Source organism: Ochrobactrum sp. Marseille-Q0166 (genome assembly GCF_014397025.1).
GTDB lineage: Bacteria > Pseudomonadota > Alphaproteobacteria > Rhizobiales > Rhizobiaceae > Brucella.
Map to the genome: position 1 here is coordinate 1022835 of NZ_JACJUO010000001.1, position 230686 is coordinate 1253520.

The window sequence follows — 230686 nt, forward strand, 5'->3', positions numbered from 1 at the left end:
TCGGCTCTCGTATGCTGGCACCCATGGGACAATTGTCGCAAATCATGGGTCGCTTACAACATGCGCGCATTGCGAAGAAGGGCCTGGACCAGCTTATGAAAATGCCGGTCGATCACCCGGAAAGTGAGACCCGCATTCATTGCCCAAAAATTGACGGATCCTATAAGCTGAAGGCCGCAGTCTATCGGTATGGTGACGAAAAGTTAGCCCCCGTACTTCTGGTCAAAGATATGAAGATTTCGTCCGGTGAACGCATCGCCGTTTTGGGGCGCAATGGTGCTGGCAAGTCAACTCTATTGCTTGCACTGTCAGGGTTGATGGAGCCTTCTGAAGGGGAGGTTTTGCTTGATGATTTGGCTTTGTCGCAGATCGATCCTGCTGATGTGAGGCGAGATATCGGCTTATTGACGCAAAATTCACGCCTGTTTTTTGGCTCGTTGCGCGACAACATCACGATGGGTGCGCCTGATGCTTCTGACGCTGAAATTCAGCGGGTATTGGCCATGGTGGGCGCGGATGCCTTTGTTCGCGGACTGCAAAAAGGGTTGGAGCATGTGGTGCAGGAAGGCGGTGGTGGGCTTTCCGGCGGGCAAAAGCAGGCAATTTTGCTGGCGCGTCTTCTTATTCGCGATCCTTCCGTTGTGTTGCTTGATGAGCCAACCTCATCAATGGATGAAGCAACTGAACGCCATTTCATAGCGCAGTTTGCAAAATGGAGCGCTGGTCGCACTGTTGTTATCGCAACGCATCGCATGCGGGTGCTTGAGCTGGTTCAACGAATGATCGTGATTGAGAACGGTCAGGTGGCACTTGATGACGGCAAGGAACGGGGATTGCAAACCCTGCTCGGCATGAGCAAGGTAGAAGCACCTAAGCAGGCGTGATGCGGGAGATACAGCATGTCAGCCATCGGCGGAGACTTTGGTGCCTGGGTCACTGGAAGTGAGCAAGGGCAGCGCCTCAAGAAAAAGAAGCGTTTTGTCAGGCTGGTGTTCGTCTTTTTCATTGTTCTTGTGGTGTGGTCTTATCTTGCCTTGTTGGACGAAGTTTCCAACGGGACTGGCAAGGTTGTGCCGACATCGCAAGAGCAGGTTATTCAATCACTTGAAGGTGGTGTTGTCGCAAGTCTCATGGTGCGTCAGGACGATGTTGTAGAGCCGGGGCAGATATTGGCCCAACTTGATCCGACGGTTACCGAGTCCAGCGTGCAGGAGAGCGCAGCAAAATATCGGGCCGCTCTTGCAAGCTCAGCACGGCTGAGTGCAGAAGTTAGTCAGGCCGAATTGAAGTTCTCACCTGAGCTTGATGGGTTTCCCTTGCTTAAGGCCTCAGAAATACAATTGTTCGAAGCACGCAAACAAAGTCTTATGGAGGCTTTGTCTTGGATCACAGAATCCAAGCAGTTGGTTCAGGATGAATTGAACATCAGTCAGTCGCTGACGAAAATGGGCGCAGCCAGCAATGTTGAAGTTATTCGTTTGAAGCGGCAGCTTGTCGAATTGCAGCTCAAGGAAACAGAGATTCGGTCGGATTACATTGTTCAGGCGCGTGAAGAGCTTGCCAAAGCAAATGCGGAAGTTGAATCGCTTTCATCTGTCATTCGAGGCCGTACCGATGCCCTCACGCGTCTAACATTACGCTCACCGGTACGCGGTATCGTCAAGAATATTGAAGTGGCCACTATTGGAGGCGTTGTGCCGCCGAATGGTAAACTGATGGTGATTGTGCCGCTGGATGAACAATTGCTGATAGAGACGCGCATTTCGCCACGGGACATTGCATATATTCATCCAGATCAGCGTGCGACTGTTAAGATTACGGCTTATGATTATTCAATCTACGGTGGCCTCGAAGGGAAGGTAGTCAGCATTTCCGCAGATACGATCCAAGACGAGACCAAGCCTGAGAACTATTACTACCGCGTTTTCATTAAGACCGAAAAAGACGCGCTTCTAAACAAGAACGAGCAACGCTTTCCGATCGTTCCCGGCATGGTGGCGACAGTAGACATTCACACTGGAAGCAAGACGGTCTTTGATTATCTGGTTAAGCCATTGAACAGAGCAAGCGAGGCTCTTCGAGAGCGATAAGGAAAGCGACGCCAAACTAAGATTATCTATTCTTCCACTCGTGGCGAATAACCAGATAAACGAGGGCGATAAAGGCAACCACAGCGAAAATGCTCGACGTGTAGAGCATCACGATGGCGTCGCCGATGCGTTCATTTGCCATCATCCAGCTTGCGAGTGACAGACCGCAAGCTAGGCCGAAAATCCACGTAATGAATATGATCAGTGCTTTCATTTCGGCTCCACAATGTTGCGCTGCTGCGAAGATGAACCTGCAAATCAGCGGGCTATTTATAGCGACATCAGATTTTGTACGATGTTGAGAACATAAACAGCGGCTTGTGCCAAGGCAGCAATAGCCGCTGCGGTCGCTGCGGCTTTGTTGAACTGCGTTGCCTTCACCCAGCCTTTATGATGCGAATCGAGGTTCGTTGCGACCTCATTGACCCATTCTTCAGATACTGTCCCGTCGGGCTTTCGCAGCTTTCTCGATGGTTTAATCGCAGGTACGTCAACACCTGCAGATCGCATCCAGAGAATACCCGCGGCGACGCCGGTTATAACAGACACCAGATGAAGGATGAGGAAAACAAAATTTAGATAAATCATACCACCAACTCAGAACTCTCGTTGAGAGTTATAATAGTGCGATTGCTATATTGAGATTAAACTTTTCTCATAGCGGCGATATTTCGCAGGGGAAAGTTGGTAGCGGAGGACGGATTCGAACCGCCGACACAAGGATTATGATTCCTCTGCTCTAACCTACTGAGCTACTCCGCCACACATTGCAGTGAAACAGTTTACAGCGCCGTTTCCAGCGTTTCCAGAACTGTGTTCTTGCAAGGAATGGCGGCGGTATATGTGGGGAATGAAACCCTGTCAAGCACTCTTCGCATAGCTTTCGTCTTGTTTTCCACGTTTTGCGTAGATAAGTAACTAGCGGAAAGCAAAGGCTTAAGTTTATGGCACCTCGTATTGCGGTTTTGGGTTGTGGCTATTGGGGCGGCAACCATATTCGTACCTTGAAGAGCCTCGGTGTGCTTCAGGGTGTTTCTGACGCCAATCCACAGAACGCGGAACGATTCGCTTCTGAGTTCGGTGTTCCCAACATTCCGGTCGATGAACTCTTCTCGCATCCTGATATTGATGGCATCGTTTTGGCGCTGCCTGCGCAGTTTCATGCGCAATATGCGATCAGAGCCGTGAAGAATGGCAAAGACGTTCTGGTTGAAAAGCCGATCGCCCTGGAAGTTACTGACGCGGAAGCAGAGGTTGCAGCCGCACGCGAAAATGGTCGCGTTTTCATGGTCGGGCACATTCTGCGCTTCCATCCAGCGTTTGAAAAGCTGCTCGATATGGTGAAAAGCGGTGAGATTGGCGATGTTCGCTATGTACATTCGCACCGTGTCGGTTTCGGCAAGTTCCATGACAAGTTCGATGCGCTCTGGGATCTCGCCCCCCACGACCTTTCGATGATCCTTGCCATCACCGGCGAAGAACCCTCGGCAGTTCGCGGCGAAGGTACAGCGATCATCGACAAGATCAGCGATTTTGCGCATGTACATCTCGAATTTCCGAGCGGCATTCGCGGACATCTCTTCGCTTCCCGAATGAATTCTTATCGCGAGCGTCGTCTGAGTGTGACCGGAACCAAGGGTATGCTGGTCTTTGACGATGCCGAGCCCTGGGATCGCAAGCTTGCATTCTACAAGCACGAAGTCTGGCGCGAGAACGATCAGTGGGCGTTCAAATCGGTCGATCCGGTTTATATTCCCGTCGAAGAAGGGATGCCGCTGACGCGTGAATTGCAGCATTTCCTGCACTGTATCGAAACGCGCGAAAACCCGCGCACCGATGGGCAGGAAGCGATCAACGTATTGCGTATTCTGACCGAAGGATCGGTTAATCATTCCAGATAATGCGCCTTTGACGGAAAACTCTGTCAAGCGGTGTTACGGGAATAGCAAAACTTTGAACGCTCCACCCATGGCAGAGCGGGGCGTGAAGGAATAAGAGAATTGTCGTGGATTCGCTGAGCATTCTCAGCAAACCAGATAAATTGGAGCCAACATGCAGTTCATTGATCTTGGAGCGCAACGCGCGCGTATCGAAGACCGTCTTAATGCCGCCGTTTCCAAGGTTGTTGCGGAAGGCCGTTATATTCTCGGTCCTGAAGTGGCGGAATTTGAAAAGAAGCTGGGTGAGTATCTGGGCGTGGAACATGTGATTGCCTGCGCCAACGGCACCGATGCGCTTCAGATGCCTTTGATGGCGCGCGGCATCGGCCCGGGCCATGCGGTTTTCGTTCCGTCGTTCACGTTCGCTGCAACCGCTGAAGTTGTTGCCCTTGTCGGCGCAGAGCCGGTTTTCGTCGATGTCGATGCTGACACATACAACATGAATGTGGAGCAGCTTGAAGCCGCCATTGCAGCTGTGCGCAAGGAAGGCCGTCTTGAGCCAAAGGCAATCATTCCCGTTGATCTGTTCGGTCTTGCTGCCGATTACAACCGCATCACTGCAGTTGCTGATCGCGAAGGCCTGTTTGTGATCGAAGATGCTGCACAGTCGATTGGCGGCAAGCGCGACAATGTCATGTGCGGTGCTTTCGGACATGTCGGTGCGACGAGCTTCTATCCTGCCAAGCCGCTCGGCTGCTATGGCGATGGTGGTGCAATGTTCACCAATGACGCCGAACTGGCTGACACGCTGCGCTCGGTGCTGTTCCACGGCAAGGGCGAAACGCAGTATGACAATGTTCGTATTGGCATCAATTCGCGTCTCGATACCATTCAGGCCGCTATTTTGCTGGAAAAGTTGGCGATCCTTGAAGACGAAGTGGAAGCGCGCGACCGTATTGCCAAGCGCTACAATGAGTTGCTCAAGGATGTGGTCAAGGTTCCGGGTCTGCCTGCTGGCAACCGTTCGGCCTGGGCACAGTATTCGATTGAAAGTGAAAACCGTGATGGTTTGAAGGCGCATCTTCAGGCATCTGGCGTTCCGTCGGTCATCTACTATGTGAAGCCGCTGCATCTGCAGACAGCGTACAAGCATTATCCGGTCGCACCGGGCGGCCTGCCTGTTTCGGAGGCGCTGCCTGAACGCATCCTCAGCCTGCCGATGCATCCTTATCTTTCGGAAGAAGATCAGGACAAGATCATTGGTGCGATCCGTGGTTTCCACGGCAAATAAGCCTGATTTATCAGGGATTGAGAAAAGCCCGGCGCAAGCCGGGTTTTTCTATTGGAGTGTCCTTTGGGTCTCCAACAGGGCACACGCCGCTCTAATGGTTTTTTCGCACTATTCTACGCAAAGGCGCTACGCAGTTTTGCTGGAAGTGCTTTGCCGTTTCGCAATGCGGGAAGCAACGAAACGGGCAATTGCCGGACCAGCAAGCAGCACGATGAAAAAGCGGCTGGTTTGCATGGCGATGATAAACGGCAGGTCAACATTGCTCGATGCTGCAATAATGGCCACGGTGTCTGCACCACCGGGACTGGTGGCGAGGTAAGCGGTGAGGGGATCAAGGTCCAGCACATGCCCAAGTGCCATGCCGAACAATCCGCAGACGGCTATCAGAACAAGGGTTGACCCAAGCACTGCAGGGAAGGCGCGTGCTGCGTGTGCAATGATTGTGCGCGTAAAGCCAAGACCTATGCGCCAGCCAATGGAGATATAGCTTCCTGCCAGCAACCATGGCGGCAGATCAATCACCATCAGGCCCAAATCTTGCAACAAGGCACCAAGCGCGAGTGGCACGAGCATTGATCCGGTTGGAATGCGTGATATTTGGCCGAGATAAGCACCGCAGACGATCAAGGCGAGTGTCGGGCCGAGTGTGTTCCAGTGAATTGCAGGAAACCACTCTACGGCGGCGGGAGCAACCGTTTTGATATCGGCGGTAAACATGACCACAAGCGAAGCGGTCGTTGCCACCAGCACCACACGCAAATATTGCATGAAGGCGATCAGCCGTGCATCAGACCCGAAGGATTCGGCCATAAGCACGATTGCCGTTGCAGCTCCCGGCGAAACACCCCAGACGGCGGTTGTCCCAGGCAGAACGCGGAAACGGGCCAGAGAATAACCGATTGTAGTGCTGGCGAGCAGCGTAAAGCCTGTCGAAAACAGGATGATCGGCAGATGTTGTCCCATATTGCTGAAGAATTCAGCCGTCATGGCACGCGCGATCAAAAGACCGACAATTGCCTGTGCAAGAAGCGAGAAATGCTTGTGAACCTTAATCGCGCTTTCGCGTGACGCCAGCGTAATCGCTCCAAGCATCGCGCCGAGAAGAAACGCAGCCGGCAGCCCCAGCCATTCGCCGATAAAGATGAAAAAGGCAGATGCTATCAGCAGCAAGCCCCATTGGACTGGCTTTGGGATATGACTGACCGTATATTTATCGCGGGTCTTTTCGTGCCCGGGGAGAACGGGTTTTTGCATCGCGCTTTTTCCCTACAACCAGTAAAGGTGAGAATGCAAACGCGTTTTTCCCTGGGGCATATATGCCGCGAGAAGAAACTCTCGCGGCGGATGCCATCAGAGGATGGTTCCGAATTCCATGCTGACAGGTTCGATCAAAGACAGAAATGCATCGCAGTCCGCATTACCGTGCCAGTTTGCGCAGATTTCGCTTGCGGTGGTCTGGTTGTCGGCGAAGGCCAGATCAACAAATGTTCCATCCGCGAGCTTAACGAGGTGCTGTGCTTGCCAACCCGCTTGAAGCGAAAGGTGGTTGCTCACCATCGCTGTATAGGCGTCTCGCATGGCTTGTTCGTCTGCACCCGATTTCAATCGGAAGTGCCCGAGCTCTAAGCCGTTGCCTGATGAGGCCATCTGCGGCGGCGTCATGGCTTTGTAATGGCCTATCGAAACCATCTGTTTCAAGGTTGCTCTAAAGGCGGCAAATTCAGGTGCCGTGCCAACGAGTTTTGCTGCGGCCTGCGCATCATCCAGCGTTAACCACGAAACAAGATCAACCCGATCATCTGCATCCGTTGTGCCGGTAAATGGCATCCAGGCGATGAAGCCAGGAAGGGCGCTGATTTGTTCACGTGCACGCGCGCGCTCTTTGTCGGCGCTGGTTATGTCATTGACCTTGTAGGTGACGATTTCGAAGTATGGTGCGTTCACGAAAAAAACTCCTGTGTGTTTGGCGTGTTGCACATACACGAAACCCCTGACAGTTTTTGTCAGGGGTGTGCTATAGGCTTGGCGCATGAAAACACTGCGCCTCTTTTCTCTGCTCGATAGACTTCGTTCCGCTTCCATGCCTGTTTCGGCGGAGGCACTTGCTGCCATGCTGGAAGTGTCACCGCGCACGATTTACCGGGATATGGCGACGCTGGCCGCAATGGGTGCGCCGGTCAGAGGCGAAGCGGGATTGGGCTATCAGCTTGAGAAGGGGTACTTTCTGCCGCCGCTTCACTTTGATGCGGATGAGCTGGAAGCCATCATGCTTGGTGTCAGACTGGTTATGGCGCGCGGTGATGGTGATCTTAGCGCGGCAGCCCAACGCGTCTCGGGGAAAATCAGTTCAACGATGCAGGCCGAAGCAGGTGACCGCTATAAAACCCTGCCGCTGAGAGCTGTATCGAAAATGACCGAGGAAAACAGCAAGGCTAACCTGCATCTCTCATTTTTGCGGCGCGCGGTTCGTGATCGTGTGGTTGTCAAACTGGAATATAAGGACTTGCGGGATAAAACGACCGAACGAAGCGTGAGGCCGCTTGGACTAACCATGTTTGATGCCGTCTGGCTTTTGACCGGATGGTGTGAAAACCGTAACGATTTCAGAAATTTCCGTCTCGACCGGATCAGTAAGGTCGAAGCGGCCGGCCGGGTGTTTCGACATCAGAAGGGGCAGCGCTTCGAGGACTATCTGCTAACGCTTTAAAAATAGAAAAGGCGCGGCCTCCTCTCGGAAAGCCGGGCCTTTCAAATGAATTTCGGCTGTCTTTTATCCAAGACGGCTCAAGATGCTAACGCATTACGCCTTGAAAAAGTTCAATCCCCAAATGGACTTAACCAAAGCTCCATGAGTCGGCCTCATAGGGGTTTGATATTAGCCAATCATCGCACGACGATGGTTGAGCGGGCGCTCGACGATTTCGCGGGGTGCCTTGACGCCGTCACGTTCTTCCAGCGCTTCTGCTTTGGCGAGGTCCGCCTCGGCGACAACCAGTTCTGCTTCGGCGGCTTCTTTCTGCTGCATCAGATCGCGAATCGAACCAAAAAGATTGTCGCGACGCTGACGTGCAGCCTTCGCAAAGGTCGGATAGGCGAAATGATTGATGTCAGTGATGCCTGCCTTCTTTTCTTCCGACAGAATTTGGGCGTCGAGTTCTCCGGCCATTCGTTCGAACTCACCCATCATCAGATCAAGTTGACCCAGTTGACGGCGCTTTTCCTTCACCTGGAACAATTTCAGCCTGACGAGGCTTTCACGTGGCTTCATACGCAATACTCCTTGAACACCAACCAGCTTTCTAAATGTTGGGGCGTTCCCCCCGACTTTATTAACAGGCATATATGCGAGCGATTTTCCCGCATTATGCCGTGAAATCCGTTGCATTGCCTGGCTTTTCAGGGCTTCGGCTCTGCCACCAATTTTAAGAACAGCCTCAATAAGCGAAACAAAAAGTTAAGATTTCGCCCTTTTGGTAACCATTCCTTTACCGGCAACGTTAATCATACGCATTAGGAATTAAGGCTCGGTAAATATGGTGTGGTTTTTGAGTAACAGGTGAAAGCTAGAGTCAAATGAATCACTTAAGACATTTTCTTAATGTGATTCATGAGTATCGAGTGAGTACAAGAATTGCTTATGATTCAGTTGGATATGGTTTTTTTCTCATACGTTAAGAATTAGGCTTGCCAACCGGAATCATATTTTGTTAACCATTTGCAGGCACCTTCATATTCAGGCAACGACAGTTCCGTCAGCTGCCGTGAGGGAAAACTGGTCAGCGGCGGAAAGGGGATAAGATATGCGCGTCCTTTTGATTGAAGACGACAGTGCTATCGCACAAAGCATTGAACTAATGCTTAAGTCCGAGAGCTTCAATGTTTACACCACCGATCTGGGTGAAGAAGGCATCGATCTCGGCAAGCTTTATGATTATGACATCATCTTGCTGGACCTGAACTTGCCGGATATGTCCGGTTATGAAGTTCTGCGTACCTTGCGCCTTTCAAAGGTCAAGACGCCAATCCTCATTCTTTCCGGCATGGCTGGTATTGAGGACAAGGTTCGCGGACTGGGCTTCGGCGCAGACGACTATATGACGAAGCCGTTCCACAAGGACGAGCTGATCGCCCGCATTCATGCCATCGTTCGTCGTTCCAAGGGGCATGCCCAGTCGGTTATCACCACTGGCGATCTGATTGTTAACCTCGACGCGAAAACCGTTGAAGTTGGCGGCCAGCGCGTTCACCTGACCGGCAAAGAATATCAGATGCTTGAGCTTCTTTCGCTTCGTAAGGGTACGACGCTCACCAAGGAAATGTTCCTTAACCACCTTTACGGCGGTATGGACGAGCCTGAGCTCAAAATCATCGACGTGTTTATCTGCAAATTGCGCAAGAAGCTCGATGCCGTCTCTGGCAGCCAGAGCTACATCGAAACCGTTTGGGGTCGCGGCTATGTGCTGCGTGAGCCAGATGGCAGTGAATTGCGCGAGATCGCATAAGCAGTTTGAATTGCTCTTCAATAAGGCCCCGCTCAAGCGGGGCTTTGTTTTATGCGTATCTTTTCCGAACGCTGTTGCGCAGTTTTCAGGATGTTTGCTGAACCAACAAAAAAGCGCAGCTTACGCTGCGCTTTTTTGTTTATCTGCCGATGTGATCTTATTCGGCTGAGAAGACGATATCTTCTGCCGTTGCATGGATAGAGATGGTCATACCTGCTTCTTCCGCAAGCAGCAGCGTGTAGTATGGCTGCACCGAATGCGCATCGATGGGCTCTTCCGGCTCTGCTCCTGAATGAAGTTCAAGGAATTTCGGCGGGACACGCAGCATACGCCCCTTCACGGTGACGACGAAACGCGGATCAGTATCGCCATTTTCCAATCGTACAGCCAGCGAACCACCACGCGGGATAGCGGCATTGCCGATCAGAAGCATATTGAGCAGAAGCTTCACCTTGTTCTTAGGCAGGAGAACGCGTGCGCCTTCCCATGTCAATTCGGGCTTTTCATTCGCGAAATATTGTGTCGCGACGTGCTGAGCATCGCCGGTATCGATTTGCACGCCTGCGGAACCGGCAGCACCAAATGCGATGCGGGCGAACTGGAGCCGCGCCGAGGCATTACGGGCGCTTGATTTGATAAGCGCCATCGCATCCTCATCTGCGCCGCCTTCTTCGAGCAGCTCGAGACCATTGTTGATGGCGCCGACCGGTGAGATGATATCATGACAGATCCGGCTGCACAGAAGCGCACCAAGATCGAGCGCGGAAAGGGTGACGGGCAATGGCATGGTGTTTTCTCCAGGCGCGAACCGGCTCTGCTGGTCGACCTTTGGTCGAATATCAGGCGGCAATCAGTTGATGAGCATAAACCCCGACGAATCACCATCGGGAACCTTGAGAATCTGGATACACGCGACGTCCTGTTGCCGCAAGAAAGCTGTTTTTGCCGCCATTCTAAAGCCAATTTCAGCACATAAAGAATTAGACAAGAATTTCGCGGTTAGAATGAGCGCGATTCGGTGAAAGCGTTCATAAGAAGCGCATCCAAAGCTTTTAACAGGGCGTCAGACAGAGAAGCTGGTAGGCAAAAGGAATTATAAATGGCCATACCGTCCCTGTCGCAGATCAGGCTCCGCAACGCGGCATATAGTTTAGCGTTTATTGCGGCTTTTCTGATCTCCATCATCGCGGTGCCGCACAATGCGCTGGCACAAAGCAGCAACACATATTCGTCTCAGGAAATCGTTGATTCCGGGCACAGATTTTTTGGCTCCACGTCTGGCGGTATCGCCAGTGCTGTCGAAAAAGCATTTCAGAGCTTTGGCCTCCCTAATGGGTATATTCTCGGCGAAGAAGGCTCTGGCGCATTTATTGGCGGACTGACCTACGGGGAGGGCACGCTTTATACAAAGAATGCCGGGGATCATCGTACATTCTGGCAGGGCCCATCGCTCGGCTGGGATTTCGGCGGGCAGGGCTCGCGCGTTATGATGCTTGTTTACAATCTCGACGACATTCAGAGCCTTTATGGCCGTTATGCCGGCGTTGCAGGCTCAGCTTATGTTATCGCTGGCGTGGGCTTTAATGTGCTTAAACGCCAGAACATCATGCTGGTCCCCATCCGTACGGGGGTCGGTGCACGACTGGGTGTCAATATCGGTTACTTGAAGCTTTCCGCTTCGCCGACCTGGAACCCATTTTGATCCTGACGATCAACGAGTGCCCGTCATCGCTATGGCTGGCGCTTTCTTTTAAACGCACATCCCGAAAACCGTTTCACACTTTTCGGGATGTGCTCTAACGTGAAAAAGCTGTGATTCAATCTGCGCTCATTTTCATACTTGGCGTGCTTGTGGCGGTTTTCGTCGTGGTTCTGCTTGGGCCAACGGTCTGGCGCCGTGCTTTTTTTCTGGCGCGTCGACAGGTTCAAGCTGAACTTCCGATAACGCTCGCCGAAATCAGGGCTGATCGAGATGGGCTGCGTGCAGAACATGCCGTTAATACAAGCCGGCTTGAGCAACGGCTGAAACTTGAACGCGAAAAGACATCTGCGCAGCTTATCAGGCTTGGGCAGCTGCATGACGACCTGAAGCAGTATTCGACATTAGAGACCGACATGACTGCGCTTCGGGAAATGCTTGGGGCGCGTGACAAGCTGATTGAAGAGATCACAAACGAGCGCGATAATTTTGCGGAAAAAGCGGAAATTGTTGCAGCTGAAGTGGATCGGCTTAAAAAACACCTTTCATCTCTTCAGGAACTAGCCGATACGCTTCGTATCGAGTTAAGTGCCAAGGAGGCCGACTACGGCCGTCTGGCAAATGAGATGAGTGAATTGCGGCGTGAACGTAAAGATGCATCTGTCCGCTATAATGAGGTTTCGACGCAATTGACTGCCGCACAGACTGAACTCAAAACTGAGAAGCGCCGTAATACAGAATTGCAGCAGAAGCTCGATAAATTGATTGCCGATTTTTCTGATGCGCAGGAAAGGCTCGAGCGCCATGCTCGCATTGGCTCATCAGTGAGCACCGCATCAGGTGACATTCTCAAAGAAAATGCCATGCTGCGAGAAGAAATGTCCGTCCTTGCAGCGAAGGTGGTCGCAGCAACGGCAATGCATGAAGGCGATTCTTCACCTATTCATAAGCTGCTTGAAGCGGAAGAAACAAAAAACAGTGCCTCTCGCCCCAAAAGTCTCGCAAGCCGAATTCGTGAGCTGCGCGAGAACGGATCCCGAAAAGAGTGAAACGACCGGGACCAGATCAATACACGCAGAACACGTACGCTCTACGCGTTAGCCTCTGAAATAACATCCGACCATTCGGTATGGCGTTTCACCTGCACCTGCATGAAACTGCATCGCGGTATAATCTTCCATCCGACCTTACGGGCATCTTCGACTGCATGAAGCGCAAGCGCCTGTGCAACGCCTTTACCGCGCATCGAGTCGGGTACAAATGTGTGGTCAATGGAAATCAGCGCCGGGCCTAATTTCGTATAAGTCATTTCTGCTTCATCACCATCAATTCTGACGAAGTATCGGCCATTTTCAGCTGAGTCGAATTTCTTGATTTCGATATTTCCGACCATATCAAGCCTCTCTGATGTGCGTGCCTTAAGCCTGAATATAGTTCAGCTCGATAAAAGAAAAACCCCGGCCAGTGAACCGGCCGGGGTTTGATTTTGTATCTTCCTGTCTCAAAGAGACAGCAAGAGTTTAGTGTCTATATTGCTGGATACGGGTCGTCCTGAGACCGGCGAGACCATGCTCGTCGATTGAGGACTGCCATCCCAGAAATTCCTCCACCGTCAATGTATAACGCTGGCATGCCTCCTCCAGGCTGAGAAGCCCGCCGCGAACAGCAGCAACAACTTCAGCCTTTCGGCGAATGACCCAGCGCCGTGTACTGGCGGGGGGGAGGTCGGCGATGGTCAGCGGGCTGCCATCGGGACCGATAACATACTTTATACGCGGTCTTGTCAGATCGGTCATTGTACTCTCTACACAACACTCAAGGACCTAATCGAGACCGAGACTAACCGCACAGCTTTAAGAATTACCTAAACAGGCGGTAACTATCTGGTAACACTTGCAAAAAAATGCCTTATTTAGAGAGGAAGTCATAAAAAAACCCGGATCTCCGGGCATTTTTTTTATTATCTCACGCGAAATTGTGGCGCAATTGCTGCAAAATGAGCGATGTTTTTGCTGCGACATCTTGGCAAATACCCATTGTGTGACCTATATAGGGCGCAAATCTAAACTTTGAGAAGCAGGGCTATGCCCGGAAGCTGGATTCAATCATGAGCCTGAACAGCCTCGATCTGCCGGGAAAGCCGGAAGACACGCGCGTTGTCGTCGCCATGTCTGGTGGCGTCGATTCCTCTGTTGTGGCCGGCATCCTCAAACGTGAGGGCTATGATGTTGTTGGCGTGACGCTACAGCTTTATGACCACGGTGCGGCAGTGCATCGCGCCGGTTCATGCTGCGCGGGTCAGGACATCGAAGACGCCCGCCGCGTTTCGGAAAGCCTGGGCATTCCGCATTACGTTCTCGATTACGAAGCACGATTCCGCGAAGCTGTGATCGACACTTTTGCAAATTCTTATGTCAGCGGCGAAACGCCGATTCCTTGTGTGTCGTGTAATCAGACCGTCAAGTTTGCTGATCTTTTGCAGACGGCGCGGGAATTGGGCGCTGATGCGCTGGCGACTGGTCATTATATCCGCAGTGGTTTGAATGGCGAACATCGCGCCATGTTCCGCCCGGAGGATTCTGATCGCGATCAGAGCTATTTCCTGTTTGCGACCACGCAGGAACAGATGGACTATCTGCGTTTTCCGCTTGGGCATCTGCCAAAGGCGCGCGTGCGTGAGATCGCGGAAGAAATGGGACTGACTGTTGCCAAAAAGCAGGACAGTCAGGACATCTGCTTTGTTCCGCAGGGAAAATATACCGACATTATTTCCAAGCTGAAGCCGGAAGCGGCAACACCGGGTGATATTGTTCATATTGACGGGCGTGTTCTTGGACGTCATGACGGCATTGTCCATTACACCGTTGGTCAGCGCCGCGGGATTGGCGTGGCCACAGGCGATCCTCTTTATGTTGTGCATCTTGATGCTGCCAATACACGGGTTATTGTTGGACCACGCGAAGCGCTTGAAACGCATAAGGTATTTTTACGTGATGTGAACTGGCTCGGCGATCAAGCGCTTGATGCGCTGCCGGAAGGCGGCGTCGAAGTGTTTGCCAAGGTTCGCTCAACGCGTCCGCCACGTCCAGCTGTTCTGCATCATGCTGACGGCAAAACATGGGTAGAGCTGGTCGATGGCGAAAGTGGTATCGCACCGGGACAGGCCTGTGTGCTTTATTCTGATAACAGCAATACGGCTCGTGTTTTCGGTGGCGGGTTTATTGCGCGTTCCGAACGCGAACCACGCGCTGAAGAAATGCTGCGCCGCCTCGTCACTGGCGCTGCCAGCGCTTCGGTGGCTTGAGACAGCGCACCATTAAGAATAAGTATAGAGAAAGCCTTCAGCCTGTGCTGGAGGCTTTTTTGTCATCCGTTAAACTTACTGAAACGGGATAGCGCAATGCCCGATGCCGTAGCGACATTGAGGCTATCAAACTGCGATGACATGGGAATGCGCGCTCCGGTGAGTTGTGTGAGCAGATGCGCTGGAAGCCCTTCGCCTTCAGTCCCTAATAGCAGCGCCTGACGCTTATTGCGTGCTGCTTGATAGATATTTAGTTCTGATGAGGGACTGAGAGCCAATATGTTAAATTCGGCTGCTTGAAGTTCTGCCACAATCGTCTCGATGTTTGAACCGTGAAAATACGGGACTTTCAGTGTCGCGCCGACAGAAACGCGGATGGCTTTTCGGTAAAGCGGGTCGCAGCATGTTTTATCCATAAATACACAATCGGCTTCAAAAGCTGCCGCATTGCGAAAGATCGATCCAACATTGTCGTGATTGGAAATCCCGCACAAAACAACCACGAGAGCGGTTTCAGGCAATCGTGTGATCACGTCTGCGAGTTCTGGCTGTGGTTTGCGTCGGCCGACAGCAAGGATGCCACGATGGACATGAAAGCCCGCGACCTCATCAATGACCGATTGCGGCACGGAATAGACTTCTACGCCGGATGGTAAATGTGCAAGCTGGTCTTGCAGGCCATTCAGACGGTTTTCCAGAATGAGAAGGGATTCCGTTTCAAAGCGTGTGGCTTCCGAAAAAAGAACATTGAGGACGACTTTTCCCTCAGCGATAAAGCGCTGTTGCCGCCCGACCAGATCTTTTTCCCGGATATTTTTGTACGCTGCAAGGCGCTGATCGTTTGAGTCAGCAATTTCGACGACAAAGTCGTGCGATCGGGTGGTTTGCTCCTTCATCGCACGACTTATGCCTCATGATATGTGGTTACTGATGTAGCACCGCCGCCATTTCGCGTCGACGCGGAGTTGGACTCATATAGAGACTTGAAAGTGTAGACAACATCAACTCGATATGTGGTGATGAAACAATATAATAAATAGTCTGCGCATCGCGTCGTGTTGATACCAGATCAAGCGCTCTCAGCTTCGCAAGATGTTGTGATAAAGCGGATTGACTGAGATCGATTGCTTTTGCAAGTGCGCCAACAGACATCTCATTATTTAGTAATTTACAAAGAATGAGGAGCCTCTTGTTATTTGCTAATGCGGACAAAAAATCCGCTGCGGAATCAACATTTTCAACTAAATCAAAAAAATTATTTTCGTTAGACATTTGCAGTCATACCCCCGTAAGACAGCATAAGGTTAAAATCGCCCGGCTTCATTTTTGAGCGGGCGTAAAAAAATTAATACTATATGCTAAAATTTAAAAGAGCTTGCTTATATGTTCCAGCATAAAAATATAGGGTTTTTGTCCCAAAAAATATGGTTATTTGTTTCAGGGGGCTATTTTGCGTTAGTGAATGGACATTTTTGAGTTGTTTTTTGAACTCGTCTGCGGGAGAGCGAAGTTTCTAACGTGGTCCTTCATCTGCGCATGTAGTGACATTTGGTCTGTTCGCGTAAGCGGGAGTTTTCAGAGCAAGTCTTTTTTAATCTTAGGGAGCTGAGAGCCAAAAACGCGGCAGCAGATTATCTGCAAATAATATTATAATTAGGCGCCTCTTAGCGCAATTTTCTAGAAACATTATTTTTAATGGAATAAAAAACTAAAAAAATGTCAGGATATCCGTTGAGAATATGACCAGATTCTAAAAATTGCACTTGCATTGTTATGCGTCACACGTTTCGATAAGCGCCAATTGCGTGCTTAGGGTGCGCGCAATAATATTTCCGTGGAGGCGGGCACTAAATGAAATTCTATAAAACACTTCTTGCTGCTACGGCAGTTGTCGCTTTGATGAGCGGCGCGGCCTCGGCAAAGACCTTTGTCTATTGTTCGCCAGCATCGCCTGAGGGTTTTGATCCTGCAGCTTATACCGGTGGTGACACGTTTGATGCGTCCGCGCATCCGGTTTACAACCGCCTTGCAGAATTTAAAAATGGCACAACGGAAGTTGTCCCGGGTCTTGCTGAAAGCTGGACCGTTTCAGACGATGGTAAGGAATACACCTTCAAGCTTCGCACCGGCGTCAAGTTCCATTCGAGCGACAATTTCACGCCAAGCCGTGATTTCAACGCCGACGATGTGATCTTCTCGTTTGATCGCATGGGCAACAAGGAAAACCCATGGCACGAATATACGTCGGGCATTTCCTATGAATATTTCGATTCCATGGAAATGGGTTCGCTGATCAAGGAAATCCAGAAGATTGACGATAATACCGTCAAGTTCATTCTGACCCGCCCAGAAGCTGCATTCCTCGCAAATATTTCGATGCCTTTCGCTTCGATCATTTCGAAGGAATACACCGACAAGCTCGCAGCGGATGGCAAGCAGTCCGATCTTAACCAGTTCCCGGTTGGTACAGGTCCTTTCCAGTTCGTTGCTTACCAGAAAGACGCAGTTGTTCGCTTCAAGGCCAACCCGGACTATTGGGGTGACAAGCCGAAGATCGACGATCTGGTTTTTGCAATCACCACTGACCCGGCTGTGCGCGCACAGAAGCTCAAGGCTGGTGAATGCCACCTGATGTCTTACCCGGCACCAGCTGACATTAAGGGTCTTCAGGCCGATTCCAACCTCAAGGTTGACGAACAGGCTGGCCTGAATGTTGCGTATTTCGCTTATAATACGCTCAAGGCGCCATTCGATAAGCCGGAAGTTCGCAAGGCACTCAATCAGGCTGTTAACAAGCAGGCGATTGTCGATGGCGTTTATGAAGGTCAGGGTCAGGTTGCAAAGAACCCGATTCCACCGACAATGTGGAGCTACAACGACAAGATCGAAGACGACAAGTACGATCCGGAAGCAGCCAAAGCAGCTCTCGAAGCTGCTGGCGTCAAGGATCTGAAGATGAAGCTGTGGGCAATGCCTGTCAGCCGTCCTTACATGCCCAATGCACGTCGTACGGCTGAACTGATGCAGTCAGATCTTGCCAAGGTTGGTGTAAACGCTGAAATCGTTTCGATGGAATGGGGTGAGTACCTCAAGAAGTCGGGCGAAAAGGACCGCGACGGTGCAGTCATTCTCGGCTGGACCGGTGACAATGGTGATCCGGACAACTTCCTCGGCACGCTTCTGGGCTGCGCAGGCGTTGGTTCGAACAACCGCGCACAGTGGTGCTACCAGCCATTCGAAGACCTGATCCAGAAGGCCAAGGTTTCGACAAGCCATGACGAACGCGTCAAGCTTTACGAAGAAGCACAGGTGATCTTCAAGGAGCAGGCTCCTTGGAACACGATTGCTCACTCGACCGTTTTTGTGCCGATGTCGGCCAAGGTAACGGGCTTCAAGCAGAGCCCGCTTGGTGACTATCGCTTCGAAGAAGTCGATATTAGCGAGTAAAATCCCGACAACACCAGCGGCCGGGTGTGGAGGTTTCCTCCGCACCCGGTCGGAGTTTTTATATGTTTCGTTTTATATTAAACAAACTCCTCTATCTGATACCGACTTTTATCGGCATCACGATTGTCGCTTTCGCCTTTGTGCGCGTGCTGCCGGGAGACCCCGTTCTTCTGATGGCGGGCGAACGCGGCGTCAGTCCTGAGCGCCATGCACAATTGCTGGCCCAGCTCGGCTTTGACCGTCCATTGTGGGAGCAGTACCTCCATTATGTGGGAAATCTTCTGCACGGCGATTTCGGTCAGTCGCTGGTAACCAAAAAGCCAGTTATCGACGAATTTTTTGCTCTGTTCCCGGCAACGGTTGAACTGGCATTCTGTGCAATCATTCTGGCTATTCTTGTCGGCATCCCCGCAGGTGTTATTGCTGCTGTAAAGCGCGGCTCCTGGTTTGATCAGGGACTGATGGGCATCTCACTGGTTGGCTATTCCATGCCGATTTTCTGGTGGGCCTTGCTGCTGATCATTCTGTTCTCGGGCATTATGCAACTCACGCCTGTTTCAGGCCGTATATCGTTGCTTTATTACTTCCCGCCAGTGACAGGCTTCATGCTGATCGACAGTCTGTTATCTGGTCAGAAAGGCGCGTTTTCTTCCGCCTTGTCGCATCTGATCCTGCCGACCATTGTGCTGGCGACGATTCCGCTTGCGGTGATCGCTCGTCAGACGCGTTCGGCCATGCTTGAAGTGCTCGGCGAAGATTATGTGCGCACCGCACGGGCCAAGGGCTTACCGCTCCGTCGTGTCATTGGTCTTCATGCGCTGCGCAATGCGATGATCCCGGTGATCACGACCATCGGTCTTCAGGTCGGTGTGCTTATGGCCGGTGCTATCCTGACGGAAACGATCTTCTCATGGCCGGGTATTGGCAAGTGGATGCTCGATTCTATTTCGCGCCGCGACTATCCGGTCGTTCAGAGCGGATTGCTGATCATTGCGTTCATTATCATGGTCGTCAATCTGATCGTTGATCTGCTTTACGGCTTGATCAATCCGCGCATCCGGCACAAGTGAGGGTATCATGACACACTCAGCCATTCAGCCGGAAGCCGCCAATGAAGTCGGGAAACTCCGGGCTTTGAAGGATTTCTGGTTTTATTTCAGCGTCAATCGCGGCGCTGTCATCGGTCTTTTTGTATTTCTTGCGATCATTCTGGTGGCGATTTTTGCGCCGCTCATTGCACCGCATAATCCTATCGAGCAATATCGTGATTTCGTGAAGGTGCCTCCGTTCTGGCAGCAGGGGGGCAGCACGCAGTTCATCTTGGGAACGGATGCGGTTGGCCGTGATATTCTGTCCCGCCTGATTTACGGTGCGCAATATTCGCTGCTCGTGGGCTTTGTTATCGTTGTTATTTCGATGTGCCTTGGCATCACGATTGGCGTTATTTCGGGTTATTTCGGCGGTGGCATTGATACGATCTTCATGCGTATCATGGATGTCATTCTGGCATTTCCGTCGCTGCTGCTGGCACTGGTTCTTGTTGCTATTCTCGGACCGGGCCTGATCAATGCGGTTCTTGCGATTACGCTTGTTCTGCTTCCGCACTTTTCGCGCCTGACGCGTGCGGCGGTAATGGCTGAAAAAGAGCGGGAGTATGTAACCGCTTCGCGTCTGGCTGGCGCGAGCAAGTTCCGTCTGATGTTCAAGACGATCCTGCCAAACTGCCTCGCTCCGCTGGTGGTCCAGGCAACCATGTCGTTTTCCAACGCCATTCTCGACGTTGCCGCGCTTGGCTTTCTTGGCATGGGTGCGCAGCCACCGACACCGGAATGGGGTACCATGCTTGCTGAAGCACGAGAATTCATTCTGAGCGCATGGTGGATCGTGACCTTCCCGGGTCTTGCAATCCTGATCACAGTTCTTGCCATCAATCTGGTCGGCGATGGTCTGCGTGATGCGCTTGATCCGAAACTGAAGAGGAGCTGATCGATGGCTTTGCTTGAAATCAAGAACCTCACGGTTTCGTTCGATACATCGACAGGCCCTTTTAAAGCGGTCGATGGCATCGATATCTCAGTGGACAAGGGCGAAGTGCTCGCGATTGTCGGTGAGTCTGGCTCTGGCAAGTCGGTCGGTATGCTTGCCGTTATGGGACTGTTGCCGAAGACTGCCACGGTTACCGCTGATAGCATGACGTTTGACGGGCAGGACTTGCAAGGCATGTCCGACAAGGAACGCCGCAAGATCATCGGACGCGACATTTCCATGATCTTTCAGGAGCCGGTTGCAAGTCTCAATCCGTGTTTCACCGTTGGCTATCAGCTTGAAGAAGTGCTTAAGCGCCATCTGGGACTTAAGGGTTCCGCAAGCCGTGCCCGTGCGATTGAACTGCTGGAACTCGTCGGCATCCGCGATGCGGCTGAACGCTTGTCCAGCTTCCCGCATCAGATGTCGGGCGGTCAGTGTCAGCGTGTGATGATTGCGATCGCCATTGCGTGTAACCCCAAGCTGCTGATTGCCGATGAGCCGACAACCGCGCTTGATGTGACGATCCAGAAGCAGATCCTCGATCTGCTGATGCGTCTTCAGGTCGAACACGGCATGGGTCTTATCATGATTACCCATGATATGGGTGTCGTTGCGGAAACGGCTGATCGTGTGATCGTTCAGTATAAGGGTCACAAGATGGAAGATTCGGACGTCTTGTCGTTGTTTACCGAACCAAAACATCCTTATACGCGTGCGCTTCTTTCGGCTCTGCCGGAAAATGCTACGGGTGATCGTCTGCCAACGGTTTCCGATTTCGTCTTTTCAGATAAATCCGCAGGAGAAGCGTGATGAGCGAGATAGTTCTCGAAGCGCGCGACATCAAGCGCGATTACCATGTTGGCGGTGGTCTTTTTGGCAAGCCAAAGGTCGTTCATGCCGTCAAGGGTGTGAGCTTCAAGCTTGAAAAGGGCAAGACGCTGGCAATCGTCGGTGAATCAGGTTGTGGCAAGTCAACGCTTGCCCGCATCCTCACCATGATCGATCCGCAGACATCCGGCGAATTGCTGATCGGCGGGCAGGATGTGAATATTGCACGTGATGGTCTGACACCTGAAATGCGCCAGAAGGTGCAGATCGTGTTCCAGAACCCTTACGGCTCGCTCAATCCGCGTCAGAAGATCGGCGATGTGCTGGCTGAGCCTTTGTTGCTCAACACCAATATGACAGCCGCTGAACGCCGCGAAAAAGCGATGGAAATGCTGCTCAAGGTTGGACTTGGTAAAGAGCATTTCAACCGCTATCCGCACATGTTCTCAGGCGGGCAGCGGCAGCGTATTGCGATTGCACGCGCATTGATGCTCAATCCGAAGCTGCTCATTCTCGATGAGCCGGTTTCAGCGCTCGACCTTTCTGTGCAGGCACAGGTGCTTAACATTCTTGCGGATTTGCAGGAAGAATTCGGTCTGACCTATGTCTTCATCAGTCACGATCTTTCGGTCGTGCGCTATATCGCTGATGATGTGATGGTGATGTATTTCGGCGAGGTTGTTGAATACGGTTCACGCGATGACGTTTTCAACAATCCGCAGCATGACTACACGAAGAAGCTATTTTCGGCCACACCGCGTGCGGATGTGGATGCGATCCGTGCCCGCGTTGAAGCGCGTGCAGCGGCACGTCAGGCTGCGCAGGCATAAAGTTTTTCTCGACTGAAAAAAAACGCCGCCCTTGAGGCGGCGTTTTTATAGGCATCAGCTTGTTGCACGTTGCTGGTGCCAAGCGAGTGCGCGCACAATGTCGTCGGCATTGATTTTGCCGATGATGGCTCCGTTTTCGACGATGCCCACATCGCCGCTGCTGTCGGCAACTGCATTCATCAGATCGCGCACGAGCGTTTCACGGCGTGTTGTCGCTGCAAAGGGGCGAGGGGCAGCGGTGCGGTCAAACGGGGTCATGATGTCGCCCGCTTGCAAGACACCGAGCGGGTTCATGTGGGCGACAAAATCCGTCACATACTGATTGGCGGGTTGCAGGAGGATTTCCTGTGGTGTTCCGCACTGGATAATGCGCCCACCTTCCAAAATGGCGATGCGATTGCCGATCTTCATCGCTTCATCAAGATCGTGGCTGACGAATACGATGGTTTTTCTGAGCCGTGATTGGAAGGTGAGAAGCTCGTCCTGCAGGCGGGTTCGTATCAGCGGATCGAGTGCGGAAAAAGGTTCATCCATCAACAGGATTGGTGCGCCTGTTGCAAAGGCGCGGGCAAGTCCAACACGCTGCTGCATGCCGCCTGAAAGTTCACTCACCTTGCGTGTGGCCCAGTCCTGCAAACCGACGAGTTCAAGCTGATCACGGGCGTGGTTTAGCCGTTCATGCTTGCCCATGCCGGATATTTCCAAGCCAAAGGCGACGTTTTCTTCAACCGAGCGCCATGGCAAAAGACCAAACTGCTGGAACACCATGGAAACGAGTTCAGTTCGCAGATGCCGCAGTGTTTTGCGGTCGGCTTTACCGACGTCAATCGTGCGTTCGCCATCGCGGATCAGAACGCGGCCACGCGAAATCGGATTGAGACGATTGATGGCGCGCAGAAGCGTCGATTTTCCAGAGCCGGATAGTCCCATCAGGACAAGAATCTCGCCTTCGTGAATGTTGAGCGAGCAATCATGGACCCCCAGAACGAGATCGGTCTCAGCCTGAATCTCCGAGCGCGATGCTCCGCGATCAGCCAGTTCCAGCGCGCTATCGACATTTTTGCCAAAAATGATGCTGACATCTTCTACAGCAATGATCGTCATGGCCGGTCTCCTATTGGTCTCGCACAGCGCGGAAAATGCGGTCCAGTACAATCGCAACCACGACGATGATGAAGCCTGCTTCGAAACCGAGCGAAATATTGACGGAGTTCAGGCCACGAACCACTGGCACCCCGAGGCCGTCCGCGCCCACAAGTGCGGCAATCACCACCATCGACAAGGACAGCATGATTGTCTGCGTGAGTCCCGCCAAAATCTGCGGCATCGCATAAGGCAGCTCAACCTTCCAAAGCAGTTGTGACCGTGAAGCTCCGAAAGCTTCACCCGCTTCAACAAGCGAGGACGGTGTGGAGGAAATACCAAGCTGGGTTAGGCGAATAGGAGCCGGTATGACGAAGATTACCGTCGCCAGGAGACCTGGCACCATGCCGATACCAAAGAAGACGATCGCCGGGATCAGATAAACGAATGTCGGCAGCGTTTGCATCAGATCGAGAATTGGACGCATCACCGCGTATAGTTTCGGACGATGGGCTGCTGCGATACCTAAAGGAACGCCAATTGCCATGCAGACAAAGCACGACGAGAGAACGAGAGTGAGTGTCTTGAGCGTCGGGTCCCAATAACCTTGGTTAATGATGAACAGAAAGCCCAAAATGGTAAGCAGGACGACCGAAATACGACGCTGTATCAACCACGCGACGACCGCAAAAATTGCGATCAGAATAAGCGGATGTGGAAGTTGCAAGAGATATAAAAGGCCATCAATCAGGCCCTGCATAATCGCTGCAAGAGTGTCGAAGAAAAGCCCCCAATGGGTCGTAAGCCAGTCGACCACCGACTTTGCGGTGGGCCCGACCGGAATTTTATAGTCCGTCAGCCAGTTCAACGATTCTGTCTCCTGCTGCGTGCTTTTTCTGTTCTCAATAAAATACAAAAGAGCAGGCCGCGGTGTCCCGCGGCCTCTGTGCTGGAAGAATTACAGGCCGAGTGTCGCTTTCACAGCTGGCAGACCTTCCTTGCCGTCAACGGTTGTCACGCCGTCCAGCCATTTATCGAGGGCGGCAGGATTTGCCTTGAGCCAAGCTGTTGCCGCTTTCGCAGGTTCTTCGCCGTCATCCAGAATCTTGCCCATGATCTCATTTTCCATTTCAAGCTGGAATTCGAGATTGGTCAGGAATTTGCCAACATTTGGGCATTCCTGCGCATAGCCTGCGCGGACATTGGTTTCGACCGTTGCGCCACCAAGGTTGGGGCCGAAGAAATCATCACCGCCGGTGAGGTAGGCGATTTCAAAACGCTTGTTCATCGGATGCGGCTCCCATGCGAGGAAGACGACCGGGTCTTTGCTCTTAATGCTGCGGGCGACCTGCGCGAGCATTCCCTGTTCAGACGATTCCGCCAGCTCAAACGACTTGAGGCCAAACGCATCCTTAGTAATCATGTCGAGGATCAGGCGGTTGCCGTCATTGCCTGGCTCTATGCCGTAAATCTTGCCGCCGAGCTTATCCTTGAAAGTCGCGATATCTTTAAAATCTTTCAGCCCTTCGTCATACGCATATTTCGGCACAGCCAGCGTATATTTTGCGCCTGTCAGATTGGTGCGCAGTGTTTCCACGCTCTTGTCATCCAGATAAGGCTTGAGATCAGCGCTCATGGACGGGTTCCAATAGCCGAGGAACACATCGATGTCTTTCTTGCTAAGCGACGCATAAGTTACGGGAACGGAGAGAACCTTGATGTCGGTCTTGTAGCCAAGGCCCTTGAGTATCTCTGTAGCCACAGCAGTCGTCGAGGTGATGTCGGTCCAACCGACATCGGAGAAGCGAACGGTCGAGCAGCTCTCTGCCTCGGCAGCCTGTGCCGCGGCTGGAATGACAAAGATGGCCGTGGTAACAGCCAGCATTTTCAGGGCACTTTTCAGCGCAGGCGTCGATGTGGACTTCATTTTTCTCTCCATTAACCGGGCCGTTTTGACGGTTGATTGTTTTTCCGGTTCCAGCTTTTAGCAAACACCAAAGATTTCGCCGATCAAGTACCATTGCGGCGAAAATATTTCTGATTGCGACTTTCGGGGGCGTTGTACTCGTTTTTCTGGACCGACAGGCAAAAAGTTCGGCGCATAAAGCGTTCTGGCCGAAGCAGGGTGAAGTGGCGCCATGTTACCCACAGCTTGTCTCGTTTCAACCCTCGCAACAGGAAAAGCTTCGATAATGTCGGTGAGATGCTGGTCTATGGTTGTCGAAAAGCCAGCTACACTCTATTTGAAGAAGATAAACTTGTCAGCGCATGCTGGCCGGTGCTGGGCTGCATTTTTAGTGCGCCACCGCCGGTAAGGTAAACGTGTCAGAGAGCCTGTGATGGCAGGCAACAGGAAGGACTTGATACAGTGTGGAATGCAGTTCGGGGCGTCTTCTCCTTCCTTGGCCGTTTTATCGCGGCATTGGCCAGATTAATCGCAGTACCAGTTCGTGCTTTGTGGCGGCTTTTTCTCAAATTGGGAAATTTGTGGAAAGTTGTCGTTGCGGTATTCGTGATCGGTTTTGGTGGGCTTTATGCCTATTTTATCTGGCAGACGCAGGTCTGGACCAACTTCAATCCTGACTATCCGGCCAAATATAGCTATCAGGATGCCGTGACGCCGGGTGAGCAAGTGTCGACCGCGCCTGTTGCGCCGTTGGCCGCAACGTCTACTCCTTCTGACAACAGTGCAAGCGGGACTGACACTACACCTGTTGCCGGCAATGCCGATACGACAACGCAGCAGGAGACTGAGACGCAACCTATGCAGGCCGCGCAAATTCCTTCGACTGCACGAAAGTGTTCGCCATCTGCCATTGCAGAAGTTGCCGCTGATCTCACTGATTTCAATGTGAATCAGAATGCGTGGATTTCGTCCATGCTGCTCTACAAGCTTGGCTTTTTTGGCATGGACTGGGATCGCACGCCGTTTCTCGATAACAAAGCATCGTTCCAGCGCGGAATCAACGCCGCTGTGCGACGCACGGCAATTGAACTGGTGGACAATATCGGCCGTCTGCGCGGTACCTCGCAGATCGACAGCGATTTGCAAAAGGCGCGTGGTAATCTCCAGTTTGCAGAAGATGCCTGGTATTTCGGTCTCAGTCCGTTTGGTCCAAAGACCCCGACGCCAAGCTATTATCGTTCAGCGATCAAGGATCTGCGCTCGTTCAATACGCGTCTGGAAAACTGCCATGCAACATTCGATGCGCGTGCAGATAACCTGATTCAGTTTGTTGATCGTATAGCCAGTGATCTTGGTTCGACGTCTGCAATCCTGAAGGATCGCGCCGAGAATTACCATGCAGGTTGGTTTGATACACGTGCGGATGACCGTTTCTGGTTCGCGTATGGCCAGCTCTATGCCTATTATGGTCTGCTGCGTGCGGCCCATTCGGATTTCCGTGGTGTGCTTGCAGAAAAGCATCTCGATGGCGTCTGGGATGAAATGGAGCGGCAGTTGCGTTCGGCGCTCGATATGCAGCCATTTATCGTTTCCAACGGCAGCCCGGATGCTTGGTTTACGCCATCACATCTGACAACGATGGGCTTTTATATCCTGCGTGTGCGGTCCAATCTGGTGGATATCAAGCAGGTTCTGGAGCGTTAAGTTAGAATGGAATTGCCATCACGACTGCGTCAGGCAGTCGATGCTGCGCTTGAGGGCATGGCATTGACTGATCTGAAACGCGCCTCCGATATTTTATCGCAGCGTTATCGTGCTGAAACGCGCGATGGACGGTTGCATATTTCGGATGAACTGGCTGCCAAAGCCTATCTGGCTGCACGGCTGCCAGCAACCTATGCTGCCGTTCGTACAAGCTTGGAGAACGTTGCGGAAGTTTGTCCTGATTTTGTGCCTCACACGCTGCTTGACGTCGGATGCGGGCCGGGGACTGCACTGTGGGCAGCCAGCGATTGCTGGCCTGATTTGCAGGCAGCTACAATGATCGAAGCAAGTCCTGCAATCCGTTCGGTCGGAAGCGCTCTTGCAACAAATATCAGCCTTAAGACGGAGTGGCGTGCAGGGGATCTGGTCAAGGAAAAGATCGACCTTCCAAAGGCTGATCTGGTAACCATTGCCTATGTTCTCGACGAGTTGGCGCCACCTGATCGCAAGGCGCTGGTCGAAAAGCTCTGGACGCACACGCAGCATATGTTTGTGATTGTGGAGCCGGGAACACCTGCTGGCTGGCAGCGTATTCTGGATGCGCGCACCGCGTTGATCGCGCAGGGTGCGCATATCGTGGCTCCGTGCCCACATCAACTTGATTGTCCGATTGCAGCACCTGACTGGTGCCATTTTTCGCGGCGTGTTGCGCGTTCGCGAATTCACCGTCTGACCAAAGATGCCGAAGTGCCCTGGGAAGATGAGAAATTCATCTATCTCGCGGCGACACGTGATCCATCACTTGCCGTTTCCGCGCGCGTGATTGCGCCGACGCGTGTCGGCGGTGGCAAGGTTTCGATGAAGCTTTGCAAAGATGACGGCTCCGCCGAAGAGAGGCTTTTGACCAAGCGCGACGGCGAGTTCTTCCGTTGGGGCCGTCGCGCTGATTGGGGCGATGCTTATTTATGAAGCTTGAAACGCTGATTGCAATTTTGGGCGGTTGATCAGGAACACCATCGCGGCCGCCGCAAAGCACATGGCACCGGCCAGAATGAGCGCGGGTGTATAGCTGTCATAATCGGTGCGAACAAAGCCCGCAAAGGCTGCGGCCGCGGCAGCGCCCACCTGATGCCCGGTAAAGATCCAGCCAAAAACCATCCCGGCTTTTTCGGGGCCGAATTTCTCTGCTGCAAGCTTTACCGTTGGGGGCACGGTTGCGACCCAATCAAGACCATAGAAGACGGCAAAGAGTGCGAGTTCATAAATCGAAAAATCGGTGAATGTGAGATAAATCAGCGAAAGGCCGCGCAGCGCATAGAACCAGAACAGAAGCCAGCGATTGTCATAGCGGTCGGTAAGCCAGCCGGACGCTATCGTGCCAATCAGATCGAAAGCGCCGATGACAGCGAGAATACCGGCTGCGCCCACGGGCACGATGCCGTAGTCGCCGCAAAGTGCAATCCAGTGGGTCTGGATAAGGCCGTTGGTCGAGAAACCGCAGACAAAAAATGTGAGGAACAAGACCCAGAAAGTCGTTGTTGAAGATGCTTCACGCAATGTCACCAGAGGAGAGAGCAGCATAGCGCCAAACTGCTTCTTTGGTTCAGGGGCGGGCATGGGCGCTGTGCGGCCATAGGGTTTGAGGCCGAGATCTGATGGTTTGTCACGCATCAGCATCAGCACCAGAATGAGTGCTGCGACCAGAAATGAAATCACAATTGTAAGTGATGTGCGCCAGCCGATATTTTGGCTCACGCTTGCAAGAATTGGCATGAAAATAAGCTGACCGGTTGCGTTGCTGGCGGTCATCATGCCGACGACCAGACCACGGCGCTTTTCAAACCAGCGTGCAGCAACCGTAGCGCCAAGTACAAGAGCTGTCATGCCAGTGCCAAGGCCGATCACGACGCCCCAGAGTGCTACCATCTGCCATTGCTCGGTCATGAAGATCGAGCCCAAAAGCCCGAGTGAAATCATGATGAGTGCCGCCATGACCACCCGGCGCAGGCCGAACTGGTTCATGAATGCAGCCGCAAACGGCCCCATCAAACCAAACAGCACAAGACGCAACGCCATAGCGAAGGAAATATCGGCATTGCTCCAGCCGAACTCGCTTTGAAGCGGCTCAATCAATATGCCTGCCGAGCCCATGGCAGCGGCTGTTGCCAGCATCGTCAGGAAGGTGATCCCAGCAATGACCCATCCATAATGGATGTTTCTTTGTGCAAGAAAGCTGGCTAGGCGGGATGAGATCATCTTCGACACTTTCTGTTTCGGCTGAATTTCGTCCAGCAATACACTGGAAGACGAAACCGTCCGCTATTTAACGTTGCTGCAAGTTTCAATCATTGTTTTCAGTCAAGGCGCGCTCTGCAATCATCACAATGCATCAAGAAGCGCCCGCAATTGTTCGACACCCTTGTGGCCAAGCCGCGCTTCTATTTCGCTTTGTGCCTGATCCCACAATGGTTCACCCTGTTTGACCAGCCTATGGCCCTCATTGCTCAGTGTTATCGTGGTTTCGCGGTGATCGTCACTGGACGCTGGTTCAATCAAGCCCAATTTCTGCAAGACCTTTGCATTGCGTCCCATGGTCGACCGATCCAACTCGGCAATGCGGGCCAGTTCAGTGAGCGAGATCGTTGTCGCGCGCGAGATTTTTCGCAACAGGCTGAACTGCGCTACGCTAATGCCAAGCGGTGCCAATGCCTCGTCATAAATCGCCGAGGTTTTTCGGGCTGCCTGACGCAAATGAATACATATGCAGGAATTTGTCATTATGCGGGTATATACCCGCATAATGACTCTGGCAATATGTCGAAACAATTTTTGTAAGATTTGATTGGCGCTGGGCTAAAAACCGGCGCTGGAGCGCATCGCAAAAGTTAGTAATGTCTAAGCGGGGAAATCGTCCACTGGACTGATTTCTGATCCCGATATGATCGGATGAAGATGTGCTCTAAACCGCGATATGCGACGTCTCTTTCACTTCCTCCATCACTGCGTAAGTGTGAGATTCACGCACGCCGGGAAGCGAAAGCAGGGCTTCGGAGAGAAAACGCCGATAGTGATCCATATCCGTGACACGCGCCTTGATCAGATAATCGAAGCCACCCGCCACCATATGGCATTCCATAATATCGGGATTGCTTCGTGTGAATGTGGCGAAGGTGTCAAAAACTTCCGGTGTGGTGCGGTCCAGCTTGATTTCGATGAAAACGAGCATGGAGCGGTCAAGCATTTTCGGCGACAGGTGCGCTGAATAGCCAAGAATATAACCTTCGCGCGTGAGGCGTTTCACGCGTTCAGCCGTCGCTGTCTGGGAAAGATTGATACGATCAGCCAGTTCAGTATTGGTAAGTCGGCCATTTTCCTGAAGCGCAGACAGAATGCTCCTGTCCATCACATCGAGATTCTTCATTGATGTCCCCATTTGACCGCCTGCGTGTGCGGTTCTTTTTGTTTGCTTGCAAATGATCTGCGACCGAAATGAATCTGAAAACCTGCCTGGGCGCAAGGCAAAAATGCTTAATCGGTCATACAAACTTTCTCATACAATATAGTTTTAAAAACCCAGGGTTGTGCTGCGATAAGATTAACAGCTTGAGATCGTCTCGATAATGCTCCCTCTGGCGTTTGGAAAATAGCAGCATATACACTTTATAGTTGCAAACTAAATACCATTCATGGTAGTGTTTATGCATACTGAAAGTCATATTATTCTTATACATTTCGTACTTTGGGCTCTGCCCGTTCTGATCAGTGGAAAGCGTACCTGCTACTTTCCAACTGCATTGCCTTCATTAAAGGCAAGGGGAAATCCGGCCTCTTCACTGGGTCCGGATTTTCTTTATGTCGATTGTTTCGAGTGGGTTTCTTCTGCTTTTGTGTTGTTTGAATTTTCCAGTTGCAAGCGATGCAAGGGAAGGCTAACAGTATCGCCATGAACATTTCGCGCATTGATACAAAAATCTGGTGGTGGGCTCGCTAAAAGCGGCCACGCAGGCGTTTGTGCATTTGCGTTTCAGAAACAGGCCGCTGGGATTATCCGGGCGGCCTTTTTGTTTGGCTGTTTGAATAAGACCGGGTCTTGGAAGTGCTCGATAACGAATAACACTTGGGAATTGCCAGTCATGAATGCGAAGATTGCGGATAGCGAGATATTCAGGCACGAGACTGCGGGCGGCATTGTTGTCGAACGTGTGCGCCATCTGACTGCTTATAAGGGAGCCATCGAGACTTATATCGATGCTCTGAATGAGCGGCGGGGCGCGGTCTTTTCTTCCAATTACGAATATCCGGGTCGCTATACGCGATGGGACACGGCAATTGTTGATCCGCCAGTGGTCATCACATCACGTGCGCGCCAGATGCGTATTGAAGCGCTGAACAAGCGCGGCGTGATCCTGCTGCGCCCGATCCTCAAGACGGTACAGGCACTTGGTGAAGTCAAGGTCGATAAGGCCGATGAAGATCGGATCGAGCTGACGATTGCTGAACCTACCGGCACATTCACCGAAGAAGAACGCTCCCGCATGCCATCGGTCTTTACCGTGCTGCGCGCGATTGTCGGCCTTTTCTTCTCCGAAGAAGATGCAAATCTCGGCCTTTACGGCGCATTCGGCTATGATCTCGCCTTCCAGTTCGATCCAATCCAGTACAAGCTGAAGCGCCCGGACGATCAGCGCGATCTGGTGCTTTTCATCCCGGATGAAATCTTCGTGGCCGATCACTACTCGGCACGCGCATGGGTGGATCGCTATGAATTCATCTGCGGCGGCTCCTCAACGCATGATCTTGCGCGCGCGACGCCGGTGCAGCCATTCAAACCTGCCGAGCGTGATCTGCCGCGCGGCGATCACAATCCGGGCGAATATGCCAAGCTGGTTGAACGTGCAAAAGAAAGCTTCAGGCGTGGCGATCTGTTTGAAGTCGTGCCTGGCCAGACTTTCTACGAGCGTTGCCACACGGCGCCTTCGGAAATCTTCCGTCGGCTGAAGTCGATCAATCCGTCGCCTTATTCATTTTTCATCAATCTGGGAGAGAATGAATATCTGGTGGGGGCTTCGCCGGAAATGTTCGTGCGTGTCAATGGTCGCCGGATCGAGACCTGCCCGATTTCCGGTACGATCAAGCGCGGTGAAGATGCGATTTCGGATTCCGAGCAGATTCTGAAACTGCTCAATTCCAAGAAGGACGAGTCCGAGCTGACCATGTGTTCGGATGTTGATCGCAACGATAAAAGCCGGGTCTGTGAACCGGGTTCGGTGCGGGTGATCGGTCGTCGTCAGATCGAAATGTATTCGCGTCTGATCCACACAGTTGACCATATTGAAGGCCGTTTGCGTGACGGGATGGATGCTTTTGACGGCTTCCTCAGCCATGCCTGGGCTGTGACTGTAACCGGTGCGCCAAAACTTTGGGCCATGCGCTTCCTCGAGGAAAACGAGCGCAGCCCGCGTGCATGGTATGGCGGTGCTGTCGGCATGATGCACTTTAACGGCGATATGAATACCGGCCTCACATTGCGTACGATCCGCGTCAAGGATGGTGTGGCCGAGATCCGTGCGGGTGCGACACTGTTGTTTGATTCCAATCCTGAAGAAGAAGAAGCCGAAACTGAATTGAAGGCCTCTGCGATGATCGCTGCTGTGCGTGAAGCACAGAAGAGCAATCAGGTTGCTGAAGAACGCGTTGCCGCAAAGGTGGGCGAGGGAATTTCGATCCTGCTGGTCGATCATGAAGATTCCTTCGTGCACACACTTGCCAACTACTTCCGTCAGACGGGGGCAACGGTTGCGACTGTTCGCTCGCCGGTCGCCGAAGACGTGTTTGACCGCATCAACCCTGATCTTGTCGTGCTGTCGCCCGGACCGGGCACGCCACAGGATTTTGATTGCAAGGCAACCATCGACAAGGCGCGTAAGCGTCAGCTGCCGATCTTCGGTGTCTGCCTTGGCCTTCAGGCGCTTGCAGAAGCCTATGGCGGTACGCTGCGTCAGCTGCGCATTCCGATGCATGGCAAGCCGTCGCGCATCCGGGTTTCAAAACCTGAACGCATCTTCTCCGGTTTGCCCAAGGAAGTAACGGTAGGTCGCTACCACTCGATCTTTGCCGACCCTGAACGACTGCCGGATGATTTTCTGGTAACGGCGGAAACGGAAGACGGTGTCATCATGGCTTTTGAACATAAGAAAGAACCAGTGGCAGCCGTTCAGTTTCACCCCGAATCCATTATGACGCTTGGTCATAATGCGGGGATGCGGATGATCGAAAATGTCGTAACGCATCTGGCAGGCAAGCACAAAGCGCGCCGCAGCAACTACTAACTGCGTTTCTGAGTTGCAAAACAAAAAGCCGGCCGTGGTGAAAGCTGCGGCCGGTTTTGTATTTATGGCCTTATAAAATCATGGTTTTTCAGAGCTGCTTTAGCGAACCATTTGCAACTGTAATGCATTGCATTCGCAAGAGAAAATTAAATGCGGGAAGTGAAAAATCAGGGTTTCGAATTCTTGATTTTATGCGCTATAGAACGCCCATCGAAATGCTGCTTGCCGGCTTTGCCGGAGTGAATGCGCAATAGGCTTCTCGTTAGCCTGAACCCGCTTGTCGGGATAAGAATTAAAGTATCTGAAGGTTCATGATGAACGCGAATGTAAAAGTTCGGCGGCTCGCCGCTTGGTCCATTCCTGTTGCGCTGGGCGTGATGGGGTTGAAGTATCTGGCCTATGCGCTGACCGGCTCTGTGGCGCTTTATTCGGATGCTCTGGAATCCATCGTCAATGTTATTGCAGCCTTCGGTGCGTGGTGGGCAATCAGTGTCAGTCATAAGCCTGCAGACGGCAATCATCCTTTTGGACATCACAAGGCCGAGTATATCTCAGCGGTCGTCGAAGGTGTGCTGATTACGATTGCAGCACTTTTGATTGCCAAAGAAGCGTGGTCAGCTTTGCAGGCGCCGCACCATATGGAAGAGCCGTGGCTTGGCCTTGCGATTAATATGGGCGCTGCCGCGATCAATGCCTTCTGGGCCATGCTGCTCATTCGCACAGGCCGCAGTGCGCGTTCACCGGCGCTGGAAGCCGATGGTCAGCACATCATGACTGACGTGTTTACCTCGGTTGGTGTTCTGGTCGGCCTTGTTGGAGCCGTCGTTACAGGCTGGGCAATCCTTGACCCGCTGCTTGCAATTCTGGTTGCCATCAACATTCTCTGGCAGGGCTGGGGCGTTATCAATAAATCCGTACAGGGCTTGATGGATATCGGCGTCGAGCCTGCGGAGGAAATGCGGATTCGTGATGTGATTTCAGCGAATGCCGGTGGCGCCATTGAGGTTCATGATCTCAAGACCCGCATCGCAGGCAGTGTGACCTTCATCGAGTTTCATCTGGTTGTGGCCGCAGATATGAGCGTCGGCGACGCACATATCATCTGTGACCGAATCGAAGATGCCTTGAAAGAGCAGATCGACAGCGCACGTGTCGTGATCCATGTCGAGCCGGAAGATGAGGCAAAACTGCCGATTGGCACGAGCTCGGTCCCCTTTGCATAAGACAAATTAGCAGCTTGCACGTTTCAAACCTCACGTGTAAAAGCGTCTCCATGGTTATGAAAAACGCAACATCTATGGAACATTACGCAGCCGCTTCCAGCGCGCGCGTGAACGTTTGCGTTCTAAACTCGCTTCTTACCCTCGGCCTTAGCGGCGATCGCCGGGCTCGTTGAAAGGAGCGTCCGGCGGTCGATGACAGTCCCGCTGACGCATGCTCCTTTCTCAAAATCAGTATTTGAATTTTAAGAAGAGATATCCGTGTTGTTACAGCAGTAAAGAACTGCTCAGTACGCCGGGAGGATGAGATGACCATGAATCAGAACGTAAACACGCCGAATTCCGCAGTTAAGCATAAAGGTATGCCAGACGCGGCAGTCAAATATTCACCGTTTCCCTACCCAAAGCTCGACGACCGCACATGGCCTGCAAAGCGCATCGAAAAAGCGCCGATCTGGTGTTCGGTCGATTTGCGCGACGGCAATCAGGCGCTGATCGACCCAATGGGCCATGACCGTAAGGAGCGCATGTTCCGCCTGCTGGTCGATATGGGTTTCCCGGAAATCGAAATCGGTTTCCCATCGGCTTCGCAGACTGATTTCGACTTCTGCCGCTGGGCCATCGAGCAGGGCGACACGCCTGACGACGTTGATCTGCAGGTGCTGGTGCAGTGCCGTCCTGAGCTGATCACGCGCACTTTTGAAGCACTGGAAGGTGCGAAGACCCCGATCATCCACTTCTACAATTCGACCAGTGAATTGCAGCGTCGTGTTGTTTTCAACAAGGACGTCAAGGGCATCAAGCAGATTGCGACCGATGCCGCAAAGATGATCATGGACATGGCTTCCAAGGCAGGCGGTGGTTACCGCTTCCAATATTCTCCAGAAAGCTTCACCGGTACTGAGCTGGAAGTGGCGCTGGAAATCTGCAATGCGGTGACGGAAATCGTCAAGCCGACAGCAGAGCACAAGCTGATCCTCAACCTGCCATCCACCGTTGAAATGAACACGCCAAATGTTTATGCCGACCAGATCGAATGGATGTGCCGTAATCTCGACAATCGCGAAAACCTGATTATTTCGCTGCATCCACACAATGATCGTGGCACGGGCATTGCTGCAACCGAACTGGGGTTGATGGCGGGTGCTGACCGTGTTGAAGGCACGCTGTTTGGCAATGGCGAGCGCACCGGCAACGTCGATGTGGTCACGCTGGCACTCAACATGTACACGCAGGGCATCGATCCAAAGCTCGATTGCACGGACATCAATCGCATGAAGGATGTCTATGAATATTCGAACCAGCTGAAGATTGCAGAGCGTCATCCTTATGTGGGTGAGCTGGTTTATACGGCTTTCTCCGGTTCGCATCAGGATGCGATCAACAAGGGTATGAAGGTTCGCAAGACCGCCAATTCGCCAGTGTGGGAAGTGCCTTATCTACCAATCGATCCGCAGGATGTCGGTCGCTCTTACGAGGCGATCATCCGTATCAATTCGCAGTCGGGCAAGGGTGGTATCGCCTATATCCTGCAGGCCGATTACGGTCTGAATCTGCCCCGCAATCTGCAGGTTGAGTTCCGCGAAATCATCCAGAACATCACGGATGATGAAGGTAAAGAACTGCCATCCAAGCGCATTCATGAAGAGTTCCAGAAGCTCTATGTCGAGCAGGCGGAAGGCCGTATCAAGTTCGTGGATCACCACACATATCCTGATCCGGAACAGAAGGGTCGTCGTATTCTGACCGCTGAAATCACCGATAACGGTGTGACGAAGAATATTGAGGGCAAGGGCACAGGCCCGATTGATGGCTTCATCGATGCGCTGTCGAAATATCTCGGCGTGAAGATGTCGGTTATCGATTACTCCGAACATTCGCTCAAGCAGGGTTCGGACGCAGCCGCCATTTCTTATGTTGAAGTCGCCTATCCGGACGGTAAATTGTTCGGCGTCGGTATCAACGACAACATAGTGAGCGCCTCGCTTGAAGCGATTGTTTCAGCGGCCAATCGCGTAATCGGCAAGTAACATAAAAATAAAAAGGCGGCAGAAATGCCGTCTTTTTTTATTTGTTTTAACAGTATTTATTTAGAATTAAATTGCTTACTAATTTTTAAGTTAAATCTTCGCCTTTAAATTTTCATATTTATAATTTCTACGGGAGCGGCATTTATTTAAATTTTATGGTGTTTAATGAAAAAATTATTATTATGTGCAATTTCTTTATCAGTAATCGCTGGATGTGCGTCGCGTGCGAACAAGATCGAACCGGGATACGCATCATCATCGAATTACGAAAATCTATCCTGTTCTGCTTTGAGAGAAGAAGCAGTGCGCCTTTCTGTCAGTGCATCTGACGCTATAAAGCGTCAGAATAAAGCAGCAAACACAGATGCTATTAAAACTGGCGTTGGGCTTGTGTTGTTTTGGCCGGTTCTCTTCTTGAACGAAGGTGATGGCAAAAAGGCTGCTGAAGTAGCGCGGCTAAAGGGTGAGATGATCGCAGTAGAGCGTGCGTCGCAGCGTAAAAATTGCAATATCTCTTTCCAGAAGAGCTAATAGAAATTTGGCTTAATCGCCTGAGCATTGGCGTATCTCAAAATTTAGTAAGTAGCTTTGAGATACGCCTTAATATAATTTCTGCTCAGAAATCTTGATGATGCGTTCGCTCTCATCTTCAATGCCATGCTGTTCCCAATGGCATAACCAGCCGCCCTTCGGCTTCCGGTCGATGTTGAAGATGTTGTAGCGTGCTGGCGGCTTATGCCCGCCGAAATTCTGGCTGGCAGACGGTACGCAGATTACCGGCGCTTTTCCGTGCAGTCCGTCAATATCATAGCGTGTTGCCAGATGCGTGTGGCCATGGATGACCAGTTCGGCGCCATGCTTGGCTATGACTTTCTGAAACCTGCGAATACCATAGAGCCGCTTATGCGTGGGCGTAGCACCATGGATCGGCGGATGGTGGATCATCACAACGCGAAAAAGTCCGCGTGCGCGGGCTTCATCGAGCGCCATGGCAAGGCGTTTGGCCTGCGCAGATCTAAAATCGCCACTGGCCATGAAGGGTGCTGTCGCGCGTGCAGATGATACACCGATCATCGCAACCGGCCCGCGCTCCCGCATATAAGGAAACTGGGGCCGCTTGCCGTGGTTATTGATGCCATCGCCACGCATCCATGGTTCCCATTTGCGGCAGGATTTATCCAGCGCACCGGGGACATAGGCATCGTGATTGCCGGGAACGACAGATACATTGTGTGGATCACCAAGCTTCAACAGCCAGTCATGGGCGATGTCTATTTCCAGGTTGAGCGCAAGGTTCACCAGATCGCCCGTGACCGCGATATGATCGGGCTTCTGTGCGAGCATATCAGCAATCAGATTGTCCAGTACTGTGCCGTGCATGGCGTTTTTACGATTACGCAGCCAGTTGATGTAACCTGTGATACGTTTCGATGCCAATTCGCGATAGCGAATACGGGGCAGTGGCGACAGGTGGATGTCGGAAATATGGGCGAGGCGAAACATAGTCTCGGTGTACTGTATTATTTTTTAAATCGAAACCGTGTTTAGCGACTTTTTATCGATGAGCCTGTAACAATGATGTTGCAAGGAAAATTGTTCAGGGTCGACGGTATGCGCTTCCGCCATTTTTTATTTCATACTTATTTTCTATTGCGGCGCCCAATGACCCTTGGTGTCAGGGCAATTGTAATTGACGAGCAGAGAAACTCGGTTTTTCTGGTAAAACATACTTACGTGCCCGGCTGGCAATTGCCCGGCGGTGGCGTGGATAGTGGAGAGACATTCGGACAGGCTCTTGAAAAGGAATTGCGTGAGGAAGGTAATATTTTCCTCACCGGACGGCCCGAGCTTTTCGCGCTTTACAAAAATGCTCACGCCTCAAAGCGGGATCATGTGGCGCTGTATGTCTGCCGGGCTTTTGAACAGAAAGAGCCGAAACAGCGCGACAGGGAGATCGCGGAGGCTGGCTTTTTTACACTCGATAACCTGCCTGAAGGGACGACGCCTTCAACCAAGCGCCGCTTGCAGGAAGCGCTTCACGGCCTCGAACCACTGCCAAATTGGTAAAAGAAAAGGGCGCTTTCGCGCCCTTACTTTATTCTTAGAAGCGGTAGGTGATACCGGTGCCGATCAGCCAAGGGTTGAGCTTGGCCTTACCGCTGACCTGCGTGACACCGTCAGCCAATGTTGCGTCGAACTTTGGTTCGAGGAACAGCTTCTTCACGTCGAAGTTGATACCCCAATGTTCGTCGATCATGTAGTCGAAGCCGACCTGAAGCGCGCCGCCAAACGTGTTCTTCACTTTCAGATAATCAACGCCTGCTGCATCCTGATTATAGAAAATTGTGTAGTTCACGCCCGCACCGACATAAGGCTTGAAGGCACCGAAATTGGTGAAGTGATATTGCATGGTGAGCGTTGGAGGCAACATCCATACCTTGCCGACCTTGCCCAGACCTTCAATCGAGCCAGTGCCATTGATATTGGCGTAGGTTGTGCCGAGGATGAGTTCAGCGGCCAGATTGTCGGTGAAGTAGTAGGTGATATCAAGTTCCGGCGTGATCGACTTGGAGTAATCGAGACCCGAATCTGGAACCTCATTCACATAGCCTTTGTTCTCGGCAATGACGCCGAGAGCGCGTACGCGAATCTGCCATGGCGTCAAAGCTTGTGGCACTGCAACAATCTCGGTCGCTGGCTGAGCAACAATCGCGTCAGCAGCAAATGCCGCCGGCGCGGTGAGTGTCAGCGCAGTTGCGGCCATAAGCCCTTTGGCAAAGCGGTTCATCAGTCTCTCCTAAAAGTCTTGTGTAGCGATGTGCGCAATTTGGACTGCACAACAATGCGGCCCATTGATTTGGATCAATGAGCCGCGCAACTTATTGAAAGCGACTGAAGTTCAGACGTTACTGTTGCGGAAAAGCATCAGTTTTCGAAGCGGTCCCTGTCATGTGGTGCAGAAAAGTCGATCTCCGGTCCAAGCGGCACGATGCCTGTTGGGTTGATCATCTTGTGGCTGCAATAATAATGCCCCTTGATATGTTCCATATTGACGGTCGAAGCCACGCCCGGCACCTGATAAAGCTCGCGCGTATAGTTCCAGAGATTTGGGTAGTCTGCGATGCGTCGCAGGTTGCATTTGAAATGACCGACATAGACCGGGTCAAAGCGCAGCAACGTGGTGAAAAGCCGCCAATCAGCTTCCGTCAGGCTGGAGCCTGCCAGATAGCGCTGTTGCGAAAGCTTTTGCTCAAGCGTATCGAGCGCTGCGAAGACCTGTCCAAAAGCTTCATCATAAGCGTCCTGAGACGTTGCGAAGCCGGCCCGGTAAACACCATTATTGATGTTTGGATAGACAAACTCATTGAGTGCATCTATCTCGCCGCGAAGGGCTTCAGGGTACAGGTCGAGCGATGTATCGCCAAACGCATCGAAAGCCGAATTGAGCATTCTGATAATCTCAGATGACTCATTTGAAACAATCGTCTCGCGCTGTTTGTCCCAGAGAACCGGTACGGTCACGCGACCGGAATAGGTCGGATCGGCGCGGGTATAAATCTCGTGCAGACGCTTTGAATTATAGAGAGCATCCCCCGTGCTGCCGGTTGTGCCGTAGAAGGTCCAGCCTTCCTCTACCATGAGGTAATCGACAACCGAGACCGAGATGACATCTTCAAGTTTCTTCAAAGCCCGGAATATCAGCGTACGATGTGCCCATGGGCAGGCATAGGACACATAGAGGTGATAACGGCCTGCTTCAGCCTTGAAGCCCTCTTTGCCGGTTGGGCCTGCGCTGCCGTCCTTTGTGACCCAGTTACGAAACTGCGATTTTGAACGTTCAAAGCGGCCTTGCGTGCTTTTGGTGTCGTACCAGACATCGTGCCACTTGCCATCGACCAGAAGTCCCATGTGAATTCTCCTTTTGACCGTCAGAAGCGCTTCAATCTGACGTAATCAGATCGAAACGCTTCTAACTTCTTTTACTTGAAGCATAATCTTATCGATCCTCGCTCCGCTCCGGTCGGATTATGCTTTTAAATAGTGCGAAAGCTGCCAATTTGCATCCTCCCAAGCCGTGAACAGTGCGTAACGTTGCCAAAAAGATAAATTTGCGCCGCCATTTTGAAAGAAATCATTTTACCTCTTTCCAATTTGGTGTTACGCAGCTTCCAATTCGCGGTTGGATAATTCCGACCAATCAGGAGAACTATGTCATGGAAATGCTTTTCATCCTCCGACGATGAAATCTGGACTGCGCAAAATGCGTGGTCAGCCTTCCATTGACCATCGAACGGTCACCGACATCTCCACTTGCGATCAAAGCCCCATGCAGCAGCTTGAACTGACATACGCGCAGGAAAACCCGGCGCACGACATCGAAATCGAAGCCATCAATGCCGAGGCCTTCGGTCCTGCGCGTTTTACCAAGGCAGCACATTTCATTCGTGAAGGTGGCCCTCACGATCTGAGCCTTTCCTTCGTCGCATTGATGGGCGGGATCGTTGTCGGATCGGTACGGCAGACGCCTGTTATGGTCGGCAAGAAACCGGCTTTGCTGCTGGGACCACTCGCTGTAAGGCCGGAATGGAAGAAGCGCGGCATCGGCGGCACCTTGATGCGGATGTCGATCGAAGCCGCCAAGAGTGCTGGTCACACGCTCATCGTTCTGGTGGGTGACGAGCCTTATTATGCGCCTTTCGGCTTCAAGATGGTGCAGCCGGGCTTCATGATCATGCCAGCACCTGTTGATCCGCGCCGGATGCTTGCCTGCGAGCTTGCACCTGATGCGCTGAACGGCGCAACCGGGATCGTGCGTCACGCGAACAGAGTTTAAGAGTTAAAAAGAGGGGAAGCGAGGGGCGGTTTACCGCCCTTCGCGATACCACATGCCGCCGAAGACAAAGAGCAGGGCGGCCAGCGCAAACAATCCAGAGAACAACGGCAGACGATTGACGCTTTTAAGCTCAGTATCGGTCGTTTCGCGCAGACCAATCCAGCCATTGCCTGCGGCTGCACGATTGGCTGCAACGGCAGTGATTGCCGGAATTGCAACCGAGCTATCGGCACTTTCGTGAACACGATGAACTGAGCCGCCCGTCGCGTCAGCCAGTGGCTTCAGGCGATCCACTGTCGAAATGCTGTCTGCAAATTCCGGCGCATCGACAGGGCCGACATGCGCAAGTGTTTCCAGATCGCCATTCTTCACGCGGAAAATACCGATTTCATCACTTTGTAGCGAACCTTCGAAGAGACCGGGTTTGCCCTGTGCAAGATTGACCTGTAACTCCTCACCGGATGGTGAGGTGACCGTGGCAACACCCGGATTCTCACCCATCGTCTGACGCCGGATTGAAAGGGTGCGACCATTGCCGCTTGCAGTCAGTGCTTCTTCTTCCAGTTCCGGTTCCTGCATCAGCCAGTGGGCGATGCGGCGATAAAGCGAGGCGTATGGACCTCCGCCTTCAAAACCACGTGCCCAAAGCCAGCCCTGATCAGAAAGGAACATGCCAACCCGACCCTTGCCGACGCGATTGAGCACCAGCAGCGGCTTGCCATCGGCACCGCTCATCACGGTTTCGCCCTGCGGCTGACCAATATCGATGGTACGGAACCAGCGGCTCCAATGTGGTGGCTCCTGTTCCGCTCCATCAAGGCCGCGCGTTACCGGATGGCGTTTGCCAAGGTCAGTCAGACGCGGATAAAAAGCCTTTTCGGTGATCGTTCCGGTCGGCATGGCTGGCAGCGCGCTATAAAGCGGCGTGCGGGCAATTGACATATCGCCTGCATATTCAGGGCCAGCTGCAATCAGCAGTGCGCCGCCATTTTCTACATATTGCGCGATATAATCGTAATAGAGCAGCGGCAGCACGTCACGGTGCTGGTAGCGATCAAGGATAATGAGATCGAACTCATTGACCTTGTCGACAAAGAGTTCGCGCGTCGGAAACGCAATCAGCGACAGCTCGTTGATCGGTGTTCCGTCCTGTTTTTCAGGTGGGCGCAAAATCGTGAAATGGACGAGATCCACGGCGGCGTCGGATTTCAGCAGATTGCGCCATGTGCGTTCGCCATTATGTGGTTCGCCGGAAACCAGCAGCACACGCAGGTTTTCGCGAATTCCGTCAATGGTTGCGACTGCGCGGTTATTGGAATCCGTCACTTCGCCCGGCAAAGCAGGCGTTGTTATCTCGACGATATTCACGCCAGCGCGGGGCAGGTTGATGCTGGTGGTTGTTTCCTGTCCAACCTGAGCTTCTTCCTCGCTGACGACCTCGCCATTCACCCTGATCTGAACCTGTGCAGGATTTCCGAGGCTTTTGCCTTCGTCCATCACCGTAAAGGACATTTCCAGCGGCTTGCCGCTGATGCCATAGCGCGGCGCCTTGTTGAATTTGATACGGCGGTCAAATTCGTCGGGCTTTCCGGTGATAAGACCATGCACCGGCGCGTTGAAACCAAGTGCATTCTCGTTGGCCGGGACATCATGGACCTGACCGTCGGTGATCATGATTGCGCCAGCAACACGCGATGGCGGCACATCGAGAAGCGTGCGTGCCAGCGGACCAAACAGGCGCGTTGCATAGCCGTCTTCATTGTCATCAGGCTTGCCGGCTTCAACGACCCGCGTTTCAAACTGCGGCATTGTCGCCAACTGGTCCTGAACGGCTTTGAGAGCCGCATCCGTGTCGCTGCTGCGCCCGCCCAGCTGCTGGCTCTGGCTGCGATCAACCACAACAGCCACGACACTCTTTAAAGCTTCGCGCTCTTCATTGATGATAACCGGATTGAACAGGGCCAATGCGACAGCGCAAGCGGCGATTAAACGGATAAGGCCGCCTCGCATACGAAGCGCGATTGTTGCCAGAACAAGAAGTGTCAAGGGCACCAGGACAGCAATGAGCCACGGGCGCGAGAGGAGCGGTTCGAATTCAATATTCATGCCGACCTCCTTTCCGCGTGTCTTCTACTGGAAAACCGGTTTTCGCTTTTTCGAGCCATGCTTTAATTCCCCAACCGTTCCAGCAGGGCCGGGACGTGGACCTGATCGGATTTGTAATTGCCGGTGAGCATATACATCACGATGTTGACACCGCCACGGATGGCATAGATGCGCTGCATTGGGTCATTTGGCACGGTTGGCAGTAGAGGATTGCCCTGTTCATCCACCGCCCATGCACCCGCAAAATCATTTGCGGTGATCATGATGGGTGTCACACCATCGCCGGTGCGCACGGGGCGATCCTGTGTGGCATTGTTGGGTGTTGTGGCTTCGACCCAGAGCGGACTTCCTTCATAGCGACCCGGAAAATCCGGCATGATGAAAAAGGACTTGGTCAGGACATGGTCGCTGGGAACAGGTTCCAGAGGCGGCACGTTCATGTTGTCGAGGATCGCACGTAGCCGCTGATTTGCAGGCGACGCAGATGCATCAAGGCTTGCGCCTGCCTGAAGCTGGTCGCGCGTATCAAAAAGCACGGTTCCGCCTTGCTGCATATAGGCATCGACCCTGGCAATCGCCTCAGCGCTTGGCATGGCTGCATTCGGATCAATCGGCCAGTAAATCAGCGGATAGAAATTAAGTTCATCCTTGGCAGGATCAACGCCGATCGGGTCGCCCGGCTCAAGCGCTGTCTTGTCGCCCAAGGCAAACGTCAGTCCCCGCAGACCGGCCTTGCTGATATCGTCGGTCTCGGCATTGCCGGTGATGATATAGGCAAGATGCGTTTGCGAAACCGAGTTGATGATCGCTTCATCGCCGGGCTTGCTGTCGTCGTGTGTCTGTTGTTTCTCTTGCGCTCGCGCATGATTGAGCATGGCAGGGGCGAAATTGAATGCCACTCCACCTGCCAGCAGCAGAGCGATGCTTGCTGCCGTAGCGCGTGTCTTCATGCGACGGCGGAAGGCACCGCGCAGCCAGAGCATCAGCAATGTATCGAGAGCCAGCAGTATTGCGGCGAAGCCCAGAAATGGTCCTGCGAGTGAGATCGACTCATCCGACGTGTAGGATGCTTCGGTGACGCCCGTGGAAAATGTCGGCTGTTCGATTGGCTGCAATCTGATGTTGTCGCCTTCAAAAATATTGAGTGCTTTCAAGCCATCCTCATTGCCGTAAAAACCGGGCGGCGTGTTGATGCTGACACGAGCCTGCTCGTTTTTCTCAACGATCAAAGGCTTGGCTTCCGATGTCGGCGGCACAAGCGCTCCAGAAGCGGAAAGAAGCTGGAACGGCGGCAGCGATACAGCGTCCTGATTATCCTGACCGCCTGCGCGGTTGGACAATGAAACGATGCGGCGAAGCATGTCGACAAATGAGCCGGAAATAGGCAGCGTCGACCATGTTGCGTCAGGAGAAATATGGAACAGTACGATATTGCCGCGTCCGCGTCTTTCCCCGGTCACGAGCGGGGTGCCGTCGGCAAGTACGGCATAGCTCTTGTCGTTGAGATCGAAAGACGGTTCCGCCAGCACCTGTCGCGAGACATTCACATCGTCGGGAATAGTCAGACCAGCAAATGGGCCTTGCTGCGGAAAGGTACGGAGTTTTTGCGGTTCCGACCATGACAGCGTACCACCCAAAGCACGTTCGCCTTTACGCAGCTTGACAGGAAGCAACGGGTCATTGTCACTTGCACCAGCAAGGCGTGGCCCGGCAAAACGCACAAGCGTGCCGCCATCTTCCACCCATTTTGAAAGCTGTTCGATGACCGGCTGGGGCATCGTGCCAATGTCGGCCATGATGAGCATGGAAGGCTTGCCATCGAGCAATTCCGGTACGGATTGCAGCAGATCGGCAGAGCGCGGCTCAACCAGATTTGCGTAAGGGGAAAGGGCGCGCGAAATATAATGCAGCGGTGACAGCAGTGGCTGGGCGAGATCGCCATCACCACTTGCAAGAAGCCCGATGGTACGGCGCTCTGACCCCGCATCGATGAGATGGGTTGCGGCCGCCTGCTCAACGCCATCAACGCGGATCAGTCGGAAATCATTGCGCAATTCCACCGGCAGATTGAAATGTGCTGAACCCTCGACGCTGCCAAGTGCAAAGGTAAGCGGTGCTTCGGCAATGCGGCGTCCCTTGTCGTCATAGGCTGCGGCAGTCAACGAGCGCGGTGCCTGTACCCCTTCCGGGCGGATTGCAACGGCATTGAGACTGTCGGCTTTGTTGTCGATGCCGGTGAGGGCAAAGGTGCGACCGAGGCTCGCCTTATACCAGAGGATTGAACCCAGATGGCCGGTCTTGTCCAGCGCTTCAAAACTCTCATTGTCGTTGGCGCCAGCGAGGCCGTCATTCAGGAAAGCGAGGCGTATTTTTACGCCTTCCGGCAAGGCTGAAGAGAGGCGTTCGGTGGCTGCTTTGCGATCCACAGGAAGCGGGCGTGCCTGCAGCGCCTGCAAACGTTCGGTTGCCCCAGTACGATCATAAGGCCCGATTGCAGCATTGGCAGGTTCTGCGGTGCCGATGATATAAATCTGCGTGTTGGTTTCATCGCTATCTGCAATGAGCTTTTCCGCAGCAGCCACACGTTGCGACCAGTCTTCAGCCGAAGCCCAGCCGTTATCGATCATGATGGCCAGTGGCTCATTGCCTGCAATCGCGGTGGCGCGCGGGTTCCAGACGGGAGAGGCCAGAGCCAGAATAACCAGTGCTGCGATCAACAGGCGTAGCAGCGTCATCCACCAGGGGCTTTTTGACGGCACTTCCTCGCGTTTGAAAACCTGAGCCAGAATACGCAAAGGCGGGAAGCTCTCTTCCTGCGGGCGCGGTGGCGTCATACGCAGCAACCACCAGATAACCGGCAAGGCGAGAAGGCCTGCGAGGATCAACGGTGATCCAAAGGCGAGAGGCAGAAAATTCATGCGCGTGCTCCACCAAGAGAGGATACGCTTAAAGAACTGTGCAATCGTGATAGTGCTTCGGTCGCTGGTCGATCTGTACGATGCACCGTATAGCTCCAGCCAAGTCGTTTGCAGAAATCTGACAATGTTTCCCGCCGCGCGATATATAAGCGCCGGTAGTCCTCGGCGTAGGTTTCTGCGCGACCGGCAACAAGAGTGCTGCCTGTCTCAGGGTCGCGAAACTCTGTGCGTCCCGCATAGGGGAACGTTTCTTCTGCAGGATCTGCCACTTCAACAAGATGCGCACGGACGCCGCGACGCGCAAGTTGATCGAGCAAATCGGTCAATTCGTCAAACGGATGCAGGAAGTCTGAAACAAGCACCACTTCGGAAAAACGGCGGATCTGGTTGATGTCGGGCAGAGCGCTTTCGGATGCTTCATGCATCATTGTACCCATCAGGGCGCCTGCTAGGCGTTCGGCACCATTGCGGGCTGCGAAAGGTGGCAGCACAGCCGGAAAGGCGATGCGTTCGCCTGATCTTGAGAGCAGCTCCGCCATAGCCAGCGTCAGGACCAGTGCGCGTGCTTCCTTGGAGATTGGCGTCAGATTGGAGCGGTAGAGCATGGATTGCGAGAAATCGCACCACAGCCAGACTGTATGGGCCGATTCCCATTCCCGGTCGCGGACATAGGTATGGTCGTCGCGGGCTGAACGTCGCCAGTCGATGCGCGCCATTGCGTCGCCTTCGACATAGGGACGGAACTGCCAGAAGTTTTCTCCGGGGCCACGTTTGCGCCGTCCATGCCAACCATTCATGACGGTGTTGACGACGCGCCGGGCCTCGACCAGCAGATCGGGAATGCTTGCGGCTCGCGCCCGAGCACGAGCGAGCGTATCCTTGCGGTCTGTCGCTGAAACCTGTGCGCCAACTGCCATCAGGCTGCTGCCTTCACCAGATTGGCAATGACGTCACGAACATGCATACCATCGGCGCGCGCTGCGAAATTGAGCGCCATACGGTGTTGCAGGACCGGCTCGGCCAGTGCTTTGACATCGTCAACCGATGGGGCAAGGCGACCTTCATAAAGTGCGCGCGCACGGGCGCAGAGCATCAGCGCCTGACTGGCACGTGGGCCCGGACCCCAAGCGATGTGTTTTTTCGCATGTTCATTATCAGCGTCAGGTCGTGCCGAACGAACCAGCTTGAGAATCGCATCAACGACGCTTTCGGAAACAGGCATCCGGCGCACCAGCGTCTGCATCTGGCGCAGACGTTCGGCATCGATGATTTCATAGGCCTTTGCTTCCGCGACGCCGGTGGTTTCCAGAAGGATACGGCGTTCGGCGTCGAGTTCCGGATAGAGAATATCGATCTGCATAAGGAAGCGGTCGAGCTGGGCTTCCGGCAGCGGATAGGTGCCTTCCTGTTCCAGCGGGTTTTGTGTTGCAAGCACATGGAACGGTGCCGGAAGGTCATAACGCTGACCGGCGACGGTGACGTGATATTCCTGCATGGCCTGCAAAAGGGCTGACTGCGTGCGTGGCGAGGCACGGTTGATTTCGTCGGCCATCAGAAGCTGGGCAAAGATCGGGCCTTTGAGGTAGCGGAAAGAACGCCGACCATCGGCATCCTGTTCCATTACTTCCGAACCGATGATGTCGGATGGCATAAGATCGGGCGTGAACTGGATACGCTGGCCCGAAAGGCCAAGTACGGTGCCCAGGGTTTCGACCAGTTTTGTCTTGGCAAGTCCGGGAAGACCAACGAGCAGCGCATGACCGCCAGCCAGAACCGCTACAAGCGTACGCTCAATGACGCTCTCCTGCCCGAAGATAACGGTGCCGATGCTTTCCTTGATCCGCGCAATATCTGCAAGCGCGCGTTCAGCTTCGGCAATGATCTGATCGGGATTGGCGGCGTCGGGCGTAACAACAACACTCATAAGGACCTCGCAAAAATATCCGCACCTGCATGTGATCGATTAAATCACTATATATGCTGACAAGCCGTGAAACGGTGACTATTTCATGACTTTAGAGCATTTCCTGTTTCGATTGATTGATTGGAAATGCTCTATCAATTTGTTTTTACGCGCTTCTTGCTCCGAAAACCGCTTCGCACTTTTCGGGATGCGCTCTAAGAGTTAAATTCACATTCAGACAGGGATAACCGAGTCGGATGATAAAAAGCACCCCTGAAGGGAACGAAACGCTGCAAGGCGCAAAACCTGTTATTGAAGGAATGGGCGGACTGGAGGCCCTGATTGCGCGTGCCCATGCGGATGCGCAAAGCGGACCAGCCACGCAAGAACGCGCAATCCCGCCGGTAGAGCGTTGGAATCCGGAGTTTTGTGGTGCGCTTGATATTGAGATCAAGGCCGATGGAACATGGTTTTACATGGGCACACCCATCGGGCGTAAACAGCTTGTACGCCTTTTTTCAACGGTTTTGCGCAAGGATGAAGACGGCAAAACCTATCTCGTAACGCCGGTGGAAAAGATTGAAATCAGCGTCGAAGACGCGCATTTCATAGCCGTTGAAATGCAGGCTTCGGGAGAGGGAGATGATCGGAAACTGACCTTCCGCACCAATGTCGGTGATGTGGTGGAGGTGGATGCTCAGCATCCGTTACGCTTTGTCGTTGAGGATGAAAGCGGCGGCTTGAAGCCCTATATCAATGTGCGTGGACGGCTTGAGGCGCTGGTTGCGCGTTCCGTGATGTATGATCTTGTGGCATTGGGTGAAGAAATCGAAGTGAATGGCGTTATGATGTTTGCAATACGCTCTGGCGGTACAGTTTTCCCGATCATGCCGGCGGAAGCTCTTGAGGCTTCGCTTAAATAATGGACAGTGCATTACATCCAAACGTCCGATTTTCAGCCAGCGATTTTGCCGAGCGGGTCCGGCGATGGCAGCCTGATCATGATGATCTGACCGGCGACCATTCGCTTAATCCTGAATTCACGCAAGCCATGGTGACGGCGAAGATGCGTGATGCTGCGGTGCTGGTGCCGGTTGTTGATCGGGGCTCTGAAGCAACCCTGTTGCTGACGCGGCGCACGGACACATTGCGCAAGCATTCAGGCCAGATCGCCTTTCCGGGCGGTGCAATCGACCCGGAGGATGGGACGGCGGAAAATGCCGCCTTGCGTGAAGCCAATGAAGAAATAGGCCTTGTGTCGGAACGCGCTGAAATTCTTGGAGCCATGCCGCGATATCTGACTGGCAGCGGGTTTTCGATTACGCCGGTTCTGGCGGTCGTCAACACGCCATTCGATGTGCATCCAAACCCTGACGAGGTTGCGGATATTTTTGAAGTGCCTTTGTCCTTCCTGATGAACCCGGACAATCACCGGCGCGAAAGCAGGCTGTTCAATGGTACAGAACGTTTTTATTACGCGATGCCCTATCACGAGAGATTTATCTGGGGCGTGACCGCAGGCATTATTCGCGGACTTTATGAAAGGCTCTACCGTTGAGCGATACAGTGAATATTTCAGATCAGGCCAACTGGCTTCGCTCCAAACCATTGCAGTCGCTTTTTGCAGCGCTCAACCGCGATGGCGGTGAAGTGCGAGTGGTGGGCGGTGCGGTTCGCAATACCTTGCTTGGCACGAAAGTCAGCGATGTCGATCTGGCGACCACGCATTTGCCGCAAGAAACGGTTCGGCTTGCCAAAGAGGCGGGCTTCAAGCCGGTGCCGACCGGAATCGAGCATGGCACGATTACGGTTGTGGTGCAGGGGCAGCCTTTTGAAGTCACAACCTTGCGCAAGGATATCGAGACCGATGGCCGTCATGCCAAGGTTGCTTTTGGGACTGACTGGAAGGCGGATGCCGAGCGGCGTGATTTCACCATCAATGCGCTTTATGCGACTGCCGATGGCAATGTGATCGATTATGTGGGCGGTCTTGCTGATATTGAAACCAAGACGCTGCGCTTCATCGGCGATGCGGAACAGCGTATCCGCGAGGATTACCTGCGCATTCTGCGCTTCTTCCGCTTCTTCGCCTGGTATGGCACGGGTCGGCCCGAAGCCGATGGATTGCGGGCAAGCGCACGTCTGAAAGACGGACTGAACCAGCTTTCAGCCGAGCGCGTCTGGTCGGAACTCAAAAAGCTGCTGTCTGCGCCTGATCCTTCGCGTGCGATGCTGTGGATGCGTCAGTCCGGTGTGCTGAATATTATTCTGCCTGAAAGCGAAAAATGGGGCATTGATGCCATTCACGGGCTTGTTCGCACCGAAGCCGATCTCAATTGGCAGGTGGATGCGCTTTTGCGTCTTGAAAGCATCGTGCCACCCGATGCTGCCCGTATGAGTGAACTTGGCAAGCGGCTGAAAATGTCCAATGCCGAGCGCGCACGGCTTGAAGCCTGGGCGCGGGCTGATGTCATCAGGTCTGAAACGTCTGAACAGGCGTTGAAGAAGCTCATTTATCGCGGCAGTTCGCAGGCGGTCGCGGACCGTATTCGTCTGGCCTATGCGTCTGCACGACAGGAAGCCGCTGCCAGTGATGAAGCAATGATCCGCGCCGGCGCCTATTCCAGACTTCTTGATGCGGTGGAAAAATATGAACCGCTGGTCTTTCCGGTGACAGGCGGAGATCTTCTGGCGCTCGGGCTTGAGAAGGGGCCGGGGCTTGGCGAAATGTTGCGCGACCTCGAAACTCTATGGATTGACTCCGGTTTTAGTCTTGACCGCGAGGCGCTTCTGGACAAACTTGATCGCAATAAAATGAACAGCTGATAGCTTGCAAAATTCAGCTATGGATTCATTAAGTTACGGTGGAATTTTTTAGTTTTGTTTTGAAAGAGTCGCGGAATGTCCAACACTGATACATCGACTTCGCAAAATGCCAGCTCTGATCCCAAGCAGAGTTTTGGCACTGATGGCATCGCTCCTATGGAGCGTCCGGGTGCCGTCACGCGTTTCTTCATGGGGATCGTTGCATGGGCAGAGCGACTTAATCTCAAATATGCGAAGCTCGGCAATCCGCCTGTTTATGACAATGCCACGTTCCCGTGGGCGGCAGAGGTTGAGAAAGCCTATCCGGCTATTCGCAAAGAGCTTGAAAAGGTGCTGCTGCGTCAGAGCGAACTGCCTTCGTTTCAGGACATTTCGTCAGACGTGAAGACGATCTCGACCGATAATCACTGGAAGACATTCTTCCTGCTGGGCTTTGGGGTGAAGTCGGAACAGAACATCAAGGCCTGTCCCAACACGTGGAATGCGGTGCAGCATATTCCGGGTCTGACGACTGCCATGTTCTCAATCTTCGAGCCGGGCAAGCACCTGCCGCCGCATCGCGGTCCTTATAATGGCGTGTTGCGTCTGCATATGGGCATGATCGTGCCGGAGCCTGCCGACAAGCTTGCGATCCGCGTGGATAAGCAGGTTTGCCATTGGCAGGAAGGCAAGGTTCTGATTTTTGACGATGCCTATGAGCATGAAGCATGGAACCACACCGAGCATACGCGTGTGGTGCTGTTTGTCGATTTCGTGAAGCCGCTGAAGTTCCCGGCCCGTTTTGTCAATTGGGCGCTGATGAACCTCGCTATCTTCACGCCCTTTATCAAGGAAGGGCTGGATAACCACAATGAGTGGGAAAAGAAGTTTTATGCGCAAGCCGAACAGCTTCGCAATCAGCCAAAAGCCTGAGCGATTTGACTTTGAACTACGCCGTTCTTAAATAATCGTCTGGAGGGCTTTTCCCTCCAGTTGTCTATGCCCCGGCGAATGGGGTCGCGCTTCGTGTTCCGAAAACCGGTTTCCACTTTTCGGGATGCGCTTTAGAAGGAATTGTTGATGCCGGAGATTGCAGGACGCCTCTGATCGTTCCGAACGGTAACTGCGCAGTTGTTACAGCGCAGATGTTCAGGGACGGAAATGGCATTGGCCGTGGACAGGCATTGGCTGTCCACGTGTGCTGATGTTCGTCGTGGTTTCCATCCAGGCATAACAACAATGAATATCTCACGTATTGAACAGCGCGTGCTTCACGTGCTGGCGCAGGGCGGTTACATTCGTCATCTGCGCGAAGACGGACGTATCTTCGAAATCGAATGCTACACGCGTGAAGGCTATGTGCTTTCCGATTGCACGATGGCTGTTTTCCAGCAATTGCGGCGAAAACGGCTGATCGAATCGCGCGCAGGAAGTGCCTACCGCATTTCGCTCAAAGGACGCATCAACGTCCGCGCTCAAGCCAACAACCGGTAAGGGGGTGCTCAATGCATATCCGTGAAGAACAGCCGAAGGATTTTTCCTCGATCCGGAATGTGACTGCTGAGGCATTTCAAACGATGCCGTATAGTACTCAGAAAGAGGCGGAAATCATTGATGCTCTTCGTGACGCATCGGCTTTGACCTTATCGCTGGTTGCCGAAGAGGGGGACACCGTTATCGGGCATGTGGCATTCTCACCGGTTCTCATCGATGGCGCTGATTGTGGCTGGTACGGGGTTGGGCCGGTATCAGTGCAGCCGGAAAAGCAAGGCGAGGGGATTGGTCGTGCGCTTATCTGTGAAGGTCTGAAGCGGCTGAAGAAAGATGGAGCTTACGGCTGTGCTTTGGTTGGGGACCCCGCCTATTATCACCGGTTTGGTTTCAAAGCTGACCAGCGGCTGAAGCTTAAGGGCGTTGGAGCCGAGTATTTCCAATGTCTTTTGATGAAGGGTGATATGCCATCCGGTGAAGTGACCTTTCACGCAGCGTTCGATGTATAAAAAAGGGCGGGAAATTCCCGCCCTTTTGTCTGCTTCATTCCACCTGTTACGGCCACTTCACAACAGGCGGCATGGACGAGAGAATGGAATTCACATTGCCGCCGGTCTTAAGGCCGAAGATCGTGCCACGATCATAAAGCAGGTTGAATTCGACATAGCGTCCGCGACGGATCAGCTGTTCTTCACGATCCCCCGGCGTCCAGTCCTTGTTAAAATTCTGGCGAACCAGATGCGGGTAGACAACCGAAAAACCACGGCCAACATCGCGCGTGAAGGCAAAATCCTTGTCCCATCCGCCCTGTTCTTCGGTTGAATGCAGCCAGTCATAGAAGATGCCGCCGATGCCGCGCGCTTCATTGCGGTGTGGCAGATAGAAATATTCGTCGCACCACTCTTTCAGGCGCTGATAATCGACAATATCCTTGTGCTTATCGCAGATGAAGCGGAACGCCTTGTGGAAGGCAAGCGTATCCGGGTCTTCCTGCGTGCGGCGACGGTCCAGTACCGGCGTCAGATCGGCACCGCCGCCGAACCACTGGCGTGTGGTTACGACCATGCGGGTGTTCATGTGGACGGCTGGAACATTCGGGTTCTGCGGATGAGCGATCAATGAAATGCCGCTGGCCCAATAACGCGGATCTTCTTCAGCGCCGGGTATCTGTTTGCGGAACTCAGGCGAAAATTCGCCATGAACGGTCGAGACATGCACACCGACTTTTTCAAACACGCGACCATGCATGATGGACATGACGCCGCCACCGCCTTTGCCTTCATCCTTCTGCCAAGGGGTGCGTACGAAGCGTCCTGGCTCCTGATCGGAAAGCTGGCCCTGCAACTCATCTTCGAGCTGTTCGAAACTCGTGCAAATACGGTCACGCAGTTCCTCGAACCAATTTTGAGCGACCAGCTTTTTGTCTTCGATATCGTGCGGGATGATTGCCGGAATTTCGTCGCGTTGCATTTCTGGTATCCTCTCACGCAATGTATCGGAATAAATTCGTGCTTATGCATTAGCAAAGTCCGGCAGCCTCGCAAAGCGTGAAGACGACACGAGGTGCAGGGGGAAATTTCTCTCCCCAAGAAAAGACTCGTCAGGAAGTCTTAGCTTCCCTATCTTAGATGCCAAGGGATTTTTAATTCTGAGTATCGGGAGGCAATTGCATGACCGCATCACCGCCCAAACCGCCACTTGCAAAGCCCCCGCTCGAGGGGCTACGCAAGCAGCTCGAAAAAGGCCGTGCAAATAAAAGCAGGCTTCCACGGGATGGTTTCGTCCGAGAGACGTTTGCCCTTCCGCGTCAAGCCGCGCGTGACAAGGCGCGCGAGTGGTTCGATACTTTCCCAAAGGCCGCATATTGGACAGAAATCGAAAGCTGGTGTGAACGGCCCGACGATGTGATCGAATTTACGATGCGCCGGTTGCCATCATCGGATTAGATATCTGATTCAACAATAGGCTTTAAGTTACTGATCCCAGATTCAAATTTGCTATTTGCAAAAATGTCCTCCGATTTTGTCGGAGGGCATTTTGTTTTTGGGGCGTTATAGCATTACGGTTTTATTTCACTTCTGTCTGAGGTGCTTGTTCCCAAGACTTCCAATCGTTAATGATGCTGTCGGCGTAGGTTTTGCCGACGCGATATGCGTTGGTTGTTGCCAGCGCGAAACCACCCGACTTCGCAGCAAGGGATTCTGCCGCCGTCTGATCTTTGCCCTGGCGGTCGAAGTTGGAGGACGTACGCAGCAACGCAACGCGATTAAAATCAAGCTTGCCTGCGTCGGCCGCACGCTTAAGCGCGGTCAGCGTTGCATTGTCTTCCATCTGCGACGTGCAGTAATCGGCCTTTCCATCGGTCAGGAGTTTTGCCCACTGTTCCATGGCTTCACCGAGCTTTGTTCCATGCCAGTATGTGTCGGCTGATGCGGTGTCGCAGATTGTAACCATCGGGGCGCTTATCGCTGCCTCTTCGCTGTAATGCTTGCGATATTCCTTTGCATCGTCACTGTCGAGAAGCTCAATGTCTTTAGTGGTTTCAAGCGCGTAGTCAGCAAGCTTACCGTTCAGTTCAAAGACTTCCGTGCCTGCTGCCCATTTTGGCTTTTCGCCGGGCTTGGATGCACCAAGACCGAAGAAGTCGGTTGCCCAGCCTTCAGGTGCTTCGCGAATATCGATGCGATGGTTGAGGTTGGCATCAATTGCATATTTGGCCCAATGTGCCGAACCAAGTGTGCCGTGCTTTGGATCAACGCCTGCAATACCGGCGATGAGGAAATAGGTGTGCTTGAGGTCAAGCTTCTCGCTCAACGCCATGGCCGAGACTGCACTGGCAGCATTGGCAAAACCCATTGCCGTGGTCATGTGGCAGAGGCCTTCAGCCGTGCAATCGATTTCAGGATATTCAGGGCTCAGACCTGCAAGTTTCAGCTTCTGCGTAAATTTCTCACCTTCCAGCCAAGGCTTTGCTTCCTCACCGAACATGGTGATGACCATAACCTTCGGCGCGATGGTTTCAGCAGCTTGTGCAAATGCAGGAGCAGCAAATGCAGTGCCAAGCAACAAGGCTGTAAGAACAGAAGTGCGGAACGATGACTTCATAGGGGAGGGACCTTTTAACGGTTGGATAAATCTTGTTCGGGAACTGATTCCGCTTGTTCGCTTATGCGTTTGAAACGGAATCGTTTTCCTTATTTCTCTGGCGCATAGCTTCACCCGCTGTAATCGCAACAGAAACCGCAAGATTGAGGGAGCGTGCACCCGGTACCATAGGTATAATCAGACGTGCATCGGCGATGTCCTGAATGCTGTCAGGAACGCCTGAAGACTCTCGTCCGAACAGCAGAATATCATTCTCCTGAAACTGATATTCCGTGTAGGGGATCGCGGCTTTGGTCGAAAGCAGAACGATCCGTTTGCCTGCCTGCAGGCGCCAGTCGTTGAAGTGCTGCCAGTCGGCATGACGGGTGAGGGCCGCCTGTTCGAGATAGTCCATGCCCGCGCGCTTCAATGAGCGGTCGGAGACATCGAAGCCCGCAGGTTCGATGAGGTCCACTGCAAAGCCAAGGCAGGCGGCCATGCGCAGAATGGTTCCCGTATTGCCGGGAATATCGGGCTGATAGAGGGCGATGCGCAAATCCATATAAGGCGGGTAGCCCACAAATCCGCTGGCCGCAAGCCTCGTGACCGGCTCCTGCTCTCGCATCAACACATCTCTGCCTTAAGATAGCGGGCAGAAACATGCTTCGTGACTGATCGCGAAAATATTCTGTTTTTGTTCCCGTCTCATCTTGGCAGTTTTATAAGGCCGCCGTAAAAGGAGCACCATGTTTACATGGTTTGAAAAACGACTCGAAGCTTATCCCGAAGAAGCACCACACAAACCGCCGCGCGGACTGGTCGCCTTTTGTCTGTATTATACTCGTGGGGCATGGCCATGGATTATCGGCATGGCAATCTTCACGACACTGATTGCTATTATCGAAGTGTCGTTGTTCGCCTTTATGGGCAATATCGTTGACTGGCTTTCAAATCAGTCACGCGAGACCTTTCTGAGCAATGAAGGTTGGCGGCTTTCACTCATTGCAGGTGTCGTGCTGGTGGGCCTGCCCGGAGTGGTGCTTATCCATTCTCTGCTTATTCATCAAACCTTGCTCGGTAACTATCCGATGCGGGTACGCTGGCTGATGCATCGCTATCTGATCCGTCAGTCCATGTCGTTCTTTCAGGACGAATTTGCCGGGCGTATTTCAACCAAGCTGATGCAGACCTCTCTTGCCGTGCGCGAAACGGTCATGAAGCTGCTCGATGTGCTCAATTATGTCATCGTCTATTTTGCCGGTACGCTATTTATTGCAGCCTCGGCGGATATTGTACTGATGATCCCGTTTGCGGTGTGGTTGCTCGTCTACATCCTTCTGCTGCGTTTTTTCATTCCGCGTTTGCGGGTGATTTCGGAAAAGCAAGCGGATGCACGATCTCTGATGACGGGACGCATTGTCGACAGCTATACCAACATCGCGACCGTCAAGCTATTCTCGCATTCAAGCCGCGAGGAAGCCTATGTCAAAGAAAGTCTCGATGGCTTCCTGAGCACGGTGCATGGTCAGATGCGTATGGTCACCATGTTCCATTTCACGCTCTATATTTCGAATTGCATATTGCTGTTTTCAGTGGGTGCCATTGGTATCAGCCTGTGGATGAACGATGCGATTTCTGTGGGTGCAGTTGCAGTCGGTATCGGCCTTGTGCTGCGGCTCAACGGCATGTCGCAATGGATCATGTGGGAAATGTCGGCGCTGTTTGAGAATATCGGCACGGTGGAAGACGGCATTACCACGATCTCACGCGCCCATGATGTGGTGGATGTTCCAAATGCACCTGCGCTGAAAGTGACGAACGGTGCGTTGGATTTTGACAAGATCGGTTTCCATTACGGCAAGGGTAAGGGGGTTATCGAAGGCCTCTCGCTGGATATCAAGGCCGGACAGAAGATCGGTCTCGTCGGGCGTTCCGGTGCGGGTAAATCTACGCTGGTCAATCTGCTGCTGCGTTTCTATGATCTTGAAAAGGGTCGTATCCTGATCGACGGGCAGGATATTTCAAAAGTTACGCAGGATTCCCTTCGCGCCAGCATTGGCATGGTCACGCAGGATACATCTTTGCTGCATCGTTCGGTGCGTGAGAACATCATGTATGGTCGTCCGGATGCAACCGATGAAATGGTTGAGCGCGCAATACGCCTCGCTGAGGCAGATCAGTTCATTCCGCAGCTCACCGATGCTAAAGGCCGCCGCGGTCTGGATGCACATGTCGGCGAGCGTGGTGTCAAGCTTTCCGGCGGTCAGCGGCAGCGTATCGCGATTGCGCGCGTGATGCTCAAAGATGCGCCAATTCTTATTCTGGATGAAGCGACCTCTGCACTCGACTCGGAAGTGGAGGCTGCCATTCAAGACAGCCTCAACACACTGATGGAAGGCAAGACCGTTATCGCGATTGCGCATCGCCTTTCGACGATTGCTGCCCTTGATCGTCTCGTTGTGATGGATAAGGGAAAAGTAGTCGAAGACGGGACGCATGAGGAACTTGTTGCGCTTGGCGGCATTTATGCCGGACTATGGGCACGTCAGTCGGGTGGTTTCCTTGGTTTTGACGAGCAGAGTGAATCCGGTCTGGTAAACTAAGGAATATGCCATTGATGAAAGCGGTTTACAGCCTGTTCGAGCGTTGGGTTAATCCCTTCCGCGAACCGGACAATCTCAGGCCGCCTTCAACGACGCTTGCCTTCCTTTGGCATTATGCACGTCAGGCCAAATGGCCGCTTGCAGCCTCGCTGGCTGTTGGCGGCCTGTTGCCTCTTGTGGAAGCAGGGCTTTTTTACTTCACCGGCAGGTTGGTCGATATCCTTGATCAGGCAGGTCGCTCTGGCGTTGAAAGAAGCTGGTCGGCATTGTTTAAAGATGCGGGTCCCGAGCTGTTGTTCATGGGGATTACCGTTCTTGTCATCCGCTTTGTCGTGACGGCATTAAACACTCTGCTGGAAGGCCAGACACTTTCGCCGGGTTTCTATAATATGATCCGCTGGCAGGCGAACTCCTATGTCCAGCGGCAGTCCTATGCATTCTTTCAGAATGACTTTGCAGGACGCATTGCCACCAAGGTCTGGCAGGCAGGACAGGCTGCCGGTGATCTGATTGAAAGCCTTATTCAGGTCGTCTGGTTCATGGCGATCTACAGCATCACCACACTGGTTCTGGTTGGTCAGCTTGACAGGCGGCTTGCGGCAGCTGTCATTGTCTGGATCGTAGCTTTTGGTCTGATCGCACGGCATTATCTGCCTCGAATCCGGAAGAATGCGGAGGCGTCTGCCGAAGCGGGTTCCATGATCAATGGCCGGATCGTTGACAGCTACTCCAATATTCAGACGATCAAGCTTAACACTCCTGATGATGACGAACGCTATATGCGTGACGGCTTCAATCGTTATCTTGCGGCGATGTTTCCATTCATGCGCTCGCTCACGGGTGTGCGTCTTGCGATGACAGCGCTTTCGGGTGTGATGATTGTGACGGTTGCCATCATCACCATTGATTTGTGGACGAAAGATGCAATCACAGTTGGTCAGGTGTCATTCACGCTTGGCTTGGTTCTGCGTCTTAACATGCTGCTCGGACGCCTTATGATGCAGTTGAACGGTATGCTGCGCCAGCTTGGTCTCATTGAGAATTCTATGAAGCTTTTGTCTGCGCCACTTGGTCTTGAAGACAAGCGTGACGCCAAAGTGCTCCAGATCAAGGACGCCCGTATCGACATTCAGAATGTGACTTTCCATTATGGAAAGGCGGGAGGCGTCCTCGATGATATCAACTTTACCGTCAATGGTGGCGAGCGGATAGGGCTGGTTGGCCACTCTGGCGCTGGGAAAACCACGCTGGTGAATTTGATCCTTCGACTCTATGACGTCGAGAAGGGGGCTATTCTTGTCGATGGGCAGGATGTGCGTGACGTCACGCAAGCTTCGCTCCGGCGTGCCTTTGCAGTTGTCAGTCAGGAGACTGCGCTCCTGCACCGCTCGTTGCGTGATAACATCATGTTGGCGCGTGATGATGCTGACGAAGGAGATCTTGCTGAGGCCGTGCGACAGGCCGAGGCGGAAGAGTTCATCACAAGACTTGAAGATTTCAACGGGCGCAAATCCTTCGATGCTTTTGTGGGTGAGCGCGGTGTGAAACTTTCGGGTGGTCAGCGCCAGCGCATTGCGATAGCGCGCGCCATTCTTAAAAATGCTCCCATCCTTATTCTGGATGAGGCAACGTCTGCGCTCGACTCAGAGGTGGAAGCTTCCATTCAGGAGAACCTGCGTCAGCTTATGGACGGCAAGACGGTCATTGCTATTGCGCATCGGCTATCAACGATCGCGGCGTTGGATCGTTTGATTGTGATGGATAAGGGCCGTATCGCTGAAGAAGGCACCCATGATGAGCTTGTTGCGCGGGGCGGGATTTATGCCCGCCTCTGGGAGCGGCAATCCGGCGGTTTTCTGGGCGTAGACCATTAGTTTTTGATATTCTCATCACCACAAAAACCTCCGCATTCCGGGGAATTTGAACGGGGCTTTTTGCTTGGTGGCAATTTTGTGTGTGCCAATTAAACACCCTGCGACATGGTGCCGTCCTAAGGGTTTGGCGTCTGGACAAGACTTTTCAACCTGCCTACACCTAAATGTCGAGATGGAGGGAATTTCGTTCTGCAAGCACTTGTGGAACTGCCATTTGCGTGTGAGCGCAAAGGGCGGAAATGCGTTTGCGCAAGCGCATGGCAGACGAGGGGAGTTTTCAATTGGATATCCAGGTTAAAAAGGAATTGGCACGTGAGCGAACACGACACGGCTGAGCCGACACGGCGTGATTTTCTGTATATTGCGACGGGAATGGCCGGTGTCGTTGCTGTCGGTGGTTTCGCATGGCCGTTTATCGACCAGATGCGTCCTGACGCCTCGACACTCGCTGCAGCGTCTATCGAAGTTGATGTTTCTTCCCTTGAAGAAGGTGCATCAATGACCGTCAAGTGGCGCGGCAAGCCGATTTTCATTCGCAATCGTACAGCCAAGGAAGTTGAAGACGCGAAGGTGACTGCCTTGAGCGATCTCAAAGACATTGCTGCGCGTAATGCCAATCTTCCATTGGATGCAGAAGCGACGGATGTCGCGCGTTCGGCGGGTGAGGGCAAGGAAAACTGGATCGTTATGGTCGGTGTTTGCACCCATCTTGGCTGTGTGCCGCTTGGTGAGTCCGGGTCATTCGGTGGCTGGTTCTGCCCATGCCATGGCTCGACCTATGACACCGCCGGGCGCATCCGCAGCGGTCCAGCGCCGGAAAACATGTATATTCCGGAATACGCATTCACTTCCGATACGGTCATCAGGATCGGCTAAGACAGATCTTGGGGAGAGAAAACATGAGTGGTGGACACTCCACATATACGCCCTCGACCGGCATCGAAAAATGGGTCGATGAGCGGCTGCCTTTGCCGCGCCTTGTCTATGATTCCTTTGTTGCCTATCCGACGCCGCGTAACCTGAACTATATGTATACGTTCGGTGGCATCCTGAGTTTTATGCTCATTGCGCAGATCATTACCGGCATCGTTCTGGCGATGCATTATGCAGCCGAAACGACGATTGCGTTTAACTCGGTCGAAAAGATCATGCGCGATGTCAATTCTGGCTGGCTGCTGCGATATATGCACGCAAACGGTGCTTCCTTCTTCTTTATTGCCGTGTATCTGCACATCGCACGCGGCCTTTATTACGGTTCCTACAAGGCGCCTCGTGAGCTTTTGTGGATTCTCGGTGTTGTGATTTTCCTTCTCATGATGGCAACTGCCTTCATGGGCTATGTGCTGCCATGGGGCCAGATGTCCTTCTGGGGCGCGACGGTTATCACGGGCTTCTTTACAGCCTTTCCGGTGATTGGCGAGCCGATCCAGCAATTGCTTCTCGGCGGCTTCGCGGTCGATAATCCAACGCTTAACCGCTTCTTCTCGCTGCATTATCTGCTGCCGTTTATGATTGTGGGCGTCGTTATCCTGCACGTGTGGGCGCTGCATGTGACAGGGCAGACCAATCCAACCGGCATTGAGGTAAAGTCGAAGACCGATACGCTGCCGTTCACGCCTTATGCGACCATCAAGGATGCATTTGGTGCGCTCGTCTTCTTCGTCTTCTTCGCTTATTTTGTGTTCTACATGCCGAACTTTCTCGGCCACCCGGACAACTACATTCAGGCCGACTCTCTGAAAACGCCTGCCCACATCGTTCCTGAATGGTACTTCCTGCCGTTCTACGCGATGTTGCGTGCGATCACCTTCAACATCGGTCCGATCGACTCGAAGCTTGGCGGCGTTCTGGTAATGTTTGGCTCGATTGCGATCCTGTTTGTCGTGCCATGGCTTGATACATCGAAGGTTCGCTCGGCTGTTTATCGTCCATGGTTCAAGCTGTTCTTCTGGCTGTTTGTCATCAATGCAATCTTCCTTGGCTGGTTGGGATCGCGTCCGGCGGAAGGTGTTTACACGATGATGGCGCAGTTCGGCACGCTCTACTACTTCGCGTTCTTTATCGTCATCATGCCAATTCTGGGTCTGATTGAAACACCGAAGCGCCTTCCGAATTCGATCACGGAAGCGGTTCTGGAGAAGAACGAAGGCAAGGCCGAGATTGCTCCAGTGGAAATCAACGGCTGAAGCGCGAGATGAAGGACGTAAAAATGAAAAACATCCTCAAGAGTTTCGCTGCGTTCGGTATTGCTCCGCTGGTAGCGCTCGGTGTGACGATGGGAGGAGCTTTTGCCGCCGGCGGTGGTGAGGGTGAGCCAGAACATTATCCGATCCATCATCCGAAGCAGGAGAACTGGAGCTTCTCGGGACCATTTGGTACTTACGACAAGGGACAGCTTCAGCGTGGGCTCAAGGTCTATAAGGAAGTCTGTTCTGCCTGCCATTCGATGAATCTGGTGGCTTTCCGTAATCTGGAAGCTCTTGGCTATTCGCCGGATCAGGTGAAGGCTTTTGCTGCCGAATATGAAGTCACAGATGGCCCGAACGCGGACGGTGAAATGTTCACCCGTAAGGCGATTGCGACGGATCATTTCCCATCGCCATTTCCGAATGTGAATGCCGCCGCTGCTGCCAATAATGGTGCAGCGCCGCCAGACTTCTCGCTGATCGCCAAGGCCAGAGCGGTCGAACGTGGTTTTCCGACCTTTATCTTCGATATATTTACACAATATGCCGAAGCAGGCCCGGATTATATTCACTCGCTTCTAACTGGCTATGACGAGCAGCCGCCAGCGGGCATGCATATTCCTGAAGGCACGCATTACAACCCGTATTTCATCGCGGGCAAGTCATTGGCAATGGCCAAGCCATTGAGCGACGATCAGGTGACTTACGATGATGGTTCGCCGCAGACGGTGGATCAATATGCGCGGGACGTTTCAGCATTCCTGATGTGGTCTGCGGAACCGCATCTGGAAGAACGCAAGAAGCTGGGCTTCCGTGTCATTATCTTCCTGGTGCTGTTTGCTGGCCTTGTTTACATCGCCAAGCGTTCGATCTGGTCGAATGTAAAACATTGATTGACTAATCAGATTGTTGAGAAGGGCGCCGTGAGGCGCCCTTTTTTCTGGAGCAGCATCACAAGTTGCTCAAAACCGCACGAAGCGGCTTGGCGCGCTGCGCGTATCGTGATTGAAGTGATTACGAGAAAACTGGTTTTGCCTCTGCCGCACCCGCGCAAGCATACTTCGCTACCCCTCTGAAAGGACTGAAAATGGAATCTGGTTTCAAAGCCACTTTGAAGGACGCGATCAGAACGATTCCTGATTATCCGAAACCCGGTGTTCAGTTCCGTGATGTCACGACGCTTATGGGCGATGCGCAGGCATTCCGCCGTGCCGTAGATGAGCTGGTATATCCTTATGCTGGAAACAAGGTCGATAAGGTTGCGGGTATCGAAGCGCGTGGCTTCATTCTTGGCGGCGCAATTGCACATCAGCTTTCGGCTGGCTTTGTACCGATCCGCAAGAAGGGCAAGCTGCCGCGGGATACCGTTCGCATTGCCTACAGCCTTGAATATGGCATTGATGAAATGGAAATGCACCGCGATGCCATCGAGAAAGGCGAGCGCATTATTCTGGTTGATGATCTGATTGCAACCGGTGGTACGGCGGAAGCCGCAGCCAAGCTGCTTCTCCAGATGGGAGCCAATATCGTCGCGGCTTGCTTTATCATTGATCTGCCGGACCTTGGTGGGCGCAAGAAACTCGAAGCGCTCGGCGTGCCGGTTCGTACACTTGTGGAATTTGAAGGCGATTGATTTTCTGAAGGGGAATAAGTCGGTGGCGTTTTCTTTTGGCCTTTTAGTTTTTCCGGGTATTCAACAGCTTGATCTGACAGGACCTTATGAGGTTTTTTCGTCGGCGGCTGAAAGTGAAGTTCATCTTATCTGGAAAGATCGCAATCCGGTCTATTCTTCATCGGGACTCACATTTGTACCGACTGCTACCTTTGATGATTGTCCACCTCTGGATGTCATTTGTATTCCGGGCGGTGGGGTTAACGCCTTGCTGACCGACGATGTTGTGCTGGATTTTGTACGCCTACAAGCAGATCGGGTTCAGTATATCACATCTGTTTGCACCGGTGCGCTTGTGTTGGGTGCTGCAGGGCTGTTGAAAGGCAAAAAGGCGACAACGCATTGGAATGCGATGGACTTTTTGGAAGTCGTTGGTGCCATACCGACAAGTGCGCGTGTTGTTCGGGATGGTAAGGTCATTACTGCGGGAGGTGTTACATCTGGTATTGATTTCGGCTTGACCATACTCGAGGAGGTGTTTGGCAGGCAGGAAGCGGGAACAGTTCAGCTAACGCTCGAATACGCGCCTGCGCCGCCTTTCAATTCAGGAACCCCTGATCAAGCAGATGCTCTGGTGCTCGAAAACGGACGTAAACGTCTCGCCGCATCGAGAGCGGCGAGAGAAGCAATCTTTGCAGACTGGCCTCGATAAGCCCGATAAGATTGAGCAGCTTTATGGAAGCTTCACCATGGCGGCGTTGTCAAAGGATAAAACCTTGTCGCCATTCTGGTTATAAGCGGTGCTGCTCATACTCAGCATTGACCAGCCGGGACGCGAGCCGAGAGGCCGGATCGCATGGACGGTGCGCTTATAGGTGATCGTATCACCAGCATAGACCGGGCGGATCCATTTGAGGTTCTCAAAGCCGGGTGAAGGGCCAAATGTCGGCGGAACTTCGCCACGGCTGATAGCGTCTTTGGTTGCCTCAACGATGGACGCCACATTCAGCTTCATAAAGACTGCGGTGGTGTGCCAGCCCGACGCACAAAGACCGCCCAGAACGCTGTTTTTCGCGGCTCGCGCATCCAGATGAAATGGCTGCGGGTCGAATTTTGAAGCGAAGTGGATGATTTCTTCGGCGGTAAATGTATAGCTGCCGATGGTCCGCTCCTCACCGAGATGTTCTTCAATAAAGCTCATGCTTCGTCTCCATCGCGCTCAGGATTGCGAAGGCCGACCATGGCCGTGTGTTGCAATTCACAAACAACCTCGCCACGCTGATTGACGATCTCATTATGCACAGTGAGAAAGCCCACATGCGGCATGGATTTGGAGCGACGACGGTCAAGTACGGTCGAAGAACCGCTTAACGTATCGCCTGCCAGCACCGGGCGTTTCCAGCGGTTGAATTCAATACCGGGGCTGCCCTGAGACGTCGAATCCTTAAGATAGGCATCCCAGATCATGCGCATGAAAAGTGACACCGTATGCCAGCCCGAAGCCGCCAACCCGCTTAGAACGCTTGCCTTGCCCGCTTCTTCGTCCAGGTGAAAGGGCTGCGGGTCGAACTCGCGCGCGAATTCGATAATCTCTTCTTTGGTGATGGTACGTGGTCCGAAGGGAAGCTTCAGTCCTTGCGTGAAATCTTCATAAGCATATTTGGGTGTCTTATCGGTCAATCTGCTCTCCTCCCACCAGAGCGGCAAATGCCGCCCTGTTTCTTTGCCTGCACGTGCCCTCAACAAAGGTTCGACTTTTGAGAGACACGGTTAGAAAAAAGGCCACCGTTTTCACGGTGGCCTGATCGTATCAGGTATTGAAGCGGAACAGCATCACATCGCCGTCATGGACGATGTATTCTTTGCCTTCGTCTCGCGCTTTGCCGGCTTCCTTGGCGCCGACTTCACCATTGAATTTGACATAGTCTTCATAGGCGATGGTCTGTGCGCGAATGAAGCCACGCTCGAAATCCGTATGGATCACACCGGCAGCGCCCGGAGCCTTGGTTCCGCGACGGATAGTCCAGGCGCGCGTTTCCTTGGGGCCAGCCGTGAAATAGGTGATGAGGTCGAGCAGCTTGTAGCCCGCACGGATGAGGCGGTCGAGGCCGGGTTCCTCTAAGCCCATGGCGTCGAGATATTCCTTGGCTTCTTCGTCTGCAAGCTGGGCAACTTCAGCTTCAATGGCGGCGGAAATAATGACGCTTTCAGCACCTTGTTCAGCAGCCATCTTCGCAACAGCTGCGCTATGCTCATTGCCATTGGCAGCGTCGCTTTCAGCGACGTTGCAGACATAAAGCACTGGTTTCGAGGTGAGCAGATTCAGGCCCTTGAGGATCAGCAGATCATCTGGTGCAATGTCTTTGAGCATCAGGCGAACCGGTTTACCGTTTTGCAGCAGTTCGAGTGCCTGCTCCATCACCGGCAGAACCGTGGTTGCTTCCTTGTCCTTGGAGGCCGCGCGCTTGCGGATCTGAACGATGCGGCGCTCAATGCTTTCGAGGTCCGACAGCATCAGCTCCGTTTCAACGGTTTCAGCGTCAGATACAGGATCGATGCGGCCTTCGACATGGGTGATGTCGTCGTCTTCAAAACAACGAAGAACATGCACGATCGCATCGACTTCACGGATATTCGCGAGGAACTGATTACCCAGACCTTCGCCTTTGGATGCACCGCGCACGAGACCAGCAATATCGACAAAGTTGATGCGGGTCGGGATAATTTCCTTCGAACCTGCAATTTTTGCAATGCTGCTCTGGCGAGGATCGGGAACAGCCACTTCGCCGGTATTCGGCTCGATGGTGCAGAAGGGATAGTTTGCAGCCTGTGCTGCCGCAGTCTTGGTCAGCGCGTTGAAAAGCGTGGACTTGCCGACATTAGGCAGGCCGACGATGCCGCATTTGAAACCCATGATCTTACCTGTCAGACTAGAATAGAATTAATGCCGCTATGCGACTTGGATAAAGCTGGTGTCGCTATGCGACATGGGAGTGTAGAGCGTCAAGAGTGCCGCGTCATTGTCGCGGACTAATCCTTCTTGCCCAAGAGCTTTTTCAGCATCTCAGCCATCGGACCACTCGCCGGAATGTTTGGTTTGGCTGCGTTTTGACGCGCCTGACGAATATGACTTTGTGCCTTGGCGGGCGCTTTTTCCAGCTGGCTCGGGTCCGCCTTGAAGCCGTTGGGACGCTGATTGCCGTCACCCATGACAATTGCAACACGGTTCATGAAGCTGTTGTCTTCTTTTTGGGCGAGCAGGCCGACATTATCGGCGATCGCTCCAAAAAGCTTATCAAGCCATTCATTATCGACTTTGGCGAAGTTGCCCAGAACATGATTGTGGACAAGTTCTTTTGCACCGGGATGTCCAATGCCAAGGCGCATACGGCGATAGTCTTTGCCGCCTTCGAAAGTCTGCACATGGGCATCGATGGACTTGATGCCGTTATGGCCGCCGGAGCTGCCACCTGTCTTGATGCGCAGTTTTGCAGGCGCAAGGTCAAGCTCATCATAGATCACGACGAGATCGGCAGATGTCAGCTTGTAGAAGCGCATGGCTTCGCCAATCGACTGGCCGGAATTGTTCATGAAAGTCATTGGCTTGATGAGAAGGACTTTCTCGCCGTCGATCACACCATCGGCGATCTCGGCCTTGAACTTCTTCTGCCAATTGGAAAAGCGATGGCGGCGGAATATTTCATCCACCGCCATAAAACCGATATTGTGACGGTTATGCGCATATTGAGGGCCGGGATTGCCAAGTCCTGCGATGAGCAGCATGGTTGTCTGACCCTCTTATGGGACAAGCGATTATTCGCCGTCCGCAGCTTCGCCTTCTGCGTTTTCTTCCGACTTGAGGCCGGCTGGTGTCGCAATGGTAGCGATCGTGAAGTCGCGATCCTGAATTGCAGGTGTTGCACCCTTCGGCAGCTTGATAGCCGAAATGTGAACCGAGTCACCAAGCTCAAGGCCGGTCAGATCGACTTCGAGAGCATCAGGGATAGCGTTTGCTGGAACGATCAGTTCAACATCGTGACGAACGATGTTGAGAACGCCGCCCTTCTTGATGCCAGGTGCTGCTTCTTCGTTCTTGAAGTGAACAGGAACGTTAACATGGACAACCGACTTCGCGGAAACGCGGAGGAAGTCGACATGCTGAGGGAAGTCGCGGACTGGATCGAGCTGGTAGTCTTTAGGGAGAACCTGAATCTTCTTGCCGTCTACTTCAATCGTAGCAACAGTGGTTTTGAAGCCGCCGCCATGGATCTTGTAGAAGATTTCCTTGTACGAGACAGCAATCGAAATTGGTTCCTGCTTGTCACCATAGATGACTGCTGGAATCTGGCCGTTGCGACGAAGTTCGCGGGAGGACCCCTTACCAACCCGTGTACGCAGATCGGCCTTGAGCACGTAAGAATCGCTCATGGCATTTCCTTTCAAAGTTACTGGAGTGTTGTGCGCTGTTTTATCTGCACATGATCTAGTCCGAAAACCGGTTTCCACTTTTCGGGATCATGCAACAACGAACAACATGAAACAGCCCGACATGCCGTTCACAGGGTGAATGGCCGGACCGCTTCATCCCGCGTTGCCTCCAAGGGTGTCTACGCGGATGGCGGTGCTATAGAGCAAAGGGACTTTTCATGCAAGGCGTTCCACAGCTTCTGTGGGCTTTTGTCTTAACGGGTGGCATTGGCTGCGTCAAAAATGTTAAGCGCATGGCAGATTGATCGTGGGCTATGTCCGCCGAGTCGTCACAAGATTCACTAGAGCGCGTTTTGAACTGATTAAATCAGATCAGCGCGCTGGCTCTTTTACGTGAAGCATAATCCTATTGATCTTCGCTCCGCTCTGGTCGGATTATGCTCTAAACAAAGGAAACGAGATGCAGGTCGGTATCGACATGGGTTCTGTTGCTGGAAGTGGTTCTGCCTCGGCAGTGGCGCTTGGTGGTGGCAAGCAGGCCATGCTTGATCTTGAAGAGCTTCTCGCAACACGCCTTCTCGTGCAGGGCAATTCCGGTTCCGGCAAATCACATCTGCTGCGCCGCCTGCTTGAGCAGAGCGCACAATGGGTGCAGCAGTGCATCATTGACCCTGAAGGCGATTTCGTAACGCTTGCCGATCTTTATGGGCATGTGGTGGTCGATGCTGCACGATCGGAATCCGAACTCACCCGCATTGCAAGCCGCATTCGCCAGCACCGCGTGTCGGTCGTGCTCAATCTCGAAGGGCTGGATGTCGAGCAGCAGATGCGTGCTGCGGCGGCTTTTCTTGGTGGCCTGTTTGATGCAGAGCGCGACTATTGGTACCCGATGCTGGTGGTGGTTGATGAAGCGCAGCTCTTTGCACCCGCTGCCGCTGGCGAAGTGTCGGATGAAGCTCGCAAGCTCTCGCTGGGTGCGATGACGAACCTGATGTGCCGTGGCCGCAAGCGCGGGCTGGCCGGAGTGATTGCCACGCAGCGCCTTGCAAAGCTCGCCAAGAATGTTGCTGCCGAAGCATCGAACTTTCTGATGGGCCGGACTTTCCTTGATATCGATATGGCGCGTGCCTCCGATCTTCTGGGGATGGAACGCAAGCAGGCGGAAATGTTCCGTGACCTGCAACGCGGCCATTTCATTGCACTTGGACCTGCCTTGTCACGCCGTCCGCTGCCCATCAAAATCGGCAAGGTGGAAACCTCGGCACGCTCGTCATCACCCAAGCTGATGCCGTTGCCCGATGCACCGCAAGACGCGCGCGATCTGATTTTTACGCCAGCACCTGAAGAAATTCGCACTGTTGTCCGTCGTACGCCACCACCGCCGCCCCCGCCATCAACGGCAGAAATTCTGGCGCAGGTGGCAAAGCCAAAGCCGGAAGCGGAACCTGTTGAAGCACCATTGTTTCCCGGCATTGTGGAAGCCGAGCGGGACAGTCTGCTTGAGAAGGTGATGCGCGAGATCGTTGACGATCCTGAAGCATCTTTCCGCTCAGTCGCGGTGCTTTATCAGGATTTTCTGGTGCGTTGCCGCATTCATCGCGTGCCGGGTGAACCGCTGGCTCTGCCTGCTTTCCGCCGTCGATTAGCCGTGGCTCAGGCAAGCATTGAAAGCGATGTCGCAACTGGTGAAACATGGCAGAAGGCATTGGCGCTCTCAGAAAGTCTCACTGATGATGTGCAGGGCGTGTTTCTGATTGTCGCACAGGCGGCCGTGACGGGCGCCACGTGCCCTTCGGACGTGGCACTGGCACGGGCTTATGGCACGCATTCGCTAAGCCGTGCCCGGCGATTGCTGACCTATTTCGAAGAGCGTGGATTGCTGGTCGTTCGCAATGATTTCAAAGGTTTGCGCATTGTGAATTTCCCGGATCTCGAATGCGAGACGGCTCCGGGCGATCCAAACGCTCCCGATGATCAGGCGGAGGAAGCGACTGCCGCTGAATAAAGCACTTCTGTGCAAAGTGTCATGAACCTGTAATGATCCTCAGCAACTGCTTGCAGGATCATTACAGAGAGCAAGAATGACAACAGCGCCGCAGCCGGACTACCGTGAACTGTTTATTACCTTTGGCAAGGTCGGGCTTTTGTCGTTTGGCGGGCCAGCTGCGCAGATTGCTATGTTGCAACGCGTGCTGGTTGATGAAAAACGCTGGATGGATCAGGAGCGGCTGATCCATGCGCTGAATTTCTGCATGTTATTGCCAGGGCCGGAAGCCATGCAACTTGCGACCTATGCGGGCTGGGCTATCAAAGGCTGGCGCGGTGGCTTGCTGGCAGGGCTTTTGTTTGTTTTGCCCGGTGCGAGCGTGATGCTGGCTCTGTCGGCGCTTTACGTTGCCTTTGGCCATGTTGATATTGTTGCTGGTCTGTTGTTTGGTCTCAAGGCTGCAGTGCTGGCTGTGGTATTTGAAGCGCTTTACCGGATGGCAAAGCGCACGCTTGCTTCCGGCTTTTCCTATCTGATTGCGATTGCCGCTTTTGTTGCGATTGCGCTTTTGAAGCTGCCGTTTCCGATTGTGGTGCTGCTTGCAGCCATCGCTGGCGGTTTGCGTCATTGCATGCAAGGTCCTGGTGTGGCAACTGCCGTTACACATGCCGCTCCCAATGCATTTCGGGAGTTTTCGCTGCAAACCTTGATCTGGGGTGGCCTGTGGCTGGTTCCACTCATTGCGCTATATCTGATCTTTGGTGGGCAACATGTATTTACAGCTGAGGCCGCGTTCTTTTCAAAGCTGGCAGCTGTCACGTTTGGCGGCGCCTATGCGGCGCTGTCCTATACAGCGCAGCAGGCTGTCGAACATTTCGGCTGGATGAAACCCGGAGAAATGCTCACTGGGCTGGGACTGGCAGAAACCACACCGGGGCCGCTGATATTAGTGTTGGTCTTTGTTGGCTTTGTGGGTGCAGCCAATCTGTCAGGCCTGCCGCCACTGGTCGGCGGGCTTGTGGGCGGGCTGATTGCGCTCTGGTTTACTTTTGTGCCGTGTTTTCTCTGGATACTGGCGGGAGCACCTTTTGTAGAGCGCCTGCGTCAGCTGCGCTGGCTGTCCGCCATGCTTGGCGGGATTACCGCGGCGGTGGTTGGCGTGATTGCCAGTCTCGCGCTCTGGTTCTCACTGCACGTCCTGTTTGCAACGGTTGGGCAAGTGCCGATCGGTCCCTTTACGTTGCCGCTGCCAGATGTCAGCACAATAGACAATGCCGCCGTCCTGATTGCAGGCGCGGCGGCATTATTGCTTGTCGTCTTGAAACTCAACATGCCGCTGGTGCTCTTGCTTGCGGCATGTCTGGGCATCGTCATTAGATTAGTCGAACAGGCTTGAAACCGACTCTTCGGCCGCAGTACGTGCAATCGCTTCACCAATCAGGCTGGAGATCGACAGGACGCGGATATTCGGTGCATCGTTGATCGCGGTCGTTGGCTGGATCGAATCGGTGATAACCAGTTCTTTCAGCTTCGAGGAAGCGATACGCGCAACAGCGCCACCCGACAGAACGCCATGCGTGATGTAAGCGGTGACGCTGTTTGCGCCCTTGGAAAGCAGCGCTTCCGCCGCATTGCAGAGCGTGCCGCCGGAATCAACGATGTCGTCAAACAGCAGGCAATCTTTGCCGGTGACATCGCCGATGACGTTCATGACTTCCGATTCACCCGGACGTTCACGACGCTTGTCAACGATTGCGAGCTGCGCATCGATGCGCTTTGCAAGGGAGCGAGCGCGAACCACACCGCCAACGTCGGGTGATACGACCATGCAATTGCCGGTCGGATAGTTGGCCTTCACATCGCGGGCGATAACCGGAACCGCATAGAGGTTGTCGGTTGGAATATCGAAGAAGCCCTGAATCTGACCAGCATGAAGATCAAGCGTCAGAACGCGGTTTGCACCGGCTTCGGTGATGAGGTTGGCAACAAGCTTTGCCGAAATCGGCGTGCGTGGGCCGGGCTTACGATCCTGACGGGCGTAGCCGAAATAAGGAAGCACGGCAGTGATGCGGCGTGCTGACGAACGACGGAAGGCGTCGATCATGATCAGCAGTTCCATCAGATTGTCGTTGGCGGGGTAGGAGGTCGATTGCAGAACGAATACGTCTTCGCCGCGCACGTTTTCCTGAATCTCGACGAAGATTTCCTGATCGGCGAAACGGCGAACAGTCGCCTTGCCAAGCGGAATGTCGAGATGTTTAGCCACGGATTCGGCAAGAACCCGGTTGGAGTTGCCTGCGAATAGTTTCATTCTTTTTGCCTCTGAAGCCGGAGCAGTTACGTTCTGTTGCAAAAAGTCCGTGAAACGGACGTAATTCCTGATTTCAGGCGAAGCCAAAATAAATTCGATTTCGCTTGATCATTCTTTAAAAACTTTAAAGCCGCGTACTCTTTCACAAGGTGACAAGTGTCGCAGCTTTCAAGGTTTTCTCGAATGAGCGGCCTATTGCAAAGAGTCACCGTCATTGCAAGTGCTGTCAGGCCATAATTACAGTAAAAAGCCTTCGCAAAGTGCTTTCCCACAGTGCTAGCGCCATGATTCAGCAAAAGATTTCAGTCTTTTGCCGCATAAATGCTTTCTCATGCGCGATTTGCCGCAAGCCAGCTCGAATATTCCTGCATGGTCTTGTCGGCGATCGATTGCATGGCAGAAGGCGGAACGATGCTCCATGAGTCTGCCGCAGCTCCCGGCACTTTTTCCTGCCCCTGGATGCGATGCAGCCGATTGCCCTTGGCATCCATAACGTCCCAGACATAAAGGACGGTTGTCTGATTGTCTTCGGACAGAACCGAGAAATAGCCTTTCATGACATAGGCTGCATCGGTGCCACTGTTGCCTGAAAGTTCAACGCCCTTTGCACGAGCATCGTCATTGAGGCGATGGGTAAGCGGAGTTACGACGTTGACAGGTGCGCCAATAATGGGAGCAATGTAAAGCTTGCCCGGCTTCAGCGATGCTGTTCTTGCGGCTGGTGTCGCAGGTTGAGCCGTCGCAGGCTGGCTTGTCGCAGGCTGGGCGGCAGTTGGCGCCGCTGTTTGCCCGGGTTGCTGACCTGCTCCCTGCACATTGAGCGCGGATTCGGTGCTGTTGCAGGCGGCAAGCAGTCCAGCAAGCAACAGCATCATGGAAAGATGTGCCTTGTTCATGTTCGGCTTCATGCTCCTGAAAGTGCAGACCATTTCTGCGCCAGTCGAATTTATCGCCGATTGTGCGATACTTGGCAATTATATCTGGAGAGCGATGGGCATATCAAGAGAATGGCGGGACAATGGCACGGCAGCGCCATTCGTGGTGAGATATGTCTGCCCCAGTGTCATCGCTGTTTCCGTGTCGGAATCCATGATGATCATGTGCGCAAAGAGTGTCATATCCGGCTGGATGCTTTCCGGGTTGCCGGAATAGAACATTTGTGGATCCATCCAGGAGGGTGAGAAACGTGCTCCCACAGAATAACCACAGGCATTGAGCCTGTGTCGCGTGAGGCCGTGCGCCTCCATCGTGCGCAAGTGTGCGTCAAATACATCGCCAAACGTCGAGGCTGGTGTCATGGCTTCTTCAACTGCTTCCAGGGCTTCGCGTGCGGCGTCATAAAGCTTTTGATGTTCAGGTCTTGGCTTGCCAATGATGAGCGTGCGCATCATCGGTGCATGATAATGGCGATAAACCCCCGACCATTCGAGGGTGAGCTGGTCGTTTTTGGAAAGCGTGCGGCGACCCGCTTTGTAACGGCAGAGGAGAGCATCGGCACCCGAGCCGATAATATATTCATTGGCCGGATAGTCGCCATCGCCTGCAAAATTGGCGGCCATCATGGCCGCGAGAATATCAGCTTCGCTTGCGCCGGCCTTGACCAGTTTCAGAGCAGCATCAAGCGCGTCATCGCTGAGTTCTGCGGCACGCTTGGTGAAAGCAATTTCAGCGGGGCTTTTGAGAAGGCGCAGACTGTCGACCATACCCGATGCATCATAGAGCTTGGCGAAGCTCTGCAACTGTTCATCGAGTTTTCGGGCATTGGCACCGGTCAGACCATGGGTTTGGTATTCGATACCGATGCGTGTGCCGAGCAGATCAAGCTCGGTGAGAATGTTGCGCAGATCGATTGCCGGATTTGCGTTTTCACGATCAGTCCAGACAACGATATTCTCGATGTTGGACGTATGCCGCGCTTGCCTTAGATCGGCAGAGCGCGTCATCAGCACGGTTGAACCGTCAGCTTTGACGACGAGACACTGGAAAAAGCAAAAGCCAAACGTGTCATAGCCGGTCAGCCAGTACATGCTTTCCTGCGCAAAAAGCAGCAAGGCATCCAGTTTCTCTTCCTCCATCTTCAAGATCAGACGGTCGCGACGTGCTGCGAATTCTTCCGGCTCGAAGTGAAGGGCCATGCGGTTCTCCTTAATCTTCTATAATGGCGATTGCTGCGATCTGGCGACCGTAATCCGGCTCATTGCGATGTGTTGTGCGCCGATAGGAATAGAACTGGTCTTCATCGGCATAGGTGCACTGACGCAGTGCGTCAGCCTTAACGCCTGCGCTGGTCAATCGGTCGGTGATAAAGGTCCATAGATCGAAAAGCTTGTGACCTTCCTTGTCAGAAGGCTCAAAATATTTGGCGTATGATGGGTCTTTGCCAGTGAATTCGGAATAGAATTCGGGACCGACTTCATAATTATCCGGGCCGATTGTCGGTCCAAGAACGGCAATAATATTCTCGCGTTTTGCACCAAGCTCGATCATCGCTTCAATGGTATTTTCAAGCACGCCTGTAAAGGCACCGCGCCAACCTGCATGGGCTGAACCGATGACACCTGCCTCATGATCAGCAAACAACACCGGGCCGCAATCGGCCGACAGTGCGCCAATCGCAATGCCCGCAACATTTGTCACCATGGCATCGGCCTTCGGGCGTGGTGTGCTCAATGGCTCTGTGACGTAAACCACGTCTGGCGAATGAACCTGATGCACGGTCATCAGACGGTCGGGTGCGACACCAAGTGTCTCGGCGACGCGGCGGCGATTCTCGCTCACCAGTTCCGGCACGTCATTTGAGCCGCTGCCGACGTTGAGACCTGCATAAATGCCATCTGAGACGCCGCCTTTGCGGGTGAAAAAACCATGCGCAATGCGCTTGCCGTTTGATCCGGCAGGGCCTTCCAGCAGGGAGGAGCGAAGCGGTTGCGGCTTATCAATCATGGATTTTCTCTTTTAAAACGGCTGGATGGTGGGGGAGGCAGATTGGCTTGTCAATTGTAGCTTTTTGACGGTTCCTTTTTTTAAGCCGTATCGAATGGAAATGTGGTTGTCTTTTGATCGCTTATGGCGAGCACCTTGAACAAAGTCCCCATCTGGTCCGGCGCCGCCAAACGCTCGACGTCTTCGCGGATTTTATTCTGGAAAGCTTCGTCGCGCCCGGCACCCAGGCGCCCGGCACGGTCGATAAGTCCCAGGCCCAAAAGAAAATCGCCTTGCGTCATGGTTACGGTCTGGCAGCCGCAACTGCGTGCTGTTTTCTCCAGCATTTCGAAATCGACGTGGGTTGTCAGGTCAGCTTCACCGGGATGAGCAAATACATCATCATAGGTATGCTTCAGCATGGCTTGCAGCGTGTCGCCGAAGCCCGATTGCAGATGACCATAATCGATGGAAAGTGCTGCACCACGCGTTGCAACGATGCGCTGCGCAATTTCCTGCATCAGGGCGGTGCGGGCAGGTGCCGCTTCAAAGATCGTGCCGTCGGGTGCTGCCTGATGGCCTTCGGGCAGCAGGGCTATATCTATGCCGCCTGCGCCGCTTCCAAACTGGAATTCATCCTGTTCATTCAATCCAACCATACGTTCGACAAAGCGGCCATCGGTTTTCACAAATTGCCTGATCGGGATTGCGTCGAACAATTCGTTGGAAACGAGGATCAACGGGCCGTCCGGGATATCCGCAAAGCGTTCAAACCACCCGATAGAATAATCGAAAGCTGAAAGCTTCTCTTTCTGCTTTTCAATAAGGCGCGGGCTGGTCTCGACCATCGCGACACGAAGTGAAGCGGCCATTTGCGGCGCAAGCTTGGCAATCGTGCGCAGCATGTCGCTCATCAATGTGCCACGGCCGGGACCAATTTCGCAGAGCACAGCGTTATCGGGACGGCCGAGGACATCCCAAACGCCGATACACCAGATGCCGATGAGTTCGCCGAACATCTGACTGACTTCAGGAGCGGTGATGAAATCACCGTCGCGCCCGAAAGGTTCGCGTGTCGTATAGTAACCCTGTTCCCGATCACCAAGGCAGGCAGCCATGTAATCAGCAATGCTGATCGGCCCTGTTGTGCCGATCAGTCGCTTCAGCCGCTCTTTCAGGGTTGCCTCAGGCATTGCTTGCTGCTGCCCGGTTGGCGCGCCACATTGCCCAAAGGCCGATGAGTACCATTGGAAGGGAAAGGATCATTCCCATGGTCAGCCAGCCGCCGAAAAGATAGCCAAGCTGCGCGTCCGGTTCACGGAAGAATTCGACGATGATACGGCTGAGACCATAACCAAGGACGAATGTGCCAGCGATAAAACCGGGGGCTTTGAGTTTTTTGCCAAACCACACCAGCAGGAAGAGAATGAAGAACAGTACCAATCCTTCCAGAAATGCTTCGTAGAGCTGGCTTGGATGGCGCGGTAGGCCGCCGCCATTCGGAAAGCGCACGGCCCATGCGACATCGCTGACGCGGCCCCAGAGTTCGTCATTGATGAAGTTCGCAACACGAACGACGCCTAACCCTACCGGTACGCCTGCCGCAACCACATCGAACATGCTCCAGACCTTGAAGCCGCGCGAGCGCGCAAACCAGATCATCGCAATTGTCGTTCCAATAATGCCGCCGTGAAATGACATGCCGCCATCCCAAACCGCCGGAATCATCAGCGGATTGGAAAAGTAATAGGCGGAGTTGTAGAAGAGGACATAACCCAGACGCCCGCCAAGTACGACGCCGAGTGCCGCCCAGATGACAAAGTCATCAAGCGCTTCGGGCTGCATCGGGGGCTGGTTGTCAGCCCAGAGACGATGATTGCGCAGCAATTTCTTTCCATACCACCACGCAAACATGATGCCGATGACATAGCCAAGACCATACCAGTGCACGGCAAACGGACCGATTGAAAAGATGATCGGATCGATATCCGGAAAGGCGAGGCCAGAGGCAGACTGCAAAGTCTCCATAATATAAAACTCCATTTTCCGGCGGAAGATGCGCGACGATATCCGAGTGGTCAAGCTATCACGTTTCTACAGCTTCACTTGCATCAGAACCGAGACGGCCCTATTTCAAAATCAGGTTTTCAACAAGACCGTATCGAAGATAGGAAAGATTGCCATGACCAGCGGATCAAACCGGGTTCTCGATGAACTCGCCAAGCTTGTGACTGATGCGGCAGGTGCTGCGCAAGGCGTGCGCCGCGAAGTCGAGACAGCTTTACGCTCACAGAGCGAACGCGTGCTCAACACGCTTGATGTAGTGCAGCGCGAAGACTTTGAAGCGGTGCGTGAAATGGCCATAAAAGCACGTGCTGAAAATGCCGCCCTGCTTGTAAAAATCGAAGCACTTGAAGCGCGTCTTGCTAAGTTTGAAGTTGATTCGACTGCAAAAACCGCGAAAAGCACTGCTCAGGCATCGAAATCCAAAGATAATTCATAATTTTTTATTAACAGGCCCTAAGTGCCAAAAACCCTTGTCTTAGAGTCGCTTAAGGCAAGGGTTCCGACGTATTCCCGTCATATTTCCACATGCTTTAATGCCTCTTTTCAGAAAAGGGGCTGGCGTTCAGATTCAGCATCAATAGACTGAAAACACTACATGATTCGTAATGTGGTCATGTAGGCAGCGGCGAGGGGCTGTAGTTTTGTTTTTCGCGTCTTCAGGCTGCTTTCCAGTATCAGTTGCGTATGTGCGTGTACCATTGAGGCGTTGCATGTTGTCGAAGCATGTCGATTCCTCGACCGATCAATTCGTGCCTTTTTTCTGCACTTAGTCTTGTGCGGGTAAAGGTGCGGGCGAGCAATTACTTGCGCGCCGGGAATTTGGAAGTGTTTTGACGAACGCTTCGCAGAACAGGAAACGGACATGAGCCTTCTTGAGCTTGAATTTGCACGCGAAGCACATCCGGTGGATGTGATCGAGCATGTTGCGAATTCAAACGACTGGACGTTCGAGCGGACTGGCGACGACGAAATCGCAATTTCGGTAGCGGGTAACTGGACCGACTACCATATCTCGTTCTCGTGGATGGAGGACTTTGAAGCGCTGCATCTGGCCTGTGCCTTTGACATCAAGGTTGCTGAACCTCGTGTCAATGAAGTGATGCGGTTGCTGTCGCTCATCAATGAAAAGCTTCTGATGGGCCATTTTGATCTCTGGCAGCAGGAAGGCGCGATCATGTATCGCCAGTCGCTGCTGCTTGCGGGCGGCGCAGAGCCGACGAGCCGTCAGGTGGAAGTATTGCTTTCTGCAGCGTTGGAGGCTTGTGAAAGCTATTTTCAGGCATTTCAATTTGTCGTGTGGTCTGGTGTGAGCGCGCGCGAATCTTTGGACAGCGTTTTGTTCGAAACGGTTGGACGCGCATAAATTCAGTCCCGGCAGGGTTCGCCGGGATTTTACTTTCGGGGGATTGAGATGAGCGAAACTGAAACGATAAGCTGGACTGATTTCGAGAAGGTCGACATCCGCACCGGAACCATCGTTGAGGCTGTGCCATTCCCGGAGGCACGCAAGCCAGCTTTCAAGCTGAAGATCGATTTTGGCGACAAAATCGGTACCAAGAAGTCGTCTGCGCAAATTACAAAGCACTATCAGCCGGAGGATCTTGTTGGTCGACAGATCATGGCTGTGGTTAATTTCCCGCCGCGCCAAATAGGACCTTTTATGTCCGAGGTGCTCACACTCGGCTTTCCTGATGAAAATGGCGATGTCGTTCTCGCCGCAATCGATAAAAAAGTTCAAGACGGCGTCAAATTATTCTGATCTTGTAGGATGCGGTTTTTAACGCATTCAAGAAGACTGGATTGGAACAGATGCAGGCAACGATTTTCGTCGCTGTTGGTGGGGCGCTGGGAAGCGTCCTGCGTTACTGGTTTTCGCTCTGGCTGGCACCGATCAGTCGAGATTTGCCGTGGAGCACCATCGTCGTCAATATCATCGGCTCGTTTGCGATTGCGCTTTTCGGCGCGCTGACTGTTGCATCAAGCCGTTTTGAGCTGCCCGAAATCTGGCGTGTGGCTTTTCTGGTTGGTGTCTGCGGTGGTTTTACCACCTTTTCCTCATTCAGTATGCAGACTGTTGATCTGTTGCGTTCGGGAATGCCCGGACGTGCCTTGTTGAATGTCGGTATCTCGCTGGCTGCATGTTTTGCAGCAACGGCGCTTGGTTATGTCGTGGCACAAGCTCTAAACAAGGTTTAGGCGGGTATCCGGATAATCGCTCTCAGGCCACCCTTGGGTGCATTTTCGAGTTCGATATCGCCGCCATGACTTCTGGCGATGTCGCGTGCAATGGCGAGGCCAAGGCCACCTGTACCGCCTGAATCCTGCGTGCGGGCTTCATCAAGGCGTACAAAAGGTTTGAACACATCTTCACGGCGATCTTCGGGGATGCCCGGACCATCATCATCCACGACAATTTTCAACCAGCCGTCATCATGGGTGACCGCAAGTTCGACATTCTGCGCATGACGGAAAGCATTCGAGACAAGATTGCTGACAAGACGTGAAAAGGCATTGGGGCGCACATTGACTTCGCTGTCACCTTCAATCGAATAATGAAATCCGCGTTCGCGCAGTCGCGCTTCATTGGCAAGCTTGTCGCAAAGCAGGCGAATATCATAAGTTGCCGCTTCTTCGGCACCTTCACCGCGTGCAAATGCCAAATAGCCTTCAAGCATGGTCTGCATGTCGGCAATATCCTGATTAAGCGGTTCGGTGTCTATCGCATTGCCGGTGAGCGCCAGTTGCAGCTTGAAGCGTGTCAGGATGGTGCGCAGATCGTGACTGACGCCTGAAAGCATGGCCGTGCGCTGTTCGATCTGGCGTTCAATGCGTGAGCGCATCTGAATGAAAGCGATACCTGCACGACGCACTTCCTCCGCGCCGGTCGGACGGAAGCCTTCCGGCATGGGGCGGCCTTTGCCAAAGCTCTCGGCGGCCTGAGAAAGCTGTTGGATCGGTTTGATCTGGTTGCGCAGGAAGGCAATCGCGATGATCAGCAACACCAGCGCTGTACCGATCATCCAGGTCAGGAAAATACCGGTGTTGGATGCATAGGCCTGACTGCGGCGTGCGAAAACGCGTAGCACTTTGTCATCAAGCTTGATGCGGATTTCAATCAGGTCAGAGTCACCCACCGTATCGACCCAGAAAGGGCGATTGATCTGGCGGGTGATCTCTTCACTCAAGAAGTAATCGAGAATGGCGAAGAATGGCTTTGGTCCCGGCGGTGGCAGCGGGTCCGGGGGGAGAATTGAAATATTCAGCCCCAGACGCTGTTGAGAAATACGGATCAGATTGTCATATCCGGGTTCCTGCGGATAGGTTTCCAGAATGTCGATAATTGCGGAAATATCTCGGACAACGGCGGTTGAGAGTCGCTCCGTCACCATCTGCCAATGACGCTCCATGAACACGTAGGCAATCACGGATTGCAGCAACACCATCGGTGCAATGATGATAATGAGCGAGCGTGCATAAAGCCCTTTGGGCATACGGCGCGCAAACCAACGCGATAGGGTTTTCCAGAGGGACGTCATCGTCTCAGAATACTCCAGACGCTTCTGCTAATTTATGTTTTCGGTCCCGCTCTGAAATTTGCGACGCTCCGCTCTCTATTCGATGCTCAATTTGTAGCCGATGCCACGAACGGTTTGCAGCCATACAGGGTTGGCCGGATCCTGTTCGATTTTACGACGCAAACGGTTAATCTGCACGTCAATCGTGCGCTCACCGACATCGCCATCCTGCCCTGTCAACTCATGGCGCGGAATGGTATCACCAGCCCGTTCGGCGAAAATCGTCATGATGTCCTGTTCACGGTCTGTGAGCTTGATTGTTTCGCTTCCTTTTTTCAACTCGCGCCGCGGGATGAAGAAGGTATATGGGCCAAAAACGATTTGTTCGATCTTTGGTTGCGCGGGTGCCGATCCGCGACGAAGAATATTATTGATGCGAAGGACCAATTCGCGTGGATCAAAAGGCTTTGGCAGGTAATCGTCAGCACCCGCTGCAAGACCATCGATACGGCTATCGGTTTCAGACAGCGCGGTCAGCATCAGGATAGGAACGCTCTTCTGCTCACGCAGCGATTTGGTCAATGAGACGCCGGTTTCTCCCGGCATCATGACGTCGAGGATCAGAAGATCAAAGTCTATGCCTTCAAGCTTACGTCGCGCTTCCGCAGCGCTTCCTGCCATCGTGACGCGGAAACCGCTTGTCGTCAGATATTGCGACAGAAGGCTTCGGATTCGGGTGTCATCATCGACAACAAGAAGATGAGGTGCGTCATCCGAAAGGTTCTTTTCATCTACAGTCATGGCGCCGCTTGATCCCATCCTGTTCATATTACCATTTGTTGCATCTTAACTACTGCAAGACGGCACGTCTATGTGACCCTGGTATTGTTATCTGTTGGCCCCCAGCTTTAACAAGTTGAGGCGGAAACGTATCGTGGATAATTCTATCCACCTCGTTTACCCTATTTGTTTGTTCTTATGCATATCGATATCGAATCGTAGCGAAAATAGAAATCAGTCCAGTGAATTGATTTCCCCACGGAGGCAATTTTTCCGCAGCATCATTTTAGGACAATTCGCAGGCCGTTTCGGTAGCTGCAAAATCGTCAATCTGGGCGCGGCGTTCAGGATTGACCATATTATACAGAAACCGCTCAATAATTTCTCGCTCTGCCGTTCCCGATTCTTCCAATGCCCGTGCGATGCGGCGCGACTGTGGCAAAGCAAGCGCAAGTGTCAGTTCTCGTCCTGATTTCGTTGGGTAAAGTTTGCGATGGCGGCGGTCATCCAAACCGGTTGTCTGCACGACATGTCCTGTATCGATGAGTTGCTTGAGAACGCGCGAGAGGCTTTGCTTGGTAATGCGCAGAACTTCCAGCAGTTCGGCAACTGTCATTCCCGGCTTGCGATTGATAAAATACAGCACACGGTGATGGGCTCGGCCAAATCCGATCTTTTCAAGGATCAGGTCTGGATCGGCGGTGAAATCACGATAAGAGAAGAACAGCAGTTCAATGACGTTTAGATCGTCAGCCTCCCGACACGTCAGAGGATCGCTGATATAGTTCACGTCGTTAATCGAAATCACATTGAGGCTCCATCCTGTTGCGATAAATATGTCAGCATTGTTGACATAACTCAATCGCCAAGATAATTTTTGGTAAGTGCAGACCGGTTTTTTTGGAATAAAGTTTGCGCGACTGCATGTTGGAGGAGAGATAATTACACGGTTTGCTATGTCAGGCTGTCCCATAAGGACCGCAACACGTAATAGCGAGTGTTATTTTCCGCCATGACCGGAAATATCTTTGTTCACCATGCTTTATCTACCTGATTTCAGCACAATTGTTTGCGCTGACCTCAAGCTTATCTGGTGGCGAAATACCAGTGTTGTTGAAGAAAAAATATGTCTATCTCACCAGTTATATCGATTTAAATGGCGAGGAAAGACTAGGGAAGGTCCAATCGGACCAAACGGGCGGGCAGAAAAGCCAAGCCCAACTTTGAGGAAGCTAAAATGGCTGCGATACCATTCGATCAACGCGAAGGATTTATCTGGCAGGACGGCGAATTTGTCGCCTGGAAGGATGCGAAGGTACATGTGCTGACCCATGGACTGCACTATGCAAGTGCGGTTTTTGAGGGTGAGCGCGCTTATGGCGGCGAAATTTTCAAGCTCACCGAACATACCGAGCGGCTGCATGAATCTGCCCGAATTCTTGGCTTTGAAATTCCTTACAGTGTTGAAGAAATTGACGATGCTTGTCGCGAGTTGTTGAAGAAGCAGGGTTTTGAAGATGCTTACGTGCGCCCGATCGCATGGCGCGGCTCGGAGTCGCTCGGCGTTTCCGCACAGAACAATCGCATTCATCTGGCAATCGCGATCTGGCAGTGGCCAAGCTATTTCTCGCCGGAAGAAAAGATGAAGGGCATTCGCCTCGATATCGCTGAATATTGCCGCCCGGACCCGCGCACGGCGCCATCGCGCTCGAAAGCTGCCGGTCTTTATATGATCTGCACCATTTCCAAGCATGCCGCAGAAGCTAAAGGTTATGCGGATGCGCTGATGCTGGATTGGCGCGGGCAGGTTGCTGAAGCGACTGGCGCCAATGTCTTTTTCGTGAAGGATGGTGCGCTGCATACGCCAAAGCCGGACTGCTTCCTTGACGGTATTACACGTCGCACGATTATTGATCTTGCCAAGCGTCGTGGGCTGGAAATTGTGGAACGTGTCATCATGCCTGAAGAATTGGCAGATTTCAGCGAATGTTTCCTGTGTGGAACGGCCGCTGAAGTGACTCCGGTTTCTGAAATTGGCAAATACAAATTTACGCCTGGCGAAATTACAAGCTTGCTTATGCAAGACTATGGTAATGAAGTGCAGCCCAAGCGCATCGCCGCGGAGTAATATTGTTTTAAACAGAAAAGGCGGCCGTTAGGGCCGCTTTTTTTCTATATTGATGCTTATTGTTTGACATTCGCAAGTTTCAGTCCAAGATTTTTCCAGTCGGACTCATTTTATGCCGGCTTTAACTTTAGATGGGGTGACGCTTATGGAATCTCTACTGCCTATCATTCTTCAGCTTGTTTCGGGTGCGGTCGGTGGCAATATTGCCGGTGCCGTCAAAAACCTGAGCCTCGGTACTGCCGGTAATACAGTTGCTGGCGGCATTGGTGGTGTCATTCTCGGCCAGCTTCTGCCGATGCTATCCGGTGGCGGACTGGATTCTCTTCTTAACGGTGTGATCGGTCAAGTAGCAGGTGGTGGTGTGGGCGGTCTCGTTCTCACAGCAATCGTTGGTCTGATCAAGAACTCTCTCGCCAGTAAGGCTTAACAGTCAACAGCTCGGTTGTGCTGACAACAACCGGTTTATTTTCTGTGAGAGGGGAAACGGGTAGCTTAGGGCTGCCCGTTTTATTTTAAGGCTTTGAAAGCGTGATGTGCTGCATTATCTCATGAGAGACGGTTATTTCTAAACATGCTGACTGAATGGAGTTTTTGATGGGACAGTTGCAGGCAATCATCGTTCCGGTGACGCCATTTCAGCAGAATTGCACAATCCTTTTTGATGGTGAGACCAAAAAGGGAGTTGTGATCGATCCGGGCGGTGACCTCGAGCGTATCAAGGAAGCGATTGCATCGCAGAATATTAAAGTCGAAGCGATCTGGATTACGCACGGACATATCGACCATGCAGGCGGGGCGTCAGAACTGAGAGATGAGCTTGGTGTCGATGTTATCGGACCGCATAAAGATGATGAATTTATCCTCAATAATCTGGTGACAACCGGACTGAAATACGGATTGAGCGAGGGGGTGCGGAACATAACGCCGGATCGCTGGCTGGAAGAAGGTGATAAAGTCACCGTTTCCGGTCACGAATTTGAAGTTATGCATTGTCCGGGCCATGCACCGGGCCATGTCGTTTTTTACAATCCGGAAGCGCATTTTGCGATTGTCGGCGATGTCTTGTTTAACGGATCAATTGGCCGTACCGATTTGCCGGGCGGTGATCATGAGGCACTTATTCGCTCCATCAAGGAAAAGCTTCTGCCTCTTGGCGACGATATTGGTTTTCTGTGCGGTCATGGTCCGGGAGGACGTTTCGGCGATGAGCGCCGCAACAATCCATTTCTGAACAATATAGGCTATGCCTGAAGTTGAAAAAAAGCCGCCCTCTTGGGCGGCTTTTTTGTCTGGTTACTTGGTCAGTTTGCTGAACAGAAGTGATCCCGGCCATCATAGCCGCGATAGGTTCCGGTGCTTGGGTTGAAAGACCGGTAACGGTCTGAGCAATACTGATACCAGCCACGGCTCCATGGCTCATAACCCACGCGATATTGCACACTGCGGGCAGGCGGTGCCGGATAATAGGCCGGTGGTGGTGGTGGCGGTGCGTAAACCGGTGCTGGCTGCACATAGGTCGGCTGCGGCTGGCTCAAGGCGCTGCCGATAAGCGCTCCAGCTGCAAGACCAATAACGCCCGCAGCAACAGCGTCGCCGGAGCGGTCGCGATGACGGTGGTACGGACGATCCCATCCGCCACGGTTCCAGTCGCCACCGCGATCCCATCCACCACGGTTCCATCCGCCACGACCCCACGAGTCTGCGGAAGCAGATGCGAGTGGAGCTGCGACTGCTGCTATAGAAGCAACGGCCAGGATAGCTGATTTAAGTAGTTTGTTCATTGTCCGCTCCTTCAGAGGCACAACTGCAATTTCTTCGATATGCAGGGCCGGTCAGGCGCACTGCTTCAATCATGAATAACAAGTTAATAGTTTGGACATGAATGGAGGCTGAACAATGGTGAGGACATCACCGAAAGCGGAATAGTCCGGTAAATTAAAAGCAATGGCGGTAATATTTCGCGCTTGTTTCAGGCGGTGTGCACGCATGATAGGGCGTTTCGTCAAGCTACTGCTGCTCATAAAACGAAAAAACCCCGGCGTTAGCCGGGGATCAAATTCTTTATCAGTAAAATCCCGGTGTCAGTCCGTGACCGAAATGTTTACGGCCTTAGGACCCTTACCGCGACGATCCGGTTCAGTTTCATAAGAAACCTTCTGATTATCAGCGAGTCCTGCCAGACCTGAAGCTTGTACAGCAGAAATATGTACGAAAATGTCTGCGCCACCATCATCAGGCTTGATAAATCCGAAACCTTTTTCGGAGTTGAAGAATTTGACCTGTCCGGTCTGTGCCATGGGATCCGTTCCTTTTCCTTGGCGCCACCGCTTTGTTAGAGACGGTGGAATTACAACTTCTGCCGAACGCACCACACACCCGGCAGAGGGTCATGCAGGCAGTTATCGACTTGGGAAAGGAACCGATCATTGCCGGAGACTAATCCCCAACCCGGAACTTCTAGCGGTTCCGGCACGCCGTTCTTCCAGTCTTCCGTTGTACTCAAATTGCCCGGACATGCGAAGACTGATCTAAGATGCGTTGTTTGGCAAGCAAATTTTTTACCAAATATGACATTGGTTATATTTGGAACGGTATTGTTGTTATTTTTTACAAAAAATTGCCAGCTTACTGCTGATTTATACAAAACAGCATAAGCTTAAGGCAATATATCGCCTCATACTATGGTATAGTATACAAAAATGCTTATTTATTGCGCAAAACTATGCATGCGCCACCCGCCGCGCGCAGTTTAGTACAAATGTTATCCGCTTCGGGGCGACTGTCGGCACCGATACGTACTGCGTAAATGCCACGGCGGGCAATTGGAGTCCGCACCCGGCTTATGACCGGGTTGTGTCCAGCCAGCACGGAGGGGAACTGTTTACGCAGCCGGCTCCACTGATTGGCTGCGACACTGCGTCGGAAATTGCCAGCGACCTGAATGCCCCAAGGCTTCGGCTTGATCTGCGACATCGGTATTGTTGCAGTGCGGATAATCGGCAGGCGCTTACATGCCTCGGAAAAACTTAGTTTTGCATCCAGTGGCCGGTTGGTAATTTCGTTTCCGGCAGCGAAATTATCCGCAGGTGCGCCAGTTAGATCCAGCACGTAATCTTCAGTTTCCAGTGGTAGAAAGCCACCGGAGCGTATCCAGTTGGAAACGCGGCCCGGTCCCGCATTATATGCGGCGGCTGCAAGGCCCCAGTTGCCGAAAGCGCCCTTCAGCTCACTTAGAAAGCCTGCCGATGCGGGAATGGCCTGTTCAATGTCGAATGGGTCGGCAAGGCCGCGCTCTTTGGCTGTATAGGGCATGAACTGTGCAATGCCCTGTGCGCCAACCGGGCTGACAGCCTGATGGTCAAAGCGACTTTCTTTCCAGATCAGCCGTGCAAAGAAGTCCTTTGGAATGCCGCGATCCTCAGCGTTCGCTTCAATCAGTTCACAGATACGCGTGACTGTGGGTTCCTCTTTCTTGGGAGGCATGGATGGGCCGTAGATTTCGGTTTGCCCTCCATTTTCAGCAAAAGCAGATCTGATAGCGCCCGGCCAGCAAAGAAGCTGGAAAATTGCGACAGTTGCCATAATCAGATGCGAACGCTTCATGCAGCCTTTCCGCCATTGATCCCCGAAAGCTACAAACAGAGTAAAGGAAGTTTTTGACTTGTCGATATGACTTTCACGGGCTGACGGCGATATACCACTAATATATCCTTGTTCTTTCATGGTGCTGTGCCATTTAAGCAGTTATCAGGAGAGGAGAGTGCAATGCTTCTTAACAGAATCAGCCGATTGAGCGTCCTGGCGGGGGCCATGTTTCTTGCCGGTTGCGTCGCGGAAGGCGGCCCGGATTATCGCCCGCCGGTGCGACCGGGGCCATCGCAACCGCAAGTGTGTCCAATGATTTACGCGCCGGTTTGCGGCGAACGCGGTTCTTCACGCAAGACATTTGGTAACGCATGCCAGGCGCGTGCCGACGGCTATCGTATTGTCGGAAATGGACAGTGTAGTTCGAGACCGGGGCCTGGCTCTGGCTGGGGGGGAGAACGCCCGGGTCGCCCACCGCATCAGGGTAACAGGCCGGGACGCCCGGCTCCGGGCGCTGGTGCCTGTACGAGAGAGTATATGCCGGTTTGTGCGCGCAGAGGGAATGCTACACAGACATTCCCGAACCGGTGTGAAGCGGAGCGCGCTGGCTACCGTGTTACCGGCGGCGGTCAGTGTCGGTAAGACATCAAACCTTTAGGAGCGGCTTTCATGAGCCGCTCTTTTTTATGCAGCGCGCGGCTTACTGAAGCGGTCGATATTGGCGTCGCCCCACTCTTTGAGTGCGAGCAGGATCGGTTCAATACTGCGGCCAAGCGGAGACAGGCTATACTCCACCTTTGGAGGAACCTGTGCATAGACTTTGCGTTCTATGAGGCCGTCTTCTTCCAGCTCTCGCAGTTGGTTGGTCAGCATACGTTGCGTAACGCCCGGTATCTGGCGCCTAAGTTCATTGAACCGCAACGTTCCATCCAGAAGATGAAACAGCACAACACTCTTCCATTTACCGTCGATAAGGCTGATGGCAGCTTCAACTGCACAGCCGGGACTGCAATCAAAGCGGGAATGCTTGGCTTTGGTCATTGAAGTAACCTTTGTATACTAGGTACGTAAATTGACACTATGTGCGATTTTTGTGCGTATTTTCATTTTCCGATAGTAGTCTAATATTTGATCCATAGCAAATGGAGCGAAGATTATGAAAGCTGTTGCCTATCAAACTGCCGGAAAGCTGGAGCGTGCGGATTCGCTGCTAGATGTCGAGCTGGACAAGCCTGTTGCGAAAGGCCGTGATCTGCTGGTGCAGGTCGAGGCCATTGCCGTTAATCCGGTCGATTACAAAATCCGCAAAGGTGTTTCACCGGAGCCTGGTACGTGGAAAGTGCTGGGTTGGGACGCTGTAGGTACTGTTGTTGACACCGGGGAAGCGGTTCAGAATTTCAAGATTGGCGATAAGGTCTGGTATGCCGGTTCCTTTATCCGTCAGGGTGCGAACAGCGAATTTAATCTGGTTGATGAGCGCATTGTCGGAACCCCTCCGAAGGCGTTGTCGAACAGTCAGGCAGCGGGCCTGCCGTTGACATCAATTACTGCGTGGGAAATGCTTTTCGACAGGCTCGACGTTCGAAAACCCGTGCCGGGAGCTGCCAATGCAGTGCTCATTGTCGGCGGAGCAGGCGGAGTTGGGTCTATCGCTATCCAGCTTCTCCGTGCGCTGACGGATCTGACCGTTATTGCGACGGCATCACGCCCTGAAACACAGGATTGGGTTAAGCAGCTCGGCGCGCATTATGTTGTTGACCACAGCAAACCTCTTGCAAATGAGGTCGAGGCTTTGGGGATTGGCGCACCTGCCTTTGTCTTCTCAACGACGCAGACGATTGATCATTTCAAAGATATTGTTGCGCTGATAGCTCCGCAGGGGCGGTTCGGATTGATTGATGACTATGATACATTTGATGTGGCACCGCTGAAACGCAAATCAGTGTCGGTGCATTGGGAGATGATGTTCACACGCCCGGTTTTTGAAACAGCCGATATGGATGAGCAGGGCAAGCTTCTGAATGAAGTTGCGAAGCTGATTGATGAAGGCAAGATCAAAACGACGGTTACGGAAGTGCTGTCACCGATCAATGCGAGCAATCTGAAAGCTGCCCATGCTGTGCTTGAAAGTGGCAAGGCCAAAGGCAAGATCGTGCTGGAAGGCTGGTAACCAACCTTCCAGCTTTGCGGCATTACCGCCCCGGTCGGCCAGTCTTGCCGGGGCGACGCTTTTTGCGGGCGGTTTCAGCCGGATCTTCATACGAACCGACACCTGAACGTTCGCGGCGGATCAGAGCATCATCCGCACCCGCTGGCTTTTCCGTCCGCTTGACGGTCATCTCATCCAGCGTGTTCTTGCGGAACAGTGGTTTGGCCATGTCGGTGCCCGGTCCCATATTGTCGAGCGAAGGCTTGGCGAACAGCGACTTTTTCGGCTCGTCATCAACAGTCCGGTGCATCTTGCGACCAGCGTTATGGCGCCCCTTGGTTCGTCCGGTTACAGGGCTCTCAAGCTCCACTTCCCGCGCCATCGGGTCGTCGGCAATCGCCAGTTCCATTTCGCGCAGGCGCTTGACCTCATCACGAAGGCGTGCCGCCTTTTCAAAGTCAAGATCGGCTGCGGCATCGCGCATTTGCTTTTCGAGATGTTCAAGATGGGCGGCGAGATTGTTGCCCATCATCGCACCTTCTTCGGCAAAGCCGGAAATGTCGGCGCGGACGTGATCCTGTTCGTAAACCGAATTGAGAATGTCCGAGATATTCTTCTTTACCGAAGCAGGCGTGATGCCATGCTCACGATTGTAAGCTTCCTGCTTTTCGCGCCGGCGGTTGGTTTCGTCCATCGCGCGCTGCATTGAGCCGGTAATGTTGTCGGCATAGAGAATAACCTTGCCATCCACGTTACGCGCGGCACGACCGATGGTCTGGACAAGTGACGTTTCCGAGCGCAGGAAACCTTCCTTGTCCGCATCGAGAATGGCGACGAAACCACATTCGGGAATATCGAGACCCTCGCGCAGCAGGTTGATCCCCACCAGCACATCGAACGCGCCAAGGCGCAGATCGCGGATGATCTCGATACGCTCCAGTGTGTCGATATCCGAGTGCATGTAGCGCACCCGCACACCCTGTTCGTGCAGATATTCAGTGAGGTCTTCAGCCATGCGCTTTGTCAGCACGGTGCAGAGTGTGCGATAGCCCTTGCGTGACGTTTCACGGATTTCTCCCAATACGTCATCGACCTGATTTTTAGCCGGACGTACTTCAACCGGTGGGTCGATCAGGCCGGTGGGCCGAATAACCTGTTCGGCGAAAACGCCACCCGCTTCTTCCATTTCCCATTTGCCGGGCGTTGCCGAAACCGCGATAGTCTGCGGACGCATGGCGTCCCATTCCTCAAAACGCAGCGGGCGGTTGTCCATGCAGGATGGCAGGCGGAAGCCATATTCGGCCAGCGTCGCTTTACGCCTGAAGTCGCCGCGATACATGCCACCAATCTGCGGAACTGTAACATGGCTTTCGTCGAGGAAGACCAGCGCATTGTCGGGGATATATTCGAAAAGCGTCGGTGGCGGTTCGCCCGGTTTGCGTCCTGTCAGATAGCGCGAATAGTTTTCAATGCCGTTACACACACCGGTTGCTTCGAGCATTTCAAGGTCGAAATTCGTGCGTTGCTCAAGGCGCTGCGCTTCCAGCAGACGACCGGCCCGGGTCAATTCCGCAAGGCGGTGCTGCAACTCTTCCTGAATCGACTTGATCGCCTGATTGAGCGTTGGTCGCGGTGTGACATAGTGCGAATTCGCGTAAATCTTGACCGACTGCAGATCGCCGGTTTTCTGTGCGGTCAGAGGGTCAAATTCGGCGATGCTTTCGATTTCATCGCCAAACAGCGAGATACGCCATGCACGGTCTTCCAGGTGAGCCGGGAAGATTTCAATTGTATCGCCGCGGACGCGGAACGAGCCGCGCACGAAGTTGATGTCCTGTCGCTTATATTGTTGGGCCACGAGATCGGCGAGAAGCTGGCGCTGGTCGAGCCGGTCGCCGATCTTCATCTCGAATGTCATAGCCGTATAGGTTTCGACCGAACCGATACCGTAAATGCAGGAAACGGATGCCACGATGATAACATCATCACGCTCGATCAGCGCACGCGTTGCCGCATGGCGCATCCGGTCGATCTGTTCGTTTACGGTCGATTCTTTTTCGATATAGGTATCGGACCGTGCCACATAGGCTTCAGGCTGATAGTAATCGTAGTAGGAAACGAAATATTCGACGGCATTGTTCGGGAAGAAGTTTTTGAACTCGCCATAAAGCTGCGCAGCAAGCGTCTTGTTTGGCGCGAGAATCAGTGCGGGACGTTGTGTTTCCTGAATGACCTTCGCCATGGTGAAGGTTTTACCAGAGCCGGTGACGCCGAGCAGAACCTGCGTGCGGTCCTGATCTTCCAGGCCGCTGATCAGATCACGAATGGCCGTTGGCTGATCGCCCGACGGCTCGAAGCTCGATTCCATCTGGATTGCAATGCCACCTTCTGATTTCGGTGGCCGGGCAGGGCGGTGCGGTGTCCAAAGCTCACCATTCTTGAACAGCGGATTACCGGATTCAATCAGGTCTGACAGTGCCTTGACGGTCGCAGTGGCACCCGTCGGGTTCAGTGCGGTAGCATCTTCAAGGCTTATATCGAGACCAGCTACAGGGTTGAGACCGGCGGCGGCGCGTTCCTTTGCGGAGGCTGCACCGCCAATGGATGTTCCTCTTGCGCTTCGCGATGATTCCTTACTGCGCTCAGGCACCTTTTTCGGTGCTTTCGCAGGCTTTGCAGCCTTGGCTTTTGGCTGAGGCTTGTCAGCCTCTTCGCCAATGTCTTTTGCCCAATCGGAGATTGAGCCAGAAAATGGTGTGCCTGACAGATCGCGCTGCGGCACTTCACTAAAGCCGCGCGCTTCGTCATGCGAATCCTGAGTGTATTTGTCTTTTGAGGAAGCCATGCGGGTAATATGGAATTTCACAGCACAAATGAAAAGGGCGCCCGGATCAAATATGGAGCAAATCCGGTACGCCGCATTGTAATTCTATGTGCCTCCTGACATCAGGCTGTCAGGAAGTGTAATCACCGAGGGCCACGTGGACGCCAGCGATCGCCCGGACCATAGAAGTTCGGGTGATAGCCAGGATGGTCGCTCCAGCCCGGACGATCACCCCAATGTGGGCGTGGTGGGCCCCATTGAGATGGCCCGCGCCAACCGGGACCGGGGCCGTAAGTTCCGGGGCCCCAGCCTGGGCGATAAGGGCGCGGCCCCCATCCTGGGCCGTCATCCCAACGGTTATTGTTATTGATCGCTGAGCCGATCACCAATCCTGCAATGAGTGGAATGCCAATGGCTGCGGCTGTTGGAGCGAAATTGTCGTTCGTCGTGTAATTGTTACCCGTTTGCACGGCGATATAGCGAGAGGATGCCCAGCCGTCGAGGCCGCGATAATTGACGCGGCACCAGCCATATCCGTTGGTGCAACCCGCCACATTCAACACGACGCCATTGGGGATGCGCCCCATCGAGGGATATTGTGTGCCGGGACCGGTTCTAAGATTTATAGTCGCGGTCGCCAGGCCATTGGCGGCCTCGGCATTGCTTGCAAATAAAAGTGTTAATGCAACAATAGAAGATGTTATTATTGCTTTCATTTGAATGTCCTTATATTTGTATATAAGACTACGGTATTCCATATTTATTATTTTTACTTTAATGAATCAAATTTGTTTCAGTATGATGATTAATATTTTCAATTTTATTATATTTTTATTTTTCAGAGCAGTATTGCATGGCTGCGGTGCGCATGTCGCACTTTTCCTTGTTCGCTGCTTGCCGCATACTCTGCGCGACTCTTTTCAGATGATCGAAGGAAATATTGATGAGTGATTTGAACGCGCCGAAGGGCATGCTCACTGTACGCACGCAGGCCATGCCCAAAGATACCAACTCGGCAGGGGATATTTTTGGTGGCTGGGTCATGGCGCAGATGGATACTGCAAGTGGTATTCGGGCGGCAGAACGTGCCAAAGGCCGTGTTGTCACCGCTGCGGTGCGTGAAATGTCTTTCGCAAAGCCGGTCAAGATCGGTGATGTTCTGTGCGTCTATACCGAGATTATACGCGTTGGCCGCACGTCGATTACACTGCGTGTTGAAGCCTGGGCACAGCGCTATCTCGCTGAGGAGATGGATCTGGTAACCCATGGGGAATTTGTCATGGTCGCACTCGATAAGAGTGGTCAGCCGACACCGGTTCCCTCGGAATAATGTTGAATGGCCCGGACAAGTCCGGGCCTTCATTATTTGCAAGCACGATAGCCGCTGCGGCGCTGCATCAGGTCGAAATGAAAGTGGTCGGCATGTTCGCGGTTGTAGCCGGGGCCGAGAACTGTTGTGAAATAAGAACAGGCATCGGACCGGACGCTGTTGAGCAAACCCTTTTCGCGGAAAGCGAAGAAGCCGGGTTTGCGCACCGTGATGCTCTTGCCGTTGTTGAGCACAATCTTCGTGACATCGATGGCATTACCGCGGGAATGCTCAGACATTTTTGCGCCGCGACGATGATTCATTGTTCGGCAGGAATAACCGCCTGCGTTATGAATGGTATTGATCCCGGACAGATAGCGCAGACGCGCCGATGGTTGCAGATCTCCTTTGATCCAACGCGCAAACGCTTCGGTCACTTCGCAGTTCAGCGTCGCTGCCGGTTTGAAGGCAATGGCGCCACTATTGAAACCACGCACCTCTATCGGGTTGTCGATGCGGCAACTTCCACCCTGATTGATCGGTGATTTTTCGGTAAAGACAACACCAAGACGTTTGAGGCGTGTGCGACAGGCCATTTCACCGTTGGACATCGCATAAATGTTTTCCACCGTGCTGACCGGATTTTCTACAGGTGCAGTGAAACCATAATCGCCAGCATAATGAGGCTGGCTTTGTGCGGTTACCCCATTCGCATTGTTTTCGATCTCCTCCGCGAGGCCAACGACGCGTGGCTCATGCGCGGGTTGCGGGGGTACAATCACATCTGCATTGCCAATCGCAGCTTGTGGTCGTTGCGGGCGATCACCTGAACAACCGGCAACGAGCGTCAGCAATGCAAGGCCCGCTGGTAATGTATAGCGATGAAAGCGGTTGGACAACGCGAAACTCATGTCCATGCCTTTCAGTTTGGTACTGGTTTAACCGCATATTAGCCCATAAGCGTAAACGAACAGTCAGTGGTTCTGTTAAGGGCTGTGGCGGATTTCGGGCAATGGATGGTCATAAGATTGGCGAAATCTCCATCAATATCTGCTAGTAGTTCGTTGCGGTTGAGGGCCAGACCGCGACATGATCCTTCCGGTCCCCAAAGTTCTTTCCATGTTAGCACTCATTTCGCCAAGCGTTCTGCCGATCCTGCTTTTGATTGGCTCAAATGTATTCATGACCTTTGCCTGGTACGGGCATTTGAAATTTACGAGTACACCGCTGATAACGGTGATTTTTGTCAGCTGGGGTATCGCGCTGTTTGAATATTTTCTTGCCGTGCCCGCAAATCGTATTGGCCACGAAGTCTATTCCGCCGCGCAGCTGAAAACCATGCAGGAAGTCATCACACTGGTGATCTTCAGCTTGTTCTCAATTTTTTATCTCAAAGAAGCCTTTACATGGAATCACGTGCTTGGCTTTGCGTTGATTGCAGGTGGTGCGTCACTGATTTTCCGAGGGTAGAGTCTTTATTTTGAGCATTATCCTACGCAAAACCGCTTCGCACGTTTGCTGGAAATGCTACTCTGCCGCTGCCGGAATTGGTTCTGCTCTGCGTTTCCACAACATTGGAACCAATTCCACCGCCATCATCGCGGTAAACAACAGGCCGCAGCCGATAAAGCCGATAAATGTCAGGCGGTCGCCCAGGAATATTGCACCAAACATGGCGGCGAAGATTGCTTCGGATGAAAGGAATATCGCTGCCTGTGCGGATGTCGTGTAGCGCTGGCCGATAGCCTGCAATGTGAAGGCCACGCCTGAGGAAAAGACACCGGTAAAAAGCAGTTCTTTCCAGGTGAGCAGGATCAGATTCCAGTTGATGTTTTCGATACTCACAGCAATCGCCAACCCTGCAACAGCGGCTGTCGCAAACTGCACACAGCTCAATGTGATGGGGCGTCCTGCACGGTTGGCGCGGCTGATCAAAACAACCTGCATTGCCCAGAATAGGGCGCCGATAATAATCAGCCAGTCGCCTTGTTTAAGCGCACTCAAAGTGCCGCCTGAGAGCAGAAATATGCCCGCGAGACACGCCACTGCGCTTGGCCAGACAATGGGATGCGGCCAGCTGCGAAATATGATCACACCGAGCACAGGCACCATCACGACATAAAGGCCCGTCAGAAAACCGGCATTCGTGACTGATGTGGTGATCAATCCAATCTGCTGCAGGGCCAGACCGATGAACAGCATCGAACCTACAAGCATGAAATAAAGATAGTTCGAGTTTTTGAGCTTATGTGCAGAGCGCCTGCCTTCCGCAATAGACCACGGCAGAACAGTGACAGCAGCGATTGCCGAACGAACCCCGATAAACAGGAACGGGCCAATGCTTGCCATGGCCGTCGATTGCGCAACAAACCCCATCCCCCAAATAACACCCGCCAAAAGAAGAAGTAAATTTGCCTGAACGCGTGTCATTATGGCCCCGTAATAAGAGATAAGGGCAATGGCTTGGCGCCTGATCCCTTCGCGGCTATGCTATAATCATTAGTTAATAACCGCGGCAAGGGATTCCTTGTCTTGTGCAATTACAACGTCTTCAGAAGGGGCTACATGTTCTTTTTTACCAGCAGCCATAAAGCAATTCTGGCAGGCGCTGTTCTTGCGGCGACTGTAGTCAGTTCGGGGCCGGCTTCAGCGGCTTTTAAGGAAATTCGCGATAGCTGGGTTCAGTGCGACTTCGCTTCCAATTGTACACTTGCGCTCAAGAGCGCCGGAGATGGGCCGCTATCATTCAGTCTCTATCGTAGCAGTGCAGTAAATGCGCAGCCCGTGTTACGTCTGTCCGGCTTTGATACGGCGGCCAAAACAGGCAAGCTTGCTGTTGCTGTGGATGGTAAGCCGGTGATCTCTTTTGACCTCGCGGCAATCAAGCTCGATGATGGTCAAGGCTATTATGAAAATCCCGCAGACGTTAAAAAACTCATTGATGCCATGAGAGCAGGTCATAAATTGACCCTGCAATATAATGGCAAAACCTATACCTATTCGCTTTCCGGCTTCGTTGGCGGGTTGATCTATATGGACGAGCAGCAGTCGCTTAATGGCACGGTTGCAGCATTGCAGGCGAAGGGTAACAAGCCCGCACCGCAAGCATCGGATGTCTCTCTCATTTCGTCTATCAATGAATTGCCTGAGGCCATTCGCAAAGATTTCAGCGGAGAGGATTCGACCTGTGGTCCGGATAGCGGAGATTCTTTTCAGAATGGTGGCGGGTTTAATGCAAAAATTGCCGAAGGATTGAATCTCTTAGCAATGCCATGCGGCTCGCCGGGGGCTTATAACCAGTCTTATGTCTTCTACAGCCAGTCTGGCGACAAGGTGGTTCCGATTTCGTTGCCGACCATTTCGGATGAAGGCCCGACCACCGTTGATGATGCTTGGAACATCGACTGGTCGCAGGGCAGCAAGAGCCTGACAGCCTTTTTTAAAGGCCGAGGCATTGGCGATTGTGGAACCTATGATGTCTGGAAAGCCACAGACGATGAGGAAGGCAAGGTTCGCTTTGTCCTCGTTGAAGAGCGGTCTAAAGGCGATTGTGACGGCAATTATGCCGGTGGTCCTGAAAAGTGGCCTGCAAGCTGGCCCGTTCAAGCAAAATAGGGCTTTTCTTATGCATAATTAACAGGCTGAAATTTTTGTTCGTGAAATGATCCGCGAAAATGCTATAGTTTCACTGACATCTCTTTTAACGGTTCCGAAGCGATTGCTTCGGTGACCGTTTTCTTTTTGTGTTCCGGTGGGTGATTTCATCTGTCGGACGGTGATCTTGAAACACTTTGTGGGACAAGATCAGGCGGGCAATCAAACTGCCGTTGCACCTAATCCCGGAAGGCGGTGCTACGGGCGATGGAAAGGACTGGACTGGGTATGGAAAAGTTCCCGATGACCCCTCGCGGTTTCGAAAACCTCAAGGAAGAACTGCGCACACGTCAACAAGTTGAACGTCCTCGGATTATTGAGGCTATTGCTGAAGCGCGCGCCCATGGCGATCTTTCTGAAAATGCGGAATATCATGCTGCAAAAGAGGCCCAGAGCCTCAATGAAGGCCGAATCAACGAGCTTGAAGAACTTGTTGGCCGCGCCGAAGTGATCGATGTTACCAAGCTTTCCGGCGACAAAATCAAGTTTGGCGCTACCGTGACTTTGATCGATGAAGATACGGAAGAAGAAAAGGTCTATCAGATTGTTGGCGATCAGGAAGCCAACGTGAAGGAAGGTCGCATTTCGATTTCTTCGCCAATTGCACGTGCGCTGATCGGCAAGGGCGAAGGCGATACGATTGAAGTCAACGCACCGGGCGGTTCGCGTTCCTATGAGATTGTCGGCTTCAAGTTTGTCTAATGACTGAAGTGACGGTTCCCGTTGATGAGGTTGAGGTCGTCGCGCCTAATTTCAAGCGCCGCCTTTCGGGCGTGACTTCAACCATCGTACAGCTGATCCCTTTGCAGCGCGCAAATGGATTGGGTATTGCGACAATGGGACCGGGCCTTCCTGACAGTCTTCCGCATCTTGATTGGTCAGCCCTTTTCTCGTTTTGGAAAAAGCCTGCGAAGCGACGTTTCCGTATCTGGCATGCACGTCGCAATATCGAAATGCTGGCTGGCATATTCATGCGCGATGTTTTGCGTATGAAACTGCGACTGGTGTTCACTTCAGCCGCACAGCGTCATCATAAGCCTTTCACAAAATGGCTGATCCGCCGTATGAATGCGGTGATCGCCACCAGTGGCCGCTCCGGAAGCTTTCTTGAAGTGCCGCATGATGTGATTATGCATGGTGTTGATCTCAAACGGTTTCATCCGCCTGTCGGCGATGATGACCAGTTCAGCGCATCGGGGTTGCCGGGTAAATATGCGATTGGCTGTTTTGGCCGGGTGCGCCATTCCAAAGGCACTGATTTGTTCGTCGATGCGATGATTGCGCTTTTGCCGAAATATCCAGAATGGACGGCAATTATAACGGGTCGCACGACCGCTGAACATCAGACATTCGAAGATGGTTTGAAAGCGCGCATTGCAGCAGCGGGACTTGCGGACCGTATCCGTATTCTTGGCGAAGTGCCGGATGTGCGCATCTGGTATCGGCGTCTTACGCTTTACGTGGCTCCTTCGCGCAATGAAGGCTTTGGCCTGACGCCGCTTGAAGCCATGGCTTCAAAAACCGCAGTGGTTGCGAGCGATGCCGGCGCCTATGCCGAGATGATCGTGGACGGTACTGGCAGCTTCGTTGCAGCCGGTGATGGCAATGCCTTGCGTGATGCTATTGAGCCTTATCTTGCCGACCCTGTCATGGCCCAGCGTCATGGTGAAAATGCGCTTGCCCATGTGCATGAGGCTTTTCCTCTTGAAAAAGAAGCGGGTGCTATCAGCGCCCTTTATGAGCGCGTCTTTAACAGCTGATTTGCTGTCCAAATAAAAAGAGCGACTGCACCGGGATGCTATCGCTCTCTTATGGAATGTTTAACCGATCAGAGAATCATAAGCGGTTCGTCCTTAACCGGACGAATAGTCAGTGCCGTGCGGACCGAATCCACATTCGGTGCTGCCGTCAGCTCTTCGATAACGAAAGTCTGGAACGTGTTGAGGTCGCGCGCAACGCAATGCAGCAGGAAGTCAGATTCGCCCGACACCATCCATGCGCGGCGTACCAGCGGCCACTGCTTCGTTTTCTCTGCAAATGCCTTGAGATCAGCGTCAGCCTGACGATGGAGACCAACCGAACAAAAAGCGACCAGATCCTGACCGAGTGCATTGCCGTTAAGGATGGCGCGATAGCCGCGAATGACGCCACTTTCCTCTAGTTTGCGCACGCGACGCAGACACGGAGGAGCTGAAATTCCGACCCGCTCAGCGAGTTCGACATTGGTGATGCGCCCGTCATTCTGGAGCTCCCGAAGGATTTTCCAATCGATATCATCCAGATCAGCCTTGATAGGCATATAAAACTCCGCGCAAGGAAATTTCAGTCAATTGTAATTATAAAACACTCAGCGCCTTCGTAGCGCAATGTATTCCTGCTCATACCAAAAGAAATCACAGGATGTAAACCGTTTAAAGCGTCGTTAGCGCATCCAGAACGTCCGTGTGAACAGGATAAAGATGGTGATAAGTTCAAGACGGCCTACCAGCATGAGGAAAGAAAGCACCCAAAGTGCCGGATCATGGATGGTTGAGAAGTTGCCGACAGGGCCAATAATATCGCCAAATCCGGGCCCGACATTGGAGAGTGCGGTCAGCGCGCCCGTGAAGGCCGATACAAAGTCCAGGCCGAGGGAAGCCAGCAGAACCGCGCCGATGATCAGCGATGCGATGTAGAGAAAAAGATAGAGCAAAACATTTTGCGCTATTTCCCCTGATACTTCCGAGGAACCGTATCGAATTTTTATGACCGCATGTGGCATGACAAGGCGAGCGAGATTGGCGCGCGTCAGATTCCAAAGGATAATCAGGCGGTTCATTTTGATGCCGCCCGAGGTCGATCCTGCGCAACCGCCAAGAAAGCACGCGAGGAAGAAGATGCCGATCGCTGGCGGGCCCCATAGCGAGTAATCTTCCGTGGTGAAGCCGGTCGTGGTGATGACCGAAACAAAGTGGAACGATGCTGCAATCAACGCATCGCCAAAGGGGATATGTGTTCCAAGGCGCAGAACAACCGCCAGAATGAAGCTGAAACCGATGACAATCGTGAAGAAGAGCTTCACTTGCGGGTCGTTTAGCAGCTCGGTACGGCGGGGCATGAATGCTTTGATGTAGAGAATGAACGGCAAGGCCGAAAGAATCATGAAAACAGTCGAAACCACCAGCAGCATCCGGTTGCCTTCATAATAGGCGAAGGAATTATCATGCGTAGAGAAGCCGGCAGTCGCGACAGTCGCCAGCCCATGATTGACGGCATCAAAAATGCTCATCCCAACGGCAAAATAGGCAATCATACAGGCAGCTGTCAGGCTTAGATAAGCGATGATGATACCAAGCGCGATCTGGTTCATTCGCGGCAGGATCTTTTCCGACTTATCGGAGTTTTCCATATGAAAAAGTGCGAGGCCACCGGCACGCAGCGACGGCAACATCAAGAGCGCCAAACCGATGAAGCCGACGCCCCCGATCCAGCAAAGAAGAGAGCGCCATAACAAAATACCGCGCTGCATATCGTCAAGACCAATCAGGGCGGTTGCACCTGTCGATGTTACCCCTGACATGCTTTCAAAAAAGGCCGTCGCATAACTGATCGGCAAATGCGAGAAATAGAGCGGAATTGAGCCAAGAAAGCTTGCCGTCAGCCACAGACAGGCGGTTAGCAGAAAGCCCAGGCGCGGCGTAAAACGTGTATTCTGGTTTTGTGTTGCAAGCAAAATAAGCAGCGATAAGGCACCGGTAGCAGCCGCAGAGCGCACGAAAATCAGCCAGTCGTCGCTTCCATCGCGCAGGTCGATGGCCGCAGGAAGCAGCATGGCCACAGCCATCACGAGGCCGAAGCGCGCACAGATATTGGCGACTGTCTTATAAATGGTTGCCGACTCCAGCGTTTTGCAAAAATAGCTTCGTTTTCTGAGTGTTTAACGCGGGAGCCTGTCCGCTGCAATGCGGGTGTGATCCAAAGCTCCTCTCAAAGACGACAAGATATTGGGGATTGTTGCTCAAATCCCGGTCTTGCCTTGCAATGGCAGGTTCACGGACCTACCTTGGCCTTAATATCAGGGCAATGGCTTAATTGAGTGCGGGAGCGATTCTGTTGAGCCATTGCCTGCAAATCAAATCGATTTTTGGGACCGGAGAACTACCCATGTCACAGCGTCATGCGCCCGTCATTATCATCGGCTCAGGTCCGGCAGGTTATACGGCGGCGATTTATGCGGCGCGTGCAATGCTCAAGCCAATTATCATTACCGGTTTGCAGCAGGGTGGTCAGTTAATGATCACGACGGACGTTGAAAACTATCCCGGCTATGCCGAACCTGTGCAGGGTCCGTGGATGATGGACCAGATGGCAAAGCAGGCTGAAAATGTCGGCGCTGAAATTCTTTATGACATCATCACCGAAGTTGACACAAAGTCTCGCCCTTTCCGCCTGATTGGGGATGGCGGGACAGTTTATACCTGCGATGCGCTGATTATTGCCACGGGTGCGCAGGCCAAGTGGCTGGGCCTCGAGAGTGAGCAGACATTCATGGGCGGCGGCGTTTCTGCCTGTGCAACCTGTGACGGCTTCTTCTATCGTGGCAAGGATGTGGTTGTTGTGGGCGGCGGTAATACGGCTGTCGAAGAAGCACTTTACCTCTCGCATATCGCAAAGAGTGTAACGGTTGTTCATCGCCGCGAAGGTTTCCGTGCGGAAAAAATCATGCAGGACCGTCTGCTCAACCGTGAAAACGTCAAGGTCGTCTGGAACAGTGTGATTGACGAAATCGTCGGTACTGAAGCCAAGCCGCCAATGGGCGCGACGGTCACAGGCGTACGCCTCAAGAATATCGTTACGGGCGAGACACACGTGCACGAAGCGCAGGGCGTTTTCATCGCCATCGGTCATGCACCGGCAGTTTCTTTGTTCGAGGGCAAACTCAAGCAGAAGCCCAACGGCTATCTTTGGACTGCGCCTGATTCAACAGCCACGGATGTTCCCGGTATTTTCGCCGCTGGTGACGTGACTGACGATATTTACCGGCAGGCAGTGACTGCCGCTGGTATGGGCTGCATGGCGGCGCTTGAATCCGAGCGCTGGTTGGCTGCACAAGAACCGCTGCACGAAGCTGCGGAGTAACGAGAGGGGGAGAAGGTGGTCGCACCACTCGACTGGGATAAACTGCGCATCTTCCACGCTGCCGCAGAGGCGGGGTCCTTTACCCATGCCGCGCAGACATTGCATCTGTCGCAATCAGCTATTTCGCGGCAAGTCAGCGCGTTGGAGCAGGATGTCGGCGTTCCGCTGTTTCATCGCCACGCGCGCGGTTTGATCCTGACGGAGCAGGGTGAAACACTCTACCGTACCGCTCATGACGTGTTGATGAAGCTTGAAAATGTCCGGTCCAAGCTTGCTGAAAGCAAGGAGAAACCGACGGGACGTCTGCGTGTCACAACAACTGTCGGTCTTGGTTCGGGTTGGCTGATTGAGCGTATTCAGGAGTTTGTTGAACTGTATCCTGATATTCAGTTACAGCTTATCCTTGATAATGAAGAGCTGGATCTGACTATGCGTCATGCGGATTGTGCAATCCGTTTGCGTCAGCCGCAGCAGCCTGACCTCATTCAACGTCGTCTGTTTACAGTGCATATGCATGTCTATGCGTCGGCAGGGTATGTTTCCAAGCATGGAAAGCTGAGTTCCATCGAAGAGATTGACCAGCATCGCGTTGTGACCTTCGGTGAGCCTGCACCAAGCTATCTGACGGGGCTTAACTGGCTTGAAGTTGCCGGGCGAACAGACGGCAGCTCGCGTATTCCGGTCTTGCAGGTGAACAATCTCCTGTCGATCCGTCGGGCTGTGCAGCGTGGCGTCGGGATTGCAGTTCTGCCGGACTATATGGCCGATAAGGAATCGGGTCTGGTACAGCTTCTGCCGGAGCTTGAGGAAATCCCGTCCTTCGATACATTCTTCTGTTATCCAGAAGCTTTGAAGAACTCGGCCAAGCTTCATGCCTTCCGCGACTTCCTGTTCTCGAAGGCGAGAAACTGGACGTTCTGATTTGTGTCAGAAATTAAATAAAGGCCGCGTAGGATTAATTACGCGGCCTTTTGCTATGCAACAGTTTTAGACTGATGTGCATCCCGTTTGAGATTGTACGGATAAACCTCATGCATCACCTCATCAATCACATGATGCGTCAGGCTATCGATCTCAACGATCTCACTGAGTGCCGCATTATCAAGATCATGAATTACAGCCCCGACAATGCGCTCACCTGGCAGCTCGCGATCAATTGCATGGGCGACGAAGCCTGCCGAAGGCGCCCATATATAGCGGGTTCCGTTCGCTTCCCCTGACCATGCTCTATGCAGGTGACCACTGGCATGAAGCTGCACATTATGACGTGCAAAGAGGTCAGACAGGCGTTGACGTGGTATGGGTGGGACACCCCATAGGCCGGTGTCTCCTTCCTCAAGCGCGTCGATAAACAAGGGCTTGTGCGCGAAAACGGCAACCGGTCGGCCTTCACCTTCGTTCAATGTCCGTTCCAGCCAGTGAAACTGCTCTTCCTCGAGCGGTGTGCCACTACCAAGAATGAGGCTATTGAGACCAATGAGCAGCCATTGTCCGAAATTCAGCGACCAGAATTCCGGGCCAAAATGCGTCCGCCAGCGTTGCAGGCGTTTGCCATCAACCGGCTGACGGCTTGCAGGTAGATGACCAATGTCGTGATTGCCCGGAAGGCAGAGCGTGGGGGCCGGAAGATCGGCTAACAGCTCATGACAGAAGATCAGATCATCCTCGCCGCCAGCGCCGTCTATTGTGAAATCGCCTGTATGGATGATGAGATCCGGCTTCTGATCCGCTATCCAGTCAACGAGAGGAGACCAGTTGCTGTTGAAATGCGACTTGGTCGGACTGAGATGCGTGTCGGTAATCTGGATGATCAGCAAGATAGGCTCCCTGCAGCGCGATGAAATGAATAAGGCTGCGATTTCCAGAGCGCGTTACGAGCTGATTAAATCAGAACCGCACTCTAATTTCTTGTTAGACGCGCATCTTTATCCGAAAGCCGTTTCACACTTTTCGGAATGCGATCCAGATGCCTTCTAGGAGTATCACATGACAAATTTGTTTCAGCTGAATGATTGTTTAATGACAGAAGACTGATGAGCTGATTTGCTGGCCGGTTGAGGTCGCTTGCCATTATAATGGGCATCAAGATTGGCGATGTGCCTCTCGTTTAGGCGGCTCATTAAGTGATGGTGAAGAAAGTCTTCCGCGTGGTTAATGAGTAAGATGTTGATTTTTATGAATTATATCTCAAGTTACAGCTATGCAAAAAATGCATGGCTGTTTTGCGATAAAGTTGAGTTGCAAAAACAATAATCACAAGGCATATAAAGGTCATCTCAGCGCTGCGTTTCCTCCTCCCATTTGCGCGCGCTGAGTGTTCCCCTCTGGAGGTTTGCCTCAATGGCACCTTCAAAACTCAAAGCCAGACATTTGTCTGGCTTTTTTTTTGGCTTTGTGCCGGGTCATATGATTTTTCATGCGATGCAGATACGAAAAAGGGGCCTTTCGGCCCCTTCGTTGCTGTATGATTCAGTGCTTAGCGCAGGCTTGCGCAGAAGCGCTGAATGCGCGAGCAGGCTTCTTCGAGCAGTTCTTCGGATGTCGCATAAGAAATGCGGAAGTTTGGTCCAAGGCCGAACGCCGAACCGTGAACAACTGCGACGCCTTCTGCTTCAAGCAATTCTGTTACGAAGTCTTCGTCTGTTTCGATAACCTTGCCAGCTTCGGTCTTTTTGCCGATCAGACCAGCACAGGATGGGTAGACGTAGAATGCACCTTCCGGCGTCGGGCAGTGAATGCCGTTTGCCTGGTTGAGCATTGATACGACCAGATCACGGCGTGCCTGGAAGATCTTTTTGTTTTCCGGAATGAAGTCCTGCGTGCCATTGAGCGCTTCAACAGCGGCCCACTGAGCGATGGAGCAAGCGCCGGAGGTCTGTTGACCCTGAACCATATCCATAGCTTTGATAAGCTGCAGTGGACCTGCGGCGTAACCAATGCGCCAGCCGGTCATCGAATAAGCCTTAGAGACGCCATTCATTGTGAGCGTGCGATCATAAAGCGAAGGCTCGATCTGCGCAGGCGTCGTGAAAACGAAATCGCCATAGACGAGGTGCTCATACATGTCGTCGGTCAGGATCCAGACATGGGGATGACGAACGAGAACTTCTGTCAGGGCCTTCAGCTCTGCTTCGGTGTATGCAGAGCCGGTTGGGTTCGATGGCGAGTTGAAGATCAGCCACTTGGTTTTTGGCGTGATCGCTTTTTCAAGGTCGCGGGCTGTCAGCTTGAAGTTGTCTTCGATTTTTGTGTCGACGAAAACCGGTGTGCCGCCGTTGATCGCAACCATTTCCGGGTAGCTCACCCAGTATGGAGCGGGCACGATCACTTCATCGCCCGGGTTCAGGGTCGCCATCAAAGCATTGAACAGGATTTGTTTGCCGCCGGTGCCGACGATAACCTGTTCTGGCTTGTAGTCGAGACCATTTTCGCGCTTGAACTTGGCAACGATGGCCTGACGCAGCTCAGGAATACCAGCAACCGGTGTGTACTTGGTTTCGCCGCGATTGATCGCGTCAATGGCGGCCTGCTTGATATTGTCTGGTGTATCAAAATCGGGTTCACCCGCACCAAGACCAATCACGTCCTTGCCCTTGGCTTTCAGTTCACGTGCTTTCTGGCTGACCGCGATGGTTGCAGATGGCTTTACACGGGAAAGGGCGTCGGCGAGAAATGCCATGATAGATCTCCATAGATGGCAGGATCAGATAACCGGCACCGGGCATGGTCCGGTCTTGCGGGTTTTCTATGTCGCATTGGCAAACGAATCGCAACAGAAGCTTTGCGGTTTCGCAAGAAATTCCGACTGCTCGCGCGATTGTGTTGCCGAAAAGTTGTGATCCATCAGAGATACGCACCTATTCGTTCAAAGAAACTGATTGGACAGCTCTCAATCTGATGGACATTTTATTCCGCTACAGGAGAAGAAGATGCTCACGATCTATTCACAGCCAGATTCCGGAAATTCCTATAAGCCACGGCTTTTGCTGGCCAAACTTGGTAAGCCGTTCAAGCATGTCAGTGTTTCATCCATCGACGGTTCGACGCGAAAGCCTGAATATCTGGCAAAAAACCCTAACGGCAAGGTTCCCTTGCTGGAATTGGAAGATGGCCGTTTCCTTGCCGAATCGAACGCCATGCTTCTCCATCTGGCTGAAGGAACGTCCTATCTGCCGAAAGATGCGTATGAGCGGGCGCTGGTTTATCAGTGGCTGTTCTTTGAGCAATATAGCCATGAACCTTATATTGCGGTGCGCCGCGCCTTGATGGTCTATCCGGAGCGTGCCCGTGACGCGACGCCTGAACGTCTGGCATCGACGCTTACAGGTGGAAACAAGGCGCTCGGCGTTATGGAAGAGCAGCTGAAGAAGACGCCCTTTTTGGTCGGCGATCACCTGACTGTGGCTGATATTTCGCTTTACGCCTATACGCACGAAGCACATCGCGGCGGTTTCAATATGGACGCCTATCCGGCGATCCAATCATGGCTTGTGCGTGTTGCTGCCGATGCGGGCCATGTTCCGATAGATTGGCTGCCTTGATAAGGCGTTATCCTGCATGTCTTTATCGGAAAGCACGATCAAACGCTTCGTAGGCACGTTTTGGATAAAGAAAAAGGCGGGGAGGGCCCCGCCTTTTCTCTGCCTCAGAGGCAAAACTTATGCTGCGACGAGGTTGTCTGCAGACGAACGACCCGAACGACGGTCTTCGACGATTTCGTAAGAAATCTTCTGGCCTTCATCGAGTGTGGCCAGACCAGCGCGCTGAACAGCGGAGATGTGAACGAAAATGTCCGTGCCGCCCTGATCAGGCTGAATGAAGCCGAAGCCCTTGGTCGTGTTGAACCACTTAACTGTTCCCGTAGCCATGGGAAATTCCTTTGTAACATTAGTAGTCGTTAGTCCGTATGCTTCGCACACGTCCCTGTGGATCGAATTTATGGACAGGAGATCGTTAGGAAGCACGGCAGGCCGGGCGGGTCTCAAAGTCACTTGACCGAAAAATCGATTGCTCGACTATATGTGACAATTTTGACCAGCACAAGACAGGCTTTGCTATCTCTAAAGGCGTATTTTTGTATTTGTTTTTTCTATTCGCATAGCAGAGCGATGCATTGTTTTCGCTGGCTCTCGTTCGAACAGGCATCGCTTTCGCAAGTTGTTTTAAGTGTGGTTACGCTTGAGAGCTCAAAGCATCACGCAAAAGTTTGAAAAAATTGCTATAGAGGCGCACTGGAATTGGATAAAACCAATTGGAGAAAGTCTGATCTTGAAACCCAGATTTTTTGCCAGAAAAAGTGCATCTCTGCAAAGTTTGGTTAGGAAGCCTGGTGTCTCAGTCTAAGCAGGATAAGCCGCAATCGCGTGACCCTATTGTCCAGAAGCGGTCGGAGAGCGACCAGATGGACGGCAGCGATCTTTTCTCACAAGTTCGCATGATGATGAGCGCGTTCTGGGTCTCGCCGGTGCGAAACCAGCTGATTGCTTTGGGAACCGGCATTTTTGTTCTGATTGTGCTGATTGCTGTTGGACAGGTTGCTATCAACCGTTGGAACGTTCCTTTCTATAATGCACTTTCAGATCGCAATCTGAGCGCCTTCTTTCATCAGCTATTAATCTTCTTTGCGATTGCGGGATCCATCCTCATCCTCAATGTTTCGCAGACCTGGCTGAACCAGATGTTCAAGCTGAAGCTGCGTGACGGGCTGGCGCGTGATCTGGTGGGGGAGTGGCTGAAACCCGGTCGGGCATTTCGGCTGGCGAAAGCGGGTGAGATTGGCGTCAATCCCGATCAACGGCTTCAGGAAGATGCGCGGCATCTGGCTGAAACGACCAGTGATCTTGGTATCAACCTGTTGCAATCAACGGTCATTCTTGTCAGCTTCGTTGGCGTTTTATGGTCGCTTTCCAGCGGTTTTGTTTTTCATATCTGGGGCTATAGCTTCTCGATACCCGGCTATATGGTTTGGGCGGCGGTATTTTATGCCGGATCTGCATCGCTGCTTTCCTGGTTTGTGGGTCGCAGCCTTGTCAATCACAATGCCAATCGCTATGCGCGTGAAGCGGATTTTCGCTTTTCGCTGATGCGCGTCAATGAGCATATCGATGCTGTGACGCTAGCCCGTGGCGAAGCGGATGAGCGTCGCAGGCTGGATCGCGATCTTGATGCCGTGTTAAGTGCGATCAAGCGGATTGTCATTGCCACAACCAATCTCACATGGGTAACGGCTGGCTATGGCTGGTTCACCATTGTTGCACCAATTCTGGTTGCCGCGCCGGTTTATTTTTCGGGCGGGCTGACCTTCGGCGGATTGATGATGGCCGTCGGTGCCTTCACGCAGGTGCATAATTCGTTGCGCTGGTTCGTCGATAATTTTGGTGCCATTGCCGATTGGCGTGCAACGTTGTTGCGGGTTGCGAGCTTTCGTCAAGCAATCATGCGCATGGATGAGATCGGTCATCTTGATCGTCAGATCAGCATTGAAACCAATGAAGCCGAACAACTGACAATCGATGATCTGTCGATTTCAGCGCCTGATGGCTGTCTCAATCTTGTAGAAAAAAATGTCGTCCTCCATACCAGTGAACGTCTGATCGTGACCGGTGCAACGGAATCGGAGCGCAGTCTTTTGTTTCGTGCTGTGGCGGGGCTATGGCCTTGGGGGAGTGGGCGCATCGGCCTGCCTGCGGGCGATCGTGTCGTTTTCATTCCGCATGCGCCCTATATTCCGCCGGGCAGTCTTCATGATGCCGTGGTGTATCCCCTCAATGCTGCTGATTTCTCCAAAAAGCAGGTGCTTGAAATTCTTAAATTCGCGGGTCTTGAGCGACTGGAGCCACAGATCGATCGGGTTTTGCGCTGGGACCGTACGTTGACGGCTGACGAGCAACAGAGCCTCGCTTTAGCGCGACTTGTCCTGCAAAATCCAAGCTGGGTGGTGATTGACGGTACACTGGACGGAATGGACGAGGATGCGCGTAAACGCGCTTATTCTATCCTGACCGGTCCTTTACAGAATGCTTGCGTTATTCATATTGGAAAAGGTCTCGGGCATGATGGCCTGTTCGCACGCCATCTTCATTTGGAGATGGACTTTCACGCGGATCCGCTGCGACTACCTCATCAAACGTAGATTTTTCAGGGGCAGGGCCCAATCATTTAGAGCTTCGATCTGATCCAATCAGATCGAAGTGCGCTGTAATGGCGCTTGAGCCTAAATTATCTTACGATAAAAGGCCGCAGATTTTCATCTGCGGCCTTTTTCTACGTCTATAAATGCTTATGCGCGGAAGTAGTCTTGCAGCGGACGAACTTCCATGGAACCAGCCTTCAGCGCTGCAATAGCTTCGGCAGCGGCCTCTGCACCTGCCATGGTGGTGTAGTAAGGCAGTTTCTGCATCAGCGTTGCACGACGGATCGACTTGCTATCGGATACGGCACTCGCGCTATCGGTTGTGTTGAACACCAGGTGGATCTGACGGTTACGGATCGCGTCTTCAACGTGTGGACGGCCCTCGATAACCTTGTTGATCTTGGTCGCTTCTACACCATTTGCAACGAGGAACTGCTGGGTGCCGCCCGTTGCCATGACCTTGAAACCAATGCCTGCCAGTTTGCGCACTGGACCAAGCACACGCTCCTTGTCTTCATCGCGAACCGATACGAAAACCGTACCTTCACGTGGAAGTTCAACGCCAGCGCCAAGCTGAGCTTTGGCAAAAGCGAGAGCGTAATCATAATCGAGGCCCATGACTTCGCCGGTCGAACGCATTTCCGGTCCGAGCAGCGTGTCAACGCCGGGGAAACGGGCAAACGGGAACACAGCTTCCTTGACCGCGATGTGCGGGCGGGCATTCGGCTGTGGCTTGCCGCCATAGGCGTTGATTGCGTCGTTGAGGCTTTCACCAGCCATGATGCGGGCTGCAACCTTGGCAATTGGTGTACCGATTGTCTTGGCCACGAATGGGACAGTACGCGATGCGCGTGGATTGACTTCAAGAATGAAGATTTCATCGTTCTTGATGGCAAATTGTACGTTCATCAGGCCGCCAACATTGAGCGCCTTGGCAAGCAATGCTGTCTGGCGTTCCAGTTCAGCGACGATTTCTTTCGAAAGCGTGTGGACTGGCAGGGAACATGCGGAGTCACCCGAATGGATACCAGCCTCTTCGATATGCTCCATGATGCCGGAGACAAAGCTGTCCTTGCCGTCGCAAAGGCAATCAACGTCTACTTCGATAGCCTGTGTCAGGTAGGTATCGAAAAGAAGGGGGTTCTTGCCGAGAAGCGTGTTGATCTGGCCAGTCTTGTCATTCGGATATTTGGCCTTGATGTCTTCAGGCACCAATTCTGGAACGGTGTCGAGGAGATAGGTCTGCAAACCGCGTTCGTCGTGAATGATCTGCATGGCGCGACCACCCAGAACATAGGACGGACGAACAACCAGCGGGAAGCCAAGATCGGCTACGATCAGGCGAGCCTGTTCAACCGAATAGGCGATGCCGTTCTTTGGCTGATTGAGACCCAGCTTGATCAATAGCTTCTGGAAGCGGTCACGATCTTCGGCGAGATCAATAGCATCCGGTGAAGTGCCGAGAATTGGAATGCCGGCCTTCTCGAGTGCGTTCGCAAGCTTGAGCGGCGTCTGGCCACCAAACTGTACGATCACGCCATGAAGTGTGCCTTTTTCCTGCTCAACGCGCAGGATTTCCAGAACGTCTTCGGCAGTCAGCGGTTCGAAATAGAGGCGGTCGGGAGTGTCGTAATCGGTCGATACGGTTTCCGGGTTACAGTTGATCATGATGGCTTCATAATCGGCGTCATTGAGCGCGAAGGCTGCATGGCAGCAGCAATAATCGAACTCGATGCCCTGACCAATACGGTTTGGACCGCCACCCAGAATCACCACCTTCTTGCGATCCGAAACCTCAGCTTCCGAGCGTGGCTGGCCGACAAAAGGCGTTTCATAAGTCGAATACATGTATGCTGTTGGTGATGCGAATTCCGCAGCACATGTATCAATGCGCTTAAAGACCGGATGAACGTCAAGTTCATTGCGCAGCTTTGCGACGTCTTCGGCATCCTTGCCGATCAAGCCTGCAAGGCGTGCATCGGAGAAGCCCATGGACTTAAGCTTGCGCAGGTTTTCTGCGTCCTGTGGCAGGCCATGTTCACGGATGCGCGCTTCCGTGTTGACGATCTCTTCCATCTGCTCAAGGAACCATGGATCGATCTTCGATACGTCGTGTATCTGCTCCGTGCTGAGGCCAAGGCGCATGGCCTGTGCCACCATGCGCAGGCGGTCTGGCGTTGGTGTGCCGATAGCGGCGCGGATCGCGTTTTTCTCGTCACCTTCTTCAATGTTGGGGATCGAGATTTCATCGAGGCCGGTCAGACCTGTTTCAAGGCCGCGAAGCGCCTTCTGCAAGCTCTCCTGGAAAGTACGGCCGATAGCCATAACTTCACCCACGGACTTCATAGCCGTCGTCAGGATTGGCGACGAGCCAGGGAATTTTTCAAAGGCGAAGCGCGGGATTTTGGTGACAACATAGTCAATCGATGGTTCGAATGAGGCAGGCGTTGCGCCGCCAGTGATGTCGTTGTCGAGTTCGTCCAGTGTGTAGCCGACCGCGAGCTTGGCCGCGACCTTGGCAATCGGGAAGCCGGTGGCCTTGGAAGCGAGTGCCGATGAACGCGAGACGCGTGGGTTCATTTCGATGACGATCATACGGCCGTTGGCCGGATTGATCGCAAACTGGACGTTCGAGCCGCCGGTTTCAACGCCGATTTCGCGGAGCACCGCAATCGAGGCGTTACGCATGATCTGGTATTCTTTGTCGGTGAGCGTCAGTGCAGGAGCTACTGTGATAGAGTCACCAGTATGCACGCCCATCGGATCGAGGTTTTCGATCGAGCAGATGATGATGCAGTTATCCGCTTTGTCGCGGACGACTTCCATTTCATATTCTTTCCAGCCGAGAACCGACTCTTCGATCAGCACTTCGGTCGTTGGCGATGCATCCAGACCGCGTTCGATGATCTCGAAAAATTCCTGACGGTTATAGGCGATGCCGCCGCCGGTGCCGCCGAGCGTAAAGCTTGGGCGGATAATGGCTGGAAGACCCACAAAATCCAGAGCCTGTGCAGCTTTGGCAAGCGCATGGCTCATATAGCGCTGTTTGCGTTCAACTTCGCCGAGCTGCCATTCGGTTTCGAGCTTGTCGAGTGCCTTATCGAGCTCATCGCCCGAATACTGTGCCTTGACTTCCTTGCGTTTGGCTTCGTGCAGTTTGCGGTCTTCGTCTTTGATTTCCGTCGCGTTGGCGAGCATGGAATTTGGCGTATCAAGGCCGATCTTGTCCATAGCTTCGCGGAACAGGGCACGGTCCTCCGCCTTGTCGATGGCTTCTGCATTCGCACCGATCATCTCGACATTGTAACGCTCGAGAACGCCCATGCGGCGGAGCGACAACGCAGTGTTGAGTGCAGTCTGACCACCCATCGTTGGAAGAAGCGCATCCGGGCGTTCCTTCGCGATGATCTTCGCAACAACTTCCGGGGTAATTGGTTCGATGTAAGTTGCGTCTGCCAGATCCGGGTCGGTCATGATGGTGGCCGGATTGGAATTGACGAGGATGATGCGGTAGCCTTCCTCTTTCAAAGCCTTACAGGCCTGCGTGCCGGAATAATCAAATTCGCAAGCCTGACCGATAACAATTGGCCCCGCGCCGATGATCAGGATCGACTTGATATCTGTACGTTTCGGCATGGGGGCTTTTTCCTTGTTCTTAGCCTGCCAGAAAAGCCCGCACGGTTTTCCGGCGGGTTGGCAGAGGTGTATTCTGTGGGCTAAGTGGGCCTTATATGCAATGATAACCCAAAGCGGAACCCCACAAATGCCCTTATTACAAAGAAAATGTGGGCATTTGCCAAAATTCTCCTACGCGGTGTAACTTACTATTTTGTGTTACATTCAATTGTTGGTTTGTGATTGGCTTTGCCATTTACTTTTTATGTTGCTGTGACAACAGTTTGTGTGACAATTGCGTGCAATAAAGTGTGCGGTTTGGTGATTGAGCGGCACGGTGAAGGGGAGTTGGTCCATGCGTTGGCAAGGCCGTAGACAAAGCGATAATGTCGAAGATGTACGTGGACAGCAAAGCGGCGGCTTGGGCGGTGGTTTTCGCGGCGGCGGTATGGGTGGTGGACCGGGATTCCGCATTATACGCGGCGGTGGTATCTCCGGTATTCTCATTCTTGTTGTGATGTTCTTCGTGCTGCGGGCCATCGGTATCGATCCGCTGCCGTTTTTGTTTGGTGACGGCAGTATTCAATCAACGCAAACATCGCAGCAGAGCAATGGCGGCAAAGCTGCCAATGACGAGGCAACGCAATTTGCCCGTACTATTCTCGCCGAGACGGAAGATGTCTGGAACGGCATTTTTCAGGCACGCGGACAAACCTATTCACCACCGACAATGGTCATCTTCTCCAATGGTGTGCAGTCGGCTTGTGGTATGGCTTCATCCGCATCAGGGCCGTTCTACTGTCCCGGTGATCGCAAGCTCTATCTCGATCTGACATTCTTCAACGAACTCGCAACCAAGTTTGGTGCGTCGGGCGATTTCGCAAATGCTTATGTGATTGCGCATGAGGTCGGGCACCATGTACAGAACCTGCTTGGTATTCTGCCGCGCTTTAATCAGATGCGTCAGCAAATGAATGAAGCACAGGCCAACCAGATGTCGGTGCGTGTTGAATTACAGGCAGATTGCTTTGCAGGTGTGTGGGGCTATTACACTGACCAGAAGGGTATTCTGGAGGCGGGTGACCTTCAAGAAGCGATCAATGCCGCACATCAGATTGGTGACGATACATTGCAAAAGCGCTCACAAGGTTATGTGGTACCGGAAAGCTTCAATCACGGCACGTCTGCACAGCGCGCAAAATGGTTTCAGCGTGGCTTTGATAGCGGAAAGCTTGAATCCTGCGATACATTCAGCGGCGATATTTGATCGCTGAATTCGATATATACAAAGAAAAGCCGGGATATGATCCCGGCTTTTTCGTTTCCTGACAAAGTCTTAATGCATAAATCTCAAGAGTTGATTCATGCAGCTTCTTCACGTTCCGGCAGGAGCGCTTCGCCCTTCTTCTCGCGGATCAGATTGATGAACCGGCGGAAAAGATAGTGGCTGTCCTGTGGGCCAGGAGAGGCTTCCGGGTGATGCTGTACGGAGAAGACCGGCTTGCCGATAACGCGCAGGCCGCAATTGGTGCCGTCAAACAGCGAAACATGGGTTTCTTCGACATGATCAGGCAGGCTGTCGGAATCAACTGCAAAGCCGTGGTTCATCGATACGATTTCAACCTTGCCGGTGGTGTAGTCTTTTACCGGATGGTTTGCGCCGTGATGGCCCTGATGCATTTTTTCGGTCTTGGCTCCAAGTGCCAATGCGAGCATCTGGTGGCCGAGGCAAATACCGAAAACCGGCAACTCGCTATCAACCAGCTTCTGAATGGTTGGCACGGCATAGCTCCCGGTTGCAGCCGGATCGCCAGGGCCGTTCGAGAGGAAGATACCATCTGGATTATAGGCCAGCACATCTTCTGCCGTTGCTGTTGCAGGCAGCACAGTCACTTTCGCGCCGAGGCCTGAAAGCAGGCGCAGAATGTTGCGCTTCACACCAAAGTCGAGGGCGACCACGTGATAGTGCGCATCGGCCTGTTCGCCATAGCCTGCACCGAGGGTCCACGGTGTCTGGTCCCATGTCTGACTCTGGCCAATGGTGACGTCCTTTGCGAGATCGAGGTTTTCAAGTCCGCTCCATCCGGCGGCACGGGCTTTCAGCGCATCGATGTCAAACTTGCCTTCGGGATCATGCGCGATGACGGCATTTTGCGCGCCACGCTCACGAATGAGCGAGGTGAGGGCGCGTGTATCGATACCGGTGAGAGCGATGATGCCACGGCTTTTCAGCCATGCATCAAGATGTTCGGACGCACGGAAATTGGATGGCGTGGTAATGTCGGCCTTGAAGATCGCGCCGACTGCACCATGACGATTGGCTGGATTCAGATCCTCAACATCTTCTGCATTGGCACCAACATTGCCGATATGGGGGAAAGTGAACGTAACGATCTGACCTGCATAGGAAGGATCGGTCAGGATTTCTTCATAGCCGGTGAGGGCTGTGTTGAAAACGACTTCCGCTTCAACCGCGCCGGTTGCACCGACGCCCTGGCCTTCAATGACGGTGCCGTCAGCAAGAACGAGAACGGCGGTTCGCTTGGCAATTGTCCAGGGTGCTGTTTTCGATGGGGCTTCGGTCATGGCGTGCACTCCTGCGTGGTTTCGCGCTGCCGTCTGGTGCGCGTTTTCAATTTATCAGTCATGCGGCATGCTTCCGTGTGTCAACCGCTCAATGCGAGCAACTTGAAAAACGAAGCTTTGAGAGCCATATATGCGCCAAAAAGCAGCGGAAAATTGACTTTCCGCCGTGAGCACATGCCGATGTCCTGCTAAGCTTTGAGCCATAGAGAAACTTGGGCGCTGGGTCAACGTCTGAACGCAAGCTTTTAAGGAAATCTTGAGATCGGGCTATTCATTCATCCCGGAACATGCGTGCGATTGCTTATGGACCAGCTTTTAGACTAGAAGCGGTTCTAATTGAACATTTTACAAATATTAGGAGAAAGATATGTTGCGCCAGGAGATTTCTCAGGCAATGACCGATGCTATGAAGGCTCAGGACAAGCTTCGCTTGGCGACGCTCCGCCTGATCATGGCTGCAGTCAAAGATCGCGATATTGCTAATCGCGGTGCGGGAAAAGATCCCGTTGGCGACGAAGAGTTGCTTGGCATTCTCGGTAAGATGGTCAAGCAGCGCGAAGAGTCTGCTCGCATCTATGAAGAGGGCAATCGCATCGAATTGGCTGAAGGTGAGCGTGCCGAAATTGCGGTCATTAGCGATTTTCTGCCGGTTCAAATGAGCGATGATGAAGCTAAAGCGGCTTGTGAAGCGGTTATTGCTGATATTGGCGCGAGCGGCTTGCGCGATATGGGCAAGGTCATGGCGGCACTTAAAGAACGCTATGCAGGCCAGATGGATTTCACGAAGGCAAGCGCCTTGGTGAAGTCTTTGCTTCAATAGCGGCTTGTATATTTAAGTAAGTTTGTCTTTAAAGGGTCTTTTATTGGAGGGTTAGATTTATTTATGCCCTCCAATAAATTAATTGCTAAAAATTGTCGTTTACATTGAATTATTTTTTTGTTTTTTTAATATTGTATTTATTTTTTGTAAGAAAGTGTTTTTATGAATAAAGCTACTAATTTTCTACTAACAATTTTTGTAGTTGGTACAACAATGATTGGCACTGCATCAGCTGAGAGTTCAAAATGTGAAGCTGCCCTGGAGATGAGGAAGGAGTTTTGTGAAACTTCTATGGCAGGAGATGAAGGTGCTCCTGGCGCTTGTTTAGGTGCACAAATTGCTGTTTGGAGTTTCTGTTAATCAGTTGTAATTTTAGGGGCGGAAGTATCGCGGTATGGTAAGAAATCGGGATACTTCCGCGTCCTTTTGAAAACTGAAGGCTAAGCTGGCTTTGCGCTTTTCAAGCGTGTGGTGCCGAGCAATCCCTGTTCTTCAAGAACTGGATAGGCCATGGAAGCCAGAAGTGAGTTGATCTGCTTCAGATCGCGGATTGTATCGAGGTGGATCGTGCTGGTTTCGATGCTACGTGTTGAGCCGTCACGAAGCCGCGAGAAGTGGCGCATACTGGTCTGCTTTTCGAGATCGCGCAGATTGTCCTTTTCCTGCACCAGTTGACGTGCCGTATGCCCGTCACGCGAAACGATCACGTTAAAAGCCATGTGTGCATTCGCAAGCACCATGGCGTGGAAATGGCTCAGTTCCTTCCAGCCTTCCTCGGTAAATTCAAGATTGTGGTCCATCTTCTTCTGAACATGAGCGAGCATGTTGCGGACAATAATGTCGCCAACCTGTTCAAGCTTCACGCAAGCGCCCATCAGTTCCTGCATCCGCAGCGCCTCAAATTCATCGAGGTCTTTGCTGGCGAGCTTGGTCAGGTAAAGTTTGATCGCAGCATGTTTCTTGTCCACTCGATCATCAAGTGCTGCCAGTTCATGGATACGCGCCTGATCGGGCTTTTCATAGAGATCGATGATCCGGCGCAGCATCACTTCGATCGTGTCGCAGACGCCGACAACCTCACGCGTTGCGTTGGCAAGCGCCTGCGAGGGACGGTCCAGAACCGCAGTATCAAGCGCGCTATATTCTTCCACCTCAAGCGGTTGGGCAGGGGCGTTTTTGTCAGCGTTGAGATGCACCAGCGCTTCTGTTGCCCGCAGAACCAAACCTGACAAAGGTATGCCTGCAATCATCACAATGACGTTGAACAGAATATGCGCGTTAACCACCTGCGAAACCGCATCGCCACCAAGGAAAGCAATCGATGGCTTGAAGGTCTCAAACAGGATGAGCATGACCAGCGAGCCTGCGCCGCGCATCAGCAGATTGCCTAGCGGCACAACCCGTGTTTCTGGCGGTGCGTGGCGTGTAAGGATAGGCGCAATGATCGATGAACCGAGGTTGACGCCCAGCACCATAACCACCGCAAGTTCCGGCGTGATCAAGCCGCGTGAGGCGAAGGTGGTGAGCAGAATGACGGCGGCAATGCTCGAATGAAACAGCCATGTCATAAGCGCTGCCAGCAGATAGGCGGTCACAGGATCACCGGAAAGGTAATCGACGATGACGGGCAGAAGCTCGCTTTGACGCAGTGGCTCCGTTGCATGTCCTGTCATTTCCAATGACATAATGAGCAAGCCGATACCGACCAGAATGCGTCCAATCTGTCGCCAGTCGCGGCGCTCTGTGGTCATGAAAATGGCCGTGCCAGAGACAAGGCAAAGCGGTACGAGCAAGGTCAGGTCGTAGCTGAGAATTTTGACAACTAGCGCTGAGCCAAGCTCGCCGCCGCGTACCGCCATCAAGCCGGCGACACCACTGACAATCCCTGACCCAACGAAAGAGCCAACCAGCAATGTTACTGCCGTTGAGCTCTGCAGTGCTATTGCAAGCGCCAGGCCAAAGGCGATGGACAGCAGTGGATTTTGCATCTGGTTGCGCAACCGCCGGCGCAAGCGATCACCATAGGCACGCTCCACACCTGTTCGCACCATGCGTGTCGCCCACAGAAGCAGGGCAACAGCACCAGCAAGATGCAAAAGAACAAGAGAACCGTTCATGGTTGCTCCTTTCAGGTTGGAGTTGGGGGAACCAATATTTCAATTAAGTCTACGCAACAAAAAGACAAAAAATATGTTCCGGCTAATCATATAAGGCGAAGAATATGGCCCTGAACGCCCTCAAAATCAAGGTGCCCTTTGCTCTTGTGAAGGATATATGACAGTTTTATGACAAATCGAGAAGGCGAACTTGCGGTGCGCAGCATGTGATTAACGGGGAGCGTTTGGTGTGGGCGATGGACTGCGTCAGCGCACGCGCCTATATAGGTTATAGACTGCACAGTTTGCTGACCCGAAAGAGACAATTGTAATGCGTTTTCCGCCGTCATTCCTTGATGAGATCAGAGATCGCGTTCCGATCTCGACGCTGATCGGAACGCGCGTCTCGTTTGATCGCAAAAAGAGCAATCCACCCAAAGGTGATTTCTGGGGCTGCTGCCCTTTTCATGGCGAGAAGACACCGAGCTTTCACTGCGAAGATCGCAAGGGCCGTTACCATTGCTTTGGTTGCGGCGTAACGGGAGATCACTTTAAGTTTCTCACCGAGCTTGAGGGGGCAAGTTTCCCTGAAGCCGTTGAACGCGTGGCTGATATGGCAGGCGTCCCGATGCCTGAACGTGATCCTGAAATGGAAAAGCGTGAAGCCCAACGGGCGACGCTGTTCGATGTTATGGAGCTTGCCGCTCAGTTTTTTGAAAGTCAGTTACAGGTTGCGGTCGGGGCGAAAGCGCGTGCCTATTTGCGGGATCGCGGGCTTTCCAGCGCAACGCAACAGACATTCCGGATTGGCTATGCACCCGAGTCACGCAATGCTTTGAAAGAGTTTTTGGCGTCCAAAGGGGTGGCTAAAGATCAGATTGAGGCCTGTGGTCTTGTGGTGCATGGCGAAGGTATTGCTGTCTCTTACGACCGTTTCCGCGACCGGATCATGTTCCCGATTGAAGATTTGCGCGGGCGGATTATCGCGTTTGGTGGACGCGCACTTTCTGCCGATGCGCCAGCGAAATATCTGAACTCGCCAGAGACGGAGCTTTTTCACAAGGGGCGCATACTCTATAACGGTTTGCGCGCGCGAAAGGCTTGCCAGCCGCAGGGTGGCGAAGAAGCAAAGCCGATCATTGCGGTTGAAGGCTATATGGATGTGATTGCGCTTGCACAGGCCGGCATCCATCAGGCGGTGGCGCCACTTGGGACGGCGCTGACCGAGGAACAGCTCGAACTGCTTTGGCGCATCAGCCCCGAACCGATCCTGTGTTTTGACGGAGACGGTGCAGGCCTGCGGGCAGCGCATCGTGCGGCTGATCTTGGCCTTCCGAGCTTGCAGCCAGGAAAATCTCTACGCTTTGCCATGCTGCCGGAAGGACAGGACCCGGATGATCTGGTCAAGGCGGAAGGTCCGTCTGCGTTCTATGCTGTTTTGCGGGATGCAAAGCCGCTGGTCGATATGGTCTGGACGCGTGAAACGGCGAGCGGTGTTTTTGATACGCCGGAGCGTCGTGCAGAGCTTGAATCCCGCTTGCGTGAAATTACCAACCGCATCGCAAATGAGGACATTCGGCGTCATTACAGCCAGGAAATGCGTGATAGAGCGCAGGCATTTTTTGGGCAGCGGCGGCAAAATAATAACGGGAATGCATTTAACCGCGATAAAGGCAAAGGTCGTTCTGCACAGCAAGGTCGCAGCAGTGCTGCGTTCGGCGGACGTCTTGCTTTCTCAGACAGCCTCACGCGGTCGAATATGGTCAAAGGTCGCAATGCACCTTTGCGTGAAACAGCAATCGTGTTGATGTTGCTCAATCACCCGCGCCTCATTGAAGATGACTTCGAAACGATGTCTGCTCTTGATCTGGAGTATGACGCGCTGAAGGTCTTGCATCTCGCAATGCTTGATGTCCTGGCATCCGATCATGTCGAAGATGGCTATGCCATGCGCAAAGCGCTGGTCGCGGCGGGACATGGTGAACTGATTGAAACCCTCGAAGCAGTTGTTCGCCGAACGCGGGAATGGACGGCAACGGCCAGTGCTGCAGAAGACGATGTGCGCGAAGCTTTAAAACAGGCGCTTCACTTGCATCAGCGCGCGCGCACCCTACATAGGGAGTTGCGCGCAGTGGAGTCATTGCTTGATACGGACGAAACAGGCGAAGTCTTTGCTCGGCTCATCGACATTCAAAAGCAAATTGCTCAGGCAGAGGCAACTGAAGCTCTCATCGATGGCTTTGGTCTTTCTTCAGGGCGTGCATCCGGTGGTTCGTAATTCTGCTATCGTCGAATCACTCTAAAATGCTTGCTTATTAAAGTGCGTGGGCGGGCCGCTCTTCCTTGAGCATGCCCCGGAAAAGCGCGGATATTGGGCCGCGACAATAAATGATTCGCTTTTTAGACCCGAATCAGGTGAGTCGCTCTTGACGTGCGGCACAAATGACGGAATCACGACAGTTCGAGTAAGGATTTAAAGAACTGATATTGATCAAAATTCCCTGAGCGGACTTCTGAAATCACCCTGGACGGGCACTATTTGAAGAGCGGGACGGGCCTTTAAGGCGACCATTTTTCCCGGATCAACCCACAGGATTTTGGAGACGCCAGGGCTCGTTAATGACCGCAGGGTTAATTCGGCATTAACGTGAAATCAGCTATTCGCAGAATCAACAGTTAAACGGCGCTCTCGCAAAACCGTTTGGCCACTCTATATATCTTAGAAGCGACTGGTGTCGCCTGGAGACGAGCAATATGGCAACGAAGGCTAAGGAAAACGAAGAAGCCGAAGTCGAGCGCGAAGGTGCGACCGACGGGCCGCTTCTCGACCTTTCTGACGATGCTGTCAAGAAGATGATCAAGGTTGCGAAGAAGCGCGGCTACGTCACGATGGACGAGTTGAATGCTGTGCTTCCTTCGGAAGAAGTGACATCTGAGCAGATCGAAGATACGATGGCTATGCTATCGGACATGGGCATCAATGTTGTAGAAGACGATGAGCAGGAAGCTGATCGTGATGACAACAACGATGATGAGCAGGAAGAAGGCGGCGATCTGGTCGAAGCGACCGGCACTGCCGTTGCTGCCACCACCACCAAAAAAGAACCAACCGACCGTACCGATGATCCTGTGCGCATGTATCTGCGCGAAATGGGTTCCGTCGAGCTTTTGTCGCGTGAAGGCGAAATCGCCATCGCAAAGCGCATCGAAGCCGGTCGTGAAACGATGATTGCAGGGCTTTGCGAAAGCCCGCTGACATTCCAGGCGATTATCATCTGGCGTGAACAGTTGAATGAAGCCAACATTCTTCTGCGCGAAATTATCGATCTCGAAACCACCTATGCCGGCCCTGAAGCCAAGCAGGCACCGATTGTTGAGCGCGTGGAAGAAGAAAAGCCACGCGATGACAAGGCACCGCGCCGTTCGCGCGATGACGACGACATTACGAATGTCGGCGGCGACATGCCTGCGGAAGAGGAAGAAGAGGACGAGGACGAAGCCAATCTGTCGCTGGCGGCCATGGAAGCCGAATTGCGCCCACAGGTTATGGAAACGCTCGATCTGATCGCCGACACATACCGCAAGCTGCGCAAGTTGCAGGACCAGCAGGTTGAAAGCCGTCTCGCGGCTTCGGCTGATCTGTCATCCAGCCAGGAGCGTCGCTACAAGGAGCTGAAAGATCAGCTGATTAAGGCGGTCAAGTCGCTTTCGCTGAACCAGAACCGTATCGAGCAGCTGGTTGAGCAGCTTTACGACATTAACAAGCGCCTTGTTCAGAACGAAGGCAAGTTGCTGCGACTGGCTGAATCCTTTGGCGTGCGTCGCGAAGACTTTCTGAAAGAATATCAGGGTAACGAACTTGATCCGAACTGGGTCGAGCGCGTGTCTACGTTGTCGGCGCGTGGCTGGAAAGATTTTGCCACCAAAGAAGAGCGTGCAATTGATCGTCTGCGTTCGGAAATTCAGATGCTGGCCACTGAAACTGCGATTTCGATCGGCGAATTCCGTCGCATCGTCAATCAGGTGCAGAAGGGCGAACGCGAAGCAACCATCGCCAAGAAGGAAATGGTTGAAGCCAACCTTCGCCTTGTTATCTCGATTGCCAAGAAATACACCAACCGTGGCCTTCAGTTCCTTGATCTTATTCAGGAAGGCAATATCGGTCTGATGAAGGCGGTCGATAAGTTCGAATATCGCCGTGGGTATAAGTTTTCGACCTATGCGACATGGTGGATTCGTCAGGCAATCACCCGCTCGATTGCCGATCAGGCGCGTACCATTCGTATTCCGGTGCATATGATTGAAACGATCAACAAGATCGTTCGTACATCGCGCCAGATGCTGCATGAAATCGGTCGTGAACCAACGCCGGAAGAATTGGCTGAAAAGCTGGCCATGCCGCTTGAAAAAGTACGCAAGGTTCTCAAAATCGCCAAAGAGCCGATCTCGCTTGAAACGCCGGTTGGTGACGAAGAAGATTCGCACTTGGGTGATTTCATCGAAGACAAGAACGCGCTGCTGCCAATTGATGCAGCCATTCAGGCAAATCTTCGCGATACGACGACCCGTGTTCTCGCTTCGCTGACGCCACGCGAAGAACGCGTGTTGCGTATGCGTTTTGGTATCGGCATGAACACCGACCATACGCTTGAAGAAGTTGGCCAGCAGTTCTCTGTTACGCGCGAACGTATCCGTCAGATTGAAGCGAAGGCACTGCGCAAGCTCAAGCATCCGAGCCGTTCGCGTAAGCTGCGTTCGTTCCTCGACAGCTAAGTCTTTTTCGCCCGATACCGGATATGGTTTCGGGCGATTTTTATAAAAGAGAGGGAATGTTATGTCCTTTTTGAAACGCCTCTTTGGCGGCGGCTCAGCGGAAGAAACGCCGGCGGCACCAAAGGAAGCTGGACGCCTTGAACACAAAGATTTCCTGATTATTGCAACACCTTACAATGAAGGTGGTCAGTATCAGGTTTGTGGTGTGATATCGAAAACGATTGATGGTGAGCTAAAAGAGCATCGCTTTGTGCGTGCGGATCGGTGCCCCGGCATTGAAGATGCTGCCAGCATTTCGCTCAATAAGGGCCGTCAGATTATCGATGAGCAGGGCGAAGCGATTTTCCGCTAAGCTATCTGCAACAGAATTGAAAAAGCCGCGCACTCTATTTGCGCGGCTTTTTTTGTTTGCTCTGGTTATTTAGTTTCACCCTTTTCGGGATGCGCCCTAATGCGGATGGCAGACGAAGGTGACCATTTTTCGAACTACAGGCAGAATAGCGAGAAGGACGGGGAAGGCAATTGCCCACGAAAGTGCCCAGGAGGTCATCCAGCTATAAACGAGATCAGGATGGGCAAAGCCGAGGCTTTTGGTAGTTGCAATCAGCGAGACAACAAAGGTCATCATGATTGAGAGAATAAAAGGCATCACAATAGATGCATAACGCGCTGGCAGTTTTCTGCGGCGTGACCCGTTAAACTGAGACATATGTATTCCTGAATATTATGCGGGGAACGCGCAACCTAACATCAAAGCAAATAGCCGTTCCCGGCAGACTTGATGCGTTGCTTAACGTAAGACGCTTACGATCAAAAGGATGATGAGCATTGTGTAATGCAGCAGCGCTTTTCGTTCAAGAGGAAAGGGCGGCGATTTGCCCACGCTATTCAAGGCAAAACCACTACGCACTTTTGTTGCAAATGCTCTATATGCAGCCTCATGGATAAGAAACCTTTCTGGCAGACCAAATCTCTTGAAGAACTCAACCGACAGGAATGGGAAAGCCTGTGCGATGGTTGTGGTCAATGCTGCCTGCACAAATTACTCGATGACGATACCGAGGAAGTCTATTGGACAACGGTTGCCTGTACGCTGCTGGACAAGGATAGCTGCAAGTGCAGCGATTATCCGAACCGCCGCAAGACGGTGCCTGACTGCGTGTTTCTGACGCCTGAGATCGTCCATGAGGTCAATTGGCTGCCTGCGACTTGTGCCTACCGTCTTGTTGCAGAGGGGGCTGATCTCTACTGGTGGCATCCACTGGTTTCCGGATCGCCGGATACGATCTATGAAGCAGGTGTTTCTGTTCGTGGCAAGATCACCGCATTTGATCATGAGCTGGCAGATGAAGAAGAGTATATTCAGCACATGGTGCCACTTGGCTGAACGACGGCTTCTGCACATTAATTAAGTTTAATATTTAAGTGCTTATCTGTCTGTTTACATACAGGTTAAAGGTAAGTCTTTGATTTATATAAATTATATTCAATTTCAAGAGTGGCTGCGTTTTATGATGTTTACCAAGCTGAACGCGATGTGAATAGGGGCTTGGCTTTCCGTTCATCTTTCATGGATTAAATATCGGATGTCTCAGGTGGGGATCACCTGATAAAAGTTTGAAAGGATTTTAAGATGTCTGCAATGTCGTTCAAGTCGCTTGTTTTCTCTGCTGCAATTGGTCTTGCTGCCGTCTTTTCAGCTGGTGCTTCTGCAAATGCTGCTTCGCCTTCTTCCGCCCCTGCTTTTGCCGCATCCGAACAGTCGCCTGTGATTAAGATTGATCATCGCGGCAATCGCCATCATGGACGTCCAGCCTATCGTGGCCCGGCCTGCTCGGCCGAGAATGCCAAGATGAAAGCGCATCGCATGGGTATTCGTAATGCACGCGTCGCCTATCACGGAAAGTCGGTTCAGGTTCGTGGCTTCCGCTATGGTCGTCCAACCGGCGTGGTCTTCGCCAATGTACGCGGTTGTCCTGTCATCCGCTAAAACATTACAACAAACAAAAAATCCAGCCTGAAGCTCAGGCTGGATTTTTTGTTTGAAGAATGAAGAAAGGGCGCTTCAGCGCCCTTTCTTCATTCTTTGATCTCGAAAACAACGTTGACAGAAACATTGTAGCTGTTTTCACCTGCTGCAACAGGAACTGAATCTTCTTGGGCCGCAGCGGTCATCATTTTCGCCTGACGTGCGATCGGCATAGGCATATATCCGCGATTCTGCTCGTTGATTTCAACGACACGGCCAAGGCCAACACCTGCTGCATCGGCAAGGGTCTTTGCCTTGGCAATGGCATCGGCGACCGCCCGTTTGCGCGCTTCGTTGATCGTTGAGGCCGGATCGTCATTGACGAAGGTCAGATCGCCGCCTTGATTGACGCCGAGCGTTACCGATTCATCCAGAACATTGCCTACTTTTGCCAGGTCGCGCACGCGGACAGTCAGGCTGTTCGAGACGCTGTAACCGCTGATCTTTGGTTCTTTCAGCCCATTCTTGTCATCTGGGTAGACATAACGGGGCTGAATGTTGATGCCGCTTGTCTGAAGGTCGCGTTCTTCAACACCAGCCTTCTTCATGGCGTCGAGCACTTTTGCCATAGCCTCGTTATTAGCGGTCATGGCTTCGCGCGCGGTTTCCGCGTCACGCAGGACGGTGAGGTTCAGAATAGCCATATCAGGCGTAGAGGTCATCTTGCCTTCGCCGGTAACAGCAATACGTGCGGGCTGCTTCGTCATCTGATTCTCCTGCGCTTTGGCTGGCAGTGTAACGGCGCCTGCAAGCATGATTGCCGTAAGAGATGTGGCAAGAAGGGTGGTAGCGCGGTTTTTCATAAGATCTCCTGTAGAGAATATTGAGGCAGCTTTTACAAAGCATTGTTTGCGATAGGCTTTGTGCTTTGTTGTTCGTTTATTTAAGTTTCCTCTAAAACAAAAAAGCAGATCATCTGACTTGATCCTTGGTTGAGTTGCAATCTACTGTTTCAATTGAAACCAGTTTCGCCTTGTGCTGCATGATTGGCAATCGAATATGTGCGTATTAGGGCAACTTGTGCAATTGACAGCTTGTGTCCCATGTTTCTTTGAGGTAGTTGCAGTGTTGCGTGGGCCTGTAGCTCAATTGGTCAGAGCCGGCGGCTCATAACCGCTTGGTTGGGGGTTCGAGTCCCTCCGGGCCCACCATTTTCCATATTTATGTTATCATAAAATGTTCGTTGTCAGCGGGTTTTGGGTTTTCGCATAATACTTACAGATAAAAAGTACTAATAAAGCCATTGTGAAGTTATAAATTTATAAAATTCCAAATCTGAAATTAAATTTCAGAAAAAATCTGGTATTACTTCATTTTGACAGTATTTATTTTGCAAATAATCCCGTTTCGGCGAGACAGAAAATGATAAACGCGTTTCATTAATCTAAAAATTTCACGGCGCACTTTTTGTGTTGTTGTGAGGTTGCCCTTTATTCTCTTTGCGGCACCGCCTTCGCGCCGTTCAATTGTAGGGCTTATTGGTTTGTCATAGGATGGTAGCCTGTCAAACTGAATGCAAATTGCCGGATCAAGCTGATAAACGCCGCCGTTTTGTAATATCCCCAAATCCCAGTCGAACAGCAAGTAGTCTACGGGATGCTCTAAATATGAGTTCGTTGATTCCAGTAAACTAGCCGCCGTTTTCTTTGATATTATATAACCGGCGCTTGCAGCATGCCACGATGCAAGAATCCTGACTTCACGATCAAAAGCCTTGCGGGCTCCTTTTCTGCGAAGGAAAACTGGCTGCATGAACGTTTCGATTTTGACGAGATCGGCATTTGACGGAATCCAGTCTGTGCTGCTTAAGAAAGCGTGAGACTTCGGCGAAAGCTGGACATCATCCTCAAAAATAGCTGCAAACTCATCTTCACCTTGCGCTACTAACTGCCAGCATTTCCGATGGCTTAGGAAACAGGCGACTTCCCCAGCATAAAGTGCTGGAGAAGCAATATCTGGTGAAAACTGGCCCACTTGGACAGCAGGCACTCTGACTAAATCCAATCCCAGCGCGTGCATCTGCTGCTGCATGAGAGCAAGGCGATCTACCGAGCGATCGAGATTTATTAGATAGCACTTCATTTAACCACCATTTTTCATTGCTTCTATGGCGAGACAACAGTTTGGTCAAACAAAAGCCCTCGAATATAATTGGGAATCGAAGCGACAGCCCGTGATAGCGAGTTTGCATTATTTTTCGCTGCTTAGCCGTTCGGCGGACGAAGGTATTGCTGCCGACTTTTTCCCATCAACAAATTTTTAGGAGTTGTTAAAGAAATAGTAACGTAATGAAACAATTTTTCATGTGTCGTGAATATCATTATGGAGGTCTCAGGCAATGACTAGAAAAACAACCACTGTTGCGTTGGCGCTTGCAGGGTTGGTGGCGAGTTCTCTCGCGGCTTCGGCTAAGACAAGCCATATTGGCGAATTCAGGGACTGGGGCGTTTATCAGAACACGCAGTTGCCCGGTAACAAATGCTATGCTTTGACAGTGCCGTCGAGTTTTCTTCCGGCTGGTGTCCAGCACGGCGATAATTTTATCATTATTTCTAAATCAGGCGGAAGCTTCAGCCCGCAACTTGTGATGGGGTATCAACTCAAAGCCAATAGCCCCGTTAAAGTCGTGATCGATGGTACTTCATATCCCTTCTTCAGCGAAGGCAATCGAGCTTGGGCACAAAACCAAGGTGACGAAGCGCGCATCATCAGCGCTATGCGTTCCGGCCGTTCAGTTAATGTGCAGGCGACATCTGCACGGGGCACCCAGACCCGTTATACGTTTTCCCTTATGGGGTTGTCCTCATCGCTCCAGCGTGTCGATCGCTGTTGAGCTGATAAAAAAGCCCCGCTTCATGCGGGGCTTTTTTGGGGACTCAGGAAAGCCACTGCTGGTTCTTATACCAGTCATCAATATCGGACTTTGCACGATCCTTGGCGATCCCATAACGCTCCTGGATCTTGCCTTCCAATTGCTCACGGCGACCATTGATCTGCTCGAGATCGTCATCAGTGAGCTTGCCCCACTGCTCTTTGATCTTGCCTTTAGCCTGCTTCCAATTGCCTTCTACGCGATTCCAGTCCATTGGATTTCCTCCGTTCTGGTTTGTTGTACTTAGACAATGCATCAGCAGGCGATTGGTTCAGATTTTCTTCATAAAGGAAGAGGGTTTTTGTATAGTCCCGATTAAATCCCTAAGAATTTGAATGGTTTAGCTTCCTTGAAATCCTTATTTACGACGCCGGAGAAGATGTTCTTCTGATCAGGCCCCAGATCAAGTTTCTGGACTTTTCCTGTTTCGACCGAGAAATCTATAGTTTTGAGATCTACCCAGAAAATATTCGGGGTCAGTGCAGATTCAAAGAAATAAAGCTTCTCTTTCTGGTCAGACACTGTGCGCCAGCGTGTTGAAGAAATGTTCGGCTGATCGGGCGTCGTGATGCCAAAAGGAACGGACGCATTGCGAATGACGCCAAACACGCTGGCTATGGATTCGCGCGGGTCTTCGGATTTGGGAATGGCATTGATATAGAAGGCGGCGCGTGTGAAACGGTCTGATGCGCGGTTTGTACCCGGCAGCATAACCGTTCCGCCGATCTGTTCCCAATAAGAATGCAGCGCAAGCTGTTGGTCGAAGGTCGGTGAATTGGTCATCACTTGATATGTCGGGCTATGATGAATAACCTGCTTGCCATCGATATATTCAAATATGGCACTGTCACCGCTAGGATCTGAAATCGAAAGATGAAGTGTTGCAAGACGGCTTTCGCCGGGTACGGCGTCCGTTACGATGGTGAACGGGTTTTTGCTGAGTGCTTCAACCGCTTCATCGACTGTTGCGAAATTATCCAGAACATACTGCGCCCATGCCGCAATCGAAAGCCCGGGGCCTGTGCCATCGAACTTCGGATATTCAGACTCAACCAGCCAAAGAACATTAGCTACCAGTCCTGCTTCATTCATGCCGTCTGTGGTTGAAATGTCGTAGCCCGAGGCAATCACGCTGCCATATTTCGATGTCCATTTGATAGAATCTGGACCCGTTTCGCCCGTTCTCTCCATGCCGCGCGGGAAAATCCAAAGATTGGTTCCGACGTCAACCTTCCAATCCATCGAGCGGGCTGTGATCACGTGATCGTTTGCACCAAGGTAAACCACACGTGTGCAGGCTTCGGCCACGGGCGCGACGAGCATACTGGTAGTGACAAGCAGGCTTGTGCATGCGGCAGCTAGAGATTTCTTCAGAAATGCCATGAGTGGCCCCCTATGGTTGCAATGGCTGAAGATTGACTTCAATCAAAACGCTTTCGACTTTTCTCAGTGAACGCGTCTATTCGTATTTCGATAACTCTAACGGTAAACCAGTCATGTGGCTACACGATATGGATTTGGGCGGTCGTGGACCGGTCCTGGAAAAGATAGTTTCGATTGACTTATCGTTCTCCATTATACCCGCGACGTTTCCATTCTTTCAAAGGCATTATATCAGGCGCACCGCCGCCGGCTTCGTACCACGAGTCAACCGCCCAGCGCTCGCCGTCATCTGCGGTGATCACTGCAGTCCAATGGGGGTAGCGACCGTCGAAAAAGCTCCCGCGCGTAGTTTTTCGTGTGGGCTGATGATGTTTGAGCCAACCTTTTCCATGAAGGAAACGGACAAAATTATCAGTATTGGTTGATTCATCCACGCAATCCATCTGCCCTTTGATGCGTGCTTTGCCGAACTGCATACGGGGCTTGTCGCGCACACCGATCATGGCTGTACCGCGTTCTTCAAAATAGGCGATTGCCCTCCTTAGAGCCGCGCGCTCTTCTGCCGCTGATCGACTGCCTTTGCGCATCGTATTTTCGATGCGATGCAAATCCTGCGTGGTTAAGGTCAGTTTGGTTTGATAATAACAGTCATAGCCATGGCAGATTCTGAATGTTTGCGCTTGAACGCCCGATATTGTCGAGAAGAACGCAACTACCCCGATGGTTCCAAGAAACAGCCTCATAGAGTCGATTGCCCGTGCTTTTGATTGGTGAATAGCTGTGATGGCTCAAGGCGCTCAATACCTTGATAAGGGTTTGCATGAATGGCCAAAATCCACAGGCAAAACGCAGCCGTTATGGAGTAGATAATGATCGCTTTAACCCCTGCGCGTGCGCGGTCTGCATGAGTTGATGCGATGGTTATGACGGTTAACACCGTGAGCGCCATCAACAAGTACCATTTATACATGTCGACGGAGGTCGCTCCTACTGAGAGGCGCGTGTTGCGTGCATCCTGAAGCTCGTCAAAATCATGGACAAGTTGGGAGATGATTGGGGTGGGAACGCTCGTCTTGGCAAGGTCCACAATCTCACGCCGGATATTTTGTAAAGCGACTTCAACGGAGTGCGCTGGTTCGATATTGCTGTTGTTTTCCCACTCATCTTTGACGACAGCTTGCCTGTATTCGATTAATGTCGCCGCTAGTTCGGGTGCATGGAGAATCTCGGGACTCGCCGCGCCAATAAGTCGTGAGATTGATGATCTCTCTTCGCTCGTTGCTTGATCCGCTTTCGAATTCGCAGCCCATATGTCGGCTGCAACAAAGCCGAGTGACAAAGCCCAGGCAGTTGCGATTGTGCTCACAAAAGCACCAATTGGCACCGAAAGAATATCGTTTTTAGCGTGATGTGAGAGAATGTGTAGAGCTGAATAACCGATACAATATATGCATAGCCCAAATAGCGTGAATGCCAAAAAAGAAACATAAACTGATAGCTCAAAAATAAATGCCATGGTGCGCCTGTTAACTCACTGAACCAGGCATACACGCAAGGCAACAGAATATCATATAAAACAATATTTTGAGCCGATTAGGTTTGCCTGATTTATTTGGGGCTATCACAATAAATCTTGCAAGCTTAAAAAAGGGTTGCTGATATGTTTTGCTCCGAGTGGCAACCTGATCGGATCGGATCGTCGCTCTAAACCATTGTTTTAGCGAAAATCTTTATCTGATCGCAACGGAATGAGAAATCAATCGAGTGGACTGATTTCCCCGCCTAGGCGTTTCACACTTTTCGCGACGCGCTCTAACCAAAGGGGCAGTGCGATTGTGTCGAATAAATTTGAGTCAATCGCATTCCGTCCTCAGACACACTCTGCTTGATTGCTCGTCGCAGCTCTAATCGCATGGATTTGAGCCAGTCCTCATCCTAGAAGACGAAGGAAACGCCGACAACCGGTCCATGCTGGGTCACGTCATACTTGAACTTTTGACGACCTTCATTGTCATTAAAGTCCTGATACAGGGCACGGTAACCTACACGCCAGATTGTGGGCACGTCGAATGTCTTTGTCCGATAGCCGAGATAAATCTGGCCGTGTGCACTCAGTTTGGTGCCAACGCCAAAACCACCAATGTCGCCCTCAGCGGACACGTTCCAGCGTTCGCCGATATCATAGATCACACGTGTGCCAACGAATGGGTCGGTCCAATTTTCTTTGCGTGTTTCGCTTAAACCCGCAACATTGAGTTTTGCCTTGATCTCGGTCCAACGGACACCCACTGTCGGTTCAATAGCGAAGACACGCTGGCGGCCGAAATAGGTTAGACCATCGAGATCTTGCTGATAAACCCGATAAAAAACGCCACCTGCAAACGAGCTGGAAATGATATCCAGATTGAGACGATGGTTGAAAATATCCTCATCCTGGCTGGTTTTGGTGTATTGGCCATCAAAATAAATGCCGTACTTGCCATTTGATATTTCCAGATTGCCCATGGCACTCATATCGAGGTTGCTGAAAATATCTTTAAAAGGCACATCAACTTTGGATGAATAGCCAAGCAGTCCAGCGTTACCTTTGAGAGACGCACCCCATACATAGGGGCTGAAGATGACGCGCCAGCGCTGTTGATCCTGAAACTCTGTCTGAATTGGCGCAGGCGATACAATATCTGCAGCGATAGCTGATGCGACCGGGCTCAGTAAAAAGGTGCTGGCCAAGGCAAATTTACGCATCTTCACACCTGGAAAACGCCTTTTACTATTGTGTGGGTTGAGCGTCATCATCACAATTCCCCCAAGGTGATAACTTAGAATAAACTAAAGTATAAACGAAAAAGTTTGATTTACATCAATATGTTAATCACGATGGAAAATAAACTGAATTTTTTGATTGTCACAAGGATTTACTCAATCGGCATTGTTTGCGGTGGTTCATTTTTAACTGCACCACGAGGTTGCATGAGTTTCATATACGACTGGTGTTGAATTGGCTTCATTTTATCTTTTTGGGGATTTTATTATGTAAAGAGGCCTATCACGCAACAAAAACACTCACTCCATAAGCCTGTTTTATAGCGGTAGTTCGGGGTTCAGCAATATGCGCGTTTCGCGCATTGAGAAGAACTGAGGGTGAGGCATGTTGGAAACGGGGACGACGAGTTGGTCGCCCCCATAATCTCAAGGGACGTCGTCGTAGCCTACGGTACCACCTTCGTTTTCCAGACTGGCAATGCGCTTTGCTTCAGACCGATTGAATTTGAGCCGTACGCCAAGCCCTCCGCCGTTCTCCCAGATGAATTGCGCGCCTACATTCTCAAGAGTGTCATGCAGAGCTTGAATTTCTTCCTTGGAGGGCGTGCCAATTTTCCGTTCAAAAAATTCGATTTTTTCTGCATCAACGCCAGACAGTTGAGCCAAGCGGTCTCTTGAGAACTCAACAAGGGCTCTCGCCGCGCGGCATTGTGGTCCTGTCAACATGGCTTGTTCCTCCGCAATTTCGTCCAAACTCAAGATGTACTGTAACTGGCGGAGAAATCCATAGATTATATCTGCCATGCAGTTTGGCGAACTGGATCACGCTTTTTTGAGGTTCGCTTTTTTTTGTGAACACAATTTTGCCATTCTCTTGCTTGTTCGCCGCTTGATGGCTTCTTACATGAGACAGAATGCAGCAATTGCGCCGTTCGTCTGGTGATTTACGAGATCAATAGTCCGATCTGCATCTTGAACATAACTCTCATACGGTTTGTGATGTCCACTTATAAATACTTTACTTGGCCTGCGATCTTTACGGTTATCGGGCTTTTCGGTGCGCTTTGGCTCGGATATTCGCTGACCGGCACGTTCGGCGGAATGATCTCAGTGTTTATTATCTGCGCCGTGCTGAGCGTGTTGGAAATCTCGCTTTCCTTCGATAATGCGATTGTAAACGCACGTATTCTCCGCGACATGACGCCCAAATGGCAGCACCGGTTTCTGACATGGGGCATCATCATTGCCGTCTTTGGTATGCGGATTATTTTCCCGCTCGCAATTGTAGCGGTTGCCATGTGGACGGATCCTCTTTCGGCGCTCAAACTTGCGATCTGGCAGCCAGATGAATACGCGCGTGTGATTGCGGAATCTCACACGGGGATTGCTGCCTTTGGCGGTACATTCCTGCTCATGGTTGGCATGAAGTACTTCTTCGATGTCGAGAAGGACGTGCATTGGGTCAAAATCATCGAGAGCCGCATGTCGAAGTTTGCTTCCGTGCAGGGAATCGAGATTGGTGTCGCTGTCGCACTGATCCTGTTTTTCTCCTACCAGCTTGACGCGGAACATTCGCATACTTTCCTTGTGGCGGCGCTGTTCGGTTTGTTGACCTTCCTGGCCGTTGAGGGATTGGGCGCTGTGCTCGATGCGTCACAGGAGCAGGTGGATATGGTTCACCGTGGCGGTCTTGGTGCGTTCATTTATCTGGAAGTGCTTGATGCCAGCTTCTCTTTTGACGGGGTGATAGGCGCCTTTGCGCTGACCACAAATCTGTTCGTAATCGCGATTGGTCTTGGTATCGGCGCGTTCTATGTACGTTCGCTCACCATTATGCTGGTCGAACGCAAGACCCTTGGCCAGTATCGCTATCTGGAGCATGGCGCGTTTTATGCCATACTTGTGCTGGCGGTGATCATGTATGTGCAAACGCTCTACCATATCCCAGAAGTCATTACCGGTCTGATCGGTGCACTTCTTATCGGTCTCTCATTCATGTCGTCGATCCGTTACAACAAGAAGAACCCCGACTGGCAAAATCAGGCCGACGAAGCTGTTCTGAAGTAAGTTTTATAATGATAAACATTCAAGAAGGCGGCGAAAGCCGCCTTTTTTGTTGACCGAATCGGAAGAGTTGGCAAGCGTTGGATCACTCATGGCAAGGTCCGCCAGAGTGTATCCTCACATGCCGCAAGCCTATCTGCCTGCGGCTACGACTTTTTTGGAGAGGGGTCTTCCATGGTCGTCACTCGTTTGAGCAAAACCGCATTCGTTGCGGCAATTGCTTTCTTCGCAACACTCGTTTCTTTTGGCAATATCACCGACTACGGCAGCAATTTTGCTTTCGTTCAGCATGTGCTTCTGATGGATACGATCTTTCCAGACGCTACGATCAAGTATCGCGCTATTGAGAGCAATACTCTGCACAATGCTGGCTATATTCTGATCATTGCTGCTGAAACACTGACAGCCATTCTCTGCTGGATTGGCGCTTTTGCTATGGTCGGTCGCCTGAGTGGTGATGCAAAGAGCTTCAATCACTCAAAGAAATGGGCCATTGCCGGTCTCTCGCTCGGCTTTCTCGTCTGGCAGGTGGGCTTCATGTCGATTGGCGGCGAATGGTTCGGCATGTGGATGTCGTCAACCTGGAACGGTATCGAATCCGCTTTCCGTTTCTTCATCACCATTATTGCCGTGCTGATCTATGTTGTCCTGCCGGATGGCGAGATCGAAAAATAATCAGATGAAGTGAGATGAAAGGGCGGGTTCGTTGATGAGTTCAACGCCCGCCTTTTGCATTTGATCAAGCATGGCATTCATCGATCCGCCTATATCGATGCCACGACAGGCGTCGAGGCGAACGCGCACATCAAAGCCGTGTGAAACGGCATCAAGCGCGGAATAGGCTACGCAGAAGTCAGTTGCCAATCCTGTGATCGTTAGTGAGCCGATATTGCGGTCACGCAAATATCCAGAAAGACCCGTTGGCGTCTGGCGATCATTTTCATAAAAAGCAGAATAGCTATCAACGCCGATGCGGAAGCCCTTGCGTATGACCAGCTGCGCACGTGTCCATTGCAGTCCCGGATGGAATTCTGCTCCGTTCGTGCCTTGAACACAGTGGTCTGGCCATAATGTTTGCTTGCCATAGGGCATGTCGATGGTGTCGAAAGGCTTCTTTCCAGAATGGCTCGTGGCGAAACTTGAATGTCCCGCAGGGTGCCAGTCCTGTGTCAGAATGACATGCTCATTCTCATCGATCAGCCGGTTGATAACTGGCAGAATTTCATCGCCCTTATCGACAGCAAGTGCACCGCCTGGACAAAAATCATTTTGCACGTCAACGACGAGAAGGGCATGACCGATCATAAAGCGCTCCTGACTACTTTGCTGCAATTATAATCAGCGTTCCGTTCAGATGCCAGTCATTACCCGTGTTCTGGTATTACATTGTCTTTGGTGCTAACGACCGGCTTTATTGACTTTGAAAGGGGACGATTATGACTGACGAAATCACACGCGACAGCAATGGAACGCAGCTTAATGACGGCGATTCTGTTACGCTCATCAAAGATTTGAAAGTCAAGGGAACATCAACGACGCTCAAGCGCGGTACGTTGGTCAAGGGTATTCGCCTGACAGGAAACCCGGATGAAGTTGATTGCAGCACAAAGCAGGTCAAGGGCCTCGTGCTGCGCACCGAGTTTTTGAAAAAAGCTTAATCAGGCATCAATTTCGACACGACCACGCGGGCGGCTGCAACAGGCAAGGATGTAGCCTTCCGCGATCTCGTCGTCGCGGATGCCGCCATTGTGGGTCATTTCAGTTTCACCGCCGACACATTTGACCTTGCAGGTGCCACAGATGCCGAATTCGCAGGCACTCGGGATTTTGAGTCCGCCATTACGCGCCGCGAGCAGGATAGTGTCATTTTCGGTGCATTCGACTTCAACGCCGGACAGACTGAAAACCACGCTGGCTGGTGCGACAGCGGGCTTTGCCGGAGCTGCCGGTGCATCAACTGCAAGAGCGGCTGGCACTGGAACGGCGGAGATTTCGGTCGCAGGCTGGAAGCTTTCCTGATGATAATTGGCCATGTTGAAGCCGGATTGCTCCAAAAGGCCACGCACGCCATTCATGAAGGGCTCAGGACCGCAGCAGAACACTTTGCGATGCATGAAATCCGGTGCCAGCAGTTCAAGCCGGGCGCGGTCGATTCGCCCATGCAGCCCGGGCCAGACATGGCGGGCAGACGATTGCTCTACGATGAATGCAAGGCGCATGGCTTCCATGCGGCCTGAAAGCAGTTCCAGCTCCTTACGGAAGATGATGTCATCAGGGGAGCGCGCGCAATTGATGAAAGCGACATCAGTTGCCGGTGCGCAATCAAACAGCCAGCGCGTCATCGAAACCATTGGCGTGATTCCAGAACCCGCTGAAATGAAGAGATATTTCTCACTTGGATGGTTGGCGAGCGAGAAGTCGCCATTTGGACCATAGGCCTTGAGGGTCATTGGTGGGCGAAGATGATCAAGCATCCAGCGCGTGCCAATACTGTCTTTCTGCGCCTTGACGGTGACGGAGATGTGATAGGGTCGGGAAGGGGTTGATGACAGCGTGTATGTCCGCAGCACCGGCCCCAATCCATCGGCCCGTTCAATCGGTAGTTCAAGAGTGACGAATTGGCCCGGCGTATAGCGGAACCAGTTGTCCTCCAGCGTTTTGAAGGAGAAGGTCATAACGTCTGGCGCTTCTTCGATGGCCGAGATGCATTGCAGCATCTGCAACCTGTCGTTCCACGGCAGCATCTCGTCCAGATATTTCAGAGGCTGCATGGCCTTCTCACTTCTTCAATATGTATTACACTTATATGCGCATCTTCTTCCGAAAACCGCGTAACGCTGCTCTGGATGCGCTAATTTATGCGACGCGACTAAGCTTTGCAGTCTCACCTTTCAGGCGAGGCGTGATGGTATTGGTGTACCATTCGAGGAATTGCATCACGCCGCCTTCATGCTCGACCGAATAGGGGCCGGGCTGGTAGGCAGGCGAGCGAATGCCGACCGCATTTTCTTCAACGATCTGGCGATCCTGGTCGTTGGTCTGAATCCAGACATGGGTCAGCTCATCCAGATCATAATCAACACCTTCCACGGCATCCTTGTGCACCAGCCACTTGGTCGTCACCATGGTTTCCTCAGCGTTGATTGGCAGCACGCGGAACGAAATGGCGTGATCGACCATCAGGTGGTTCCAGGTCGATGGGTAGTTGAAGAGCAGCATGGCGCCGATATTGGTGTTGCCTGATACCTGGTTGCTCAAAGGTTTCTTGACGGCAGGCTTGCCTGACATGGTATAACTCACCGCATCGCGCAAAAGCGGGATGCGGGTGATGCGGTAGCGGCCATCTTCCGACATTTTAAACTCGGCTGGAAGGCCAATCGAGGCACAGTTTTTCCAGAGCTGGTTGATTTCCGGGTCTTCCATGACGCCCTGAACGCCGGTCGCGCTCGGTGCTTCAGGATAGGTGCGGCAAAGCTCTGGATGGTTGGCTGCACAGTGATAACACTCGCGGTTGTTTTCCCAAACGAGCTTCCAGTTGCCTTTCTCGATGATCGAGCTTTCAAAGGCGACCTTTGCTTCCTTGATATTGTGCGGTGCGAGATAAGGCTCGACCAGATTGCGAAAACCATTGAAGTCGGGCGCTTCATCTGCAAGGCAGACATAGATATAACCGGCGACAGTTTCACAATGAACCTGCTTCAAACCATATTCGGCAGGTTTGAAATCCGGGCCGACCTGACGCGCAAACAGGAGGCGCCCATCAAGTTCATAGGTCCACTGGTGATAAGGGCAGACAAGCTTCGCCGCGGTGCCTTTTTCGGCAGAGCAGATGCGTGAACCGCGATGGCGGCAGGAATTGTGGAACGCACGGATGCCACCCTGCGCATCGCGTACAATGACGACAGGGTATGCGCCGACCTGAACGGTCATATAGGAGCCAGTCTTGGGCAGCTCGCAATCATGGCCGACAAACAGCCAGTCGCGATAGAAGATGTTTTCCAGATCAAGCTTGTAGAAATCCGGATCAGTGTAAAATTTCTGCTCCAGGCTGAAATTTGGGTCGCGCCCGGTCAAAAGCCCCAGCATTTCGTTGCGAACGTCCATAGCCTCGAACCCTTTGTGTTCTGTCGTTGGATTGGCCTATTGCTATTCTCTCAGCGACCTTGGCCCGATCCGGTGTTCCCTTAATCCTCCGGAAGCACGGCTTTTCCCGTTATCTCAATGGCTTGTCTGTTTATCTGTCGACGCTCAGACTGGCTCCCGTTGTCATGATTCAATCATTGAAATGTTCTAAACGCGCATTGGGATGCGACATGACTTTCGCGTAAAGACGACACGCGTGCTTTCGTGTAGCCTCCGGCAAATATGTGTGAGTTGCGTGCGCGGGATTGCCAAAATGGGAGAAACCCAGTTACCAAGCTGCCTGAGATATTCGGTTTCATTCCATGGGAGGTTCAGAGGCCATGAAACGTTCAGAAATCAATGAGATTATCCGAGAGAGCGACGCCTTTATTCGTTCCTTTGGCTACGTCATGCCTCCTTTCGCTTATTGGTCGCCAGAAGAGCTCAAAAAGCGCACATCGAGCGATGCAAAAGCTATTCTCGATGGCCGCCTTGGCTGGGATATTACCGATTACGGCCAAGGCAAGTTTGCGGATCTTGGCCTGTTTCTTTTCACCACGCGTAACGGCAATGCCGAAGATCTCAAGCGCGGTGGCGGAATGCTTTATGCCGAAAAGATCATGATCTCGCGCAAGAATCAGATTTCGCCGATGCATCGTCATGTGGTGAAGGCAGAAGACATCATCAATCGCGGTGGTGGCACGCTGGTGCTTGAGCTTTTCAATTCGCGCGCCGATGGCAGTGTCGATGAAGAAACAGATGTAACCGTTGCAACCGATGGCTGTCTGGTGACGCAGAAGGCCGGGGCGCATCTGAAGCTTGCGCCCGGTGAAAGCGTTACGCTTCTTCCGGGCAACTGGCACGCATTCTGGGGTGAGGGGGCCGATGTGCTGATCGGTGAAGTTTCGACTGTCAATGACGATCTGACGGACAATATTTTCCGTGAACCGATCGGGCGGTTTTCCAATATTGAAGAAAATGAAAAGCCAGTACACCTTTTGGTGTCTGACTATGATAAGTGGCTCTGCGTCTGAGGATATTCAGGCTGTGGACGTCTGCAATCGGCGCTTTTTATGCTCCCTATATATCGTACTTTAAATGCGATGTGTCACGGTTCTCGAAAAGCACCATTTTTGGCAGGACTGTCTAAGTCTCATCAGATATTACACTTGCGGTAAATGAAAAAGGACTGAGTAATGAAGTTGGCGATGATTGGAACGGGCTATGTGGGTCTGGTTTCGGGCGTGTGTTTTGCCGAATTTGGCTTTCACGTTACCTGTGTCGACAAAAATCCGTCGATCATCGAGCGGCTCGAAGCGGGCCAGGTGACGATTTTCGAGCCGGGACTCGATGAGCTCATGGGCCGGAATATTCGTGATGGACGGCTGGAATTCAGCACCGATCTGGCAACAAGTGTCGCGGATGCCGATGTCATTCTGATCGCCGTTGGCACGCCGTCGCGGCGTGGTGATGGCGAGGCCGACCTACAATATATCGAGGCGGCAGCCGATGAAATTGCAGCAGCGATGAAACCGGGCGCAGTGGTTGTCATCAAGTCGACCGTCGTTGTCGGCACCAATGCGCGCATTCGCGATCGTATTGCGCAAGCGCGTCCGGGCGTTGCGTTTTCGATGGTTTCAAATCCTGAGTTCCTGCGTGAAGGCTCGGCGATCGAAGACTTCATGCGCCCTGACCGAGTGGTTGTGGGGGTTGATGATGAGCATGGCAAGGCTGCGATGCAGCGGCTTTACCGTCCCCTTTATCTGCGTGAAACGCCGATGGTGATCACATCGCTGGAAAACGCAGAAATCATTAAATATGCGGCCAATGCGTTTCTTGCGATGAAAGTGACTTTTATTAATCAGGTCGCCGATCTTTGTGAAAAGACCGGCGGTAATGTGCAGGAAGTTGCCCGTGCCATCGGCATGGATAACCGCATCGGTTCAAAATTCCTCCATGCAGGGCCGGGTTTTGGCGGCTCCTGCTTCCCGAAAGATACGCGCGCCTTTGCAGCGACCGGCAAGAAATACGATGCGCCACAATCACTGATTGAAGAAGTGATCTCGGTCAACGAGGCGCGCAAGTTGTCGATGGCAGAGCGCATCGTTACAGCGGCTCGCGAAAGCGGCGCGAATACTGTTGCCGTGCTTGGTGTCGCCTTCAAACCGAACACAGATGATATTCGTGAATCGCCATCGCTCGATATCATTGCAGCGATCCAGAAAGCTGGCCTCTCAGTTCGCGCCCATGATCCGGAAGCTATGGATGCTGCGAAGTCTGTGCTGCCGGATGTGATCTGGTGTGGTTCAGCTTATGAAGCCGCGGAGGGTGCAGGCGTTGTAGCGCTTTTGACTGAGTGGAATGCCTATCGCGCGCTTGATCTGAAACGTGTTGCCGATGCGATGGAAGGCAATGTGCTGATTGATCTACGCAATGTCTATAAAGCTGACGATGTGGCCGGCACCGGACTTGATTATCGTTCAGTGGGGCGAACGCTGAGAATCCAATAGCTAAAAAAGCCGATCTGAAATCATCAGATCGGCTTTTTCGAATTGCGAAAAACAGCTTAGTCAGCCGCTGCTACGCGTCTCTTCTCATTGGCTATAAGCCAGAGATTGCGGATATAAACGATCAGACCAAAGCCTTGACCGGCGATAAATACCGGGTCTTTGCGCTGGATGGCGTAAATAAGCAGCAAAACACCGCCGATCAGCGAAAAGAACCAGAAAGCCACTGGCATAACGCTTTTCTTGGCTTTTTCAGATGCAAGCCATTGTACGACAAAGCGCATCGTGAAGCATGCCTGTGCAACAAAGCCCAAAATGATCCAGCCATCCCACTGGGCAACAAAAACATCATGAAGCCATTGGGCTATGCTGCCGAGAATATCAGTCATGAGTGATCTCCGTCACGCGGGGCACAACCTTGCGGCGTTTGCGCAGCCACCAGACGCCGTAAAGGTCTAGAATGCCGCGCAGCCCACGGTCTAGAATGCCGTAGTTGGATTTTCCATGGCGACGTTCGCGATCAGTGACGTCGATGTGGACGACATCAAAGCCTTCGCGAAGGGCCAGCGCCGGCAGATAGCGATGCCAGCCGTCAAAGAATGGCAACTGACGGAAAAGATCGGTGTGCAGCGCTTTAAGGCCACAGCCGGAATCGCGGGTCTTATCCTTCAGGATCGCGCCGCGCAGATTGTTCGCAAAGCGTGAGGAAAGTTGCTTGAGCTTGGTGTCCGTGCGCTTGAGGCGCTGACCGGCGGCGATGCCAAAAGCAGGGCCGGCATTGATCAGGGCGTCTGCAAGTGCTGGCAGATAGGCAGGATTGTTCTGCCCGTCACCGTCCATAGTCACAACAATCTGTCCGCGCGCTGCAAAAACGCCGGAGCGCAAAGCGGCGCTCTGGCCGGATGAGCGGTCATGGCGGATATGGCGCAGCGGCTTGCCGGCATGGATGCGACTTGCAAGAACATCACTGGTGGAATCTGTAGAGCCGTCGTCAACGACGATCACTTCGTATGCTCGGCCCTTCATGGCATCATCGACTTCGTCGAGCAGAAAAGCGAGATTGTCGGCCTCATTGCGGCAGGGGATGACCACAGAAATCGTCGGTGTTGCCAAGCGGAGCTTCCTTCATTCCTTGCGCATTTTCCGTAAAATCGGTGCTAATATCTCAGTACAGGTGCCCTGTGGCGCGCAAGGCGGGCTCCATACCATTGATTGCCGGGGAAACCAAGTGTTTCAAGAAATCGTGAGTTAGACCAGATATTTGTGTGAGAGCTGCTTTTACTCTGAGATATGTGAAGACGGAAGTGCTTCAGCAAGCCAATCCAGAAAATTGTGTGTCACCTCACTGCGGTTAATATCATTGAGGCTTTCGTGGCGGCTGCCTGGATAGATGGTGCAGGTCACTTGATTGAAGCCCATAACCTCCATTCTATCTGCCAGTTTACGCGTGGCTTTCGCTTTGTCTGTAGCCGGGTCGTCAGTTCCTCCGACGAGATTAAATGGTAGATTTCGGCGGATATTTGCGAAATTGCGGTCGGTCGCGCCAGCTTTCATCATATTAAACACGTCGATCCACAGTGAAACACTCGCATCAAAGCCGCAGAGCGGATCATTTACATAGGCTTCAACCTCTGCCGGATCGCGCGACAGCCAGTCAAACGCTGTGCGATGGTTGGGGATTGCGTTGCCCCATGCGCGGAAAGTGAGCTTCGGCAGGAAGGAGCTCGGAACATCGGAGCCCTTGAACATTCGTTCAGCCTTGAGAAGCGCCATGGCGGCACTGTTTTCAATGCCGCCGTTGAAATTGGCATTCCAGACGGCGACCGCATCAATGGTATCTGAATGTGTAAATGTATAGTTGAGTGCGAGAAGTCCGCCCATCGAGTGTCCGAATAAAACCACAGGCACACTGGGATGGGTTTCGTGAATGAGACGGTTAAGTGCCAGAATATCCGCGATGGCCACTCTATGGCCGTCTTTTTGTGCAAACATTCCTCTTGGTGCATGCGGACTTATATTTGCGCCATGCCCGCGATGATCATGTGCATAGACATGGTAGCCTGCCTGATTGAGTGCCTTTGCGAATCGGGCATAGCGGCCCGAATGTTCTGCAAGCCCATGGCAGATTTGTACCACAGCCTTCGGTGATCCCAGCACAACGGTTAGCGACTGACGGTATGGCAGTTCGGCTCCGTCCGAGAGGGGTAAGCGTTTGATGGTTTCAAATGACATGCGACCATCTGAATTTATGCCGCGCAAATAGTCAATTTGTCTTTTGGTAGCGTCCTTAAAAAGAGCATCCAGAGGTTGAATGAATTAATTTTAGGCATTTGCATTTTTTGCGTAAATTTTGCTTGAAAACCGTGAAATCCTAGGCAAATCTATCTTCAACAGGGAATGCTAACGGAGTTTTAAAGGAATTTCAGAGGCGTGAATTTGAGGCATTAAGGCATAACTAGCAGGCCATTCGGTGAAAGGGAGGATACTTTCCCGAGTGGTGGCCAGAGGGGAAACCGGGTGACGGAAATATCCGCGCCCGGTTTCATTTTATTCAAGCACATTTCCATGTCGACTTTGCGCGATGATATTTGCTTCCGCGCGCTATTTCGCCTACATACCCAGCAGAAATTTTCCTTGCGGTTCGGCAAATGGCCGTTCACGCTCTCTAACTCGTGGAGACGACGCGCTTTATGGCACGCCAATTCATTTATCATATGTCCGGGCTGAACAAGGCCTATGGCGCAAAGAAGGTTATCGAAAACCTTCACCTGTCATTCTATCCAGATGCGAAGATCGGCATTCTTGGTCCAAACGGTGCCGGTAAATCGACAATTCTCAAGATCATGGCCGGTCTCGACAAGGATTACACCGGTGAGGCATGGCTCGCAGAGGGTGCGACCTGTGGCTATCTTGCACAGGAACCGTATCTCGATCCTGAGAAGGACGTGCTGGGTAATGTGATGGAAGGTGTGGCTGCAAAAACGGCTATTCTCGACCGTTACAATGAGCTGATGATGAACTATTCTGATGAAACCGCAGATGAAGGTGCGGCTCTTCAGGACGTCATCGACAGCCAGAACCTTTGGGATCTGGACAGCCAGGTTGAAATGGCGATGGAAGCTCTGCGCTGCCCGCCTGCGGATGCCGATGTCACCAAGCTTTCGGGTGGTGAGCGCCGGCGCGTCGCGCTTTGCAAACTGCTTCTTTCGAAGCCTGATCTGCTGCTGCTCGACGAACCAACCAACCACCTTGATGCCGAAACTACTGCTTGGCTGGAAAAGCATTTACGTGAATATGAAGGCGCAGTGCTCCTCATCACGCACGATCGCTACTTCCTCGACAATGTTACCGGCTGGATTCTTGAACTCGACCGCGGTCGTGGCATTCCTTACGAAGGCAATTACTCTGCCTATCTGGAGGCCAAGTCCAAACGCATGATTCAGGAAGGCCGCGAAGAAGATTCGCGCCAGAAGGCGCTTGAGCGCGAACGTCAGTGGATTGCTGCTAGCCCCAAGGCGCGCCAGTCCAAGTCGAAGGCTCGTATCAAGGCCTATGATCAGCTGGTCGAAGCTGCCAACAATCAACGTCCGGGCGATGCCCAGATTCTGATCCCGGCTGGCGAGCGTCTTGGTCAGGTGGTTATCGAAGCTGAGGGACTGACCAAGTCGTTTGGCGACCGTATGCTCATCGAAAACCTGACCTTCAAGCTGCCTCCGGGTGGTATTGTTGGTGTTATCGGTCCAAACGGTGCCGGTAAGTCGACACTCTTCAAGATGATTACCGGTCAGGAAAAGCCGGATTCCGGTTCGATCCGTATCGGTGATACCGTTCATCTGGGTTATGTCGACCAGAGCCGCGATCATCTCGACCCGAACAAGAATGTCTGGGAAGAAATTTCTGGCGGCAACGACATTATCAAGCTCGGCAAGTTTGAAATGAACTCCCGTGCCTATTGCGGTGCGTTCAACTTCAAGGGCGGCGATCAGCAGGCCAAGGTCGGAAATCTGTCCGGTGGTCAGCGTAACCGCGTGCATCTTGCCAAGATGTTGCAGGCAGGCGGTAACGTTCTGCTTCTCGACGAACCGACCAACGATCTTGATACCGAAACGCTGGCAGCGCTCGAAGATGCGCTCGAAAAATATGCTGGCTGCGCTGTTATCATCTCCCACGATCGTATGTTCCTTGATCGTCTTGCGACGCACATCCTCGCCTTTGAAGGCGACAGCCATGTCGAATGGTTCGAAGGTAACTTCGAGGACTATGAAGCCGACAAGGTTCGTCGTCTTGGACCTGAAAGCGTCAATCCAAAGCGGGTAACCTACAAGCCGCTGACGCGCTAAGAAATCAAAGGCCGGTGCATCGCACCGGCCTTTTTCATTTTATGGAGCCTCCCGTGAAAGACTGGTCTGCAAAGCAATATCTCAAGTTTGAAGAGGAACGCAGTCGCCCGGCGGCTGACCTTCTGGCACAGATAAAAATCGATAGCCCGCGCAAAGTGGTCGATATTGGTTGCGGTCCCGGAAACTCCACCGAACTTCTGGTCAGGCGCTGGCCAGATGCGCACGTGGCAGGCTTCGACTCATCGCCGGACATGATCGAGAAAGCAAAACAGCGCTTGCCCCGGGTCGATTTTTCTTTGGGCGATCTGTCGAAGTTTGAGCCAGATACTGAAACGGACGTGCTGTTTTCCAATGCGGTTTTTCAGTGGGTTGCTGATCATAGGCAACAGATGCAAAGGCTCCTATCCCTTCTTTCGGCTGGCGCTTATCTGGCCGTACAAATGCCGGATAATATGTCAGAGCCAACCCATGTAGTGATGCGCGAAGTGGCAAGGTCGCAGCCGTTTGCGGCTAAGATTGGCCATATGGGCAGGGGCCCTCTGCCGCCTGTTGCCGATTATTATAACGCTCTGATTGATCATGCGTCCCGCGTCGATATATGGCACACGATCTACAATCATCAGCTGGCCGGCGTCGATGCTATCATTGAGTGGGTGAAATCAACGGGTCTGCGCCCATTTCTTGAGCCGCTGGATGATGACGAACAGCGCGAATTTTTGAAAGCCTACAAATCGCGTCTTCATGACCTCTATCCAACGCTGAATGACGGCCGGGTGTTGTTGCGCTTCCCAAGAATTTTCATCGTTGCCAGAAAATAAGAAAATGCCTTAGCTACTCTTCTAGAACCTGTTGCCGACACCCTCTTTCACAAAAATTTTACCGGGCGTGAAAATCGCTCGCCTGGTAAAATAGTTAAATTTCAAATGGTTAATCGTCCCCTCAAGGGTTTCTAATCCAATAGTAGTGCATGATAATAGATTGCATACAAACGATATTGTTCCTATGGTTTTGTGACATCAGAGGTAATTCCAAACAATTTTTGATGCCTGCAGGGATCGCTTGATTGGGAGAGACGACATCTTTTTTCCAAGGATGTTGCGTCAGGTTAGTTTCAGGGACTGTCAAGTTTTGTGGTTGAACCAAGGACACTTGCAGACTGAAGCCTGAAGCTTGGCCAACCTGCCGAATATATTGATTATGAGATCAACGATTACTGGTTTTGCTCCCTCCCAGCAAAGCGAGTGATCATGCAGTCGTTTTCCTTTTGCGACTGCTATCGGGAGTTTCAGAATGAGCAATGCAGAAATGCACAGCGATGCGAATGGCGAGATCGAAGAGAAACATGACGCTCACGATACGCGCCGCCGGATATATGCGATCATTGCGAGCGCCTCCGGCAATCTCGTCGAATGGTATGACTTTTATGTCTATTCCTTCGGTGCTCTTTACTTCGCATCACAGTTTTTCCCGGCAGAAGATCAGACAAGTCAGCTGTTAAATGCAGCGGCAATCTTTGCGGCCGGTTTCCTTATGCGTCCGATTGGCGGTTGGCTGTTTGGACGCCTCGCCGACAGACTAGGTCGCCGCACCTCCATGCTGATTTCGGTCAGTATGATGTGCCTTGGCTCTTTTGCTATTGCGATCCTGCCGACCTATGAAACGATCGGACTTTGGGCGCCATTTCTTCTTCTTCTGGTCCGTCTTTTGCAGGGCCTGTCGGTTGGCGGGGAATATGGCACTACTGCCACTTACATGAGTGAAGTCGCTCTTGCCGGGCGTCGTGGTTTCTTCTCGTCGTTCCAGTATGTGACGCTGATCGGCGGCCAACTATTGGCCGTTCTAGTGCTGGTTATTCTGCAGTTCTTCCTGACGTCTCAGCAGTTGCATGAATGGGGCTGGCGCATCCCGTTTGCCATCGGTGGTCTGGCTGCAATTGTTGCGCTTTATCTGCGCCGCACGCTGCATGAAACCTCGACTGAGGAGTCGCGCAACAGCAAATCTGCAGGTAGTTTTGCGACGATCTGGAAACATCACCGCAAGGCGTTTCTGGTGGTTGTCGGCTTTACGGCTGGGGGGTCGCTGACCTTCTATACGTTCACGACCTATATGCAGAAATATCTGGTCAATACGGCTGGCATGAACAAGGAAACAGCCAGCGAGGTCATGACGGTTGCACTGTTCGCATTCATGCTTATGCAGCCGCTGTTTGGCTATATTTCCGATAAGGTTGGCCGCAAACCGATGATGATCGCCTTTGGCGGTGTATCGGTGTTGACGACCATTCCGTTGCTTACAGTTCTTGGCTCTGTCCAGAGTCCGACAATGGCATTTGTCTATATTGCCATCGCTTCGGCAATCGTGAGCATGTACACGTCGATTGGCGGTATTGTGAAATCGGAACTGTTCCCGGCTGAAGTGCGTGCTTTGGGCGTTGGCTTTTCCTACGCGATTGCCAATGCGATCTTCGGTGGTACTGCCGAATATGTGGCGCTGTGGTTCAAGAAGGTCGGCTTTGAAAGCGGGTTCTTCTGGTACGTGACCATTATGATGGTGATTGTGTTCATCGTCGGTCTGGTGATGCCTGATCCGCGCAAGCACGGTTATTTGCAGGGCCACGGAACCCACTGATATGTAAACATCTTAGACGCCGCCTTCGGGCGGCGTTTACATTTCTACCTTCTCGTCATCATCCGCGGTGACGAGACGTGTGGCGCGCCATTCTGTCAGCTTTTTGTTTATGTCATCAAGCACGAAAAAACGTGCTGAATCCTTGTCATATCCATCATCGCGAAGGGTGTCGTAGTCTGTATGTGCATGGCGGACATGCGCGACCGTTGCAAGCCATACCGCCACCGATGGTGGCAGCGCTTTCATATGAGGCGCAAGGGCTGCGGCACGGATTGGTTCTGAATCCGAATAGGGAACCGCAGGAAGCAAAAGCGTAAGTGATTTTGCAACTGCCTTCTGGCGTTCTGTGCTTGCACCCATGGCTGTCATCCTTTTCGGCTTTCAGCGAGATTCGTTATAATCATAACCCAGCTAATAGCCTCCTCAAACCGATACTCAAATCGCGTGACAGTTTTGCTGTGCATGGGGATGCGAAAAGCGCTTGCGCCTTGATCGCATTTCACATAAACATATCTTTATATGTTTTAGAGTGTGGAGTTTGCGAATTGCGTTTGCAGCTTGATCAGATGGTGGATGTTTTAAAAGCAGTGGCTGAGCCAAGTCGCTTGCGCATCCTTGCGCTTCTTTCCGGAGGCGATTTGACCGTATCGGACCTGACCACAATTCTTGGCCAGTCGCAGCCGCGTGTGTCGCGCCATCTCAAGCTGCTTGGTGAAGCCGATCTGATCGACCGTTATCAGGAGGGTGCCTGGGCCTATTTCCGCCTGTCGGATAATGCGCTTTGCGGCGAGGTTGCGCGTAATCTACTGTCGAAGCTTGATAGCGCCGATGCGCTGCTTGAGCGCGATCTGGAGCGGCTTTCGCAGGTCAAATCCAGTCGGCAGGAAAAGGCTGCGGCCTATTTCAGTGCCAATGCCGGTAGCTGGGATGAAATCCGCAAGCTTCATGTGTCTGAAAATGCGGTGGAAGCAGCACTCAAGACTATTGTCGGTGATAAGCCATTTCAGGCCATGCTTGATGTAGGCACCGGCACGGGTCGGTTGCTGGAACTGTTTTCACCGCTTTATGCGCGTGGCCTTGGCATTGACATCAATCGCGACATGCTTGCCGTGGCACGTGCCAATCTCGACCTTGCAACGGTGAACAATGCACAGGTGCGGCAGGGCGATGTTTATGCGCTGCCAGTCGAACGCGAGAATTTCGATCTCGTAACCATTCATCAGGTTCTGCATTTTCTTGATGATCCGCAGGCTGCCATTCGCGAGGCAGCGCGTGCGCTGCGCCCGGGCGGACGGTTGCTGATTGTCGACTTTGCACCCCATAAACTTGAGTTTCTGCGCGAAGAACACGCGCATTTGAGGCTTGGTTTCAGCGATGAGCAGATGCTTGGCTGGTTGAAAGAAACAGGGCTTGAGCCCGCCACAACGACTGAATTGGGGCCGAAGGTTGCCAATGGCGATGACGGATTGACGGTAAAGCTCTGGCTTGCCCGTGATCCGCGTGTGCTGATTGCTGATCAGGTTTCGCGCAATGAAAGCATGACGGAGACAGTTTGATGGGTTTCTATGGTCTTTCCCGCCGATCAGATATCGGCCAGACCACCCGGGTTTCGTTCGAGTTCTTCCCGCCCAAGTCGGAAGAAATGGAACAGCGCCTGTGGGAGACGGTAACGCGGCTTGCGCCGCTTAAGCCGGAATTTGTCTCCGTGACCTATGGTGCGGGTGGCTCCACGCGTGAACGCACGATCCGCACGGTTGCGCGTATTCTGAAGGAAACAGATATCGAGCCTGCTGCGCATCTCACCTGTGTTGATGCGACCAGTGAGGAAGTTGATCGCGTCGCACAGGAGTTTGCAGCGCTTGGCGTCAAGCGCTTCGTAGCGCTGCGTGGTGATCCGGCTGCCGGTATTGGCGAGAAATATGTGCCGACGCCGGGCGGTTATCAGAATGGCGCTGAGCTCGTCGGTGGTCTGCGCAAGCTTGCGGACTTCGATATCTCCGTTTCGGCCTATCCGGAAAAGCATCCTGAAAGTCCGGACTTTGCGACCGATATCGATATGCTCAAGCGCAAGGTCGATAATGGTGCAACGCGCGCCATCACGCAGTTCTTCTTCGATAATGATCTCTATGAGCGTTATGTCGAGCGTGTGCGCCGTGCGGGCATCTATATCCCGATTGTTCCGGGCGTTCTGCCAGTGCATAATTTCAAGCAGGTTCGCAATTTCTGCGCGCGTTCAGCAACGCATATCCCGGCGTGGCTGGCAGAGCGCTTTGACGGGCTGGATAACGACCCGCAGACGCATCAGCTTGTTGCCGCAGCTATTGCCGCCGAACAGGTCATGGATCTGATAGAACGCGGCGTGCAGGATTTCCATTTCTATACCATGAACAGAGCCGATCTTCCTTACGCTATCTGCCACATGATTGGTATCCGGCCTAAAACTGAAGTCCAGTTAGAAGTCGCCTGAAATGAAAAAGCCCGGTCTGAAACCGGGCTTTCTTTTGCTTCTTATTCGCAATTCCTTCATAAAGCTGCTTCACACTCTTACTGGAATTGCTTCTGAAACGGGTCGGTTCATCCTCAAAAACCGATGCCGTCTAATGGCTTAGGCTATCCCAATCACGGAATAACGCCTGCTATCAACGCTGCAACAAATGCAAATGCTGCACAGATCATGAGGACATTCAAAGATCGCGTAAGTCCCATTGCTCTGTCTCCTTTTATGCATCCGACGAGGCCGAATGCGCGCTGGTAGAGAGTTGGAATCTAAGCGCAAAAGGCTTCGAACAAAAGAAGATTTCTTGCTGCAATATACGGTGATCGTGGAAAAAACCTTCTGTTTACCACCTAAGTTGTTGAAATTTTTAACTGTATAATTTTGTTCACATTTCATGAAAATGCCACGAAACAGCCAATTTTAAGGTCGGTTTGACACAATCTGGAAGTGTTTTATCGGATAAAAGCGAGAAACACCGACAGAGTCACGACCGAAATCGTTGTTGAATAGAGGATTACATTCGACGTTATTGCAGCTTCCCGACGATAATGTTCGGCGAGCATAAAAGGTCCGGTGCCAGCGGGCAACGCAGCGAGCAAGGTCGCGCTTTGTGCCAGATGTGACGGCAGTTTAAACACATAGACTGCAAGCAGCCATGTTGCGAGCGGCATGACAATGAGCTTGACCGAAACAAGAAAGGCGATGGCGTTGACGCTTTCGCGCTCAATCTTTCGCGGCTGCGCAAGAAAAAGCCCAAGTGCAACCAGTGCACAGGGGGAGGCGGCACCGCCCAACATCTTCAGGAAGGTTTCAGCAGGTACAGGAATGGTGAAACCGGTTACAGCCACCAGCATTCCGAAAAATGGTGCGACGAGCAGCGGATTGCGGATCAGCGAACGCGTAACTTTCCAGCCGAGATGAAGTGGCTTCTTCTCGGTTTGCAGGCCGATCTCAATCAGAACAATGGCAAAAGCAAAGGTTACACAAACGGTGATGATGATGGTGATGGTGGTTGCAGCGAGAACGCCTGAACCAAATGCAATCATCGAAAGTGGAATCCCCATATAGCCCGTATTGGGATAGGCTGCGTTAAGCCCATCGATGGCACTGTCTGCGAGTGGTTGCTTGCCGCGCAGGCGGATAATGAAGGGGAGTGCAAAGGCGATGGCACTACTGAGCAGAAACACGGCGATGAAGCCCGGTTGCCAAAGCTCGCTACCATGCGTGTTGGCCATGATGTCGAACAGCAGCGCTGGCAGCGCGAGATAGACGACAAAGCGGTTTAGCTCCGCAATCGCATGGGGGCCCAATATTTTTAGCTTGAACGCGAGCCAGCCTGAGAAGATCAGGGCGAATACGGGCAGGACGACGATCAGGGTCGAAAGCATGGCGAGATCACTTGCAACGAGAGAGCGGTACCAACTAATCCGGCATCATTGAAACCACTCTATCTATTTGTTTTTACGCATTTCCAGACGCAAAATCGGGTCTCACTTTTGCTGGAAATACTCTCATACTAAAAAGGCGCGGGTTAATCCGCGCCTTTAATTTCTTCTCCGTCAGAGCTTTTCAAGCAGCTCTGGAGTTGGCCAGGAATCAGCGGGCATTCCAAGACGCAGTTGTTCGGTGCGGACTGCGTCGCGGGTCAGTATGCCGAAGACGCCATCAATCTTGCCCATATCATAGCCACGAGCCTGAAGCTTGGTCTGTAGCTCCTTCATCTGTTCCTGCGTCAAACCCTGATCAGGATTGCCGGGATTGAAGGCTGGAGCTCCTGCGAGGCGTGTGGCGAAATAAGCAGCGGTTGTCGCATAAACAATCGACTTGTTCCATTCCACGAAAACATCGAAGTTTGCATAAGACAGGAATGCTGGTCCCTTGCGGCCCAGCGGCAGCAGCAGCGATGCATCACCATTATCAGGGCCAAGCGGTCCATTGAGACCGACAACCCCCTGTTCGGCCCACCAGGAATGCGGTTTGCGATTGGTTCGGATGGATTCTTCCCATGGAAGGTCTTTGGTGATGCGCACTTCTTCGAGCCAAGGCTCGCCACGCTTCCAGCCGAGTTCGGAAATCATGCGGCCTGCAGTCATCATCGCGTCGGGCACGCTGTTCTTGAGGTCGACCTTGCCGTCTCCGTCGCCGTCAACGCCGCGCTCAAGATAATCTTTCGGCAGAAGCTGCATCATGCCGATTTCGCCAGCCCATGCGCCTGTGGTTGCCGCATCGACAACACCGGTATCGAAAAGTTTGAGAAGGGCAATCAACTGCGGACGGAAGAGCTCTGGGCGGCGGCAGTCGTAGGAAAGTGTCACAAGCGCGTTCAGCGTATCGAAATCACCCTGAATGGCGCCGTAATCGGTTTCCAGCCCCCAGAAGGCAGCAAGCACCGGACCCGGTACGCCGTAAGTGTCTTCCACCTTCTTGAACACGTCGGCATATTTGACGAGGTTGCTCTGGCCGTTCTTCAGCCGCGCTTCGGAAATCAGGCGCTTGGAGAATTCGGTGAATGTCAGGTTGAAGACCGTCTGTTTGCGGTCGCGGTCGAGAACTTTCTGCTCAAGCGAGGCCTTGTGCAGTTCCGCAATGCCCTTTTCACCTACGCCTGCTTCGCGTGCTTCCTTGGTCAGATTATCCATCCACTGACCGTAATCGATCTCGCATTCCGGTTTGGGCAGATTGGCCGCGTTGGTTGCGGCATCGGGACCCGGAGAGGCGAGAGCGGGAGAAATTGCAGTTGATGCCAGTAAAGCGGCAACCATCACTGAAGCGATAAGTTTCATCGAGAGAACTCACAATTAAAAGAGAAAGAACTTCTCCATTTATTTTTCAAGCTAAAGCATCGGCTCAAAAACCGAAATCGATTTTTGGAAAGTTCGATGCTTGGCTCAAGAGTAGAGAGCGTCCTTTGTGTGTCCAACCGGACGCACAACGATCTAGTGCCCCATCACGTCATGGAAATGAAGCAAAACTTAGCGTGAGTTGTCATTTGATGCAGAGTTAGCGGACCTTGTTGCTTTCCAGCCACTTTTTCCAGGCGCTGGCACTGCCCGCAAACACATTGATGTCTGCGTCGCCTTTGATGCCCGGAATAGTGCCCGTACCTGTATATTGCCAGAAGGTCCACGGATGCGGCCCATATTTCTCTGTCGGATGACCCGCCGTGGATCGCAGCCAGAACGGATATTCACGCATCTGGTTGAGGTCATTTTCATCAAAGAAATCGACCGTGGTGTAGATGATAGGTCGTTTGCCATAATGCTTTTCGACCGCATCAAGGAAAATCTTCATCTCCTTGCGTACTACGACAGCATTTGGCCTCAGCTTACAACTTGGCGAATGTGCATTCCATTCCATATCGAGGACAGGAGGCAGCGCGTTCGGATCGCGCGGGACATTCTGAATGTACCAGCGAGCCTGCTCAATCGCCGGGCGGCAGAAATAATAGAAGTGATAGGCGCTGCGCGGAATGCCAGCCTGTTTTGCACCGTTCCAATGTTCTGTGAAACGATCATCGAAACGGTCGCCGCCTTCTGTTGCCTTGATGAAGACAAACGAAATGCCGCTGCGGCGTACCGCATTCCAGTCAACATCGACCTGATATTTTGAAACATCCGTTCCATGGATTGGGTAATGCCATGGTGTGCGACCTGTCCATTCAAACGGTTTTCGATCGCCGAACCGCGGTGCGTTGACGGCTCCTGTCGGGCGCGCCATCTGCTGCATCGAATTGCCAGACTTTTTAACATCGGCGAAATCGTAGTCGACTGTGGTGCAGCCGGCCAGAAGTATCATGCCAAGGGCTAGAATGCTGCGGTTGGCCATACGTTTCATACAGAGGTTCCGGTGTCGCGAATCAATTTCAACAAGAATTACGCGATCCCGGTGCTGACGTCATCAGCTGGAGTGCAAGGTTTGCGGGAAATAAATTGGGTGAAAACAGTTGGCATTTATCCAGCGCGGATGGTTACGATAGGATGGCCAGGCTGAATGTTCAGCGCCACCATGTGGACTTTCATATCTTCCTGCATCACCTGTGCGCATCTCGGATTGCGGGCCGTATCGTGCAAGATGCGCACCTTAAAATCTCCAATTGACAGAGATGTCACGGCAGTTTTGTGCAAAAATCATGCTTAAAACTTTGTTATTATGGCGCTTTGTTACGAGCGGTAAGACTAATTGAGAGAACCTTTCCACGAGCTCGCCGTTTTTGGTTGTGACGTTGGCATCGTCGAAAAGCTTCGCTGGGGACTAAAGAGCGATGTGGCGACTGTCTTCGTAGGTGATTGATCGGATAGACCGATCACACACGGAAAACCAAAGCAGCGTTGGCTAAATCCCCGCAGCGCTGATTTTTAGGGAAGGAGAGCCATTATGAAAAAGTTTCTGGTAAGTGCGGTTGCTGCCGTATCGTTGCTCGGACTGGCAGCCTGCAGCGACAATTCGAAGGATGCGAATAAGGCGTCTGAATCTCCACCGCCAGCAGCAGCCCCGGCACCTGCATCACCGTCTACCAATGACACTACCACAACGCCGTCAACACCTGCTCCAGCACCAGCTACACCGGGGACAGGTACACCTCCGGCAAACTAACTCTGAGTTAGTAAGTTATTAATGCCGGTGATATTTACTGGCGATCTGATAATGGCGGTCCGCTTTGCAGGCCGCCATTTGCCCCGAAAGGAGCAGAATTAATGATCCATTCTTCGATTATTGAAAACAAAGATGAAGTTACTGCGTTTTCTCGGTTCAAACGCAGGCTCTCTTCGGTTATGGCTTTTGCCATGAGCCGTAATTTTCTGTTTCTGATTTCCGCTGTTGTTCTGTTAGCCCTTGCCGCTTGCGGCAGAGGAGAGGACGAACAGGCCGCTGCTCCGGTTCAGACAGAGCAAACAACGTCGACCCCTGTTCAAGAAGAGCAGACTGGCCCTGATCTTATCAAGGCAATGCAAGATAATTCCGGCGTCCTGACGCCTGAGCAGCAGGCCGCAGCCGTTGAACGCGCACGTAAAAATGCTGAAGCTGCCGCGAAATCCGTTGGACAGAATGAACAACAAGCACAGGCTGCCGGTGATGCTGCGGCAAGTGCTGCACAGCAGTCATTTGCGACCCGTCAGATCACGCAATAATTGTCTTCATAGACGATGGTATTTTTCTAAATAATTGTTTTTTCGCCCATTGTCGTGAGTTGTTGTTTCCAGCCTTTGCGGAATTCTATAGAAATGATTCATGTCGATTTGGGTTCAAATTGGTGAATTCTTCACCTCGGTTACGCTTAACGCTATTTCAAGCGTGATTGAAGCTGTACGAACGGTTTTTGAAGGCGATGCGGATACGCGCAGACGTGTCGCTTTTTCCATCGCGATGATCGCGCTTTCGGCAAAAATGGCCAAAGCCGATGGTGTTGTTACTCAGGACGAGTTCCGGGCGTTTCAAAATATTTTTTCTGTTCCACCAGAAGAACATGCTCATGTCGTTCGGCTCTATAATCTAGCCCAGCAGGACGTCGCAGGTTACGAAAGCTATGCGCGTCAGCTTGCGGGCCTCTGTCGTGAAGGCGATGATAATTGCCATCTGCTCGAAGATATTCTTGACGGTTTATTTCATATCGCAACCGCCGACGGCTATGTGCATGAAAAGGAAATGGCGTTCCTTTCAAGCGTTGCCGAAATCTTCGGTTTTGATGAAGAAGGTTTCGAGCGCATTGCCCTTCGTCACGTCAATCATGGTGAGGGTGATCCTTATGCCATTCTCGGACTGACGCGCGGCGTTTCGTTTGAAGACGCGCGCAAGCGCTATCGTGCTCTGGTGAAAGAACATCACCCCGACCGGCTTGTTGCGGAAGGTCTTCCGCTGGAATTTATCAAGATTGCAAATACCCGCCTTGCTGCCATCAATGCGGCCTGGGCAAGCGTAGAAAAACAGTTGGAAGCCGCATGAGCAGCGTAGACGTATCAGAAGCCGAATTACTCGCAGCACTTACTTTGGATGAGCCGGACTACCCAGCAGCCTCGATTGATGCGTCGCCAAACTTCGGCATTCGTAAGGATGGCAAGACACCGACCTACCTGATCCTGCATTATACGGGCCTTGCGACCGCTCAGGAGGCTCTCGACGTTCTCAAGTCGCCTGAGATGGAAGTGTCTGCACATTATCTGGTTCATGAAGATGGGCGTGTCGTGCAGATGGTGTCTGAAAAGGCGCGCGCATGGCACGCAGGAAAGAGCTTCTGGAAGGGTGAAACCGATATCAATTCGGCATCAATCGGGATCGAGATCGTCAATCCCGGAGAGCTGGAAAACTATCCACCTTTCGCCGACCGGCAGATTGATGCCGTTATCGCGCTTTGCCGGAGCATTTGTGAGCGATATGAAATCCGCCCGGAAAATGTTCTTGCACATTCAGACATAGCGCCTGACCGCAAGACCGATCCGGGGCACAATTTCCCCTGGAAGCGGTTGCATGAGGCAGGGATAGCCCATCACATTGAACCGACGGCCATCCGTGGTGGACGCTTTCTCGCGCGTGGCGAGCAAGGGCAACCCGTCGAGGCTTTGCAATCCATGCTTGCTCTTTATGGCTACAAAATCGAGATCAACGGCGTGTATGATGAGGCCACCGAGACCGTGATTAAGGCGTTTCAGCGGCATTTTCGGACACAAAATGTGGATGGTGTTGCGGATGTATCTACTATAGATACCCTATACCGGCTGATTTTTTCCCTACAAAATGTTACCGCTTAAGGGTGAGATTCCATGCTTAAGCGTGAGCGCTTGCTCCTTCATATTTCTGTAGTAATTTCATCAAATTAGATCGATTACATCTCTTGGCGAAGGTGTTTTTCCACCATGGCGTGCTTCACGAAATGTGACAGCCCTTATTACAACCTGTAAGACTATTTTACTTCCTCAACCAATCTTCGGCTGCATTTCCCCAGCAAATGATCTGCCATTCCCAGCGACGACGGGCGGGTTTAGGCCAGTCATGCGGGATCATAATTCAAACGGCTCTGCTGCCCCCAAGATCAGCATAGCCCCATAAAAAAACGATCCAAGACGGTAGGTTATGAAAGTAAAATTTGTTGTTGTATGCGCCCTCATTGGCGCCATGAGTTCTTTTGGCCTTAATTCTGCAATGAGTGCGCCAGTCAACGAACCAACGAATCTGGCGGATCTTCTGAAGGCGCGTTCCCAGAACAAGGCTGCTGAAACCAACAAGTCTGAACAGTCATCACGCTCAGCCCAGACAGAACGCAAGCAAACCGCGAAGAAGGCTTCGGTCATCACAAAGCGCGCCGCACCAACGGAAAAGAGCGCGAAGCGGTCCAAGTCCCGCGTTGAGACATCAAAGGTCGTGAAGAGCGGCACCGGCTACTCCCAGATCATAAATCGTTATGCAGCAACCTACGGCGTGCCTTCTTCGCTGGCCCATGCGGTTGTCCGTCACGAAAGCAATTTCCAGCCAAATGTTCGCGGCAAGGCCGGTGAAATTGGCCTCATGCAGATCAAGCTTTCGACAGCGCGCAGCCTCGGTTATTCCGGCTCTGCCAAGGGACTTTATGAGCCTTCCACCAACATTCAGTTCGGTATGAAATACCTTGCCATGGCACAGAAGCTTGGCGGTGGTAGCACCTGCGGCACGATCCTCAAGTATAATGCTGGCCATGGTGCAAAGCGCATGAATCCAACCTCTGCAAAATATTGCAGTTCGGTTAAGGCCTACATGGCTGGCCTCTAATATTTGTTGTGACGCCTATCCTGAAAGCTGTTTCGCTTTTTCAGGATGTGCTCTGGGTTTATGTTGTCGGTTGCGTAGTGTTCCAAACCGATGGCGTGAACGAAAAGCCGGCAGCGGTTTCGCTGCCGGCTTTTCCGTTGTGTATAGATTTTTTCAAAACACGGTTCCTACTTGGCTTGATCGTGTTATATACGCGCCCGTCAGTCGGTCGGGCAGCCGCGCTTGTCATATGCCGAAAGGCGGCGGGTGAGGAAAGTCCGGGCTCCATGGAAACACGATGCCGGGTAACGCCCGGCGGGGGTGACCCCAGGGATAGTGCCACAGAAAGTAAACCGCCCCGTCTTCCGTACTGCTCTGCTGAGCGGCAGGGATGACGGGGTAAGGGTGAAAGGGTGGGGTAAGAGCCCACCGCGTCGGTGGCAACACAGGCGGCACGGTAAACCCCATTGGGAGCAAAACCGAATAGGGACGGCGCGCCGGTTCGCAGGAACCGGCAATCAGTTTCCGGATCAGCCGTCCGGGTGGGTTGCAAGAGGCGGGTGGCGACATCCGTCCCAGATGAATGGCTGCCACGTTGGACGCAAGTCCAGCCATACAGAACCCGGCTTACAGACCGACTGACATTTTTACTTCTCCGCATCGGCTAATCGACATTTCTGTTTGATCGCAGGAAACGGATAGTTGTGTTCGTGGTGCATATCTATTGCGGAACTTCCCAACCAAGGAGGTTTCCATGTCGAGTTTAAAAGGTAAGGTCGCAATCATTATCGGTGCATCGTCGGGAATAGGGCGTGCTACGGCAATGCTGTTTGCCGCGCAGGGTGCTGCCGTTGTTTTAAATGCCCGCAATGAGGTGGCGTTGGAGGCGGTCTCGGAAGCTGTTATAGGGCTTGGCGGCGAGGCGCATTATGTGGCTGGAGACGCTTCACAAAGTGAAACACATGAGAAGCTCATAGCCGTTGCTCGTCATGAATTCGGTCGTCTTGATGTTGCTTTTAACAATGCTGGCACCGTCGGACCCATTGTGCCGGTGACAGATGCAAGCCTTGGTGATTGGAACAATGTGATTGCCGGTAATCTGACATCGGCATTTCTCGGCGCAAAATCGCAGATACCCTTAATGCTCAAGTCCGGCGGTGGTTCGATCATTTTCACATCAACTTTTGTTGGCACCAGCGTCGGCATTCCAGGAATGTCACTCTATGGTGCCGCAAAGGCTGGGTTGATGGGATTGGTAAAAGGCATCACCGCAGACTATGGCGCGCAAGGCATCAGAGCAAATGCGCTTTTGCCGGGCGGTGTCGATACACCGATGGCAGGCAGTGATGCTCAGAAAGAATGGGCTGCAGGCCTCCACGCAATGAAACGGATTGCCCAGCCTGAAGAAATTGCCCAGGCTGCACTTTTTCTGGCGGGGCCAATGGCGAGCTTTGTTTCTGGTTCAGCACTTTATGCTGATGGTGGCAATTCAGCAGTCAAATAAAAAAGCGGCGGCTTTCCTGGTGGGAAGACCGCTGTACCGTCTCAATCGGTACGCCTGTGAACACGTTGCAGATGAGTTTCATGTTCAACACGAGGATAATGGCAGCGCCAAGCTGCAAATGAATCCTCTTGCGGTGCGGGTGGTTATGTTACCCGGTGGGTCTTCTTAAACGCCATGCTTAAGCCATCAATTACAATTGCGAACGATTTGCAGATAATGGGAGGGGGCCGCATTATCGTCAATGGCATTAAAATTAATGCTTTTCATATGGATGTGATTGTTTCGTCTGGAAATTGAGCGAATTCATCGCGGTTTGCATGAACTGCTTTTGCTTTTTGAGTGACGAAAAAGCCGCTGCAAAAACTTTTGTATAGGGTGGTGATTTATCAGCGGCAACTTCAAAGGCTAACGGTTCATTAAGCTTAATATCCGATAACTGTTTGAACGAATCCGTCAAATCGCAGTGCGTCTGAAATTGGTCGGAATCCAAAGCAAAACACAGGATAGCGGGACGTGATCCCGGGAAAGGATCGGGATGATGGCTAGCCTCGGCAGAGACCAATCTCAAGCCGAAGGGGCTCAGGTCCGTCACGTTCCGGTGCTTATTTCCGAAGTGATTGATGCACTGAAACCTGAAAACGGCAAAGTAATCGTCGATGGCACATTCGGCGCTGGTGGGTATACGCGCCGTATTCTGGAAGAGGGCGCAAACGTCATCGCGATTGATCGTGACCCGACTGCCATTTCTGCCGGACAAGGCATTGTAAAGCAGTTCGATGGCAGACTTGACCTTGTTGAAAGCCAGTTTTCCAAGCTGGATGTGGCTGTTGAACAGGTGTTGGGAGATGGCGCGAAGGTCGATGGTGTCGTACTCGATATCGGTGTCTCGTCAATGCAGATCGATGAGGCAGAACGCGGCTTTTCCTTCCAGAAAGATGGTCCTCTCGATATGCGCATGTCTCGTAAGGGTCCAAGTGCTGCCGAAGTCGTGAACCGGTTGAAGATGGGTGATCTCGCTCGCATCTTTAATTTTCTGGGTGAAGAACGTCATGCCGGACGCATTGCGCGCATGATTGAAAAACGCCGTGAAGCGCAGCCTTTCACCCGTACGCTTGATCTGGCGAACGCGATTGAATCGCTGGTCGGGCGTAATCCAAAAGTACCTATTCATCCGGCAACGCGCGTGTTTCAGGCGCTGCGTATCTACGTGAACGATGAGCTGGGTGAACTGGCGCGGGCATTGCTCGCAGCCGAACGTATTCTGAAGCCGGGTGGCCGTCTGGTCGTCGTGACCTTCCATTCCCTCGAAGATCGTATGGTCAAGCGCTACTTTGCGGATCGTGCTGGCGGCAGTGCGGGTTCACGACATTTGCCGGAAACCCATGTAAGGCTTGCAAGCTTTACGGCAGCGGTTAAGGGCGCGGTTGGACCGAGTGCTGAAGAAGAAGAGCGTAATCCTCGCGCCCGTTCCGCAAAACTGCGTGCGGGTTTAAGGACTGAAAATCCACCTCTTGAAGATGATCTTTCGCTGTTCGGGTTGCCGAAGCTCCCCGAAACGCATGAACTGTCCCGGAGTTGAACGAGTGCTGCGTACCTTTGAACTCATCATGATTGCGGCAATGCTGGTGGCGGCAACAATCACCTATACCATCAAATATGATGCGGAGAGGCAGATTGCAGTTATTTCCAAGCTGAAGCGCCAGATCGATGCCGAAAAGGACACGATCACACTTCTGCGCGCTGATTGGGCATTGATGAACCAGCCGGGGCGCTTGCAGAGCCTTGTGGGTGTTTATGCTGATGAACTCAAATTGCAGCCAATCGAAGCCCAACAGCTTGCGATGGGTGTTGAAGATATTCCGGAACGACAGATGGATGATATTCAGAAACTGATTTCCGGCAGCGACGAGTTGGTCGCAAGCGGCGTTCTGGAGCCAGACGCTACCACCACCGGAAGTGTCAAGAAGAATGGGGCGAGGCACTGAACATGCGGCTGAAGCTCGGATTTTCCAAAAAGAACAAACGAAACACCAATGACGGTTTGGAGCCGGCTGGCAATGAAAAGCTGGCCGGCAATATGGCTTTTGTAGGCTCACGCAAAAAGCACGGTAATCGTGCACGCAACCGTTTGTGGATGGCAATTGCCTGCTTCGTCGGCATTTACGGTGTCATTGGTGGCAAGCTTGTCTATTTCGGCATGATTGGCGGCAATGATGACGATTCAAATGGTCCTGCCGTGCATCAGCTTGCGTCACGACCGGATATTCTGGATCGCAATGGCGAAATTCTGGCCACTGACATCAAGACCGCCTCGCTTTTTGCTGAGCCACGGAAGATCGTTGATCCTGATGAGACCATTGAGTTGCTTTCAACAGTCATTCCCGATCTCGATTGGGAAGCCACTTATCGTCGGTTGAAGAGTGGCGCCGGCTTCGTCTGGGTGAAACGTGGTTTGACGCCGCGTCAGCAGAGCCAGATCATGGCTCTGGGTGTGCCCGGCATCGGCTTTCGTACCGAAAAGCGCCGTTTCTACCCAGGTGGTCCGACTGCATCGCATATTCTTGGCCTCGTCAATGTCGACAATCAGGGCATTGCCGGGATGGAGAAGTTTATTGACAGTCAGGGGCTGAGCGATCTTCGCGCTGCGGGGATGGCGACGGCGCAGTCATTGGAACCAGTCAAGCTTTCCATTGATATTCGCGTCCAGCACATCATGCGTGACGTGCTGGTGAAGGCCGTAGAACGCTATCGTGCAATTGCTGCGGGTGCCGTGGTTCTTAACGTGAAGACCGGCGAAGTTATAGCTATGGCTTCGGTGCCGGACTTTGATCCGAACAATCCCGTCAATGCGCTTGATAAGGATCGCCTGAACCGTATGTCGGCGGGCACCTATGAAATGGGCTCGACGATCAAGAGCTTTACCACTGCTATGGCGCTTGATTCAGGTAAGTTCACGCTGAATTCGAAGATCGATGCCTCGCGTCCGCTGGTCATTGGTCGTCAGACGATCCGCGACTTCCACGGTAAAGGCCGTGTGCTGACACTGCCTGAAGTGTTTATCTTCTCGTCCAATATTGGTTCGGGTCATGAAGCCAATGTGGTTGGTATCGAAGGCCATCGCGCATTCTTGAAAAAGCTTGGTCTTCTTGATCGTATGCAGACCGAGTTGCCGGAAGTCGCACGTCCGGTCGAGCCGCGCGTATGGAAAAAAGTGCATTCGATGACCATTTCGTTTGGTCACGGTATGATGACGACGCCGTTGCAGACGGCGGTGGGTGCAGCGGCATTGATGAATGGCGGCAAGCTGATTGAGCCGACTTTCCTCGCTCGTACGCAGGCGGAGGCCGATCAGGTAGCGCAGCAAGTTATTCATCCTCAGGTTTCTGCTGATATGCGTTATCTCTATCGTCTGAATGCGACTGCGCCGGGAGGCTCGGGCAAGCGTGCAACGGTTCAGGGTTATCGCGTGGGTGGCAAGACGGGTACGGCTGAAAAGGTTGTCCACGGACGCTATTCAAAAGACGTGCGCTTCAACGCCTTTCTCGCATCCTTCCCGATGGATGATCCAACCTATGTTGTGCTGACGATTATCGATGAACCAAAACCTGAAGAAGGCAAGTACAGCGCAACCGCTGGTCTCAATGCCGCGCCTATGGTTGCGGACATTATTCGTCGCTCTGCAACTTTTTTGGGAGTTAAGCCCGATTTTAAACAGGAATTTGCGCCAGCAGAATCGGAGATTGCTTCTGCTGATTCTGCAAACGACTGATTTGCTTGATTGCATGTAACGCGTGATCGCCTGCACACTGTAACTGGAACTGGTATGACCATGAAGTTGAAAGACATTACACTTTTTAAGGAACTTACCTCTGGTTCGGCAGGAGATGTCGAAATTACGGGCGTGACTTCGGATTCTCGGAAAGTTGAAAAAGGTTTTCTCTTTGCCGCTCTGAAGGGTGTAAAGGCTGATGGTGCTGATTATGCCGCAGATGCAGTAAAGCGTGGTGCTTCTGCCATCATTGCCGGTAAGGGCACTGTTATCAACAATGCCAGCGTGCCTGTGCTGCATGTTGATGATCCTCGTCATGCGCTTGCCGTTGCAAGTGCGCAGTTTTATGGCAAACAGCCTGAAGTCATGGTCGCCGTTACCGGCACCAGCGGCAAGACTTCGGTGGCGTCCTTTACCCGCCAGATATGGGCTTATGCAGGTTTTCCTGCAGCCAATATCGGAACCACTGGCGTTTTCTCGCCAACCCGAAGCGATTATAATTCGTTGACGACACCTGACCCGGTTGAGTTGCATCGCGTGCTCGCAGAGCTTGCCGATGAAGGTGTGACCCATGCCGCGATGGAAGCATCGTCCCATGGTCTCGATCAGCGCCGACTTGATGGTGTGAAGCTTGCCGCAGGCGCGTTCACCAATCTCGGTCGCGATCACATGGATTATCACGCGACAATCGAAGAATACCTGCACGCCAAGATGCGCTTGTTTGATACGCTGCTCCCAAAAGGTGCGCCCGCAATCATCTTTGCTGACGATCCGTTCTCGCCACAGGCGATTGAAGCTGCAAAGGCCGCAGGTTGTGATGTTAAGACTGTTGGCCGCAAAGGTGATTTCATCACCATCAAGCGTGTTGAGCACGAACGTTTCCGCCAGCACATCGAAGTGCGCATTGCCGACGAAATCTTTGAAATCGAGCTGCCGCTGGCTGGTGACTTCCAGGTTGCCAATGCACTTGTGTCGGCAGGACTTGCGATGGTGACGGGCGTTCCGGCTGCGGCTGCGATGCGTGCGCTTGAGCGTCTTAAAGGTGCACCGGGCCGTCTTGATCTGGTGGGAGCTACGGAAGAGGGCGCTCCTGCTTATGTCGATTATGCGCATAAGCCGGAAGCACTTGAAAACGTTCTTACTTCCGTGCGCCCATTTACAACCGGACGTGTGATCGTGGTGTTTGGCTGCGGCGGTGATCGTGACAAGGGCAAGCGCCCGATCATGGGGGAAATTGCTGCGCGTCTCGCTGATGTGGCGATTGTCACCGACGACAACCCACGCTCGGAAGTGCCAGCACAAATCCGATCTGAGATCATGGCCGCAGCCCCCGGGGCCACCGAAATCGGCGACCGTCGTGAGGCGATCTTTACGGCTGTTTCCATGATGATGCCGGGCGACACACTGGTTGTTGCGGGCAAGGGACACGAAGAAGGTCAGATCGTCGGCGACATAACGCTGCCGTTCTCGGATCATACGGAAGTGGCGGCTGCATTGGCAGCGCGTCTTGAGGAGCGTAAGGGATGAGTGACTGGCTTTGGACATCTGCCGATATGGTGGAGGCCATGGAAGGTCGGCCTTTCGGTACTTTGCCTGCGGGTATCACTGGGATTTCTATCGATAGCCGCACGCTGAAAGAGGGCGAAGCCTTCTTTGCGATCAAGGGCGATCTGTTTGACGGACATGATTTTGCAACGGCAGCGATGGCTGCCGGTGCTGGGCTTCTGGTGATCAACGAATCCCGTCTTCCGGCACTGGGTCATCTCAAGGTTCCGATGATCGTCGTTGAAGACGTGCTTGAAGCCTTGACCAAGCTTGGCATTGCTTCACGCGACCGCTCCAAAGCCCAGATCATTGCTGTTACCGGCTCTGTTGGGAAAACGACGACCAAGGAAGCGCTGCGTCATGTGCTGGCCGATTCAGGCAAGGTCCATGCGTCTGTTGCTTCATTCAATAATCACTGGGGCGTGCCACTGACTCTCGCCCGTATGCCGGTCGATACCGATTATGGTGTGTTCGAAATCGGCATGAATCACCATGGCGAAATTCGCCCGCTGGTGAAGATGGTGCGCCCACATGTGGCGCTCATCACGCTGATTGCTCCGGCACATCTTGGTCATTTTGCCAATCTCGAAGAGATTGCAGTGGCAAAAGCCGAGATTTTTGAAGGTGTTGTGCCGGGTGGTTATGCGCTCCTCAATCGCGATGACAAGCGTTTCAAGCAGCTTGAAGGGCTGGCTGAAAAGGCAGGTATTGAGCATATAGTCACTTTCGGCGAAAACGCCCAATCTGACTATCTTCTGCGCGAAGTGAAGATGCATCCGACATGCTCATGCATGACCGTTAAGATCGGTAACGAGGAAGCCGTTGTAAAAGTCGGTATGCCGGGACGCCATATCGTGCAGAACATGCTCGCAGTTCTCGGCGCGGCCCATCTCGTTGGTGCAGACATGGCAAAGGTTGTCATCGCTATGGCAACGCTGACAGCTGAAGGCGGACGCGGTGCGCGTCATGTGCTCGAACATCCGGATGGTGGTTCCTTCACCCTGATCGATGAAAGCTACAATGCAAACCCTACCTCGATGCGTGCGTCGCTGGCGCTGCTTCACGCAACGCCGCCGGAAGGCCCGCGTGGTCGCCGTATCGCAGTTTTAGGTGATATGTTGGAGCTTGGCCGTCAGTCCGGCAAGCTCCATGCTGACCTTGCACGTCCAATCGTGGATGCGGGAGTGAACGTGCTTTATATCGGCGGACGTGAAATGTCGGTGCTGAAAAATGCCTTGCCAGTTGAAATTCACGTCGAATACAGGCAGAGCACCGATGAATTATTGCCGTTGGTGATGAAAACAGTGCGTCCCGGCGATGTTGTCATGGTGAAATCTTCCAAAGGAATAGGCTTCTCCAAGATCGTCAAGGCGCTGACAAACCAGTTTCCGCCGGTGGTGCCTGCCGAATAGGCGTGTTTGAGGGATTTTTCTCCGTATGTTGATGCTTCTTGCAGTTTTTGCCGATCATGTGACACCGTTTAACGTGTTTCGCTACATCACGTTCCGCACCGGCGGCGCGATGATTACGTCGGCACTGATCGTTTTCCTGTTTGGTCCTGCGATCATCAATTCGCTCCGTGCACGGCAGGGAAAAGGTCAGCCGATCCGTGCGGATGGCCCTCAGACCCACTTCAAGAAAGCTGGTACGCCCACCATGGGCGGTCTGATGATCATGACAGGCATTCTCGTGTCCTGTTTCTTCTGGGCAAATCTTTCCAGCGTTTATGTCTGGGTTGTGCTGATGGTCACGGTCGGTTTTGGTGCCATCGGTTTTTACGACGACTATCTCAAGGTCACAAAACAGTCGGACAAAGGTTTTTCCGGCAAATCCCGTTTGGGCATCGAATTTCTGATTGCGGCCGTTGCAGCCTTCATCATCATGCGCGCCGGTCAGGAGCCGTTCTCGTCTTCGCTCACGTTTCCATTCGTAAAACAGTTTGTCTTAAATCTCGGTTGGCTCTTCATTCCGCTGGCAGCCTTTGTGATGGTTGGTGCTGGCAATGCCGTGAACCTGACCGACGGTCTGGATGGTCTGGCGATTGTGCCTGTGATGGTTGCTGCGGCCTCTTTCGGTTTCATTGCCTATCTTTCGGGTAACGCGATCTTTGCCGATTACCTGCAAATCCATTTTGTGCCGGGTACGGGTGAACTGGCCGTGGTTCTGGGCGCTGTTATCGGTGCAGGGCTTGGCTTCCTATGGTTCAACGCCCCCCCCGCTGCAATCTTCATGGGGGACACTGGCTCGCTGGCGTTGGGCGGTATGCTTGGTACTGTGGCTGTTGCCACCAAGCACGAAATCGTTCTTGCGATCATAGGCGGCCTGTTCGTCATGGAAGCGCTTTCGGTGATCATTCAGGTTGGCTCGTTCAAGCTTACCGGCAAGCGCGTGTTCCTGATGGCACCGATTCATCACCATTTTGAAAAGAAAGGCTGGACCGAGAGTCAGGTCGTGATCCGTTTTTGGATCGTGGCTATTATCCTCGCCATGATCGGTCTTTCCACATTGAAGCTGAGATAAGGCAAGCAGAATGATCCCGATCACCGCCCTTAAAGATAAGACTGTAGCCCTCTTCGGATTGGGCGGGTCGGGCATCGCTACCGCCAAAGCTATCGTTGCCGGTGGAGCGAAGATCATTGCCTGGGATGATAATCCCGACAGTGTTGCCCGCGCACAGAGCGCGGGTATAGCAACTGGCGATTTGAGGCAGGCGGACTGGTCACAGTTCGCTGCCTTTGTGCTTTCGCCCGGCGTGCCGCTAACGCATCCCAAGCCACACTGGAGCGTTGATCTCGCGCACGCGAGCGGTGTCGAGATTATCGGCGACGTCGAGCTTTTTGTGCGTGAACGCAATCATATTGCACCGGATTGCCCATTTATCGCGATCACCGGCACCAACGGCAAATCCACAACGACCGCGCTGATTGCGCATATCATCAAGGCTTCGGGCCGTGACATGCAGCTCGGCGGTAATATCGGCACTGCGATCCTCACATTGGAAGCGCCCGCACCAGACCGTTTTTATGTGGTCGAGTGCTCGTCTTACCAGATTGATCTGGCGCCTTCGCTTAATCCTACGGCTGGTATCCTTCTCAATCTTACGCCTGATCATCTTGATCGCCACGGTTCCATGGAAAACTATGCCGCCATTAAAGAGCGGCTGGTTGCGAAAAGCGGCGTTGCAATCGTTGGTGTTGACGATGAATTTTGCGCAAGTATTGGAGATCGCCTTGAAAGTACGGGCGTTAAAGTCGAACGTATTTCCAAGGACAGGCGCCTTGAGAACGGTGCTTTCGCGGAAGGTGCACAGCTTTACTCTGCAAAGAATGGCAATGTTGAAGAACTAGCATCACTCGACGGCATTGGTTCCTTGCGCGGCGCGCATAATGCGCAGAACGCTTTGGCGGCAATCTTAGCCTGTGTATCAGTTGGCCTTTCGATTGAAGAAATTCGCGCAGGCCTCAAAAGCTTTCCCGGTCTTGCACATCGCATGGAACAGGTGGGGCATCGCGGCAAGGTGCTGTTCGTTAATGATTCCAAAGCGACCAATGCTGAAGCAACTGCGCCTGCACTGTCGTCTTTCGCCAACCACATTTACTGGATCGCTGGCGGCGTGCCCAAGGCTGGCGGTATCAGTGCTTTGTCAGAGTTCTTCCCGCGCATTACCAAAGCCTATCTGATTGGTGAAGCTGCGGCGCAATTTGCTGCGACGCTGGGTGATGCTGTGACATTCGAGATTTCCGACACGCTGGCTGTCGCAGTTGAACATGCTGCACGTGATGCAGGCAATGACGCAGCAGCAGAACCGGTGGTTCTGCTTTCGCCAGCCTGTGCGAGTTTTGACCAGTTCCAGAATTTTGAAAAACGCGGCGATGCATTCCGTAACGCCGTGCTTGCGCTCCCGGGTATTGAGCCAATCGGAGGGAAAAGCTGATGGTAAGTCGCGTTGACCGTGGTGCTGTCGCCAATTGGTGGTGGACAATCGACCGTTACTTTCTGGCTGCATGTCTGGCCCTGATGGGGCTTGGGGTGTTGTTGTCCTTTGCGGCGAGCCCCGCGGTTGCGCAGCGCATTGGCCTTGACAGCTTTCATTTTGTGGAACGCCAGACCTTTTTTATGATCCCGGCTGTTGCCGTGATGATCGGTGTTTCGTTCCTATCACCACGCCAGATCAGGCGCTTTGCCCTGATTCTGCTTTGCGCCTCCCTGTTTCTTATGGCGGCAGCGCTTTTCATTGGTATCGAGATCAAGGGCGCACGCCGCTGGGTCAGCCTCGCAGGCGTCTCTATTCAGCCTTCCGAGTTCATGAAGCCGGCCTTTGTGGTCATCTGCGCATGGCTTTTCTCTGAGCGTGAGCGCGGTGGCCAGATGCCGGGTTATTTTCTGGCCATGGCACTGTTCTGCGTTACTGCAGGATTGCTGATGTTGCAGCCGGACTTCGGTCAGACCATGCTGACAACCGGCACATGGGGCGCGATGTTCTTCCTTGCTGGCCTGCCGATGTTCTGGATTTTGTGCCTCGGCGGTATCGCGGTTGTGGGTGCGTTCGGTGCCTATATGACACTTGATCACGTTGCGGGCCGTGTGAACCGCTTTTTGACCGGCGAGGGCGATACATTCCAGGTGGATGCGGGGCGTGAAGCAATTCTGCGCGGAGGCTGGTTTGGTCAAGGTCCGGGCGAAGGCACTGTCAAGCGTATCATCCCCGACAGCCATACCGACTTTATCTTTTCCGTCGCCGCCGAAGAATATGGCATCATTCTTTGCATGATCATCATGGCGCTGTTCGCTTTTATCGTCATTCGTGGACTTTCGATTGCGCTGCGTGAGCGTGATGCTTTCACGCGTCTGGCTGTTTCCGGCATCGTTATCCTGTTTGGCTTCCAGTCAATCATCAACATGGCGGTTAATCTGCATCTGATGCCTGCCAAGGGTATGACCTTGCCGTTTATTTCCTATGGGGGATCTTCGCTCGTTGCTATTGCGATCACCATGGGCATTCTGCTGGCACTGACCCGCCGTCGCCCCGAAGCGCGCATGACGCATACGGTTGGCATGGGCGAGCGCATTCCAGTTTTGTGAGGGGACTATGGGCAAAGGCGTAATCGTATTGGCCGCCGGGGGTACGGGTGGCCATCTGTTTCCAGCCGAGGCGCTGGCACATGAACTGAAGTCTCGTGGCTGGGATGTGCATTTGGCAACCGATGCACGCGCACAGCGTTTTGCTGGTGCGTTTGCAGAAGACCATGTGCATGTGATCCGCTCCGCGACCATTGCCGGGCGCAATCCGGTTGCGCTGGCGCGTACTTTGTGGTCGCTCTGGCAGGGCAATCTCGACAGCCGCAAACTGTTTCGTCGCTTGAAGCCGAAGCTCGTCGCCGGTTTTGGCGGCTATCCAACGCTACCGCCACTTTATGCTGCGAGCAATATGGGCATTCCCACACTGGTACATGAGCAAAACGCTGTCATGGGGCGCGCCAATAAGGGGCTGGCCGGTCGTGTAAAAGCGATTGCTGGTGGTTTCCTTCCAGAGACAAGCGGTGCTTACGCCGACAAGATCATTACAACGGGCAATCCGGTACGCCCGCCTGTGCTTGCAGCTGCCAACACGTCGTATAAACCAGCCAAAGAGGGGCAGCGTTTTCGCCTTCTGGTATTTGGTGGCAGTCAGGGCGCGCAGTTTTTCTCAAATGCGATCCCAGAAGCGATTGCGCTTTTGCCTGAGAACGAACGCGCAAGGCTGCTGATTACACAGCAGGCGCGTAAAGAGGATGAAGCTGCCGTGCGTGCCGCATATCAGAAGCTCAAGATCCCAGCGGATGTCGCACCGTTCTTTAACGATATGCCAGCCCGTATTGCCGACGCCCATTTTGTGATTTCGCGTTCCGGTGCTTCGACTGTTTCGGAAATTGCGGCAATTGGCCGTCCCGCCATGCTGGTTCCATTCCCACATGCGCTTGATCATGATCAGGCAGCGAATGCGGCGGCCCTTGCTGCAGCAGGGGGCTGCGATGTGGTTCGGCAGGCTGAACTCACGCCAGAACGTCTGGCCAGCATCATTCTTGCCGCGATCAATGAACCAGAAAGGCTTGAGCAACAGGCAAAAGCCGCGAAAAGCGTTGGCAAGCCTGATGCCGCGCAGTTGCTTGCCGATTTTGCAGAGGCTATTGCAGCAGGAAAATCAGTTCAGGAATTGAAAGAAGGAACTCGGCCATGAAGATGCCGCTCAATATCGGGCTTGTCCATTTTATCGGGATTGGCGGCATTGGCATGAGCGGTATCGCGGAAGTGCTGCACAATCTTGGCTATAAGGTTCAGGGTTCCGATCAGTCGGACAGCGCCAATGTGCAGCGTCTGCGCGAGAAGGGCATTGAGGTTTTCGTCGGTCACAAGGCCGAGAACCTTGGCGACGCCGAAGTCATCGTCGTTTCAACCGCCATCAAGAAGACTAACCCGGAATTGGCTGCCGCTCGCGAAAAGCTTTTGCCGATTGTTCGTCGTGCTGAGATGTTGGCCGAGCTGATGCGCTTTCGTCGTGCGGTTGCCATTGGCGGCACGCATGGCAAAACCACGACCACATCAATGGTTGCGGCTCTGCTTGATGCAGGTCATCTCGACCCCACCGTCATCAATGGCGGGATTATCAATGCTTATGGCACCAATGCCCGTATGGGTGACGGTGACTGGATGGTCGTTGAAGCCGATGAGAGCGACGGTACCTTCCTGAAATTGCCAGCCGATATTGCGGTTGTTACCAACATCGATCCGGAACATCTGGATCACTACGGCAATTTCGACAATGTACGCGCAGCTTTTGCGCAGTTTGTCGAGAACGTGCCGTTCTATGGTTTTGGCGTGATGTGTCTGGACCATCCTGAAGTACAGGCTCTGGTAAGCCGTATCGAAGATCGTCGCATCATCACCTATGGTCAGAACCCGCAGGCCGATGTCCGCTTCGTTAATCATCGCATGGATGGTGCTGCGAGCCTGTTTGACGTGCTCATTCGCTCCCGCAAGGGCGAAACGGTTGAGATCAAGGATCTTCGCTTGCCAATGCCTGGCATGCACAATGTTTCGAATGCAACGGCAGCGATTGCAGTCGCAAACGAACTCGGTATTTCAGCCGACGATATTCGTCGTGGTTTGGGTGCGTTCGGTGGCGTCAAGCGTCGCTTCACTCATACCGGCTCCTGGAATGGCGTCGAAATTTTCGATGACTATGGCCATCATCCGGTCGAAATCCGCGCTGTTCTGAAAGCTGCGCGCGAAGCAACCCAGGGTCGAGTGATCGGTATTGTTCAGCCGCATCGCTATACGCGTCTGCATAGCCTGTTTGATGAATTTGCAGCGTGTTTTAACGATGCTGATACGGTTATAGTTACGCCAGTCTACACAGCTGGTGAAGACCCGATTGACGGCGTGAACTCGGAAGCGCTTGTTTCACGCATCAAGACTGCAGGTCATCGCGATGCACGTTATGCTACTGGTCCTGAAGCACTGGCGCCGTTGGTGGCATCTATTGCAGAGCCCGGTGATTTCGTGGTTTGCCTCGGTGCAGGCAATATCACGCAGTGGGCTTATGCGTTGCCGAAAGAACTGGCTGAGCAGGGTGCAAAGTGATGGAAAGCGGCGAAGCGCTTCTCAAGAAGCTTGATGGCAGGCTTTCCGGTCTTCGCGGCCGCATGATGCCGGATACTGGCATGGACAAGATTACATGGTTCCGTGCCGGTGGCCCCGCTCAGGTTCTGTTCCAGCCTGCTGATGAGGAAGATTTGTCGGCATTCTTGAAAGCTGTGCCGGAAGAAATTCCTCTTCTGGTTGTAGGTATCGGCTCCAACCTTCTGGTTCGTGATGGCGGTATTCCGGGCTTTGTTGTCCGGCTGTCGGCCAAGGGCTTTGGCGAAGTTGAGCGTGTTTCGGAAACCCGGCTCAGAGCAGGGACTGCGACGCCGGACAAGCGTGTGGCTGCGGCAGCACTTGAGGCGGGTCTTGCTGGTTTTCACTTCTACCACGGTATCCCTGGCGGCATTGGTGGCGCGTTGCGGATGAATGCCGGTGCCAACGGTGTTGAAACGCGTGAGCGTGTTGTTGAAGTGCGTGCGCTTGATCGCAAAGGTGATATGCATATCCTGTCCAATGCGGATATGGGTTATGCCTATCGGCATTCCTCAGCGTCGCCTGATCTGATTTTCACCTCGGCTCTGTTCGAAGGTATTCCCGGTGACCGTGAAGAAATTCGCAAAGCCATGGACGAGGTGCAGAATCACCGCGAAACGGTCCAGCCTGTGCGCGAAAAAACCGGCGGCTCAACCTTCAAGAATCCTGAAGGCACATCTGCGTGGAAAGAAATCGACAAGGCTGGTTGCCGTGGTCTGCGTGTTGGTGGCGCACAGATGTCTGAGATGCATTGTAATTTCATGATCAATACCGGAAATGCGACCGGCCATGATCTTGAAACGCTCGGCGAAACTGTTCGCGCTAAAGTTTATGAGAATTCAGGTATTCGCCTTCATTGGGAGATCAAGCGGCTTGGCTTGTTCCGCGAAGGGGAAGAAGTGAAAGAATTCTTGCAAAAAGTCTAATTTTAAGAAGCCCGGATTTCCCACTGAAATTCCGGGCTTTTTTGCGCTTAATAAGCGTTCCGCAAGTCGCTCCCCTTTTGATAGGGGCTTGCCACGGAATCAACTCTCTGATTCTTTATGGTTAACCGTACAGTGATTTGATTCGTCAGGGTTTTCCTGACTTGGGTGTCTGCGGATTGTGTCGCCGGACTATCCAGATTCTATTTTTGATTCGAGCGCAGGGGATGCGCAGAGGGGATGACTGACATGGCTGGACAGAAGGCTGGAAAGCATGTTGCCGTTTTGATGGGTGGCTTCTCATCGGAGCGCCCGGTCAGTCTCTCGTCCGGTGCTGCCTGTGCGCAGGCCCTTGAAGAGCGCGGCTATCGCGTGACGCGCATCGATGTTGATCGCAATGTTGCGCAGGTTCTTGCTGAGCTGAAGCCTGATGTGGCGTTTAATGCATTGCATGGTCCGTTCGGCGAAGATGGTGCCATTCAGGGTGTGCTCGAATATCTCCAGATCCCGTATACCCATTCCGGTGTGCTGGCTTCAGCGCTTGCCATGGATAAGGATCGCGCCAAGAAGGTTGCGGCTGCTGCGGGTGTTGCTGTTGCGCCTTCGCGCCTGATGAACCGCTTTGAAATCGGTAACGAACATCCGATGCAGCCGCCTTATGTGGTGAAGCCGGTGCGTGAGGGGTCGAGCTTTGGCGTCGTTATCGTGCAGGAAGATCAGACCCATCCACCGCAAATCATCAGTTCGAGCGAATGGAATTATGGGGCAGATGTTCTTGTCGAAAAATACATTGCTGGTCGCGAGTTGACCTGTGCGGTTATCGGTGATCGCGCAATGGATGTGTGTGAGATCATTCCGGTGGGGCATCAGTTCTACGATTTTGATTCAAAATACGTGCCTGGTGCATCAACTCACGTCTGTCCGGCAAAAATTTTACCAAATATTTACCAAAAAATACAAACAATGGCCCTTACGGCGCATCGGGCAATCGGGTGTCGGGGCGTAAGCAGATCAGACTTCCGTTTCGATGACCGTTTTTCCGAAGAAGGCGAAGTTATCTGGCTGGAAGTTAACACTCAGCCAGGAATGACTCCTACATCGCTTGTACCTGATATCGCAAAGGCGGCAGGTATCTCTTTTGGTGAATTATTGAGTTGGATGGTGGAGGACGCGTCTTGTTTGCGTTGAACGGCAGATCTCATGAATACAGGCGTTCGAGCGCGGTGCGGGATGCATCGGGTGCGGCCTTTGTTCTGCCGCGCTTTTTGCGCAAGCCGTTTCGCTTCGCCGTTCGTCTGTTTCAGGGCAATATCAACGTTCCGCGCTATGCTGGCACGATTGGTATGCTCGGCTTTCTCGGTGCAACCGGCGTTTACGGTATGGTTCTTGGTGGCCATTCAGAAAACATGGTCAAGGCGACTGCTTCGACGCTGGGGTTTGCAATTGAAGACGTGAAGGTCGTTGGTAACAACGAGACCTCCGATATTGATATTCTCGGCCAGCTTGAGCTGGATGGTGAAACATCGCTCGTTGGCTTAAGTGCTGAGGCTGCGCGTCAGGCTATCGGCAAGCTGCCTTGGGTTGAAAGCGTCGAAGTGCGCAAAGTTTATCCCGGTACACTGCTGGTTTCTCTCCAAGAGCGCAAGGCATTCGCCGTCTGGCAGAATGGACAGGAGCTTTCGCTGATTGATTCTGCGGGTGATACCATCGTCCCCTTCCGTCCAGGTCGTTACAACGCTCTCCCGCTCGTTGTGGGTGAGGGGGCTGAAAAGCGTGTTAAGGGCTTCGTGGATGAAGTTGCTGCATATCCTGCACTGGCTGGCAAGGTTCGCGCCTATATTCGCGTGGCTGACCGTCGCTGGGATATTCTGCTGGAAAATGGCGTTCGCATCATGCTGCCGGAAAATGATCCGATGAAGGCGCTTGCCGAAGTCGAGCATCTGGATAGCGAAAAGCATCTCCTGTCTCGCGATATCACTGCGGTTGATATGCGGCTTGATGACCGTGTTACGGTACAATTGACTGCGAGCGGTATGGAGCAGCGTGAAAAGTTTCTGGCTGATCGTAAAAAAGAACTAGCCCGCACGGGGAAGCGCGTATGAGTATTCTTGGCGGAAAAGGTTCATCTCAAGCTGGAAATGCAGGGCGCAAGGTGCGCCTGCTGACAGTTCTGGATGTGGGTTCAAGCAAGGTTTCCTGCGTCATCGCACGTTTGCGTCCGCATGAAGCTGGCGCGCTTCTTCCGGGCCGTACGCACCGCATGGAGGTGTTGGGCATTGGCCACCAGCGTTCGCGTGGTGTGAAGTCCGGCGTCATCATCGATCTTGATGCTGCTGAACAGTCGATCCGTCTTGCGGTCGATGCTGCCGAGCGCATGGCCGGGCTGACGGTTGATAGTCTGATCGTTAATATTTCGGCAGGTCGTCTCAAGAGCGAAACCTTCACCGCAAGCGTCAATCTCGGCGGTCATGAGGTTGAACAGACAGATATTCGCCGCGTACTGGCGGCGGGCGCAAAGCAGGCACTTGCTGCTGAACGCCACCTCGTACATTCCCTGCCCGTTGGCTATACGCTTGACGGCGAGCGCGGTATTCGCGATCCGCTTGGCATGCTGGGTGACAGCCTTGGCGTCGACATGCATGTGTTGACCGCTGATGCCGCTCCGCTTCGCAATCTGGAACTTTGCGTCAATCGCTGCCATTTGTCGGTCGAAGCAATCGTTGCGACACCCTATGCGAGCGGGCTTGCTGCTCTCGTCGGTGATGAAGCTGAAATGGGTGCGGCCTGTATCGATATGGGCGGGGGCACGACCACGATTTCTGTCTTCTCAGAAGGCAAGTTTATTCACGCTGATGCTGTTGCCATCGGCGGCACACACGTCACGATGGATGTAGCGCGCGGCTTCTCAACCCGTATGGAAGATGCTGAACGCCTCAAGGTCATGTTTGGCTCGGCGCTGCCAAGTGCAGCTGACGACCGTGACCTCATTTCGGTCCCGCCAATTGGCGATGACGAGCGTGATGTTCCCAATCAATATCCGCGTTCAGTGCTGACGCGGATCATCCGTGCACGTGTGGAAGAGACATTAGAACTGGTTCGCGACAGGCTGAACCAGTCGGGCCTCGGACATATCGTTGGCAAGCGCGTTGTTCTGACAGGTGGCGCAAGTCAGCTGCCGGGAATGCCAGAAGCTGCCAGACGGATTCTTGCAAGAAATGTACGAATTGGGCGTCCTCTAGGAATAGCAGGACTGCCTGAGGCGGCGAAGGGGGCGGCTTTCTCCGCGACCGTTGGTCTTCTGATCTACCCTCAGGTGGCGGGTATTGAAGAGCGGTCCGTGAAAGCAGCGTCCTCCGGTCTTATGACTGGTACGGGCGGGCGAATTCAACGTGTCAGCCAATGGCTGAGAGAGAGTTTTTGAGTACACATTGAGTGATTTGATTGCGTGATGTGGGCGTAACCATCAGCGTAATAACCAATTAGCACCGCAGCGGCGAAGCGGTGAGAGGCTTAAGAGGAACGAGAACCATGACAATTAATCTGCAAAAGCCGGACATTACCGAGCTGAAGCCTCGCATCACCGTATTCGGTGTCGGTGGCGGCGGCGGCAACGCGGTCAACAACATGATCAATGCCGGTTTGCGCGGCGTGGATTTTGTTGTCGCCAACACTGACGCGCAGGCTTTGACCATGTCAAAGTCGGAGCGCATGATCCAGCTCGGCGCTGCGGTCACCGAAGGTCTCGGCGCTGGTTCGCAGCCGGAAGTCGGTCGTGCTGCTGCTGAAGAGTGCATTGACGAAATCGTTGATCACCTCAACGGCACACACATGTGCTTCGTTACTGCCGGCATGGGCGGCGGCACCGGTACGGGTGCTGCTCCTGTTGTGGCACGCGCAGCACGTGAACGCGGTATCCTCACCGTTGGCGTTGTAACAAAGCCTTTCCATTTCGAAGGTGCTCGCCGCATGAAGACGGCTGAGCTTGGAATTGAAGAACTGCAGAAGAACGTCGATACGCTTATCGTCATTCCAAACCAGAACCTCTTCCGCATTGCCAACGACAAGACCACCTTCGCCGATGCCTTCGCAATGGCTGACCAGGTGCTCTATTCGGGTGTTGCCTGCATCACCGATCTGATGGTCAAGGAAGGCCTCATCAACCTCGACTTCGCCGACGTTCGCTCGGTTATGCGCGAAATGGGCAAGGCCATGATGGGCACTGGTGAAGCTTCGGGCGAAGGCCGTGCAATGGCTGCCGCGGAAGCTGCAATTGCCAATCCGCTGCTCGACGAAACTTCGATGCGCGGCGCCAAGGGTCTCCTGATTTCGATCACGGGTGGTCGCGATATGACACTCTTCGAAGTTGATGAAGCTGCAACGCGTATCCGTGAAGAAGTTGATCCGGAAGCCAACATTATCCTCGGTGCTACCTTCGACGAAGGTCTTGAAGGTGTTATCCGTGTATCCGTTGTCGCGACCGGCATCGACAAAAAGATCGGAGACGCGGCGCCTGCGCCGCTGGAATTTCGCCAGCCGGTAAAGCCCGTCGCCCAGCAGGCAAAGCCAATGGCTCCGCATGGCGCTTTGCGTCCTCCGGTTGTTGAACAGCCGCGTCACGTTGAACAGCCTGCCCCGGTTGCTCAGTCGGTCGAGTCTGAAATACCAGCCGCCGCTGCCGCTCCGGCCGCTTCGATTGCTCCAGAATTCCGCCCACAGAGCCGCATTTTCCAGGCTCCTGCTGCTGACAGCTTCGAACGTGCACCTGTTGCTCGTCCCGTGGCTCCGCAGCCGCAGATGCACAGCAATCAGGCAACTGCTCAGGCAATGCAGCCGCATGCTTACCAGCAGCCACAGCAGATGCATGCAGAACCGGCTCCCCAGCCACGTCCTGCTCCACGCATGCCAGCTGTTTCGGATTTTCCGCCAGTTGCTCAGGCTGAAATCAATGCACGCCGCGCAGCGCCACAGCAGCCTGCTCAGGAAGAACGTGGTCCAATGGGTCTGCTTTCCCGCCTGACACGTGGTCTCACTCGTCGTGAAGAAGAGCAGCCAGCAGCTCGTCTGGAACCAGCGCAGCATCGTGAACCTGCGATGCGTCAGCCGGAACAGCGCCGCCCAATGCAGCAGGATTCCTCAATCTATGCTCCACGTCGCGGCCAGCTTGATGATCAGGGTCGTCCACAGCCGCGTGCGGCTTCGGAAGAAGATCAGCTCGAAATTCCTGCGTTCCTGCGCCGTCAGTCGAACTGATCGGCAACGAATTTTTGAATTTAAAAGCCGCAGGGTAATACCTGCGGCTTTTTTGTTTGTATCGTTATGTTTTGTAAGAAAGCGTGATTTTGATTGGTTCTCAGCACTTATTATTTATAGCCGGGCGCTCATGTGTGTGAGCGGATTTCTGGGTAACGAATGCTAATTTTGCCATATTTCTTTTGTCTAGGAGGCATGAAAAGTAAGTGTTACGTGGATTTTGACCACATGGATGTTTCAAACAGGGCGGTGACCGGACGCTGCATCGAGCTTTGATACAAAAGAGATTGGACTGGTTTTGAGCGTTTATCAAAAGACAATCGGCCGTGTTTTCACATTGTCGGGTGTAGGGGTTCATGGCGGTACGGACGCGTCGATCACGTTCTCGCCTGCCGATGCCAATACGGGAATTATTTTTCGCCGATCTGATGTCAAGAATGCACCGGACACGCGTGCTCATGCGTCAGAAATTGGCGCCACCGATCTTTGCACAGCTCTTGGTCCGCAAGAATCTCGAATCAATACAGTCGAACATCTGATGGCCGCGATTGCCGCTCTCGGTATCGACAATCTTATTGTAGAGGTTGAAGGTCCCGAGGTTCCTATTCTTGATGGTACTTCTGCGCGTTTTATTGATGGGTTTGATGAAGCCGGTATCGTCATTCAGGATGCCAAACGTCGTTTCATCCGCATTCTTAAAACGGTGCGTGTGGAAGCGGGCGGATCATGGGGCGAGTTTCAGCCCTATTCGGGCACCCGTTATGAAGTCGAAATCGACTTTGAGTGCCCGCTGATTGGACGTCAGAAATATGCGAATGACATCGATGAAGAGACGTTCCGCAAGGATATTTCGACCGCTCGCACTTTCGGCTTCATGAAAGACGTTGAACGATTGTGGGCGGCTGGTCTTGCACTCGGTTCATCCCTTGATAATTCGCTTGTCATCGGTGACGATAATTCGGTGATCAATCCGGGTGGTCTGCGTTTCCAAGATGAGTTTGTGCGCCATAAGACTCTGGATGCGGTAGGCGATCTGGCACTCGCCGGTTTGCCGTTTATCGGTCGTTTCCGGTCCTATCGTGGTGGACACAGGCTGAACGCTGAAACGGTCAAAGCACTTCTCGCGGATAAGTCGAATTACGATATCGTCGAAGCGAGTGGTGTTCTCCGGAATTCTGACAATTCAGATATGGTTGCTGTGCGCCCAAATATTTCCGCCCCCTGGGCGCTTTAAGTGTGCGTTGCGAGGGGCTTAGCATTTGTGGTCATAATTGGGCCGTGATCGCCGGTTCTTGTTTGCGATGAGTCGGTATATTCGATGTGAAGCGACAGCCAGACCTGCCTGATCGGTGAGGTTGTAGCGATTGGTTTGCAAAGATAGTGCCTTAGGCCGTTCCAATAATGCCATTTTCTGGCGATTGATCAGCTAGACGATTGCCGATTACGCCAGCATGTGGTTTATGAACGGCCAAAACAGCGCCGGTTATGTTTACCTGTGCGCTATTGTTGATGTATTGGGATGGATGGAAACAAGCGCGGATCAATCTGTTCGCTTGGTTCCTTACAGAAAAGACGTTGCCAGATGGCCGGAGACCGCATGACGAGTTCGAATTTCCCGGTGAAGACGAAGACCGCGCTGATTGTCAGTGCTCTTGCCGTTTTTGTTCCGCTTGCGGGATGTGCCAGCAAGAACGACGACATCGATCTGACCAAGTATGTTGAGACGATTGATCCGGCGGATAAGCTTTACAATGAAGGTCTTGCGAACCTCGATGCAGGTCGTCTTGGTGAGGCTGCAAAGAAGTTTGCTGCTGTAGACCGCCAGCATCCCTATACTGAATGGGCACGAAAGTCGTTGGTTATGGCGGCCTTCACCAATTATCGTCAGGGTAATTACGAAGAAGCAGTCAATATGGCGAAGCGTTACAACACGCTTTACCCGACTTCGCCTGAATCGGCTTATGCTTATTACATCATCGGTCTGAGCTATTTCCGTCAGATTCCTGACGTGACCCGCGATCAGGCGGCCAGCCGTCGCGCGATTGCTGCGATGCAGGAAGTGGTCGATCGCTTTCCGAACTCCGAATATGTCGAAGATGCAAAGACCAAGATCCGCGTTGCCCGCGATCAGCTCGCTGGTAAGGAAATGCAAGTCGGTCGCTATTATCTTGAGCGCAAGGAATATTTGGCCGCGATCAAGCGTTTCCGTCTGGTTGTTGAAGAATATTCCAACACTCGTCAGGTTGAAGAAGCACTCGCCCGTCTGGTCGAAGCCTATTATGCACTTGGTCTGACGTCTGAAGCTCAGATGGCGGCTTCGGTGCTTGGCAAGAATTTCCCAGACAGCCGCTGGTATAAGGACAGCTACAAGCTTCTCCAGAGCGGTGGCCTTGAGCCACGTGAAAATGGTGGTTCATGGTTGGCAAAGGCTTCATCGCTGATCACGGGCGGCAAATAAGCTGATACCGACATGCTGTCGCACCTGTCGATCCGCGATATTGTTCTGATTGAAAGGCTCGACATCGAGTTCAAGACCGGCTTGTCCGTGCTTACGGGCGAGACCGGCGCCGGTAAATCTATTTTGCTTGATTCGTTGTCGCTGGCGCTTGGCGCCCGCGGCGATGCCTCTCTGGTTCGCCATGGGGCTGATCAGGGTCAGGTGACGGCGGTATTTGATGTGCCGGGTGGTCATCCAGCACGCAAATTTCTTAGCGAAAATGGTTTTGACGATGACGGCGACGTCATCCTGCGTCGCCTTCAGATGGGCGACGGGCGCACGCGCGTTTTCATCAATGATCAGGCGGCAAGCGTTGCGCTGCTGCGTGAACTGGGCAAACGCCTCGTAGAAATTCACGGTCAGCATGATGATCGCGCACTGATCGATACCAATCTTCACCGTACATTGCTGGATGCGTTTGGTGGTCTCGATCCCGAAGCCACAACAGTTCGCGAGCGTTATAAGGCGTGGCGCGATGCTGAAAGCGCGTTGTCGAAGCATAGGGCACGGGTTGAGCAGGCTGAGCGCGAAGGCGATTATCTACGTTCTTCCGTGGAAGAACTGACCAAGCTCGATCCGCAGGCAGGCGAGGAAGACGAACTTGCCGAACGCCGCGCTGTCATGATGAAATCGGAGAAGATCGCAGGTGATGTGAACGAGGCAGGCGAACTTCTGTCGGGCAATGGTTCGCCGGTGCCGACACTTGCAAGCCTTGTGCGCCGTCTGGAGCGTAAAATTCCGGAAGCGCCGCATCTGCTGGAGCCGGTTTGCAAAGCGATTGACGAAGCGCTTAATAGTTTGGCGTTGGCGCAGGATGGTATTGAATATGCCATGCGAGAAATCGATTTTGATCCTCGGGTACTTGAACAGGTCGAAGAACGGCTATTTGCGCTCAGAGCCGCCGCCCGCAAATATTCTGTGGCGGTTGAAGCCCTGCCTGCACTGCGCGATAAGATGGATGCCGATCTCGTTGATCTTGACGCCGGTGCAGAAAAACTGATTCAGCTGGAGGCACAAGCCACAGAAACGCGTGCAGCCTATGATGCTGCTGCGAAGGTGTTGTCAGAGCGTCGCAAGGACACAGCGGATCATCTGAAAGCCGCCGTTATGGCCGAGCTTCCGGCGTTGAAGCTGGAGCGCGCCGAGTTCATCGTGGAAATGACGACTGATACCAAGGCGCGGGCTGCGGAAGGCATTGATACGGTCGAATACTGGGTTCGCACCAATCCGGGCACGCGTGCGGGTCCGATGATGAAAGTTGCCTCTGGTGGCGAGCTTTCGCGCTTCCTGCTGGCGCTGAAGGTGGCTTTGGCCGATCGCGGTTCGGCCCCGACGCTTGTGTTTGACGAAATTGATACGGGTGTGGGCGGTGCAGTTGCCGATGCGATTGGGCAGCGCTTGGCGCGTCTTTCATCGCGGGTGCAGGTTCTTTCGGTCACGCATGCCCCGCAAGTGGCAGCGCGCGCATCGACCCATTTCCTGATTGCAAAATCCGCAACCAATGAAGATCGTATGTCCACATCGATCCGTTCGATTGGTGTGGATGAGCGGCAGGAAGAAATTGCGCGTATGCTGGCCGGAGCCAGCATTACCGATGAAGCGCGTGCCGCAGCCGAGCGTTTGCTGGCTGAGAACAGTTCGCTTGTCTCCTGACAGCACGGTGTCAGGGTGAGCACATGTTCGTAACCAAGCGTGGCTGTAGGCGCGGCGCAATTTCTTGGTTATGTTGGGCAAAATTGAATCAGCAGGTTTTGCCACGCATATGTCCGATATTTCCGTTGAAAAATTGACCGACCTCGAAGCCGCAGCGGAACTGGAGCGGCTGGCACGTGAAATTGCTCATCATGACGAGCTTTATCATGCCAATGATCGGCCGGAGATTTCCGACGCGGACTATGATGCACTGAAACGGCGCAATGATGCCATTGAAGAGCGTTTTCCGCATCTGGTGCGGGGCGACAGTCCTTCTGTGCGGGTAGGTTCAGCACCGGTTTCCAAATTTGCACAGGTTGTCCACGCACGTCCGATGCTTTCGCTCGGCAACGCGTTCTCGGATGAAGACGTACAAGATTTTGTCGGCAGCGTTTACCGCTTCCTCGGACAATTGCCGGATAATTCTATTGCTTTCACGGCTGAACCCAAGATTGATGGGCTTTCCATGTCGATCCGTTATGAAAACGGCGTTCTCGTCAGTGCCGCGACACGCGGTGATGGCACGACGGGCGAAAATGTAACCGCCAACATTCGCACCATCAGCGAAATTCCAAATAAGCTTCCTACGGGCGTTCCAGCGGTCGTCGAAGTGCGCGGCGAGGTCTATATGGCCAAGAGCGACTTCCTCGCACTCAACGAGCAGATGGCTGCTGAAGGCAAGCAGACCTATGTCAACCTACGTAATACCGCAGCAGGCTCCCTAAGACAGCTTGATGCGAAAGTGACGGCCAGCCGCAAGCTCAGGTTCTTTGCTTATGCCTGGGGTGAGATGTCGGAAATGCCATCTGATACACAGCATGGCATGATCGAGGTTTTTGCCAAATGGGGGTTCCCCGTCAATCCGCTCACGAAACGTTTGCAGAGCGCAGATGAGCTGATTGCGCATTATCGCGCGATTGGTCTTGAGCGTGCAAAGCTCGATTACGACATTGACGGCGTTGTTTACAAGGTTGATCGGCTCGATCTGCAAACTCGGCTTGGATTTCGGTCACGTAGCCCGCGTTGGGCCATTGCGCACAAGTTCCCGGCAGAACAGGCAACGACCATTCTGCGTGATATTGACATTCAAGTTGGGCGAACGGGTGCACTGACGCCGGTTGCACGTCTTGAGCCGATTACTGTGGGTGGCGTGGTTGTCACCAATGCCACGCTGCATAACGAAGATTATATCAAGGGCATTGGCCTCAAGGGTGAACGCATCCGTGAGGATGATCACGATATTCGTATCGGCGATACGGTGATCGTGCAGCGCGCCGGCGATGTGATTCCGCAGATTGTCGACGTGGTGCTGGAAAAGCGTGACTCTGATGCAGTGCCGTTCCATTTCCCGCATAAATGTCCGGTCTGTGGCAGTCATGCCGTGCGTGAAGAAGGCGAGGCGGTCTATCGCTGCACGGGCGGTCTGACGTGTGCTGCACAGGCGGTGGAGCGCATTCGTCATTTCGTATCGCGCAACGCGTTTGATATTGAAGGACTTGGCGAAAAGCAGGTCGAATTCTTCTTCCATGCTGAAGATGACAGTCTGAAAATCAAATCACCTGCGGATATATTTACGCTGCAGAAGCGACAGGCGGGTTCACCACTCAAGAAGCTCGAGAATATTGAGGGCTTTGGTGCGACTTCCGTGAAGAAACTCTATGACGCAATCAATGACCGGCGCGAGATTGCGCTACATCGCTTTTTGTTCGGACTTGGTATTCGCCATGTCGGCGAAGTAAACGCCAAGCGGTTTGCCAGGGCGTATCTCACCTATGAAAAGTTCGCGGAAGCTGCGACAACGGCGGTTCCTCCAAAAGAGGGTGAGCGCAGCGATAAAGGCAATGAAGCATGGCAGGATCTGATTGCTGTTGAAGGCATTGGTGGCATTGTTGCGGAAGCTGTGGTCGATTTTTATGCCGAGCCGCATAATGTGCAAGTGCTGGATGCGCTTCTTGCCGAAGTGACGCCACTCGATGAAGTGGCGCGGGTGGCAACCGGCTCTCCGGTCGAAGGCAAGACGGTGGTGTTCACGGGAAGCCTTGAACGCATGTCGCGTGATGAGGCCAAAGCTATGGCTGAGCGCCATGGCGCCAAGACTGCGGGTTCGGTTTCCAAGAAGACTGACCTTGTTGTGGCGGGGCCGGGGGCCGGGTCGAAGCTTGCGAAAGCATCGGAGCTTGGCATCGAAGTTATTGATGAGGATGCCTGGTTGCAACTGGTCGGAGAGGGCTGATGTCACCGTTCAAGGGTTTTGGCGACAAGGCAATTCCGTTTTTGAAAGCGCTCGATTTTCATCAGAACCGTGAATGGTTTGTTGAAAATAAGGACCTGTTTGAGGCGCATCTGAAAGAACCGCTTGGCGATCTGGTTGAAGAACTAACTGCACGATTTGAGAAGGCCGGATTGCCGTTTAAGGGTGATCGGGTGAAATCGCAGTTCCGTATCAAGCGGGACACGCGCTTCTCTCACGACAAGGCCCCTTATAACCGTCATCTGTCGGCGCTTTTGTCGAACTCCGGCACCAAGTGGGATGAAAGTGGCTGCTTCTATGTTTGTATCGGTCTGCCGGGCGTGCGTGATTGCTATGCCGGTGTGGCATGGTGGGGTCCAAAGAAAGAACTTCTGCAAGCCATCCGCGAAGCGATTGTCGAAAGGCCGGAAGAGTATCGTGCGGTTGTGGCAAAGCTCAAGAAAAATGGTTTGAAGATCAGCGACAATGATCGGTTGAAGCGCACGCCGCGCGGTTTTGAGGCTGTAACCGATGAAGACCTTCTGGAAGCTATTCGTAACCGGCATTTTGCTGTCCGCCTCGAAATCGATCCCGAGAGCATCACCCGTTCTGACTTGGCTGATCGGCTTGTAAAGTTTGCCGAGCAGACGCGCCCACTGATTGAATGGATCAAGAAGATCGAAGGCACAGTGCCGCAAACATCAGAATAACACATCAATGCATCACTGGTTTTTATCAGTGATGCTGAAATGTTGCGAATGCTTTCTAATAGTATGATTTTTATCGAAAGCTTATTTCAACTTGGCCCAAAATTTCTTAAGCACGCTCTCATGCTATGGCGTTGAGATGGTTACGCATCGCGCTTTAAAAGAGGTTGAGTCGCCACACGGGCTCTACCAAAACCCAAGGCATTTAAACTTTGCGTTTTGGTAGGGTGAGGAGTGATTTTCGTGGATCAGGGTTTTCGGCCAGCACCGGCATCAGTGCGTCATGATTTCTGGATAGGTTCGAAACGCGGTGTGCCTATCGTGGCAGCAGGCGCGCCATTTGGCCTGTTGTTCGGTGCTGTAGCAATCGATAACGGCCTGTCCATCAGTGAAGCCGTTTTTATGAGTGGCATGATCTACGCAGGGGCCAGCCAGATGGTCGGGCTGGATCTTTTCGGCCAGAATATCGCGCCATGGATGATTGTTGTTTCAATTTTCGCGGTCAATTTTCGCCATGTTCTTTATTCGGCAACCGTAGGCCGACGAATCCGCCATTTTACATTCCTGCAGAAGGCTACGGCTTTCTTTCTGCTTGTTGACCCGCAATATGCGGAAGTTGAAATTCGTGCTGAGGCGGGCCGAAAAATCAGCTTTGCCTGGTATATGGGCTTGGGCATCACGATCTATATCTGCTGGATTCTTGAGACGCTTATCGGTGCGCTGTTCGGCAATCTGATCTCCGATCCCTATGCGCTCGGTATCGACTTCCTGCTGCCAATCTATTTTCTTGGCATGGTGATGAGTTTTCGCCATCGCGAGCATTGGTGGCCGGTAGTAATCGTCAGCGCGATTTGTGCGGTCGCCGCCTATAAGTTTGTTGGCTCGCCGTGGCATGTGACATTGGGTGCGATAGGTGGCGTTGTGCTTGCAGCGGGCCTGGCAAAGCCGCAAACAGGGGAGGCCTAAGACGTGTCCACAACGATCTGGATCATCCTAGCCGGTGCCGTTTGCACCTATCTCACCCGCGTCGGCGGGCATCTTATTTTATCGCGATTTGAGCGCGTTCATTATCGGGTTGAAGCAGCACTTAATGCCGTGCCTGCAGCAGTGCTTACCGCAATTGTAGCTGCACCCGCTTCGGATCATGGCTGGCGCGAAATGCTAGTTTTGGTCTTCTGCGTGTTGCTTTCGCTTCGCGTCAGCATGATGACCATGTTCTTTGCAGGCGCAGCACTGTTGATCGTGCTGCGCCATTTCTTTCCGGCTTAAAGCGCAACCCGAAAAGTGTGAAACGGTTTTCGGATAAGCTGCGCGTTAAAAAAGTTAAAGCGGAGCGGTTGCTGCTTCCAGCCATTTTGCCTGTGCACTATCAAGATGGCCGATCAGCTTTTCACGTACGCTATCATGATAGGCGTTCAGCCAATCAAGCTCTTCATGAGTGAGCAGTGATTTGTCGATCAGGCGGCGGTCTATCGGACAGAATGTGAGCGTTTCAAAGCCCATCATTGGTAACTCGCCGCCAGCCGGGATTTCAGCTTCCTTCACGATGATCAGGTTTTCAATGCGGATGCCGTAAGCGCCCGGCTTGTAATAGCCGGGTTCGTTGGAAAGAATCATTCCGGGCAAAAGTTCCTGCACGCCTTTCTTGGAAATGCTCTGCGGGCCTTCATGAACCGAAAGATAACTGCCAACACCATGGCCGGTGCCGTGCGCATAGTCGAAACCTTGTTTCCAAAGCGCAATCCTGGCCAGCACATCGATATCCTGTCCGCGTGTGCCTTTCGGGAAACGGGCGGTCGTGATGGCAATCATGCCTTTCAAAACGAGCGTGAACGAGCGGATCGTTTCCGGTGCAATTGTGCCGACAGCAACGGTGCGCGTGATGTCTGTCGTGCCATCGCGATACTGGGCTCCGGAATCGATCAGATAAAGCTCACCGTCGTTGAGTTTGCGGTTTGTATCAGTGTTGACGCGGTAATGGATGATGGCACCGTCTGGGCCCGCACCGGAAATCGAATCAAACGAAATGTCTTCGAGTGGCATCTGAAAATCGCGACCAGCCTTTTCGCGGCTTTGCTCCAGCTTTTGCGCAGCCGAGATTTCATCAACCGTGCCGGGCTTTTGTCCATCGAGCCAGGATAGAAAGTTGACCATGGCCACGCCGTCTCGCTCATGTGCTCCACGGGAACCGTCAAGCTCGGCCTTGTTCTTGATTGCTCGAGGCAAGCGGGCAGGGTCTTTACCATGGATCACATGGCCGCCAGCGGCATCGACTGCGAGGCGGAGTTTTTCGGCGGCCAGTGCCGGGTCGAGAAGAATGGTTTCGCCTTTTGCCGCGCGTGCGCTCAAGTGGCCTTCAAGTTTGGCTGGTTCACAGAGTTTGGCAAGCTGCGTGAGATAGGCGCGCGGTTCAATGGCAAGCTTGCGCTCATCCATGAAGAGTTCCGGCTCCCCTTCTGCAGGAATGATTGCAAAGCTCAATGGCAGAGGCGTATTCGATACATCCTTGCCGCGGATGTTGAACACCCAGGCAACCGATGAAGGGTCCGTCAGAACGGTTGCGCTTGCGCCCGCTACGGCTACCGCCTTTTGCATTTCCCTGATCTTGTCTTCAGCTTCTTGACCCGAGAAACGGGCAGGCTGAATAGTAACCGGCGCAAGGGGCGCCTCTGGCTGCTCTTTCCAGATGAGATCCACCAGATTATGCGCCACCGGCACCAGCTTGCCACCCTGATTTTCCAGAGCCTCGCGCAGGGCGCTCGCTTCGGAAATCGTATGCAGCCATGGATCGAATCCAATTGTCAGGCCATGGCCGTTGTCTGCGAGCCAGCTTGCAGGTGGATTGGTGACGAGGCTTTCATAAGAAAACACGTTGCCATCTGTTTGATTGCGGACCTGCAATTCATAACGACCGTCGATGAAAATATAAGCCTTATCTTTCAGGATAAGGGCTGCTCCTGCCGAGCCGGTAAAGCCTGTCAGCCAACCAAGGCGCTGGGCGCGGGGCGGTACATATTCGCCTTGATGCTCATCGGCACGCGGCACGAGAAAGCCGTCCAGCCCCTGTTCAGCAAGCTTTTCGCGCAGCAAAGCTACGCGGGGTGCACCATTGGCCGGATCGGTGGTCACATCAAAAGTCTGAAAAGCCATGAGCGTAACTCGCAATGAATAAGGAAAACCGCATTATTTCAGATGAATTGTCACCCAGCCTGACCGATGCAGCGTTTTGATATGCGTTAAACCTTGCGCCTGATAGGCGGCAAGAACCATGTCATGCTGGCTGTCGAGAATACCGGACAGGATGATGGAACCGCTCGGAGCCAGATGCGATTTCAGCGACGGGGCAAGTTCGATCAGCGGATTGGCCAGAATATTGGCAACGATCAGATCAAACGGCGTGTAGGAACGGAAAATCGGGTGGTCGAAACCTTCCGCAGTCGCGGTGATAACATGTTCACTTACGCCATTGAGAACTGTGTTTTCAGCGGCAACAGTGACTGCAATTGGGTCAATATCAGTAGCAAGAACCGGGATTGGAGCAAGTTTTGCAATAGCAATCGCAAGAACGGCACTGCCGGTGCCGAGATCAAGTGCGTTGGTCGGATGCTCGCGCTCAACCACTTCTTCAATCATTTCAAGGCAGCCGGAGGTGGTGCCGTGATGGCCAGTGCCAAAAGCCAAGCCTGCGTCAATCAAGATCGGAATGTCACCGGATTGCAGTTTGTCGCGATCATGCGATCCATGCACAAAGAAGCGGCCCGCACGAACAGGCTTCAATCCTTCGAGCGAATGTGTGACCCAATCAATATCCGGCAGCTGTTCTGTTTCGAACTTACCTTCACCAACGAGGGAATCGATGCGTGCCGCAAGTTCTTCCGCCCCATCTTCGGTATAGACGGAAACTTCGAATATCTGGCGGTCTTCATCAATCTCGGTGATCGCGATCGGGAAACCGTCATCCTCGAGTTCACGTTCGAGGATGTCGTAGATTCGTTCGGCTTCCGTCTTGTCTGCCGAAAAGAAGAGTCGTGATTGGGGCATGGATAAAAAGCTCTCAAATCGAATTGGAAGCTTTGTTTACCCGTTTGTGCGACCTTTGGCCAGATTCTTCAACTTTTCCAGAGCAGTATCTGCATTCTCCTGATAGGCAATGGTTCCACGGAAGCGTCCTCCCTTATCGAGAAGGAAAACAGACGCCGTGTGATCCATGGTATATTCGCCGTCTTCAGTCAGAACCTTTTTGGCATAGATGTGGTAAGACTTAACCATTTCGGCAATGTTTGTCGGCGTTCCGGTGACGCCAATGATACGGTCGGATACGTTGCTGACATAGGTTTTCATAATGTCCTGCGTATCGCGCTCAGGATCGACCGAAATAAAATAAGCTTTGATATCAGCAGCTTCCGGGCCGAGCTGTTTCAGATAGCCATCCAGTTCATAAAGCGTGGTCGGGCAGACATCAGGGCAATGGGTGAAACCAAAGAACACAAGGGAAGGTGTTTCGCGCAGATCTTTTTCGGTAAATGGTTCCCCATCCATCGACACCAGATTGAACGAACCGCCAAATGGCTGGTCTGCTGAATTGCGGTCACGGATCAGATTGAAGCCAGCAGCACCGATAATGACGATGATGAAGGCGAAGATGAAGATGGGCAGGAATTTTTTCATGTCCAGTCAGCCTTGAATTTTGTTTTTTATTTATCGCACATAAGCACGCTATTCTGAATTTACATCGATCTGTGACAGGAAAGCGCTTATATGCAAGCACTGACGAACTGCCGCAGGCAATTTTGAAACTGCAGTTTCAGTCTAGCAGAGTGCAAAGATTTCAGAAAGTTTTGAAATGACGCAGGGTGAAGACCTTCGTTTCCAGAATAGTGAGCCGCGCATTCATTCGACCGCGCAGCTCAAATCCAGTAAGCTGGGACGCTATGCCGACATCGGCGAACGCGTAATCTTGCGTGAAGTGACGGTGGGCGACTTCACCTATTTCGAGCGCAATGGCGAAGGCATTTATGCTGAGATCGGCAAGTTTTGCTCTATCGCGGCCAATGTGAGGATAAACGCGCTTGAACACCCGATGGAACGCTTGACCACCCATAAGGTGAGCTACCGGCCGAACGAATATTTTCGCTATATGGGTGTGGATGGAGAGTTTCGTGCGCGGCGTCAGGCCAAGCGTGTCACCATTGGCAATGATGTATGGATCGGCCATGGCGCGGTGATTACACCGGGCGTCACCATCGGCCATGGCGCGGTGATAGGCGCAAATGCCGTGGTGACGAAAGACGTCGCGCCATATCATGTCGTGGGCGGTGTTCCGGCACGGATCATTCGCAAGCGCTTTGATGACAAAATCATTGAAAAATTGCTTGCGCTCAACTGGTGGGATTGGCCAGTGGAGAAGCTTTATGAAGCTGTCCCCGACATTCAGACGCTTGAAATTGAAAACTTTCTGGAAAAATGGGGTGTTTAGGCATCCCGATCCTTGCAAAGCCCGATTTGCTTCTCCATTTTTCCATCAAAATCGCTGGAGATTTGCTATGCCCAAATTGAATAAGCTCGCCGGATTGCTTGTTGCACCAATGCTGTTGATTGGCGCATCGGCTGCCGTTTCTGCCGAGGAAGTCGGTCAGGTTGGTGTGGACTGGTTGGGCAATGACATCGTGATTGATGCTGTGCAGGACCCAAAGGTGCAGGGCGTTACCTGTTATCTGGCATCATTTTCTCGCGGCATGATTGACCGATTGCAAAAAGGCAACTGGTTTGAAAACCCGTCCAATGCTTCGATTTCCTGCGAGCAGTCTGGCCCGATCACCATTGGCGATATCAAGTTAGGCAAAGGCGGAGAGCGGGTTTTCTCGGAACGCACAAGCCTGATCTGGAAGAAGCTGGTCATCACCCGCATCTATGACCAGAAGAACAATACGCTGCTCTATCTTGCTCATGCCACACAGGTTCAGGATGGTTCAGCCAAGACATCGCTGTCCACCGTTCCGCTGTTCAAGGGTGACGTAACATGGGAGAAAGGAAAGCCGGAGTAATCTCCGGCTTATTTAGTTTTCATGATCTATGCGCGCTGAACGAAGCTGTCGAGAACGCGCTTTTGTCCGGCCTTGTCGAAGTCGATGGTCAGCTTGTTTCCATCGATCGACGCGATGGTTCCATTGCCGAACTTGATATGGAAAACACGGTCGCCGACGAAGAAGTCTGATGGTTTGTCAGCAACCGATTTTGCAACCAGTTCACCGTCAATCGTGCGTCCCTTGATGGAACCACGACCAGCACCAAAGCCTGAATCCGTTTCGCCATAGCCAATGCGTTCAACATTGGCACCGGAGCGCGAGCCCCAATTGTTGCGCGTGGCATCCGAACGGTTCTGCTGGGCCCGCTGCCAACCCGGCGTCGAATAGGAGTTCTGGAAAGGATCTGCCTTGTCGAAGCGGGACTGCCCATAGCCGCTATTGCCGTACCCGCCGTAATTGCCCTCCATTTCAGCAACTTCGATATGCGTCTCGGGAAGTTCTTCCAGAAAGCGAGACGGAATGGTCGATTGCCACATGCCATGGATGCGGCGATTGGAGACGAACCAGATATGGAGGTTCTTTTTGGCGCGCGTCACGCCGACATAAGCGAGGCGGCGTTCTTCTTCCAGACCCGAGCGTCCGCCTTCATCCAGCGCACGCTGATGCGGGAACAGACCTTCTTCCCAGCCGGGCAGGAAGACAGTTTCAAATTCCAGACCCTTTGCGGAATGGAGCGTCATGATGTTGACGGCATCCATATCCTCATTTTTCTCGGCATCCATGACGAGCGCAACGTGCTCAAGGAAGCCGCGCAGGCTCTCATATTCCTCCATGGAGCGGATAAGTTCCTTGAGGTTTTCGAGACGGCCCGGCGCTTCTGCCGATTTGTCATTCTGCCACATGGCTGTATAGCCCGACTCGTCGAGAATGGTTTCGGCGAGTTCTGTGTGTGGCGTGTTGTCGAGGAGTGACTGCCAGCGACGGAAGTTGTCGACCACTTCGCGCAGTGCCGAACGCGGCTTTGGCTTCAGTTCTTCGGTTTCAACGAGATCGCAGGCCGCAGCAAACATCGAAATATCGCGTGCGCGGGCATAATCATGCACCTGACGGATGGCCGCTTCACCAAGCCCACGCTTCGGCGTGTTGATGATGCGCTCAAGTGCCAGATCGTCGGCTGGTTGTGCAACAACGCGCAGATAGGCCATGGCATCGCGGATTTCGAGACGTTCATAGAAGCGTGGACCACCGATGACGCGGTAATTGAGGCCGAGCGTTACGAAACGATCTTCGAACTCACGCATCTGGAAGGATGCGCGCACGAGGATCGCCATATTGTTGAGCAAATGTCCCTGACGCTGCGCCTGTTCAATTGCCTCGCCAACGGCGCGGGCTTCTTCTTCTGAATCCCATGCAGCGTGGATTTTGACTTTTGGATCATCTGGGTTTGGCGCTTCAGTGAAAAGCGTTTTGCCAAGGCGACCTTCATTATGCGCAATCAGATGTGCTGCAGTACCGAGAATATGCGCCGTCGAGCGATAGTTCCGCTCAAGCTTGATGACGACCGCACCCGGAAAATCCTTCTCAAAGCGGAGGATGTTATCCACTTCTGCACCGCGCCAGCCGTAAATCGACTGATCGTCATCGCCTACACAACACAAGTTAACTCTATTTTCGCTCGCGCCGAGTTCGCTTTGCTCACCGGCTCCGCGAGGGCCTCGCATTGGATCGGACGCCCTAGCGGGCTGTAGAGGTGCATTGTCGGTTTGTGTTGTTGCTGGTGCTGTTTTTGTCTTCGGTCTCTGAGCCAGAAGGCGTAGCCACAAATATTGTGCGGTGTTCGTATCCTGATACTCGTCGACCAGAATGTAACGGAATTTGGCGTGATACTCGCGCAGAATATCCGGATGATTGCGGAAGATGCGGATCGGATGCAGCAGCAGATCGCCGAAGTCACAGGCGTTGAGCGTGCGCAAGCGTTCCTGATAGGCGTGATAAAGTTCACGGCCTTTGCCGTTGCCAAATGAACGCGCATCGCCTTCCGGAATATCGGCAGGACCAAAGGCCTTGTTCTTCCAGCCGTCAATCATGTTGGCGAATGTACGGGCAGGCCAGCGCTTGTCATCCAGACCTTCGGCCTGAATAAGTTGCTTGATCAGCCGGATTACATCATCCGTATCCAGAATGGTGAAGTCAGACGTGAGGTTTACCAACTCAGCGTGTTTACGCAGCAATTTCACCCCGATGGAGTGGAACGTTCCGAGCCAGGGCATACCTTCAACTGCGCCGCCAACCAGATGGCCGATACGCTCCTTCATTTCGCGGGCGGCCTTGTTGGTAAAGGTCACTGCGAGAATTTGGCTCGGATAGGCGCGGCCGGTTGTCAAAATATGCGCAATACGGGTGGTAAGAACGCGGGTCTTGCCCGTGCCTGCACCGGCGAGAACAAGAACCGGACCTTCCGTGGTCAGAACGGCTTGACGCTGTTCAGGGTTCAGCCCCAATAGATAATCGGGTTCGCCACGTTGTTGATTACGCGCTGCCATGGCGCGTGCGGCAATTCCACCTGCCGCAGGCGCGCGGTCAGCCGGTGTGTCGTCGCCGAAAAACGGCATATCATCGGGAAAATCAGACATTGCTACCGAATGTAGTGATTCGCGGATCAAAAACCAGCGAAAGCGTGAAATTACTCAAGCTGCGTGACGCGACGGTCCGTGAAATTGAGGCGTTGCGAAGCGAGGCTTTCAACCAAACTGCGCATTTCCGGTTCGCGGCTCAGTAGATCGTCAAGCTCTGTCATCTGGTTCATGGCGATCAGACGAAGGATATCGTCACGGATCGTGCCGTCATCACGTCGCGGCAGATGCACAACGGGCTGTATGAGTTCAAGTTTCTGCCCCTTGAGGCGTGTGCGCAAGCTTTTTTCGTCCGCATCGAGTGTTTCAACGAAAGCATAAAGGCCAACGCCTTTCGCAGGCAGCGAGTATAGTGCAAGTGCCACGTCTTTGACGCGCGGATCAGACTTGAGGGCTGCCATGATGGTTGGGCCTTCATTGTCGATACGGTCGCCCGTGCCTTCACCATCTGACCAATTGAAAATGCCGCGGGTTATGAAGTTATAGACCTTTTTTCCGGTCGCAAGCCAGATGCGCGAAGGCAACGAACGACGCGCCAGAATGCGCTTTTCTGTTGGCGTCATCAGGTCTGGCGCAAAAGCGCGCTTCTGCTTGATGAGATGGCGGAAGTCTTCATAGGCCAGCAGGCGATAGAAGGCACCACGACGACGATGCACGCTTGCCAGCTGGAAGTCGATAACGGCGGCTTCTCCTTCCGGTGTCATCAGCCAGTTCTGCGGTTTGGCAAGATCGTTATGCGTAACGCCCATGCGGCGCATATCGCGCAGAATGCGGTGGGCCGTGCGATACCATTTGGGATCGGAAGGCCGCGCAAGATGCAGCGGTGTGCCTTCTGTCCATGAACGATACAGGCCGTCGCGGTCAGTATAAAGAAGCTGTGGAACACCTTCGATACCGCGAACTTTTTTCAGGCCACGGATTTCACGCCGCGCCAGAATCCACGCCAGCGGCTTTGACCACCAAGGTGCTGCGCTCACCACGCGACGTATAATTCGTGTATCGGTATCGCCGACAAAATAGCCAGCACGTGTTTCGGAAAACACGTCGCGTTTGAAAACTGCGGTTTCCACAAATTGCGGTATGTGGTCGCTTTTTACGGGTACATCAATATTGGTGTTCTGAGCCATGCAATTCCACTAGCCGCTTGTGTCTGATCAATCAAGTTGGTGGCGCGGTTCAACGGTTGCAATCATGTGAATGAGGGCGCAAAAGAACAGAATAATAGTCTTGGGGAGAAAATGGATCATGGCGCAGAGCGATGATATCAAGCAGATTATCCGGCAGGAACAGGCGTTGATCTTCACGTCTTTTAACGAAAATGATGCATTTTCTCTTGGCCAGCGCATCCGTGATCTCGCGGTGAAGCAGAAGCTTTCAGTTGCCATTGATATATCGCTTTGGGATCGCCGTCTGTTCTTTGCATCTACCGCCGGAACCACTATGGACAACAGCGAATGGCTGCGTCGCAAATTCAATGTCGTGCGCCGGTTTCACGCGTCGAGCTATCGGCTTGTTCTCGAACAGAACCGCGACGACAAAATGTTTGCGGCCCATAAGGCGCTTGATGTTGCCGATTATGCTCTCGCAGGCGGTGGTTTCCCGATCAATGTTGCGGGTGCAGGCGTAATTGGAACGGCAATTGTTTCCGGTCTTCCTCAACGGGAGGATCACAATCTGGTTGTGCGTGCCATTGCTGAACATCTGGGGCAGGATCCCATCGCGCTGGCTTTGACCGCTGCATAATTTGAAATACGGAGAATGAACAATGTCGCTTCAGAATGTGGTTGCCCTTCAGCGTAATGAGCAGGGTATTGCTACTGCAGTTGCAATCCTGAAACAGCGTTTTGGTGAGCGTGCCCAGACGGGGCAGGCAATCCGTGATCAGCATGGCCACACCACAACCTATGTGCCGACGCAGGCCCCCGACATTGTCATTTTTGCGCATAATACGCAGGACGTGCAGGATGTCGTCCGCATCTGTGCCGAGCATAAGGTTCCGGTCATCGCGTTTGGGGCCGGTTCCTCGCTTGAAGGTCAGGTGAATGCGCCCGCGGGCGGTGTATCGATTGATCTCACGCAGATGAACCGCGTTCTGGCCGTTCATGCGGAAGACCTGGATTGTGTCATTGAGCCGGGGGTGACACGTCGCGAACTCAACGAATATCTGCGCGATACCGGGCTTTTCTTCCCGATTGATCCGGGTGCGAACGCGACACTTGGCGGCATGGCCTCGACGCGTGCGTCAGGCACGAATGCGGTGCGCTATGGCACCATGCGCGAAAATGTGCTGGCCCTCAAAGCCGTAATGCCGGATGGTCGCCTGATTGAAACATCCAAACGCGTGAAGAAGACAGCTGCAGGTTACGATCTGACACGACTTCTGATCGGCTCGGAAGGGACGCTCGGTATCATAACCGAGCTAACCCTGAAGCTTCAGGGGATTCCGCAGGCTGTATCGGGCGGGATCTGTCCGTTCCCGGATGTTGAATCGGCCTGCCGCGCGGTGATTGAAACCATCCAGATGGGCGTTCCGGTTGCGCGCATCGAGCTTGTCAACAAGCTCCAGATGGAAGCGCTGATCCTGCATTCAAAGCTTCCCTATGTGGCGCAGCCATATTTGTTTGTCGAGTTCCACGGCACGGAAACCGGCGTTGCCGAACAGGCCGAAATTTTTGGCGAGATTGCTGCTGAAAATGGTGGGGGAGAATTCCGCTGGACCAATGATCCGGAAGAACGGGACCGGCTCTGGCGTGCGCGGCATGATGCTTATCTTGCGTCCTTCCTTCTGCGCACGGGCGCCAAAGGTGTCTCAACTGATGTCTGCGTGCCGATTTCGCGGCTTGCCGACTGTATTGCGGAGACTGAAAAAGATCTGGCTGAAAGCGCGCTGATTGCGCCCATCGTTGGCCATGTTGGTGATGGCAACTTCCATTTACTGCTTCTGCTCGATACCGATGATGCATCGGAGATGGAGCGTGCGGAAGATTTCATGGATCGTCTGGTCCGGCGGGCAATTGCCATGGAAGGCACCTGTACGGGTGAGCATGGCATCGGACAAGGCAAGATGAAATATCTTGCGATGGAGCTTGGTGAGGCGACTGATTATATGCGAATAATCAAGAAAGCGATCGATCCGGACAACATTATGAACCCCGGAAAAATCCTGATTTCCTGATTCAAATTAGCATTTTGAATCGTCTTTTTGATAAGGAGATTCAATATCACCCATGAATCAGCCGTGAATCGCTTGGGCGAAAGGCAATTTGCCTTGTTATCGCCGGAACGATGCCGTTATGTTGCACCGATAAAGACCGCGTGATTCACCCTTTGTTTCATGCGGCGAGCATTAAGCATTCTATCGGAGCTTGGTTTGGGCCGCATATTCGTCATCGTGGGTGGATTGCTGGTGCTGCTTTTGACTGCAGCGCTCGTCGTGCCGCCGTTTGTCGACTGGAGCGGCTATCGTGCCGAGTTCGAACGCGAAGCGAGCCAGATTCTTGGCCGCCCCGTTCATGTCACAGGTGATGTCAGTGCGCGCCTGCTGCCGTTTCCGTCGGTGGCTTTCTCGGACGTGCGAGTGGGGGCGGATAACGACCATCCGGTAATGACAGTCGATACCTTCTCGATGGATGCAGAACTGATGCCGTTTCTGCGTGGTCAGTTGCTGATTTTCGATATGCGCGTGGAACGTCCGCAGGCAACTATTTCGCTTGATAAGGATGGCAAGGTTGATTGGGCAATTCGTCCCTCGACACCGCTTGATCCAGCGAAGATCAAGGTAGAACGTCTTTCGATCACAGATGGCAAGGCGACACTGGTGGACAGAGCCAGCGGTCGTTCACATGAGGCGACTGCGATTAATGCTGTACTGTCGGCCAACAGTCTTGCTGGTCCCTGGAATGCTAGTGGCGCGCTTGTTATTGAGGGGCAAAAGCTTGCTCTTGATCTCAACAGCGGCGAGGCAAAGCCAGATGGTTCATTGCGCCTGCGCGCACGTATTTCGCCTGAAGCCGTACCTGCAACGTTTGAAACTGATGGTGATATCACGCTTGATGATGGCCGGTTGAATTACGCCGGGAATTTCTCGCTACGCTCTTCTGACGCGATGGGGTCGGCGGCCCAGAACCAGAAAGCTCCTATCGAGAAGCCATTTTTCAGTGATCTTCGCGTTAGCGGTAAATTCGATGCGAATAAGAGCCGTTTCGATGCGAGTGAATTTCGCATGGAACAGGGGCCTGCTGCTAACCCTTATGTGGTGAACGGCAAAGCATTGATCAATTACGGCGATACACCGCATTTTGAAATCAGTGCTGACGGTCAGCAGATTTTCTGGGGTTCCGCCGAAACGGCACAGGATCAGAAACCGGTGTCTGTTCCTGAAGGCGCGCGTCTCGCAACGTTGCGCCGTATGCTCGAGCAATTGCCGATACCCGGAATGCCAGGCAATGTGGATTTGCGTCTGCCGGCGGTGATTGCTGGTGGTACAACAATTCGTTCGGTCACGATCAGTGCGGAGCCTGATGGCAATGGCTGGAATATCCGCCAGTTTGAAGCCGATCTTCCGGGACGCACAAAAATTGAGGCTAAGGGGCGACTTTCGGTCGGGCGCGATTTCGGTTTTGAAGGCGATATGCTGGTGGCTTCCCGTCAACCTTCGGGGCTTTCGGCATGGCTAAGTGAAACTGTCGATGAATCCATTCGCAAGCTCGATAGTGTAGGTTTTTCAGGCAAGGTCAATTTGCGTGAGGGTATGCAGAGCATTGACGACCTTGAAATTGGAATTGGACAGACAACGCTGAAAGGAACATTCCTGCGGCAGGTGGCAGGCCCGGCTGAACCGGCGATCACGCTGCGGCTGCAGGGTGGCTCGGTTGATAGCAATGCATTACAGGCATTTGTTGGCTTTTTCGCGGGTGGGGATAGCTTTGCATCGCTTGATGGGCAAGCGCTTGATATTGGCTTTAGAGCCGGGCCGGTTCAGTATGAGGATATGGAAGCTGAAAGTGTTGATCTTGCTGTCCGGATTCACGATGGCCGGTTTGATTTTGATCGATTGATGATCAACGATGTGGCGGGCGCTACACTGACTGCAACGGGATCTTACGAGCCTTTCGCGCCAACACCTTCGGGCAAGCTTGATGCAACTCTGCTCTCTTCCGATCTGTCAAATTTTTTAATGCTGGTTGCACATCGCCATCCACAAGTTCCATTTGTCCGTTCGCTTTCGGCCCGTGCTGATAATTATTCGGGTCTGTTTGAGGATACGGAGATCAATATTATTGCCAATGCTGTGGCTCCTTCCAGCGACGCTAATGCCACTGTGCCTGTTGCAGGAAGCGCCAAAGGCTCACGTGCAAAAGAAATACCTGCCAAGAAACCGGCAAAGGGGGGTGAAGCGTCATTCAGCGTGACGGGAACCGCTGGCGGCATGAAGCTCGACCTTTCCGGAACGGCCAGTGGAGGTAGTGCTGACAATGATCCGATGCAGATGCAGCTCAATGGAACTGCGACCTCGACGAATGGCGAGGCTATCCTTGCATTGTTGGGTGTTCCGGCGCTGCCGCTTGGACTTACTGGTGAATTGACGGCTGATCTTACTATGCAGGGTGCACCAAGTGCGGGTATGCGAACGCAATTGCGACTGACAGCACCTGATGGCACAGCGGTTGCCGATGGTATCTTGTCGATGGTTGGGGGAGATATAGCTGCGAGCGGAAAGGCTCACGTGAAGTCTGCTGATCTGCAACCCTTTATTGCAACAGCCGGATATACACTTTCCGGATTTGGTGAAGGGCTTTCTGCCGATCTTTCCAGTGATTTTCAGTTTGCGAAAGGGTTGCTTCGCTTTCCAAATTTGACAGGTAAGCTCGGCGGCGATGACATTGTGGCTCGCATTGAAGCGAATTTTTCCGACAGTGGCCTTCCACAAATCAAGGGCGAAGCAAAAGTGGCTTCGATCGAACTTGGTAGCCTTGCCGCCATGATGCTTGGCCAGGATGCACTTGAGCCATCCGCACCGCGCAAGGATTCTATCTGGCCAAAAGGGCCTTTTGCGACGCGCCCGTCGTTACCATTGCTCCTAGATGTGAAGTTGACTGCGACGCAGGCACATATGGATGGTTTTGGAACTGTCACGGACTTTTCTACGCGGTTGCAAAAAAGCATAGACGAGTTGAAACTGAATGAACTGACAGGGAACTGGGCGGGAGGTTATCTGGTTGGCAATGTCGCCTTGCGGAATAATGACAAGGCAGCGCTGCTTTCTTCTGACCTTAAATGGAATGGTGCGCAGTTAGAAGATTTTTATCGTCAGAAAGGGGGCGGTAGCCCGTTTGCTGGCACAGTAAAAGCCGCTTTAACGCTGAATGGCAGCGGTTCAAATGTCTCTGAACTCGTTGCCTCGCTTGCCGGCTCAGGCAGCGTGGATATTGAGAATTTTGTAATTAATGGTTTTGATCAGGCGGCCTTTCCGTCCATGCTGGCAGCGGCTGAAAACCTGGGTGATCAGCCTTCTGGTGCTACACGACTTGATGCGAAGGCTTTCGGTGCACTTGCAGATAAAGCCATTGGACACGGACAATTCACAGCGGGTAACCCTCGTTTCGATTTCACGATTGCTGGCGGTATTGTGAGACTTGCCCCTGTAAGTTTCAGTTCAGGTAATGTTACATTGAACGGTGATGTGCAGCTTAATCTTTCGACGCTGGGGCTGGGCGGAGAGGGTAGTTTCGCGTTTGGCGAGAGTGGAGATGCGCACCCTAAAGATACAGCAAGCCTTCGCTATACGATTGGTGGAACCTATGATGATCCTGCAGTTCAGTTTGATCGTCAGCCATTGGTTCAATTTCTGACGCAGCGTGCATTGGAGCGTGAGCAGGAGCGTGTCGAGGCAATGCAAGCCAGTATTATGGAAAAGCAACGCCTCAGACGTGAGTTGGACTTGCTGGCGTCGGATGCCAGAGAGCGTGAGCGTTTGCGAATTGAGGAAGAAGTCCGCCGGAAGGCGGAGGCTGCGGCTCGTGAACAGGCCGCCAGAAATGCCTTGGAAGCACAGAAGCCAGAAGCAACGGGCAACCCGCCTGTGCAACTGAACGGGCAGGGTGGACAATCGCTTAATGAGTTTTTGAAAGCTCTCGAGCAGGCACCGGATATGCCACCAAACTCTCAGCCTTGATGCTGAATTCTGGATTTCAGCCAGTCAAGTATGTAGAGCCTAAGGGCGGAAGACAGGTTTGTGCTGCGTTCGCGTTGTCCGTCGATCTCTGCCACGAGCGATGAGACCGAGGCACTCCGTGTTCTTGCAATTTCCTCAAGCACTTCGAAGAACGGGTCTTCAAGCGTATAACTCGTGGCATGACCACGGATGCTGACAGAACGCTTTTTGAGTTTAGCGGAGCGGTTCACTCTTGCTTTTCCGGCTTATCGACAGGTTCAAGCCTATTGTTTTTGAGGAAGTTTTTCGCCTCGGCTTCTTCTTTTTTTGCGAAGTTTTTTTCAGCTTTTGTCCGCCCAAACAGATTACGATTCTGTTCCGCTTGTTCTTCCCTGACGACACGCGCCTTGTTCTTTTTGAACTGGCGAAGATTGATAATCTCGCTCATGGATGCCTGCCATTGTTGGGACTGTAGCTTACTTGTCGGGTGATCTTGGGTTGGTCACCCACCATATGATCAGTGAGATTATCACGAGCAGAAGCAGCCCGAAAGTCATTTGCCATAGGGGGAAGTTCGGAGTGTCTTTTGCAACAAAGAAGCCGGCGATAATGCCGCTGAACCATAGAACCACTTGAGCAATAATACGCAGCATTGTGAAGCCTGTCCTGATGCGTTGACGTTGATTTCAGTTTTTCAGAGCAATTGTGTGGATGCCTTGATCGAAGTCAAGGATAGTGAAATTGGTAAAAAAACACCGGCAGATAATCCAGCCGGTGTTTGGTATTTTCAATAAAACGCTGATTATTTTTTTCGGAAAGAATCCAGTGAAACCACATCTGCTGATGGCTTGGCTTCAGTATCATCCTCAGAAGCTGATTGATCGGTTGCTGCGGCATCACCTTTATCAGCGGCCGGCTTGCGCGACTTGGATTTAGATTTCGTCTTCTCAGATGTATCGTCGGACGATATCGGTTCGATAGAAGAGAGGTTGTCGCCTTCGTCATTATCGCTTGTTGGCTGAACAACCGAGACGTCGAATTCAAGTTCAAAATTCACGGATGGATCGTAGAATCCACGAATGGCAGAGAATGGAATCGTCAGCTTTTCCGGGACATCGCCGAATGATAAGCCAATTTCAAACTGCTGATCGGTGACCACCATATCCCAGTATTGATGCTGCAGCACGACTGTCATCTGCTCAGGATATTTCTCCTTGAGCCGAGATGAAATGCGCACACCGGGCGCTCCCGTGAGGAACGTGATAAAGAAGTGATGATTACCGGGCAAGCCAGTCGCTGCCACTTCTGCAAGAACCTTGCGAATGACACCGCGGAGGGCTTCCTGAGCGAGAATATCGTAACGGATGAGATCCTGAACCATAGATTGCTTATCCCACGGATTCGCCGGTTGATGTCAAGTTTGTTCTATGGCGAATCTAAATATATCAGGAGAAAAGCACATCCGGATATGAACTGAAATGTTTAAATGCGTGACCCAAAAGCCATCAAGAATGTCCGCACACCGTTGATTGCGCTTTTCTCAATAATGGAATCGTCTACCGCCTGGCCTGTCAGCAGGTGATAGTGAATATCCGCATTAATGAGAGCGAGGTAATGCCGTGCGGCAAGATCGGGGTCTTCAATCACAAGATCACCAGCCAGTGCAAGTCGCGCCAGATGGGCGGCTATGGCTGGAACTGCCTGTGCAGGGCCTTTATTGCTACAAATATTGCCTTGAAGGGGCAGAGCATCTTCATCGGACTGGAATAGTTTGCGCAAGAACACCGTAGCTGAGTCATGCACGCAGTTACGACTCATCCGGATGGAGAAGGCGATCAGGTTCTCTTCTAGTTTTTCGCCAGACTGAGGAAATGTCGCGAGCACTGCAAAAAGACTGGACGACATTCTCTCAAAGGCATCGTCTACAACTGCCGCGAGGAGTGCTTCCTTGTCCCGATAATGATTGTAAATCGTTTGGCGTGAAACGCCTGCCTCGGTTGCAATCAGATCAATGCTCGCGCCCTGAAATCCATCCCGATAAAACACGCGTGTAGCGGCGCAAAGAATGAAGTCGCGCTTCATGCATTGACCCGGCTTCAAACCTGATTTTACAGATGTGACGTTTACCCCTTCTGAAAGGAGGGGGCGTCTGTCTGCCAAAACGGCATTCTCTAGCATGTCAGTAGGTTTCATATTCCTAACATAGGACGACTTGACGATTTGGACAATAGTGTCTAATTTTACAGTTGTGTCAAAACAGTTGTTACAATTCGTCCATTATAGGGATAGCTACACGCTTTTGAGAGATTGTGATGCCCGGTTGGGGGCTGGAGACGTCGCAAAAGTCTCGAAATTATGTAGCATAAACATGTGGATAGTTGCTTAGTTGCGATATTGGGTTTCTGGTTGCTCATCCTCCCAAGCGATGCGCCATATTCAGACTCGTGACAGGCGACTCACGAAACATTGATGAAAGTACGCCCCCATGACTTCAAGTCTCGTGCGCAATGCCATTATTCTTGGTCTTCTTTCGGCAATCGGCCCGTTTGCCATTGATATGTATCTGCCTGCGTTGCCGACCATAGCAATTGATCTCCATGCAGAGACGAGTGCCGTTCAAATGAGTCTTTTGGCATTTTTCATTGCCTTGGCGCTCGCACAGCTTTTTGTCGGCCCGTTGTCAGATATGGTCGGGCGCAAGCTTCCGCTCTATGGTGGGCTTGTCCTGTTCGCAGTTGGCAGCATCGGTTCGGCGCTGGCAACGAATATCGATATACTTGTGCTGTTCCGGTTTGTTCAGGGCTTGGGTGCTGCGGCAAGTTCTGTCATCCCAAGGGCGATCGTTCGTGACCTGCATACCGGTGTTGACGCGGCAAGACTTATGTCCCTGTTGATGCTCGTCTTCTCTATTTCGCCTATCCTTGCTCCATTGAGCGGGTCGGTAATTATCGACTTTTTTGGCTGGCGCGGCGTTTTCTGGGCAGTTCTGGTGGCAGCACTCGTCGGCGTCGTCCTGATAGCAACGTCACTCAAAGAAACACGTGGAACTGAAGCACGGCTTGAGAGCAATATCAGCAGCGCTCTTGCTGGCTATGGCCGTCTGCTCAAGGACCGCTATTTCATCGGCTTGGCCTGTATTGGCGGCTTCGGCATAGCGTCCTTCTTTGTTTATCTGGCGAACTCGTCATTTATTCTGATCGAACATTACGGTCTTAGTCCAAGCCAGTATGCTATCGCATTTTCAATGAATGCAGTTTCGTTCTTCAGCGTTTCGCAGCTCAACGGCTTGTTGGGTGCACGTTTCGGTTTGCGACGTGTCATGCAGATCGCTGTGTCAGGTTTTGCAGCCGTCATGCTTGCCATGTTTGCAGCCGTTTTGATGGGGCATAGTAACTTTTGGCTGATTGCTGGCTTTTTGTTTGTCGGATATGGTTTTCTGGGATTGGTCATTCCGACCACAGCCGTATTGGCCCTTGAGGAACATGGCGAAATTGCAGGAACGGCATCTGCACTTCTAGGAACACTGCACTTTGTGATTGGTGGCATTGCAATCGGTGTTACCGGCGCATTCTTTGATGGTTCTGCCGTGCCAATGACCGCAGGCATTGCGGTCTGCGCGCTTATTGCATTCCTGTTGAGTTTGGTTGTGTTTGCAAGAAAACCACGGACAGCCACCGAGCCTGCAACAATCTAATAGAATGGGGAAAGTGGAGGCTTCTGTTGCCAGGTGCCTCCGAACCCCGCCTCAAGGTGCTAACCAGAAGGACTTAGGTTGGGTTTCCCGCACCGCGATTAAGCAGCGAGAGCGTAACCCTGAGCTTTGTTGTCATTTGCAACTACTCAATTGACCCGATAACGGTGGTATCATGCCGAGCAAAAGAGCGATCTTTACACCCTTGTCGATCCTATTTCGCCCCCGCCGCAGCGCAACTCGCGTTGAATGCTTCTTGCGTTGTGGTGGAGGCGCCGGGTACCGCCCCCGGGTCCAATAGGTTTATTACATCGTCCGTTTATCACCATAGTCAGCTTGCGCTGACACGATGTATATAGGCGCCCTTTTTGACGATTGGAAGAGGGGTGTTTCAATTTAACAGGTTGTTGGCATCAAACATGGTTCGCTTTTTGCGTTCATTTTCAATTGACAGTGAGCGCGCGCTGGTCAATCCTCCGTTAACTGTCGCGCGGGGGTGGTGTATACTGAAGCTTCACGCCGCAGCGTAGGTTTAACCGGGGCTAAAGCCAATCGAAGGAGATTGCATATATGAGTGATTATCTCGCGGATGTCCGCCGTTATGATGCTGCTGCTGATGAAGCGATTGTCGAGAAAATCGTAAAGCATCTTGGTATTGCGCTGCGCAATCGCGATTCCTCTCTCGTTTCAGCAACTGATCCGGAAGAATTGAAGCGCGTACGTGACAGCTGGGTTCATAAAAAGCTTGGCGTCGCTGATGAAGCCAAGGCTGTGGAAGTTGTCGACCACGTTGCCGAAGTTATGAAGGGGGATCGCAATAAAGGACGCGTTACGTTCTATTATCTGGTTGCCAAGCAGCTTGGTAAGCTCGGCGATCTTTGATCCCATCCACAGGCCAGCATAGAAGCCCCGGTGTCATACACCGGGGTTTTTCCTATATTGCGTTAAGACGAATCGGCCCGAAAGTATCCCTATGCGCACCTATCTCGACCTTCTCCAGCATGTTCTCGACAATGGTTCAGACCGCGGTGATCGAACCGGAACGGGTACGCGTTCGGTTTTCGGCTATCAGATGCGTTATAATCTTGCTGATGGTTTCCCGGTTTTGACCACCAAGAAGCTGCACTTGCGCTCGATCATTCATGAGTTGCTATGGTTTCTCAAAGGTGACACCAATATCGCCTATCTCAAGGAAAATGGCGTCTCAATCTGGGACGAATGGGCCGATGAGAACGGTGATCTCGGTCCGGTCTATGGTTATCAGTGGCGCTCCTGGCCGGCACCTGATGGTCGTCATATCGATCAGATCGCGAATCTTCTCAAAATGTTACGCGAAAATCCTAACTCACGCCGTCTGATTGTTTCTGCATGGAACCCGGCGCTGGTTGATGAAATGGCTTTGCCGCCGTGTCATTGCCTGTTCCAGTTTTATGTTTCCGACGGAAAACTGTCGTGTCAGCTCTATCAGCGTTCGGCGGATACTTTTTTGGGCGTTCCGTTTAACATTGCATCCTATGCGCTGCTGACGATGATGATCGCGCAAGTGGCCGGGCTTGAGCCGGGCGATTTTGTGCATACACTTGGTGACGCTCATATTTATTCCAATCATTTTGAGCAGGCACGTCTACAACTGACCCGCACGCCAAAAGCGTTACCGACCATGCGCATCAACCCGGATGTGAAAGATCTGTTTGCTTTCCGTTACGAGGACTTTGAGCTGGTGGGTTATGAAGCTGATCCAACAATCAAAGCACCGATTGCGGTGTAGATATGACCAATAACAAAGCCGTTATTTCGATTGTCGTTGCCGCGTCCGAAAACAATGTCATTGGCCGCGACAACGATATGCCGTGGAAACTCTCCACAGATCTCAAGCGATTTAAGGCTCTTACCCTTGGAAAGCCGGTCATTATGGGGCGAAAGACATGGGAATCTATTGGTCGTCCATTGCCGGGGCGTCCCAATCTCGTCGTGACGCGTGATGCAGCTTTTAAAGCTGACGGGGCAACGATTCTAGGTTCTCTCGATGCGGCAATTCAATTGGGGTGCAAGCTCGCGCTTGAGCTGAATGTGGATGAGGCTTGCATAATTGGTGGCGGCAGGATTTACGAGCAGGCTTTGCCGCTTGCCGACCGTTTGCATCTGACGCGTGTTCTCGCAACGATCGATGGTGACACGTTTTTCCCGGAAATCGATTCGACAATCTGGAAGGAAATCAGCTCGGAAGACGTGCCCGCTGGCGAGAAAGATAGCCACCCAACGCGCTATATCCGGTATGACCGACAGGTTATGTAAATTATAACGTACGAAATTTGCCGCTTCACGTTGAAAGCGGCCCTCGCGATGCCTATAAAACGGTAACATTAGTTGATGACGGGTAGTTGAACAGGCTCCCCGTCTCCCGGACGAGAGGTGAGGATGCCCTGGAGTAATCAGAATGGCGGCGGCGGTGGCCCATGGGGTGGCGGCGGCGACAACAATAATAATGGCGGCAATGGCGGCCCATGGGGGCAGGGGCCGAAAGGCCCGCGCAATGGCGGTCAGAACACGCCTCCTGATCTTGAGGATATTCTTCGCAAAGGCCAGGATCGTCTGAAAAAAGTTTTCCCGGGTGGCAGTGGCGGCAAGGGGGGCAGCAATCGTGGTGTATTCTTCCTGATTGGTGCGGCGGTTCTTGGCCTGTGGCTGTATCAGTCGGTTTATACCGTACAGCCGGATGAACTTGCTGTTGAACTCGTCTTTGGTAAGCCAAAGGCTGAGGTTTCTGAGCCGGGCCTGCATTTCCTTCTCTGGCCGGTTGAGACAGTTGAAAAAGCTCAGATCGTTGAAAAGCAGATCAATATTGGTGGTCAGGGGTCGCGTAATGCAACGCAAGGCCTGATGCTGACCGGCGACCAGAATATTGTCAATGTTCAGTTCTCGGTTCTCTATCGCGTCTCCAATCCGCGTGATTATCTGTTCAATGTCGAAAGCCCGGATGCCATGGTGCAGCAGGTTTCCGAGAGTGCGATCCGTGAAATCGTAGGCCGCAGACCGGCGCAGGATGTTTTCCGAGATAATCGTGCTGCCATTGCGCAGAGCGTTCGTGACATCATTCAGGCGACGCTTGACCGATATAATGCCGGTATTCAGATCAATGCAGTTTCCATTGAAGATGCGGCACCTCCGCGTGAAGTGGCGGATGCATTCGATGAAGTGCAGCGTGCTGAGCAGGATGAAGATCGTTTCGTAGAAGAATCCAATCAGTATTCTAACCAGCGCCTCGGCCAGGCGCGCGGTGAAGCGGCTCAGCTTCGCGAAGAAGCAGCTGCTTATAAGAACCGCGTCGTTCAGGAAGCAGAAGGTGAAGCGCAGCGTTTCACGTCTGTGCTTGAACAGTACGAGAAAGCACCGGAAGTAACACGCAATCGTCTGTTCCTTGAAACCATGGAAGACGTGCTTGCCGGGACCAAGAAGGTTATCGTGGAAGCGGGCAAGGATGTTGTTCCATACCTTCCTTTGAGTGAACTTATGCGTCAGCAGCCGCGTGCCGGTGCAACTGATGCAACGACGAATAGCGGAGGTAACTAATCATGGCCAGTAACAGGCTTCCGTTCTTTGTTGGCATTATCGCCGTTGCAGCATTTCTTCTTTATTCGTCGGTGTTCATCGTCAATGAACGTCAACAGGCTATCGTTCTGCGTTTTGGTCAGATCGTTGACGTGAAAACCGATCCCGGCATCTATTTTAAAATGCCGTTCGGTTTCCTCGATGCCGATACTGTGCAGCTGATTGATGATCGTCTGTTGCGTTTTGATCTTGACGATATTCGCGTTCAGGTTTCTGGCGGTAAGTTCTATGATGTGGATGCGTTCCTCGTTTACCGCATTACCGATCCGCGTAAGTTCCGTGAAACTGTTTCCGGTAGCACGTTGCTCGCTGAACAGCGCCTGCGTACACGTCTTGATGCTGCTCTTCGTGGTGTTTATGGTCAGCGTGGCTTTGAAGCTGCTCTTTCCGAAGAGCGCGGCGACATGATGCGTGAAGTTGCCAATCAGCTGCGTGCTGATGCCACCTCACTCGGCATCACGATTGAAGATGTTCGCATCCGTCGTACCGACCTCACGGCTGAAGTTTCGCAGCAGACCTATGACCGCATGAAGGCTGAACGTCTTGCAGAAGCAGAACGTCTGCGCGCACGTGGCCGGGAAGCTGCACAGCGTATCCGCGCTATTGCCGATCGTCAGGTTGTGGAAACGCTTGCTGAAGCGCGTAAGGAATCGGAAATCCTCCGCGGTGAAGGCGAAGCGCAGCGCAGTGAAATCTTCGCTCAGTCTGCCGCGAAGGATCCAGGCTTCTATGCGTTCTATCGTTCGATGGCAGCATATCGCAAAGCGCTGGAAACGCCGGATACGACGTTGGTTATTTCGCCGGATTCGGAGTTCTTCAAGTTCTTCCGTGATGCTGGTGGCAAACTGCCAACACCGGCCCAGTAAGAGAGATTATCGCAAATGAGCGATTTTCTAGCCGCCGTAGGTCTTCTCTTCGTCTTCGAGGGGCTGCTCTACGGTGGCTTTCCTTTTTTTGCTAAAAAGCTTGCGCGGGATGCATCCGAAGCACCGGAAAGCATGTTGCGGATTGCAGGGCTTTGCGCTCTTGCGATCGGTGTTTTCATTGTCTGGCTTGTCAGGGGATAAGCCAGCTCATCCGTTATATTTCTACTCGTCGCTCTATGCGGAGCCGTAAACAGGCCGTATTTTGCAGCAATCTAATCTTTTCTCTTTTACACCGCAGACAAAAACGGAGCAGAGCTTCATGGCAATTGCACCCAAGGCGGGATTTGCCCGTACCCTTCTGGCGACAGTCGCCCTTGGCGCGATGAGTTTTACAGGGGCAGTTGCAATCGGCGCCGCGCCTGCATTCGCGCAGCAAACAGCGCCCGTTCGCAAAGGACCGGATTCGGTGGCTGATCTGGCCGAAGGGCTTCTTGATGCTGTCGTGAACATCTCGACATCGCAAACGGTTAAAGAGGATGGCGAACAGGATGGTGCTGTGCCGATGCCACAGGTGCCGGAAGGCTCGCCGTTTCAGGAGTTCTTCAAAGACTTCTTCAATGACAAAGATGGTGGCAAGAATAGCGATTCCCGCAAGGTGCAGTCGCTCGGCTCGGGCTTTGTGATTGATGCGGAAAAAGGTTTCATCGTCACCAACAACCACGTCATCGCTGATGCAGATGAAATTGAGGTGAATTTCGTTGACGGTTCGAAACTGAAGGCTGAGCTGGTCGGCAAAGACACAAAGACAGACCTTGCCGTTCTGAAGGTTGATCCGGCGAAGCATAAGCTTAAATCCGTACAGTTTGGCAATTCGGATAAAGCGCGTATTGGCGACTGGGTATTGGCAATTGGTAATCCGTTTGGACTCGGTGGCACGGTTACTGCTGGTATTATTTCCGCCCGCAAGCGTGATATTCAGTCCGGTCCCTATGATGATTTCATCCAGACCGATGCCGCGATCAATCGCGGTAATTCCGGTGGACCGTTATTTGATATGGACGGCAAGGTGATCGGCATCAATACAGCGATCTATTCCCCATCAGGTGGCTCTATCGGTATTGGTTTTGCTATTCCGGCTGAAATGGCCGTTGGCGTTATTGATCAGCTTAAAGAATTTGGTGAAGTGCGCCGTGGCTGGCTCGGCGTTCGTATTCAGCCTGTTACCGATGACATCGCGGAAAGCCTTGGCTTGAAGGATGCAAAGGGTGCTTTGATCGCGGGTCTTATTGAAAACTCAGGAGTAGACAATAAAGAGATCAAAGCGGGTGACGTTGTGATCCGTTATGACGCCAAGCCGGTTGAGCGTGCGCGTGACTTGCCGCGACTTGTTGCCGAAAGCGCTGTCGGTGATGAAGTCGAAGTGGTTGTTGTTCGAGACGGTGAAGAGAAGACCGTAAAGGTTAAGCTTGGCCGCCTGATCGAAGACGATAAAAGCACGGAGGAAGCGACTGAAGATCAGGCACCTCCACCAGACATGGAAGAGGGCGAAGAGGGGCAGGAAGTTCCCAATGCTCCTAAGCCGGATACCAAGAAGAAAGAGCAAACGGAACAGGCTGGCACAACAGTGCTTGGCATGAAGCTTTCGGAAATCAACGACGACATACGTGGTGAATTTGGCATTGCAGAGGATGTTGAAGGTGTGGCTGTTCTGTATGTTGCCCCGGGTTCTGCCGCCGGTGAAAAGCGTATCGAAATGGGTGACGTGATTGTCGATATCGGACAGGTCACTGTGAAGTCACCGGTCGATGTGAAAAAGCGAATTGATGCGCTGCGGCGCGAAGGTCGTAAGAATGCGCTTTTGATGCTTGCGTCCCGTTCCGGCGAGTTGCGCTTCGTGACGATCCGAATCGACTAAGCGTTTGGGATGTTGAAATGCAAAAGGCGCCGCGGCATTTGCGGCGCCTTTTTTGTTTGTGTTTAGAATCCCTTGGCCGAATTGGTTCGGAATGTGATTCAGTTTTTCGATGGATTTATTGCGGAATAAACGACGTGACGTTTGAGGTGGGGCATGTCGTCAGGCACCTTGGGGTGGTCGAAGTCGCGTGCTTCATCCCGCATCATTCCGATGCGTCGCATAACGGATGTCGAGCGGTCATTATTGAATACAGCAAATGAGACAACTTCAGGAAGTTCAAGCTTCTCGAAAGCGTAAGCCAGAAGTGCTTTTCCCGCCTCGGTCATATAGCCTTTTCCCCAGAAGGGTGGTGTAAGCCGCCAGCCGATTTCTACCGTGCCGTCAGGGAGGCATGGTTCGAGATCTGTGAGGGCAAGACCTGCAAAGCCGATTGGTTGCCCGCTTTGTTTTTCCTCAATAGCGTAAAAGCCAAACCCTGTTTCTGTGATCATTTTTTGCAGACGCTCAAACAATGCGTCTGATTCTGTACGAGAAAGTCGAGACGGGAAGAAACGCATTACCTCAGCATCCGAGTTAATTTCGTGAAGCAATTCGCGATCCCGGTTTTCCCAGTTGCGAATAACGAGGCGAGGCGTTTCCAGAATAATCATTCGACAAAATCCGATTTACGATAACCCTGAATATAAAGAAGGGCGGTCAGGTCACCATGATCAATGCGAACTTTTGCCTGTGCCGCGACGGCTGGTTTTGCATGAAGAGCAACACCGGTGCCAGCGAGCTGGATCATACCCAGATCGTTGGCGCCGTCACCTACAGCGATTGCATCGTTCGGGCTGAGACCGAGGCGGTCAGCTATTTCAACCAGCTTTTCAACCTTTGCTTCGCGGCCCAAGATCGGATCGGAAACGGTGCCGCTTAGATGGGCGCCATCATGAAGAAGTGTGTTGGCGCGATCCTCGTTAAAGCCAATCATGTCGGCAATGCGGCGTGTGAATGATGTGAAGCCACCCGATACAAGGGCCGTATAGGCCCCATATTTGCGCATGGTACGGACGAGTTCCACACCACCGGGCATAAGTGAAATGCGGGTCGAGATAACCTTGTCGATGACCGAAAGCGGCAGGCCTTTGAGGAGCGCGACGCGTTCGCGCAATGCTGGCTCGAACTCGATTTCACCATTCATGGCTCGGGCGGTGATTGCTGCAACATGCTCTCGCAGGCCTGCTTCTTCCGCCAGTTCATCAATGCATTCCTGCTGGATCATGGTGGAATCCATGTCTGCAATCAGAATTTTCTTGCGCCGACTGTCCTGATCCTGCACCACGACATCAACTGGCGCACCATCGAGGGAAGCGCGCAGCGCCTGATCGGCTTCTTCATGGCTTATGCCTGAAGCGAGCGGTATGTCGCAGGCGATGCCGTCGGCCAGCCAGTAAAGTCCGGTTGCATTCACTGCTGCCGAGGCTTTAATCCCCAAGGTTGAAACTAGCGACGCTTTGGCCGGATTGGCAATCAATGTAGCAACGAGGGAAGCGGGTCGGGACATGAGGAATATTTCCTGCGATGAGTGAAGCGACAAAGGATGCAATCCTGATAGCTGGCCCGACGGCCAGCGGCAAGTCGGCTCTTGCCCTTCATATGGCAAAGAAGACCGGCGGCTTCATCGTCAATACCGATTCCATGCAGGTTTATGAGGTCCTCGATCTGTTAAGCGCGCGCCCACAATCGGATGAGCTTCACGAAGCAGAGCATTTTCTATACGGCCATGTCGCGCCATCAGTTTCCTATTCAACGGGGAAATGGTTCGCGGATGTCGAAGTCCTTTTATCGCGTCCTGATCTCAAGGCCCGTACACCGATCTTTGTAGGCGGCACAGGACTTTATTTTCGCGCACTTTTAGGCGGGCTTTCGCAGATGCCGGAAGTCGCCCCCGATATTCGCGAGTACTGGCGTCACAGAATGAGCGAACATGGAGCGGAGGTTCTGCACGCGGCTCTTATGGAGCGCGATCCAAAAATCGCCGCCACACTGCGTCCGACTGACAGTCAGCGTATTGTTCGTGCGCTGGAAGTGTTTGAAGGAACGGGCAAGTCGTTGCTGGACTGGCAGAAGGATACCGGTACGGCGCTGGTCGATGATGCAAGCGCGACCAAGATCGTGTTGCTGCCCGAGCGGAAATGGCTGGGTGAGCGGATTGCTCAACGCTTCAATCTTATGTGGGATCACGGTGCGCTTGATGAAGTCCGTGCGCTGAATGCGCTGCATCTTGATCCCGCACTGCCCGCGATGAAGGCGATCGGCGTGCGCGAGATTTCAGCATTTTTCGCGGGTGAGATGACCAGAGAAGAAGCTATTGAGCGTTCCGTTATTGCCACTCGCCAATATGCGAAACGGCAATCGACATGGTTTCGTAATCAGCTTGATGAGAGCTGGAAAGTGTTCACCTCCGGCGAACATGCTCTCTTAGGGCAATAATCTTATCTAGAAGGTGTCTTTTATATAAGAAAATATCGCTTTTTATGAATTTTCGCGTTGACGACACGATTTTCGCTGATTAGTCTCGCCGCCATGAACAGAACAGCTCTTATTCTTGTGGTACGTACGCGCATGGGCAGGATGGTGTAACCATCCGGCGAAAGCTCCCATGCGCGAAAGACAGGCTCCCTCGGGGGCCTTTTTTGTTATCTAAACATCAACGAAATTGAATATGTAAAGCAGACGGGAAGTGACGACGATGACGGCAGCAAAAAGCGAGGCGGCGACGATCTCCGCAGGGCAACGCGAAATGACCGGCGCGGAAATGGTGGTGCAGGCTATGATCGATCATGGTGTGGAGCATCTTTTCGGTTATCCGGGCGGTGCAGTGCTGCCGATCTATGACGAACTTTTCCAGCAGGATAAGATTGAACACATTCTTGTTCGCCACGAGCAGGGCGCTGGCCATGCCGCAGAAGGCTATGCGCGATCGACTGGCAAGGTTGGCGTTATGCTGGTTACGTCCGGCCCAGGTGCGACCAATGCGGTTACGCCGTTGCAGGACGCGCTGATGGATTCGATCCCGCTGGTTTGCATTTCCGGTCAGGTTCCAACGTCACTGATCGGCTCCGATGGTTTCCAGGAAGCTGATACGGTTGGCATCACGCGTCCATGCACCAAACATAACTGGCTGGTTCGCGACGTGAATGATCTTTCCCGCATTCTGCATGAAGCCTTTCATATTGCATCGACAGGTCGTCCGGGTCCGGTTCTGGTTGATATTCCAAAAGACATTCAGTTTGCGACCGGCATCTATACGCCGCCGCAGACCGCACCCCGGACCAGTTATCGACCGACCATTGAAGGTGACAAGTCTGCTATCGCGCAGGCTGTTGAAATGCTGCTGAGTGCCAAAAAGCCGGTTATTTATTCGGGCGGCGGTGTTATCAATTCCGGCCCTGCCGCAACGAAATTGTTGCGTGAACTGGTTGAGATCAGCAATTTCCCTATCACTTCGACATTGATGGGCTTGGGTGCTTATCCCGCATCGGGCAAGAACTGGTTGGGCATGCTGGGTATGCACGGCACATATGAAGCCAACATGACCATGCATGATTGTGATGTCATGCTTTGCGTTGGTGCGCGTTTTGACGACCGTATCACGGGACGTCTCAACGCTTTCGCTCCACATTCGCGCAAGATTCATATCGATATTGATCCATCATCGATCAACAAGAATGTTCGTGTTGACGTGCCGATTATTGGTGATGTTGCGCATGTGCTGGAAGATATCGTTCGCCAGTTCCGCGCATCCTCTAAAAAGCCGGATGAAAATGCGATTGGCGCATGGTGGGATCAGATCAATCGCTGGCGCGCACGTAAGTCATTGGCCTATACGCCAAACAAAGACGTCATTATGCCGCAATATGCTTTGCAACGCCTGAACGAGCTGACGAGGGATCGTGATACTTACATCACGACGGAAGTCGGTCAGCACCAGATGTGGGCTGCACAGTTCATGGACTTTGAAGCACCAAATCGCTGGATGACATCGGGTGGCCTCGGCACCATGGGGTATGGTCTGCCTGCAGCTCTCGGCGTTCAGATTGCGCATCCTGATGCGCTGGTTATCGATATTGCTGGCGATGCATCAATTCAGATGTGTATTCAGGAAATGTCGGCTGCCATTCAGTATGAAGCACCGATCAAGATTTTCATTCTGAACAATCAATATATGGGTATGGTGCGCCAATGGCAGCAATTGCTGCATGGCAATCGCCTGTCGCATTCCTATACCGAAGCCATGCCAGATTTCGTGAAGCTGGCAGAAGCTTATGGTGCGCACGGTATTCGCTGTGACAAGCCGGAGAAACTTGATGACGCGATCATGGAAATGATCGAGGTTAAAAAGCCGGTTATCTTTGATTGCCGCGTTGCCAATCTCGCCAATTGCTTCCCGATGATCCCATCCGGCAAGGCCCATAATGAAATGTTGCTGCCTGATGAAGCGACCGACGAAGCTGTTGCCAATGCCATTGACGCCAAGGGCCGTTCCCTAGTCTGATCCGGAGTAAAGAACATGAACGCACAAAATCTAGCATCCGGTTCGGCATATTTCATTGCAGCCGATACCCAGACACCGGAGACACATACGCTCTCGGTTCTGGTTGATAATGAACCGGGTGTTCTAGCCCGCGTCATTGGGCTGTTTTCCGGGCGTGGCTATAATATTGAAAGCCTGACGGTTTCTGAAACCGAGCACGAACAGCATCTGTCACGTATCACTATAGTGACGCGTGGCACGCCAAGTGTACTCGATCAGATCCGCCATCAGCTTGAACGTATCGTTCCGGTCCATCGTGTGGTCGACATGACGCATCGTGCTGTCGAGCTTGGTCATGAGCGCCCGATTGAGCGTGAACTTGCGCTGATCAAAGTGGCTGGCAAGGGTGAGGCGCGTGCTGAAACCCTGCGTTTGACCGATGCTTTCAATGCCAAGATCGTGGATGCAACGACCGAGCATTTCATTGTCGAGATTACCGGCAAGACAGCGAAGATCGACCAATTTATTTCGCTGATGAAGCCTCTCGGTCTGGTGGAAATTTGCCGGACCGGTGTGGCTGCAATGAACCGGGGGCCGCAGGGTCTGTAAGTTCGACAAAAACCGATACGATTATAATTGTAACCGGCACAATAGTTCGATTGTGCCGGTTTTTTATTGGGCTAATTTCTCATGACTAAGCCATAAATGTTCAAAAGGTGAATGATGTCTGCTCTTCCTAGCTATGATGATGTGGTTTCGGCTGCCCGAAGAATTGAAGGGTACGCGCATCGCACGCCAGTCTTCACCTCATCAACTGTTGATCGCGAAACTGGTGCGCAGTTTTTCTTCAAATGCGAGAACTTCCAGCGCATTGGGGCATTTAAGTTTCGAGGCGCTTACAACGCCTTATCGCGCTTCAACGACGAGCAGAAGAAGCGCGGTGTACTTGCCTTTTCGTCTGGCAATCATGCACAGGCAATAGCCCTTGCAGCAAGATTACTTGGTATCGCTGCAACCATTATCATGCCTGAGGACGCACCGGCGGCGAAGCTGGACGCTACGCGCGGGTATGGTGCAACAGTCGTTACATACAACCGCTATACTGAAGACCGTGATGCACTTTCAAAACAGCTTGCAGAGGAAGGAGGTTTAACACTCATTCCGCCCTTTAACCATCCAGACATCATTGCCGGACAGGGCACTGCGACCAAGGAATTGATCGAAGAGGTTGGGCAACTGGATGCTTTATTTGTTTGTCTTGGCGGCGGTGGCTTGCTGGCGGGCTCTGCTCTGGCTGCCAAAGCGCTTTCACCTTCATGCGATGTCTATGGGGTTGAGCCGGAAGCAGGCAATGACGGTCAACAATCGCTCCGTTCCGGCAGGATTGTTCATATTGATGTCCCCAAAACATTGGCCGATGGCGCCCAGACGCAGGCGCTCGGCGAAATGACATTCTCTATCATTCGGGAAACCGTTCGCGATATACTGGCGGTCAGCGACGATGATCTGGTGCAAGGTATGAAATTTTTTGCCAGCCGAATGAAGATGGTGGTTGAACCAACCGGCTGTCTGGGCTTCGCGGGTGCTTTGCAGATGGCGCCAGAACTCAGAGGAAAGCGCGTCGGCGTGATTATCAGTGGCGGCAATGTTGATCTGGAAAGATTTGCAACGCTGATTGGTAAGGACATTTGATCACGGTTTGATCTTGTCTTTGAGTCCCGAATCCTGTCTGAACAGGGGATGCAGTTTTCACCAGAACAGGATCAGGCTTTAAAAGCCGTCGGCAAGTGGCTGAAAGAGGGGCGTTCCCCCATTTTCAGGCTGTTTGGTTACGCCGGGACGGGCAAGACCACTCTTGCGCGTTATTTTGCCGAGCATGTTGATGGCGACGTGCAGTTTGCAGCTTTTACCGGGAAGGCGGCCCAGGTACTGCGGTCCAAGGGCGCAAACAATGCGCGCACGTTGCATTCGTTGATTTATCGGCCACGCGGTGAAGAAGCGATTGAGGACGAAACAACCGGCAAGACGTCCATTGCTCCGACCTTTTCACTCAATCGTCAAAGCCCGGTGGCCAAGGCCGCTCTGATCGTTGTGGACGAATGTTCCATGGTTGATGAGCAGCTTGGCCGCGATCTGATGACATTCGGCACGCCAATCCTGGTGCTGGGCGATCCGGGGCAGCTGCCGCCGATTTCCGGCGGTGGCTTCTTCACCGAGCATGAACCCGATTATCTGCTGACGGAAATTCATCGGCAGGCACGTGACAATCCGATCATTCGTATGGCGCTGGACGTGCGTGAGGGTCGAGAACTTGGTTATTGTGATGAGGGAAGGGCGAAAGTTATTTCCAAGTCCCAAGTTAATCAAGATCTGGTACTTTCTGCCGATCAGGTTCTTGTCGGCACAAATCGCACGCGTAAGCGCTACAATCAGCGCCTTCGCGAGTTGAAGGGCTTCACAGCAGAGTACCCGCAGGCTGGCGACAAGCTGGTTTGCCTGCGCAATGATCCTGCAAAGGGGCTTCTGAACGGTTCTCTCTGGAAGGTGATGACCTCGTCCAAGGAAACAGTGAAGCCGGGAATTAATCTGCTTGTCTCACCGGAAGATGAAGATCGGGGCGTTGCGAAGATTAAACTGCTCAAAGCGCAGTTTGAAGACCCGGATGCTGAAATTCCCTGGCAGACCAAAAAGCGCTTCGATGATTTTGATTACGGTTATGCATTGACGGTTCACAAGGCGCAGGGTTCGCAGTGGGACAATGTGGTGCTTTTCGATGAAAGCTATGCATTCCGCGACACGCGCGAACGTTGGCTTTACACCGCGATCACACGGGCAGCGGAACAACTGACGATCGTAAAATAATCATTGTTCCGTTGGTTCAGCGCTAAGCCATTCCCAAGCTTTGGGTTCGTCCTCCGGCTCAAAAGTCTTCATTTCAATGGACAAAAATGGCTGCATTAGCGTAACGCTCGCCTGTATCCATAAAGGCCCGCCGACGATGGCATAACGGCGCAAGTGCTGGAGCGATTTGGCGCGCATCGACAACATGCTTTCGGAAAATGCAGAACCCCAATCGACACCTTCATAACCCGTCAGACGAATGAGCAAATCGATTTCTTCGTGGCCTTCATAGGCCGCATCAAGCAGGCCATAGAGATTTTCGAGGGCGGCCTCATCGAGATGCCCTTCGATCGCAAAGGCAAACACGTCTTCACGATTGGTAGGAATGCGACGCACGACGGGAACGTCTTCATTGCGCATAGAGACCTCCATTTGCTGAATATTGTTATATTTAAACGTCATATCTTGTGTTTGCGCAAACGTTTTTAGCCGGGCGAAAGTTGCGGCTACAGGAGCAAAATATCATCAAAAAACATATTGATGATTCATTGTGGGGTGCGACTGGAAAGCACTGACATTTTTTAACAGTGCGGGATATAAAGCCATATCCTTATCTTTGGGAGCGATGCTCTATGCCTGCAAAACTGTCCGTCAATCTCAATGCCATTGCAATGTTGCGAAATCGTCGTGATCTGCCATGGCCAAGTGTTACCGGGCTCGGGCGAGCAGCGCTTGCGGCAGGCGCCGCAGGTTTGACCGTACATCCGCGTCCGGATCAACGCCATATTCGTTTTTCCGATCTTGGCGACATCCGCGCGCTTATTGATGATGAATACCCGCAGGCCGAGTTCAACATTGAGGGCTTTCCAACAGAAGCATTTCTGGAGTTGGTTGAAAAGCATCAACCTGAGCAGGTAACGCTGGTGCCAGACGATCCAATGCAAGCAACTTCCGATCACGGCTGGGACTTTGAAACGAAGTCTGATTTCCTGGCGCCGATCGTTCAGCGTCTGAAATCAAAGGGAATGCGCGTGTCTTTGTTCGCTGATCCTGATCCACTTGGCTATGACAAGGCCAAAGCTATTGGGGCAGACCGGATTGAGCTGTATACCGGTCCTTATGGCGCGACATACGACAATGCTGCGGCTGCGACGCGCGAACTCGGTCGTCTCGGTAAGGCAGCAGATGCTGCAACAACACTCGGTCTAGCAATCAATGCTGGGCACGATTTGACAGTTGAAAATCTACCGGCGCTGGTCAAACGTGTACCACAGTTAAGCGAAGTCTCTATCGGTCATGGCCTGACAGCAGATGCTTTGATGTATGGTATGCCTGTTACAGTCAGTCGCTATATTGCGGCGCTGGCCATATAGATGGCGTTTAAACGCATGGCTAGTGATCAAGCCGTGCGAAATATGCATTTGTGCGCGGGCATAACAAGATATAAACGGCGCGCCTGATGTTTATACGCTGGGGGCATGCGGTTCAATTTAGGGAAGCATGAATGACGTTTTCCGCAATCTCCACCCCGCCACCCAGCGGTTATTTAAATCATCTGGAAATAGTTCTGCTGTTATTTTCGTCGAATTGTTGAGTTGTTAGCGGGCTGAGCGAGGAACTTCGACGTCTGGCCAGAGTTTTTGCTGGTGGCGATTTTCCTCTTTTTCTTTTCTCCTTCAGGTTCCTTAAATTACGACCTTGCGAGGTGTCTGCATATGAGCAGCGAGCATAACGATAAGAACCAACCAGTTTCAGATGAAGCGCAGGCGGGTTCTCAGAATACGCTGCCGACTGGTGTTTCGCCAGAAAATACAATTTCTTCGGAAGAAAACGATCATTCCCATGACAGTATGAAAATGCTGGTACTTGGTGCGCTCGGCGTTGTCTACGGTGATATCGGGACGAGCCCGATTTACGCCTTTCGCGAAGCATTGCATGCCGCGACATCAGATGGCTTTCTTTCCCGAAGTGACATTCTCGGCGTCGTTTCACTGATCTTCTGGGCGCTTCTGCTTGTTGTAACGGTTAAATATGTGATCTTCGTCTTACGCGCAGATAATAACGGCGAAGGCGGAATTCTCTCTCTGATGGCTTTGGTGAGGGCTGCCCTGAAAGGGCGGCCAGATATCGTTCTGGCGGCAGGTATCTGTGGTGCTGCACTGTTTTTTGGCGATGCGGTCATTACGCCGGCCATTTCCGTCCTGTCTGCGGTGGAAGGGGTGTAGATTGTTGCGCCCCATATGACGCCGTTTGTGGTCCCGATTACTGTGGTCATTCTCGTGGTCCTCTTTTCCATCCAGAAGTACGGCACGGGGAAAGTGGCGATTGTTTTCGGGCCCATTATGGCGGTGTGGTTTCTGGCGCTCGGTGCTTCGGGTCTTTGGCACATCTTTGACGATCCCACCGTCATGGCAGCGCTCAACCCTTATTATGCCCTGCGCTTTCTCGTTGTTAGTCCAGGTGTCGCCTTCATTACCGTGGGCGCAGTCTTCCTTGCCATGACGGGTGCCGAAGCGCTCTACGCTGATCTCGGTCATTTTGGTCGCAAACCAATCGTGCGGGCTTGGCTTTGGATTGTCTTTCCGTGTTTGCTACTCAACTATTTCGGACAGGCAGCATTCGTGCTTTCGCATGGTGAGGCCGCCGCTCTGCCATTCTTCGAGATGATGCCGGAATTTGCGCTCTGGCCGATGGTGCTTCTTGCAACTGCTGCCACCGTGATCGCCAGTCAGGCTGTCATCAGCGGTGCGTTTTCAGTGGCGCGTCAGGCGGTTCAGCTCAATATTCTGCCACGTCTGGAAATCCAGCATACGTCTGAGAAACTGCACGGGCAGATTTATATTCCACGCGTTAATCTGCTGCTTGGTCTGACAGTTATCATTCTCGTTCTCGGCTTCGAGAAATCGAACAATCTGGCATCTGCCTACGGTATCGCGGTGACCGGAAACATGTTGGTAACGACCGGTCTTCTGTATTTCGTCATGACGCGCATCTGGAACTGGCGTGTTAGTCGCGCACTTCCAATCATTATTGGCTTCCTGATCATTGATCTTCTGTTTTTCAGTGCCAACATCATCAAGGTGCATGATGGAGGTTGGGCGTCGATCCTGTTTGCTGCCATTCTCGTGATCATTATGTGGACATGGGTACGCGGCACGCGCCACTTGTTCCAGAAAACACGCAAGGCCGAAGTGCCGCTTGATCTCATCGTTGAACAGATGAACAGGCGTCCGCCGACCATTGTTCCGGGAACGGCTGTTTTCCTGACGGGTGATCCGAAGAGTGCTCCAACTGCGTTGATGCACAGCCTCAAGCATTATAAAGTTTTGCATCAGAACAATGTGATTTTGACAGTTGTGACAGCCTCCAAACCTTGGGTGTCGAGTGCGGACCGGGTACGTGTCTCGCAATATAATGAGCGCTTCATGCAAGTGACGCTGACTTTCGGATATATGCAGCAGCCGAATATTCCACGGGCATTGGGCCTTTGTCGCAGGCTCGGCTGGAAGTTTGATATTATGACCACTTCGTTCTTTTTGTCGCGTCGCTGGCTTAAAGCATCTGCTCATTCCGGAATGCCGCTCTGGCAGGATAAGTTGTTTATTCTGCTGGCACGAACCGCGTCGGATGCGACCGAATATTTCCAAATCCCGACTGGTCGGGTGGTCGAAATTGGAACGCAGGTGAATATCTGAGGTTTCCGGTAACAAATTTAAAAGGGCGTCTTCTCAGGAGTTGATTCCAGAAGGCGCCTTTTTTTGCCGACCGACGGAGCGTTCGGATCACAATTCCAAAATCTGCATTTGCTTTAAAAAATCGTGCTTGACGGTGACCATATCTCAGACTAATAAACGGAACCGTACCGTACGGTACAAGCTGGAGGGATTAACCGGTGACTGATAAAAGCGAAGAATTTCAGGCTCAGAAGCAGCCGTCTTTCTCGCCGCGTCAGAACGAAGTTCTGGAGCAGGCGTTGCGCCTTCTTGTTGAAGGTGGGGACCGCGCTTTGACTACGGCAAGCATTGCGCGTGCTGCCAATTGCTCCAAGGAAAGCCTCTATAAATGGTTTGGCGATCGCGATGGTTTGCTGACCGCGATGGTTCGCTGGCAGGCATCGAAGGTTCGTGTCGTGCCGGTGGCGCGTGAGAAGCTTGATGCGGAATCGCTTTTCTCAAGCCTTGAACATTTTGCCCGCGACTGGTTGCTGGTTCTGTCCGGGCGCACATCCGTCGCGCTCAACCGCCTGGCCGTCAGCCATTCTGCCTCCGGCAAGTCCGCACTTGGTGACATCGTTCTATCCAATGGTCCGGTTGCAATGGCCAAGCGTCTCAAGCCTATCCTTGAAATGGGACAGGAAGCGAAGCTTCTGGCTTTTGACGATATCGATGAAGCATTTCGTGCATTTTTCGGACTGGTTGTCCGGGATATGCAGATCCGGTTGCTGCTTGGCGACCGGCAGGAACTAACTGACGCGGAGGTTATCCGGAATGCCCGGCGCGCCACCAAGCAGTTTTTCGCTCTTTATGGAGCTTAATCTTCTGCGGATACGAGGAAGCCGCAGAGCAATTTGAATGAAGGGAATATCGAAATGCGCGTTTACTACGATCGCGATGCAGACGTTAATCTGATCAAGTCGAAGAAGGTTGTTATCGTTGGTTACGGTAGCCAGGGCCGCGCTCATGCGCTTAACCTCAAGGACTCCGGTGCTGCCAATGTACGCATCGCTCTTCGTGAAGGTTCGGCGACCGCCAAGAAGGCAGAAGCTGACGGCTTCGAAGTTATGAATGTTGCTGATGCGGCCAAGTGGGCCGATCTCCTTATGATGGCAACCCCTGATGAACTTCAGGCCGACATCTACAAAGAACACATTCAGGATAACATTCGTGACGGCGCTGCAATCGCTTTCGCACACGGCCTCAATGTTCACTTTGGTCTGATTGAGCCTAAGAAGACCGTAGACGTTGTCATGATCGCACCTAAAGGCCCAGGCCATACGGTTCGTGGCGAATACCAGAAGGGCGGCGGCGTTCCTTGCCTTATCGCCATCCATCAGGATGCTTCGGGCAATGCACATGATCTCGCTCTGTCCTACGCTTCGGGCGTTGGTGGCGGCCGTTCGGGCGTTATTGAAACCACCTTCAAGGAAGAGTGCGAAACCGATCTGTTCGGCGAGCAGGCTGTTCTTTGCGGCGGCGTTGTTGAGCTCATCCGCACCGGCTTTGAAGTTCTCGTTGAAGCTGGTTACGCACCAGAAATGGCTTACTTCGAGTGCTTGCACGAAATGAAGCTTATCGTAGACCTGATCTACGAAGGCGGCATCGCGAACATGAACTACTCGATCTCCAACACTGCTGAGTGGGGCGAATACGTCACTGGCCCACGCATCATCACGGCAGAAACCAAGGAAGAAATGAAGCGCGTTCTGAAGGATATTCAGACTGGCAAGTTTACTTCTGACTGGATGCAGGAATACCGTGCGGGTGCAGCGCGCTTCAAGGGCATCCGTCGCAACAACGACAGCCACCAGATCGAAGAAGTTGGCGAAAAGCTCCGTGGCATGATGCCATGGATCGCAGCGAACAAGCTCGTCGACAAGGCACGCAACTAAAAATCTGCGATATTCAGACTCTGGCCGTCTGCAAATGGCGCTTTGTTTCGGTTCCGGTGCTCAGGTACTTTATGTACGCTCCGGTTCTCACAAAACACCATTTTCGAGTAGAACGCCGTGCGCCCGAATGGGCGCACAAAGGTCGCTCTAATTTTAAGATAGACGCATCGATCTGTCCAAAAATCGAAAATGATTTTTGGGACGATGCGTCGGCCATAAGTCAGAATCTCATCAGATTTTAGGTGCTCTACGATCAGAGAAAAGAGGGGCGTTTCTTACGCCCCTTTCATGCATAGGGCTTTAATCGTGTGAAACGTAGGGCACGAAAAGATCGTCAGAAGCCTTTTCGAATTTATGTTTTGTGCGTTGTTCAGCCAAAACAATTCAGAATATCTTTATTCCGTCTAAGCATGGAAGAAAGTGTTCTCGTGGGCAGAAAATTGCGCTATCGCTAGAACTTTATCTGGCGAGGTTTCAGGAGGCTTTGCCTCCATCGTTTTGAGGAGATTTCCGGTGCTGGACTGGGAAACTGTATTTGCAACGCGTTCGAAACGCATGCGCGCTTCGGAAATCCGTGAACTTCTGAAACTGCTGGAGCGTCCGGATATTATTTCCTTTGCTGGTGGTATTCCCGATCCGGCATTGTTTCCACACGCTGAATTCCAGAGCGCTTATCAGGATATCTTTGGTGGTCCTGAAGCCAATGCAGCTCTGCAATATTCCGTTTCCGAAGGTTACAAGCCACTCCGTACGTGGTTGGTGAGCGAACTCGCCAAAATCGGCATTCCCTGCACCGAAGACAACGTCTTTATCACCTCCGGCTCACAGCAGGCGCTTGACTATCTCGGCAAGCTCTTCATTTCGCCGAATGACACCGCACTGGTGACCGCTCCGACCTATCTCGGCGCATTGCAGGCATTTAACGCTTACGAGCCGACTTATGACATTCTCTCGCTGAACGGTAATCGCACACCGAATTCCTATAAGGAAGCAGCTGAAAATGCTGGCGGTCAGGTGAAGTTTGCCTATCTTTCGGCGGATTTCAGCAATCCGACTGGCGAAACGGTTGATCGTGCCGGCCGCGAGAAGCTGCTTGCCGATGCCGATGAGCTTGATATTCCGATTATCGAAGACGCTGCTTATCAATATCTGCGTTACAATGGAGAAGCCATTGCGCCGATCCTGTCGATGGATATTGCCCGTCATGATGGTGATATCGAAAAGACTCGCACGATCTACTGTGGTTCTTTCTCGAAGACGCTCGCACCCGGTCTGCGCGTAGGCTACGTCGTTGCTGCAAAGTCGGTTATCCGTAAGTTGGTCCTGATGAAACAGGCGGCTGACCTTCATTCCTCTACAATCAACCAGATTGCCATTCATCGGGTAGCTTCGACTGGTTTCGACAGCCAAGTCTCCAAGGTGCGTGGCGTTTACAAGCATCGTCGTGACAAGATGCTGGAAGCGCTTGCCAAATATATGCCGGAAGGCACTAACTGGACCAAACCGGAAGGTGGCATGTTCATCTGGGTGACGCTTCCAAAGGGCATGGACGGTGCCGCATTGCTTGCGGCGTCAATTGAAAGCGAGAAGGTGGCATTTGTACCGGGCAAGGCATTTTTTGCCGACGGTACGGGCGCCAACACGCTGCGTCTTAGCTATTCGTGCGCTAATGATGAAATGATTGATGAAGGCATCATGCGTCTGGGTCGCCTGATCCGCACGCACTCCAAATCTGAAGCTGCATAAAAACATAAGCCGGGCACTGCCCGGCTTATTGGCTTATTGAAAGGGCGAATTACAGCCGGTACGCGGTCCTGCCAAGGGCTGATATGTGTTATCTGACGTGCGATAGCTGCGGTAGCGGTTGGAGCACCATGATATATGATTGCTGCTTGGACCGAATGTGGTCACTGGTTTTCGGTTGGACGGGCGAACCTCAAGCGGGTCGCCATTTTTGTAGATGGGAATGCCCTCGGGCGAAATATAGTTGCCACTGTTACGGCAGCCTACGCCGAAGCACTTACCTGACCCAGCTTTTGGCTGGTAAGTCCGCGGCAATCCGCCTGCGACAGGCGGAGTGCTTGGACGCAAGGACGGTACGTAAGGGGTATTCAGGTCAACAGCTGCAGCGCTGCCGACAAGGCATGCAGCAAACAGACCTGAGCAAAGTATAATGTACCGTATCTTTTCAAGCATTTCCGGTATCCTGATTTCCAGACTTTATATGGTGGTTTTTCTGATCAAAACCAGCGTGGTTGTGCAATTTTGAAAAGAACCACTTGCCAACCACAGCGCAAGTGGTGAGATTGCGCGGGCATGTTTACGATAGCAACCTTCAATGTCGAAAATCTGATGCGCCGGTTTGATTTTTCCGGCTTTCGCAATGAATTGCATCAGGATCGTTCGCTCAAGCTCTTCGAGATCGACGATGAATCACAGTACCGTCTGCTCGAGCAGGCGCGAGCGATTGCCCATACCGATGACACACGGCAGATGACGGCGCTGGCAATCGCCGAAACCCGGGCCGATGTGCTTTGTCTACAAGAAGTCGATAACCTGGCCGCCCTCAATGCATTCGAATTTGGCTATCTTTTCAAGATGATTGGGCAGGGCTATCGCAATAAGTATCTGATTGACGGTAATGATAGCCGAGGCATCGATGTGGCCGTTATGGCGCGAGATATGACGCGCGACGGCCAGCGGATTGAAGTGCTGGAAGTCACCAGCCATGCGCATCTGACCTATAAGGAGCTTGGCCTTTATCAGCCGGTATTGGCTGAACTGGGACTCGAGCCGCATGATCGCATTTTCAAACGCGATTGCCTTTGCCTTGATATGCGGATCGATGGCAAGCCACTGACGCTTTTTGTTGTTCACCTGAAGTCAATGGGTGGTGCACGTAACGGTCTTGATGGCCGCACCGCATCCTTGCCGGTCAGACTGGCAGAAACGCGTGCTATCCGTCACATCATTGAAGAGAAGTTTGGAGCTGCTAACACATCAGGCAAGCGCTGGCTCATTTGCGGAGATTTCAACGATTATCGTGAACGTGTCGTCATTGAAGGCGATGAGTGGAATGGCTATCAGTTTACGCCGGTTCGGGAAGCCGACAGTTCACTGGATATTTTGCTGAACGATGGCTTTGCAATAAATCTTGTGGAGCGTCGCCTCGAAATGGACCGCTGGACGCTTTATCACACGCGCGGGCCGCAGGAACGCCATCTTTGCCAACTTGATTACATTCTGGCATCGCCAGCCCTTGCAGAAAAAAACGGTCATGCTATTCCGCAGATTATCCGCCGTGGTCAGCCCTGGCGCACGATTTTCCCGCCGGGACAGGAAGTGGATCGTTATCCACGCACAGGATGGGATCGCCCGAAAGCCAGCGACCACTGTCCTGTGACAGTGACGCTGAATATTGTGTGAGAGTGAGGCGGTCAATGCAACATGTGAAAGAAAACACGGTTTATGAAATTGATCGTGTTGATGTCCGGATTCTGCCGGGGCCGCTTGAATATTCTCAAGCCAATAAAGACGCAATCGCTGAAAACTGGCGACGCGAGCATCACGCCAATCCGACTTTGTTTGATGGCGAGATTTATCTTGCACCAGAAGCAAAACTGGAAGGCCGCTCCTTTACGGCAGGTTTTCATCGCACGAGCTTCGCAACACTGATGTATTGGCGCAAGGACAGCCAGCCCGTACGGCCATGGCATATTTTTGGCGTCGGCATCATGGTGTCTGCTGAAGGTCATTTGATGGCAGCCCTTATGAGTGCGCATAATGCGGTCGCTGGCCGTGTCTATTTTCCGGCAGGTTCCATTGATGATAACGATATTGTTGATGGTCGGGCAAATTATGAAAACAATATGGCCCGTGAAGTCTTTGAAGAAACCGGAATCAGCCTTGGTGACGCCAAGGCAGAAGCAAAGACACATTTGGTTATGGCGGAAGGGAGTATTGCGCTTTTCCGCCGCTATTACTTTGCTTTGTCGACGGACGAATTGCTCAATAAAATTGAGACCAATCTGGCTTCTCAGGCTGAACCGGAACTCTCAGAAATCATTCCGGTCAAGCAGGCCGGGGCCATGGGAAAGGCGACACCTTCCTATGTGCGCGCATTTGCGGACTGGCATTTTTCAAATCAACAGTAGCAATTGGTTCTGACAGATGACTGCATCAAGAAATTGACTATTCTCGCGAAGCAGGGCTTATGGGCTGTCTGATGTGAGGGAGATGTGAACGATGACCGAAGCTGTGAGTGCCGGCCGGTATTATGAGATTTTCGACGTTTTCGCCGATAAGGCTCTGGCTGGAAATCCGCTGGCCGTTGTTCATGAGAGTGAAGGGCTTACGGACGCGCGTATGCAGGCTATCGCGCGAGAATTCAATCTGTCTGAAACGGTTTTTATCTTTCCGCCTGAAAATCCTGTCCATGAAGCAGCGGTTCGTATTTTCACACCGGATTACGAGCTGCCCTTTGCCGGTCACCCAACAGTTGGAGCTGCCGTATCTCTCGCACGCCATCGCAAGACGGGAGACGAATCGGATCGGCTTGTGACACTGGAGGAGAAAGTTGGCGTTGTTCGCTGTGGTGTAATCTTAGGTGAAAATAGTGCTTTTGCAGAATTTGATCTGCCTCGCCTGCCGGAGAAGGTTGATATCAAGATCGAGAAAGAAGAGGCCGCTGCCGCAATCGGACTTGGCACACATGAGATTGGTTTTGAAAACCATGTTCCGGAAGTCTGGAGTGCAGGGACACCTTATCTTCTTGTTCCCGTGCACAACCTGATTGCCGCGGCCAAAGTTTCTATAGACCCTGTTTATGTGAGTGAAAGCCTTCCGCATGTCGGTGAGCGGCCATTGCCGATCTATGTTTATTGTCGCGAGACGATTCTTTTCGATAGCAACTATCATACACGTATGTTCGTGACCGGTTCGAACGTCTACGAGGATCCTGCGACGGGATCTGCTGCTGCAGCATTTGGAGGTATGATCCTGACCAAGGATAAGCCCGTGGACGGCAGTTCCCAATGGTGGATCGAACAGGGCATGGAGATGGGGCGCCCATCGCGTATTCGGCTTGAACTCGATGTGTCGAAGCAAACCCTTAGCGGTGCGCGTATTGGCGGCACAGCGGTCAAAATTGCAGAGGGCCGCTTATTCGTCTGATTTTGATTTTTTGACTACAGCCAAAGCGCCATTGCCGCCCTATAATAATCTGATGACCGATTAGCTTCATGAGGGACCTGTGTCATGATAATCAAGGAAATGTCTGAAATTGATGTCCGCGATATGATCCAGCACACCCCAATCGGGCGGCTCGGCTATGTCCTTGATAATCGACCTTTTGTGGTGCCGCTCGGATTTCGCTTCAGTGGTGGCGCGCTTTATTCTTTCACCACCGATGGTCAAAAGACCGAGGCTATGCGCAAGAATGATGCGGTCTGTATTCTGTTCGACCACATTATTTCTAAAACGGAGTGGCGCAGCGTTGTGGTCAATGGTCACTATCGTGAGATCAGGCGGGATGAAGAGAAAGCCGCTATTGTTAACATGCTTTCAAATGAGCCGGCTTGGTGGGAACCTGCCTATACAAAGACTATCACCGGTGGCGGCGAGCAACGCAAATTGGAACCAATTTTCTTCCGCGTTGATATTGAAAGCGCCACCGGTCATCAGGCCGGCTAATTTCGTTGCGGCGGCTCCTATTCTAATAGAATCGTCTGAACCGCTCTAATCCTT

Annotated in this window: 218 protein-coding genes, 2 tRNA genes, 2 other RNA genes and 2 pseudogenes (1 of these 224 running past the window's edge); 132 read left to right on the plus strand and 92 right to left on the minus strand. The window is 52.7% G+C overall.

All coding sequences use genetic code 11. From position 1 onward, the window contains the following. Together H5024_RS04830 and H5024_RS04835 are read left to right on the plus strand one after the other, a co-directional pair. A protein-coding gene (locus H5024_RS04830; protein ID WP_187544272.1) for a type I secretion system permease/ATPase crosses the window boundary here: on the plus strand, positions 1-884 show its 3' portion. It extends 1333 nt beyond the left edge of the window; the window shows 884 of its 2217 coding nt (coding positions 1334-2217); its start codon lies beyond the left edge, outside the window; the stop codon is at positions 882-884. A 15-nt stretch (positions 885-899) separates the two neighbouring features. After that, positions 900-2090, plus strand: a complete 1191-nt coding sequence (locus tag H5024_RS04835) for an HlyD family type I secretion periplasmic adaptor subunit (protein WP_187544273.1) — start codon at positions 900-902, stop codon at positions 2088-2090. A gap of 22 nt (positions 2091-2112) precedes the next feature. Here the strand turns inward: H5024_RS04835 and H5024_RS04840 are convergent, their stop codons facing one another. The 3 genes from H5024_RS04840 to H5024_RS04850 form a co-directional block, all read right to left on the minus strand. Beyond that, positions 2113-2304, minus strand: coding sequence for a hypothetical protein (locus H5024_RS04840; RefSeq protein WP_187544274.1), 192 nt, complete (start codon positions 2302-2304; stop codon positions 2113-2115). Positions 2305-2360: 56 nt separating this feature from the next. Further along, positions 2361-2678: a hypothetical protein gene (locus H5024_RS04845; RefSeq protein WP_187544275.1), complete on the minus strand. Its 318-nt coding sequence runs from the start codon at positions 2676-2678 to the stop codon at positions 2361-2363. A gap of 97 nt (positions 2679-2775) precedes the next feature. Continuing rightward, positions 2776-2852: transfer RNA gene (locus H5024_RS04850), tRNA-Met, on the minus strand. A gap of 182 nt (positions 2853-3034) precedes the next feature. On the opposite strand from H5024_RS04850, the gene H5024_RS04855 reads away from it, so the two are divergent. After that, positions 3035-3991, plus strand: a complete 957-nt coding sequence (locus H5024_RS04855) for a Gfo/Idh/MocA family oxidoreductase (protein WP_187544276.1) — start codon at positions 3035-3037, stop codon at positions 3989-3991. A gap of 151 nt (positions 3992-4142) precedes the next feature. Next, positions 4143-5261, plus strand: coding sequence for a DegT/DnrJ/EryC1/StrS aminotransferase family protein (locus H5024_RS04860; protein WP_187544277.1), 1119 nt, complete (start codon positions 4143-4145; stop codon positions 5259-5261). 126 nt (positions 5262-5387) lie between these two features. On the opposite strand, the gene H5024_RS04865 is transcribed toward H5024_RS04860, so the two are convergent. Together H5024_RS04865 and H5024_RS04870 are read right to left on the minus strand one after the other, a co-directional pair. Continuing rightward, entirely contained in the window at positions 5388-6515 is a 1128-nt protein-coding gene (locus tag H5024_RS04865) for an AbrB family transcriptional regulator (RefSeq protein WP_187544278.1), read from the minus strand. A gap of 96 nt (positions 6516-6611) precedes the next feature. After that, positions 6612-7205 carry a hypothetical protein gene (locus H5024_RS04870; protein WP_187544279.1) on the minus strand — a complete coding sequence of 198 codons (594 nt, stop codon included), beginning with the start codon at positions 7203-7205 and terminating at the stop codon, positions 6612-6614. An 85-nt stretch (positions 7206-7290) separates the two neighbouring features. Between H5024_RS04870 and H5024_RS04875 the strand changes: the two genes are divergently transcribed. Further along, positions 7291-7968, plus strand: coding sequence for a YafY family protein (locus H5024_RS04875; RefSeq protein ID WP_187544280.1), 678 nt, complete (start codon positions 7291-7293; stop codon positions 7966-7968). A 168-nt stretch (positions 7969-8136) separates the two neighbouring features. Here H5024_RS04875 and H5024_RS04880 read toward each other — a convergent pair whose 3' ends face one another. Further along, entirely contained in the window at positions 8137-8529 is a 393-nt protein-coding gene (locus H5024_RS04880) for a flagellar export protein FliJ (protein ID WP_187544281.1), read from the minus strand. Positions 8530-9061: 532 nt separating this feature from the next. Here H5024_RS04880 and ctrA point away from each other — a divergent pair. Then, positions 9062-9763, plus strand: coding sequence for a cell cycle two-component system response regulator CtrA (ctrA, locus tag H5024_RS04885; protein ID WP_187544282.1), 702 nt, complete (start codon positions 9062-9064; stop codon positions 9761-9763). Positions 9764-9920: 157 nt separating this feature from the next. Here the strand turns inward: ctrA and H5024_RS04890 are convergent, their stop codons facing one another. Continuing rightward, entirely contained in the window at positions 9921-10550 is a 630-nt protein-coding gene (locus tag H5024_RS04890) for a histidine phosphotransferase family protein (protein WP_187544283.1), read from the minus strand. Positions 10551-10862: 312 nt separating this feature from the next. Between H5024_RS04890 and H5024_RS04895 the strand changes: the two genes are divergently transcribed. Continuing rightward, the gene (locus H5024_RS04895) at positions 10863-11465 is read left to right on the plus strand and encodes an EipA family protein (protein WP_187544284.1); all 603 of its coding nucleotides are present in this window, start codon (positions 10863-10865) and stop codon (positions 11463-11465) included. Between the two features lie 134 nt (positions 11466-11599). Beyond that, positions 11600-12511 carry a hypothetical protein gene (locus tag H5024_RS04900; RefSeq protein ID WP_187546607.1) on the plus strand — a complete coding sequence of 304 codons (912 nt, stop codon included), beginning with the start codon at positions 11600-11602 and terminating at the stop codon, positions 12509-12511. 41 nt (positions 12512-12552) lie between these two features. Here the strand turns inward: H5024_RS04900 and H5024_RS04905 are convergent, their stop codons facing one another. Then, a complete protein-coding gene (locus tag H5024_RS04905) occupies positions 12553-12855 on the minus strand; it encodes a GNAT family N-acetyltransferase (protein WP_187544285.1) in 303 nt (100 codons plus the stop codon). 127 nt (positions 12856-12982) lie between these two features. Beyond that, positions 12983-13258: a DUF1153 domain-containing protein gene (locus H5024_RS04910; RefSeq protein WP_094505279.1), complete on the minus strand. Its 276-nt coding sequence runs from the start codon at positions 13256-13258 to the stop codon at positions 12983-12985. 311 nt (positions 13259-13569) lie between these two features. Between H5024_RS04910 and mnmA the strand changes: the two genes are divergently transcribed. Next, positions 13570-14766, plus strand: a complete 1197-nt coding sequence (mnmA, locus tag H5024_RS04915; protein ID WP_187544286.1) for a tRNA 2-thiouridine(34) synthase MnmA — start codon at positions 13570-13572, stop codon at positions 14764-14766. A 62-nt stretch (positions 14767-14828) separates the two neighbouring features. On the opposite strand, the gene H5024_RS04920 is transcribed toward mnmA, so the two are convergent. Together H5024_RS04920 and H5024_RS04925 are read right to left on the minus strand one after the other, a co-directional pair. After that, positions 14829-15662, minus strand: coding sequence for an RNA methyltransferase (locus H5024_RS04920; protein ID WP_187544287.1), 834 nt, complete (start codon positions 15660-15662; stop codon positions 14829-14831). 28 nt (positions 15663-15690) lie between these two features. Continuing rightward, a complete protein-coding gene (locus H5024_RS04925) occupies positions 15691-16038 on the minus strand; it encodes a metalloregulator ArsR/SmtB family transcription factor (RefSeq protein WP_187544288.1) in 348 nt (115 codons plus the stop codon). Between the two features lie 579 nt (positions 16039-16617). On the opposite strand from H5024_RS04925, the gene H5024_RS04930 reads away from it, so the two are divergent. From H5024_RS04930 to H5024_RS04950, 5 genes are all read left to right on the plus strand, one after another. After that, positions 16618-18213, plus strand: a complete 1596-nt coding sequence (locus tag H5024_RS04930) for an ABC transporter substrate-binding protein (protein ID WP_187544289.1) — start codon at positions 16618-16620, stop codon at positions 18211-18213. Positions 18214-18275: 62 nt separating this feature from the next. Then, complete coding sequence (locus H5024_RS04935) at positions 18276-19283, plus strand: ABC transporter permease subunit (RefSeq protein WP_187544290.1); 1008 nt, start codon at positions 18276-18278, stop codon at positions 19281-19283. Positions 19284-19290: 7 nt separating this feature from the next. Beyond that, the gene (locus H5024_RS04940) at positions 19291-20199 is read left to right on the plus strand and encodes an ABC transporter permease subunit (RefSeq protein ID WP_187544291.1); all 909 of its coding nucleotides are present in this window, start codon (positions 19291-19293) and stop codon (positions 20197-20199) included. A 3-nt stretch (positions 20200-20202) separates the two neighbouring features. Further along, positions 20203-21051, plus strand: a complete 849-nt coding sequence (locus H5024_RS04945; RefSeq protein ID WP_187544292.1) for an ABC transporter ATP-binding protein — start codon at positions 20203-20205, stop codon at positions 21049-21051. Next, positions 21051-21899 carry a dipeptide ABC transporter ATP-binding protein gene (locus H5024_RS04950; protein ID WP_187544293.1) on the plus strand — a complete coding sequence of 283 codons (849 nt, stop codon included), beginning with the start codon at positions 21051-21053 and terminating at the stop codon, positions 21897-21899. Before H5024_RS04945 ends, H5024_RS04950 begins: the two co-directional genes overlap by 1 nt. Positions 21900-21953: 54 nt before the next feature. Here H5024_RS04950 and choV read toward each other — a convergent pair whose 3' ends face one another. The 3 genes from choV to H5024_RS04965 all read right to left on the minus strand — a co-directional run bounded on the left by choV (position 21954) and on the right by H5024_RS04965 (position 24867). Continuing rightward, a complete protein-coding gene (choV, locus tag H5024_RS04955; RefSeq protein ID WP_187544294.1) occupies positions 21954-23003 on the minus strand; it encodes a choline ABC transporter ATP-binding protein in 1050 nt (349 codons plus the stop codon). 10 nt (positions 23004-23013) lie between these two features. Beyond that, a complete protein-coding gene (gene choW, locus H5024_RS04960) occupies positions 23014-23850 on the minus strand; it encodes a choline ABC transporter permease subunit (protein ID WP_187544295.1) in 837 nt (278 codons plus the stop codon). A 90-nt stretch (positions 23851-23940) separates the two neighbouring features. Further along, complete coding sequence (locus H5024_RS04965) at positions 23941-24867, minus strand: choline ABC transporter substrate-binding protein (RefSeq protein ID WP_247875250.1); 927 nt, start codon at positions 24865-24867, stop codon at positions 23941-23943. A gap of 483 nt (positions 24868-25350) precedes the next feature. Here H5024_RS04965 and H5024_RS04970 point away from each other — a divergent pair, with 483 nt between their 5' ends. Together H5024_RS04970 and H5024_RS04975 are read left to right on the plus strand one after the other, a co-directional pair. Then, positions 25351-26592 (plus strand): DUF2333 family protein, encoded by a 1242-nt coding sequence (locus tag H5024_RS04970; protein WP_187544297.1) that lies wholly within the window; start codon positions 25351-25353, stop codon positions 26590-26592. A 6-nt stretch (positions 26593-26598) separates the two neighbouring features. Further along, the gene (locus tag H5024_RS04975; protein WP_187544298.1) at positions 26599-27561 is read left to right on the plus strand and encodes a small ribosomal subunit Rsm22 family protein; all 963 of its coding nucleotides are present in this window, start codon (positions 26599-26601) and stop codon (positions 27559-27561) included. Here H5024_RS04975 and H5024_RS04980 read toward each other — a convergent pair. The 3 genes from H5024_RS04980 to H5024_RS04990 all read right to left on the minus strand — a co-directional run bounded on the left by H5024_RS04980 (position 27556) and on the right by H5024_RS04990 (position 30013). After that, a complete protein-coding gene (locus H5024_RS04980; RefSeq protein ID WP_187544299.1) occupies positions 27556-28848 on the minus strand; it encodes an MFS transporter in 1293 nt (430 codons plus the stop codon). The genes H5024_RS04975 and H5024_RS04980 overlap by 6 nt on opposite strands. A gap of 123 nt (positions 28849-28971) precedes the next feature. After that, positions 28972-29370: a MarR family transcriptional regulator gene (locus H5024_RS04985; RefSeq protein ID WP_187544300.1), complete on the minus strand. Its 399-nt coding sequence runs from the start codon at positions 29368-29370 to the stop codon at positions 28972-28974. A gap of 181 nt (positions 29371-29551) precedes the next feature. Next, positions 29552-30013, minus strand: a complete 462-nt coding sequence (locus H5024_RS04990) for an Lrp/AsnC ligand binding domain-containing protein (protein ID WP_187544301.1) — start codon at positions 30011-30013, stop codon at positions 29552-29554. 712 nt (positions 30014-30725) lie between these two features. On the opposite strand from H5024_RS04990, the gene H5024_RS05000 reads away from it, so the two are divergent. The 4 genes from H5024_RS05000 to H5024_RS05015 all read left to right on the plus strand — a co-directional run bounded on the left by H5024_RS05000 (position 30726) and on the right by H5024_RS05015 (position 36702). Then, positions 30726-32921, plus strand: coding sequence for an anthranilate synthase component I (locus H5024_RS05000; RefSeq protein ID WP_187544302.1), 2196 nt, complete (start codon positions 30726-30728; stop codon positions 32919-32921). Positions 32922-33235: 314 nt separating this feature from the next. Beyond that, complete coding sequence (locus H5024_RS05005) at positions 33236-34144, plus strand: cation diffusion facilitator family transporter (protein ID WP_187546617.1); 909 nt, start codon at positions 33236-33238, stop codon at positions 34142-34144. Positions 34145-34455: 311 nt separating this feature from the next. Beyond that, complete coding sequence (gene leuA, locus H5024_RS05010; RefSeq protein ID WP_187546619.1) at positions 34456-36171, plus strand: 2-isopropylmalate synthase; 1716 nt, start codon at positions 34456-34458, stop codon at positions 36169-36171. 165 nt (positions 36172-36336) lie between these two features. Then, positions 36337-36702, plus strand: a complete 366-nt coding sequence (locus tag H5024_RS05015) for a hypothetical protein (protein WP_187544303.1) — start codon at positions 36337-36339, stop codon at positions 36700-36702. A gap of 69 nt (positions 36703-36771) precedes the next feature. On the opposite strand, the gene H5024_RS05020 is transcribed toward H5024_RS05015, so the two are convergent. Further along, complete coding sequence (locus H5024_RS05020; protein WP_187544304.1) at positions 36772-37674, minus strand: metallophosphoesterase; 903 nt, start codon at positions 37672-37674, stop codon at positions 36772-36774. Between the two features lie 108 nt (positions 37675-37782). Here H5024_RS05020 and H5024_RS05025 point away from each other — a divergent pair, with 108 nt between their 5' ends. Further along, a complete protein-coding gene (locus H5024_RS05025) occupies positions 37783-38238 on the plus strand; it encodes an NUDIX domain-containing protein (RefSeq protein WP_187546621.1) in 456 nt (151 codons plus the stop codon). Between the two features lie 34 nt (positions 38239-38272). Here H5024_RS05025 and H5024_RS05030 read toward each other — a convergent pair whose 3' ends face one another. Then, entirely contained in the window at positions 38273-38959 is a 687-nt protein-coding gene (locus tag H5024_RS05030; RefSeq protein WP_187544305.1) for an OmpW family protein, read from the minus strand. A 137-nt stretch (positions 38960-39096) separates the two neighbouring features. Beyond that, complete coding sequence (locus H5024_RS05035) at positions 39097-40080, minus strand: glutathione S-transferase family protein (RefSeq protein ID WP_187544306.1); 984 nt, start codon at positions 40078-40080, stop codon at positions 39097-39099. 418 nt (positions 40081-40498) lie between these two features. Between H5024_RS05035 and H5024_RS05040 the strand changes: the two genes are divergently transcribed. Next, positions 40499-41005 carry an N-acetyltransferase gene (locus H5024_RS05040; protein WP_187546624.1) on the plus strand — a complete coding sequence of 169 codons (507 nt, stop codon included), beginning with the start codon at positions 40499-40501 and terminating at the stop codon, positions 41003-41005. A 30-nt stretch (positions 41006-41035) separates the two neighbouring features. On the opposite strand, the gene H5024_RS05045 is transcribed toward H5024_RS05040, so the two are convergent. From H5024_RS05045 to H5024_RS05060, 4 genes are all read right to left on the minus strand, one after another. Next, the gene (locus tag H5024_RS05045; RefSeq protein WP_187544307.1) at positions 41036-43111 is read right to left on the minus strand and encodes a hypothetical protein; all 2076 of its coding nucleotides are present in this window, start codon (positions 43109-43111) and stop codon (positions 41036-41038) included. Between the two features lie 62 nt (positions 43112-43173). Then, positions 43174-46029 (minus strand): DUF4159 domain-containing protein, encoded by a 2856-nt coding sequence (locus H5024_RS05050; protein WP_187544308.1) that lies wholly within the window; start codon positions 46027-46029, stop codon positions 43174-43176. Beyond that, positions 46026-46946, minus strand: a complete 921-nt coding sequence (locus tag H5024_RS05055) for a DUF58 domain-containing protein (protein WP_187544309.1) — start codon at positions 46944-46946, stop codon at positions 46026-46028. The genes H5024_RS05050 and H5024_RS05055 overlap by 4 nt, the downstream gene beginning before the upstream one ends. Beyond that, complete coding sequence (locus H5024_RS05060; protein ID WP_187544310.1) at positions 46946-47953, minus strand: MoxR family ATPase; 1008 nt, start codon at positions 47951-47953, stop codon at positions 46946-46948. The genes H5024_RS05055 and H5024_RS05060 overlap by 1 nt, the downstream gene beginning before the upstream one ends. A gap of 236 nt (positions 47954-48189) precedes the next feature. Between H5024_RS05060 and H5024_RS05065 the strand changes: the two genes are divergently transcribed. The 6 genes from H5024_RS05065 (at position 48190) to H5024_RS05090 (ending at position 52737) form a co-directional block, all read left to right on the plus strand. After that, positions 48190-48855, plus strand: a complete 666-nt coding sequence (locus H5024_RS05065; protein ID WP_187544311.1) for a DUF1285 domain-containing protein — start codon at positions 48190-48192, stop codon at positions 48853-48855. Next, positions 48855-49490 (plus strand): CoA pyrophosphatase, encoded by a 636-nt coding sequence (locus tag H5024_RS05070; protein WP_187544312.1) that lies wholly within the window; start codon positions 48855-48857, stop codon positions 49488-49490. Before H5024_RS05065 ends, H5024_RS05070 begins: the two co-directional genes overlap by 1 nt. Beyond that, entirely contained in the window at positions 49487-50758 is a 1272-nt protein-coding gene (locus tag H5024_RS05075; protein WP_187544313.1) for a CCA tRNA nucleotidyltransferase, read from the plus strand. The genes H5024_RS05070 and H5024_RS05075 overlap by 4 nt, the downstream gene beginning before the upstream one ends. Positions 50759-50833: 75 nt before the next feature. Next, positions 50834-51670, plus strand: a complete 837-nt coding sequence (locus H5024_RS05080; RefSeq protein WP_187544314.1) for an aspartyl/asparaginyl beta-hydroxylase domain-containing protein — start codon at positions 50834-50836, stop codon at positions 51668-51670. Between the two features lie 306 nt (positions 51671-51976). Beyond that, positions 51977-52231, plus strand: a complete 255-nt coding sequence (locus H5024_RS05085; protein ID WP_187544315.1) for a YjhX family toxin — start codon at positions 51977-51979, stop codon at positions 52229-52231. A gap of 11 nt (positions 52232-52242) precedes the next feature. Beyond that, complete coding sequence (locus H5024_RS05090) at positions 52243-52737, plus strand: N-acetyltransferase (RefSeq protein WP_187544316.1); 495 nt, start codon at positions 52243-52245, stop codon at positions 52735-52737. 46 nt (positions 52738-52783) lie between these two features. Here H5024_RS05090 and hemF read toward each other — a convergent pair whose 3' ends face one another. Continuing rightward, positions 52784-53698, minus strand: coding sequence for an oxygen-dependent coproporphyrinogen oxidase (gene hemF / locus H5024_RS05095; RefSeq protein ID WP_187544317.1), 915 nt, complete (start codon positions 53696-53698; stop codon positions 52784-52786). Positions 53699-53898: 200 nt separating this feature from the next. Here hemF and H5024_RS05100 point away from each other — a divergent pair, with 200 nt between their 5' ends. After that, positions 53899-54174: a hypothetical protein gene (locus tag H5024_RS05100; protein WP_187544318.1), complete on the plus strand. Its 276-nt coding sequence runs from the start codon at positions 53899-53901 to the stop codon at positions 54172-54174. Between the two features lie 121 nt (positions 54175-54295). Here H5024_RS05100 and H5024_RS05105 read toward each other — a convergent pair whose 3' ends face one another. Next, complete coding sequence (locus H5024_RS05105; RefSeq protein ID WP_187544319.1) at positions 54296-55333, minus strand: purine nucleoside permease; 1038 nt, start codon at positions 55331-55333, stop codon at positions 54296-54298. 61 nt (positions 55334-55394) lie between these two features. Then, on the minus strand, positions 55395-55874 hold the full coding sequence (locus tag H5024_RS05110) for a tRNA (cytidine(34)-2'-O)-methyltransferase (RefSeq protein WP_187546626.1): 480 nt from the start codon (positions 55872-55874) through the stop codon (positions 55395-55397). 184 nt (positions 55875-56058) lie between these two features. Between H5024_RS05110 and H5024_RS05115 the strand changes: the two genes are divergently transcribed. From H5024_RS05115 to H5024_RS05145, 7 genes are all read left to right on the plus strand, one after another. Then, positions 56059-57915, plus strand: a complete 1857-nt coding sequence (locus H5024_RS05115) for an ABC transporter ATP-binding protein (RefSeq protein WP_187544320.1) — start codon at positions 56059-56061, stop codon at positions 57913-57915. 14 nt (positions 57916-57929) lie between these two features. Continuing rightward, positions 57930-59789: an ABC transporter ATP-binding protein gene (locus tag H5024_RS05120; protein ID WP_187544321.1), complete on the plus strand. Its 1860-nt coding sequence runs from the start codon at positions 57930-57932 to the stop codon at positions 59787-59789. A gap of 312 nt (positions 59790-60101) precedes the next feature. Then, a complete protein-coding gene (gene petA, locus H5024_RS05125) occupies positions 60102-60665 on the plus strand; it encodes a ubiquinol-cytochrome c reductase iron-sulfur subunit (RefSeq protein WP_187544322.1) in 564 nt (187 codons plus the stop codon). A 23-nt stretch (positions 60666-60688) separates the two neighbouring features. Then, positions 60689-61975 (plus strand): cytochrome b N-terminal domain-containing protein, encoded by a 1287-nt coding sequence (locus tag H5024_RS05130; RefSeq protein ID WP_187544323.1) that lies wholly within the window; start codon positions 60689-60691, stop codon positions 61973-61975. Between the two features lie 23 nt (positions 61976-61998). Beyond that, positions 61999-62868 (plus strand): cytochrome c1, encoded by an 870-nt coding sequence (locus H5024_RS05135; protein WP_187544324.1) that lies wholly within the window; start codon positions 61999-62001, stop codon positions 62866-62868. Positions 62869-63062: 194 nt separating this feature from the next. Further along, positions 63063-63608, plus strand: coding sequence for an adenine phosphoribosyltransferase (locus H5024_RS05140; protein WP_064320877.1), 546 nt, complete (start codon positions 63063-63065; stop codon positions 63606-63608). A 22-nt stretch (positions 63609-63630) separates the two neighbouring features. Next, entirely contained in the window at positions 63631-64299 is a 669-nt protein-coding gene (locus H5024_RS05145) for a DJ-1/PfpI family protein (RefSeq protein WP_187544325.1), read from the plus strand. Positions 64300-64320: 21 nt separating this feature from the next. On the opposite strand, the gene H5024_RS05150 is transcribed toward H5024_RS05145, so the two are convergent. The 5 genes from H5024_RS05150 to H5024_RS05170 form a co-directional block, all read right to left on the minus strand. Further along, the gene (locus H5024_RS05150; RefSeq protein WP_187544326.1) at positions 64321-64788 is read right to left on the minus strand and encodes a MaoC family dehydratase; all 468 of its coding nucleotides are present in this window, start codon (positions 64786-64788) and stop codon (positions 64321-64323) included. Continuing rightward, on the minus strand, positions 64785-65267 hold the full coding sequence (locus H5024_RS05155; protein WP_187544327.1) for a MaoC family dehydratase: 483 nt from the start codon (positions 65265-65267) through the stop codon (positions 64785-64787). The genes H5024_RS05150 and H5024_RS05155 overlap by 4 nt, the downstream gene beginning before the upstream one ends. Before the next feature lie 130 nt (positions 65268-65397). Beyond that, positions 65398-66501, minus strand: coding sequence for a redox-regulated ATPase YchF (gene ychF / locus H5024_RS05160; protein ID WP_187544328.1), 1104 nt, complete (start codon positions 66499-66501; stop codon positions 65398-65400). Positions 66502-66617: 116 nt separating this feature from the next. Continuing rightward, positions 66618-67370: an aminoacyl-tRNA hydrolase gene (pth, locus tag H5024_RS05165; protein WP_187544329.1), complete on the minus strand. Its 753-nt coding sequence runs from the start codon at positions 67368-67370 to the stop codon at positions 66618-66620. A 30-nt stretch (positions 67371-67400) separates the two neighbouring features. Further along, on the minus strand, positions 67401-68015 hold the full coding sequence (locus H5024_RS05170) for a 50S ribosomal protein L25/general stress protein Ctc (protein WP_187544330.1): 615 nt from the start codon (positions 68013-68015) through the stop codon (positions 67401-67403). 460 nt (positions 68016-68475) lie between these two features. On the opposite strand from H5024_RS05170, the gene H5024_RS05175 reads away from it, so the two are divergent. Next, a complete protein-coding gene (locus H5024_RS05175; RefSeq protein WP_187544331.1) occupies positions 68476-70020 on the plus strand; it encodes an ATP-binding protein in 1545 nt (514 codons plus the stop codon). A 76-nt stretch (positions 70021-70096) separates the two neighbouring features. Then, a complete protein-coding gene (gene chrA, locus H5024_RS05180; RefSeq protein ID WP_187544332.1) occupies positions 70097-71398 on the plus strand; it encodes a chromate efflux transporter in 1302 nt (433 codons plus the stop codon). Here the strand turns inward: chrA and H5024_RS05185 are convergent. The 6 genes from H5024_RS05185 to lgt all read right to left on the minus strand — a co-directional run bounded on the left by H5024_RS05185 (position 71381) and on the right by lgt (position 77266). Beyond that, on the minus strand, positions 71381-72313 hold the full coding sequence (locus H5024_RS05185) for a ribose-phosphate pyrophosphokinase (protein ID WP_187544333.1): 933 nt from the start codon (positions 72311-72313) through the stop codon (positions 71381-71383). The genes chrA and H5024_RS05185 overlap by 18 nt on opposite strands. 329 nt (positions 72314-72642) lie before the next feature. Continuing rightward, positions 72643-73221 (minus strand): hypothetical protein, encoded by a 579-nt coding sequence (locus H5024_RS05190; RefSeq protein WP_187544334.1) that lies wholly within the window; start codon positions 73219-73221, stop codon positions 72643-72645. 66 nt (positions 73222-73287) lie between these two features. Beyond that, entirely contained in the window at positions 73288-74448 is a 1161-nt protein-coding gene (locus H5024_RS05195) for a Xaa-Pro peptidase family protein (protein ID WP_187544335.1), read from the minus strand. Between the two features lie 10 nt (positions 74449-74458). Beyond that, positions 74459-75256, minus strand: a complete 798-nt coding sequence (pgeF, locus tag H5024_RS05200; protein ID WP_187544336.1) for a peptidoglycan editing factor PgeF — start codon at positions 75254-75256, stop codon at positions 74459-74461. Between the two features lie 80 nt (positions 75257-75336). Then, positions 75337-76428 carry a class I SAM-dependent methyltransferase gene (locus H5024_RS05205; RefSeq protein WP_187544337.1) on the minus strand — a complete coding sequence of 364 codons (1092 nt, stop codon included), beginning with the start codon at positions 76426-76428 and terminating at the stop codon, positions 75337-75339. After that, positions 76421-77266: a prolipoprotein diacylglyceryl transferase gene (gene lgt / locus H5024_RS05210; RefSeq protein ID WP_187546628.1), complete on the minus strand. Its 846-nt coding sequence runs from the start codon at positions 77264-77266 to the stop codon at positions 76421-76423. Before lgt ends, H5024_RS05205 begins: the two co-directional genes overlap by 8 nt. 151 nt (positions 77267-77417) lie before the next feature. Here lgt and H5024_RS05215 point away from each other — a divergent pair, with 151 nt between their 5' ends. The 4 genes from H5024_RS05215 to crcB all read left to right on the plus strand — a co-directional run bounded on the left by H5024_RS05215 (position 77418) and on the right by crcB (position 79498). After that, positions 77418-77738, plus strand: a complete 321-nt coding sequence (locus H5024_RS05215) for an accessory factor UbiK family protein (RefSeq protein ID WP_187544338.1) — start codon at positions 77418-77420, stop codon at positions 77736-77738. A 426-nt stretch (positions 77739-78164) separates the two neighbouring features. Then, a complete protein-coding gene (locus H5024_RS05220) occupies positions 78165-78665 on the plus strand; it encodes a YbjN domain-containing protein (RefSeq protein ID WP_187544339.1) in 501 nt (166 codons plus the stop codon). A 48-nt stretch (positions 78666-78713) separates the two neighbouring features. Continuing rightward, positions 78714-79061, plus strand: coding sequence for a tRNA-binding protein (locus H5024_RS05225; RefSeq protein WP_187544340.1), 348 nt, complete (start codon positions 78714-78716; stop codon positions 79059-79061). Between the two features lie 50 nt (positions 79062-79111). Then, positions 79112-79498 carry a fluoride efflux transporter CrcB gene (gene crcB / locus H5024_RS05230; protein ID WP_187544341.1) on the plus strand — a complete coding sequence of 129 codons (387 nt, stop codon included), beginning with the start codon at positions 79112-79114 and terminating at the stop codon, positions 79496-79498. Here crcB and H5024_RS05235 read toward each other — a convergent pair. The 3 genes from H5024_RS05235 to H5024_RS05245 form a co-directional block, all read right to left on the minus strand. Then, the gene (locus tag H5024_RS05235) at positions 79495-80838 is read right to left on the minus strand and encodes an ATP-binding protein (RefSeq protein WP_187544342.1); all 1344 of its coding nucleotides are present in this window, start codon (positions 80836-80838) and stop codon (positions 79495-79497) included. The two genes, crcB and H5024_RS05235, sit on opposite strands and share 4 nt — an antisense overlap. 75 nt (positions 80839-80913) lie before the next feature. Further along, positions 80914-81636: a response regulator transcription factor gene (locus tag H5024_RS05240; protein WP_187544343.1), complete on the minus strand. Its 723-nt coding sequence runs from the start codon at positions 81634-81636 to the stop codon at positions 80914-80916. 247 nt (positions 81637-81883) lie between these two features. Beyond that, complete coding sequence (locus H5024_RS05245; RefSeq protein ID WP_187544344.1) at positions 81884-82405, minus strand: MarR family transcriptional regulator; 522 nt, start codon at positions 82403-82405, stop codon at positions 81884-81886. A gap of 429 nt (positions 82406-82834) precedes the next feature. Here H5024_RS05245 and H5024_RS05250 point away from each other — a divergent pair, with 429 nt between their 5' ends. From H5024_RS05250 to H5024_RS05260, 3 genes are all read left to right on the plus strand, one after another. Then, positions 82835-83725: a branched-chain amino acid aminotransferase gene (locus H5024_RS05250; protein ID WP_187544345.1), complete on the plus strand. Its 891-nt coding sequence runs from the start codon at positions 82835-82837 to the stop codon at positions 83723-83725. 145 nt (positions 83726-83870) lie between these two features. Next, positions 83871-84152: a hypothetical protein gene (locus tag H5024_RS05255; RefSeq protein WP_187544346.1), complete on the plus strand. Its 282-nt coding sequence runs from the start codon at positions 83871-83873 to the stop codon at positions 84150-84152. A 167-nt stretch (positions 84153-84319) separates the two neighbouring features. Continuing rightward, complete coding sequence (locus tag H5024_RS05260; RefSeq protein WP_187544347.1) at positions 84320-84976, plus strand: MBL fold metallo-hydrolase; 657 nt, start codon at positions 84320-84322, stop codon at positions 84974-84976. Between the two features lie 50 nt (positions 84977-85026). Here the strand turns inward: H5024_RS05260 and H5024_RS05265 are convergent, their stop codons facing one another. The 3 genes from H5024_RS05265 to H5024_RS21235 form a co-directional block, all read right to left on the minus strand. Continuing rightward, entirely contained in the window at positions 85027-85506 is a 480-nt protein-coding gene (locus H5024_RS05265) for a BA14K family protein (RefSeq protein WP_187544348.1), read from the minus strand. Between the two features lie 300 nt (positions 85507-85806). Then, positions 85807-86022: a cold-shock protein gene (locus tag H5024_RS05270; protein WP_024899445.1), complete on the minus strand. Its 216-nt coding sequence runs from the start codon at positions 86020-86022 to the stop codon at positions 85807-85809. Positions 86023-86428: 406 nt separating this feature from the next. Beyond that, complete coding sequence (locus H5024_RS21235; protein WP_247875211.1) at positions 86429-87328, minus strand: transglycosylase SLT domain-containing protein; 900 nt, start codon at positions 87326-87328, stop codon at positions 86429-86431. Positions 87329-87490: 162 nt separating this feature from the next. On the opposite strand from H5024_RS21235, the gene H5024_RS05280 reads away from it, so the two are divergent. Further along, positions 87491-87952: a Kazal-type serine protease inhibitor domain-containing protein gene (locus H5024_RS05280; protein WP_187544349.1), complete on the plus strand. Its 462-nt coding sequence runs from the start codon at positions 87491-87493 to the stop codon at positions 87950-87952. A 42-nt stretch (positions 87953-87994) separates the two neighbouring features. On the opposite strand, the gene H5024_RS05285 is transcribed toward H5024_RS05280, so the two are convergent. Further along, a complete protein-coding gene (locus H5024_RS05285) occupies positions 87995-88351 on the minus strand; it encodes a winged helix-turn-helix transcriptional regulator (protein ID WP_187544350.1) in 357 nt (118 codons plus the stop codon). Between the two features lie 115 nt (positions 88352-88466). Here H5024_RS05285 and H5024_RS05290 point away from each other — a divergent pair, with 115 nt between their 5' ends. Then, a complete protein-coding gene (locus H5024_RS05290; RefSeq protein ID WP_187544351.1) occupies positions 88467-89480 on the plus strand; it encodes a zinc-binding alcohol dehydrogenase family protein in 1014 nt (337 codons plus the stop codon). Positions 89481-89502: 22 nt separating this feature from the next. Here H5024_RS05290 and uvrB read toward each other — a convergent pair whose 3' ends face one another. Both uvrB and H5024_RS05300 read right to left on the minus strand, forming a co-directional pair. Continuing rightward, complete coding sequence (uvrB, locus tag H5024_RS05295; RefSeq protein WP_187544352.1) at positions 89503-92304, minus strand: excinuclease ABC subunit UvrB; 2802 nt, start codon at positions 92302-92304, stop codon at positions 89503-89505. A gap of 122 nt (positions 92305-92426) precedes the next feature. Then, positions 92427-92999 carry an SH3 domain-containing protein gene (locus H5024_RS05300; RefSeq protein ID WP_247875212.1) on the minus strand — a complete coding sequence of 191 codons (573 nt, stop codon included), beginning with the start codon at positions 92997-92999 and terminating at the stop codon, positions 92427-92429. 227 nt (positions 93000-93226) lie between these two features. Here H5024_RS05300 and H5024_RS05305 point away from each other — a divergent pair, with 227 nt between their 5' ends. Beyond that, the gene (locus H5024_RS05305) at positions 93227-93613 is read left to right on the plus strand and encodes an acyl-CoA thioesterase (RefSeq protein WP_187544353.1); all 387 of its coding nucleotides are present in this window, start codon (positions 93227-93229) and stop codon (positions 93611-93613) included. A 32-nt stretch (positions 93614-93645) separates the two neighbouring features. On the opposite strand, the gene H5024_RS05310 is transcribed toward H5024_RS05305, so the two are convergent. Further along, positions 93646-94503, minus strand: coding sequence for an extensin family protein (locus H5024_RS05310; protein ID WP_187544354.1), 858 nt, complete (start codon positions 94501-94503; stop codon positions 93646-93648). A 208-nt stretch (positions 94504-94711) separates the two neighbouring features. On the opposite strand from H5024_RS05310, the gene H5024_RS05315 reads away from it, so the two are divergent. Continuing rightward, positions 94712-95062, plus strand: coding sequence for a DMT family protein (locus tag H5024_RS05315; protein WP_187546630.1), 351 nt, complete (start codon positions 94712-94714; stop codon positions 95060-95062). A 57-nt stretch (positions 95063-95119) separates the two neighbouring features. Here H5024_RS05315 and H5024_RS05320 read toward each other — a convergent pair whose 3' ends face one another. Next, positions 95120-96022: a DMT family transporter gene (locus tag H5024_RS05320; RefSeq protein WP_187544355.1), complete on the minus strand. Its 903-nt coding sequence runs from the start codon at positions 96020-96022 to the stop codon at positions 95120-95122. A gap of 135 nt (positions 96023-96157) precedes the next feature. Between H5024_RS05320 and H5024_RS05325 the strand changes: the two genes are divergently transcribed. The 3 genes from H5024_RS05325 (at position 96158) to H5024_RS05335 (ending at position 99006) form a co-directional block, all read left to right on the plus strand. Then, entirely contained in the window at positions 96158-97207 is a 1050-nt protein-coding gene (locus H5024_RS05325) for a DUF1176 domain-containing protein (RefSeq protein ID WP_187544356.1), read from the plus strand. Positions 97208-97474: 267 nt separating this feature from the next. Then, positions 97475-97948: a transcription elongation factor GreA gene (gene greA / locus H5024_RS05330; RefSeq protein ID WP_187546633.1), complete on the plus strand. Its 474-nt coding sequence runs from the start codon at positions 97475-97477 to the stop codon at positions 97946-97948. Then, the gene (locus H5024_RS05335) at positions 97948-99006 is read left to right on the plus strand and encodes a glycosyltransferase family 4 protein (protein ID WP_187544357.1); all 1059 of its coding nucleotides are present in this window, start codon (positions 97948-97950) and stop codon (positions 99004-99006) included. The genes greA and H5024_RS05335 overlap by 1 nt, the downstream gene beginning before the upstream one ends. 68 nt (positions 99007-99074) lie before the next feature. On the opposite strand, the gene H5024_RS05340 is transcribed toward H5024_RS05335, so the two are convergent. Continuing rightward, entirely contained in the window at positions 99075-99545 is a 471-nt protein-coding gene (locus H5024_RS05340; protein ID WP_007875947.1) for an Lrp/AsnC family transcriptional regulator, read from the minus strand. A gap of 123 nt (positions 99546-99668) precedes the next feature. After that, positions 99669-101069, minus strand: coding sequence for a TrkH family potassium uptake protein (locus tag H5024_RS05345; RefSeq protein WP_187544358.1), 1401 nt, complete (start codon positions 101067-101069; stop codon positions 99669-99671). Between the two features lie 320 nt (positions 101070-101389). Here H5024_RS05345 and trxB point away from each other — a divergent pair, with 320 nt between their 5' ends. Then, the gene (trxB, locus tag H5024_RS05350; protein WP_187544359.1) at positions 101390-102364 is read left to right on the plus strand and encodes a thioredoxin-disulfide reductase; all 975 of its coding nucleotides are present in this window, start codon (positions 101390-101392) and stop codon (positions 102362-102364) included. A gap of 15 nt (positions 102365-102379) precedes the next feature. Then, a complete protein-coding gene (locus H5024_RS05355) occupies positions 102380-103285 on the plus strand; it encodes a LysR family transcriptional regulator (RefSeq protein ID WP_187544360.1) in 906 nt (301 codons plus the stop codon). 53 nt (positions 103286-103338) lie between these two features. Here the strand turns inward: H5024_RS05355 and H5024_RS05360 are convergent, their stop codons facing one another. From H5024_RS05360 to H5024_RS05370, 3 genes and pseudogenes are all read right to left on the minus strand, one after another. Further along, the gene (locus tag H5024_RS05360; protein WP_187544361.1) at positions 103339-104181 is read right to left on the minus strand and encodes a metallophosphoesterase; all 843 of its coding nucleotides are present in this window, start codon (positions 104179-104181) and stop codon (positions 103339-103341) included. Positions 104182-104635: 454 nt separating this feature from the next. Beyond that, positions 104636-104837: pseudogene (locus H5024_RS05365) on the minus strand (hypothetical protein). A gap of 3 nt (positions 104838-104840) precedes the next feature. After that, positions 104841-106043, minus strand: a complete 1203-nt coding sequence (locus H5024_RS05370; protein WP_187544362.1) for a pyridoxal phosphate-dependent aminotransferase — start codon at positions 106041-106043, stop codon at positions 104841-104843. A gap of 250 nt (positions 106044-106293) precedes the next feature. Between H5024_RS05370 and H5024_RS05375 the strand changes: the two genes are divergently transcribed. Continuing rightward, positions 106294-106905 carry a glutathione S-transferase family protein gene (locus H5024_RS05375; protein ID WP_187544363.1) on the plus strand — a complete coding sequence of 204 codons (612 nt, stop codon included), beginning with the start codon at positions 106294-106296 and terminating at the stop codon, positions 106903-106905. 117 nt (positions 106906-107022) lie between these two features. Here the strand turns inward: H5024_RS05375 and H5024_RS05380 are convergent, their stop codons facing one another. Further along, positions 107023-107232, minus strand: coding sequence for a cold-shock protein (locus H5024_RS05380; protein ID WP_187544364.1), 210 nt, complete (start codon positions 107230-107232; stop codon positions 107023-107025). A gap of 533 nt (positions 107233-107765) precedes the next feature. Here H5024_RS05380 and H5024_RS05385 point away from each other — a divergent pair. Further along, positions 107766-109496, plus strand: coding sequence for an ABC transporter ATP-binding protein/permease (locus H5024_RS05385; protein ID WP_187546635.1), 1731 nt, complete (start codon positions 107766-107768; stop codon positions 109494-109496). 147 nt (positions 109497-109643) lie between these two features. On the opposite strand, the gene carB is transcribed toward H5024_RS05385, so the two are convergent. Then, positions 109644-113132 carry a carbamoyl-phosphate synthase large subunit gene (gene carB, locus H5024_RS05390; protein WP_187544365.1) on the minus strand — a complete coding sequence of 1163 codons (3489 nt, stop codon included), beginning with the start codon at positions 113130-113132 and terminating at the stop codon, positions 109644-109646. Positions 113133-113466: 334 nt separating this feature from the next. Between carB and H5024_RS05395 the strand changes: the two genes are divergently transcribed. Beyond that, a complete protein-coding gene (locus H5024_RS05395; RefSeq protein WP_187544366.1) occupies positions 113467-114378 on the plus strand; it encodes a neutral zinc metallopeptidase in 912 nt (303 codons plus the stop codon). 95 nt (positions 114379-114473) lie between these two features. On the opposite strand, the gene carA is transcribed toward H5024_RS05395, so the two are convergent. Beyond that, complete coding sequence (carA, locus tag H5024_RS05400) at positions 114474-115697, minus strand: glutamine-hydrolyzing carbamoyl-phosphate synthase small subunit (RefSeq protein ID WP_187544367.1); 1224 nt, start codon at positions 115695-115697, stop codon at positions 114474-114476. 367 nt (positions 115698-116064) lie between these two features. On the opposite strand from carA, the gene H5024_RS05405 reads away from it, so the two are divergent. Together H5024_RS05405 and H5024_RS05410 are read left to right on the plus strand one after the other, a co-directional pair. Then, positions 116065-116517 carry a GatB/YqeY domain-containing protein gene (locus H5024_RS05405; protein WP_187544368.1) on the plus strand — a complete coding sequence of 151 codons (453 nt, stop codon included), beginning with the start codon at positions 116065-116067 and terminating at the stop codon, positions 116515-116517. Between the two features lie 162 nt (positions 116518-116679). Beyond that, the gene (locus tag H5024_RS05410; RefSeq protein ID WP_187544369.1) at positions 116680-116877 is read left to right on the plus strand and encodes a hypothetical protein; all 198 of its coding nucleotides are present in this window, start codon (positions 116680-116682) and stop codon (positions 116875-116877) included. An 80-nt stretch (positions 116878-116957) separates the two neighbouring features. On the opposite strand, the gene H5024_RS05415 is transcribed toward H5024_RS05410, so the two are convergent. Beyond that, positions 116958-118634, minus strand: a complete 1677-nt coding sequence (locus tag H5024_RS05415; protein ID WP_187544370.1) for a Na/Pi cotransporter family protein — start codon at positions 118632-118634, stop codon at positions 116958-116960. A 310-nt stretch (positions 118635-118944) separates the two neighbouring features. On the opposite strand from H5024_RS05415, the gene dnaG reads away from it, so the two are divergent. From dnaG to H5024_RS05430, 3 genes are all read left to right on the plus strand, one after another. Then, positions 118945-120891: a DNA primase gene (gene dnaG / locus H5024_RS05420; RefSeq protein WP_187544371.1), complete on the plus strand. Its 1947-nt coding sequence runs from the start codon at positions 118945-118947 to the stop codon at positions 120889-120891. Between the two features lie 476 nt (positions 120892-121367). After that, a complete protein-coding gene (gene rpoD, locus H5024_RS05425) occupies positions 121368-123386 on the plus strand; it encodes an RNA polymerase sigma factor RpoD (RefSeq protein ID WP_187544372.1) in 2019 nt (672 codons plus the stop codon). A 61-nt stretch (positions 123387-123447) separates the two neighbouring features. Then, on the plus strand, positions 123448-123738 hold the full coding sequence (locus H5024_RS05430) for an HlyU family transcriptional regulator (protein WP_187544373.1): 291 nt from the start codon (positions 123448-123450) through the stop codon (positions 123736-123738). Between the two features lie 96 nt (positions 123739-123834). On the opposite strand, the gene H5024_RS05435 is transcribed toward H5024_RS05430, so the two are convergent. Then, on the minus strand, positions 123835-124095 hold the full coding sequence (locus H5024_RS05435) for a DUF2798 domain-containing protein (RefSeq protein ID WP_187544374.1): 261 nt from the start codon (positions 124093-124095) through the stop codon (positions 123835-123837). Between the two features lie 231 nt (positions 124096-124326). Here H5024_RS05435 and H5024_RS05440 point away from each other — a divergent pair, with 231 nt between their 5' ends. Both H5024_RS05440 and H5024_RS05445 read left to right on the plus strand, forming a co-directional pair. Then, a complete protein-coding gene (locus H5024_RS05440; RefSeq protein ID WP_187544375.1) occupies positions 124327-124773 on the plus strand; it encodes a YcgN family cysteine cluster protein in 447 nt (148 codons plus the stop codon). Positions 124774-125019: 246 nt separating this feature from the next. After that, positions 125020-125376, plus strand: coding sequence for an antifreeze protein (locus H5024_RS05445; RefSeq protein ID WP_187544376.1), 357 nt, complete (start codon positions 125020-125022; stop codon positions 125374-125376). Between the two features lie 89 nt (positions 125377-125465). Here H5024_RS05445 and H5024_RS05450 read toward each other — a convergent pair whose 3' ends face one another. Beyond that, entirely contained in the window at positions 125466-126218 is a 753-nt protein-coding gene (locus H5024_RS05450; protein WP_187544377.1) for an SIMPL domain-containing protein, read from the minus strand. Between the two features lie 271 nt (positions 126219-126489). On the opposite strand from H5024_RS05450, the gene H5024_RS05455 reads away from it, so the two are divergent. Continuing rightward, positions 126490-126566 (plus strand) — tRNA-Ile (locus H5024_RS05455). 154 nt (positions 126567-126720) lie between these two features. Here the strand turns inward: H5024_RS05455 and H5024_RS05460 are convergent. After that, positions 126721-127497 (minus strand): glycosyltransferase family 25 protein, encoded by a 777-nt coding sequence (locus H5024_RS05460; protein WP_187544378.1) that lies wholly within the window; start codon positions 127495-127497, stop codon positions 126721-126723. 256 nt (positions 127498-127753) lie between these two features. Here H5024_RS05460 and H5024_RS05465 point away from each other — a divergent pair, with 256 nt between their 5' ends. Then, positions 127754-128248: an invasion associated locus B family protein gene (locus tag H5024_RS05465; RefSeq protein WP_187544379.1), complete on the plus strand. Its 495-nt coding sequence runs from the start codon at positions 127754-127756 to the stop codon at positions 128246-128248. 43 nt (positions 128249-128291) lie between these two features. Here H5024_RS05465 and H5024_RS05470 read toward each other — a convergent pair whose 3' ends face one another. From H5024_RS05470 to H5024_RS05495, 6 genes are all read right to left on the minus strand, one after another. Next, on the minus strand, positions 128292-128501 hold the full coding sequence (locus H5024_RS05470) for a CsbD family protein (RefSeq protein WP_187544380.1): 210 nt from the start codon (positions 128499-128501) through the stop codon (positions 128292-128294). Positions 128502-128602: 101 nt separating this feature from the next. Then, positions 128603-129670 carry a linear amide C-N hydrolase gene (locus H5024_RS05475; RefSeq protein ID WP_187544381.1) on the minus strand — a complete coding sequence of 356 codons (1068 nt, stop codon included), beginning with the start codon at positions 129668-129670 and terminating at the stop codon, positions 128603-128605. 179 nt (positions 129671-129849) lie between these two features. Next, a complete protein-coding gene (locus H5024_RS05480) occupies positions 129850-130413 on the minus strand; it encodes a hypothetical protein (protein ID WP_247875213.1) in 564 nt (187 codons plus the stop codon). Then, a complete protein-coding gene (locus H5024_RS05485; RefSeq protein WP_187544382.1) occupies positions 130410-131186 on the minus strand; it encodes a hypothetical protein in 777 nt (258 codons plus the stop codon). The genes H5024_RS05480 and H5024_RS05485 overlap by 4 nt, the downstream gene beginning before the upstream one ends. A 419-nt stretch (positions 131187-131605) precedes the next feature. Beyond that, complete coding sequence (locus H5024_RS05490) at positions 131606-132415, minus strand: hypothetical protein (RefSeq protein ID WP_187544383.1); 810 nt, start codon at positions 132413-132415, stop codon at positions 131606-131608. A gap of 444 nt (positions 132416-132859) precedes the next feature. Beyond that, entirely contained in the window at positions 132860-133237 is a 378-nt protein-coding gene (locus H5024_RS05495) for an XRE family transcriptional regulator (protein WP_348770676.1), read from the minus strand. A 195-nt stretch (positions 133238-133432) separates the two neighbouring features. On the opposite strand from H5024_RS05495, the gene H5024_RS05500 reads away from it, so the two are divergent. Beyond that, positions 133433-134500 carry a DUF475 domain-containing protein gene (locus H5024_RS05500; protein ID WP_187544384.1) on the plus strand — a complete coding sequence of 356 codons (1068 nt, stop codon included), beginning with the start codon at positions 133433-133435 and terminating at the stop codon, positions 134498-134500. Between the two features lie 171 nt (positions 134501-134671). Continuing rightward, a complete protein-coding gene (locus H5024_RS05505) occupies positions 134672-135172 on the plus strand; it encodes a DUF2165 domain-containing protein (protein ID WP_187544385.1) in 501 nt (166 codons plus the stop codon). On the opposite strand, the gene pncA is transcribed toward H5024_RS05505, so the two are convergent. Beyond that, complete coding sequence (pncA, locus tag H5024_RS05510) at positions 135173-135802, minus strand: bifunctional nicotinamidase/pyrazinamidase (protein WP_187544386.1); 630 nt, start codon at positions 135800-135802, stop codon at positions 135173-135175. 131 nt (positions 135803-135933) lie between these two features. Between pncA and H5024_RS05515 the strand changes: the two genes are divergently transcribed. Continuing rightward, positions 135934-136155, plus strand: coding sequence for an alkylphosphonate utilization protein (locus tag H5024_RS05515; protein ID WP_007875876.1), 222 nt, complete (start codon positions 135934-135936; stop codon positions 136153-136155). Here H5024_RS05515 and H5024_RS05520 read toward each other — a convergent pair whose 3' ends face one another. Both H5024_RS05520 and H5024_RS05525 read right to left on the minus strand, forming a co-directional pair. Continuing rightward, positions 136156-137268: a hybrid-cluster NAD(P)-dependent oxidoreductase gene (locus H5024_RS05520; protein WP_187544387.1), complete on the minus strand. Its 1113-nt coding sequence runs from the start codon at positions 137266-137268 to the stop codon at positions 136156-136158. A gap of 85 nt (positions 137269-137353) precedes the next feature. Continuing rightward, positions 137354-138601 (minus strand): aromatic ring-hydroxylating dioxygenase subunit alpha, encoded by a 1248-nt coding sequence (locus tag H5024_RS05525; protein ID WP_187544388.1) that lies wholly within the window; start codon positions 138599-138601, stop codon positions 137354-137356. Positions 138602-138960: 359 nt separating this feature from the next. Here H5024_RS05525 and H5024_RS05530 point away from each other — a divergent pair, with 359 nt between their 5' ends. Both H5024_RS05530 and H5024_RS05535 read left to right on the plus strand, forming a co-directional pair. Beyond that, positions 138961-139653, plus strand: a complete 693-nt coding sequence (locus H5024_RS05530; protein WP_187544389.1) for a D-lyxose/D-mannose family sugar isomerase — start codon at positions 138961-138963, stop codon at positions 139651-139653. A gap of 162 nt (positions 139654-139815) precedes the next feature. Beyond that, positions 139816-141129: a UDP-glucose/GDP-mannose dehydrogenase family protein gene (locus H5024_RS05535; protein WP_187544390.1), complete on the plus strand. Its 1314-nt coding sequence runs from the start codon at positions 139816-139818 to the stop codon at positions 141127-141129. A gap of 56 nt (positions 141130-141185) precedes the next feature. Here the strand turns inward: H5024_RS05535 and H5024_RS05540 are convergent, their stop codons facing one another. The 3 genes from H5024_RS05540 to H5024_RS05550 form a co-directional block, all read right to left on the minus strand. Further along, positions 141186-141515 (minus strand): lipid-A-disaccharide synthase N-terminal domain-containing protein, encoded by a 330-nt coding sequence (locus tag H5024_RS05540; RefSeq protein WP_187544391.1) that lies wholly within the window; start codon positions 141513-141515, stop codon positions 141186-141188. Then, positions 141508-142239, minus strand: a complete 732-nt coding sequence (locus H5024_RS05545) for a glycosyltransferase family 2 protein (RefSeq protein WP_187544392.1) — start codon at positions 142237-142239, stop codon at positions 141508-141510. Before H5024_RS05545 ends, H5024_RS05540 begins: the two co-directional genes overlap by 8 nt. Before the next feature lie 165 nt (positions 142240-142404). Then, the gene (locus H5024_RS05550; RefSeq protein ID WP_187544393.1) at positions 142405-143358 is read right to left on the minus strand and encodes an alpha/beta hydrolase; all 954 of its coding nucleotides are present in this window, start codon (positions 143356-143358) and stop codon (positions 142405-142407) included. Between the two features lie 458 nt (positions 143359-143816). Here H5024_RS05550 and ettA point away from each other — a divergent pair, with 458 nt between their 5' ends. The 3 genes from ettA (at position 143817) to H5024_RS05565 (ending at position 148094) form a co-directional block, all read left to right on the plus strand. Next, the gene (gene ettA, locus H5024_RS05555; protein WP_187544394.1) at positions 143817-145466 is read left to right on the plus strand and encodes an energy-dependent translational throttle protein EttA; all 1650 of its coding nucleotides are present in this window, start codon (positions 143817-143819) and stop codon (positions 145464-145466) included. A 53-nt stretch (positions 145467-145519) separates the two neighbouring features. Then, a complete protein-coding gene (tam, locus tag H5024_RS05560) occupies positions 145520-146284 on the plus strand; it encodes a trans-aconitate 2-methyltransferase (RefSeq protein ID WP_187544395.1) in 765 nt (254 codons plus the stop codon). 472 nt (positions 146285-146756) lie between these two features. Next, positions 146757-148094: an MFS family transporter gene (locus H5024_RS05565; protein ID WP_187544396.1), complete on the plus strand. Its 1338-nt coding sequence runs from the start codon at positions 146757-146759 to the stop codon at positions 148092-148094. Positions 148095-148130: 36 nt separating this feature from the next. Here H5024_RS05565 and H5024_RS05570 read toward each other — a convergent pair whose 3' ends face one another. Further along, positions 148131-148454, minus strand: coding sequence for a DUF2293 domain-containing protein (locus tag H5024_RS05570; RefSeq protein ID WP_187544397.1), 324 nt, complete (start codon positions 148452-148454; stop codon positions 148131-148133). 206 nt (positions 148455-148660) lie between these two features. Here H5024_RS05570 and H5024_RS05575 point away from each other — a divergent pair, with 206 nt between their 5' ends. Together H5024_RS05575 and metF are read left to right on the plus strand one after the other, a co-directional pair. Further along, a complete protein-coding gene (locus H5024_RS05575; RefSeq protein WP_187546647.1) occupies positions 148661-149650 on the plus strand; it encodes a metalloregulator ArsR/SmtB family transcription factor in 990 nt (329 codons plus the stop codon). Then, positions 149650-150561, plus strand: a complete 912-nt coding sequence (gene metF / locus H5024_RS05580) for a methylenetetrahydrofolate reductase [NAD(P)H] (RefSeq protein WP_187544398.1) — start codon at positions 149650-149652, stop codon at positions 150559-150561. The genes H5024_RS05575 and metF overlap by 1 nt, the downstream gene beginning before the upstream one ends. A 482-nt stretch (positions 150562-151043) precedes the next feature. On the opposite strand, the gene H5024_RS05585 is transcribed toward metF, so the two are convergent. From H5024_RS05585 to H5024_RS21500, 4 genes are all read right to left on the minus strand, one after another. Further along, complete coding sequence (locus tag H5024_RS05585; RefSeq protein WP_187544399.1) at positions 151044-151979, minus strand: AEC family transporter; 936 nt, start codon at positions 151977-151979, stop codon at positions 151044-151046. Between the two features lie 171 nt (positions 151980-152150). Continuing rightward, entirely contained in the window at positions 152151-153374 is a 1224-nt protein-coding gene (locus tag H5024_RS05590; protein ID WP_187544400.1) for a lytic murein transglycosylase, read from the minus strand. Between the two features lie 217 nt (positions 153375-153591). Continuing rightward, entirely contained in the window at positions 153592-154425 is an 834-nt protein-coding gene (locus H5024_RS05595; RefSeq protein WP_187544401.1) for a GH25 family lysozyme, read from the minus strand. 116 nt (positions 154426-154541) lie between these two features. After that, positions 154542-154670: a hypothetical protein gene (locus H5024_RS21500; protein ID WP_282186029.1), complete on the minus strand. Its 129-nt coding sequence runs from the start codon at positions 154668-154670 to the stop codon at positions 154542-154544. Positions 154671-154965: 295 nt separating this feature from the next. Between H5024_RS21500 and H5024_RS05600 the strand changes: the two genes are divergently transcribed. The 29 genes from H5024_RS05600 to H5024_RS05740 all read left to right on the plus strand — a co-directional run bounded on the left by H5024_RS05600 (position 154966) and on the right by H5024_RS05740 (position 187349). After that, the gene (locus tag H5024_RS05600) at positions 154966-155184 is read left to right on the plus strand and encodes a hypothetical protein (RefSeq protein ID WP_187544402.1); all 219 of its coding nucleotides are present in this window, start codon (positions 154966-154968) and stop codon (positions 155182-155184) included. A gap of 101 nt (positions 155185-155285) precedes the next feature. After that, on the plus strand, positions 155286-155720 hold the full coding sequence (locus tag H5024_RS05605; protein ID WP_247875214.1) for a hypothetical protein: 435 nt from the start codon (positions 155286-155288) through the stop codon (positions 155718-155720). 100 nt (positions 155721-155820) lie between these two features. Next, positions 155821-156531 (plus strand): DnaJ family molecular chaperone, encoded by a 711-nt coding sequence (locus H5024_RS05610; RefSeq protein ID WP_187544403.1) that lies wholly within the window; start codon positions 155821-155823, stop codon positions 156529-156531. After that, positions 156528-157334 (plus strand): N-acetylmuramoyl-L-alanine amidase, encoded by an 807-nt coding sequence (locus H5024_RS05615; protein WP_187544404.1) that lies wholly within the window; start codon positions 156528-156530, stop codon positions 157332-157334. The genes H5024_RS05610 and H5024_RS05615 overlap by 4 nt, the downstream gene beginning before the upstream one ends. A gap of 322 nt (positions 157335-157656) precedes the next feature. Then, complete coding sequence (locus H5024_RS05620; protein ID WP_187544405.1) at positions 157657-158328, plus strand: transglycosylase SLT domain-containing protein; 672 nt, start codon at positions 157657-157659, stop codon at positions 158326-158328. Between the two features lie 200 nt (positions 158329-158528). After that, positions 158529-158953: RNase P RNA component class A (gene rnpB / locus H5024_RS05625), an RNA gene on the plus strand. Between the two features lie 108 nt (positions 158954-159061). Beyond that, positions 159062-159811, plus strand: a complete 750-nt coding sequence (locus H5024_RS05630) for an SDR family oxidoreductase (RefSeq protein WP_187544406.1) — start codon at positions 159062-159064, stop codon at positions 159809-159811. A gap of 535 nt (positions 159812-160346) precedes the next feature. Continuing rightward, the gene (gene rsmH / locus H5024_RS05635) at positions 160347-161390 is read left to right on the plus strand and encodes a 16S rRNA (cytosine(1402)-N(4))-methyltransferase RsmH (RefSeq protein WP_187544407.1); all 1044 of its coding nucleotides are present in this window, start codon (positions 160347-160349) and stop codon (positions 161388-161390) included. 4 nt (positions 161391-161394) lie between these two features. Beyond that, positions 161395-161796 carry a hypothetical protein gene (locus H5024_RS05640; RefSeq protein WP_187544408.1) on the plus strand — a complete coding sequence of 134 codons (402 nt, stop codon included), beginning with the start codon at positions 161395-161397 and terminating at the stop codon, positions 161794-161796. Between the two features lie 2 nt (positions 161797-161798). Continuing rightward, entirely contained in the window at positions 161799-163580 is a 1782-nt protein-coding gene (locus H5024_RS05645) for a penicillin-binding protein 2 (RefSeq protein ID WP_187544409.1), read from the plus strand. Between the two features lie 54 nt (positions 163581-163634). Then, on the plus strand, positions 163635-165107 hold the full coding sequence (locus tag H5024_RS05650) for a UDP-N-acetylmuramoyl-L-alanyl-D-glutamate--2,6-diaminopimelate ligase (RefSeq protein ID WP_187544410.1): 1473 nt from the start codon (positions 163635-163637) through the stop codon (positions 165105-165107). After that, on the plus strand, positions 165104-166537 hold the full coding sequence (locus tag H5024_RS05655; protein ID WP_187544411.1) for a UDP-N-acetylmuramoylalanyl-D-glutamyl-2,6-diaminopimelate--D-alanyl-D-alanine ligase: 1434 nt from the start codon (positions 165104-165106) through the stop codon (positions 166535-166537). The genes H5024_RS05650 and H5024_RS05655 overlap by 4 nt, the downstream gene beginning before the upstream one ends. 25 nt (positions 166538-166562) lie before the next feature. Further along, positions 166563-167645: a phospho-N-acetylmuramoyl-pentapeptide-transferase gene (gene mraY / locus H5024_RS05660; RefSeq protein ID WP_187544412.1), complete on the plus strand. Its 1083-nt coding sequence runs from the start codon at positions 166563-166565 to the stop codon at positions 167643-167645. A 10-nt stretch (positions 167646-167655) separates the two neighbouring features. After that, positions 167656-169059 (plus strand): UDP-N-acetylmuramoyl-L-alanine--D-glutamate ligase, encoded by a 1404-nt coding sequence (gene murD, locus H5024_RS05665; protein WP_187544413.1) that lies wholly within the window; start codon positions 167656-167658, stop codon positions 169057-169059. Next, positions 169059-170207, plus strand: a complete 1149-nt coding sequence (ftsW, locus tag H5024_RS05670) for a putative lipid II flippase FtsW (RefSeq protein WP_187544414.1) — start codon at positions 169059-169061, stop codon at positions 170205-170207. Before murD ends, ftsW begins: the two co-directional genes overlap by 1 nt. 7 nt (positions 170208-170214) lie before the next feature. Then, the gene (murG, locus tag H5024_RS05675) at positions 170215-171342 is read left to right on the plus strand and encodes an undecaprenyldiphospho-muramoylpentapeptide beta-N-acetylglucosaminyltransferase (RefSeq protein WP_187544415.1); all 1128 of its coding nucleotides are present in this window, start codon (positions 170215-170217) and stop codon (positions 171340-171342) included. Further along, positions 171339-172745, plus strand: coding sequence for a UDP-N-acetylmuramate--L-alanine ligase (murC, locus tag H5024_RS05680; protein ID WP_187544416.1), 1407 nt, complete (start codon positions 171339-171341; stop codon positions 172743-172745). Before murG ends, murC begins: the two co-directional genes overlap by 4 nt. Further along, the gene (gene murB, locus H5024_RS05685; protein WP_187544417.1) at positions 172745-173707 is read left to right on the plus strand and encodes a UDP-N-acetylmuramate dehydrogenase; all 963 of its coding nucleotides are present in this window, start codon (positions 172745-172747) and stop codon (positions 173705-173707) included. Before murC ends, murB begins: the two co-directional genes overlap by 1 nt. Positions 173708-173953: 246 nt before the next feature. After that, positions 173954-174892 carry a D-alanine--D-alanine ligase gene (locus tag H5024_RS05690; protein ID WP_187544418.1) on the plus strand — a complete coding sequence of 313 codons (939 nt, stop codon included), beginning with the start codon at positions 173954-173956 and terminating at the stop codon, positions 174890-174892. Further along, on the plus strand, positions 174880-175806 hold the full coding sequence (locus H5024_RS05695) for a cell division protein FtsQ/DivIB (protein ID WP_187544419.1): 927 nt from the start codon (positions 174880-174882) through the stop codon (positions 175804-175806). The genes H5024_RS05690 and H5024_RS05695 overlap by 13 nt, the downstream gene beginning before the upstream one ends. Then, positions 175803-177125 (plus strand): cell division protein FtsA, encoded by a 1323-nt coding sequence (ftsA, locus tag H5024_RS05700; protein WP_187544420.1) that lies wholly within the window; start codon positions 175803-175805, stop codon positions 177123-177125. Before H5024_RS05695 ends, ftsA begins: the two co-directional genes overlap by 4 nt. A 107-nt stretch (positions 177126-177232) precedes the next feature. After that, positions 177233-178954: a cell division protein FtsZ gene (gene ftsZ, locus H5024_RS05705; protein WP_187544421.1), complete on the plus strand. Its 1722-nt coding sequence runs from the start codon at positions 177233-177235 to the stop codon at positions 178952-178954. A gap of 298 nt (positions 178955-179252) precedes the next feature. Continuing rightward, entirely contained in the window at positions 179253-180188 is a 936-nt protein-coding gene (gene lpxC, locus H5024_RS05710) for a UDP-3-O-acyl-N-acetylglucosamine deacetylase (protein WP_187544422.1), read from the plus strand. Positions 180189-180551: 363 nt separating this feature from the next. Beyond that, a complete protein-coding gene (locus H5024_RS05715; protein ID WP_187544423.1) occupies positions 180552-181412 on the plus strand; it encodes an outer membrane protein assembly factor BamD in 861 nt (286 codons plus the stop codon). 12 nt (positions 181413-181424) lie between these two features. Beyond that, positions 181425-183104, plus strand: coding sequence for a DNA repair protein RecN (gene recN, locus H5024_RS05720; RefSeq protein WP_187544424.1), 1680 nt, complete (start codon positions 181425-181427; stop codon positions 183102-183104). 109 nt (positions 183105-183213) lie between these two features. Continuing rightward, a complete protein-coding gene (gene ligA, locus H5024_RS05725; protein ID WP_187544425.1) occupies positions 183214-185376 on the plus strand; it encodes an NAD-dependent DNA ligase LigA in 2163 nt (720 codons plus the stop codon). Then, positions 185376-186083 carry a TIGR02453 family protein gene (locus H5024_RS05730; protein ID WP_187544426.1) on the plus strand — a complete coding sequence of 236 codons (708 nt, stop codon included), beginning with the start codon at positions 185376-185378 and terminating at the stop codon, positions 186081-186083. The genes ligA and H5024_RS05730 overlap by 1 nt, the downstream gene beginning before the upstream one ends. A gap of 240 nt (positions 186084-186323) precedes the next feature. Further along, positions 186324-187046 carry an AzlC family ABC transporter permease gene (locus H5024_RS05735; protein WP_187544427.1) on the plus strand — a complete coding sequence of 241 codons (723 nt, stop codon included), beginning with the start codon at positions 186324-186326 and terminating at the stop codon, positions 187044-187046. Positions 187047-187049: 3 nt separating this feature from the next. Further along, on the plus strand, positions 187050-187349 hold the full coding sequence (locus H5024_RS05740) for an AzlD domain-containing protein (RefSeq protein ID WP_187544428.1): 300 nt from the start codon (positions 187050-187052) through the stop codon (positions 187347-187349). Positions 187350-187403: 54 nt separating this feature from the next. On the opposite strand, the gene H5024_RS05745 is transcribed toward H5024_RS05740, so the two are convergent. The 3 genes from H5024_RS05745 to H5024_RS05755 are packed head-to-tail and all read right to left on the minus strand — an operon-like array spanning position 187404 to position 190748. Then, positions 187404-189230, minus strand: a complete 1827-nt coding sequence (locus H5024_RS05745) for an aminopeptidase P family protein (RefSeq protein WP_187544429.1) — start codon at positions 189228-189230, stop codon at positions 187404-187406. 33 nt (positions 189231-189263) lie between these two features. Continuing rightward, the gene (locus H5024_RS05750; RefSeq protein ID WP_187544430.1) at positions 189264-190121 is read right to left on the minus strand and encodes a 50S ribosomal protein L11 methyltransferase; all 858 of its coding nucleotides are present in this window, start codon (positions 190119-190121) and stop codon (positions 189264-189266) included. 36 nt (positions 190122-190157) lie between these two features. After that, positions 190158-190748, minus strand: a complete 591-nt coding sequence (locus H5024_RS05755) for an SCO family protein (RefSeq protein WP_187544431.1) — start codon at positions 190746-190748, stop codon at positions 190158-190160. Between the two features lie 175 nt (positions 190749-190923). Here H5024_RS05755 and H5024_RS05760 point away from each other — a divergent pair, with 175 nt between their 5' ends. Together H5024_RS05760 and H5024_RS05765 are read left to right on the plus strand one after the other, a co-directional pair. Beyond that, positions 190924-191556, plus strand: coding sequence for a DapH/DapD/GlmU-related protein (locus H5024_RS05760; RefSeq protein ID WP_187544432.1), 633 nt, complete (start codon positions 190924-190926; stop codon positions 191554-191556). A gap of 67 nt (positions 191557-191623) precedes the next feature. Then, positions 191624-192124 carry a CreA family protein gene (locus tag H5024_RS05765; protein ID WP_187544433.1) on the plus strand — a complete coding sequence of 167 codons (501 nt, stop codon included), beginning with the start codon at positions 191624-191626 and terminating at the stop codon, positions 192122-192124. Positions 192125-192150: 26 nt separating this feature from the next. On the opposite strand, the gene H5024_RS05770 is transcribed toward H5024_RS05765, so the two are convergent. Further along, positions 192151-194739 (minus strand): UvrD-helicase domain-containing protein, encoded by a 2589-nt coding sequence (locus H5024_RS05770; RefSeq protein ID WP_187544434.1) that lies wholly within the window; start codon positions 194737-194739, stop codon positions 192151-192153. A gap of 50 nt (positions 194740-194789) precedes the next feature. Then, positions 194790-195866: a serine/threonine protein kinase gene (locus H5024_RS05775; RefSeq protein WP_187544435.1), complete on the minus strand. Its 1077-nt coding sequence runs from the start codon at positions 195864-195866 to the stop codon at positions 194790-194792. Positions 195867-195984: 118 nt separating this feature from the next. Between H5024_RS05775 and H5024_RS05780 the strand changes: the two genes are divergently transcribed. The 3 genes from H5024_RS05780 (at position 195985) to H5024_RS05790 (ending at position 201913) form a co-directional block, all read left to right on the plus strand. Next, positions 195985-196482 (plus strand): heme-degrading domain-containing protein, encoded by a 498-nt coding sequence (locus tag H5024_RS05780; RefSeq protein ID WP_187544436.1) that lies wholly within the window; start codon positions 195985-195987, stop codon positions 196480-196482. A 22-nt stretch (positions 196483-196504) separates the two neighbouring features. Beyond that, positions 196505-197914, plus strand: a complete 1410-nt coding sequence (locus tag H5024_RS05785) for an FAD-linked oxidase C-terminal domain-containing protein (protein WP_187544437.1) — start codon at positions 196505-196507, stop codon at positions 197912-197914. A 195-nt stretch (positions 197915-198109) separates the two neighbouring features. After that, complete coding sequence (locus H5024_RS05790; protein ID WP_187544438.1) at positions 198110-201913, plus strand: AsmA family protein; 3804 nt, start codon at positions 198110-198112, stop codon at positions 201911-201913. Here H5024_RS05790 and H5024_RS05795 read toward each other — a convergent pair. The 4 genes from H5024_RS05795 to H5024_RS05810 all read right to left on the minus strand — a co-directional run bounded on the left by H5024_RS05795 (position 201904) and on the right by H5024_RS05810 (position 204085). After that, positions 201904-202143: a ribbon-helix-helix domain-containing protein gene (locus H5024_RS05795; RefSeq protein ID WP_187544439.1), complete on the minus strand. Its 240-nt coding sequence runs from the start codon at positions 202141-202143 to the stop codon at positions 201904-201906. The genes H5024_RS05790 and H5024_RS05795 overlap by 10 nt on opposite strands. After that, the gene (locus H5024_RS05800) at positions 202140-202340 is read right to left on the minus strand and encodes a DUF4169 family protein (protein ID WP_187544440.1); all 201 of its coding nucleotides are present in this window, start codon (positions 202338-202340) and stop codon (positions 202140-202142) included. The genes H5024_RS05795 and H5024_RS05800 overlap by 4 nt, the downstream gene beginning before the upstream one ends. A gap of 354 nt (positions 202341-202694) precedes the next feature. After that, positions 202695-203273 (minus strand): SspB family protein, encoded by a 579-nt coding sequence (locus H5024_RS05805; RefSeq protein ID WP_187544441.1) that lies wholly within the window; start codon positions 203271-203273, stop codon positions 202695-202697. 101 nt (positions 203274-203374) lie between these two features. Continuing rightward, the gene (locus tag H5024_RS05810; protein ID WP_187544442.1) at positions 203375-204085 is read right to left on the minus strand and encodes a TetR/AcrR family transcriptional regulator; all 711 of its coding nucleotides are present in this window, start codon (positions 204083-204085) and stop codon (positions 203375-203377) included. Between the two features lie 292 nt (positions 204086-204377). On the opposite strand from H5024_RS05810, the gene H5024_RS05815 reads away from it, so the two are divergent. Continuing rightward, a complete protein-coding gene (locus H5024_RS05815) occupies positions 204378-205586 on the plus strand; it encodes a multidrug effflux MFS transporter (RefSeq protein WP_187544443.1) in 1209 nt (402 codons plus the stop codon). A gap of 12 nt (positions 205587-205598) precedes the next feature. Here H5024_RS05815 and ssrA read toward each other — a convergent pair. Further along, positions 205599-205968: a transfer-messenger RNA gene (gene ssrA, locus H5024_RS05820) on the minus strand. A 185-nt stretch (positions 205969-206153) separates the two neighbouring features. Here ssrA and H5024_RS05825 point away from each other — a divergent pair. The 7 genes from H5024_RS05825 (at position 206154) to H5024_RS05855 (ending at position 211973) form a co-directional block, all read left to right on the plus strand. Beyond that, entirely contained in the window at positions 206154-206465 is a 312-nt protein-coding gene (locus H5024_RS05825; protein ID WP_187544444.1) for a DUF2853 family protein, read from the plus strand. A gap of 91 nt (positions 206466-206556) precedes the next feature. Then, the gene (locus H5024_RS05830; protein ID WP_187544445.1) at positions 206557-207351 is read left to right on the plus strand and encodes a thymidylate synthase; all 795 of its coding nucleotides are present in this window, start codon (positions 206557-206559) and stop codon (positions 207349-207351) included. 2 nt (positions 207352-207353) lie between these two features. Next, positions 207354-207878, plus strand: a complete 525-nt coding sequence (locus H5024_RS05835; RefSeq protein ID WP_187544446.1) for a dihydrofolate reductase — start codon at positions 207354-207356, stop codon at positions 207876-207878. Between the two features lie 123 nt (positions 207879-208001). Next, entirely contained in the window at positions 208002-209153 is a 1152-nt protein-coding gene (gene hflK, locus H5024_RS05840) for an FtsH protease activity modulator HflK (protein WP_187544447.1), read from the plus strand. 2 nt (positions 209154-209155) lie between these two features. Then, positions 209156-210058, plus strand: a complete 903-nt coding sequence (locus tag H5024_RS05845) for a protease modulator HflC (RefSeq protein WP_187544448.1) — start codon at positions 209156-209158, stop codon at positions 210056-210058. Between the two features lie 15 nt (positions 210059-210073). After that, positions 210074-210259: a DUF2065 domain-containing protein gene (locus H5024_RS05850; protein WP_187544449.1), complete on the plus strand. Its 186-nt coding sequence runs from the start codon at positions 210074-210076 to the stop codon at positions 210257-210259. A gap of 118 nt (positions 210260-210377) precedes the next feature. Next, entirely contained in the window at positions 210378-211973 is a 1596-nt protein-coding gene (locus H5024_RS05855) for a Do family serine endopeptidase (protein ID WP_187544450.1), read from the plus strand. A gap of 98 nt (positions 211974-212071) precedes the next feature. On the opposite strand, the gene H5024_RS05860 is transcribed toward H5024_RS05855, so the two are convergent. Further along, positions 212072-212623, minus strand: coding sequence for a GNAT family N-acetyltransferase (locus H5024_RS05860; protein ID WP_187544451.1), 552 nt, complete (start codon positions 212621-212623; stop codon positions 212072-212074). Beyond that, positions 212620-213519, minus strand: coding sequence for a phosphoserine phosphatase SerB (serB, locus tag H5024_RS05865; RefSeq protein ID WP_187544452.1), 900 nt, complete (start codon positions 213517-213519; stop codon positions 212620-212622). Before serB ends, H5024_RS05860 begins: the two co-directional genes overlap by 4 nt. Before the next feature lie 17 nt (positions 213520-213536). Between serB and miaA the strand changes: the two genes are divergently transcribed. The 5 genes from miaA to H5024_RS05890 all read left to right on the plus strand — a co-directional run bounded on the left by miaA (position 213537) and on the right by H5024_RS05890 (position 219354). Continuing rightward, positions 213537-214448, plus strand: a complete 912-nt coding sequence (miaA, locus tag H5024_RS05870; protein WP_187544453.1) for a tRNA (adenosine(37)-N6)-dimethylallyltransferase MiaA — start codon at positions 213537-213539, stop codon at positions 214446-214448. 259 nt (positions 214449-214707) lie between these two features. Next, positions 214708-216513, plus strand: a complete 1806-nt coding sequence (locus H5024_RS05875) for an acetolactate synthase 3 large subunit (RefSeq protein ID WP_187544454.1) — start codon at positions 214708-214710, stop codon at positions 216511-216513. 15 nt (positions 216514-216528) lie between these two features. Further along, a complete protein-coding gene (gene ilvN / locus H5024_RS05880; RefSeq protein WP_187544455.1) occupies positions 216529-217101 on the plus strand; it encodes an acetolactate synthase small subunit in 573 nt (190 codons plus the stop codon). Positions 217102-217215: 114 nt separating this feature from the next. After that, positions 217216-218184, plus strand: coding sequence for a threo-3-hydroxy-L-aspartate ammonia-lyase (locus tag H5024_RS05885; protein WP_187546651.1), 969 nt, complete (start codon positions 217216-217218; stop codon positions 218182-218184). 48 nt (positions 218185-218232) lie between these two features. Further along, positions 218233-219354, plus strand: a complete 1122-nt coding sequence (locus H5024_RS05890; protein ID WP_187544456.1) for an ATP-dependent RecD-like DNA helicase — start codon at positions 218233-218235, stop codon at positions 219352-219354. Here the strand turns inward: H5024_RS05890 and H5024_RS05895 are convergent, their stop codons facing one another. After that, positions 219355-219753, minus strand: a complete 399-nt coding sequence (locus H5024_RS05895; protein ID WP_187544457.1) for an STAS/SEC14 domain-containing protein — start codon at positions 219751-219753, stop codon at positions 219355-219357. It abuts the gene before it with no gap. 212 nt (positions 219754-219965) lie between these two features. On the opposite strand from H5024_RS05895, the gene H5024_RS05900 reads away from it, so the two are divergent. The 5 genes and pseudogenes from H5024_RS05900 to H5024_RS05920 all read left to right on the plus strand — a co-directional run bounded on the left by H5024_RS05900 (position 219966) and on the right by H5024_RS05920 (position 226687). Further along, positions 219966-220706 (plus strand): pyridoxine 5'-phosphate synthase, encoded by a 741-nt coding sequence (locus tag H5024_RS05900; protein WP_187544458.1) that lies wholly within the window; start codon positions 219966-219968, stop codon positions 220704-220706. Positions 220707-221183: 477 nt separating this feature from the next. After that, positions 221184-223028: pseudogene (locus H5024_RS05905) on the plus strand (potassium transporter Kup). Between the two features lie 197 nt (positions 223029-223225). Beyond that, a complete protein-coding gene (locus H5024_RS05910; RefSeq protein WP_187544459.1) occupies positions 223226-223867 on the plus strand; it encodes a TetR/AcrR family transcriptional regulator in 642 nt (213 codons plus the stop codon). A gap of 54 nt (positions 223868-223921) precedes the next feature. Then, positions 223922-224941 carry a ketol-acid reductoisomerase gene (gene ilvC, locus H5024_RS05915; RefSeq protein WP_187544460.1) on the plus strand — a complete coding sequence of 340 codons (1020 nt, stop codon included), beginning with the start codon at positions 223922-223924 and terminating at the stop codon, positions 224939-224941. Between the two features lie 513 nt (positions 224942-225454). Further along, positions 225455-226687 carry a PLP-dependent aminotransferase family protein gene (locus tag H5024_RS05920; protein WP_187544461.1) on the plus strand — a complete coding sequence of 411 codons (1233 nt, stop codon included), beginning with the start codon at positions 225455-225457 and terminating at the stop codon, positions 226685-226687. A 33-nt stretch (positions 226688-226720) separates the two neighbouring features. Here the strand turns inward: H5024_RS05920 and H5024_RS05925 are convergent, their stop codons facing one another. Beyond that, a complete protein-coding gene (locus tag H5024_RS05925) occupies positions 226721-227137 on the minus strand; it encodes a BA14K family protein (protein WP_187544462.1) in 417 nt (138 codons plus the stop codon). 120 nt (positions 227138-227257) lie between these two features. Between H5024_RS05925 and H5024_RS05930 the strand changes: the two genes are divergently transcribed. From H5024_RS05930 to H5024_RS05945, 4 genes are all read left to right on the plus strand, one after another. Next, the gene (locus H5024_RS05930) at positions 227258-228367 is read left to right on the plus strand and encodes an endonuclease/exonuclease/phosphatase family protein (RefSeq protein WP_187544463.1); all 1110 of its coding nucleotides are present in this window, start codon (positions 227258-227260) and stop codon (positions 228365-228367) included. A gap of 14 nt (positions 228368-228381) precedes the next feature. Further along, on the plus strand, positions 228382-229095 hold the full coding sequence (locus H5024_RS05935; RefSeq protein ID WP_187544464.1) for an NUDIX hydrolase: 714 nt from the start codon (positions 228382-228384) through the stop codon (positions 229093-229095). A 91-nt stretch (positions 229096-229186) separates the two neighbouring features. After that, positions 229187-230113, plus strand: coding sequence for a PhzF family phenazine biosynthesis protein (locus tag H5024_RS05940; protein ID WP_187544465.1), 927 nt, complete (start codon positions 229187-229189; stop codon positions 230111-230113). Between the two features lie 84 nt (positions 230114-230197). Continuing rightward, the gene (locus H5024_RS05945) at positions 230198-230632 is read left to right on the plus strand and encodes a pyridoxamine 5'-phosphate oxidase family protein (protein WP_187544466.1); all 435 of its coding nucleotides are present in this window, start codon (positions 230198-230200) and stop codon (positions 230630-230632) included. Positions 230633-230686 lie beyond the last annotated feature (54 nt).

Coding starts and splice junctions, on each gene's coding strand:
- H5024_RS04835 (WP_187544273.1), top strand. CDS start 900: ATGTCAGCCATCGGCGGAGACTTTGGTGCCTGGGTCACTGGAAGTGAG.
- H5024_RS04840 (WP_187544274.1), bottom strand. CDS start 2,304: ATGAAAGCACTGATCATATTCATTACGTGGATTTTCGGCCTAGCTTGC.
- H5024_RS04845 (WP_187544275.1), bottom strand. CDS start 2,678: ATGATTTATCTAAATTTTGTTTTCCTCATCCTTCATCTGGTGTCTGTT.
- H5024_RS04855 (WP_187544276.1), top strand. CDS start 3,035: ATGGCACCTCGTATTGCGGTTTTGGGTTGTGGCTATTGGGGCGGCAAC.
- H5024_RS04860 (WP_187544277.1), top strand. CDS start 4,143: ATGCAGTTCATTGATCTTGGAGCGCAACGCGCGCGTATCGAAGACCGT.
- H5024_RS04865 (WP_187544278.1), bottom strand. CDS start 6,515: ATGCAAAAACCCGTTCTCCCCGGGCACGAAAAGACCCGCGATAAATAT.
- H5024_RS04875 (WP_187544280.1), top strand. CDS start 7,291: ATGAAAACACTGCGCCTCTTTTCTCTGCTCGATAGACTTCGTTCCGCT.
- H5024_RS04880 (WP_187544281.1), bottom strand. CDS start 8,529: ATGAAGCCACGTGAAAGCCTCGTCAGGCTGAAATTGTTCCAGGTGAAG.
- ctrA (WP_187544282.1), top strand. CDS start 9,062: ATGCGCGTCCTTTTGATTGAAGACGACAGTGCTATCGCACAAAGCATT.
- H5024_RS04890 (WP_187544283.1), bottom strand. CDS start 10,550: ATGCCATTGCCCGTCACCCTTTCCGCGCTCGATCTTGGTGCGCTTCTG.
- H5024_RS04895 (WP_187544284.1), top strand. CDS start 10,863: ATGGCCATACCGTCCCTGTCGCAGATCAGGCTCCGCAACGCGGCATAT.
- H5024_RS04905 (WP_187544285.1), bottom strand. CDS start 12,855: ATGGTCGGAAATATCGAAATCAAGAAATTCGACTCAGCTGAAAATGGC.
- H5024_RS04910 (WP_094505279.1), bottom strand. CDS start 13,258: ATGACCGATCTGACAAGACCGCGTATAAAGTATGTTATCGGTCCCGAT.
- mnmA (WP_187544286.1), top strand. CDS start 13,570: ATGAGCCTGAACAGCCTCGATCTGCCGGGAAAGCCGGAAGACACGCGC.
- H5024_RS04920 (WP_187544287.1), bottom strand. CDS start 15,662: ATGAAGGAGCAAACCACCCGATCGCACGACTTTGTCGTCGAAATTGCT.
- H5024_RS04925 (WP_187544288.1), bottom strand. CDS start 16,038: ATGTCTAACGAAAATAATTTTTTTGATTTAGTTGAAAATGTTGATTCC.
- H5024_RS04930 (WP_187544289.1), top strand. CDS start 16,618: ATGAAATTCTATAAAACACTTCTTGCTGCTACGGCAGTTGTCGCTTTG.
- H5024_RS04935 (WP_187544290.1), top strand. CDS start 18,276: ATGTTTCGTTTTATATTAAACAAACTCCTCTATCTGATACCGACTTTT.
- H5024_RS04940 (WP_187544291.1), top strand. CDS start 19,291: ATGACACACTCAGCCATTCAGCCGGAAGCCGCCAATGAAGTCGGGAAA.
- H5024_RS04945 (WP_187544292.1), top strand. CDS start 20,203: ATGGCTTTGCTTGAAATCAAGAACCTCACGGTTTCGTTCGATACATCG.
- H5024_RS04950 (WP_187544293.1), top strand. CDS start 21,051: ATGAGCGAGATAGTTCTCGAAGCGCGCGACATCAAGCGCGATTACCAT.
- choV (WP_187544294.1), bottom strand. CDS start 23,003: ATGACGATCATTGCTGTAGAAGATGTCAGCATCATTTTTGGCAAAAAT.
- H5024_RS04965 (WP_247875250.1), bottom strand. CDS start 24,867: ATGCTGGCTGTTACCACGGCCATCTTTGTCATTCCAGCCGCGGCACAG.
- H5024_RS04975 (WP_187544298.1), top strand. CDS start 26,599: ATGGAATTGCCATCACGACTGCGTCAGGCAGTCGATGCTGCGCTTGAG.
- H5024_RS04980 (WP_187544299.1), bottom strand. CDS start 28,848: ATGATCTCATCCCGCCTAGCCAGCTTTCTTGCACAAAGAAACATCCAT.
- H5024_RS04985 (WP_187544300.1), bottom strand. CDS start 29,370: ATGACAAATTCCTGCATATGTATTCATTTGCGTCAGGCAGCCCGAAAA.
- H5024_RS04990 (WP_187544301.1), bottom strand. CDS start 30,013: ATGAAGAATCTCGATGTGATGGACAGGAGCATTCTGTCTGCGCTTCAG.
- H5024_RS05000 (WP_187544302.1), top strand. CDS start 30,726: ATGAATGCGAAGATTGCGGATAGCGAGATATTCAGGCACGAGACTGCG.
- H5024_RS05005 (WP_187546617.1), top strand. CDS start 33,236: ATGAACGCGAATGTAAAAGTTCGGCGGCTCGCCGCTTGGTCCATTCCT.
- leuA (WP_187546619.1), top strand. CDS start 34,456: ATGAATCAGAACGTAAACACGCCGAATTCCGCAGTTAAGCATAAAGGT.
- H5024_RS05015 (WP_187544303.1), top strand. CDS start 36,337: ATGAAAAAATTATTATTATGTGCAATTTCTTTATCAGTAATCGCTGGA.
- H5024_RS05020 (WP_187544304.1), bottom strand. CDS start 37,674: ATGTTTCGCCTCGCCCATATTTCCGACATCCACCTGTCGCCACTGCCC.
- H5024_RS05025 (WP_187546621.1), top strand. CDS start 37,783: ATGCGCTTCCGCCATTTTTTATTTCATACTTATTTTCTATTGCGGCGC.
- H5024_RS05030 (WP_187544305.1), bottom strand. CDS start 38,959: ATGAACCGCTTTGCCAAAGGGCTTATGGCCGCAACTGCGCTGACACTC.
- H5024_RS05035 (WP_187544306.1), bottom strand. CDS start 40,080: ATGGGACTTCTGGTCGATGGCAAGTGGCACGATGTCTGGTACGACACC.
- H5024_RS05040 (WP_187546624.1), top strand. CDS start 40,499: ATGCAGCAGCTTGAACTGACATACGCGCAGGAAAACCCGGCGCACGAC.
- H5024_RS05045 (WP_187544307.1), bottom strand. CDS start 43,111: ATGAATATTGAATTCGAACCGCTCCTCTCGCGCCCGTGGCTCATTGCT.
- H5024_RS05050 (WP_187544308.1), bottom strand. CDS start 46,029: ATGAATTTTCTGCCTCTCGCCTTTGGATCACCGTTGATCCTCGCAGGC.
- H5024_RS05055 (WP_187544309.1), bottom strand. CDS start 46,946: ATGGCAGTTGGCGCACAGGTTTCAGCGACAGACCGCAAGGATACGCTC.
- H5024_RS05060 (WP_187544310.1), bottom strand. CDS start 47,953: ATGAGTGTTGTTGTTACGCCCGACGCCGCCAATCCCGATCAGATCATT.
- H5024_RS05065 (WP_187544311.1), top strand. CDS start 48,190: ATGATAAAAAGCACCCCTGAAGGGAACGAAACGCTGCAAGGCGCAAAA.
- H5024_RS05070 (WP_187544312.1), top strand. CDS start 48,855: ATGGACAGTGCATTACATCCAAACGTCCGATTTTCAGCCAGCGATTTT.
- H5024_RS05080 (WP_187544314.1), top strand. CDS start 50,834: ATGTCCAACACTGATACATCGACTTCGCAAAATGCCAGCTCTGATCCC.
- H5024_RS05085 (WP_187544315.1), top strand. CDS start 51,977: ATGAATATCTCACGTATTGAACAGCGCGTGCTTCACGTGCTGGCGCAG.
- H5024_RS05090 (WP_187544316.1), top strand. CDS start 52,243: ATGCATATCCGTGAAGAACAGCCGAAGGATTTTTCCTCGATCCGGAAT.
- hemF (WP_187544317.1), bottom strand. CDS start 53,698: ATGCAACGCGACGAAATTCCGGCAATCATCCCGCACGATATCGAAGAC.
- H5024_RS05100 (WP_187544318.1), top strand. CDS start 53,899: ATGACCGCATCACCGCCCAAACCGCCACTTGCAAAGCCCCCGCTCGAG.
- H5024_RS05105 (WP_187544319.1), bottom strand. CDS start 55,333: ATGAAGTCATCGTTCCGCACTTCTGTTCTTACAGCCTTGTTGCTTGGC.
- H5024_RS05110 (WP_187546626.1), bottom strand. CDS start 55,874: ATGGATTTGCGCATCGCCCTCTATCAGCCCGATATTCCCGGCAATACG.
- H5024_RS05115 (WP_187544320.1), top strand. CDS start 56,059: ATGTTTACATGGTTTGAAAAACGACTCGAAGCTTATCCCGAAGAAGCA.
- H5024_RS05120 (WP_187544321.1), top strand. CDS start 57,930: ATGAAAGCGGTTTACAGCCTGTTCGAGCGTTGGGTTAATCCCTTCCGC.
- H5024_RS05130 (WP_187544323.1), top strand. CDS start 60,689: ATGAGTGGTGGACACTCCACATATACGCCCTCGACCGGCATCGAAAAA.
- H5024_RS05135 (WP_187544324.1), top strand. CDS start 61,999: ATGAAAAACATCCTCAAGAGTTTCGCTGCGTTCGGTATTGCTCCGCTG.
- H5024_RS05140 (WP_064320877.1), top strand. CDS start 63,063: ATGGAATCTGGTTTCAAAGCCACTTTGAAGGACGCGATCAGAACGATT.
- H5024_RS05150 (WP_187544326.1), bottom strand. CDS start 64,788: ATGAGCTTTATTGAAGAACATCTCGGTGAGGAGCGGACCATCGGCAGC.
- ychF (WP_187544328.1), bottom strand. CDS start 66,501: ATGGGTTTCAAATGCGGCATCGTCGGCCTGCCTAATGTCGGCAAGTCC.
- pth (WP_187544329.1), bottom strand. CDS start 67,370: ATGCTGCTCATCGCAGGACTTGGCAATCCCGGCCCTCAATATGCGCAT.
- H5024_RS05170 (WP_187544330.1), bottom strand. CDS start 68,015: ATGAGCGATTCTTACGTGCTCAAGGCCGATCTGCGTACACGGGTTGGT.
- H5024_RS05175 (WP_187544331.1), top strand. CDS start 68,476: ATGCAGGTCGGTATCGACATGGGTTCTGTTGCTGGAAGTGGTTCTGCC.
- chrA (WP_187544332.1), top strand. CDS start 70,097: ATGACAACAGCGCCGCAGCCGGACTACCGTGAACTGTTTATTACCTTT.
- H5024_RS05185 (WP_187544333.1), bottom strand. CDS start 72,313: ATGAAACTATTCGCAGGCAACTCCAACCGGGTTCTTGCCGAATCCGTG.
- H5024_RS05190 (WP_187544334.1), bottom strand. CDS start 73,221: ATGAAGCCGAACATGAACAAGGCACATCTTTCCATGATGCTGTTGCTT.
- H5024_RS05195 (WP_187544335.1), bottom strand. CDS start 74,448: ATGGCCCTTCACTTCGAGCCGGAAGAATTCGCAGCACGTCGCGACCGT.
- pgeF (WP_187544336.1), bottom strand. CDS start 75,256: ATGATTGATAAGCCGCAACCGCTTCGCTCCTCCCTGCTGGAAGGCCCT.
- H5024_RS05205 (WP_187544337.1), bottom strand. CDS start 76,428: ATGCCTGAGGCAACCCTGAAAGAGCGGCTGAAGCGACTGATCGGCACA.
- H5024_RS05215 (WP_187544338.1), top strand. CDS start 77,418: ATGACCAGCGGATCAAACCGGGTTCTCGATGAACTCGCCAAGCTTGTG.
- H5024_RS05220 (WP_187544339.1), top strand. CDS start 78,165: ATGAGCCTTCTTGAGCTTGAATTTGCACGCGAAGCACATCCGGTGGAT.
- H5024_RS05225 (WP_187544340.1), top strand. CDS start 78,714: ATGAGCGAAACTGAAACGATAAGCTGGACTGATTTCGAGAAGGTCGAC.
- crcB (WP_187544341.1), top strand. CDS start 79,112: ATGCAGGCAACGATTTTCGTCGCTGTTGGTGGGGCGCTGGGAAGCGTC.
- H5024_RS05235 (WP_187544342.1), bottom strand. CDS start 80,838: ATGACGTCCCTCTGGAAAACCCTATCGCGTTGGTTTGCGCGCCGTATG.
- H5024_RS05240 (WP_187544343.1), bottom strand. CDS start 81,636: ATGGGATCAAGCGGCGCCATGACTGTAGATGAAAAGAACCTTTCGGAT.
- H5024_RS05250 (WP_187544345.1), top strand. CDS start 82,835: ATGGCTGCGATACCATTCGATCAACGCGAAGGATTTATCTGGCAGGAC.
- H5024_RS05255 (WP_187544346.1), top strand. CDS start 83,871: ATGGAATCTCTACTGCCTATCATTCTTCAGCTTGTTTCGGGTGCGGTC.
- H5024_RS05260 (WP_187544347.1), top strand. CDS start 84,320: ATGGGACAGTTGCAGGCAATCATCGTTCCGGTGACGCCATTTCAGCAG.
- H5024_RS05265 (WP_187544348.1), bottom strand. CDS start 85,506: ATGAACAAACTACTTAAATCAGCTATCCTGGCCGTTGCTTCTATAGCA.
- H5024_RS05270 (WP_024899445.1), bottom strand. CDS start 86,022: ATGGCACAGACCGGACAGGTCAAATTCTTCAACTCCGAAAAAGGTTTC.
- H5024_RS21235 (WP_247875211.1), bottom strand. CDS start 87,328: ATGAAGCGTTCGCATCTGATTATGGCAACTGTCGCAATTTTCCAGCTT.
- H5024_RS05280 (WP_187544349.1), top strand. CDS start 87,491: ATGCTTCTTAACAGAATCAGCCGATTGAGCGTCCTGGCGGGGGCCATG.
- H5024_RS05285 (WP_187544350.1), bottom strand. CDS start 88,351: ATGACCAAAGCCAAGCATTCCCGCTTTGATTGCAGTCCCGGCTGTGCA.
- H5024_RS05290 (WP_187544351.1), top strand. CDS start 88,467: ATGAAAGCTGTTGCCTATCAAACTGCCGGAAAGCTGGAGCGTGCGGAT.
- uvrB (WP_187544352.1), bottom strand. CDS start 92,304: ATGGCTTCCTCAAAAGACAAATACACTCAGGATTCGCATGACGAAGCG.
- H5024_RS05300 (WP_247875212.1), bottom strand. CDS start 92,999: ATGAAAGCAATAATAACATCTTCTATTGTTGCATTAACACTTTTATTT.
- H5024_RS05305 (WP_187544353.1), top strand. CDS start 93,227: ATGAGTGATTTGAACGCGCCGAAGGGCATGCTCACTGTACGCACGCAG.
- H5024_RS05310 (WP_187544354.1), bottom strand. CDS start 94,503: ATGAGTTTCGCGTTGTCCAACCGCTTTCATCGCTATACATTACCAGCG.
- H5024_RS05315 (WP_187546630.1), top strand. CDS start 94,712: ATGTTAGCACTCATTTCGCCAAGCGTTCTGCCGATCCTGCTTTTGATT.
- H5024_RS05320 (WP_187544355.1), bottom strand. CDS start 96,022: ATGACACGCGTTCAGGCAAATTTACTTCTTCTTTTGGCGGGTGTTATT.
- H5024_RS05325 (WP_187544356.1), top strand. CDS start 96,158: ATGTTCTTTTTTACCAGCAGCCATAAAGCAATTCTGGCAGGCGCTGTT.
- greA (WP_187546633.1), top strand. CDS start 97,475: ATGGAAAAGTTCCCGATGACCCCTCGCGGTTTCGAAAACCTCAAGGAA.
- H5024_RS05335 (WP_187544357.1), top strand. CDS start 97,948: ATGACTGAAGTGACGGTTCCCGTTGATGAGGTTGAGGTCGTCGCGCCT.
- H5024_RS05340 (WP_007875947.1), bottom strand. CDS start 99,545: ATGCCTATCAAGGCTGATCTGGATGATATCGATTGGAAAATCCTTCGG.
- H5024_RS05345 (WP_187544358.1), bottom strand. CDS start 101,069: ATGGCTGTGGCCATGCTGCTTCCTGCGGCCATCGACCTGCGCGATGGA.
- trxB (WP_187544359.1), top strand. CDS start 101,390: ATGTCACAGCGTCATGCGCCCGTCATTATCATCGGCTCAGGTCCGGCA.
- H5024_RS05370 (WP_187544362.1), bottom strand. CDS start 106,043: ATGGCATTTCTCGCCGACGCCCTTTCCCGTGTAAAGCCATCTGCAACC.
- H5024_RS05375 (WP_187544363.1), top strand. CDS start 106,294: ATGCTCACGATCTATTCACAGCCAGATTCCGGAAATTCCTATAAGCCA.
- H5024_RS05380 (WP_187544364.1), bottom strand. CDS start 107,232: ATGGCTACGGGAACAGTTAAGTGGTTCAACACGACCAAGGGCTTCGGC.
- H5024_RS05385 (WP_187546635.1), top strand. CDS start 107,766: ATGGACGGCAGCGATCTTTTCTCACAAGTTCGCATGATGATGAGCGCG.
- carB (WP_187544365.1), bottom strand. CDS start 113,132: ATGCCGAAACGTACAGATATCAAGTCGATCCTGATCATCGGCGCGGGG.
- H5024_RS05395 (WP_187544366.1), top strand. CDS start 113,467: ATGCGTTGGCAAGGCCGTAGACAAAGCGATAATGTCGAAGATGTACGT.
- carA (WP_187544367.1), bottom strand. CDS start 115,697: ATGACCGAAGCCCCATCGAAAACAGCACCCTGGACAATTGCCAAGCGA.
- H5024_RS05405 (WP_187544368.1), top strand. CDS start 116,065: ATGTTGCGCCAGGAGATTTCTCAGGCAATGACCGATGCTATGAAGGCT.
- H5024_RS05410 (WP_187544369.1), top strand. CDS start 116,680: ATGAATAAAGCTACTAATTTTCTACTAACAATTTTTGTAGTTGGTACA.
- H5024_RS05415 (WP_187544370.1), bottom strand. CDS start 118,634: ATGAACGGTTCTCTTGTTCTTTTGCATCTTGCTGGTGCTGTTGCCCTG.
- dnaG (WP_187544371.1), top strand. CDS start 118,945: ATGCGTTTTCCGCCGTCATTCCTTGATGAGATCAGAGATCGCGTTCCG.
- rpoD (WP_187544372.1), top strand. CDS start 121,368: ATGGCAACGAAGGCTAAGGAAAACGAAGAAGCCGAAGTCGAGCGCGAA.
- H5024_RS05430 (WP_187544373.1), top strand. CDS start 123,448: ATGTCCTTTTTGAAACGCCTCTTTGGCGGCGGCTCAGCGGAAGAAACG.
- H5024_RS05435 (WP_187544374.1), bottom strand. CDS start 124,095: ATGTCTCAGTTTAACGGGTCACGCCGCAGAAAACTGCCAGCGCGTTAT.
- H5024_RS05440 (WP_187544375.1), top strand. CDS start 124,327: ATGGATAAGAAACCTTTCTGGCAGACCAAATCTCTTGAAGAACTCAAC.
- H5024_RS05445 (WP_187544376.1), top strand. CDS start 125,020: ATGTCTGCAATGTCGTTCAAGTCGCTTGTTTTCTCTGCTGCAATTGGT.
- H5024_RS05450 (WP_187544377.1), bottom strand. CDS start 126,218: ATGAAAAACCGCGCTACCACCCTTCTTGCCACATCTCTTACGGCAATC.
- H5024_RS05460 (WP_187544378.1), bottom strand. CDS start 127,497: ATGAAGTGCTATCTAATAAATCTCGATCGCTCGGTAGATCGCCTTGCT.
- H5024_RS05465 (WP_187544379.1), top strand. CDS start 127,754: ATGACTAGAAAAACAACCACTGTTGCGTTGGCGCTTGCAGGGTTGGTG.
- H5024_RS05470 (WP_187544380.1), bottom strand. CDS start 128,501: ATGGACTGGAATCGCGTAGAAGGCAATTGGAAGCAGGCTAAAGGCAAG.
- H5024_RS05475 (WP_187544381.1), bottom strand. CDS start 129,670: ATGGCATTTCTGAAGAAATCTCTAGCTGCCGCATGCACAAGCCTGCTT.
- H5024_RS05480 (WP_247875213.1), bottom strand. CDS start 130,413: ATGAGGCTGTTTCTTGGAACCATCGGGGTAGTTGCGTTCTTCTCGACA.
- H5024_RS05485 (WP_187544382.1), bottom strand. CDS start 131,186: ATGGCATTTATTTTTGAGCTATCAGTTTATGTTTCTTTTTTGGCATTC.
- H5024_RS05490 (WP_187544383.1), bottom strand. CDS start 132,415: ATGCGTAAATTTGCCTTGGCCAGCACCTTTTTACTGAGCCCGGTCGCA.
- H5024_RS05495 (WP_348770676.1), bottom strand. CDS start 133,237: ATGGCAGATATAATCTATGGATTTCTCCGCCAGTTACAGTACATCTTG.
- H5024_RS05500 (WP_187544384.1), top strand. CDS start 133,433: ATGTCCACTTATAAATACTTTACTTGGCCTGCGATCTTTACGGTTATC.
- H5024_RS05505 (WP_187544385.1), top strand. CDS start 134,672: ATGGTCGTCACTCGTTTGAGCAAAACCGCATTCGTTGCGGCAATTGCT.
- pncA (WP_187544386.1), bottom strand. CDS start 135,802: ATGATCGGTCATGCCCTTCTCGTCGTTGACGTGCAAAATGATTTTTGT.
- H5024_RS05515 (WP_007875876.1), top strand. CDS start 135,934: ATGACTGACGAAATCACACGCGACAGCAATGGAACGCAGCTTAATGAC.
- H5024_RS05520 (WP_187544387.1), bottom strand. CDS start 137,268: ATGCAGCCTCTGAAATATCTGGACGAGATGCTGCCGTGGAACGACAGG.
- H5024_RS05525 (WP_187544388.1), bottom strand. CDS start 138,601: ATGGACGTTCGCAACGAAATGCTGGGGCTTTTGACCGGGCGCGACCCA.
- H5024_RS05530 (WP_187544389.1), top strand. CDS start 138,961: ATGAAACGTTCAGAAATCAATGAGATTATCCGAGAGAGCGACGCCTTT.
- H5024_RS05535 (WP_187544390.1), top strand. CDS start 139,816: ATGAAGTTGGCGATGATTGGAACGGGCTATGTGGGTCTGGTTTCGGGC.
- H5024_RS05540 (WP_187544391.1), bottom strand. CDS start 141,515: ATGACTGATATTCTCGGCAGCATAGCCCAATGGCTTCATGATGTTTTT.
- H5024_RS05550 (WP_187544393.1), bottom strand. CDS start 143,358: ATGTCATTTGAAACCATCAAACGCTTACCCCTCTCGGACGGAGCCGAA.
- ettA (WP_187544394.1), top strand. CDS start 143,817: ATGGCACGCCAATTCATTTATCATATGTCCGGGCTGAACAAGGCCTAT.
- H5024_RS05565 (WP_187544396.1), top strand. CDS start 146,757: ATGAGCAATGCAGAAATGCACAGCGATGCGAATGGCGAGATCGAAGAG.
- H5024_RS05570 (WP_187544397.1), bottom strand. CDS start 148,454: ATGGGTGCAAGCACAGAACGCCAGAAGGCAGTTGCAAAATCACTTACG.
- H5024_RS05575 (WP_187546647.1), top strand. CDS start 148,661: ATGGTGGATGTTTTAAAAGCAGTGGCTGAGCCAAGTCGCTTGCGCATC.
- metF (WP_187544398.1), top strand. CDS start 149,650: ATGGGTTTCTATGGTCTTTCCCGCCGATCAGATATCGGCCAGACCACC.
- H5024_RS05585 (WP_187544399.1), bottom strand. CDS start 151,979: ATGCTTTCGACCCTGATCGTCGTCCTGCCCGTATTCGCCCTGATCTTC.
- H5024_RS05590 (WP_187544400.1), bottom strand. CDS start 153,374: ATGAAACTTATCGCTTCAGTGATGGTTGCCGCTTTACTGGCATCAACT.
- H5024_RS05595 (WP_187544401.1), bottom strand. CDS start 154,425: ATGAAACGTATGGCCAACCGCAGCATTCTAGCCCTTGGCATGATACTT.
- H5024_RS05600 (WP_187544402.1), top strand. CDS start 154,966: ATGAAAAAGTTTCTGGTAAGTGCGGTTGCTGCCGTATCGTTGCTCGGA.
- H5024_RS05605 (WP_247875214.1), top strand. CDS start 155,286: ATGATCCATTCTTCGATTATTGAAAACAAAGATGAAGTTACTGCGTTT.
- H5024_RS05610 (WP_187544403.1), top strand. CDS start 155,821: ATGTCGATTTGGGTTCAAATTGGTGAATTCTTCACCTCGGTTACGCTT.
- H5024_RS05615 (WP_187544404.1), top strand. CDS start 156,528: ATGAGCAGCGTAGACGTATCAGAAGCCGAATTACTCGCAGCACTTACT.
- H5024_RS05620 (WP_187544405.1), top strand. CDS start 157,657: ATGAAAGTAAAATTTGTTGTTGTATGCGCCCTCATTGGCGCCATGAGT.
- H5024_RS05630 (WP_187544406.1), top strand. CDS start 159,062: ATGTCGAGTTTAAAAGGTAAGGTCGCAATCATTATCGGTGCATCGTCG.
- rsmH (WP_187544407.1), top strand. CDS start 160,347: ATGATGGCTAGCCTCGGCAGAGACCAATCTCAAGCCGAAGGGGCTCAG.
- H5024_RS05645 (WP_187544409.1), top strand. CDS start 161,799: ATGCGGCTGAAGCTCGGATTTTCCAAAAAGAACAAACGAAACACCAAT.
- H5024_RS05650 (WP_187544410.1), top strand. CDS start 163,635: ATGACCATGAAGTTGAAAGACATTACACTTTTTAAGGAACTTACCTCT.
- H5024_RS05655 (WP_187544411.1), top strand. CDS start 165,104: ATGAGTGACTGGCTTTGGACATCTGCCGATATGGTGGAGGCCATGGAA.
- mraY (WP_187544412.1), top strand. CDS start 166,563: ATGTTGATGCTTCTTGCAGTTTTTGCCGATCATGTGACACCGTTTAAC.
- murD (WP_187544413.1), top strand. CDS start 167,656: ATGATCCCGATCACCGCCCTTAAAGATAAGACTGTAGCCCTCTTCGGA.
- ftsW (WP_187544414.1), top strand. CDS start 169,059: ATGGTAAGTCGCGTTGACCGTGGTGCTGTCGCCAATTGGTGGTGGACA.
- murG (WP_187544415.1), top strand. CDS start 170,215: ATGGGCAAAGGCGTAATCGTATTGGCCGCCGGGGGTACGGGTGGCCAT.
- murC (WP_187544416.1), top strand. CDS start 171,339: ATGAAGATGCCGCTCAATATCGGGCTTGTCCATTTTATCGGGATTGGC.
- murB (WP_187544417.1), top strand. CDS start 172,745: ATGGAAAGCGGCGAAGCGCTTCTCAAGAAGCTTGATGGCAGGCTTTCC.
- H5024_RS05690 (WP_187544418.1), top strand. CDS start 173,954: ATGGCTGGACAGAAGGCTGGAAAGCATGTTGCCGTTTTGATGGGTGGC.
- ftsA (WP_187544420.1), top strand. CDS start 175,803: ATGAGTATTCTTGGCGGAAAAGGTTCATCTCAAGCTGGAAATGCAGGG.
- ftsZ (WP_187544421.1), top strand. CDS start 177,233: ATGACAATTAATCTGCAAAAGCCGGACATTACCGAGCTGAAGCCTCGC.
- H5024_RS05715 (WP_187544423.1), top strand. CDS start 180,552: ATGACGAGTTCGAATTTCCCGGTGAAGACGAAGACCGCGCTGATTGTC.
- recN (WP_187544424.1), top strand. CDS start 181,425: ATGCTGTCGCACCTGTCGATCCGCGATATTGTTCTGATTGAAAGGCTC.
- ligA (WP_187544425.1), top strand. CDS start 183,214: ATGTCCGATATTTCCGTTGAAAAATTGACCGACCTCGAAGCCGCAGCG.
- H5024_RS05730 (WP_187544426.1), top strand. CDS start 185,376: ATGTCACCGTTCAAGGGTTTTGGCGACAAGGCAATTCCGTTTTTGAAA.
- H5024_RS05745 (WP_187544429.1), bottom strand. CDS start 189,230: ATGGCTTTTCAGACTTTTGATGTGACCACCGATCCGGCCAATGGTGCA.
- H5024_RS05750 (WP_187544430.1), bottom strand. CDS start 190,121: ATGCCCCAATCACGACTCTTCTTTTCGGCAGACAAGACGGAAGCCGAA.
- H5024_RS05755 (WP_187544431.1), bottom strand. CDS start 190,748: ATGAAAAAATTCCTGCCCATCTTCATCTTCGCCTTCATCATCGTCATT.
- H5024_RS05760 (WP_187544432.1), top strand. CDS start 190,924: ATGACGCAGGGTGAAGACCTTCGTTTCCAGAATAGTGAGCCGCGCATT.
- H5024_RS05765 (WP_187544433.1), top strand. CDS start 191,624: ATGCCCAAATTGAATAAGCTCGCCGGATTGCTTGTTGCACCAATGCTG.
- H5024_RS05770 (WP_187544434.1), bottom strand. CDS start 194,739: ATGTCTGATTTTCCCGATGATATGCCGTTTTTCGGCGACGACACACCG.
- H5024_RS05775 (WP_187544435.1), bottom strand. CDS start 195,866: ATGGCTCAGAACACCAATATTGATGTACCCGTAAAAAGCGACCACATA.
- H5024_RS05780 (WP_187544436.1), top strand. CDS start 195,985: ATGGCGCAGAGCGATGATATCAAGCAGATTATCCGGCAGGAACAGGCG.
- H5024_RS05785 (WP_187544437.1), top strand. CDS start 196,505: ATGTCGCTTCAGAATGTGGTTGCCCTTCAGCGTAATGAGCAGGGTATT.
- H5024_RS05800 (WP_187544440.1), bottom strand. CDS start 202,340: ATGAGCGAGATTATCAATCTTCGCCAGTTCAAAAAGAACAAGGCGCGT.
- H5024_RS05805 (WP_187544441.1), bottom strand. CDS start 203,273: ATGGTTCAGGATCTCATCCGTTACGATATTCTCGCTCAGGAAGCCCTC.
- H5024_RS05810 (WP_187544442.1), bottom strand. CDS start 204,085: ATGAAACCTACTGACATGCTAGAGAATGCCGTTTTGGCAGACAGACGC.
- H5024_RS05815 (WP_187544443.1), top strand. CDS start 204,378: ATGACTTCAAGTCTCGTGCGCAATGCCATTATTCTTGGTCTTCTTTCG.
- H5024_RS05825 (WP_187544444.1), top strand. CDS start 206,154: ATGAGTGATTATCTCGCGGATGTCCGCCGTTATGATGCTGCTGCTGAT.
- H5024_RS05830 (WP_187544445.1), top strand. CDS start 206,557: ATGCGCACCTATCTCGACCTTCTCCAGCATGTTCTCGACAATGGTTCA.
- H5024_RS05835 (WP_187544446.1), top strand. CDS start 207,354: ATGACCAATAACAAAGCCGTTATTTCGATTGTCGTTGCCGCGTCCGAA.
- hflK (WP_187544447.1), top strand. CDS start 208,002: ATGCCCTGGAGTAATCAGAATGGCGGCGGCGGTGGCCCATGGGGTGGC.
- H5024_RS05845 (WP_187544448.1), top strand. CDS start 209,156: ATGGCCAGTAACAGGCTTCCGTTCTTTGTTGGCATTATCGCCGTTGCA.
- H5024_RS05850 (WP_187544449.1), top strand. CDS start 210,074: ATGAGCGATTTTCTAGCCGCCGTAGGTCTTCTCTTCGTCTTCGAGGGG.
- H5024_RS05855 (WP_187544450.1), top strand. CDS start 210,378: ATGGCAATTGCACCCAAGGCGGGATTTGCCCGTACCCTTCTGGCGACA.
- H5024_RS05860 (WP_187544451.1), bottom strand. CDS start 212,623: ATGATTATTCTGGAAACGCCTCGCCTCGTTATTCGCAACTGGGAAAAC.
- serB (WP_187544452.1), bottom strand. CDS start 213,519: ATGTCCCGACCCGCTTCCCTCGTTGCTACATTGATTGCCAATCCGGCC.
- miaA (WP_187544453.1), top strand. CDS start 213,537: ATGAGTGAAGCGACAAAGGATGCAATCCTGATAGCTGGCCCGACGGCC.
- H5024_RS05875 (WP_187544454.1), top strand. CDS start 214,708: ATGACGGCAGCAAAAAGCGAGGCGGCGACGATCTCCGCAGGGCAACGC.
- ilvN (WP_187544455.1), top strand. CDS start 216,529: ATGAACGCACAAAATCTAGCATCCGGTTCGGCATATTTCATTGCAGCC.
- H5024_RS05885 (WP_187546651.1), top strand. CDS start 217,216: ATGTCTGCTCTTCCTAGCTATGATGATGTGGTTTCGGCTGCCCGAAGA.
- H5024_RS05890 (WP_187544456.1), top strand. CDS start 218,233: ATGCAGTTTTCACCAGAACAGGATCAGGCTTTAAAAGCCGTCGGCAAG.
- H5024_RS05895 (WP_187544457.1), bottom strand. CDS start 219,753: ATGCGCAATGAAGACGTTCCCGTCGTGCGTCGCATTCCTACCAATCGT.
- H5024_RS05900 (WP_187544458.1), top strand. CDS start 219,966: ATGCCTGCAAAACTGTCCGTCAATCTCAATGCCATTGCAATGTTGCGA.
- ilvC (WP_187544460.1), top strand. CDS start 223,922: ATGCGCGTTTACTACGATCGCGATGCAGACGTTAATCTGATCAAGTCG.
- H5024_RS05925 (WP_187544462.1), bottom strand. CDS start 227,137: ATGCTTGAAAAGATACGGTACATTATACTTTGCTCAGGTCTGTTTGCT.
- H5024_RS05930 (WP_187544463.1), top strand. CDS start 227,258: ATGTTTACGATAGCAACCTTCAATGTCGAAAATCTGATGCGCCGGTTT.
- H5024_RS05935 (WP_187544464.1), top strand. CDS start 228,382: ATGCAACATGTGAAAGAAAACACGGTTTATGAAATTGATCGTGTTGAT.
- H5024_RS05940 (WP_187544465.1), top strand. CDS start 229,187: ATGACCGAAGCTGTGAGTGCCGGCCGGTATTATGAGATTTTCGACGTT.
- H5024_RS05945 (WP_187544466.1), top strand. CDS start 230,198: ATGATAATCAAGGAAATGTCTGAAATTGATGTCCGCGATATGATCCAG.